The 230686-nt window shown below is 42.7% G+C and carries 197 protein-coding genes (2 of these 197 only partly in view); 82 read left to right on the top strand and 115 right to left on the bottom strand.

Going from position 1 to position 230686, the window contains the following annotated elements; all coding sequences use genetic code 11:
• The 6 genes from ACNURT_RS16460 to ACNURT_RS16485 all read left to right on the top strand — a co-directional run.
• Positions 1-303, top strand: the 3' end of a protein-coding gene (locus ACNURT_RS16460) for a SusC/RagA family TonB-linked outer membrane protein (RefSeq protein ID WP_419698624.1). It extends 2778 nt beyond the left edge of the window; only the last 303 of its 3081 coding nucleotides appear in the window; its start codon lies off the left edge, out of view; the stop codon is at positions 301-303.
• Positions 304-322: 19 nt separating this feature from the next.
• Positions 323-1951, top strand: coding sequence for a RagB/SusD family nutrient uptake outer membrane protein (locus tag ACNURT_RS16465; protein ID WP_419698625.1), 1629 nt, complete (start codon positions 323-325; stop codon positions 1949-1951).
• Positions 1952-2451: 500 nt separating this feature from the next.
• A complete protein-coding gene (locus ACNURT_RS16470; RefSeq protein ID WP_419698626.1) occupies positions 2452-3462 on the top strand; it encodes a winged helix-turn-helix domain-containing protein in 1011 nt (336 codons plus the stop codon).
• 11 nt (positions 3463-3473) lie between these two features.
• On the top strand, positions 3474-5072 hold the full coding sequence (locus tag ACNURT_RS16475) for a solute:sodium symporter family transporter (protein ID WP_419698627.1): 1599 nt from the start codon (positions 3474-3476) through the stop codon (positions 5070-5072).
• A gap of 71 nt (positions 5073-5143) precedes the next feature.
• Complete coding sequence (locus tag ACNURT_RS16480; protein ID WP_419698628.1) at positions 5144-6607, top strand: hypothetical protein; 1464 nt, start codon at positions 5144-5146, stop codon at positions 6605-6607.
• 34 nt (positions 6608-6641) lie between these two features.
• Complete coding sequence (locus ACNURT_RS16485; protein ID WP_419698629.1) at positions 6642-8690, top strand: hypothetical protein; 2049 nt, start codon at positions 6642-6644, stop codon at positions 8688-8690.
• A gap of 68 nt (positions 8691-8758) precedes the next feature.
• On the opposite strand, the gene ACNURT_RS16490 is transcribed toward ACNURT_RS16485, so the two are convergent.
• The 4 genes from ACNURT_RS16490 to ACNURT_RS16505 all read right to left on the bottom strand — a co-directional run bounded on the left by ACNURT_RS16490 (position 8759) and on the right by ACNURT_RS16505 (position 12196).
• Complete coding sequence (locus tag ACNURT_RS16490) at positions 8759-8854, bottom strand: DUF5690 family protein (protein ID WP_419698630.1); 96 nt, start codon at positions 8852-8854, stop codon at positions 8759-8761.
• Between the two features lie 134 nt (positions 8855-8988).
• Entirely contained in the window at positions 8989-9765 is a 777-nt protein-coding gene (gene xth, locus ACNURT_RS16495; RefSeq protein ID WP_419698631.1) for an exodeoxyribonuclease III, read from the bottom strand.
• 197 nt (positions 9766-9962) lie between these two features.
• A complete protein-coding gene (locus tag ACNURT_RS16500) occupies positions 9963-11414 on the bottom strand; it encodes a family 43 glycosylhydrolase (RefSeq protein WP_419698632.1) in 1452 nt (483 codons plus the stop codon).
• A gap of 50 nt (positions 11415-11464) precedes the next feature.
• Positions 11465-12196, bottom strand: a complete 732-nt coding sequence (locus tag ACNURT_RS16505) for a hypothetical protein (RefSeq protein WP_419698633.1) — start codon at positions 12194-12196, stop codon at positions 11465-11467.
• Between the two features lie 413 nt (positions 12197-12609).
• Between ACNURT_RS16505 and ACNURT_RS16510 the strand changes: the two genes are divergently transcribed.
• Positions 12610-12756, top strand: a complete 147-nt coding sequence (locus ACNURT_RS16510) for a hypothetical protein (RefSeq protein ID WP_419698634.1) — start codon at positions 12610-12612, stop codon at positions 12754-12756.
• 31 nt (positions 12757-12787) lie between these two features.
• On the opposite strand, the gene ACNURT_RS16515 is transcribed toward ACNURT_RS16510, so the two are convergent.
• Positions 12788-13153 carry a response regulator transcription factor gene (locus ACNURT_RS16515; protein ID WP_419698635.1) on the bottom strand — a complete coding sequence of 122 codons (366 nt, stop codon included), beginning with the start codon at positions 13151-13153 and terminating at the stop codon, positions 12788-12790.
• Positions 13154-13357: 204 nt separating this feature from the next.
• On the opposite strand from ACNURT_RS16515, the gene glgX reads away from it, so the two are divergent.
• Positions 13358-15508 carry a glycogen debranching protein GlgX gene (glgX, locus tag ACNURT_RS16520; protein WP_419698636.1) on the top strand — a complete coding sequence of 717 codons (2151 nt, stop codon included), beginning with the start codon at positions 13358-13360 and terminating at the stop codon, positions 15506-15508.
• 349 nt (positions 15509-15857) lie between these two features.
• Here the strand turns inward: glgX and ACNURT_RS16525 are convergent, their stop codons facing one another.
• A complete protein-coding gene (locus tag ACNURT_RS16525; protein ID WP_419698637.1) occupies positions 15858-16475 on the bottom strand; it encodes a TetR/AcrR family transcriptional regulator in 618 nt (205 codons plus the stop codon).
• A gap of 174 nt (positions 16476-16649) precedes the next feature.
• Here ACNURT_RS16525 and ACNURT_RS16530 point away from each other — a divergent pair, with 174 nt between their 5' ends.
• Entirely contained in the window at positions 16650-17765 is a 1116-nt protein-coding gene (locus tag ACNURT_RS16530) for a mechanosensitive ion channel family protein (protein ID WP_419698638.1), read from the top strand.
• Here ACNURT_RS16530 and ACNURT_RS16535 read toward each other — a convergent pair.
• On the bottom strand, positions 17752-18237 hold the full coding sequence (locus ACNURT_RS16535) for a DUF4126 family protein (protein WP_419698639.1): 486 nt from the start codon (positions 18235-18237) through the stop codon (positions 17752-17754). The two genes, ACNURT_RS16530 and ACNURT_RS16535, sit on opposite strands and share 14 nt — an antisense overlap.
• Before the next feature lie 116 nt (positions 18238-18353).
• Between ACNURT_RS16535 and ACNURT_RS16540 the strand changes: the two genes are divergently transcribed.
• Positions 18354-18899, top strand: coding sequence for a hypothetical protein (locus ACNURT_RS16540; RefSeq protein ID WP_419698640.1), 546 nt, complete (start codon positions 18354-18356; stop codon positions 18897-18899).
• A 66-nt stretch (positions 18900-18965) separates the two neighbouring features.
• Here ACNURT_RS16540 and ACNURT_RS16545 read toward each other — a convergent pair whose 3' ends face one another.
• From ACNURT_RS16545 to ACNURT_RS16560, 4 genes are all read right to left on the bottom strand, one after another.
• Positions 18966-22403: an efflux RND transporter permease subunit gene (locus tag ACNURT_RS16545; RefSeq protein ID WP_419698641.1), complete on the bottom strand. Its 3438-nt coding sequence runs from the start codon at positions 22401-22403 to the stop codon at positions 18966-18968.
• Positions 22404-22427: 24 nt separating this feature from the next.
• Positions 22428-23534, bottom strand: a complete 1107-nt coding sequence (locus ACNURT_RS16550; protein ID WP_419698642.1) for an efflux RND transporter periplasmic adaptor subunit — start codon at positions 23532-23534, stop codon at positions 22428-22430.
• Positions 23535-23561: 27 nt separating this feature from the next.
• Positions 23562-24911 carry a TolC family protein gene (locus tag ACNURT_RS16555; protein ID WP_419698643.1) on the bottom strand — a complete coding sequence of 450 codons (1350 nt, stop codon included), beginning with the start codon at positions 24909-24911 and terminating at the stop codon, positions 23562-23564.
• Positions 24912-24999: 88 nt separating this feature from the next.
• Entirely contained in the window at positions 25000-25611 is a 612-nt protein-coding gene (locus tag ACNURT_RS16560) for a TetR/AcrR family transcriptional regulator (RefSeq protein WP_419698644.1), read from the bottom strand.
• Between the two features lie 249 nt (positions 25612-25860).
• Here ACNURT_RS16560 and purB point away from each other — a divergent pair, with 249 nt between their 5' ends.
• Both purB and ACNURT_RS16570 read left to right on the top strand, forming a co-directional pair.
• A complete protein-coding gene (gene purB, locus ACNURT_RS16565) occupies positions 25861-27207 on the top strand; it encodes an adenylosuccinate lyase (RefSeq protein ID WP_419698645.1) in 1347 nt (448 codons plus the stop codon).
• Between the two features lie 192 nt (positions 27208-27399).
• On the top strand, positions 27400-27951 hold the full coding sequence (locus ACNURT_RS16570; protein ID WP_419698646.1) for a NifU family protein: 552 nt from the start codon (positions 27400-27402) through the stop codon (positions 27949-27951).
• 154 nt (positions 27952-28105) lie between these two features.
• On the opposite strand, the gene ACNURT_RS16575 is transcribed toward ACNURT_RS16570, so the two are convergent.
• Genes ACNURT_RS16575 through mtaB form a run of 4 tightly spaced genes read right to left on the bottom strand, consistent with a single transcriptional unit; the run spans position 28106 to position 31859 of the window.
• Positions 28106-28897, bottom strand: a complete 792-nt coding sequence (locus ACNURT_RS16575) for an inositol monophosphatase family protein (protein ID WP_419698647.1) — start codon at positions 28895-28897, stop codon at positions 28106-28108.
• Positions 28875-29348 (bottom strand): GtrA family protein, encoded by a 474-nt coding sequence (locus ACNURT_RS16580; protein WP_419698648.1) that lies wholly within the window; start codon positions 29346-29348, stop codon positions 28875-28877. Before ACNURT_RS16580 ends, ACNURT_RS16575 begins: the two co-directional genes overlap by 23 nt.
• On the bottom strand, positions 29341-30510 hold the full coding sequence (locus tag ACNURT_RS16585) for a prolipoprotein diacylglyceryl transferase (protein ID WP_419698649.1): 1170 nt from the start codon (positions 30508-30510) through the stop codon (positions 29341-29343). Before ACNURT_RS16585 ends, ACNURT_RS16580 begins: the two co-directional genes overlap by 8 nt.
• A gap of 29 nt (positions 30511-30539) precedes the next feature.
• Positions 30540-31859 (bottom strand): tRNA (N(6)-L-threonylcarbamoyladenosine(37)-C(2))-methylthiotransferase MtaB, encoded by a 1320-nt coding sequence (gene mtaB / locus ACNURT_RS16590; RefSeq protein WP_419698650.1) that lies wholly within the window; start codon positions 31857-31859, stop codon positions 30540-30542.
• Between the two features lie 488 nt (positions 31860-32347).
• Between mtaB and ACNURT_RS16595 the strand changes: the two genes are divergently transcribed.
• From ACNURT_RS16595 to ACNURT_RS16605, 3 genes are all read left to right on the top strand, one after another.
• Positions 32348-33346: a nucleoside hydrolase gene (locus tag ACNURT_RS16595; protein ID WP_419698651.1), complete on the top strand. Its 999-nt coding sequence runs from the start codon at positions 32348-32350 to the stop codon at positions 33344-33346.
• A 212-nt stretch (positions 33347-33558) separates the two neighbouring features.
• The gene (locus ACNURT_RS16600) at positions 33559-33978 is read left to right on the top strand and encodes an ester cyclase (protein ID WP_419698652.1); all 420 of its coding nucleotides are present in this window, start codon (positions 33559-33561) and stop codon (positions 33976-33978) included.
• Between the two features lie 427 nt (positions 33979-34405).
• Positions 34406-34825: an ester cyclase gene (locus ACNURT_RS16605; RefSeq protein WP_419698653.1), complete on the top strand. Its 420-nt coding sequence runs from the start codon at positions 34406-34408 to the stop codon at positions 34823-34825.
• Positions 34826-35426: 601 nt separating this feature from the next.
• Here ACNURT_RS16605 and ACNURT_RS16610 read toward each other — a convergent pair.
• The 6 genes from ACNURT_RS16610 to ppk1 form a co-directional block, all read right to left on the bottom strand.
• Positions 35427-37118, bottom strand: coding sequence for a GH39 family glycosyl hydrolase (locus tag ACNURT_RS16610; RefSeq protein WP_370995292.1), 1692 nt, complete (start codon positions 37116-37118; stop codon positions 35427-35429).
• A gap of 168 nt (positions 37119-37286) precedes the next feature.
• Positions 37287-38675, bottom strand: a complete 1389-nt coding sequence (locus ACNURT_RS16615) for a S41 family peptidase (RefSeq protein ID WP_419698654.1) — start codon at positions 38673-38675, stop codon at positions 37287-37289.
• A 240-nt stretch (positions 38676-38915) separates the two neighbouring features.
• Positions 38916-39284, bottom strand: coding sequence for an NINE protein (locus tag ACNURT_RS16620; RefSeq protein ID WP_419698655.1), 369 nt, complete (start codon positions 39282-39284; stop codon positions 38916-38918).
• 100 nt (positions 39285-39384) lie between these two features.
• Positions 39385-39948: a UbiX family flavin prenyltransferase gene (locus ACNURT_RS16625; RefSeq protein WP_370995287.1), complete on the bottom strand. Its 564-nt coding sequence runs from the start codon at positions 39946-39948 to the stop codon at positions 39385-39387.
• 180 nt (positions 39949-40128) lie between these two features.
• A complete protein-coding gene (locus ACNURT_RS16630; protein WP_370995286.1) occupies positions 40129-41004 on the bottom strand; it encodes an exopolyphosphatase in 876 nt (291 codons plus the stop codon).
• A gap of 1 nt (position 41005) precedes the next feature.
• Positions 41006-43051 carry a polyphosphate kinase 1 gene (gene ppk1, locus ACNURT_RS16635; RefSeq protein WP_419698656.1) on the bottom strand — a complete coding sequence of 682 codons (2046 nt, stop codon included), beginning with the start codon at positions 43049-43051 and terminating at the stop codon, positions 41006-41008.
• A gap of 328 nt (positions 43052-43379) precedes the next feature.
• Between ppk1 and ACNURT_RS16640 the strand changes: the two genes are divergently transcribed.
• Positions 43380-43871, top strand: a complete 492-nt coding sequence (locus ACNURT_RS16640; RefSeq protein WP_419698657.1) for a YajQ family cyclic di-GMP-binding protein — start codon at positions 43380-43382, stop codon at positions 43869-43871.
• Between the two features lie 182 nt (positions 43872-44053).
• On the opposite strand, the gene bioB is transcribed toward ACNURT_RS16640, so the two are convergent.
• The 5 genes from bioB to ribD all read right to left on the bottom strand — a co-directional run bounded on the left by bioB (position 44054) and on the right by ribD (position 49513).
• Positions 44054-45055 carry a biotin synthase BioB gene (gene bioB, locus ACNURT_RS16645; protein ID WP_419698658.1) on the bottom strand — a complete coding sequence of 334 codons (1002 nt, stop codon included), beginning with the start codon at positions 45053-45055 and terminating at the stop codon, positions 44054-44056.
• Positions 45056-45272: 217 nt separating this feature from the next.
• Positions 45273-46628: a magnesium transporter gene (mgtE, locus tag ACNURT_RS16650; protein ID WP_419698659.1), complete on the bottom strand. Its 1356-nt coding sequence runs from the start codon at positions 46626-46628 to the stop codon at positions 45273-45275.
• A gap of 140 nt (positions 46629-46768) precedes the next feature.
• The gene (locus tag ACNURT_RS16655; RefSeq protein WP_419698660.1) at positions 46769-47383 is read right to left on the bottom strand and encodes an IMPACT family protein; all 615 of its coding nucleotides are present in this window, start codon (positions 47381-47383) and stop codon (positions 46769-46771) included.
• 97 nt (positions 47384-47480) lie between these two features.
• A complete protein-coding gene (locus ACNURT_RS16660) occupies positions 47481-48347 on the bottom strand; it encodes an EamA family transporter (protein ID WP_370995281.1) in 867 nt (288 codons plus the stop codon).
• A gap of 116 nt (positions 48348-48463) precedes the next feature.
• Positions 48464-49513, bottom strand: coding sequence for a bifunctional diaminohydroxyphosphoribosylaminopyrimidine deaminase/5-amino-6-(5-phosphoribosylamino)uracil reductase RibD (gene ribD, locus ACNURT_RS16665; RefSeq protein WP_419698661.1), 1050 nt, complete (start codon positions 49511-49513; stop codon positions 48464-48466).
• A gap of 134 nt (positions 49514-49647) precedes the next feature.
• Between ribD and prmC the strand changes: the two genes are divergently transcribed.
• Positions 49648-50526 carry a peptide chain release factor N(5)-glutamine methyltransferase gene (gene prmC / locus ACNURT_RS16670; protein ID WP_419698662.1) on the top strand — a complete coding sequence of 293 codons (879 nt, stop codon included), beginning with the start codon at positions 49648-49650 and terminating at the stop codon, positions 50524-50526.
• A gap of 69 nt (positions 50527-50595) precedes the next feature.
• Here the strand turns inward: prmC and ACNURT_RS16675 are convergent, their stop codons facing one another.
• Entirely contained in the window at positions 50596-50934 is a 339-nt protein-coding gene (locus ACNURT_RS16675) for a hypothetical protein (protein WP_370995278.1), read from the bottom strand.
• Positions 50935-51086: 152 nt separating this feature from the next.
• On the bottom strand, positions 51087-51986 hold the full coding sequence (xerD, locus tag ACNURT_RS16680) for a site-specific tyrosine recombinase XerD (RefSeq protein ID WP_419698663.1): 900 nt from the start codon (positions 51984-51986) through the stop codon (positions 51087-51089).
• A gap of 42 nt (positions 51987-52028) precedes the next feature.
• Here xerD and aroQ point away from each other — a divergent pair, with 42 nt between their 5' ends.
• Together aroQ and ACNURT_RS16690 are read left to right on the top strand one after the other, a co-directional pair.
• Positions 52029-52451 carry a type II 3-dehydroquinate dehydratase gene (aroQ, locus tag ACNURT_RS16685; protein ID WP_370995276.1) on the top strand — a complete coding sequence of 141 codons (423 nt, stop codon included), beginning with the start codon at positions 52029-52031 and terminating at the stop codon, positions 52449-52451.
• Between the two features lie 110 nt (positions 52452-52561).
• Positions 52562-55096, top strand: coding sequence for a mechanosensitive ion channel family protein (locus ACNURT_RS16690; RefSeq protein ID WP_419698664.1), 2535 nt, complete (start codon positions 52562-52564; stop codon positions 55094-55096).
• Here ACNURT_RS16690 and ACNURT_RS16695 read toward each other — a convergent pair.
• Both ACNURT_RS16695 and ACNURT_RS16700 read right to left on the bottom strand, forming a co-directional pair.
• Positions 55065-56156 (bottom strand): glycosyltransferase family 2 protein, encoded by a 1092-nt coding sequence (locus ACNURT_RS16695; RefSeq protein ID WP_419698665.1) that lies wholly within the window; start codon positions 56154-56156, stop codon positions 55065-55067. The two genes, ACNURT_RS16690 and ACNURT_RS16695, sit on opposite strands and share 32 nt — an antisense overlap.
• Complete coding sequence (locus ACNURT_RS16700; protein WP_419698666.1) at positions 56153-57037, bottom strand: lysophospholipid acyltransferase family protein; 885 nt, start codon at positions 57035-57037, stop codon at positions 56153-56155. Before ACNURT_RS16700 ends, ACNURT_RS16695 begins: the two co-directional genes overlap by 4 nt.
• A 14-nt stretch (positions 57038-57051) precedes the next feature.
• On the opposite strand from ACNURT_RS16700, the gene ACNURT_RS16705 reads away from it, so the two are divergent.
• Together ACNURT_RS16705 and corA are read left to right on the top strand one after the other, a co-directional pair.
• The gene (locus ACNURT_RS16705; RefSeq protein WP_419698667.1) at positions 57052-57693 is read left to right on the top strand and encodes a WbqC family protein; all 642 of its coding nucleotides are present in this window, start codon (positions 57052-57054) and stop codon (positions 57691-57693) included.
• Positions 57694-58818: a magnesium/cobalt transporter CorA gene (gene corA / locus ACNURT_RS16710; protein ID WP_419698668.1), complete on the top strand. Its 1125-nt coding sequence runs from the start codon at positions 57694-57696 to the stop codon at positions 58816-58818.
• Between the two features lie 85 nt (positions 58819-58903).
• Here the strand turns inward: corA and msrA are convergent, their stop codons facing one another.
• A complete protein-coding gene (gene msrA, locus ACNURT_RS16715; RefSeq protein ID WP_419698669.1) occupies positions 58904-59554 on the bottom strand; it encodes a peptide-methionine (S)-S-oxide reductase MsrA in 651 nt (216 codons plus the stop codon).
• A gap of 83 nt (positions 59555-59637) precedes the next feature.
• The gene (locus ACNURT_RS16720) at positions 59638-59886 is read right to left on the bottom strand and encodes a DUF3820 family protein (RefSeq protein WP_419698670.1); all 249 of its coding nucleotides are present in this window, start codon (positions 59884-59886) and stop codon (positions 59638-59640) included.
• Between the two features lie 144 nt (positions 59887-60030).
• Here ACNURT_RS16720 and ACNURT_RS16725 point away from each other — a divergent pair, with 144 nt between their 5' ends.
• On the top strand, positions 60031-60264 hold the full coding sequence (locus tag ACNURT_RS16725) for a hypothetical protein (protein WP_370995268.1): 234 nt from the start codon (positions 60031-60033) through the stop codon (positions 60262-60264).
• Between the two features lie 56 nt (positions 60265-60320).
• Here ACNURT_RS16725 and ACNURT_RS16730 read toward each other — a convergent pair whose 3' ends face one another.
• From ACNURT_RS16730 to ACNURT_RS16765, 8 genes are all read right to left on the bottom strand, one after another.
• Positions 60321-61628: an MFS transporter gene (locus tag ACNURT_RS16730; protein ID WP_370995267.1), complete on the bottom strand. Its 1308-nt coding sequence runs from the start codon at positions 61626-61628 to the stop codon at positions 60321-60323.
• 117 nt (positions 61629-61745) lie between these two features.
• The gene (locus ACNURT_RS16735; RefSeq protein WP_419698671.1) at positions 61746-62405 is read right to left on the bottom strand and encodes a bifunctional 4-hydroxy-2-oxoglutarate aldolase/2-dehydro-3-deoxy-phosphogluconate aldolase; all 660 of its coding nucleotides are present in this window, start codon (positions 62403-62405) and stop codon (positions 61746-61748) included.
• Positions 62402-63442, bottom strand: a complete 1041-nt coding sequence (locus ACNURT_RS16740) for a PfkB family carbohydrate kinase (protein ID WP_419698672.1) — start codon at positions 63440-63442, stop codon at positions 62402-62404. The genes ACNURT_RS16735 and ACNURT_RS16740 overlap by 4 nt, the downstream gene beginning before the upstream one ends.
• Entirely contained in the window at positions 63442-64851 is a 1410-nt protein-coding gene (uxaC, locus tag ACNURT_RS16745; protein ID WP_419698673.1) for a glucuronate isomerase, read from the bottom strand. Before uxaC ends, ACNURT_RS16740 begins: the two co-directional genes overlap by 1 nt.
• A gap of 156 nt (positions 64852-65007) precedes the next feature.
• Positions 65008-66201, bottom strand: a complete 1194-nt coding sequence (gene uxuA / locus ACNURT_RS16750; RefSeq protein ID WP_419698674.1) for a mannonate dehydratase — start codon at positions 66199-66201, stop codon at positions 65008-65010.
• 243 nt (positions 66202-66444) lie between these two features.
• The gene (locus ACNURT_RS16755) at positions 66445-68145 is read right to left on the bottom strand and encodes a sodium/sugar symporter (protein ID WP_370995300.1); all 1701 of its coding nucleotides are present in this window, start codon (positions 68143-68145) and stop codon (positions 66445-66447) included.
• A 52-nt stretch (positions 68146-68197) separates the two neighbouring features.
• Complete coding sequence (gene xylA / locus ACNURT_RS16760) at positions 68198-69526, bottom strand: xylose isomerase (protein WP_419698675.1); 1329 nt, start codon at positions 69524-69526, stop codon at positions 68198-68200.
• A 97-nt stretch (positions 69527-69623) separates the two neighbouring features.
• Positions 69624-71102, bottom strand: coding sequence for a xylulokinase (locus ACNURT_RS16765; RefSeq protein ID WP_419698676.1), 1479 nt, complete (start codon positions 71100-71102; stop codon positions 69624-69626).
• A gap of 129 nt (positions 71103-71231) precedes the next feature.
• Here ACNURT_RS16765 and ACNURT_RS16770 point away from each other — a divergent pair, with 129 nt between their 5' ends.
• The 3 genes from ACNURT_RS16770 to ACNURT_RS16780 all read left to right on the top strand — a co-directional run bounded on the left by ACNURT_RS16770 (position 71232) and on the right by ACNURT_RS16780 (position 74847).
• A complete protein-coding gene (locus tag ACNURT_RS16770; RefSeq protein WP_370995259.1) occupies positions 71232-72263 on the top strand; it encodes a LacI family DNA-binding transcriptional regulator in 1032 nt (343 codons plus the stop codon).
• Between the two features lie 251 nt (positions 72264-72514).
• Positions 72515-73822 carry a cytochrome ubiquinol oxidase subunit I gene (locus tag ACNURT_RS16775; RefSeq protein WP_419698677.1) on the top strand — a complete coding sequence of 436 codons (1308 nt, stop codon included), beginning with the start codon at positions 72515-72517 and terminating at the stop codon, positions 73820-73822.
• 11 nt (positions 73823-73833) lie between these two features.
• Complete coding sequence (locus tag ACNURT_RS16780) at positions 73834-74847, top strand: cytochrome d ubiquinol oxidase subunit II (protein WP_419698678.1); 1014 nt, start codon at positions 73834-73836, stop codon at positions 74845-74847.
• Between the two features lie 308 nt (positions 74848-75155).
• Here ACNURT_RS16780 and ACNURT_RS16785 read toward each other — a convergent pair whose 3' ends face one another.
• Positions 75156-76814: a glycoside hydrolase gene (locus ACNURT_RS16785; RefSeq protein WP_419698679.1), complete on the bottom strand. Its 1659-nt coding sequence runs from the start codon at positions 76812-76814 to the stop codon at positions 75156-75158.
• A 172-nt stretch (positions 76815-76986) separates the two neighbouring features.
• On the opposite strand from ACNURT_RS16785, the gene ACNURT_RS16790 reads away from it, so the two are divergent.
• Positions 76987-78015: a GntR family transcriptional regulator gene (locus tag ACNURT_RS16790; RefSeq protein ID WP_419698680.1), complete on the top strand. Its 1029-nt coding sequence runs from the start codon at positions 76987-76989 to the stop codon at positions 78013-78015.
• An 80-nt stretch (positions 78016-78095) separates the two neighbouring features.
• On the opposite strand, the gene ACNURT_RS16795 is transcribed toward ACNURT_RS16790, so the two are convergent.
• From ACNURT_RS16795 to ACNURT_RS16820, 6 genes are all read right to left on the bottom strand, one after another.
• On the bottom strand, positions 78096-78917 hold the full coding sequence (locus tag ACNURT_RS16795) for an alpha/beta fold hydrolase (RefSeq protein ID WP_419698681.1): 822 nt from the start codon (positions 78915-78917) through the stop codon (positions 78096-78098).
• A 413-nt stretch (positions 78918-79330) separates the two neighbouring features.
• Positions 79331-80698, bottom strand: a complete 1368-nt coding sequence (locus ACNURT_RS16800; protein WP_419698682.1) for a 3-keto-disaccharide hydrolase — start codon at positions 80696-80698, stop codon at positions 79331-79333.
• A 71-nt stretch (positions 80699-80769) separates the two neighbouring features.
• Positions 80770-82098: a Gfo/Idh/MocA family protein gene (locus tag ACNURT_RS16805; RefSeq protein WP_419698683.1), complete on the bottom strand. Its 1329-nt coding sequence runs from the start codon at positions 82096-82098 to the stop codon at positions 80770-80772.
• Between the two features lie 579 nt (positions 82099-82677).
• Complete coding sequence (locus ACNURT_RS16810; RefSeq protein WP_419698684.1) at positions 82678-83496, bottom strand: peptidoglycan-binding protein; 819 nt, start codon at positions 83494-83496, stop codon at positions 82678-82680.
• Between the two features lie 204 nt (positions 83497-83700).
• On the bottom strand, positions 83701-84045 hold the full coding sequence (locus ACNURT_RS16815) for a hypothetical protein (RefSeq protein WP_419698685.1): 345 nt from the start codon (positions 84043-84045) through the stop codon (positions 83701-83703).
• 109 nt (positions 84046-84154) lie between these two features.
• Complete coding sequence (locus tag ACNURT_RS16820) at positions 84155-85186, bottom strand: aldo/keto reductase (protein WP_419698686.1); 1032 nt, start codon at positions 85184-85186, stop codon at positions 84155-84157.
• A 310-nt stretch (positions 85187-85496) separates the two neighbouring features.
• On the opposite strand from ACNURT_RS16820, the gene ACNURT_RS16825 reads away from it, so the two are divergent.
• A complete protein-coding gene (locus ACNURT_RS16825; protein WP_370995238.1) occupies positions 85497-85721 on the top strand; it encodes a CDGSH iron-sulfur domain-containing protein in 225 nt (74 codons plus the stop codon).
• A 358-nt stretch (positions 85722-86079) separates the two neighbouring features.
• Positions 86080-87390 carry a DEAD/DEAH box helicase gene (locus tag ACNURT_RS16830; protein WP_419698687.1) on the top strand — a complete coding sequence of 437 codons (1311 nt, stop codon included), beginning with the start codon at positions 86080-86082 and terminating at the stop codon, positions 87388-87390.
• 208 nt (positions 87391-87598) lie between these two features.
• Here ACNURT_RS16830 and ACNURT_RS16835 read toward each other — a convergent pair whose 3' ends face one another.
• The gene (locus ACNURT_RS16835) at positions 87599-87820 is read right to left on the bottom strand and encodes a VF530 family DNA-binding protein (RefSeq protein WP_419702133.1); all 222 of its coding nucleotides are present in this window, start codon (positions 87818-87820) and stop codon (positions 87599-87601) included.
• Positions 87821-88030: 210 nt separating this feature from the next.
• On the opposite strand from ACNURT_RS16835, the gene ACNURT_RS16840 reads away from it, so the two are divergent.
• Positions 88031-92344 carry a two-component regulator propeller domain-containing protein gene (locus ACNURT_RS16840; protein WP_419698688.1) on the top strand — a complete coding sequence of 1438 codons (4314 nt, stop codon included), beginning with the start codon at positions 88031-88033 and terminating at the stop codon, positions 92342-92344.
• 215 nt (positions 92345-92559) lie between these two features.
• On the opposite strand, the gene ACNURT_RS16845 is transcribed toward ACNURT_RS16840, so the two are convergent.
• From ACNURT_RS16845 to ACNURT_RS16855, 3 genes are read right to left on the bottom strand one after another with little or no spacing between them, the layout of a single operon-like run.
• Positions 92560-92991 (bottom strand): DUF7684 family protein, encoded by a 432-nt coding sequence (locus ACNURT_RS16845; protein ID WP_419698689.1) that lies wholly within the window; start codon positions 92989-92991, stop codon positions 92560-92562.
• Between the two features lie 15 nt (positions 92992-93006).
• Entirely contained in the window at positions 93007-93486 is a 480-nt protein-coding gene (locus tag ACNURT_RS16850) for a hypothetical protein (RefSeq protein ID WP_419698690.1), read from the bottom strand.
• 14 nt (positions 93487-93500) lie between these two features.
• Complete coding sequence (locus ACNURT_RS16855; protein WP_419698691.1) at positions 93501-94160, bottom strand: YceH family protein; 660 nt, start codon at positions 94158-94160, stop codon at positions 93501-93503.
• 109 nt (positions 94161-94269) lie between these two features.
• On the opposite strand from ACNURT_RS16855, the gene ACNURT_RS16860 reads away from it, so the two are divergent.
• Entirely contained in the window at positions 94270-95088 is an 819-nt protein-coding gene (locus ACNURT_RS16860; RefSeq protein ID WP_419698692.1) for an MBL fold metallo-hydrolase, read from the top strand.
• A gap of 114 nt (positions 95089-95202) precedes the next feature.
• On the opposite strand, the gene ACNURT_RS16865 is transcribed toward ACNURT_RS16860, so the two are convergent.
• Positions 95203-95970, bottom strand: a complete 768-nt coding sequence (locus ACNURT_RS16865) for a zinc-dependent peptidase (protein WP_419698693.1) — start codon at positions 95968-95970, stop codon at positions 95203-95205.
• Positions 95971-96029: 59 nt separating this feature from the next.
• Positions 96030-96740 carry a DUF92 domain-containing protein gene (locus tag ACNURT_RS16870; protein WP_419698694.1) on the bottom strand — a complete coding sequence of 237 codons (711 nt, stop codon included), beginning with the start codon at positions 96738-96740 and terminating at the stop codon, positions 96030-96032.
• 184 nt (positions 96741-96924) lie between these two features.
• On the opposite strand from ACNURT_RS16870, the gene ACNURT_RS16875 reads away from it, so the two are divergent.
• Positions 96925-97632 carry a class I SAM-dependent methyltransferase gene (locus ACNURT_RS16875; RefSeq protein WP_419698695.1) on the top strand — a complete coding sequence of 236 codons (708 nt, stop codon included), beginning with the start codon at positions 96925-96927 and terminating at the stop codon, positions 97630-97632.
• Between the two features lie 45 nt (positions 97633-97677).
• A complete protein-coding gene (locus tag ACNURT_RS16880) occupies positions 97678-98532 on the top strand; it encodes a pirin family protein (protein ID WP_419698696.1) in 855 nt (284 codons plus the stop codon).
• On the opposite strand, the gene ACNURT_RS16885 is transcribed toward ACNURT_RS16880, so the two are convergent.
• The 10 genes from ACNURT_RS16885 to ACNURT_RS16930 form a co-directional block, all read right to left on the bottom strand.
• On the bottom strand, positions 98529-99035 hold the full coding sequence (locus ACNURT_RS16885) for a cupin domain-containing protein (RefSeq protein WP_419698697.1): 507 nt from the start codon (positions 99033-99035) through the stop codon (positions 98529-98531). The genes ACNURT_RS16880 and ACNURT_RS16885 overlap by 4 nt on opposite strands.
• A gap of 10 nt (positions 99036-99045) precedes the next feature.
• The gene (locus ACNURT_RS16890; RefSeq protein ID WP_419698698.1) at positions 99046-99462 is read right to left on the bottom strand and encodes a VOC family protein; all 417 of its coding nucleotides are present in this window, start codon (positions 99460-99462) and stop codon (positions 99046-99048) included.
• A gap of 82 nt (positions 99463-99544) precedes the next feature.
• Entirely contained in the window at positions 99545-100126 is a 582-nt protein-coding gene (locus ACNURT_RS16895) for a Crp/Fnr family transcriptional regulator (protein WP_419698699.1), read from the bottom strand.
• A gap of 77 nt (positions 100127-100203) precedes the next feature.
• Positions 100204-101031 carry a hypothetical protein gene (locus ACNURT_RS16900; protein ID WP_419698700.1) on the bottom strand — a complete coding sequence of 276 codons (828 nt, stop codon included), beginning with the start codon at positions 101029-101031 and terminating at the stop codon, positions 100204-100206.
• Positions 101032-101045: 14 nt separating this feature from the next.
• On the bottom strand, positions 101046-101894 hold the full coding sequence (locus ACNURT_RS16905; protein WP_419698701.1) for a DUF4097 family beta strand repeat-containing protein: 849 nt from the start codon (positions 101892-101894) through the stop codon (positions 101046-101048).
• A 9-nt stretch (positions 101895-101903) separates the two neighbouring features.
• On the bottom strand, positions 101904-102719 hold the full coding sequence (locus ACNURT_RS16910; protein ID WP_419698702.1) for a zf-HC2 domain-containing protein: 816 nt from the start codon (positions 102717-102719) through the stop codon (positions 101904-101906).
• 11 nt (positions 102720-102730) lie between these two features.
• A complete protein-coding gene (locus tag ACNURT_RS16915) occupies positions 102731-103282 on the bottom strand; it encodes an RNA polymerase sigma factor (RefSeq protein WP_370995212.1) in 552 nt (183 codons plus the stop codon).
• Positions 103283-103492: 210 nt separating this feature from the next.
• Positions 103493-104185, bottom strand: coding sequence for a hypothetical protein (locus ACNURT_RS16920; RefSeq protein WP_419698703.1), 693 nt, complete (start codon positions 104183-104185; stop codon positions 103493-103495).
• Between the two features lie 138 nt (positions 104186-104323).
• Positions 104324-105421 (bottom strand): alginate lyase family protein, encoded by a 1098-nt coding sequence (locus ACNURT_RS16925; protein ID WP_419698704.1) that lies wholly within the window; start codon positions 105419-105421, stop codon positions 104324-104326.
• A gap of 3 nt (positions 105422-105424) precedes the next feature.
• The gene (locus ACNURT_RS16930; protein ID WP_419698705.1) at positions 105425-106636 is read right to left on the bottom strand and encodes a glycoside hydrolase family 88 protein; all 1212 of its coding nucleotides are present in this window, start codon (positions 106634-106636) and stop codon (positions 105425-105427) included.
• 284 nt (positions 106637-106920) lie between these two features.
• Between ACNURT_RS16930 and ACNURT_RS16935 the strand changes: the two genes are divergently transcribed.
• The 6 genes from ACNURT_RS16935 (at position 106921) to ACNURT_RS16960 (ending at position 118016) form a co-directional block, all read left to right on the top strand.
• A complete protein-coding gene (locus ACNURT_RS16935) occupies positions 106921-107958 on the top strand; it encodes a LacI family DNA-binding transcriptional regulator (RefSeq protein ID WP_419698706.1) in 1038 nt (345 codons plus the stop codon).
• A gap of 551 nt (positions 107959-108509) precedes the next feature.
• Positions 108510-111674, top strand: coding sequence for a SusC/RagA family TonB-linked outer membrane protein (locus ACNURT_RS16940; RefSeq protein WP_419698707.1), 3165 nt, complete (start codon positions 108510-108512; stop codon positions 111672-111674).
• A 25-nt stretch (positions 111675-111699) separates the two neighbouring features.
• The gene (locus tag ACNURT_RS16945; protein WP_419698708.1) at positions 111700-113157 is read left to right on the top strand and encodes a RagB/SusD family nutrient uptake outer membrane protein; all 1458 of its coding nucleotides are present in this window, start codon (positions 111700-111702) and stop codon (positions 113155-113157) included.
• Positions 113158-113163: 6 nt separating this feature from the next.
• Positions 113164-114360, top strand: coding sequence for an alginate lyase family protein (locus tag ACNURT_RS16950; protein WP_419698709.1), 1197 nt, complete (start codon positions 113164-113166; stop codon positions 114358-114360).
• Between the two features lie 17 nt (positions 114361-114377).
• Positions 114378-116837 (top strand): glycoside hydrolase family 2 TIM barrel-domain containing protein, encoded by a 2460-nt coding sequence (locus ACNURT_RS16955; RefSeq protein WP_419698710.1) that lies wholly within the window; start codon positions 114378-114380, stop codon positions 116835-116837.
• A gap of 3 nt (positions 116838-116840) precedes the next feature.
• Positions 116841-118016 carry an alginate lyase family protein gene (locus ACNURT_RS16960; protein WP_419698711.1) on the top strand — a complete coding sequence of 392 codons (1176 nt, stop codon included), beginning with the start codon at positions 116841-116843 and terminating at the stop codon, positions 118014-118016.
• 56 nt (positions 118017-118072) lie between these two features.
• Here ACNURT_RS16960 and ACNURT_RS16965 read toward each other — a convergent pair whose 3' ends face one another.
• The 20 genes from ACNURT_RS16965 to ACNURT_RS17060 form a co-directional block, all read right to left on the bottom strand.
• A complete protein-coding gene (locus tag ACNURT_RS16965) occupies positions 118073-118540 on the bottom strand; it encodes a hypothetical protein (RefSeq protein WP_419698712.1) in 468 nt (155 codons plus the stop codon).
• Between the two features lie 65 nt (positions 118541-118605).
• Positions 118606-119424, bottom strand: a complete 819-nt coding sequence (locus ACNURT_RS16970; RefSeq protein ID WP_419698713.1) for an MBL fold metallo-hydrolase — start codon at positions 119422-119424, stop codon at positions 118606-118608.
• A 21-nt stretch (positions 119425-119445) separates the two neighbouring features.
• Positions 119446-119889 carry a carboxymuconolactone decarboxylase family protein gene (locus ACNURT_RS16975; RefSeq protein ID WP_419698714.1) on the bottom strand — a complete coding sequence of 148 codons (444 nt, stop codon included), beginning with the start codon at positions 119887-119889 and terminating at the stop codon, positions 119446-119448.
• Positions 119890-119992: 103 nt separating this feature from the next.
• A complete protein-coding gene (locus tag ACNURT_RS16980; protein WP_419698715.1) occupies positions 119993-121228 on the bottom strand; it encodes a DUF2264 domain-containing protein in 1236 nt (411 codons plus the stop codon).
• A gap of 11 nt (positions 121229-121239) precedes the next feature.
• Positions 121240-122619 (bottom strand): sulfatase, encoded by a 1380-nt coding sequence (locus ACNURT_RS16985; RefSeq protein WP_419698716.1) that lies wholly within the window; start codon positions 122617-122619, stop codon positions 121240-121242.
• 72 nt (positions 122620-122691) lie between these two features.
• Positions 122692-124275 (bottom strand): arylsulfatase, encoded by a 1584-nt coding sequence (locus ACNURT_RS16990; protein WP_419698717.1) that lies wholly within the window; start codon positions 124273-124275, stop codon positions 122692-122694.
• Positions 124276-124560: 285 nt separating this feature from the next.
• Positions 124561-125298 carry a thioredoxin domain-containing protein gene (locus ACNURT_RS16995; RefSeq protein WP_419698718.1) on the bottom strand — a complete coding sequence of 246 codons (738 nt, stop codon included), beginning with the start codon at positions 125296-125298 and terminating at the stop codon, positions 124561-124563.
• Positions 125299-125474: 176 nt separating this feature from the next.
• Positions 125475-127349 carry an arylsulfatase gene (locus ACNURT_RS17000; RefSeq protein ID WP_419698719.1) on the bottom strand — a complete coding sequence of 625 codons (1875 nt, stop codon included), beginning with the start codon at positions 127347-127349 and terminating at the stop codon, positions 125475-125477.
• A gap of 300 nt (positions 127350-127649) precedes the next feature.
• Positions 127650-129530: an arylsulfatase gene (locus tag ACNURT_RS17005; RefSeq protein WP_419698720.1), complete on the bottom strand. Its 1881-nt coding sequence runs from the start codon at positions 129528-129530 to the stop codon at positions 127650-127652.
• A 193-nt stretch (positions 129531-129723) separates the two neighbouring features.
• The gene (locus ACNURT_RS17010; protein ID WP_419698721.1) at positions 129724-130131 is read right to left on the bottom strand and encodes a rhodanese-like domain-containing protein; all 408 of its coding nucleotides are present in this window, start codon (positions 130129-130131) and stop codon (positions 129724-129726) included.
• A 153-nt stretch (positions 130132-130284) separates the two neighbouring features.
• Positions 130285-130620: a hypothetical protein gene (locus ACNURT_RS17015; RefSeq protein ID WP_419698722.1), complete on the bottom strand. Its 336-nt coding sequence runs from the start codon at positions 130618-130620 to the stop codon at positions 130285-130287.
• A 261-nt stretch (positions 130621-130881) separates the two neighbouring features.
• A complete protein-coding gene (locus ACNURT_RS17020; protein WP_419698723.1) occupies positions 130882-132438 on the bottom strand; it encodes a RagB/SusD family nutrient uptake outer membrane protein in 1557 nt (518 codons plus the stop codon).
• A gap of 10 nt (positions 132439-132448) precedes the next feature.
• Positions 132449-135535 carry a SusC/RagA family TonB-linked outer membrane protein gene (locus ACNURT_RS17025; RefSeq protein WP_419698724.1) on the bottom strand — a complete coding sequence of 1029 codons (3087 nt, stop codon included), beginning with the start codon at positions 135533-135535 and terminating at the stop codon, positions 132449-132451.
• 917 nt (positions 135536-136452) lie between these two features.
• On the bottom strand, positions 136453-137604 hold the full coding sequence (locus ACNURT_RS17030) for a formylglycine-generating enzyme family protein (protein WP_419698725.1): 1152 nt from the start codon (positions 137602-137604) through the stop codon (positions 136453-136455).
• Positions 137605-137694: 90 nt separating this feature from the next.
• Positions 137695-138660 (bottom strand): sterol desaturase family protein, encoded by a 966-nt coding sequence (locus ACNURT_RS17035; protein WP_419698726.1) that lies wholly within the window; start codon positions 138658-138660, stop codon positions 137695-137697.
• An 11-nt stretch (positions 138661-138671) separates the two neighbouring features.
• On the bottom strand, positions 138672-138860 hold the full coding sequence (locus ACNURT_RS17040; RefSeq protein ID WP_419698727.1) for a hypothetical protein: 189 nt from the start codon (positions 138858-138860) through the stop codon (positions 138672-138674).
• Positions 138857-139030 (bottom strand): hypothetical protein, encoded by a 174-nt coding sequence (locus tag ACNURT_RS17045; RefSeq protein ID WP_419698728.1) that lies wholly within the window; start codon positions 139028-139030, stop codon positions 138857-138859. Before ACNURT_RS17045 ends, ACNURT_RS17040 begins: the two co-directional genes overlap by 4 nt.
• Positions 139031-139544: 514 nt before the next feature.
• Positions 139545-139832: a hypothetical protein gene (locus ACNURT_RS17050; protein ID WP_419698729.1), complete on the bottom strand. Its 288-nt coding sequence runs from the start codon at positions 139830-139832 to the stop codon at positions 139545-139547.
• Between the two features lie 759 nt (positions 139833-140591).
• Positions 140592-140921 carry a hypothetical protein gene (locus ACNURT_RS17055; protein WP_370995179.1) on the bottom strand — a complete coding sequence of 110 codons (330 nt, stop codon included), beginning with the start codon at positions 140919-140921 and terminating at the stop codon, positions 140592-140594.
• Positions 140922-140929: 8 nt separating this feature from the next.
• Positions 140930-141367 carry a hypothetical protein gene (locus tag ACNURT_RS17060; protein WP_419698730.1) on the bottom strand — a complete coding sequence of 146 codons (438 nt, stop codon included), beginning with the start codon at positions 141365-141367 and terminating at the stop codon, positions 140930-140932.
• A 57-nt stretch (positions 141368-141424) separates the two neighbouring features.
• Here ACNURT_RS17060 and ACNURT_RS17065 point away from each other — a divergent pair, with 57 nt between their 5' ends.
• The gene (locus ACNURT_RS17065) at positions 141425-142027 is read left to right on the top strand and encodes a class I SAM-dependent methyltransferase (protein ID WP_419698731.1); all 603 of its coding nucleotides are present in this window, start codon (positions 141425-141427) and stop codon (positions 142025-142027) included.
• 409 nt (positions 142028-142436) lie between these two features.
• Positions 142437-143213, top strand: a complete 777-nt coding sequence (locus tag ACNURT_RS17070; protein WP_370995176.1) for an HAD-IIA family hydrolase — start codon at positions 142437-142439, stop codon at positions 143211-143213.
• Between the two features lie 214 nt (positions 143214-143427).
• On the opposite strand, the gene ACNURT_RS17075 is transcribed toward ACNURT_RS17070, so the two are convergent.
• The 7 genes from ACNURT_RS17075 to ACNURT_RS17105 all read right to left on the bottom strand — a co-directional run bounded on the left by ACNURT_RS17075 (position 143428) and on the right by ACNURT_RS17105 (position 155355).
• Positions 143428-144960 carry a DUF5689 domain-containing protein gene (locus tag ACNURT_RS17075; protein WP_419698732.1) on the bottom strand — a complete coding sequence of 511 codons (1533 nt, stop codon included), beginning with the start codon at positions 144958-144960 and terminating at the stop codon, positions 143428-143430.
• Between the two features lie 39 nt (positions 144961-144999).
• Entirely contained in the window at positions 145000-146499 is a 1500-nt protein-coding gene (locus ACNURT_RS17080; RefSeq protein ID WP_419698733.1) for a SusD/RagB family nutrient-binding outer membrane lipoprotein, read from the bottom strand.
• An 11-nt stretch (positions 146500-146510) separates the two neighbouring features.
• A complete protein-coding gene (locus tag ACNURT_RS17085) occupies positions 146511-149957 on the bottom strand; it encodes a SusC/RagA family TonB-linked outer membrane protein (protein WP_419698734.1) in 3447 nt (1148 codons plus the stop codon).
• A 6-nt stretch (positions 149958-149963) separates the two neighbouring features.
• Positions 149964-150929, bottom strand: a complete 966-nt coding sequence (locus ACNURT_RS17090) for a FecR family protein (RefSeq protein WP_419698735.1) — start codon at positions 150927-150929, stop codon at positions 149964-149966.
• A 167-nt stretch (positions 150930-151096) separates the two neighbouring features.
• Positions 151097-151690 (bottom strand): RNA polymerase sigma factor, encoded by a 594-nt coding sequence (locus ACNURT_RS17095; protein ID WP_419698736.1) that lies wholly within the window; start codon positions 151688-151690, stop codon positions 151097-151099.
• A 182-nt stretch (positions 151691-151872) separates the two neighbouring features.
• Entirely contained in the window at positions 151873-154449 is a 2577-nt protein-coding gene (locus ACNURT_RS17100) for a BamA/TamA family outer membrane protein (RefSeq protein WP_419698737.1), read from the bottom strand.
• 285 nt (positions 154450-154734) lie between these two features.
• Positions 154735-155355 carry a hypothetical protein gene (locus ACNURT_RS17105; protein WP_419698738.1) on the bottom strand — a complete coding sequence of 207 codons (621 nt, stop codon included), beginning with the start codon at positions 155353-155355 and terminating at the stop codon, positions 154735-154737.
• A gap of 612 nt (positions 155356-155967) precedes the next feature.
• On the opposite strand from ACNURT_RS17105, the gene ACNURT_RS17110 reads away from it, so the two are divergent.
• The gene (locus ACNURT_RS17110; protein WP_370995168.1) at positions 155968-156294 is read left to right on the top strand and encodes a YegP family protein; all 327 of its coding nucleotides are present in this window, start codon (positions 155968-155970) and stop codon (positions 156292-156294) included.
• Between the two features lie 345 nt (positions 156295-156639).
• Here the strand turns inward: ACNURT_RS17110 and ACNURT_RS17115 are convergent, their stop codons facing one another.
• Positions 156640-158337 (bottom strand): RagB/SusD family nutrient uptake outer membrane protein, encoded by a 1698-nt coding sequence (locus ACNURT_RS17115; RefSeq protein ID WP_419698739.1) that lies wholly within the window; start codon positions 158335-158337, stop codon positions 156640-156642.
• A 24-nt stretch (positions 158338-158361) separates the two neighbouring features.
• Complete coding sequence (locus ACNURT_RS17120; protein WP_419698740.1) at positions 158362-161439, bottom strand: SusC/RagA family TonB-linked outer membrane protein; 3078 nt, start codon at positions 161437-161439, stop codon at positions 158362-158364.
• Positions 161440-161908: 469 nt separating this feature from the next.
• Here ACNURT_RS17120 and ACNURT_RS17125 point away from each other — a divergent pair, with 469 nt between their 5' ends.
• The 5 genes from ACNURT_RS17125 to araA all read left to right on the top strand — a co-directional run bounded on the left by ACNURT_RS17125 (position 161909) and on the right by araA (position 168543).
• The gene (locus tag ACNURT_RS17125; RefSeq protein ID WP_419698741.1) at positions 161909-162823 is read left to right on the top strand and encodes a ketopantoate reductase family protein; all 915 of its coding nucleotides are present in this window, start codon (positions 161909-161911) and stop codon (positions 162821-162823) included.
• A 366-nt stretch (positions 162824-163189) separates the two neighbouring features.
• Positions 163190-164896, top strand: coding sequence for a ribulokinase (locus tag ACNURT_RS17130; RefSeq protein ID WP_419698742.1), 1707 nt, complete (start codon positions 163190-163192; stop codon positions 164894-164896).
• Positions 164897-164903: 7 nt separating this feature from the next.
• On the top strand, positions 164904-165602 hold the full coding sequence (locus tag ACNURT_RS17135) for an L-ribulose-5-phosphate 4-epimerase (RefSeq protein WP_419698743.1): 699 nt from the start codon (positions 164904-164906) through the stop codon (positions 165600-165602).
• A gap of 8 nt (positions 165603-165610) precedes the next feature.
• On the top strand, positions 165611-166981 hold the full coding sequence (locus ACNURT_RS17140) for a glycoside hydrolase family 27 protein (protein WP_419698744.1): 1371 nt from the start codon (positions 165611-165613) through the stop codon (positions 166979-166981).
• A gap of 71 nt (positions 166982-167052) precedes the next feature.
• A complete protein-coding gene (gene araA / locus ACNURT_RS17145; RefSeq protein WP_419698745.1) occupies positions 167053-168543 on the top strand; it encodes an L-arabinose isomerase in 1491 nt (496 codons plus the stop codon).
• A 144-nt stretch (positions 168544-168687) separates the two neighbouring features.
• Here the strand turns inward: araA and ACNURT_RS17150 are convergent, their stop codons facing one another.
• Both ACNURT_RS17150 and ACNURT_RS17155 read right to left on the bottom strand, forming a co-directional pair.
• Positions 168688-170487 (bottom strand): glycoside hydrolase family 35 protein, encoded by a 1800-nt coding sequence (locus tag ACNURT_RS17150; protein WP_419698746.1) that lies wholly within the window; start codon positions 170485-170487, stop codon positions 168688-168690.
• A gap of 672 nt (positions 170488-171159) precedes the next feature.
• Entirely contained in the window at positions 171160-171723 is a 564-nt protein-coding gene (locus ACNURT_RS17155; RefSeq protein WP_419698747.1) for a thioredoxin family protein, read from the bottom strand.
• Positions 171724-172232: 509 nt separating this feature from the next.
• Between ACNURT_RS17155 and ACNURT_RS17160 the strand changes: the two genes are divergently transcribed.
• From ACNURT_RS17160 to ACNURT_RS17205, 10 genes are all read left to right on the top strand, one after another.
• Positions 172233-173453 (top strand): acyltransferase family protein, encoded by a 1221-nt coding sequence (locus tag ACNURT_RS17160; RefSeq protein ID WP_419698748.1) that lies wholly within the window; start codon positions 172233-172235, stop codon positions 173451-173453.
• Positions 173454-173576: 123 nt separating this feature from the next.
• Positions 173577-174335 carry a polysaccharide biosynthesis/export family protein gene (locus ACNURT_RS17165; RefSeq protein WP_419698749.1) on the top strand — a complete coding sequence of 253 codons (759 nt, stop codon included), beginning with the start codon at positions 173577-173579 and terminating at the stop codon, positions 174333-174335.
• A gap of 8 nt (positions 174336-174343) precedes the next feature.
• Entirely contained in the window at positions 174344-176701 is a 2358-nt protein-coding gene (locus ACNURT_RS17170; protein ID WP_419698750.1) for a GumC family protein, read from the top strand.
• Positions 176694-178034 carry a flippase gene (locus tag ACNURT_RS17175; RefSeq protein WP_419698751.1) on the top strand — a complete coding sequence of 447 codons (1341 nt, stop codon included), beginning with the start codon at positions 176694-176696 and terminating at the stop codon, positions 178032-178034. The genes ACNURT_RS17170 and ACNURT_RS17175 overlap by 8 nt, the downstream gene beginning before the upstream one ends.
• Position 178035: 1 nt before the next feature.
• Positions 178036-178728 (top strand): FkbM family methyltransferase, encoded by a 693-nt coding sequence (locus ACNURT_RS17180; protein WP_419698752.1) that lies wholly within the window; start codon positions 178036-178038, stop codon positions 178726-178728.
• Between the two features lies 1 nt (position 178729).
• Positions 178730-179377, top strand: a complete 648-nt coding sequence (locus ACNURT_RS17185) for a class I SAM-dependent methyltransferase (RefSeq protein WP_419698753.1) — start codon at positions 178730-178732, stop codon at positions 179375-179377.
• On the top strand, positions 179377-180285 hold the full coding sequence (locus tag ACNURT_RS17190) for a nucleotide-diphospho-sugar transferase (RefSeq protein WP_419698754.1): 909 nt from the start codon (positions 179377-179379) through the stop codon (positions 180283-180285). Before ACNURT_RS17185 ends, ACNURT_RS17190 begins: the two co-directional genes overlap by 1 nt.
• 10 nt (positions 180286-180295) lie before the next feature.
• On the top strand, positions 180296-181726 hold the full coding sequence (locus ACNURT_RS17195; protein ID WP_419698755.1) for a hypothetical protein: 1431 nt from the start codon (positions 180296-180298) through the stop codon (positions 181724-181726).
• 129 nt (positions 181727-181855) lie between these two features.
• Entirely contained in the window at positions 181856-182962 is a 1107-nt protein-coding gene (locus tag ACNURT_RS17200) for a glycosyltransferase family 4 protein (RefSeq protein ID WP_419698756.1), read from the top strand.
• Positions 182959-183699 carry an FkbM family methyltransferase gene (locus ACNURT_RS17205; protein ID WP_419698757.1) on the top strand — a complete coding sequence of 247 codons (741 nt, stop codon included), beginning with the start codon at positions 182959-182961 and terminating at the stop codon, positions 183697-183699. Before ACNURT_RS17200 ends, ACNURT_RS17205 begins: the two co-directional genes overlap by 4 nt.
• 77 nt (positions 183700-183776) lie before the next feature.
• Here ACNURT_RS17205 and ACNURT_RS17210 read toward each other — a convergent pair whose 3' ends face one another.
• Positions 183777-184589 carry an FkbM family methyltransferase gene (locus tag ACNURT_RS17210; RefSeq protein ID WP_419698758.1) on the bottom strand — a complete coding sequence of 271 codons (813 nt, stop codon included), beginning with the start codon at positions 184587-184589 and terminating at the stop codon, positions 183777-183779.
• A 330-nt stretch (positions 184590-184919) separates the two neighbouring features.
• Between ACNURT_RS17210 and ACNURT_RS17215 the strand changes: the two genes are divergently transcribed.
• The 4 genes from ACNURT_RS17215 (at position 184920) to ACNURT_RS17230 (ending at position 191488) form a co-directional block, all read left to right on the top strand.
• Complete coding sequence (locus ACNURT_RS17215) at positions 184920-185759, top strand: chromate resistance protein ChrB domain-containing protein (RefSeq protein WP_419698759.1); 840 nt, start codon at positions 184920-184922, stop codon at positions 185757-185759.
• A 139-nt stretch (positions 185760-185898) separates the two neighbouring features.
• A complete protein-coding gene (locus tag ACNURT_RS17220) occupies positions 185899-187245 on the top strand; it encodes a TolC family protein (RefSeq protein WP_419698760.1) in 1347 nt (448 codons plus the stop codon).
• Positions 187242-190406 (top strand): efflux RND transporter permease subunit, encoded by a 3165-nt coding sequence (locus ACNURT_RS17225; RefSeq protein ID WP_419698761.1) that lies wholly within the window; start codon positions 187242-187244, stop codon positions 190404-190406. The genes ACNURT_RS17220 and ACNURT_RS17225 overlap by 4 nt, the downstream gene beginning before the upstream one ends.
• Positions 190403-191488, top strand: coding sequence for an efflux RND transporter periplasmic adaptor subunit (locus tag ACNURT_RS17230; protein ID WP_419698762.1), 1086 nt, complete (start codon positions 190403-190405; stop codon positions 191486-191488). Before ACNURT_RS17225 ends, ACNURT_RS17230 begins: the two co-directional genes overlap by 4 nt.
• Positions 191489-191656: 168 nt before the next feature.
• Here ACNURT_RS17230 and ACNURT_RS17235 read toward each other — a convergent pair whose 3' ends face one another.
• The 3 genes from ACNURT_RS17235 to ACNURT_RS17245 all read right to left on the bottom strand — a co-directional run bounded on the left by ACNURT_RS17235 (position 191657) and on the right by ACNURT_RS17245 (position 193188).
• Complete coding sequence (locus tag ACNURT_RS17235; protein ID WP_419698763.1) at positions 191657-192211, bottom strand: ferritin-like domain-containing protein; 555 nt, start codon at positions 192209-192211, stop codon at positions 191657-191659.
• 344 nt (positions 192212-192555) lie between these two features.
• Positions 192556-193008 (bottom strand): low affinity iron permease family protein, encoded by a 453-nt coding sequence (locus ACNURT_RS17240; protein ID WP_419698764.1) that lies wholly within the window; start codon positions 193006-193008, stop codon positions 192556-192558.
• Between the two features lie 30 nt (positions 193009-193038).
• Positions 193039-193188, bottom strand: coding sequence for a hypothetical protein (locus tag ACNURT_RS17245; RefSeq protein WP_419698765.1), 150 nt, complete (start codon positions 193186-193188; stop codon positions 193039-193041).
• A 191-nt stretch (positions 193189-193379) separates the two neighbouring features.
• On the opposite strand from ACNURT_RS17245, the gene ACNURT_RS17250 reads away from it, so the two are divergent.
• Both ACNURT_RS17250 and ACNURT_RS17255 read left to right on the top strand, forming a co-directional pair.
• Positions 193380-194327 carry a manganese catalase family protein gene (locus ACNURT_RS17250; protein WP_419698766.1) on the top strand — a complete coding sequence of 316 codons (948 nt, stop codon included), beginning with the start codon at positions 193380-193382 and terminating at the stop codon, positions 194325-194327.
• A gap of 9 nt (positions 194328-194336) precedes the next feature.
• Positions 194337-194498, top strand: a complete 162-nt coding sequence (locus tag ACNURT_RS17255) for a hypothetical protein (RefSeq protein ID WP_370995137.1) — start codon at positions 194337-194339, stop codon at positions 194496-194498.
• Positions 194499-194643: 145 nt separating this feature from the next.
• Here the strand turns inward: ACNURT_RS17255 and ACNURT_RS17260 are convergent, their stop codons facing one another.
• The 4 genes from ACNURT_RS17260 to ACNURT_RS17275 are packed head-to-tail and all read right to left on the bottom strand — an operon-like array spanning position 194644 to position 198697.
• Positions 194644-195624, bottom strand: a complete 981-nt coding sequence (locus ACNURT_RS17260) for an SDR family oxidoreductase (RefSeq protein WP_419698767.1) — start codon at positions 195622-195624, stop codon at positions 194644-194646.
• 11 nt (positions 195625-195635) lie between these two features.
• Positions 195636-196715 (bottom strand): glycoside hydrolase family 130 protein, encoded by a 1080-nt coding sequence (locus tag ACNURT_RS17265; protein WP_419698768.1) that lies wholly within the window; start codon positions 196713-196715, stop codon positions 195636-195638.
• Positions 196696-197160: a hypothetical protein gene (locus ACNURT_RS17270; RefSeq protein WP_419698769.1), complete on the bottom strand. Its 465-nt coding sequence runs from the start codon at positions 197158-197160 to the stop codon at positions 196696-196698. The genes ACNURT_RS17265 and ACNURT_RS17270 overlap by 20 nt, the downstream gene beginning before the upstream one ends.
• Positions 197150-198697, bottom strand: a complete 1548-nt coding sequence (locus tag ACNURT_RS17275; RefSeq protein ID WP_419698770.1) for an FAD-dependent oxidoreductase — start codon at positions 198695-198697, stop codon at positions 197150-197152. Before ACNURT_RS17275 ends, ACNURT_RS17270 begins: the two co-directional genes overlap by 11 nt.
• Positions 198698-199159: 462 nt before the next feature.
• Between ACNURT_RS17275 and ACNURT_RS17280 the strand changes: the two genes are divergently transcribed.
• The 13 genes from ACNURT_RS17280 to ACNURT_RS17340 all read left to right on the top strand — a co-directional run bounded on the left by ACNURT_RS17280 (position 199160) and on the right by ACNURT_RS17340 (position 209825).
• Positions 199160-199603, top strand: a complete 444-nt coding sequence (locus ACNURT_RS17280; RefSeq protein WP_370995132.1) for an Hsp20/alpha crystallin family protein — start codon at positions 199160-199162, stop codon at positions 199601-199603.
• A gap of 64 nt (positions 199604-199667) precedes the next feature.
• Entirely contained in the window at positions 199668-199955 is a 288-nt protein-coding gene (locus ACNURT_RS17285) for a hypothetical protein (protein WP_419698771.1), read from the top strand.
• A 575-nt stretch (positions 199956-200530) separates the two neighbouring features.
• Complete coding sequence (ligD, locus tag ACNURT_RS17290) at positions 200531-203254, top strand: DNA ligase D (protein WP_419698772.1); 2724 nt, start codon at positions 200531-200533, stop codon at positions 203252-203254.
• Between the two features lie 523 nt (positions 203255-203777).
• Positions 203778-204665, top strand: coding sequence for an isocitrate lyase/PEP mutase family protein (locus ACNURT_RS17295; protein WP_419698773.1), 888 nt, complete (start codon positions 203778-203780; stop codon positions 204663-204665).
• A 5-nt stretch (positions 204666-204670) separates the two neighbouring features.
• Complete coding sequence (locus ACNURT_RS17300) at positions 204671-205525, top strand: SDR family oxidoreductase (protein WP_419698774.1); 855 nt, start codon at positions 204671-204673, stop codon at positions 205523-205525.
• Between the two features lie 146 nt (positions 205526-205671).
• Positions 205672-206181: a hypothetical protein gene (locus ACNURT_RS17305; protein ID WP_419698775.1), complete on the top strand. Its 510-nt coding sequence runs from the start codon at positions 205672-205674 to the stop codon at positions 206179-206181.
• On the top strand, positions 206181-206849 hold the full coding sequence (locus ACNURT_RS17310) for a hypothetical protein (RefSeq protein WP_370995125.1): 669 nt from the start codon (positions 206181-206183) through the stop codon (positions 206847-206849). Before ACNURT_RS17305 ends, ACNURT_RS17310 begins: the two co-directional genes overlap by 1 nt.
• Positions 206850-206855: 6 nt before the next feature.
• Positions 206856-207035 carry a DUF6496 domain-containing protein gene (locus ACNURT_RS17315; protein ID WP_370995124.1) on the top strand — a complete coding sequence of 60 codons (180 nt, stop codon included), beginning with the start codon at positions 206856-206858 and terminating at the stop codon, positions 207033-207035.
• Positions 207036-207052: 17 nt separating this feature from the next.
• Positions 207053-208060 carry an SDR family oxidoreductase gene (locus tag ACNURT_RS17320; RefSeq protein WP_419698776.1) on the top strand — a complete coding sequence of 336 codons (1008 nt, stop codon included), beginning with the start codon at positions 207053-207055 and terminating at the stop codon, positions 208058-208060.
• A 12-nt stretch (positions 208061-208072) separates the two neighbouring features.
• Entirely contained in the window at positions 208073-208588 is a 516-nt protein-coding gene (locus ACNURT_RS17325; protein WP_419698777.1) for a DUF4142 domain-containing protein, read from the top strand.
• Between the two features lie 22 nt (positions 208589-208610).
• Positions 208611-209156 carry a ferritin-like domain-containing protein gene (locus ACNURT_RS17330; RefSeq protein WP_370995120.1) on the top strand — a complete coding sequence of 182 codons (546 nt, stop codon included), beginning with the start codon at positions 208611-208613 and terminating at the stop codon, positions 209154-209156.
• Between the two features lie 97 nt (positions 209157-209253).
• A complete protein-coding gene (locus ACNURT_RS17335; protein ID WP_419698778.1) occupies positions 209254-209442 on the top strand; it encodes a hypothetical protein in 189 nt (62 codons plus the stop codon).
• Between the two features lie 221 nt (positions 209443-209663).
• On the top strand, positions 209664-209825 hold the full coding sequence (locus ACNURT_RS17340) for a hypothetical protein (RefSeq protein ID WP_419698779.1): 162 nt from the start codon (positions 209664-209666) through the stop codon (positions 209823-209825).
• Positions 209826-209978: 153 nt separating this feature from the next.
• Here the strand turns inward: ACNURT_RS17340 and ACNURT_RS17345 are convergent, their stop codons facing one another.
• Together ACNURT_RS17345 and ACNURT_RS17350 are read right to left on the bottom strand one after the other, a co-directional pair.
• Positions 209979-210527, bottom strand: a complete 549-nt coding sequence (locus ACNURT_RS17345) for a hypothetical protein (RefSeq protein ID WP_419698780.1) — start codon at positions 210525-210527, stop codon at positions 209979-209981.
• Between the two features lie 225 nt (positions 210528-210752).
• Positions 210753-211244 carry a DUF421 domain-containing protein gene (locus ACNURT_RS17350; RefSeq protein ID WP_419698781.1) on the bottom strand — a complete coding sequence of 164 codons (492 nt, stop codon included), beginning with the start codon at positions 211242-211244 and terminating at the stop codon, positions 210753-210755.
• 124 nt (positions 211245-211368) lie between these two features.
• Here ACNURT_RS17350 and ACNURT_RS17355 point away from each other — a divergent pair, with 124 nt between their 5' ends.
• The gene (locus tag ACNURT_RS17355; protein ID WP_419698782.1) at positions 211369-211845 is read left to right on the top strand and encodes a CinA family protein; all 477 of its coding nucleotides are present in this window, start codon (positions 211369-211371) and stop codon (positions 211843-211845) included.
• Positions 211846-212003: 158 nt separating this feature from the next.
• On the opposite strand, the gene ACNURT_RS17360 is transcribed toward ACNURT_RS17355, so the two are convergent.
• The 4 genes from ACNURT_RS17360 to ACNURT_RS17375 form a co-directional block, all read right to left on the bottom strand.
• Positions 212004-214334, bottom strand: a complete 2331-nt coding sequence (locus tag ACNURT_RS17360; protein ID WP_419698783.1) for a mechanosensitive ion channel family protein — start codon at positions 214332-214334, stop codon at positions 212004-212006.
• 550 nt (positions 214335-214884) lie between these two features.
• Positions 214885-215367, bottom strand: a complete 483-nt coding sequence (locus tag ACNURT_RS17365) for a hypothetical protein (RefSeq protein WP_419698784.1) — start codon at positions 215365-215367, stop codon at positions 214885-214887.
• The gene (locus tag ACNURT_RS17370; RefSeq protein ID WP_419698785.1) at positions 215364-216503 is read right to left on the bottom strand and encodes a zinc-dependent alcohol dehydrogenase; all 1140 of its coding nucleotides are present in this window, start codon (positions 216501-216503) and stop codon (positions 215364-215366) included. Before ACNURT_RS17370 ends, ACNURT_RS17365 begins: the two co-directional genes overlap by 4 nt.
• Positions 216504-216625: 122 nt before the next feature.
• On the bottom strand, positions 216626-217039 hold the full coding sequence (locus tag ACNURT_RS17375; protein WP_419698786.1) for a manganese catalase family protein: 414 nt from the start codon (positions 217037-217039) through the stop codon (positions 216626-216628).
• A gap of 213 nt (positions 217040-217252) precedes the next feature.
• Here ACNURT_RS17375 and ACNURT_RS17380 point away from each other — a divergent pair, with 213 nt between their 5' ends.
• From ACNURT_RS17380 to ACNURT_RS17390, 3 genes are all read left to right on the top strand, one after another.
• Positions 217253-217783 (top strand): DUF4142 domain-containing protein, encoded by a 531-nt coding sequence (locus ACNURT_RS17380; RefSeq protein WP_419698787.1) that lies wholly within the window; start codon positions 217253-217255, stop codon positions 217781-217783.
• Positions 217767-218165 carry a hypothetical protein gene (locus tag ACNURT_RS17385; RefSeq protein WP_419698788.1) on the top strand — a complete coding sequence of 133 codons (399 nt, stop codon included), beginning with the start codon at positions 217767-217769 and terminating at the stop codon, positions 218163-218165. The genes ACNURT_RS17380 and ACNURT_RS17385 overlap by 17 nt, the downstream gene beginning before the upstream one ends.
• A 358-nt stretch (positions 218166-218523) precedes the next feature.
• Positions 218524-220131: an alpha-amylase family glycosyl hydrolase gene (locus ACNURT_RS17390; RefSeq protein WP_419698789.1), complete on the top strand. Its 1608-nt coding sequence runs from the start codon at positions 218524-218526 to the stop codon at positions 220129-220131.
• Between the two features lie 71 nt (positions 220132-220202).
• Here ACNURT_RS17390 and ACNURT_RS17395 read toward each other — a convergent pair whose 3' ends face one another.
• From ACNURT_RS17395 to ACNURT_RS17410, 4 genes are all read right to left on the bottom strand, one after another.
• Complete coding sequence (locus ACNURT_RS17395; protein ID WP_419698790.1) at positions 220203-220457, bottom strand: hypothetical protein; 255 nt, start codon at positions 220455-220457, stop codon at positions 220203-220205.
• A 340-nt stretch (positions 220458-220797) separates the two neighbouring features.
• On the bottom strand, positions 220798-221316 hold the full coding sequence (locus tag ACNURT_RS17400; protein ID WP_419698791.1) for a DUF4142 domain-containing protein: 519 nt from the start codon (positions 221314-221316) through the stop codon (positions 220798-220800).
• Between the two features lie 261 nt (positions 221317-221577).
• The gene (locus ACNURT_RS17405) at positions 221578-221841 is read right to left on the bottom strand and encodes a hypothetical protein (RefSeq protein ID WP_419698792.1); all 264 of its coding nucleotides are present in this window, start codon (positions 221839-221841) and stop codon (positions 221578-221580) included.
• Between the two features lie 247 nt (positions 221842-222088).
• Positions 222089-222739: a response regulator gene (locus ACNURT_RS17410; protein WP_370995105.1), complete on the bottom strand. Its 651-nt coding sequence runs from the start codon at positions 222737-222739 to the stop codon at positions 222089-222091.
• A gap of 387 nt (positions 222740-223126) precedes the next feature.
• On the opposite strand from ACNURT_RS17410, the gene ACNURT_RS17415 reads away from it, so the two are divergent.
• A complete protein-coding gene (locus ACNURT_RS17415; protein WP_419698793.1) occupies positions 223127-223924 on the top strand; it encodes an SDR family NAD(P)-dependent oxidoreductase in 798 nt (265 codons plus the stop codon).
• A gap of 192 nt (positions 223925-224116) precedes the next feature.
• Entirely contained in the window at positions 224117-224851 is a 735-nt protein-coding gene (locus tag ACNURT_RS17420; protein WP_419698794.1) for a DNA-formamidopyrimidine glycosylase family protein, read from the top strand.
• Positions 224852-225038: 187 nt separating this feature from the next.
• On the opposite strand, the gene ACNURT_RS17425 is transcribed toward ACNURT_RS17420, so the two are convergent.
• Positions 225039-225164, bottom strand: a complete 126-nt coding sequence (locus ACNURT_RS17425) for a hypothetical protein (protein ID WP_419698795.1) — start codon at positions 225162-225164, stop codon at positions 225039-225041.
• A 508-nt stretch (positions 225165-225672) separates the two neighbouring features.
• Between ACNURT_RS17425 and ACNURT_RS17430 the strand changes: the two genes are divergently transcribed.
• On the top strand, positions 225673-225897 hold the full coding sequence (locus tag ACNURT_RS17430; RefSeq protein ID WP_370995101.1) for a hypothetical protein: 225 nt from the start codon (positions 225673-225675) through the stop codon (positions 225895-225897).
• Between the two features lie 409 nt (positions 225898-226306).
• On the opposite strand, the gene treY is transcribed toward ACNURT_RS17430, so the two are convergent.
• On the bottom strand, positions 226307-230452 hold the full coding sequence (treY, locus tag ACNURT_RS17435) for a malto-oligosyltrehalose synthase (RefSeq protein ID WP_419698796.1): 4146 nt from the start codon (positions 230450-230452) through the stop codon (positions 226307-226309).
• Positions 230445-230686, bottom strand: partial view of a malto-oligosyltrehalose trehalohydrolase gene (gene treZ / locus ACNURT_RS17440; RefSeq protein WP_419698797.1) — the end only. 1606 nt of this gene lie beyond the right edge of the window; only the last 242 of its 1848 coding nucleotides appear in the window; the start codon falls outside the window, past its right edge; it ends in the stop codon at positions 230445-230447. Before treZ ends, treY begins: the two co-directional genes overlap by 8 nt.

The raw sequence follows: 230686 nt of genomic DNA on the forward strand, positions 1-230686 counted from the left end.
ACTTTCCCGCGCCTGTGGTCAACGTATACGCAAAACAATCCGCAAAGCTTTATATCATCCTTTTGGGTACGTAATGCCTCTTATTTAAGATTAAAGAATTTATTGGTGAGCTATACCCTGCCTGCTAACACGCTCGCTAAACTGGGTGTAAAGGGTGTCAAGATCTATTACAGTGGTCAGAATATCCTCACATTCACCAGTTTTTACAAATGGGTTGACCCCGAAACCACTACAGGGAACAACGCTTACGGATCATATCCGCAGTTAAAAACAAATACCCTTGGTCTCGAGGTAACATTTTAATTATTCAAAAAATTAATCAATGAAAAATCTATTCATAACCTTAATTATTTTAGGCTCGCTGGCATCATCGGGCTGTAAAAAGGATTTCCTGGACCGAGCTCCTTTAGATTCTTATACCAATACTGTACTCTGGAAATCATCAAATGATGTACTTGCAGCACTCAATGGCTGCTACTCCAAATGGGGAGGCGGCAATAATGGCTATTACGGAGTTTTTGCTGATAATAACTCCGATAATACTTTTGACCAGTTCCCATGGGAAAACTGGCTGGCGCTGTCAGCGGGCATCGCTACACCAACCAATCCCGGATATACCAAATGGCAAAGTACTTACACCTGTATTCAAACCTGCAACTGGTTTTTAGATAATGTGGGCGCTGCCAATATGGATGCAACGCTTAAAGCCAGGACAATAGGCGAAGCCCGTTTTTTAAGAGCCTATGAGTATTTTATGTTGAGCCAATTGTATGGTGCTGTTCCACTGGTTGAACATAATTTAACAACTGATGAGGCCAATAAAGTAACACAAGCATCAAAAGCTGATGTGGTTAAGTTTGTATTAAACGAGCTTACCGCTATTGCCCCCAATCTGCCTGTTAGTTATTCCGGCTCAGATCTTGGGCGCATTACCCAGGGTGCTGCTATCGCCTTAAAAGCAAGGATCGAATTATTTAATCAGATGTATCCTGAATGTATAGCTGATTGCCAAAAACTAATGACCGCGCCGTTTACTTACAGCATCTATCCAAGCTATGTTAACCTTTTCCGTCAGCCTTTTGCTGATAATCAGGAAGTAATACTGGATGTTCAATTTAAACCAAGTGATAATAATTTTGGATGGGCCAGAAACATGACCATCAATTCGTTGGGTGGTTATAATTCTATCGCCCCTACTCAAAGTCTCGTAGATGCTTATGAAACTACCAATGGTAAAACCATTGATGATCCGGCATCGGGCTACAATCCGGCACAACCCTATCAAAACAGGGACCCGCGGCTTAGCGCCACTGTTTTTTATCCGGGTGCGCAATACAGCAGCAAATTGCCTTATGGCTTTTATTATGATCCTATTTCAAGCAATCCAAAAACTTTAGACCATTGGGGCGATAACAACTGCAGCCCTTCTGCATACGGGCTACGCAAATACACACCTTTTATTGCCGACTTCCCTAATCTTGACCAGGTAGGTATGAATGTTATCCTGATACGTTACGCGGAAATAAAACTAATGGATGCCGAAGCAAAAATTGAAAGTAATAAAATAGATGCCTCGGTTTATGATGACATCAATGCGATACGGAAAAGGGCAGGTGTAAATATGCCCGCTGTAGATCAGTCAAAGTATAACGATCAGGCAAGCCTCCGCACCTTATTACGCAGGGAAAGAAGAGTAGAACTGGCGGTGGAAGGTCTTCGCTGGTTTGATATACAACGCTGGCAGATTGGCCAACAGGTGATGAATGGACAGGTGACCGGAAGTTTACTGGGTACGGTTAACCAAGCAACCGGTGCGGTTACCCTAACCCCTGGAACAACCATCAAAGTGGGAGCGGCACGCGTATTTGACCCGGCGAAAAACTACCTGTGGCCGATTCCGCAGACAGAGATAGATCTGAACAAAAGCCTGAAACAGAATCCTGGTTATTAATTAAAATGATAACGTGTTTTGTGCTTAAAAAACATGAGCATACGATGTAATTTGTAACACGGGCAAATATTTCGTATATTTATATAAATCAACAGCCCGGGTATCTTTTAGTAGAGATCCGGGCTGTTTGGTTAAAGCAAAACAGGGGACAAAAACCAACCATTTTGCATGCAGTTATTTGACAATCAATAAATTAATACTTTTTAAAGTTTTAAAAACCACTCGAAACAGAGTTAAAATTTGTTAAAAAGTGTTAAAATCGATGGTTTTGAATCAATTTTTGATCGTTTTTGGCCGGTTTTTGAACCGAAAAGTGTTAAAATTCAGGGTTTAAAAAGTTTTTGGGGTGCTGATTGGAGCGGTGGTCGTACATCATTTATCCGGCTTTAATAAAATTATGCTTGAATAAAAAAATAAACCCAACCCAACTAAATTAATAAGGAAACAGTGCAATCAGCTTGCTGCGTTTTTTCTTACTTTGGCTAAAATCTACACGTGAAATGGATAGAATTTTTCAGGAAATAAAAAAGCTTACAGATATACCGTCTTATTCAAAGCATGACCGTTTTGTGCAAGGGATCATCAACGCTATCAATGAAAAAGTTATTGGGCAGGATGAAACGTTGCCCTCAGTAAACAGGCTGATAAAAGAATTGGGATTTTCGAGGGAAACGATCATAAAAGGTTATAAAGACTTGATTAGCAGAGGTATTGTAGAATCAAAAAACAGGCTGGGCTATTTTGTTGGCAATGGCAATACAGAACAAGTTTTGAATGTGGCACTGCTCATGTATAACCTGGATACTTTTGAAGAGCAATTCTACCGTAATTTCCGTCATGAACTGGGTCAAAATATCCGTTTAAATCCCTATTTCCATCACGGTGATATTGAGATATTTGAAACTATCCTTACCCAGATCAAAGGAAAATATGGCATGTATGTGATAGCGCCTATCCCCCACTCGAAAACCAAAGAACTGCTGGATACTATCCCACGCAACAAATTCCTGATGTTTGACCGTTACGAACCATTGGAGGGCGACTTTAATCATATTACCCAGGAGTTTGGCCAATCATCCTATAAAATCTTCTCCCAACTGGCATCTAAAATAAGCCGGTTTGATGAGATGATATTTTATCATTCGCCCAACTCATTGGATCCAAAAGAGATGGTTAAATCATTCAAAAAATTCCTGAAGGATTTTAATATCAAGGGTCGCATCGTAAACGAATACACACCCGGTACGGTAGAGAAAGGAAAAGTTTATTTTACACTGGACAACTTTGCACTTTGGCAGATCATGCGCGATTGTAACAGTCAGAAATTGATACCGGGGAAAGATCTTGGCATACTGTCTCACAACGATGAGCCGGCTAAAGAGATCATCGGAATCACTACCTTTTCTGCCGATTTTTCGAACATGGGAAAATTGGCCGGCCAAGCTATATTGAATAAAGAAAAGATCAGTTTAACGGTTCCGATGCTTTTATTTGAACGGAATACGCTTTAAATTATGCAAAGGTGAATTGGGTTATTTTTATCAGCTTTCTTTTCTTTACCAGCATCGTGGGCTTGGTGTCATGGTATAAGTCAAGAAAAAGCAAGCTCAACACCCTAAATGGTTTATTCCTGGCCGATCGCAGTCTGAGCTTTTTACTGGTAGGCGGAGGCTTGTTATTTACCAATATCAATACAGCCACCATTATAGGCGAAAACGAACTTACCTATACGCACAATATGTCGGTGATGGCCTGGGGAATGACCTCTGTACTGGCCATGTTATTGGTTTCTGAGTTTTTAATGCCCATGTATCTTAGACTGGGGATAGCCACCACACCCGATTACCTTACGGCCCGATACGGCCCTGGCATAGGAAAACTGGTTTCTTTTATTTTTTTAATCAGCTACATTATTAATCTATTGCCATCAGTACTGTACAGTGGGGCGGTCGCATTTAACGGGTTGTTTCATTTTTCGGAGATCTGGCACACAGATTACTGGACAACCATTTGGATCCTTATCTGGGTTATGGGGACTGTTGGTTGCCTTTACTCCTTATTAGGAGGATTAAAGGCTATTTCTATTTCGGATACTTTGCTTGGCCTGGGCATTTTTGCAGGCGGGCTTTTACTGCCTTTTTTTGGACTCAGGTATCTCGGGCAAGGCAGTATTATGCAGGGCTTACATATACTATTGAACACGCACAAAGAACATTTGAATAGTATAGGTTCCGCATCAGATCCTATCCCCTTTGGCACACTGTTTACCGGTATGCTATTGGTAAACTTATATTACTGGGGTACCGAACAATATATAGTTCAGCAGGTGCTGGCTTCAAAAAATCTTAAAAGCTGCCAGAAAGGGATTGCCGTTGCATGTTTGGGTAAGCTGATATCACCCTTGCTTTTAAATGTTCCCGGTTTAATTGCCGTACATATATTTACGCATCTGGACAATTCTGCCGAAGTATTTCCCAAGCTCGATAGTTTGGTGTCGCCGCCTTTTATAGCCGGATATATTGCCGCTATTATTTTTGGCGCTGCGCTTACTACTTTCAATGCGGGCCTTAACAGCTCAAGCACCCTGTTTATACTCAACATTTATAAACCATGGAAGGAAAAGTGCTCCCGGCAAACTACCGAGAAGGACATGATCAAAACAGCTAAAAGATTTGAAATCATCATCTGCTTAACTGCTATGCTCATTGCGCCATTTATCATTTTTGTAAAAAATGGCTTTTATACCTATGTACAAATTGTGAACGGTTTTTTTAATGTGCCCATTTTTACTATTATGTTTATGGGTTTTGTGACTAAAAGGGTGCCCGCACTTGCAGCCAAAATAGGTCTGGTATTTTTTATAGTAGCTTATGGCATTACGCAATTGGTAATCGACACCCATATTCATTTCCTGCACATTTTGGCCATACTATTTGTGATAACCTGCGGACTCATGTTTGTTATAGGTAAGCTTTACCCAATGCCTGTACCTTATCAGCAAAAGCTTAATAATGTGGTAGATATAAAACCCTGGAAGAACCGCCATATTTATACCGGTATACTATTACTTCTCATGATACTGATGTTTATTTTGTTTTCGCCGCTGATACTTGCAAAATAAGTTTGGACAATAAATAAAAATGTTTATTTTTATAAAATAGACCAGAATAGACCAGAATACATAATTTGAATATGAGTACGATTGTTTCTTTAGCACGCAGGATATTTATATCTGCAGCGGCACTTGGCACTGTTTCCTTTTCTGCCGCTATGGCTCAGGATAATGGTGTACAGTTTTCTTCATCTGATAAAAAAGTAGAACAGGCTTTTGCATGGGCAAAAGGTATGGCTTTGCATTATAAAGGTCATCCAAAAGACCCTGTGGGTTCATGGTATGAATCGGCCTTGCCCCCACGTGATGCATTTTGCATGCGTGACGTATCACATCAAAGTATTGGTGCCGAGATATTAGGTTTAAAACAGGAAAATCGCAACATGCTTACCTTGTTCGCAAGCAATATATCGGCATCAAAAAACTGGTGCTCCTACTGGGAGATCAATAAAACGGGGAAACCAGCTCCTGAGGATTACAGGAACGATCACGAGTTCTGGTATAACCTGCCTGCCAATTTTGATGTACTATATGCCAGCTGGCGGCTTTATTTATGGACGGGCGACAAGTACTATATCAATAACCCCGCTTTTGTACATTTTCAGGAAAAAACGGTAAACGATTATATAAACACCTGGGTACTATCAGCTGATTCTATGTTAACAAGACCCGCTCACCCCAATGCACCGGTTCCTTTTAATGAAAGCGATTCTTTCCATCGCTGCCGTGGCTTACCTTCATACTCTGAGGGGGTTGCCAATTTAAAAACTGGTGCTGATCTGATAGCGGCATTGTACAGGGGATTACTTACCTATTCGGCCATATTAGCAGAAAAAGGCAGGCTAAAAGAAGCAGCCTTATATAGTCTGAAAGCCGAAAAATACCGCCAACAACTGGAGGCCTACTGGTGGGACGAAAAAGATAAATTATACTATACTTACTACAGTAATGACAACCATTTTGGAAAAGATGAAGGCGAAACCTTTTTGCTTTGGTTTGATGCGTTGAAGGATAACAGCCGTGTAAATCAAACATTAGCCCACCTCAGTTCCAAAACCTGGAATGTGGAGAATACTTCATACTTACCACTTATATTTTATAATAAAGGCTTATGGGACAAGGCAAGGGATTACATCCTGTACCTGTCCAATGAAACTACGGCAAGGAGAGAATATCCGGAAGTTTCTTTTGGAGTGATAGAAGGTATTGTACAAGGACTGATGGGTATTACACCCGATGTACGCATGCATAGTATCAGCACTATTTATAAAACATCAGCGGCCGGTAACGCGACTATAAGTAACCTGCCATTGCTGAACACAGTGGTGGATGTGGCACATCTTAATGCTCGTCAATCATCATTGACCAACCATGGAAAGCAGCCATTAAAATGGAAGGCTTTGTTTTACGGTAGTTATCATCAGGCTTATACTAACCGTAAGCCTTTGGCTATCAAACAAGAAACAGATTCGCAGGGAAAGGTAATGTCCTTTACCGAAGTAACTGTTAAGCCCGGTCAACAAGTAAAAGTCAACGTGAAATAATAAAAGCATCCATCGCACCATACAAAAACATTTAATGAAATCTTGCTCACATAAACTCCTGTTCTCAGCATTAGCATTTCTTATACAGTGCACCTCATCCTACGCTCAAAAACAAGCTTTGCCGCCACAAGCTGACAGGTGGCTTTTACAACCTGATGGCAGCATCACCTGGAATATCAAAGACCGCTTGCCCCATGCAGACCATATAGAAATGTCGGGCGAGAAAGTATCGTTATGGGTTGCTTATAGTGTAGATTCTTCCAGGACTTGCCATGTTAGCCGTACCGTGGTTTTCCCAACTTTTCGTATGCTTCCTGATGATACACGCAGCCATATCGCTTATACATTTGATGATAATGCCTTACCGAGAATACGTATAAATGGCAGGCTATTACGTCCTGATGTTTCAGAAGGAAATATAAATGTACTGGCAAAAAGTATTAATCAACATGGCATTATGCGTATTATAGAACAGGCTGGCGATTCGAGATACGTTAAAATAGAACGTGCATTTTTTCCATCTGTAGATAAACCTCTGGCTATTGAAAAGTATACATTTACGAATACCAGTAATAAACCGGTCACTATATCTGTGGAGCATTTGAAACGGGAGGTGACTACCGATACCGTGAGGAGTAAAGGGGGCCCTCATACGGTTATTATGCAGTCTGTAAATGACGGCAGCCGGGTATTGCAACCAGAACAGATATATACATTTTCCGTTTGCTATCTGGCTACTAATCATCCTTCATCTCTGTTATCTGTTGACCCTCAATTTGAAGAAAAGGCGCGTGAAAACCGGATAGCTGAAATTGAGGCGCCTTTGCAGTTACAAACACCGGATAGTATCCTGAATACGATGTTTGCTTTTGCCAAGATCAGGGCTACAGAAAGCATTTTTAAAACTAAAGGTGGCTACATGCACGGACCTGGGGGCCTATCCTACTATGCCGCTATCTGGGCCAATGACCAGGCAGAATATATCAACCCCTATTTTGCCATTTCTGGCGACAGGATAGGAAATCTTTCTGCGATGAATGCTTACCGGTTGTTCGCTAAATATATGAATCCGGACTATAACGCCCTCCCAAGCTCCATTGTTGCCGAAGGGGATACGGTTTGGAAAGGTGCCGGCGACCGAGGTGATCAGGCCATGATAGCTTACGGTGCATCAAGATATGCCCTTACTTATGGAAATGCCGACTCTGCAAAAGTCCTGTGGCCACTCATCTCCTGGTGTTTGGAGTATAGTCGCAGGCATATCAATGCTCAAGGCGTTGTAGAATCACAAAGCGATGAATTGGAAGGCCGGTTTCCTTCGGGTAAAGCCAACCTTTCTACTAATTGCCTGTATTATGATGCATTGGTTTCAGCAACTTTACTTAGCAGGCAATTACAGTTACCCAAACAACAAACCGATCTGTACACGAAACAAGCGGAACAGCTTAAAGGAAATATTGAAAAATATTTTGGTGCTGATATAGCCGGATTCCATACTTACAAATATTACGAAACCAATGATGTGCTGCGTGCCTGGATCTGTATACCACTCACTATGGGTATATATGACCGGAGTAAAGGTACTATCAACGCGCTATTTTCGTCTCAGTTATGGACAGCCGATGGTTTAGCCACACAAGCTGGTAAAGAAACCTTCTGGGACCGTTCCACCTTGTATGCCCTCCGTGGTGTTTTGCAAGCAGGGGCAACAGAGCGGGCTATGACTTTTCTGCGTTATTATTCGCGCCGCCGGCTTTTAGGAGAACACGTACCCTACCCTGTTGAAGCTTATCCCGAGGGTAACCAAAGACATCTTTCTGCCGAAAGTGGTTTATACTGCCGGATATTTACAGAGGGGTTGTTTGGTATCAGACCTACAGGATTTCGTTCATTTGCTTTAAGTCCATGGTTGCCGAAAGGCTGGGATTTCATGAAGCTGAAAAATATTAAAGCTTTCGGCCGTTCCTTCGATATTACCGTAACACGGAAGGGTGTCAATGAAACGGTTACCGTTACACCTGTCGGAGGCAAACCCATTCAAAAAACATGGGCGGGAAAGACTCCAATGGAATTTAAGTTGTAATAATGGTAAGCAGATAGCTAAATTGCATAAATACCTTGCTTCAGCTTAAATACATTATGAAAAATTCCTTAAAGCAACAAACCAACGCTGCCCAGATAACTAAAGGATTCGCATATATAAACAAAGAACCCGGCATTGGCTTTTAATTTAAACATGGCGATCATCGTTCAAACAACATTACCCGAATCGAGGTGTAAACTAAACTTTCGAGTAAAAAATGTTCTATATAATTATTTTAATCAACAGTATTTTAAGCTAATACCGCTAAAACCACAGGGATTGAACCAGGCGATGATAACTAAATGTCATTAATTTCAATCCAGACAGGTGCATGGTCGCTGCTTTTTTCCCAGCCCCTGACTTCTTTGTCAACTCCACCCGACACAAGCCGGCCCCGGAGGTTAGGACTTAGCAGGAAATGGTCAATCCGCAACCCGGCGTTCCTGCCATAAGCATTGCGGAAGTAATCCCAAAAAGTATAAATTTGTTGATCAGGATGAAGTTTCCTGATCGCATCCTCCCAGCCCTGCTTTAAAAGCTTCTCAAAGGCAGAACGGACTTCAGGTCGAAACAGTGCATCATCCAGCCAGCGTTCAGGCTTATATACGTCTAACTCAGCCGGCATTACGTTAAAATCTCCGGCAAGTATCATGGGCACATCCTGTTTGATCTTCCTTGCAGCATGTTCCTGTAGCCGGTTGAACCAGGCCAATTTGTAATCAAATTTTGGGCCGGGTGCTGGATTGCCATTGGGAAGGTATAGACACGCAATAATGATACCACCAGCAACAGCTTCAATATATCTGCTATGCAGGTCGTCCTCATCGCCAGGCAAGCCACGGCTTAGTTCTTTGAAATCATCCAACCGCGATAATATGGCTACACCATTCCAGCTTTTTTGGCCATGCCATATGGCGTTATACCCAGCCTCTTTAATAGCTGCTTCCGGAAATTTTTCATTGGGGGCTTTTAGTTCCTGTAAGCAAACAATATCTGGCTGTGATTCCGCCAGCCAGCGAAGCAGTACCGGTAACCTGCCGTTGATGCCATTTACATTGTAAGTAGCTATTTTCATTGATGTTAGTTTGGTCCTAAATATACATCCACGCCGTAATAAAGTTTTACAATAACCGCTAAGCGCGCAAAACTTTGCCTTTTAATCCAGGAAACTGGGTAACCCGTCTTCCAGCAACTTTAAGGCAGCGTCTTAACACCCTCTATAATTGGTGAAGGTTGAAATAATAGTTTCAAGTGTTTCGTTTTTACAATATATTAGTGAACCCTAAAATTCCACTTGGAATTATCACTGTACATATCAAACTTGGAGAGTGTCGGTGTGCTGTCGCCAGAAGACACTAAAGCCAGCTGCTCCTTCGAGTTTGGGACCACCTTGGGCATAATCCTATAGGTTCCATCAGTCAACTGATCGATTCGCCATAATTGTTCCGGCGCGCCGGTAAACGTCGGAACTGTTATCAGTTCAGCATCGGCTGTTGCTGCTAATGCACGGTCTGTTCCTGCAATTGTTATCTTATAATATGGTCCGCCCAAATATCCACCCGCACCAGGAACTTGTGAAATTGTCCATTTTTGATGAGGGCGAAACATATAATCACTTGTCCGTAAGCCAATGTTTCCGGTTGGCCAGGTTTTAATCACATCTGCTAACTCCTGTGATGGCACTGGTTTTACCGGTTCGTCATTATTTCTGTTAAATCGCATTCCACCTGGCATTCTTATAAAATCAACATTCAATTGCAAGGCGTACCCTCTTCGCTCAGACTCAATCTCGTAAGTTCCATCTTTAAAGTTATCACCTGCAACAGGCCATCCATTTTTCCATAGTAACGGGCGGATGCCTAATACGCTACGCCCACTTTGGTCCAAATCAGCCTCGTAATGACAAGACATCTTCTCAACGCCGTCGGCAACTACTACACGTCCAAAATGTCCTGGCCCAATCAGCCTGTCGCCAGCTGCAACTACCATCTTACCACCTCCTTTCAACATACTTCTTCCGATGTTATCAATGTATGGCCCAGTTATCTTTCTGGAGCGGCCAACAACAATATTATAGGTTGAGTTTGGGCCATCACAGCATGTGCCGTGTGTTCCAAGCAAATAGTACCATCCATCCCGATATAGCAGATCTGTAGCTTCACAATCGATGGCTATATTTAATGCTTTATTACCTTCCACCCGCTTACCCGTTTTGGGGTCAAGTTCCACCAGTCGTATATACCCAAAATAGGTACCATAGGATAACCATAACCTGCCATCGGTGGGATCCAGAAGAAGCCCCGGATCTATCGCATCATTATCCTCAATACCATCAGATGAGGCAACTTTGACAGGATCTGAATATTTAAAATCCGGAGATTTTGGATCAAGCGACTTATTCCACATGCTAAGTATAGTTCCGTTATGACCGCCCGCCAGACCACCGCCAGTTGCACCATACACAATAAGATAGCGGTCTCCAATTTTTAAAACATCAGGAGCAGCTCCGCCGCCGGGCCTCACTCCACCTCCATTCCATGTCCAGCCATCTTCAGATATTAATCCGCCTCCAAATGTTCCAAATGTGTAAAACTTCCCATCACATGCTGCGATAGTTGAGGGATCATGTATAAATGGCTTACCAATCTGTGCTATCGTCTTTCCGGCTGACCACAATAAAAACAGGGTTATAGTGCTTATGACCTTTAATATTAATAATTTCATAATAAATAATTGCTGTTCAAATTCAACGTTAAATAAGATGATAAACTGACTTATTGCAGGCTGATGGTGAGACCTTTTATCGGATCCCCTTTTTCGTCAAGCAGACGAACGCAAAAGTCACTAAGGCCGGGACCGTTGATTACCGCTCCACGTATTATATTCTTCCCTTTATTGAGTGTTAGTCGGGTGGAGGCACAATCATCCATCACCATGCGCCTGTCGCCGTCCAGAATCACTGCTTCTTTTCCGTTTAGCCACCATATTGATCCCCCGTTTGACCCTACTGCCAATCTTACATTTTTTATTTCACGCGGACTGTTGATTATAGTTACCGCCCAAAACAAAACAGCATACGTCTGTTTTCTTAACCCATAGGCAAAACGAAATAATTTGACGTTGAAATCCGGACTTTCTAATGCATGCCATAACAACTCCTGCTCTCCAACTTTTACTTTTTCCCCATCCTTCGGAATAACCGTAAACTGGTTTGGAAAATAATTGGTTTCAAATTGTGTTTTCAGGTAATTCTCTGTGAAAACAAGATTGCTCCGTATTGATTTGTTAATGGGTTCTAAAAGTAACCACCGTTGAATAAACCCCTCAGTATTTGGTGTCTTTTTTGATGCGGTTGCCGGGACAAAGAATGGTGCCAGACTTCGCGTGGTATCATTTTCGGTTATAGGATCAATCTTGCCTGAAATAGCAGATTGTCCTTGTGATTCCAACCCGGCCAAAGTTAAAAAGGCCGCTGCCAGCAATACTACATTGCATTTAATATTCATAGTAGGTGCTTTGACTTAAACAATTTTGATAAATAACATATTGTCGAAAAAACAGGCCGCCTGCCGATGAGTTGTATGGAAATCATTCGCCAATGAGACATCAATCGCCTAATATCTTCAGATCTTAGTGGAGATCATCAGCAATAACAATAAAATATATTTCTCCAACTTTAAAAACGGCTGTAAACATTAATCCAAAACTATACTTTCAGAAAAGCACTTCATCACACTATTCAGCAATAAAAGTCAACATTTGTCAATACTGCCGTATAAAGGATATACTACGCCATGGAAATTCCTGATCAAAGATTATCGGGATGTAAAGCGACAAAAATAAATGGTGATAAATCATTTTAAGCACGAAGGACCAGGATATGGTGCCTAAATCAAAAAGATAACTTTGGATGCAAACCGTGATGCTTAAACTACCGGAAAAAGAAATGTTATTGAGGGGCTTCCTGAAACAAATGCAATGTGCTGTAGATGAAGCAGCCAACGCCATAGAATTAAAAAACTACAATCATTACAAACTACAGACCATAAAAAACGATCAATTTTGATCAGTCCTCACTCATCTTATTTAATTTATAATTAAACCAGGTGTCTCAGATGTTTATCAACAGCTTCAATCAATTGGGTCATTTCAAAAGGTTTGCTTAAGTAGGCATCGGCCCCGCAATCACGGGCAGTATCTTCCAGATTTGCCCATCCAGACATCAATACAACAGGGATATGACTGGTTAAGGGATGATTTTTGATAGATACACATAGCTCACTGCCAAAGCCATCTTTTAACCTGTTATCAACCAATACCAGGTCGGGCATGTGCAATATCACCCCTTTTATGGAATTTTTATCCAGCGAAGCAGCAGTATCATAACCCTCCTCACGCAGGATCAGTTGTATAGCTTCAGACAGATCGGCATCGTCCTCCACAATAAATATTTTCTTCTTCATAGGTTTATTAGTGTAGATAAACAAATTTACATAGTACACTATTAACAATCAATTACTAATTAAGTTATTTAAAAATAAAGAAATGATTTTGATACTGTTTTTACATTATTTCTTTTAATAACGCAAATAGACTTGTGCGTAAAACAATTTTCTTTAATTTCAATTTGAAAGTACTGACGACAAAACATAATTATCTGACACCCTATGAAGATAGTAACATATCCCGGACAACCATTTCCACTTGGCGCTACCTGGGATGGCGAAGGAGTTAACTTTACACTTTATTCTGAAAATGCTACCGGGGTCGATCTTTGCTTATTTAACGGTGTTCATGATGAGGTAGAATCGGCACAAATACCCATTACCGAGTATACCGAATTGACATGGCACATTTATATCCCCGGTTTAAAACCTGGCCAATTATATGGTTTCCGGGTATATGGACCCTATGAACCTAAGAACGGCCATCGTTTTAACCCCAATAAATTACTGGTTGACCCTTATGCGAAAGCCATTGCCGGAACCATTGACTGGAACGACGCCTTATTTGGATATGAAGTAGGCAGTCCGGAAGAAGATCTTAGTTTCAGCAAAACAAATAGCGCCGCTTTTATACCTAAATCTGTAGTAATCGACCATAATTTTGATTGGGAAGGTGATAAAAGCCCTGATATACCCTATTATAAATCGATAATATACGAGGCCCATGTAAAGGGGTTCACTAAATTGCATCCGGAGATACCTGAAAGCATCAGGGGCACATACGCGGCTATTGCGCACCCGGTAGCTATTACTTATTTGAAAGACCTGGGTATTACCGCCATTGAGTTAATGCCCGTACATGATTTCCTTTCAGACAGGCACCTTATTGACGAAGGTATCAGCAATTACTGGGGCTATAATACGATAGGTTTCTTTGCCCCCGATGCACGTTATGCTTCGTGCAGTGTGCTTGGCGAACAGGTTAAGGAATTTAAAAACATGGTTAAGGAGCTCCATAAGGCGGGCATCGAAGTTATTTTGGATGTAGTATATAACCATACGGGCGAGGGCAGCCATTTGGGCCCTACCTTATCCTTCAGGGGTATTGACAATGTATCTTACTATCGACTGGTTGATGACGATAAAAGGTATTACATGGACTATACCGGAACGGGAAATACGCTAAATGCCAATTTGCCCAATGTTTTGCGCTTAATGATGGATAGCCTCCGTTACTGGATAGAAGAAATGCACGTTGATGGTTTTCGCTTTGATCTGGCGGCTACTCTCGCCCGCGAACTTCATGAGGTGAACCGCCTAAGTGCCTTTTTTGACATCATACACCAGGACCCCACCATATCACGTGTGAAGCTGATAGCCGAACCATGGGATCTTGGTGAAGGTGGATACCAGGTGGGTAAATTCCCAGCCGGCTGGGCAGAGTGGAATGGTAAATACCGAGATTGTATCCGCGACTACTGGAGCGGCGCCGAAAGTACCCTGGCCGAATTTGCAAATCGCATCACCGGCAGCTCCGATCTGTACAAATCATACAGAAGGCCTACCGCCAGTATCAATTTTATTACGGCTCATGATGGCTTTACACTAACCGACCTGGTTTCATACAACGAAAAACATAATGAAGCCAATGGCGAAAACAATAAGGACGGAGAAAATCATAACCGCTCATGGAACTGTGGCGTGGAAGGTCCAACCACTGATGCCGTCATTAACAGCTTACGCGCTAAGCAAAAAAGGAATTTTTTAACAACGCTTTTTCTTTCGCAGGGTGTGCCGATGATTGTTGCCGGTGATGAAATGGGCCGAACCCAGCAAGGAAATAATAACGCATATTGCCAGGATAATGAAATTTCATGGATAAACTGGCAAAACATGGACAAGGATCTATATGCCTTTACCCGCAAACTCATTAATTTACGAAAAGAACATGCAGCATTTTCGCGTAAGAACTGGTTCAATGGGCAGCCGGTTCAAGGTAACGATATTGCTGATATAGCCTGGTTTTTGCCTGATGGTTCTGAAATGAATGAGGACAACTGGAGCCATGATTTTGCCAAATCTGTCGCCGTATTTTTAAACGGCTTGGGCTTGCATAGCGTTAACGCGGAAGGCGACAAAGTTGTGGATGACAGTTTTTACGTCATCTTTAACGCCCATGATGAACCATTGAGTTATAAACTGCCCCATGAAAAATACGCACTTGATTGGGAGCTCCTGATTGATACTGCCAACCCCGATAATAATGGAGCCGTCCGTATATTTAAAGCGGAAGATACTATTCAAATAGACGGCCGGTCGGTAGTATTACTTCAACATCAGCTAATTCATGATGCAGGAACAAAACAGCAATAGTCTTTAAATAATTTAACTTCCCTCGTTGTCTGTGTCCTCACAGACAACTTGCATGAACAAGAGAAAAGAAAATTGCCTGTGAGGACACAGGCAATGGAAAAAGGCCAAAAGGCCCGAATAATTTAAACACAAAAAAGCAGAATGGATATACTCCATTCTGCTAAATCACTCTAAAACAATCACCTCTTATTAAATAGGAAGTTTCTTTCAATAATCGGAGTATTAATTAAATACACTTCTGATTATTTGTACAAAACAAAGTTATCTATAATAAAATTCGTGATTGATCATTTACCTATATTTTGACTAATAACTGACAGTAAATCAGCCCCCATTAGTTAAGGATGACTTAATACATCAAGCCTTTTATAAAAATATCTATCAGCAATAATCTTTTGGTATGTATTTCATCCAGGTGTTCTTTACGCGGAAAGCTTACCTTCTTTTGTGATACCGCGCTAACTTTAATACCGTGTAATGCATCCAATAACAGATCAATAATTTCCTCTGGGTTTTCTACAGGTTTAATAGCCCCCCGTTCTATTTCGGTTTTTATGGCTCTGCTCAATAAATTCAGTTCCGCCAGGTGAACCTGCTCTACTATATCCCAAATCGTGTCCGGAAGGTTTTGTTCATTAAGTCTGAAAAAATCAAAGAAATTGTAATTGCTTACAATAAAGTCGTGATTGGTATTGATCTGAAAAACAAAAGCGTCTTTTAAATTAGCAAAAGTGTCAATATGGTCTTCCAGGTTTTTGATGTAATCATTGGCCAGTTTACGCATTACTGCCATGTACAACTGGCTTTTATCAGGAAAGTAGTAATAAAGCAAAGCCTTTGACATAGATAGGTCACCAGCAATTTCATTCATGGTTGTTTTTGAATAACCATAATGTAAAAACCGTTGATGAGAGGCATCTAATATTTTTTCCCGCTTTATATCCTGATGGTCATTGCCTGCAGCCATTTGATCTATAATTATATAAAACCCTAAGTCAGATCACATTCCTGACTTTTTTAACAAAACTATCAAAAATTCTATAAATATAAGTACCAGGGCCTGCCGCATGTGTTATTGCCAAAACAATTTTACATTCCAACTATTTTTAAGGTAGATTTTACAAACACATCTGCTACAAACATGGAAAATAAATTGCCGCCTGGTCTGCTTGATCTGTCACAACGTATCCCATCCTTAATATGGAATCTGGCCATTGCGATAATAGCCATTTTAGTGGGCCTTATTATAAAATTTATAGTTACCCGCCTGTTCAGACTGTATGCCAAGAAAGAAACCTCCTACTCATTCTTCAGATCGGTGATCATTAACCTTGGGCGGGCTATCACTTATTTCATTCCTCTTTTTCTGCTTAATTTGTTTATTCCCTTTATGCGGATGGATAAAGTTTACATAGCCCCGCTTGATAAAACCATAGAAATTTTGCTGACCATCTCCTTTGCCGGCATACTTGTTCGGTCGGTGAGGATATTAGAAGATTATATTTACCACACTTACGATCTAAATAAAGCTGATAATTTAAAAGAGCGGAAGATCCGCACGCAGATCCAGTTTATGCGTAAGCTGATAGTGGTGGTTATTGTTTTTGTGACGATAGCCATCATTCTGCTAAGTTTTGAGAGTATGCGTAAAATAGGCACAGGATTGTTAACCGGTGTTGGTATAGGGGGTATTATTGTGGGTTTTGCGGCTCAAAACTCTTTAGGCAATTTGCTGGCAGGTTTCCAGATCGCTTTTACACAACCTATACGTATTGATGATGTACTGGTAGTTGAAGGAGAATGGGGGCGCGTTGAAGAAATTACGCTTACTTATGTTGTTTTAAAAATATGGGATGAGCGCCGGCTTATTTTGCCCATTAACTACTTTATACAAAAACCTTTTCAAAACTGGACACGCACCTCTGCTGATATACTAGGTACGGTGTTTTTATATATGGACCATACCGTACCGATAGATGCCATCAGGGAAGAGTTTGAACGACTGATCGTAAAAACGCCTTTATGGGATAAAAGGGTAAAAGTAGTACAGGTAACTGACGTAAAAGAACAGGTTATCGAGATAAGGGTATTGATGAGTTCGCGCACATCATCTGATGCCTTTGACCTGCGTTGTTATATCCGCGAAAACCTCATTACTTTTATACAGCAAAACTATCCCGGCAGCCTGCCCAAAACCAGGAATGAGTTAGGCAATCTGGAAAAGTTTATACAACACCCAGACATTAAGCGCTCATAGATAAACCTACGCCAGAGCCAATAACCAGGGCATCTTCAATGGCCCCAACAATCGGATCGACAAGATGGCTGACCTTAACTACGCTTTTGCGCAAATAAAAACTGCCAAACGTTGAAACCAAAGCCGCTGAACCGCCGATAACAGCGCCAATAAAAGCGTTGTTACCAGTCGCCTTATAAATACTTGCACCTGCTAATGCTCCAGACAAGGAGCGCGCTAATACGCTAAAAGGTTTGATCCGGTTAGGTGTTACCGGTAATTTGTCAACTGCAAGTTCGCTAAGGGCCATCACTTTGAGCGTATTAGCTACCCCGGTTGATTGCATGAATTTAAAATTTGATTGTTCCAGGCTTTTTGATTGATGATGGCTTAATATATGACTGGCAATAACAGGCGCCGAAGAGGTACGCATACCTGCCAATGTACCCAAGCCTATTACCTGCCATAAAGGGTTTGATATTTTGAGTTTCATATGGTTAGCAATGATGTTTCCTGATAAACCAATTGAGCTGTAATTATGTTCTAATTAAAAAATATAAATCAATAAGAAATTTTTACTGTTATTATAGTATACCAATAAGCATAACTATGAAACTACGTGAAAACAATATGCTGGATGAACTTGGCGGCGCAATTGGTAAAGGTCTGCTGGCTGGTTTGGCAGCAACCGCTGCCATGACTCTGTCGCAAATGATCGAAATGAAGATCACCAAACGTAAGCCGAGTGAAGCCACACTCAAAGTTGCCGGCGAAGTGGCCGGGGTGAAACCGGTTGGCCAGAATGAAAAACAAAAAGTTTCTCAGGAGATCCACTGGTCGTACGGAACAATATGGGGAATATCGCGGGGCTTAATATCACTTACCGGTTTAAAGGGCCTGCCTGCAACTTTACTCCACTTTGGTGCGGTTTGGGGTACATCCATGATCATGCTGCCAAAATTTAAAGCCGCCCCTCCGGTTTATCAAGAAGATTTCAAAACCATTGCCATAGATGGCTTGCACCACGCGGTATATGCAACCACCGCGGGTATTGCTTATGACCTGCTTGACGCGGGTAGCAAACATGAAAGGAAATTTGATAAACTGGTTAAACGACTTCGCTTGCAAAGTCTCATCAGGCGATTTAAACGCTAACAAACCCATTGACAAAATATAAAAGCCGCGCTCTTTTCAGAACGCGGCTTTACCTGTTATATTTAATTAAACCGTTTCGGCTTCCAAAAGCTCTTTATGAGGCTCAACCGACTTTTTACCAAATAAATAGGCTTTCATATTATAACGGATGATGTACATACATGGCACCAATATCAGGGTAATAACTGTAGCGAATCCAAGTCCGAATATCATTGTCCACGCTAATGGGCCCCAGAAAGCTACGTTATCACCACCAAAGTGAATGTGAGGTGCAAAGTGAGTGAACATACCCACGAAGTCGATATTAAAGCCTACTGCCAATGGTATTAAACCTAATATGGCAGCAGTAGCTGTCAGTAATACCGGGGTCATACGGGTATGTCCTGCTTCTACCACGGCATCATGAAGGTTTGCACCCTGTTCAATCAGCATATCCGTAAACTCCACCAGCAATATACCATTACGTACTACCACACCCGCAAGAGCGATGATACCTACACCAGTCATTACAATAGACATAGTCATGCCAAAGATACTTACACCCAGCAGCACTCCAATAATACTAAAGAATATCTCACTAATGATAATAAATGTTTTACCTATAGAGTTAAACTGGATCATTAATATAATCAATATCAACCCAAATGAGGTAGCCAGAGCTCCCAACAGGAAATTCATCGCTTCCATCTGATCTTCCTGACCACCACCTTGCCTGATTATAACATTATCGGGTTTTTTAAAGTTGTTGATTGCCTGTAAAATATTCGCGTTAACCTCGTTAGCGTTAAACGGTTTAATTACGTTGGAGCCCAATGTAAGTACACGACGCTGTTGTTTACGTTTTATATTACTATAAGTGTTGGTATAACGAATATCGGTAAAGGCGGATATAGGCACCTGACGGATAGTTCCTCCCATAGCCAGATCGCGGTAAGTGAGTTTCATATTTTTCAACTCCTCTAAACTACTACGTTGACTCTCCAAAGCCCTTACCTGTATTTTATAATCATCTTCTTTTGTATTCCTGAAGTTACCGGCCGGTTTACCAAATATTGCCGTTTGCAAAGCATCGCTTATAGTATAAGTACTTACTCCCTCCCTGTTGGCCCGCTCGCGGTTAATATCAAACACAATCTCGGGCTTATCACTTTGCACATCGGCTATAAGGTTCTCAATACCTGCAATATTTTGTTTAGCAAGATAGCTTTTTAAACGGTTTCCGGTGGCAACAAGCGTATCCAGGTTATCACCAACAATCTCAATACTGATATCTTTCTGAACTGGAGGCCCACTATTTTCTTGCGCTACGGCAATCTTAGCGCCCGGTATACCCTGTACGGCCTTACGGATGTTGGCCAATACTACTTTAGTATCCTTGCCGTTACGCTTGCCAAATTCCACAAAGGCCACAGTAACCTTGCCTTTGTTTTCATAATCGCCCTGATCTTCGTCCTGCGGATCGGATACACCTTTAGTAACATTTGATATTACGGAAGACACGATGTCTTTATCAGGTGCAACTACTTCGGCTACGCGTTTCTCTATCTTTTTGGTAACCTCGTTGGTGTAAGCCTGATCTGTACCAATTGGCATAGTTATATAAACGTAGGCAAAATTTGGATCGCCCGATGGAAAGAATTCAACTTTAGGCGACCTGGCTATCATGAATACTATAGTTAAGAAAAACAATACAATAGTACCAAACAATATAATTACCGGCCTGCGAACCGCCTTTTCAAGTAAATCTGCATACCATCTCTGAAACTTTGGCCATGCGTTTTTCTGGAACCTGTCTATTACTCTTAATAAAAAGAAGTGGTTCAACAGATATAAAAGTATGGCAAGTACCAGGAAGTTACCCATACCCATTGTCCAGATACCTGCTAAGAACAGTGCATAGCTAAATATGGCTAATCCGGCCATAACACCCACGGTTATTGTGGTTTTCCTGTCAAACCTCGGGTTATCATGCTCGCCTTCATGATGCGGTTTCATAAAATCAACCGCGAATACCGGGTTAATAATATAAGCTACCACCAATGAAGCCAGCAAAGTTATGATCAGCGTAATGGGCAGGAAGAACATAAAATGTCCTATCAAACTATTCCAGAAAGCTAACGGAACAAATGGTGCCAATGTGGTCATGGTGCCCGAAAACACAGGAAGGAACACCTCACCTGCAGCCATTTTAGCCGCTTGTTTAATGGGCACTTTACCGTTAGCAAAAATACGGTGCGTATTTTCGATCACCACAATGGCATCATCCACAACAATACCCAATGCCAGCAGGAAGGAGAATAGCACGATCATGTTCAAGGTAAACCCAATGGCCGGCATTACCAAAAACGCAATAAAGCATGACAATGGTACAGAAAGCGCCACGAATACGGCATTGGTTGTCCCCATAAAGAACATCAGGATCACGGTCACCAATATAAAGCCAATGATGATGGTATTGATCAGGTCATTAAGCGTAGTACGCGTTTTGTCAGACTGATCACCTGTTACCACAATATCCAATCCTTTTGGAAATACCGTTTTTTGCTTTACTTTAATCAGGTCGTTGATCTTATCTGACGCTTCGATCAGGTTTTCTCCAGCTCTTTTGCTGACGTTAAGCGTAATTACGTTTTTAAAATTGGGATTGTCATTTGTTTTTAGGCGGGCGTAGCTTTCCTGTTCCAAAAACGAATCCTTTACATCGGCAATATCCCTTAGGTAAACAGCCTGGCCTTTAGGGTTACGAATAACCATAGCGGCTACTTCATCCGCATTCTTAAAATCCCTTTTAATATCTATGGCCCTTCGTACACCATCAGATTTAATGGTACCTGCAGACGTAAGAATATTTTCGTTACCCACCATCTGGGTGATATCGCTGAAACTGACTTGGGCGGCCGCCATCTTATTCAAATCAACATTAATCTGAATTTCAGGCGTTAATGCGCCTACTTCGTCAACTTTTGAAATCTCTTTATAGCTTTCAATTTCATCTTTTAAAACATCAGCATATTCTTTCAATTTCTTCAGATCATAATTACCAGAGATATTGATATATAAAATAGGCAAATCGGCAACGTTGATATCCGAAATAATGGATTCTTTTAGGTTCTGATCACCCTGTGGAAGGTCTTGTTTGGCTTTATCAACGGCATCCTTTACATCTATCTTGGCATCCTTAATATCAATATTGGCATTAAATTCTGCCGTGATCACCGAGGCGGTTTGAACAGAGTTTGATGTAACTTTTTTTAACCCTTTTAACGATTTTAGTTGTTTTTCTATTTGCCGCGTAACCAGATTCTCGATATTTTGCGGCGATTGTCCCAGGTAATTTGTGGTAATAAATACTTTTGACTGCGCTATATCCGGAAAATTTTCCTTCGGCAGATTATTATAGCTAATAAGCCCCAGCACGGTAACCAGGAATATGAGCACGTATATGGCCGTTTTGTTGTCAATGGCCCAACTTGAGGGCCCAAATTCTTTATTCAGATCTTTCATAATCAACAGATCAAACGTTTATAATTAATTAGCAGACTGTAATACCTTAATTTTGTCGCCATCCTCAATTTCGGTAGCGCCTTCGGTAACCAGCTCATCACCATCTTTTAATCCTGATAATATCTCGGTATTACCGCCATAGGTTGCTCCTGATTTTACATTCACTTTTTTGGCGATGCCATTTTGGTTTACAAATACATAATCACCAGTTTCTGATTTCAGGATAGCTTTAACCGGAACTACAATAGTGTTAGCTTTAGAGTAATTAGCTATCTGGATAATGGCCGTCATGTTTGGGCGCAAGCTTTTACGAACAGGTAATTTTATTTCCACGCCAAAACTACGCGAGGTTGGGTCAATAACCTTAGCAGCAAAAGTTACTTTAGTAACCAGGGAGTCATTGGCATCCGGCACTGATATTTTTACCTGATTGCCTGTATTTACGCTGCCTGCATAAGATTCGGGCACATCGGCCTTCACTTTTAAAACATCTGCGTTCACCACACGGATACCTGTTTGGCCCGGTGAAGCAGCCTGACCCAATTTGAGATCCATCTGATCAACAGTTCCGTTAATAGGAGATACAATGCGGTATTGGCTTGCCTGCTGTTTTAAAGCCGCCAATGCTTTTTTACTACTCTGCAGTGTTGTTTGCGCTTGTAAAAATTGTACCTCAGTGCCTATTTTTTGATCCCAAAGATTTTTTTGACGATTGAACAATGTTTGGTTCAAATCAACCTGGGCCGCGCTTTGAGCTATGTTTTGTCTCAATACATTATCATCCAACTGGGCCAGTGTTTGTCCCTTGCTTACATGCTGCCCAACTTTTACGTATATAGCGGTAATAACAGCCGAGGCTTGCGGATAAGCTGTTACATTGTCCTGGGCGTCAATCTTACCTTGTATTTGTACATAATTGGTAAACTGAGCAGGCTTTATAGCAATTGTACTTACATCAGTAGTTTTAGATGAGTCTTTTGAACCAACTTCGGCCTGTAACTTGACAATCTTTAAATTCAGATCAGCCTGTTGTTTTTTCAAGTCGGCCAACTCTGCCGATTTATCTTTAGGTTTATTAGAGCAAGCTGCCAAAAAAATGAAAGCCGGTATGTATAATAATATTCTTTTCATGTCTTTTTTATATAGTTGGTTTAGTAATTATTTAATGCGGCCATATGCTTTATCCAGGTCAACTTTACTTATTAAGGCATCATAAAGTCCTTGTATATATTTATCGTTTGCATCATCAAGAGATGTTTGGGCTTGTGTTACTTCGATACTTGAACCAACCCCCTGCTGATATTTTATTTTAGAAACACGTAACACCTCTTCAGCCAACTCGCGGTTTCTTTTCTGATTATTAAGGCTTTGCAGCCCGTTAACATAGGCAACATTAGCTTTATTAGCTTCCAGCTTCAGCCCGTTTTTTGAATTCTCTAAATCATTCTGGGATTTTAAAACAGCTATTTTTGATTGCCTTACCTGGTTTAAACGCTGCCACCCATTAAATATGGGAACGTTGAGTGTAAGCCCTATGTAACTGGATGGGAAATTCATTTTATACAAGTTGCCAAAACTATTATTCTGATAAGATGAGGTATAGCTCGCATTGGCTTTCAGCGTTGGTAAGTACTGTGATTGCTGACGCTTGAGATCGAGCTTCTTAAGAGCAACACCTGTTTCTGATAAGCTATATTCAATACGGTTATGATAAAATGAGGTATCTGCAGCCAGATCAGCGGTGTCATCCAACTTAATGTCTTCCAGTTTATCCTTTAAAGAAAGTGCATTCTCTATAGGCATGCCCATTTGGAATTTTAAAACCTGGTAATTTAAGGCCAAGGAACGGATGGTATTCTCGCGGGTGGTTACTAAATTATTATACTGAACAGCTATACGATCTACATCTATTTTTTCAACTGTGCCCTGTTTGTTTTGAGCTACGGTTTCATCATACTGCTGCTTTAATTGTTTAAGATTGGCATCCGTTAACCTTAACTGCTCATTACTAACCAGTACCTGGTAGTAAGCCTTGGTAACTGATACGCTAATTTGAATTTTATTACGGGTAAGGGTCTTTAATGAAAGCTCCTTATAGGTTTTAGAGGCCTTTAAACCCACCAAATAACTACCGTCAAAAAGTATCTGGTCGGCTGTTGCACCAATGCTTGACTGATATTTAACCCCAAACTTTACAGGAATAAAAGTACCAGCTGGCTGACCAAACACTTCGCCGGGCAGCAATGTTGTTGGAATTTTCAAGTAATCCTGAAAAGTAGCTGATCCGCTTATCTGGGGCAAACCAATACCCCTTGTTTCTTTAACCTTATACTCCGCGCTTTTAACATCAAGCCCTGCATTTACAACAGAGTCCTGATGCTCGTAGGCATAATTGATGCAATCCTGAATACTAAAACTAAAAGTTTGACTATTAGGTGGCGCTTCCTGCGCGTAACTTTTGAAAGCTATAGCGCAAAATACTGTTGCCGTAAAAAGTAAATATTTCATTGTTATTTTATATAGTATAGTTGGTGTTATTATTCAGTTATTTATGCTTACCGATTCAAAGATTATATCCGCCAATAGCGCTAATAATTTACTCTTCGTGTATGTTTTTGTATTGGTTTAATAGCTTGTATCCCTTAAGAGTGCACACCCCATAATTAAAATGATCCTCAAACTGTACCTGTACCTTCCAGGTATTAAACTCTCCAATTGGAAAAATATCGGTGTTGAAACCCAATTCTATCTGGCTCACCCGCATCCGCGCAATTATCTTTACATCGATATCCTGACGGATGTAACCCTGCTTCATTCCTTTTACCAAAAGATCTTCCATAGTGTTGATCAATACTCCGGCTTTAAATTTTTGAAATTCAGCCCAGGCCTCCGGATGATATTTTTGCATATCATGTACTGCAGTCGGGTTCATCTCGGCAAATATTTCTTCAGAGCATTTCATCATATTGATCATCGCTTCTATTACATCGTTTGATTTACTGATGATATCATTTATTTGATCCTCATCTTCTTTCAACCGGCCTTTAAGCACCGCGGTAACCAATTCATTTTTGTCTTTAAAAAACTGGTATATGGTTTTTTTTGACATGCCAATATGTTTGGCTATATCATCCATAGTGATGCTCTTGATTCCTGCTCTTAAAAACAGTTCCAGGCTTCCGCGCAATATTCTCTCTGTTTGACTCATTGACTTTCCGGGTCAAAACTAAGGAAACATTTTTTGATTTCAAAGTTTCCATTAGAAAATACAATTGCCTGACAAAGCACTCATTTAATACCCTTTGTTTTAACTACTTCCCTGCTTTTTATTATATAACCATTGACCATCCTAAAATAGGACATCGGAATGCAAATATTTTATAGTTCCAATTCGCGCCTCAACATATGGAGTATCTGCCCGTCTATTTTCTTACCTTTGCCAAAATTTATAAAGAACATGATGCTTTCTCCGCTTTCAGCAATTTCGCCAATTGATGGCCGTTACCGTAACACCACCGCTGAACTTGCCAATTATTTTTCTGAATACGCCCTGATCAAATACCGCGTATTTGTTGAGATAGAGTATTTTATTGCCTTAACAGAAAGTTCCCTGCCTCAATTACAACATTTTGATGCCGGCGTTTCTGAAAAGTTACGCCATATCTATAAAAACTTCAGTGAGGCTGATGCCGAAAGCATAAAAGAGATCGAAAAAACCACCAATCATGATGTAAAAGCGGTTGAGTATTTTATAAAAAAAGAATTTGACAAATTAGGCGGACTTGAGCCTTATAAAGAATTCATACACTTCGGCCTCACCTCCCAGGACATTAACAATACCGCCATACCCTATACCTTTAAACTGGCTGTAAACAATACCTATTACCCCGCTATAAATGAACTGGTTAATGTCTTGAAAAATTACGCGCGTGATTGGGATCAGATACCGATGCTGGCCCATACACATGGGCAACCAGCCTCACCAACCCGTTTAGGTAAGGAGATCCAAGTTTTTGTGGAGCGTTTAGAGGCTCAGCTTGAATTATTGGCAGCAGTGCCCTACTCGGCCAAATTTGGCGGCGCAACGGGTAATTTCAATGCACACCATATAGCATATCCTAAAAATGACTGGAAAGCTTTCGGCAACCATTTCGTTAACGATATATTAGGCCTTAACCGCTCACAATTCACCACACAAATAGAGCATTATGACAACTTTGCGGCACATTGCGATGCACTGAAAAGGATCAATAACATTATCATGGACCTGGACCGCGATATGTGGACCTACATATCCATGAATTATTTTAAACAAAAAATAAAAGCAGGCGAAGTGGGCTCATCAGCCATGCCGCACAAGGTTAACCCGATCGACTTTGAAAATTCCGAAGGTAACCTGGGTATTGCTAATGCTTTATTTGAGCATTTGGCAGCCAAACTTCCGGTTTCCAGATTACAGCGCGACCTGACCGATTCAACCGTTTTACGGAATATTGGCGTTCCGGTAGCTCATACGCTGATCGCTATCAAATCAACTATAAAAGGTTTAGGCAAATTACTTTTAAACCAGGATGCCATTAATGCCGACCTGAAAGCTAACTGGCCGGTTGTTGCCGAGGCTATACAAACCATATTAAGGCGCGAAGGATACCCCAACCCGTATGAGGCCTTAAAAGATCTCACCAGGACCAACCAACAAATTAACGCGCAAACAATAGCAGCCTTTGTTGATACGTTAAATATAAGTGAAGCTATTAAACAGGAGCTAAAACAGATAACACCGGCAAATTATACGGGGATTTGATCTGCGGATTTCAGATGTGCAGATATGCGGACGAAAGCATTATTGTTTGATTTATCATTTGCCCATTTGAAATTTGCACATCTGCACATTATAAAGTCATCTATCATCTATGTGTCATAACTAATTAATAGCTAACTTTAAACAAAAAAGCTACCTAAATTTGTTAATTCAAGATTTAATCAGAAAGCTAAAATGAATATCAACGTATATACAGAGTTAACGCCAAACCCGGCAACAATGAAGTTCATTGTGAACAAGTTGCTTATTAATGGCAGTGCCGATTTCGCCACAAAAGAAAGTGCTGAAAAATCACCTTTTGCTAAGGAGCTTTATAAATTCTCGTTTGTGAATGGTGTTTTCTTTGCCAGTAATTTTGTTACCATCACTAAAACCGAAGGTAGCGAATGGGGTGATGTAGAGCCTATTATGAAAGAGTTTGTAAAAGGCGCGGTTGAATCTGAACTCAAAATACAATTAGAGGAAGAAGCAGAAGCAGCAAACTTTGAAGGTTCTGAAACCGAAGTGAAAATACAGCAGATATTACATGATTACGTTCGTCCGGCTGTGGAGCAGGATGGCGGTGCTATTTCATACCGCTCATTTAACGAAGGAGTAGTTACCGTTGAACTGCGTGGCTCCTGCAGTGGCTGCCCATCATCAACCGTTACCCTTAAAGCTGGTATCGAAAACTTGTTGAAACGCATGGTTCCTGAAGTTACCGAAGTAGTATCAGAAGCGCTATAAAATAATCGATGCGGATTCCACTAATTGATTCGAATTACGCGAATTGATTAGTGTGCAAATGGCACAAATTTAATCGAATTAACCTAATAGGTACTCAATTAAATTTGTGCCATTTTTAATTAGTGAAATTCGATCAAATTCGTGTAATTAGTGTTTATTTGAAATATTTTTGGATATACTTCACCAGCTCCCCTGTTATCTTTCCGTTGGTTGCTACAACTTCCCTGGCTTCCAGCACATCGCTGCCACCGTTAAAAGTAACTACCTCGCCCCCGGCCTGTCTTACGATGACTATACCGGCAGCTACATCCCAGGAGTTTAAATTATACTCGTAAAAAGCGTCAAACCGGCCACAAGCCGTATAAACCAGGTCGACAGCAGCAGAACCCAAACGCCTGAGGCCATGGCAATTCTTCATCAAATCGGCAAACAGGGCAATATAGGCGTCCTGCTTTCCAAAGTCATAGTATGGAAATCCGGTAGCCAGTAAACTGTCAGCTACCGTTTGGTTGTTACTTACCCTGATCTCGGTACCGTTCAGATACGCTGGCCCACCTTTCCAGGCATAAAAGCACTCGTCCAGATTTACCTCATATACTACCCCAGCCACCAATTCATCATACTCTTTAAGTGCAATACTTACCGAAAACGAAGGAATGCCGTGTATAAAATTGGTGGTACCATCCAAAGGATCGATGATCCAGTTATATCTTTCGCCAACGGTTGTTGTAGTTTTTTCTTCGGTAATAAAACCTGCTTCCGGTAGTATTTTGCGTAAACCTTCCACAATCAGTTTCTCGGCGGTTTTATCTACGTATGATACCAGATCGTTCAAACCTTTGTATTCGATTTTATCGGCATTAAAGGTTTTACGCTCCTGCCTTATAAAATCTCCGGCTTGTTTTGAAACCTCAATTACCTGTTCAGTTATGTTTTTGAGTTGCATGTTTGCGTAATGATAAGCTGAATGAAAATGCCTTATGTACAAAAAAGCTCGCGAAGAACAAGCTTAATGCTGCCCCTATTCTGGCCACCGGCGGATAAATGCCAAAGTCTTGTATCAATATTTTTATCACCGCTAAATTGGCGAAAAAACCAATGAAGGCAACCGACGCAAAGCGGATAAACTGTTTGTACGCCGATAATTTTGATTCGGTAAAAACCATATACCGGGTGATCAGGAAGTTTACTACCACTCCCATACAAAATGATAAGGCCAATGATAAAGTGGAGTTGCGAACGGTTAACGAGAATATCTGGTAAGTATGCCGTACCAGCAAATTATGATAAAAAAGGTAAAATGCTGAAACGTCAACTAAAAAACCTGCTCCTGCAGAGATCACAAATCTGACCACCTGGTTATCCAGTAATTTATTGGCTTGCTTAATATTAGCCATGCTTTAAAACAGCTGATTTTTTGTCCTTATTTAACCCGTTCACAATTAAAACGGCACCGCCAACAACCATCAGCAACGAAATAAACTCGGCTTGGGTAAAGCTGATACCTGCCACATGATATTTAGTGTTTACACGTATCAATTCAATAAAAAAGCGTTCCACACCGGCCAGGATCATGTAGATACCAAACATAACGCCTGCAGGCTTTATACGGTCGCGGATGCTCCATAAAACCCAGAACAGCAATAAACAAACAATCACTTCATAAAACGATGTAGGATAAACCGGGTACTGTAATTCATGGCAAAACTTACCAATACAGCCCGGAATGGCCACACCTTCGTCATTCACATTATGCGGAAATTTAAAGGCCCACATCCAATCAGGGGCCCAGCTCAACCAGCCAGGTTTTGGAGCGGTATTGGTTATACCCCAATCACCATCGCCCGACATCTGGCAGCCTACCCTACCTAAAGCATAGGCCAGCATCATACCAGGCCCGCCAATATCCAACATATCCAGAGGTTTAATATTATGTTTGTTGGCAATATATAGTACTGCTGCTCCACCGCATATTAAACCACCATAAAAGGTTAATCCGCTAAAGCCTACCAGCATCCCTACTGGGTCCTTCATAAATTCGCCCCAGTTCTCCAATGCGTTAAATACTTTGGCACCGGCAAAGCCAAAAACGGCTGCCCAAAGCAAAATGTTGCCCATGAGCTCATGCGGATGTACTGTTACTTCCTTGGTTACCGGTTTGGGTTGTTTTTGCTTTTCGGCCTCATGATAGGCCCAGTAAGCAAACGCGGCGGCTCCAATAAGCCCGCCAATCCAACTGCCGCGTAAGGATAATAAAAAATCCTGCGGAGCATCCAAAAGCATGCGGTAGTTCAGTATACAATCTACCAGTTTATAACCTAAAACAAAACCAAAAACACCATTACCAACCAATTCATTAACCGAGGCCGGTTTGCCTATAGTAACCGTTTTTTTGAATGAATGGATAATGCCTAATTTCTCTTTCCGTTTAAATTCCTGTGCAAAAGCCCAGTAAGCGCCCATAAATGCTATAGCCACAAAAAAGCCAAACGTTTGAACAGGCAAAGGGATATTTATACCAAAAAGATATTGTAAAAGCGATGTAATGGTTGGAAACATAGGTTATAGTTTGAAGCGAATATAGTGTTTTAATGCACTAATATTTCTTCGCTTTCTGTTATATCGACATCACCATCTGGTGAAATATTTGTTAAGTGTACCTTTTTAAGTTCGTTGATCAGCACGGGGTCATACTTGGTACGTACCTTCACATAGTTACGGGTAAAACCGTGCATATAGCCCTCTTTAATATCCCCCTCAAATAAAACCTCTTCTGTTTTATGCAGCTGGCTCTCATAAAACGCCCGGCGTTTTTTGTCAGACAGGATATGCAGCATTTTACTGCGCTCACCACGGGCCGAACCAGGTACCACGCCGGTCATCTGGCTGGCCAGTGTATTTTCCCGCTCCGAATAGGTAAACACATGCAGGTATGAAACGTTCAGCTCATTCAGAAAATTATAGGTCTCCACAAAATCTTCACGGGTTTCGCCGGGAAAACCTACGATCACATCCACACCGATACAACAATCGGGCATCAGTTCCTTAATTTTAGCTACCCGGTTTACATACAAATCACGCTTGTAACGGCGACGCATCAAGCCTAATATCTTATCAGAACCCGACTGTAAAGGGATATGAAAATGCGGCACAAAACGCTTTGAAGCAGCTACAAAAGCAATAATTTCGTCGGTAAGCAGGTTGGGTTCGATGGACGAGATCCTGAAACGATCTATCCCCTCTACATCATCCAAAGCCTGTACCAGGTCAAAGAATTTATCTTCGCGTTTACCATTACGTATACCAAAATCGCCCAGGTTTACACCGGTCAATACAATTTCCTTTACACCTGATGCAGCTATCTGCCGGGCCTGTTCTACCACATTTTCGATGGTATCACTGCGGCTGCTGCCACGGGCCAACGGTATGGTACAAAAAGTACAGGAATAATCACAGCCATCCTGAACTTTTAAAAATGTACGGGTACGGTCGCCAAAGGAATAGGCGGGTACAAACTCGTTGGCTTCTGATACCGGTTGATTGTACACTACAGCCTTAGGTTTCTTAGTGAGATCGGTAATATGATCAATGATCTGAAATTTTTCGGCGGCGCCCAGCACCATGTCTACACCCGGTATTTCGGCTATTTCCTGTGGTTTTAGCTGTGCGTAGCAACCTACAATGGTCACATAGGCGTTCGGCGATATTTTGAGCGCCTCCTTAACTATTTTCTTGCACTTTTTATCTGCGTTCTCGGTAACCGAACAGGTGTTGATCACAAAAACATCGGGGGTATTCGTAAACTCCACCGTATCGTAGCCGGCCTGGTTAAACAGGCGCCCGATAGACGAGGTTTCCGAATAGTTGAGCTTACAGCCCAGCGTATAAAAAGCAACTTTCTTATTCATCTTTAAGGGCGCAAAGATAATTAATTATTGAATTACTGAGTTAGTGAATTATTGAGTTATGACAAACCATCAATTATACAATACCGTTCTTTGATCAATCCCGCCTCTTCAAAACTTTTTAAACCCTCAATTTTAACACTTTTTCAGTCGAAAACGAGGTAAAAAGGCTCGCTTTTTGGTCACTCTAACAATGTTTTAATGCCATTTAACACTTTTTAACAAATTTTTGATAGGTTTTGAAAAGTTTAAAAAGTATTAAATATTTGGCTATCAAATAACCACATACCAAACGGTCGGTTTTGGGGTTGTATTTTCCCTTAACCAAACAGCCCGGTTTTCTGACAAATCAGAAAACCGGGCTGTTGTATACACAAATATACGCAATTTATTGGGGCTATAAAAATCGATGTCAGGCGACTGGCTTTTTCTATTTAAAATTATATTATTTTAGATAAATACCTCAGCGGGCCTCGTTATAGATCATCAACATGAAATTTAAAATAGCCTTACTACTTTTTGCAATAATGACCGGCACATTTGCCTCTGCCCAACAGCATCCAAAGAACATTATATTGGATACTGATATAGGGCCCGACTATGACGATGTTGGAGCGATGGCTGTTTTACATGCCCTGGCCGATAAAGGCGAATGCCACATCCTGGCCACTATTGCCAGTAACCAATACAGTAACATAGCGCCGGTACTGAGTGTTTTGAATACTTATTTTAAAAGACCGGGAATCCCCATTGGGGTAGTGCGGGGCAAGGCTGTTAATATCCCCTGCGCGCAAAAATGGGATTCGCTGATTGTTGACAGGTATCCGCACCGGATAAAAGACAACAATGAGGCGGAGGATGCGACAATACTGTACCGCAGGATCCTGGCTGCACAACCCGACCAAAGCGTAACTATAGTAACCATCGGGTTTATGACCAATATGGCTAACCTGCTTCAATCAAAACCAGATAAAGTATCCCCCTTAAGTGGCGCTGCCCTGGTTAAAAAGAAAGTAAGGCTCATGGTGAGTATGGCCGCCTGTTTTAACCGGGAAATGGGAAAATTCAGGGAGTTTAATGTCGAAAAAGATTCGGTTTCTTCAAAAATAACGTTCGATAACTGGCTTTCGCCCATTATTTTCAGCGGGTTCGAGATCGGCGAAAAGATCCATACCGGTTTGCCTATTGTAAAAAATAAGTCTATTACCAATTCACCGGTTAAGGATGTATTCCAAAAAAGCATACCGCTTGATCCTAACGATTCCAAAGGCCGCATGAGTTGGGACGAAACCGCTGTATTGGTTGCCGTTCGCAGCTATGAAAGATATTTTAGTGTTGTAAAAGGTAAGATCATATGCAACAGCGATGGCAGCAACCAATGGGATAAAACCGGCACCCTGGACCGTTATTTAATACTGAAAATGCCTATCCCGCAAATAGAAGCTGTTTTAAATACGCTGATCATGCATCAGCCTAAAACAGGGAAATAAACAAGCGGTTTCATGTAGTCTGAAGACTACCTGCATAATCGTCTGAAGTCAGAGAATCAGACAGCAAGGGGATCACCCCTGAATTTCTCAGTAAAATCCGCAGGGAAATGACACTATTTGCCGTTGACCCTTAATTTATATTAAGGGTATTTCTTAAAATAGGTTAACAGGGGATTGGTGGAGACTCACGACATTTGTAAAAAAATTATAGCGTGAAAGAAGAAACCAACAAAGCTTTAATGCTCCGTTTTCTGGAGTTCATTAATACAGCAAGCCCACAACTTGCAAATGAAGTAATTTCGCCAGAGGCGGTCTTTTACGTTCCTGGACGTCCCGAACCAATGCGTGGCCCTGGCGGATATCTCGAAATAATCAATATGATGCGCAGCGGATTTCCTGACATGCAATGGAAAATAGAAGACTGGGTTGCTGAGGATGAAAAAGTGGCGGTGCGATTTACCATGCATGGAACGCATAAAGCTCCCTTTTTTGGAGTCCCGCCAACTGAAAAATCCATTCATGTGCAAGCCATGAATTTTTATCGCATTTCGGATGCCCAAATTATCGAAGAATATGGTCAACCAGATTTACTTGGATTATTGCAACAAATAGGAGCTTTCCCAACAGATTAATTCACCCATTTATGAAAGCAGTTCAGCCTATGATCGGTGTTATCACTACAAGTGTTCGAAAAAAATAAAAGTGTGTCATTTCGAACAAGGAACGAGGAGAAATCTTCTGCGATTTGCAATTGGGGCTTTGTATGTAACAGAAGACTTCTCTTTCGCACTATGCTCGTCCCTACTGCTTGCTCTATCGAAATGACAAATTTTTTATAGAAATTCAATCTTCCGAACACCTGTAGTGTTCACCGCACCACTATCATGTATGTTTTATGAATAGAACGTCAGCCAGTAATGAGTGGTACGGTGATAACACCGACCACAGGCTAAAATGACACTATTTGCCGTTGACCCTTAATTTATATTAAGGGTATTTCTTAAAATAGGTTAACAGGGGATTGGTGGAGACTCACGACATTTGTAAAAAAATTATAGCGTGAAAGAAGAAACCAACAAAGCTTTAATGCTCCGTTTTCTGGAGTTCATTAATACAGCAAGCCCACAACTTGCAAATGAAGTAATTTCGCCAGAGGCGGTCTTTTACGTTCCTGGACGTCCCGAACCAATGCGTGGCCCTGGCGGATATCTCGAAATAATCAATATGATGCGCAGCGGATTTCCTGACATGCAATGGAAAATAGAAGACTGGGTTGCTGAGGATGAAAAAGTGGCGGTGCGATTTACCATGCATGGAACGCATAAAGCTCCCTTTTTTGGAGTCCCGCCAACTGAAAAATCCATTCATGTGCAAGCCATGAATTTTTATCGCATTTCGGATGCCCAAATTATTGAAGAATATGGTCAACCAGATTTACTTGGGTTATTGCAACAAATAGGAGCTTTCCCAACGAATTAATTCACTCATTATATTAGCCATAAAAGCAGTTCAGCCTATGGTCGGTGTTATCACTACAAGTGTTCGAAAAAAATAAAAAGTGTGTCATTTCGAACAAGGAACGAGGAGAAATCTTCTACGATTTGCAATTGGGGCTTTGTATGTAACAGAAGACTTCTCTTTCGCACTATGCTCGTCCCTACTGCTTGCTCTATCGAAATGACAAATTTTTTATAGAAATTCAATCTTCCGAACACCTGTAGTGTTCACCGCACCACTATCATGTATGTTTTATGAATAGAACGTCAGCCAGTAATGAGTGGTACGGTGATAACACCGACCACAGGCTAAAATGACAAATTTTTTATAGAAATTCAATCTTCCGAACACCTGTAGTGTTCACCGCACCGCTATCATGTATGTTTTATGAATAGAACGTCAGCCAGTAATGAGTTGTACGGTGATAACACCGACCACAGGCTAAAAAGTATAACGCGGTTCATGTAGTCTGAAGACTACCTGCATAATCGTCTGAAATCAGAGAATCAGACAGTGGGCTGGTGATATCATCGAACCCCTTACTCCTACCGGCGCTTTGGTTTCGATACAGCTAAAGCAGAAGCTACCAGTCTATTTTTATAAATGATATCCCTTGGCGGGGCAGATCAAAATTTATATTTATTTTTCCTGATTTTACGTTTATATTTTGCGCCGTGCCAATAGTTTGTAACTGCCCGGCCTTCTCCAATTCTGCTATTTGCCCTGCACTCGGGCTTTGCGGTGAGCCCATCTTTTTCCAAGCTTCATAGGAGTTGCTATGCTGATCATCAATCCGGTAATGCGCCAGCCTAACGCTTTTAACAGGTATGTTTTCAACCTGTAGAGATACTTGTTCCGCTGGCTTTTTTTCATCATTATCATGATAATTCCAGATAAGTATCCCTGCCGTTGTTTTGTCTTTTGAAGCTAATACGCCAATATCAGACAATGGCCCGCGAATACTGGAATCAAGCATGGTTTTCAAGGGGTACATCCTGTTGCTTTGGGCCTTCACTCTACTCCCTGTCATTTTGCCCAGCATTCTGAAAAGATTTAAAATGGGCTTATCCACACCATTAGTCGCCAGATCGCGAAAGCCGTAAAACCAGGGTTGGTTTTCAAACTCAAAACTCCAATTTACGGCACCTCTTAAGTTTACTTTGTATTGATCGGCTAATTCGTATTCGCGAGCTATAGTTGCCGCTGTATAACTCGGATACAAAGTTCCGTTCCGATAGGCGTTCTGTGGATCTGTAGCCATACCGCAGGCAGCACATCCTTCCGGGTCAGACTCACCTACAATTAAAGGGATATTTTTTGTTTCAGGATAAGCGGTTGCTACTTTGAACCCAGCCTCTATATCACGAAGATGAGGTGAAGCATTCATCCTCACCATTCCATTAACTATTGATGGCTGCCCCTTCGCATGGAAGGTTAAGATATCAAGTGGCGATCCTGTATGACCTGTTGCATAATTAGTTTCTGTTGTACAATGCTTAATAAAATCATTAAGCATCTGCTGCGCCCCTCTTCCAGATGTACCAGCCACGTTAAACCCGCCTATTTTAGCGGAAGGAAGAGCGCGCTTTACGCCATCAGCCGCATAATCGTAAAGTTTAAAAAGCTCTTGTTCGGTCCCTTTCCAGTAAAAGCCATTAGGCTCATTCCAAACCTCCCAATACCAGCTTTCCACCTCCTTTTTACCATATCGGTTTATAGAATGCTTTACCCAATTATAAACGAGATCACCCCATTTCTTATAATCCTTGGGCGGATATGTCCAACCGGTTGCTATATCTTTATAAGGATCTCCAGGTTTCCAATGGTGGCGATAAGGTTCCGGATGAGTGGAAAGTGCCTGGGGCATAAAACCAATTTGAGCAAATGGTTTCATCCCCCGTTTAATGTAGGTATCAAATATAGAATCGATAATTTTCCAGTTATAAATAGCATTCCCATTTGAATCTTCCGTGTACATGTTGGTCGATCCCCATTTTAATGCAGCTTCTCCATCTCCGGTAACCATCAAACTATGCGTTCTTACATAAACAGGCGCCGGGCTTAGCGCCGAAATTTCGGTAAGTAATTTTTTACCATCCTTCATATAGGTATAGTTTGGCTCATCATAGCCAAACCAAGCCCAAAATGGCTTCATCGGTCCTTTCTCAACAGATAGATCAACATGAATGTCTGCCTTTCTAATGACTTCTTGTGCACTAAGATTTTTTAACAGGAATGGCAGTAATATAAGGATGGTCTTTACTTTTTTCAGCATTACTCGTAATTGTATTTCAATGTAATTAAACCTGATCTAAAACTCATTATTATTTTCAGCCTATGGTCGGTGTTATCACCGCACTACTTTTATAAATAGAATGTCAGCCAGCAATGAGTGTTACGGTGATAACACCGACCACAGGCTAAAAAGCGTGTGGCAGGATACCTACTTCTTACTATTTATTTCTTTTAGGGCCCGTTTTAACACAGCGTCGGTGCCATTGATCACATCATCAGGAGTGCGGGGTACTTCAATATCCGGGATAACGCCTATACCTACAAAGTCGCGGCCATCCGGGTAGGTATCACGCTTGGTACAGATGCGGGCTGTAAAGCCGGGTAAAGTGAGTGGCAAGGGCTGACCAGTACTGCCATAGGTGCGCTGCCCAATAGTTGTTGCACAATCTTTTAAGCCATCCAGTGTGATCAGAAAATCTTCTGCGGCCGAAGCCGTGTTGTTTCCGCACAGCACCACCAGCGGCGATTTTATTTTTTGCTCCTTAACATCGTTGTTAAATGTCATCGTATCGCCCTTGTACCAGTATTCGCCTTTGGCTGATGCTATTGATTTTTGCTGCCAGTTGGATAATTTATCTTTTTGGGTGGTATCCATTAGTTCATAAGTTCCCCAGGCCCGGTAAGCCGACAAGTTATCGCGGGTTTTCCAGGCAGAGCCCACCAAAACCTTCTGATCGGTAAAATACATCAATATTTCAGCCCCAATACCGCTGTCGCCACCACCATTACCGCGCAGATCAAGGATTACGCCTTTACATTTATACAGTTCGGGCACTATCTTTTTAAATTCGGTAACGATCGACTCGTCGCCAAAACTGTTCAGTTTCACATAAGCTATTCCATCTATATTTTCGTAATCCAACACCTTCCGGGGTGTATTATTGGTTGCCCGCCTCACCCAATTGGCACGATAGGTATGGTATTGATAGTTGTAATCTATTAGCTTGCCTTTAGGTGACCGTAGCTTTAAATGCCATACTTTAGCCGTATCGGTATCATAAAACATCATAGCCGCGGCTGTATTCCAAAGCACGTGCTCTGTTGATGAGCTGATATAGGGAATGATCTCCTTTTCGGCATAGGCTTTTGCCTCTACCCCATTCACACTTACCAATTCAGATCCCAGGGGCACCTGATCTTTAAACTGAACCGGGATATCGGTTACAATAAGCTTCTTATCAAAATTTTCAATATTGATCCATCTATATCTTGATGCGTGCGGCATCAACGCCTGTGGAAAATCAATATTGGTATGACCGTCCTTTAGCAAAGCGCAAAACCGTTGCATCACCAGATAATATTCCCAGGTGCTTTTTGTGGCTAGTATTTTGGGGATATAGGCCTGATAGGTACTATCCCAATTAATTTTGGCATGGTCAAAATACGCGAAATTGTATTTTGCTTCCGACCAGAATTTACTCAGTCCATACAACTTATCGGCCGATGAAAGATTGGAAACGGTATCAATTTGAGCAAAAACCGGGCGAAAACCCGTCATTAGAAATACCAGGGAAAGGCAGTAGCAGATTTTTTTCATGGACAGGCTCAGTTAATAATCTCAAATATAAGTTTTGGCTATTGAAAGATGGTGTCTGCTGTTACTTTTTCTATTAAAAATTATGCTATTTTCGATAGATACCTCACCGAGCTTTGTTATTGAACCTACAGTCGGTGTTATCATCGCACCACTATCATGTATATTTTATGAATAGAATGTCAACCAGCAATGAGGGTACGGTGATAACACCGATTACAGGCTAAAAGCGAAATATTTCCCTTAAGACAATACCTTGCTTTTTTGAATATTATACTCTTCTTCTGTCAAAATACCCTTTTCTTTAAGATCGTATAGTTTATGTAATTGATCTGAAAGGCTTGACTGTTCTTTCTGAACTGCATGTGGAACGTTTACAACTATATTATTCACGTTATTATTATGGTTTGTATTACCAAATCGTCCAAATAATGCGTTATATGTATCAACTTGACTGCCTAATGTAAACAAATCAATAAACCAGCCTATAAAAAATATTCCGCAGGTAAAAAAATATAGTATTCCCATACCTGTTTTATTTAAATAAAATTTATGAACGCCTATAAGACCAAGAAAAAACCATAAGATGTACGCAGTTGATTTAGATTTCATTTTTAAAATGCTTTAAAGTTTAAGTTAAGGCAATATAAAACTTTTTCTCAAACAAATAACACCTTACGTTTCATCTAAGTTTCATCACATAAACCGGGTATTACTCCCCGTTCCACCTGTAGCTTTCGTTTTCCAGGCCAATGAGGTCAATTACGCGGTTTATTACCGTCATGGCCAGTTCTTCGATTGTTTTGGGTTTGCTGTAGTATGAGGGGATGGCCGGGCAGATGATACCGCCTGCTTGGGTCACCGTTTCCATATTGCGGATGTGGATAAGGTTTAAAGGGGTATCGCGGGCTACCAGGATTAGTTTGCGGCGTTCCTTAAGGATCACATCGGCAGCGCGGGTGATCAGATCGTCAGAGATACCGGCTGCTATGCGGCCCAGCGTACCCATAGAGCAGGGAACGATCACCATGGTATCAAACCTGGCCGATCCGGAAGCAAAGGGCGCCATAAAGTCATTTTTAGCATAAAAGTGGTAATCGTACTGACTAAAGTCTTCATTATCGAGCTCAAAACGCCAAACGTCCTTGGCATTGTCAGACATTACAACGGCCACTTCCTGTACCTGATCTTTTAACTGGCTTAGTTTTTCTAACAACAGGCGGGCGTAAATAGCGCCGCTGGCACCCGTAATGGCAACTACGATCTTCTTCTTCATAATTAATCCTTCAACAGCAACGCAAACATACCAAAGTTACGGGCATAAAAAAGGGTCGAATAACAAGTACCCGACCCTACATCTACCTATGAAAAACATGCCCTTGAGAGGGCACTACAAATATAATAAGAGTTTTGAAATTAATAAACAAATTTGTAAAAATAATTTTACGTTAAGTTTTTATAAATTCTTTTCGATAAGTAATTGAATAATACCATCAACCATACCTACCCTGGGTACGTAAATACTCTTAATACCGGCATTTTTCATAACGGTAAGATATATTTCGCAGGCAGGTATGATCACATCGGCGCGGTCCTGATTAAGGCCAAGCACGTTAATACGGTCTTTAAGGGAGAAAGATGTGAGGTAAGTATAAAGCTGGCGGAGCTTGTTAAAGCTCAGCGGCGCTTCGTTTTCTTCTTCAGAGAGTTTGTACAATTTGTTAATGTTGCCGCCGGTGCCAATACCTGCCAGCTGTTTAAAGCCGCGGGTATGTTCGCGTATAAAATCCCTCATTTCGTTCCAGGTTTCTTCGGTATCCTGGTTATCCAGTATCCTGATGGTACCTATGTTGAATGATTTGGATGCCATGAGCTGACCGGTTGAAAACAGGGAAAGCTCGGTACTGCCGCCACCCACATCAATATAAAGGTAGTTTTTACTTTTATCGATATTTTGGTCGGCATGGCTGGCGTAGATCACTTTGGCTTCTTTTGATCCGTGGATGATCTCCAGATCAATATTGGCTTCCTGTTTAATCAGTTTGGCCACCTCTTCCCCATTTTCGGCTTCGCGCATAGCCGATGTGGCATAGGCCAGGTAATCGGTTACCTTATACACATCCATCAGGTTACGGAAAGCCTGCATCGCCTTTAAAAGATCATTGGTTTTACGCTCAGAAATATGGTGCTGTATAAACGCGTCATCGCCCAAACGTAATGGTACCCTGATCAGGGTATTCTTTTTAAAAGAAACCGAACCATTGTTTTCAATAATGTCAGCAATCAAAAGCCTCACGGCGTTTGAACCTATGTCTATAGCGGCGTATCTCAATTTATTTATTTTTAGCTTTTAGATAATTATATATTTCAATCTGCGCGCGATGCGACTCGGCAGAGTGAGTTTTATGATATTTGTTATTGTTCTGGCTGTTTATTTCCCGGGCTTTGGTGTTATCATGCAGTTGTATATCAATTACATCCCTAATCTCCTTGCGTAACTGCTCGTCATATATCGGGAAACCAACTTCAATGCGGTTATCAATGTTACGGGTCATAAAATCGGCAGATGTTAAATACAGTAACTCGTTACCGCCATTGCAGTAAATGTGCACACGGGCATGCTCCAGGTATTTATCAACGATGCTGATCACTTCAATATTTTCGCTATATCCCTTCACGCCGGGTATCAGGCAGCACATCCCGCGGATGATCATCCTGATCTTAACGCCGGCATTACTGGCAGTGTAAAGCTTAGTGATCAGGTCCTCATCGGCGAGGCTGTTCATTTTTAATATCATGTAAGCCTTTTTACCAGCTTTGGCGTTCTTGATCTCGTTATCGATCAACCGGTAAATAGCCGGTCGGGAATCAATAGGTGATACTATTAAATTCTTGAGCCCTTTTGGCAAAGCGTTTTTATATAGGGCTCTGAAAACCAATACCAGATCGCCGGTGATTTTAGGATTAGCTGTAAACAAGGTATGATCCGCATAGATACGGGCCGTCTTTTCGTTGAAATTACCTGTTGAAAGGCAGGCATAATAGGCCAGTTTCCGTTTTTCTACACGCGTAACCAGGCATATTTTGGAATGCACTTTGTAACCGGCTACGCCATACAATACGTTCACGCCTTCCTCTTCGAGCCTGTTGCTCCAGAAAATATTGTTTTGCTCATCAAACCGGGCTCGCAGCTCAACCAGGCAGTTTACCTTTTTGCCATTTTTGGCCGCGTTGATCAACGCGTGTATCACCCGTGAATTTTCGGCCAGGCGGTATACTGCAATGCTGATCTCCCGTACTTTGGGATCAATAGCGGCTTCTCGTAAAAAGTGGATGATATAATCGAACGACTGGTATGGTGTACTCACCAGGTAATCCTTTTTAGCGATCAGCCCAATCAAACTTTTACCAAACGACAGATCCTCAACCGGTAATGGGGGATATTTAGGGTATTCCAACTCGGGCCGGCCAACATTGGGGAACGAGATAAAATTTTTAAAATTGTGATACCTGTTACCTGGTATCAGGCTTTCGCCATGCAGGCCCATCTTGTTCACCAGGTACTTTAACATATCCAGCGGCATTTCGCTATCATACAGCAAACGCATGGGTTTACCCTTTTTGCGTTTTTGCAGGCTTTTAGATAACGAATCGATAAACTTTTCACTCACTTCTTTATCCAGATCGAGCTCCGCATCGCGGGTGAGCTGCAAGGAATAAGCCTCGATACTGTCGTGGTTGAAAATGAAGAATATATCTTCCAGACTATACCTGATAATATCATCCAGCAGAATGATAAACTTCAGATTATTGGTTTCGGGCAGCGCTATAAACCTGGAAAGATTATCCGGGAACTCTATAAGCGCGAACCTTGTTTTTTTATTTTTGGTGAGCTTTACAAAAAAGTAAATAGCTCTATCGCGCAGTTCGGGCAGCGGCATGGTATCATCCAACATAATGGGCACCAGCGTAGCCAATAACTTTTCCCTAAAATAGGTTTTAACAAAGGCGCCGCGGGTTACATTAAGCTGCTTATCGTTCAGCAAAAAGATCTTTTCTTCGGCAAGTTCCTTTACAATGATGTTTTCATAAAGGTTATTGAATTTGCGCTCCTGCTTTACAACCAGGTTTTTGATCTGGTTAAGGATCTTTTTGGGATTGTAGCCCAGAATTTCCTTTGATTTTTCGTTCAGGTTGGCCAGGCGGCTCATGGTAGCTACCCGTACACGATAAAATTCGTCAAGATTGGATGAAAATATGGCTAAAAACCTTACCCGTTCAATTAGCGGAACAGTTGGGTCGGCAGCTTCCTGCAAAACCCTATCGTTAAAATATAACCAACTTATCTCTCTGTTTATTAAGGGAACCTGTTTATCCATATAAATTGCCCGCCTGGGCTCACGTTTACAAAACTGCTTATTTATTTGTTAACTTAATATTAACTCATTAGTATTTAACGAGTTTTTATTCACACATAGTTCATGGATCATAGTTCATAGGCAATTGTTGATGACTCATGGTTCATAGATCATAGTTTTAGCTGTATATTAAGTATAAAGATTGATATATTCAATAAACCGAAAGTCATGAATAATATTTTAACAATTCATCAACCAGCGACTATGATCTATGAACCATCAACTATGAACTATACGCTATAAACTATAAATTACTTAGTTTTGTGAACATTTATAAAACCATTTACTTATGCCAACATTTGATATAGTAAGCAAGATAGACGGACAAACGCTTGATAACGCTATCAATACCGCAAAAAAAGAGATATTGAACCGTTACGATTTTAACGATTCAAAAAGCACTATCGACCTGGATAAAAAAACCAATGAGATCACCATCGTTACTGAGAATGATATGCGCTTAAAAGCCATTCAGGATTCCATTATCAGCCGTATGGTGAAACAGCACCTGGACTCCAACGCTTTGGATTTTGGTAAAGAGCAATATGCATCGGGCAATATGATCCGCAAGGAGATTAAAGTTAAAGAAGGCATTGATAAGGAAGCAGCTAAAAAGATCGTTAAAAAGATAAAAGACAGCGGCCTTAAAGTACAGGCTTCCATCATGGACGACCAGGTACGTGTGCAGGGTAAAAAAATTGACGACCTGCAAGCGGTGATCAGCCTGTGCCGCGGCGAAAACTTTGGCCAGCCGTTGCAGTTTATTAATATGAGGGACTGATTTGATACTGATGGCCCTGTCATCCTGAGCCTGTCGAAGGATCGCGCGCAGAGGCCCTCCCACCATGCTTCGACAAGCTCAGCATGACAGCCACTAAACAAAAAGAGACGCATGTGATGCGTCTCTACAAAAAATCATAACGTAGAGACACATTACATGTGTCTCTTTTATTTCAAACAGGATTATCCTGCTACTTCAACTTCTTTAACTTCATTAGGACGGCCATTTTTGAAAGCCTTGCGTGGTGACAAGCCAAGTAATTCAAACATCGCCATATCGGTATCAAATGATGGGTTTGGTGTGGTTAATAATTTTTCACCGGCGAAAATAGAGTTGGCACCTGCCATAAAACAAAACGCCTGCTCAACCACGCTCATTTCTGTACGACCTGCCGAAAGGCGCACTACCGTTTTTGGCATAATGATACGGGTAGTAGCAATCATGCGCACCATATCCCAAACAGATACCCTTGGCTGATCGGCCAGCGGCGTACCTTGCACAGGCACCAATGCGTTGATCGGCACTGATTCCGGATGTTTAGGCAGGTTTGATAATGTTTTAAGCATAGATATACGATCTTCTACTGTTTCACCCAGACCGATGATGCCACCGCTGCACACGGTAATTTTGGCTTTACGCACATGTTCCAGTGTCTGTAAACGCTCATCATAAGTACGGGTAGTGATGATACGCTTATAATCTTCCTCAGAAGTATCCAGGTTGTGGTTGTAGGCATACAGACCGGCATCGGCCAAACGCTGTGCCTGGCTTTCGGTAAGCATACCCAAGGTACAGCAAACTTCCATATCCAGGGCATTCACTGCCTTCACCATGTCAATTACCTTGTCAAAGTCGCGGTTGTCACGTACTTCGCGCCAGGCTGCACCCATACATAAGCGTGAAGCACCACCGGCTTTGGCTTTTTCGGCGGCGGCAATCACTTCGTCTTTAGGCATGATGGCGTGTACATTTACACCGGTATTGTAGCGCGCGGCCTGCGGGCAATACGCGCAATCTTCAGAACAACCACCGGTCTTTATCGAGATCAGCGAGCTGATCTGTACTTCGGCATAGTCCTTATTTTCGCGGTGGATAGTTGCGGCCTTGTAAACAAGGTCGAGCAGTGGGGTATGGTATATTTCAGCTATTTCTTCTTTTGTCCAATTGTATCTTACCTCGGTCATTTCTGTTATGATTTTGATGGTTCAAATTTAGAATAATTAGTGATTTAGTGAATTAGTGATTTAGCGATTTATTGTCTTGAATCAGAATTTACAGAATTAAAGAATTAACAGAATCCTAACCATCCTATTCAATCAAGCCTCAACAATCCAATAACTACCTAAATTACAAACACTTGCCCAATCACTAATTCACTAAATCAATAATTCAATAATTAATTTAGTGGTGCAACAAAAGCTTTGTGGCCAGCCAAAGCGGTAATAAAAAGCCTATACAATCTGTAAATGTGGTAATAATGATGGATGATGCCACTGCCGGGTCGATGCCTACCCGCTTTAGTATCAGCGGGATAGACGCGCCTGTTAAACCAGCGATGATCAGGTTACCAGTCATGGCTAAAAACAACACCAGGCCCAGCATAGGGTTGGCATCATAGAAAAATGCCACTATAAAAACGATCAAACCATTGGCAGCGCCGTTGATCATACCTACCAAAAACTCTTTTAGTACGGTATTATAAGCTTGTTTATCGCTCAGATCGTTCAATGAAATACGCCTCACTGTAACTGCCAGGGCCTGTGTAGCCGCGTTACCGCCCATACCCGCGATAATGGTCATGTAAGCCGAAATGATGGAAAGCTTGGCTACCGTTGCATCGAAATTACGAATGATAGATGCGGCCAGGAAGGCGGTACCCAGGTTGATGATCAGCCAGGGCAAACGACTTTTTACCGCGTCTTTCCAGTTACCGCTCAGCTCTTCATCTTCAGATACACCCGATATTTTCAGGATGTCCTCGGTATTCTCTTCCTCCATTACGTCGATGATATCATCTACCGTAATGCGTCCCAGCAGTTTCATATGTTCATCAACCACCGGGATATTGGTGAGGTTATATTGCGATATTAAACGGGCTACTTCTTCCTGGTCAACATCGGCCTTTACATATACAAAGGTTGTTTGCACCAGGTCTCTGATCCGCGCGTCGGCCTTTGCCTTGATCAATTTTTTTATGGAGAGTATGCCTTTTAACGTAACCGCATCATCAACCACGTAAATGGTGTACAGATCCTCCATCTCTTCCGACTGATGGATGATCTCATCAAGCGCCTCCTTTTTATCCAGGTTAATATTTACACGGATAACATCGGAGTTCATCAAACCGCCCGCTGTATCTTCGTCATAACTGAGCAGCGCGCGGATGCTGCTGGCATCCTCCTGGTCAATATCTTTCAGGATCTCATGCTGCTGCTCTTCATCCAACTGCGAGATAATGTCGGTAGCATCATCATAATCCAACTCTTCAACAATCTCGGTACGTTTCTCGGGGTCAAGGTTCACCAGTAATTCTTCGGGATGGTGTTCCTCGTCCATTTCCGAAATTACTTCCGATGCAATGTCGGTTGGCAGGATATTGATGATGCGTTCTTTGGCTTCCTGCGGAAGTTTCTCAAACAGTATAGCAATCTCAGAGGCGTGGTATCCCTGCAGAACTTTCTCTAACTCAACATCATCGCTTTCCAAAGCGGCTTTAATGCGGAGCAGGTCGGTTTTATCGATTTCAAAAGATTGCATATTCCGACTAAAATAGTCATTTATGCCGGGAATTATAGAACCAAGAGGCAAGAATCAAGAGTCAGGATTTAACTACTTGATTTACTTTTACTTTCCTGATCCTAACTCTTGATTCTTGTTTCTTGACTCTCACTCCTCTCTCAAAGACTGTGATCGTATTTCGCCAAAGCGCCATTTATCTTGCTGATCTTAAATAAAGTTTGCTCCACCTGGGTTTTGCGGATGGAAACCTGGATGCGGCAATCGTTATCAAATTGTTGGTTGAGTATGACGAGGTTATCATCTTTAATAATCCGCATCACATCATTCATTTGCAGATAATCAAAGCTGACGGTATAAATATCGTTCACGGTTTTATGAATGATGGTTGCCTGATTTAAAGCCTCTTCAGTAGCCACTTTGTAGGCATTAATTAATCCGGGAACACCTAACAGCGTACCGCCAAAATAGCGTACTACCACAACCACAACGTTGGTCAGATCGCGGGATAACAGTGTATTAAGTATCGGCCTGCCGGCAGTGCCCGAAGGCTCGCCATCATCATTAACCCTGAACACCGACCTGTCGATACTTAAACGCATGGCCCAGCAATGGTGATTAGCTTTTGGATGTTCTGATTTTAAACTGGCTACAATGCCTTTGATATCATTCTCAGAGTTGATAGGATGAGCAAAGGCCAGAAATTTACTCCCCCGATCGCGGAAGATGCCTTCGGTTGGCAGGTCTATAGTTTTATAAGTATCGTCAAAAAGCATTTTTTTCAAGCGGAAAGCAGAAGGCCTAAAGCATAAAGCTAAAAACCAATTTAAAAATCAAATAAATCACTAATTTACTAACTCAATAATTCAATAATTAAAAAAGCTGCGGGAAATAAATAACCACAATGGCCAGCACGGCTATTACTATACCAACTTTATTGAGCGTGCTCAGTTTTTCTTTGAATATAAATATCCCTATAAAAGTACCTACTATAATAACACCAATGTTCATGGATGAGAATACCGCCGAAGGACTATTAGCCAAAGCCTGATGAGCCTTTAAATAAAACAGAATGTTGCCAAAGTTAGCCAAACCCAGTATCCACCCGATGAGGATATGCGGCCAGGAGAATTTTGTTTTTTTGGTAGCCACCTGGTAAATCAATCCGATCATGGAAAGCGCGAAGGCCAGTATAAAGATCACAAAAATGGCTGATGTGAACGGCACTTTGCTCACTTTGGTTATTTGTTTTAAAAGCACATCAATAACCCCAAAACCTAAAAAAACGATCAGTAAATAGATCCAGGAGATTTTGGCTGCCTTATCGCGTGAGGCTTTTTGCCAGGGGATGGAGCACAGGATGGCAATAAAGGCCAATACAATGCCAATGATCTTCAGGGTATCCTTAGCCTCATTGAATATAAAAAATGCCGCGAAAATGGGTATGAACAATGACAGCCGCTGCGCCACATCGGTACGAACGATTCCCGCCAGCCTTACAGACGAGGCCATGATCACAAACAACGAAGGAAACAAGATCCCGAGCGCTATATAATTATAAATTGGAGCGCCTTCAAAACTGATAACAAGCTGCGGTTTAAAGAATATCCAGGTAAGCAATATAGCCATAGAGTAGTTCCAGGTGATGGCCTGAAATACATCTATATGATAGCGCTTGGCCAGTTTCAACAAAACCGACACTACAACGCTGCAGCAAATACTTAAAAAAACGTAGAGCATGATATAGGATAGTTATTGGTGAGTAGTGAATGGTGAGCGATGGCCTGCGAGCGGTGAGTAATAGTAAAGACCATAACCTTAAAGGCAATCACTTTACATTACGTTTTCACAACTCACTACTCACCATTCACTACTATCATCAAACGGTCATCGCCCGATGATAATTCTTCTGCAATTATACCTGTTATTTGCGGGGCTTTTATACCTTTTTTTAATACGGTTTTCCCGGTAAATACCCGGGCCTCATCCCACAAACCTGCTTCTATAAAACTTTCCAGTGTACGGGCGCCGCCTTCAATAATAATCGACTGGATATCTTGCAGGTATAACTGATACAAAATATACTGGGGTACATAACGGTCAAAATCTTCCAGGGCTATGTATTTATTTTTACCGTCTACATCAAATTTAACCTCATTAAATATGAATGTTTCAACAGATTGATCAAACATATTCAAGTCCTTATCCAATTCCAGTCGCCGGTCAATCACTACCCTTTTAGGCGATCTTCCCTCCCAATAACGCACGTTAAGCTTTGGATTGTCAATGGCTACTGTGTTTTTACCCACCAATATGGCATCCTCTTCACTGCGCCATTGGTGTACCAGCCTGCGTGATTGCTCGCCGGTGATCCAAAGCTGGCTATTGTCATCAGGAGCAAAAAAACCATCGTTAGTTTGCGCCCATTTTAATATAATATATGGCCGGTGCTTTTGTATCCGTGTAAAAAAACGGCGGTTAAGCCATTGGCTTTCTTTTTCTAACACACCCACTATTACCTCGATGCCGGCAGCTTTTAATTTGGCTATGCCCTTGCCATCAACCTGCTCAAAAGTATCCCGGCAGCCTACTACTACAACGGGAATCTGATGTTTGATGATCAGATCGGCACAGGGCGGGGTTTTACCGTAATGCGCACACGGCTCCAATGAAACATATATGGTGGATTGCTTTAACAATTCTGCAGCATCATCAAACCGGGAGATAACCTGGGCAATGGCATTTACTTCGGCATGGGCCTCGCCATATTTTTGGTGATAGCCCTCGCCTATTATTTTGTCGTCATGAACTACAACTGCCCCAACCAGTGGGTTCGGACTCACCCGTCCGGCACCCAATTGGGCCAGCTCCAGGCAGCGCTGCATATATTTTTCATGTTTAAGCATGCTGCAAAAGTAGCTTTTATGTTACTTTGTTGCATGATTATTTAGCCTCACCCTGCCCTCTCCAAAGGAGAGGGTTCCAAAAGTCCTCTCCTTTGGAGAGGATTTAGGTGAGGCTAAATCGTTACTTTTGTTGCATGATTACGATAAAGGATGTTTTTGAAGATTACAAACAGCTGAACAATATTTACGATAGCACGGAAACAGAAGCCATTACCTTATTGGCTATCAGCGAAATAAGTAAGTTATCAAAGGCATCTGTTAAGGCGTTCCCGGAGCGGGAATTAAGCGCCGAACAAAGCGAAGAACTAAAGACCATACTAACCCGGCTACAAACCGGCGAACCCATACAATATATTTTAGGCGAAACGGAATTCTATGGCCTACCCTTTAAAGTAAACCCCTCGGTATTGATACCCCGCTCCGAAACTGAAGAACTGGTGGAATGGATATTGGAAACCTGCGGCGGACATTTTGCAGAAAACAGCAATCAATTTGACGGAGCAATACTTGATATTGGCACTGGCAGCGGCTGTATTGCCATCAGTCTTAAAAAGAATCTGCCGAATGCAGATATTTCGGCAGTTGATATATCTGAAACTGCGCTGCAAACCGCCAGGGTTAACACAACATTAAATAAAGTTGAAATTAATTTTATGAATAGTGATATTCTGGACTGGAAGGCCCAAATCACCAAATTCAAAATGTATAATTTAATAGTCAGTAATCCACCATACGTGACACTTCATGACAAACAACAAATGCATATCAATGTGACTGATCATGAACCGCACAGCGCTTTGTTTGTACCAGAGGATGATCCCCTGCTATTTTACCATACCATTGCCGATTTTGCCCTGGCTAAACTGCCTGCAAATGGCTTATTATTTTTTGAGATCAACGAAAATTATGGCAGTCAAACTGTTGAAATGCTCCGGAAAAAGGGATTTGTTGATATTATTTTAAAACAGGACATGAGCGGACGCGACAGAATGATAAAAGCCGCTGCCATGTAAATGGCTGCGGCTTGCAGAAATTGATAAACCTATTTGTATTTTACTTGTTAACCAACCGGTTACTATTAATTAATTATAATTGATCTGCTGGATCATCTTATAGTGTCCGTATCTGCTGAGATCGCTGTTAACGGCAACTTTAAGCTTAAATTTATTTATTTCAAATATCAATTTCTTTTTAACTGATGGCAGCTCGTCGTTCATTAAAATATTCAATTCATTTTCCGCTTCAATAACTGTAGCAACCGAAGACTGGAACACCTGATCATTAATACAATATAATTGTTCAACCACGCCATCGTAGCGCTCTAAAAGTACCTGAAGCACGTAAGCATTAATTTTCGAATAGTTGCCCAAGCCGTCAAACAACTCCTTTAGCTCATTTAATTCTTCTATATAATCTAACATGGTATTAATCTTTAATTAACCATAACAACTCAAATGCCGAAACCAACTTAAACTCAGTATTATGTAATGTTAATTAAATTTCACAAAACAAGCTGGGCAAATCCTGCCACAGTCGGGGAATTACCATACCATTCCATCACAATTTTCACCTATCAACTACGCGGATGGAACTGACTGATAGTGCTTTTCAAGTATTCGCGATCAAGGTGTGTGTATATTTCGGTGGTGGTTATACTTTCATGCCCCAGCATTTCCTGTACCGCCCGCAAGTCGGCTCCTCCTTCTACCAGGTGAGTGGCAAAAGAGTGCCTGAAAGTGTGCGGGCTGATAGCTTTATTCAGCCCAATACGTTCGGCCAGTTCTTTAACCAGCAGAAAAATATAAACCCGGCTTAGCCGTGTACCCCGCCGGTTCAGGAAAACGATATCTTCCTCACCTTTTTTAATGGCAGTATGCACCCTTACCTGCTCAATCCATATTTTAAGCGCCTTAATGGCTTCTGCACCAATGGGCACTAAACGCTCCTTGCTGCCCTTGCCTGTTACTTTTATAAATTCAATATCGAGGTACAAATTTGACAGTTTAAGCTCTGTCAATTCAGAAACCCGTAAACCGCTCCCGTACAACGTTTCCAATATAGCTTTGTTACGTACACCTTCGGGCTTTGACAGGTCAATAGCCGCTATTAGCCTATTGATGTCCTGATAACTGAGCGTATCAGGCAGTTTACGCTGTATCCTGGGTGATTCAAGTAACTCTGAGGGGTCTGTTTTGATGATGTCCTCCATCAGCAGGTATTTGTAGAAAGCCTTGATACCCGACAAGATCCTGGCCTGAGACGATGGGATCATGCCCAGTTCATTTACCCAGGCTATAAACAAGCGCAGATCACTCAGCGTAATGGTTTCTGGTTTCAGTTGAGTTTGCTGCGCATCGGCAAACTGAAATAATTTTTCAATATCACGGCTGTACGACTCAATAGAATTATCGGCAAGCGATTTTTCTAACTTCAAATAGGCCTGAAAACCTTTTATTGCCGAACGCCACTCCAATTTGTTACTTTTTTTAAATGATTTATTTTTAAGTTTGAGCTAATGAATATACAAATTATAAACGGCCCTAATTTAAACCTGCTTGGCGTACGCGAAAAGTCAATTTATGGCGATTCCAGTTTCGAAACCTACCTTGACACCTTACGCCAGCGCTATGCAAACATCACCATTAATTATTATCAAAGTAATGTTGAGGGCGAAATTATAAACAAACTGCACGAAATTGGCTTTTCTTATGACGGAATTGTAATTAATGCCGGTGCATATACACACACGTCAATAGCCATTGCCGATGCTATCGCGGCTATCAATACACCGGTTATTGAAGTGCATATTTCCAATGTGCATAAACGCGAGGAATTCAGGCACCACTCTATGCTGGCAGCTAATTGCCGGGGCGTAATCGCTGGTTTTGGCATGGACTCATACCGCCTGGCCATTGAAAATCTGGTGAATGAAAAATAAGACACAAGAATCAAGAGCCAAGAATCAAGACAGAAAACATTCTTGATTCTTATATCTGATTATTTTCTAAAATAAAGTATTTACTCAAGGCGTTTAGCGTATTTATCCCGATGCATAAATTATATAGAGTTACCGCTTATTGCTTACTGCTTGTCACCCTTTTTTCTGGTGCGGATGTATGGGCACAAACCAAAAAGAAAAAATCACGATCAGTAAGAGATTCGCTTCGCGCAGCCATTCTATCGCGCGATTCCATGATGCGGGCGCTTAAACGATCTGATACATCAACCAATAATTTACTACAAAAAGTTGAGTATTATACTTCGGCTTTTAACCAGATCAAAGCCAATCTTTCCAAAAAGATCGATACCGTTGATATCAGCGCGCAATTGCCCCGTTATGAAAAAAGCGTGGGCGTTATCAAATCTTTGATCGATAATGATAAATCGAGCACACTGCGTTATTTGTATACGATAAGAGATGTTTTAACCCGCCTGGGTGACAAGCTGGATGGATGGCAGGATGAACTTGCGGATATCAACTCCAAAATGATCCAAAATCAGAACGATCTGAACGCGATATCCAAAGATAGCACATTAAAGATCCTGCCGGCCGACAGTTCGCTGGCCACTACTTTCCTCATCCAAAAAATAGCCATCGACAGTAAATATCATCGGTTGGATACGGTTAATAAAAAGCTGATGGTAAAGATCGGGCTGCTGCAAAATCGCACCTCATCGGTATACATAGCCATACTTGACCTTAAAGATCAGATAGATCAGAAAATAAGGGACTTTGGCGAAAGGGCATTATCGGCCGAATACAGTAATATATGGAGTATGAAAGCCAGCGAAGGCAGTGACTTTAAGGAAGCGCTTTCAAAAACCGCTACCATGAACTCCAAGCTTTTCAGCTTTTTTATCGGTCGCGATATACTTACCCACCTTTCGGGACTTCTGGTATTATTAGGATTCTTAGCCTGGGTTTATTCGAGCCGTAAAAAGATATTAAAAGCCAATGATACGCCCGATGCTGTGTTTAATCAGGCTAATTATGTGATCCTTTACCCTATCGCATCCGCGGTGATCATCGCTTTTACCCTGGTTCCAAACTTTTATGACCATCCACCGGTAGTTGTATTGGAAACCTTTTTTGTGATCCTGATAGCAGCCATACTATACATATCCTGGAAAACCTGCCCTAAACCACTGTTCAATTATTTGCTGCTGCTGTTTATCATCACTAATTTTTATTGTATCAGTAACCTGTTTATACAGGTTACTAACGCCGACAGGATCGCTGTACTGCTACTTGGGCTGGCTTCGGCTTATATCAGTATCAGGATATTACCGGTTATCAAAAAGTCGCCCGAGGGTTTCTTACCGTATACCGGTATCGTGCTTAAAATTTTTATTTTACTGCAAATCGCCTCCTTTTTATGTAACGTTTTTGGTCGTTTTAGTCTGGCTAAAATAATTGGGGTAACGGCCGTGCACAACCTGTGGTTGGCCATCGCTATGTATTATATTGTACAAATGCTTATGGAGGCTTTGTTTTTACAACTGGAGGCCAGCAAGAACAGCAATAATTTTAGTTCGTATATTGACTTTCAGTTACTCAAAAACAAGTTCAGGAGTGTGCTTACTGTTTTAGCAAGTTTGTTATGGGTAGTGATGCTTACTCAAAACCTGAGTGTTGAGGATACGGTATTTGACCATATTGAAGCGTTTTTAACCACAAACCGCAGTATTGGCGGTACCAATACCGTGTTCACCTTTCAAAGTGTTATCATCTTTATCGCGGTGATCTGGTTATCCTCTATCAGTTCCAAGATCATCAGCTATCTGTATGATGTATCTGCCAAACACAGGCATGATATGGATGTGCTCAAGAAGAAAAACCGCACCTCTACCCTGCTTATCCGCATTGGGGTTATTGCAGTGGGGTTTTTCCTTGCGGTAGCAGCGTCAGGAGTGCCTATTGATAAAATAACCATCATCATCAGTGCCTTTGGTATTGGTATTGGTTTTGGTTTGCAGAATATAGTGAATAACCTGGTTTCCGGGCTGATACTGGCCTTTGAAAAACCGATACAGGTAGGCGATATTATTGAGGTGGACAGCCGCTCGGGTACGATATTGGATATTGGTATACGGGCAAGTAAAATAGCCACTGCAGATGGTGCAGAAGTAATTATTCCTAACGGCGACCTCATATCACATCATGTGATTAACTGGACGCTGAGTAATAATAACCGCCGGGTAGAGCTTATTATTACCGTAGCTTACGGAGCGGATATTGAAAAGGTTAAAAGCTTATTAAAAGGCGTACTGGATGCACATAACGACATTATGCAAATACCGGCGCCATCGGTACTGCTGCATAACCTCACCGCGGGCTCGGTTGATTTCAGGGTACTTTTCTGGGCTGCCGATATCAATACCTGGGTTGGACTTAAAAGCCAGATACTGGCCGATATTTATAACGTATTGAACAAGGCAGGGATTCAACTCCCTCAACAGGATGTACATTTGATATGGCCAGAAGAAACCCTGGTTATAAGCACTCAGGCTGAAGAAAAAATCACAACCGGGATAAAAGATACTGATGATGTTAAATCAGGTCAGCCTGATCAAGATCAGTAAATTTGGTTTTCTTTTTTGCAAAAAACGCCCATACGATACTGCCTTTGTACATACCTTTCAGGTTTTTGCTAATGGTGCCTGAAGCGTGTTGCGTGGTTCGCGGTTTCGCATTGTCCGTACGGTTATTAAAGTCCCGAACCCCATACCCGGAACCTCGTATCCCCATCAGGCCCAATACAAAGTTCTGATGGGCACGGCTTACAGCCCAGGCATCCTTGCGCTTTCCTTCGGCCATAAACCTGAATATAGCTAGCAGGTCCATGCAAAAACGTATACTGATCACAAAAAATGCCCTCCAAAAAGGCAGGTTCTTTTTGAGCAGCAACAGGTTGTTCCTGAAATTAAGATAGGTTTTAAATGGATTTTCGGCGTTCAGTGTGCCCCCGCCAACATGGTATATAGTTGATTGGGCACAGTACATTACCTTATAACCCAGATTTTTTAATCGCCAGCACAAGTCTATTTCTTCCATGTGGGCAAAAAAGTGCTCATCAAAGCCACCTGCTTCGTCCCAATATTTCTTTTTAATAAATAACGACGCGCCTGATGCCCAAAATACTTCACCAGATTGTTCATACTGTCCCAGATCATGTTCTACCTCATAAAACATGCGGCCCCGGCAAAACGGGTAACCAAAACTATCTATAAAGCCCCCTGCTGCCCCGGCATGTTCAAATTGGTCTTTTTGCGCAAACGACAACAGTTTAGGCGCGGCAGCGGCAATCTGCTCATCACTTTCCATTAAACTGATCACAGGTTCTATCCAACCGGGTGTTACTTCCACATCTGAGTTGAGCAGGATATAGTAATCGGCCTCAACCTGGTTCAGCACCCGGTTATATCCACCCGTAAAACCGTAATTTTTGTCGTTTTGAATGATCCGGATAGCCGGATAGTTTTCCTTTAAAAAAGAAATGGAATCATCGGCAGAAGCATTATCCCCTATCACAATTTCCAACCCCGGCCAGGTTGAAGCTAATACCGATGGCAGGAATTGTTTAAGATATTTAACGCCGTTCCAGTTTAATATAACTACAGCAACTTTAGGTGTGTTGATCATTTATGTTTATCCTCCGGCTTAAACTTCCACCTTCGGTGTGACCATAGCCAATATTGCGGTGCCCGCCGGATCATGCTTTCCAGGTATTGCACATGAGCATCGGTAATTTCATGCTCGGCAGTTTGTTTGGGGTTTTCTGTTAACGGAACCAATGTGTATGTGTAATAACCTCTTTTTACGCGTTTCATATCGTAAAATACCACAGCGGCATCAATAGCTTTTGATATTTTTTCGATGCCCAAAAATACGGCAGTAGGTTGATTTAAAAAATTAGTAAAGTAATTTACTTCGTGCATTACCGGGGTTTGGTCGCCCACCAGTACACTTACAGTAAGCTCGTTCCGGTATTCGGCCATTTTGCGCATGGTTTGTTTCATAGCTACCGGTTGCCCCCCAAAGCGCGAACGTACCTGTATAAAAAACTCATTGAATGTAACGTTTGACAGCGGTTTATACACGATCATGAACCTTTTGTTGGTAACAAAATTAAAGTTAAGCGCCGCCATTTCCCAGTTGCAATAATGACCGGCTACGGCTATAATGCTTTTACTTTTTGCAAAATACTCGTGCACCAGCTCAGAGTTGGTAGCTACTACCCTTTTCTGTATCTCTTTTTCTGATACAGTGATCATTTTAATAGTTTCAACGATCAGATCGGCCAGGTAACGGTAATATTTAAATTCGATATCATGACGTTCTTTAGCCGTTTTTTCGGGGAAGGAATTGGCCAGATTTTGTTGAACCACATCCCTGCGGTAACGCACCAGATAGTAGATAATAACAAACAGTACATCAGATATAATGTACAAAAACCAAAAGGGAAGCAGCGATATGAGGTATAAAAAAAATATACCTAACCTCAAAAACCCTTTTTTTATCATTATTTTAACCAATTTTGAACACAAACATAAAATATATGATTGAAAAAGGCGCTGTGTTCCCTATGTTTTATCTTCCGCCGGTACAATATTTTGTACAGGTAAATGCGTATAAACCTGATATTCTGATAGAAAGAGAAGAGCATTTCCCCAAACAAACCTACCGCAACCGGGCTAATATTTACTCACCCGATGGTATGCTGGCTCTGACCGTGCCAGTTATAAAGGGGTCAAAAAATCATACCAAGGTTAAAGATGTGAAGATCAGCTATGATTTTGAATGGCAGCGTCTGCACTGGCAAAGCCTGGGTGCGTGTTACCGGCGGTCGGCTTATTTTGAATATTATGAGGATGACTTTGCCGCATTTTACCAAAAGGAAAAACAGGTGCCTTTTCTTTTTGATTATAATGAAGAGCTTTTGCAACTGCTGCTAAAGCTCACTAAAATAAAAGCCGATATTAAATACACGGATGAGTATCATCCGGAATACCCATCGTCTGTTGCCGACCTGAGGGCTTCTATCCATCCAAAAAAAGAAACAGAACTGGAACAAAAACCTTATTTTCAGGTTTTTGAAGATCGTAAGGGCTTTCTGAAAAATCTGAGCATTGTTGATCTGTTATTTAACCAGGGACCACAAAGTATTAATTATTTGTAAATGGACAGCAGGATAAAACGCGTACGCTACAAAGTAAACAGGCACCAGGGCAATGTTGGTGATAGGCCTGGTACAATTGTAATACCCGACGGTGCGCTAAAACCGCATATTGCCATGTTTTCCTATAACGAAAATGAGCTGGTTACCTCCGAAGGGAAAGACATTAAAGTAATTTTAAACCAGCTTAAAAAATGCGATAATCATACCCATTGGATAAAGGTTAACGGTTTGGGCGACGCCACTTTAATTGAAGATATTGGTACACACCTTAATATTAATCCATTGGTGCTGGAAGACATTGCCAATACCCATCAGCGTCCTAAATTTGACGAATACGATGATTATGCCTTTTGCACCAGTCGTATGGTGAGTTTTAATAAAGAGGACGAACTGATAAACAACCAATTTTCGGCAATACTTAAAGACAATCTGATCATTAGTTTTGAAGAGGACCACGGAGAGTTTTTTGAAGCGGTAAAGGCAAGGCTTAAAGCTGGTAAAGGCGCTATACGCACCGCAGGGCCAGGCTATATGTGCTATGCTCTTATTGATACCATTATTGATAACTATTTTACGCTTCTGGCACTTATTGGCGACAAACTGGATGCTATTGAGGATAAGGTTTACAACAGTGCTGATAAAAGTATCATGTTCAATTCGCAGCAAATTAAACGTACGCTGATCATTATACGCAGGGCGAGCTGGCCTGAGCGGGATAAGATCAATGATATGATCCGCTCGGAGTGCCCTTTGATCACATCAGAGGTAAAACTGTTCCTGCGCGATGCCTATGACCATTGCATACAAGCGATGGATCTGATTGAAAACTATAAAGAGGTAACTTCCAGCATTATCGATCTGTACCTGTCTATGGTAAGCAACCGGATGAACGAGATCATGAAAGTACTTACCATTATCTCGGTGATATTTATCCCGCTTACTTTTATTGCCGGTATTTATGGAATGAACTTTGCCCGGCAGGACGACAAAGGTCATGTTATACCCGACAATATGCCCGAGCTATACTGGCGGCATGGCTATGTTTACGCCATTGTGCTGATGTTCGCGATAGCTATTATTCAGGTATTTGTATTTTGGAAAAAAGGCTGGTTCAATAAGTTGTAAACCCCACCCAACCCTTGAAGGGGAGGGCTTTACCTTTAAATGTCTTAAACCAACTACTTCTTAAAGTCTCCCCTTCAGGGGAGATTTAGAGGGGTTTAAACTCCGGCTTCAACGCTGCAGCCATAACTTTCCTGAATTTCATTACCTTGGGTTCTGATACTGACACAATATACGGTTGGTTTGGATGGCTCCGGTAATAACCCTGATGGTAAGCTTCTGCCGGGTAAAAGGCATTATATGGTACAACCTGGGTCACTATTGGGTTAATATAATGTTTTGATTCATTAACCTTTTTGATAGTGGCCAACAGGATATTCTTCTCTTCTGGAGTGCGGTAAAAAGCGATGGAACGATAATCAGTACCTTCATCGGGCCCTTGCCTGTTGAGCGTGGTTGGGTCATGGGCAAAGAAAAAAGCTTCGGCCAGCTGTGCATAACTGATCACTTTAGGATCATATATAACATCAACCGTTTCGGCATGATTGGTGCTTTGCGAACTTACCTCTTCATAGGTTGGATTTTTGGTGTTGCCACCGGCATAACCCGAAACTACTTTTTTTACTCCTTTCAATTCAGACAGGGCTTCGCTCATGCTCCAGAAACAGCCTCCTCCAAAAGTAGCTTCGGCTTCTCCTGTTTTAGGCTTGGGTAATACAGCAAATTTATTGGATGATTGTCCGTCGGCACAACCTACGAACAAGAACAGTACGGCGACATATAAGATCAACTTTTTCATATTACAATGATTTTATTCTTTAGTCGTATATACGCTTGAAACCTTTCAGCAGGATGGTCATCAATAAGTAATAAATCCGGCCGTCAGTGTCCCCCACTCTGTCTTAGCGATCTTTTTACCATCAGCAGAATATCGTTCAGACCATTGGTTTTGATCTCGAAGGTGGTTGAAAGCAGCATGCCCATTTTATCTTTGGCAAATCCCTTACCGGCCATCCATTCTAGATAACTTATGGGTATATCGGCAATAATTGTTCCTTTATATTTTCCATAAGGCATTTTGGTTTGTACTATATCAATTAGTATTTTGGGGTCGGGTTGTAAATTTTGCACGGTATAAAGGTAGTAATCATTCTGAACCATGATTAACAGAATTTCTTGATTCTATCATTATTATGGCAATCCCCAAATCATGTTAATCATGGTTCAAAACAAACACAAACGCATAAAACAGCGTTAGTTAATAAAATACACGCCATGGAACAATTTGAAGCAACACTCGCGGGTACCGACAGCACGATTGATGGTTTCGCGAAGGGAATTACATATCCTAATTTCACCAACGCCTACGAATTTAAATCAACAGACGGGACATTGCATCTTATTATAGCAAAGGATGCGGATGGACAATGGATAAGATTAACAGGGACTGAACCTTATTTATCCAGTTGGATAGATGAACTGGCTGAGCAGGTTGAGAGTAAACTTTAATTAATCAGCAAAGAGCCCCGGTATAATACCAGGGCTTTTTGATCGATCGTGTTATTCTACAAATTAATAGGCTTCATTTTGGGAACAAGCAAGTGCATAATACACCACGCCAATATGTAAGCACTGCCACAAACTACAAACATGATGTAATAAGCTGTTTCAATCTGGTGAATGGCCCTGTAATGCACAAACAGGTTTTTTTGTACCAACAATGATAAAAACACACCGCCAATTGAGCCAAACATACCACCAATACCGGTTACCGAGCCAACTGATCTTTTGGGGAACATATCAGAAACCGTAGTAAATATATTAGCGCTCCATGCCTGGTGGGCCGATGCCGCAATGCCGATCACAATTACGGCCAGCCACATGTTGATACCGCCTAATACCTGTGCAAATACAATAGGGATCACAAACAGGGCATAAATAAACATGGAGGTTTTGCGGGCCCGGAACACCGGCCAGTTGTTTTTGATCAAGCGCATGGGAATCCAGCCACCGCCAATACTTCCGAATGTGGACATGGTATACACCAATGCTACCGGAATGGCTATGGCCGTACCCTTTAAATGATACTGGCTCTCCAAAAAATCGGGCAACCAGAACAAATAGAACCACCAGATGGGATCGGTTAAAAACTTACCTATAACAAATGCCCAGGTTTGTTTAAAGGATAACAACTTACCCCAGGATATCTTTTTGACATCAACGATTGCTTCTTTCTGCCCGGAAACTTCCTGATCGCTGTTGATGTAATCCAACTCTGCCTGGGTTACATGTTTATGCTTAGCAGGTGTTTCATAAAACAGGTACCAAAGTACAAGCCATATAAAACCGATAGAACCAGTAATGATAAAAGCCCAGCGCCAGCCCCAGGCAACCGCTATAAAGGGTACGGTTAAGGGAGCTACAATAGCGCCGATATTTGAGCCGGAATTAAATATGCCGGTGGCAAACGCCCGCTCTTTTTTCGGGAACCATTCTGCCACGGTTTTGATAGCTGCCGGAAAATTCCCCGCCTCGCTGATACCTAAAGCCGAGCGTACTACACCAAAACCAAAGGTACTGCCCACAAAAGCGTGGCACACCGCGGAGATGCTCCAAAAAAGGGTTGATAAAAAGTACCCGAGCTTGGTTCCTACCTTGTCAATAAACCCTCCGGCTGCAAGCAAGCCCAGAGAGTAGGCAATTTTAAACGCTATTTCAATATTGGCATAATCCCCGTCGTTCCAGTTAAATTCCTTAGTGAGATCGGATTTTAAAAGACTGATCACCGCCCTGTCCAGATAATTTACCGTAGTGGCAAAAAACACCAGCGAGCATATGACCCATCTGTAATTCCCAACTTTAGTTTCTTTCATTATAATTGGTTTTAATTGGTTGTTGTAATTAGTTTTTATGGTATCAAGTAAATAGTATCAAGACTTTATTCTTTTATTTACGACTAACAGCAAAGCCGCAATATGTCTTGATACTAACTACTTGATACTTGACACCAGCTCACCGAGTTTAACGGTATCTGTATATAATTGCTCATACAAGCGATCATCCAGTACTTTTTTGCTGATAAGCTTACTTCCCATACCTACCGCACAAACCCCGGCCCTGAACCAGGTACTGATGCTGTCAATATTCAAGTCAACCCCACCTGTTGGCATGAATAACTGACCCGCAAACAGATCTTTTATAGACGACATAAACTCCGGCCCCAGGATATTAGCCGGGAACAATTTGATCAATGCAGCGTCATGTTGCTGCGCGGTATTAATTTCGGTTGGCGTCATACAACCAGGGATCCACAACAGATCGTGCTGTTTGGCTATCGCTCCTACTTCCGGGTTTATTACCGGAGCTACGATAAAATCCGCCCCGGCGGCTATAAAAGCGTTTGCTTCCGCAGCGGTTTTTATGGTACCGATACCCAATTGCAGATCGAGCATTTCTTCCTGCTGCGCCTTTTTTAGCACGATAAAATTGGCCAGCGCCGCAGCGCCGCGGTTAGTGTATTCAAAAACCCGAATGCCAGCCCTATACAGCGTTCGCGTTATTTCCAGGCTTACCTGCGCGTCTTCATAAAAGAAAAGCGGTAGTGAGCCCTGGGTTAATATGGCATTCAATACGATATCTTTTTTGCTCATGGTTTAATAGCGTTTATTATTTGTTGAACCGTTTTATTGGTTGCATCACCTTCGATAAATAGTTTCTGATAAGCGGCAGAAGTTGCAAACTCCAGTGTTTCCAAATGATCAAGATCGCTGTAAAAGCCATAGATGAGACCGGCCATGAAACAATCGCCGCTACCTACTTTATCCACCACCTTATCGGTATCATATTGTTTTGAACTGTGCAGCTTGTCGCCATCATACAAAGCGGTGTAGTAGTTTATGCCTTCACCTGCGTCAAAACGGAAGGTGTTGGCTACAGCCTTGCATTTTGGGAACCGCGCCATGATGGCCTCTGATGAATTTTGAGCTTCCTTAAGGTAGATACTTTTTTGTCCCGATTCGGTTACATTCGGTTCAACCGGTATACCCAGCATCCGCTCAGCAGCCCATATGTTACCCATGATCAGATCGGCATGTTTTACCAGTTGCGGCATTACATCAATAGGTTGTTTGCCGTATTGCCAAAGCCGGGCACGGTAATTCAGGTCGACCGATATGGTGATGTTCCGGGCAGATGCTGCTTCCAATACTTCAGCGCAAACATCGGCTACATTCTGGCTGATAGCCGGGCATATGGCGCTAAAGTGAAACCAGCTTACACCATCAAGTACTTTATCCCAATCAACCTGTCCAGGTTTTAAAGCTGTAAAAGCCGAATTAGCACGGTCATATATCAGCGCGTTGTTCTTGATGTCCTTTCCGCGGGTTAAGTAATACAGGCCTATCCTATCGCCGCCCATATAAACCGGCGCGGTATCAATTTTTTTATCCTGCAGATAATCCAGTATCTGTGTGGACAGCGCATTATCGGGTAAAGCCGTAAAATAAGATGATGGCAATCCCCACAAGGCTAAAGCCGTGGCTACATTCAATTCGGCACCACCTACAAAGAAGGGTAGCTGGTTTTCATGTAACCATTCACCACCTGCATCGGGGCATATCCTGAGTAGTAGTTCGCCAAATGAAAGTATGCTGCCTTTAGGCGATCCGTTTTCAAAAGAATTACTCATTATTGCTTATCGAAATTAAAGTAATTTTTAGCGTTGTAATAGCAAATATCCTGCACGATCTTGCCTGTCCATTCTATATCATTTGGCAATTCACCATTCTCGATATCCTCGGCAAATAAGTTACAAACCAATCTGCGGAAGTACTCATGCCGCGGGAAGGATAAAAAGCTGCGCGAATCGGTAAGCATACCTACCATACGGCTCACCAGTCCAATGTTCGACAAGGCGTTTAGTTGTTTGGTCATCCCGTCTTTTTGATCCAGGAACCACCATGCCGAACCAAACTGTACCTTACCGGCAACAGAACCATCGTTAAAGTTACCCGTCATGGCGGCAAATAACTCGTTATCGGCCGGATTTAAGTTGTACAGTATAGTTTTGGTTAAGCGGTTATCCGAATCAAGCTTGTTCAAAAATTTGGATAAGGAAACACCCTGTTTAAAATCGCCGATAGAATCCCAGCCTGTATCCGGACCAGAATTGGTTAAGCCGCGTGTATTATTGTTGCGTAATGCACCCAGGTGATATTGCTGTACCCAGCCTTTTTCATGATCCCACAGCGCAAACTGGAACAACATAGCCGATTTGAATTTGGATATTTCCAGCGGCAATAAAACCTGCTTGTTCCTGATCTTTAAAAAGATCGCGGCTATTTCCTTGTCGGTATAATCATCGGCATAAATTTGCTCAAGGCCGTGGTCTGACAGTGTACAACCATTTTCCGCAAAATAATCATGACGGTTCTTTAAAGCCTTTAAATACTCATCGATATTAGAAACTGAGATGTTGGTAACCACTTCCAGTTGATCGATATAGCTATTCAAAGCATTCAGATCGTCGGCGTTCATAGCCTTATCGGGCCTGAAGGCTGGCAATACTTTCACCTCATAACCATCTTGTTTGATCTGTTGATGAAAAGCCAGATTATCCAGTGGATCATCTGTAGTACAAACCACCTCTACGTTTTTGCCTTTCAGGATATTGCGTACGCTAAACTCAGGTGTTTTGAGTTGGGCATTACAATCTTCATATATCTTTTGAGCAGTAGCCGGTGAAAGCAGTTCGTGAATACCGAAATAACGCTGCAGCTCCAGGTGTGTCCAGTGATATAATGGATTACGAAGGGTATACGGCACCGTTTCAGCCCATTTGGTAAACTTTTCCTGATCGGTTTTATCACCGGTTATATAAGCTTCATTAACACCGTTGGCCCGCATAGCACGCCATTTATAATGATCGCCATAGAGCCAGGCATGGGTCAGGTTATTAAAATTGATATCCTGAGCTATCTGATCGGGCGGTAAATGACAGTGGTAATCAATAATAGGCAACTGGCTGGCATATTCATGGTACAGACGCTGCGCTGTTTTGGTATTCAATAAAAAATCCTGATCTAAAAAATTCTTCATTAGTAAATTCTAAATGCGAAACTCTAAATTCTAAGCTCTAAACGCTAAATTCAAAGTTTTAAACTCCTCATCCTAAACATTGAATTCTAAACTCTAACCTTAACTAAATCCGAAATCGAAAATTCAAATTCCGAAATCAAGAGTAAAGTTCCCCCTTCAGGGGGTTATCGAGCGTTTAACACCCATTTCTAATCCTCTTAGTTCGGCTAAACCTTTTAACCTGCCAATAGCCGAATAACCGTGGTAGGTTTTATAATTAAAATCATCAAGCAATTTATGACCGTGATCCGGGCGCATCGGAATCGCGACATCTGTACGACCATTTTGCTGGCGTTTTTGCTGTTCTAAAACGATATTTTTCATCACGGCGTACATATCTGTACTGCCGTTCAAATGCTCAGCTTCATAAAAGCTGCCATCGTCCTCACGCTGTACGTTACGCAAATGCAGAAAGTGGATATGCTCCCCTAACCTTTCCACTATGCCGGGCAGGTCGTTATCTGGTCTTGCGCCTAAAGAACCGGTGCAAAAAGTTAGTCCATTACTTAATGACGGACTAAAATTAACCACATCGGCCAGATCCTGCTCGGTTGATACCACGCGAGGCAAGCCCAATATCGGAAACGGTGGATCGTCTGGATGGATACACATTTTTACGCCCGCTGCTTCAGCGCCAGGGATAATACCTTTCAGGAAGTAACCTAAATTATTTTTCAATGCTGCCGCATCGGTATTGGCGTAGCGTTTTAAATGCTCCTTAAATTCCGGGATGGTCAATACTTTATTGGTACCAGGCAAACCGGCCATCAGGTTATCGATCAGCTGTGCTTTTTCTTCGGCACTGATGCTGTCTAAATATTTTCTTGCTGCTTGTTGCTGTTCCGGAGTAAAATCATTTTCAGCGCCCTTGCGTTCCAGGATATACAGGTCAAAAGCAGCCAGGGCTTTGGCATCATATCTTAGCGCCGTTCCTTTGTTGGGTAGCAGAAAATCCAGATCGGTACGGGTCCAGTCGAGCACGGGCATAAAATTGTAGCACACAATGTTTATACCAGCCAGCGATAGATTTTTAAGCGTGCTTACATAGTTCTCGATGTATTTATCCCTGTCGGGCGAGGCTGTTTTGATACTCTCGTGAATATTTACACTCTCCACCACCGACCACGTGAGCCCGGCATCTTCAATGATCTTCTTGCGTTGGTTGATCTCCTCTAAACTCCACACCTCGCCAACGGGGATGTGATAAAGCGATGTAACTATGCCTGTAGCACCAGTTTGTCTGATAGCTGTTAACGTAACTGGATCGGTAGGTCCAAACCAGCGAAATGTTTGTTCTAAATTATTAACCATGGATTGATGGTATCGTATATAAAAGGTTTGTTGTGACCGGCAAATTACACATCATTTTGTACAAGTTGGACCGGTTAATCAAAACAAATCCACGCAAACGTTTTCGGATGCGGGTTATTAGGCAAGATACATTTAACCTGTAACTAAATTATATAACATTTTAGCTATTAATAAAACCATTTAAGCAAAAAAGGCAGCATATCATCAGATGCGCCGCCTTTTTTGTATGTTGAAAAATTATTACTACCAGAAGATGGAGTAAAGCGCTATTACAATACCGGTAACTATCAAGGCACCAGCTGTAAACGCGCGGGATGTTTTAAACATAGATCCGTCAATTTCCAGGCCATTGGTTTTAACACCACGGGCGCCATCAATTTTAGAGATGATATACATACCTACAACGCAAATAACAAATACAAAGCCCATACGGTCAAGGAATGGTATCTCATAAAGCTTTGTAACCTTATCGTCCTGCAGGGCCAGTTTCGAGAAGCCATAAGGCGACAGGAAGCCCAGATCGGCAAAGCGCGGTAATAGTTTAAAGAAACATGACATGATAAACCCGCCAATAGTCGCGAACATAGCCGCGTTTGAAGTAGCTTTTTTCCAGAAGAAACCAAGGATGAACATGGCAAATATACCCGGAGATACAAATCCTGTATACTCCTGAATGTACTGAAATCCTTGCTTACCTTCTCCCATCAGTGCTTTACCGATCAGTTCTGATAACAATATACCTAATACCATAGCTACTACTACAGACCATTTACCTAAATTCACTAATTTTTTATCATTAGCTGCCGGGTTAATGGCTTTTTTGTAGATATCCAGTGTAAATATGGTGGCGATACTATTTGCTTTACCGGCTAATGAAGCCACAATGGCGGCTGTCAAAGCGGCAAATGAAAGCCCTTTTAAGCCTGATGGCAATAAGTTCAGCAATGATGGATAGGCTTTATTAGGATCTAATACGCCTGATGAACTCATCATTTCCTGGTGGAACATCCCTTTTTGATATAGTAAGTAAGCCGCTATACCCGGTAATACTACAATCACCGGCATCAGCAATTTGAGGAATGCCGCGAAAAGGATACCACCACGGGCGGTTTTAAGATTCGCACCCAATGCCCTTTGTGTGATGTACTGGTTACAACCCCAATAGTTAAGGTTGGTGATCCACATACCGCCAATTAATACGGTTAAGCCTGGCAGGTCCATATAATTTGGATTATCCTTTTTAAATATCATGTGGAAGTGATCGGTAGCCTCGGAATGAAGTATTTTAAACCCGTTTAATAACCCTGTTGTACCTTCTTTTTCGCTTAGCAGCGTTAATGCCAGGTAAGTGGCCATTAAGCCGCCCAGAATAAGAACAGCTACCTGTATAACGTCGGTATAGCCAATAACTTTCATACCACCAAGGGTGATAATGACAGAGAATATGGCCAGCAACCAGATACATAAATGGATATCCAGGCCAGATATACCACTGATAGCCAAGGCGCCCAGGTATAATATCGACATGAGGTTAACCACAATGTACAGCAACAGCCAAAATATGGCCATTACCATAGCCACTGTACCGTTATACCGCTGATGCAGGAACTGCGGCATGGTAAATATCTTGTTTTTAAGATATACCGGGATAAAAAATACCGCTACAATGATCAGTGTGATCGCGGCCATCCACTCGTAAGTTGATATGGCCAAACCCATCTTGAATGCCGATCCGCTGGTTCCGATAAACTGTTCGGCGGATATATTGGAAGCGATCAGTGATGCACCGATAGCCCACCAGGTTAACGACCCTTCGGCCAAAAAGTAATCTTTTGAGGTGGCATCGGCGTTGTGTTTTCGCTTATATACCCACCAGCCATAGCCGGCGACTATTACAAAGTAGATCAAGAATACAGCATAATCGCCATACGAGAGGGTTTTCAAGTTCATTGTTTTGGTTAAATTGGTTTTAATATGTTAGATTGACAATTATAAACTATATATAGCGATTTATCAAATTTTCCAAATATTCTTGTTTGCCGCTTATGGTTTTAGGCTCCCCATTAGCGATGGCATAGTTACGCAAATCCTCTAAAGATAGCTTCCCTGTTTCAAAATCGTTACCTGAACCGGTGTCAAATGAAGCATATCTTTCTTTGCGGATCTTTTTGTAATCTGATTTTTGCAAAATGTTATCGGCAATTACCAAAGCGCGGGCAAAAATGTCCATACCACCAATGTGCGCATAAAACAGATCGGCCGGATCTGTCGAGTTACGACGGATCTTGGCATCAAAGTTTACACCACCACCCTGTAAACCGCCTGCTTCCAGGATGATCAGCATACATTCTGTTACTTCATTGATATCATTCGGGAACTGGTCGGTATCCCATCCGTTCTGGTTATCGCCACGGTTAGCATCTATTGATCCTAACAAGCCCGAGTCGGCAGCTACCTGCAATTCGTGCTGGAAAGTATGGCCAGCCAGCGTAGCGTGGTTAACTTCCAGATTCAGTTTAAAATCATTGATCAGATCATATTTCTGTAAAAAGCCTAATACTGTAGCCGCATCATAATCATACTGGTGTTTGGTTGGCTCACAAGGTTTTGGTTCGATAAAGAAAGTTCCTTTAAAGCCTTGTTTGCGGGCATAATCCTTAGCCGTATGTAAAAAACGGGCAAAATGCTCCTGTTCACGTTTCATGTCAGTGTTTAGCAGGCTCATATAGCCTTCGCGACCACCCCAGAAAACGTAGTTTTCACCGCCTAATGCAATAGTAGCATCAATAGCGGCTTTAACCTGCGCGCCTGCATGGGCCAGCACATGAAAATCCGGATTGGTAGAGGCACCGTTCATATACCTTTTATGGCTGAATAAGTTTGCGGTACCCCAAAGCAGTTTTACACCGCTGGCCGCCTGTTTTTGTTTGGCATACTCTACCAAAGCCTGTAAACGCCTGTCGTTTTCATTAACGTCATTACCATAATCAACCACATCCACGTCATGAAAGCAATAGTATGGCAGATTCATTTTGGTGATGAACTCAAAAGCAGCATCCATTTTATCTTTGGCACGTTCAACCGCATCGGCTTTTTCGTCCCACGGAAATACGTGGGTCGCACCGCCAAATGGATCGGCACCGGTACCACAGAACGAATGCCAGTATGCGCAAGCAAAACGCAAATGATCTTTCATGGTTTTACCGGCCACTACCCTATCCGCATCATACCACCTAAAAGCAAGGGGATTATCAGACTGGGTTCCTTCATACTTAATTTGACCTATTTCTTTAAAAAACTGTTTTTCTCCGGTTACGATACTCATATCTTTTTAATTATTGAATTAGTGATTTAGTGAATTAGTGATTTGTTTTAATTATTGAATTACTGAATTAGTGGTTTCGTTTTTTTAGCTTTTGGCTTTATGCCTTCAGCTTTAAGCTCAGAAGTTCCTTCCATTCCTGGTACACGGGTTCAAATTGTTGGGTTGAAGGTTCAATGAGTTGGATTGGCTTAGCGTTGCTGAATGCCTCGGCTGGCGACTTGTATATGCCTGCGCCGATACCTGCGCCTAATGCCGCGCCAACGCTGCCATCATTATTATACAATTCCACCGGTACGCCGGTGGCATTTACAAAGGTTTCGGTAAACAGTTCGCTCAGGAACAGGTTGCTTTTGCCGGCGCGGATCACCGTTGGGTTCATGCCATTGCTGCGCATAATATCCAATCCATAACGGAATGCGCTGGCTATACCTTCCTGCACGGCGCGGAAAATATGCGCTTGTGTATGCAGGTTCAGATCGATATTTTGTATGTGTGCACCTACCTGCTTATTATTCAGCATACGCTCGGCGCCGTTGCCAAAGGGCAGTATTTGCAAACTATCGCTTCCCAGCGGCGCCTTTTTAGCCTCGTTATTCATTTGGGTATAGCTTAAGCCAGTACCAAAATTGTATTTGGCCCAGCGGTATAAACTGCCCGTACCATTGATGCATAAAAGTACACCCAGGCGTTTTTGCTGTTCGGCATAATTAACGTGGGCAAAAGTATTGATGCGCGATTGCTGATCATAGGTGAGTTCATCACTTACGCCGTATATCACGCCAGAAGTACCTGCCGTAGCCGCCACCTCGCCGGGATTAAGCACATTTAAGGAAAGCGCGTTATTAGGTTGATCGCCCGATTTATAGGCTACCGGGATACCGGCTTTTAATTTTAGTTTCTCCGCTACTGATGCGGATAAAATTCCATGTGAGGAGAATACCGGCTTGATCACCGGGAAAAGACTTTCATCAAAACCAAAATGATTCAGGATCTCTTTGGAGATACCGTTGGTTTTGAAATCAAAAAATACACCCTCTGATAGTGCCGATACCGACGTGGTGATCTCTCCTGTAAGCTTCATCGCGATATAGTCGCCGGGCAGCATGATCTTATCTATCTTGCTATATATTTCGGGCTCATTCTCTTTTACCCAGGCCAGTTTTGATGCTGTAAAATTACCCGGCGAATTGAGCAGGTGTGATAAACAATATTCCTCACCAATGTCAGCAAAAGCTTTGTCGCCTATTTCCACAGCACGACTATCGCACCAAATGATACTGTCGCGCAATACATTTTGATCTTTATCTACCAATACGAGGCCATGCATCTGGTAAGCGATACCAATAGCAGCTATATCAGCCGGATTATAAGCATTTTTTGCATGGCAGCGCTCCAGGGCCTGCTGTGCCTGCTCCCACCACATTTGCGGCGATTGTTCGGCCCAGCCGGGATGTACAGCTTTAATGGGCGACTCTTCGTCGGGATATTGTGCCGAGGCCAATACTTTTTGAGTGGCCGCGTCAACAACGCTCACTTTAACTGATGACGTACCTATATCGATGCCTAATAGCAGCATATTTTTAGATGATTATGACGTGAATAATTAGGTTTGTTTGTTTTTTGGTAACTTAACGAGACGAAATTAAATAAATATTTGAAATTGCAATCGATTGCGTAAAATATTTTTTCCAACTTGCACTTTGTAATGAAGAAAGTAAAACGCACCACCATTTATGACATTGCCGAAAAGTTAGGCATTACCGCTTCTTCTGTTTCCCGGGCGCTGAATAACAGCAGCCAGGTAAATGAAAAAACCAAGGAGCTGATCATTAAAACAGCCGATGAGCTCAATTATAAGCGCAACTTATTGGCCTCCAATTTGCGTAAGGGGCAATCCAAAACTATTGGCGTGGTGATACCTCGTATTAACCAGAATTTTTTCTCCAATGTAATTGCCGGTATTGAGGAGGTTACCTACCAGAAAGGTTTTAACCTGATCATTTGTCAATCGGGCGAAGATCATGACAAGGAGATCCAGTGTGTAAATACGTTGATTAACCAGCATGTAGATTGTATTGTGATATCCGTATCGGCCGATAGTTATGATTATCAGCACCTGCAAAATGTGTTGGATCATGGCATCCAACTCATCCAGTTCGACCGTGTTGCCGAAGAGCTGGAGACCCTCAAGGTAATCAATGATAACCTCCAGGCTTCATATGAGGCCGTATCACACCTGATAGAGGGCGGTTATAAAAGAATAGCCCTGCTGGAAGGCCCTCAAAACCTTAGTATTTTTAAACAACGCAAGGAAGGTTATCTAAAAGCATTCAAAGCGTATAATGTACCGGTAATAGAGGAATTGATCGTGGAAAACGCCTGGACAAAAGAACTGGGTGCCGAAGGAACCCGCAAGCTGCTAAGTTTGCCCCACCCCCCGGATGCTATATTTGCCTCCACCTCTGATTTCTCGGCATTGGGTGTACTGGATGTAGCCAATGCCATGGGTATCAAAGTACCATCAGAACTGGGGATCTGCGGTTATGCTAACGAAAGCTTTTCGGAGATCACCAGTCCATCGATTACCACTATCGATCAGTTCAGCGTTTACATGGGCAATACCGTGGCCAATTTGTTTTTTCAGGAGATAGGCAATAACGATACAACGACCAAACCGAAGATCATCAGCATTAAACCGGAATTGATCATCAGGGGATCGACAAAACGGAACCGGTAATACCCCTCTATATCTCCCCAAAGGGGAGAATTTTAAAACCCCACATACTCAAGTGTTAATATTTCTTTAACCGCTATGCAAATCAAAAGCCCTCTCCTTTGGAGAGGGTTGGGTGAGGTTTACTAAATTTTACCCACTAATCCAATTACTTACACGTAGAAAGTATATTTTATATTTAATATCAATTAGTAAATCTTAACTAATTTGTTACATTATAGCTTTAAATTCAGCCATTATTTAGTATTACATGTATGGATGATTTTATTGCAGCAAGGTCGCAAATGGCCTTATCCTTAGGTTTTCATATCATATACTCCTGCATTGGTATGGTAATGCCGGTTTTTATGGCCATATCGCATTATAAATGGATCAAAACACAAGATCCGGTTTACAAAAACATCACCATTGCCTGGAGTAAAGGCGTAGCTATATTTTTTGCTACCGGCGCGGTATCGGGCACCATGTTATCATTTGAACTGGGCCTGCTTTGGCCGGGCTTTATGAAACACGCCGGCCCTATCTTCGGGATGCCTTTTTCCTTAGAAGGTGTGGCCTTTTTTATTGAGGCGATAGCACTGGGCTTTTTCCTTTACGGTTGGAACCGGTTGAACACCTGGTTCCATTGGGTTACGGGTATTGTGGTAGGCATTAGCGGTATAGCATCAGGTATACTGGTAGTATCGGCCAATTCCTGGATGAACAGCCCCTCTGGCTTTGATTTTGTAAATGGCAAATACCTCAATATCGACCCGCTGAAAGCCATGTTTAATGAGGCCTGGTTCTCCGAAGCCTTACACATGACCATCGCCGCGTTTTCGGCTACGGGTTTTGCCGTTGCCGGGATCCATGCGCTCATGATCTATCGTAACCGTAATGTGCGTTTCCATAGTAAGGCTTTCAAAATAGCCATTATATTCGGCGCGGCAGCAGCCATTTTGCAGCCACTAAGCGGCGATATATCTGCCAAGGGCGCAGCCAAAAGGCAACCGGCCAAACTGGCTGCCATGGAGGCTTACTTTCATACGCAGGAGTATGCCCCCCTGGTAATTGGTGGCATACCCGATACCTCAGCAAAAAAGGTTAATTATGGTATCGAGATACCCGGCCTACTGAGTTTCCTGGTACACGATAATTTTAAGCAGCAGGTTAATGGCCTGGATAAGATCCCTGTTAAAAACCAACCGCCGGTGGCCGTTACGCATTATGCTTTCCAGATTATGGTTGGTTTTGGCATGTTGATGATGCTGATCGGCGTATTATATTTTGTTGCGCTTTGGAAAAAGAAGAGCTGGTTTGATAAGGGCTGGTTCCTGAAAATGTTTATCTGGGCTACGCCTGCCGGTTTTATTGCTTTAGAGGCCGGGTGGACAGTAACCGAGGTGGGCAGACAGCCTTGGATCATCCAGGGCATTATGCGTACCAGTGAGGCGGTTACACCCATGCCGGGCATCCAGTACTCTTTTTACCTGTTTACCTTTATTTATTTTACCCTGAGTGTGTTTGTTATTTTCCTGCTGAAAAGGCAGATACAAATGGTGCCCGAATTGTATGACCGTTAAGCTATAAAGATATGTTATACGTAGTTATTTTGTTTTTATTTGCTGCCATTACCCTATACTTCTTGTTAGGCGGGGCCGATTTTGGTGCGGGGATCATTGAACTTTTCACCTCAAATGATAACAAGCACCGTACCCGAAAAACCAGTTACCAGGCTATCGGCCCGATATGGGAGGCTAATCACATGTGGCTCATTATAACCGTAGTGATCCTGTTTGTTGGCTTCCCGACCATTTATAGCGAAATGTGCGTTTACCTGCATATCCCATTGCTTATTATGCTGTTGGGCATCATCGCCCGTGGAACGGCGTTCGCTTTCCGTAACTATGATGCTATTAAGGACGAAAAAACACAAGGCTTTTATAACTATATATTTGTTTACTCCAGCTTTGTTACACCTATGTTCCTGGGGATAATTGCAGGCAGCGCCTTATCTGGTCAGATAGATCCAACAGCCAAATCTTTTGCAGGGGCCTATATTTTTAGCTGGCTTAACTGGTTCTCGGTTTCTGTAGGGCTTTTTACGGTTGCGCTCTGTGGCTTCCTGGCTGCCATTTACCTCATTGGCGAATGTACTGAGGTATATGATATCAAGCGCTTCATCAAAAAAGCCAAGGCCATGAATATAGCCGCCGTAATATTGGGTGCATTGGTGTTTTTGGCCTCGCACTTTGAGCATGTACACCTAGCCGACTGGATATTTGGTAACGTGTTAAGTTTAGCAGCTGTTATCGCAGCTACGCTGTCGCTGATTTTGCTGTGGTTTATCATCTCCGATAAAAAGAACAAACAGTGGATCAGGGTACTGGCCGCGTTCCAGGTGAGTATGATCCTGATATCGGTTGGACATACCCGTTTCCCGCGCTTTGTGATCTTTAAGGGTGGCAGCTCCATGTCGCTGCTTACCGATCATGCCACTGGAAAATCTATCGACGATCTTGGTGTGGGATTGCTTGTGGGTAGTTTATTTATATTACCAGCATTGGGGTATCTGTATTATAGCTTTAAAAAGAAAGATAACCGTTGATTTTGATGATTACGCTGATTTCGTTGATATCAATGGAATTTTAGTTATTATGTAAAATCAAGTTTTAAAAAGATCAACGCCATCAAAAAACAATCAACGATTTTGATGATTACGCTGATTTCGTTGATACCAATGGAATTTTAGTTATTATGTAAAATTAAGTTTCAAAAAATCAACGCCATCAAAAAACAATCAACGATTTTGATGATTACGCTGATTTCGTTGATACCAATGGAATTTTAGTTATTATGTAAAATCAAGTTTTCAAAAATCAACGAAATCAGCGCCATCAAAAAACCATCAACGGTCTATCGCTGAAATATCTCCGGATACTTCCTGATAAAATAAACCGGGGTACAGCTCCATGCATGACAGTAGCTATTTACCGGATAAAAGTTGTACGGCGATTTCAGCTCATCGTTAGGGTCATACACTTCCCAAAAAGTATCAGCTCCTTTTTTGATCATGCCGCCCCAATAGTTTTGCAAGGCCTCTTTTGCCTCGGCCTTTAAACCGCTCTCGATCAGGGCCGCTATATAGTAATGAAACATATACGGTGCGCCTGGATGTACCGCGTCCTTAACTGTTGTGAGTGCTTTTAACGCGGTTTGTGCTTCCTGTTTGGACGCTACCCCACTCAATATCATCCAGGCTTGTGAACCGTAGGAGATCTGTTTACTCGTCCCGCTTACAAACAAGCCCGATTTTGGATCATACAGGTTTTTATAAGCGGCCGCTTTCAGTTTTCTGGCTAATGATTGTATATCATCTACTTCGTTTTCTTTACCCAGCAGTTTTGCAAGGGCGTAAGTTTGATTCAACGCGTAAATCGATAAACCCTGCAAACAGGCTTGTTTATCCAAACCATCCTTCCAGTCAAAAAACACCCACCATTCTTTACCGGCTTTCTGATAGTCTATCATACCATCTTTCCCGGCATATTTACGGATAATATCCAATTGCTTTTTGGCAACAGGCCATAGGTCGAGCCCGGTTTGTTTATCATCAGTAGCAGTAACATATTCTTTTAGCGCTACGTTATACAAAAGGCAATAATCCAGCAGCCGGCTACCGGCCTGTGCATGAGGCTCTGGATTTTCAAATACATTGGATATCAAAACACCACCATCGGCAGATAAGCCAGCCAGCAGATACAAACAACGCCGGGTAAGCTGGTTATTCTGGAACGAAAACTGATTAGCTAATGATTCCAGGTACAGATCACCTATCCAAAGCCGGCGATCGCGTTTGGGGCCATCCTCATACACGGTTTGCATACATTCTTTTAGAGTGGCCAATCCCACACGGTCAATATCGGCTATTAGTTGGGATGTAGTAGTTGCCAAAAGCGGTGGTTTAAAAGCTACAGACGAAGTTGCTTTAAACACCATGTTGCTGATATGGAAATCAAAATACGGTGAAGCGCCCAATAATTCGATTTTCACAAAACGGCAAGCCAGGCGACGTGGTATGGTAATATCGGCAGGCATTTCGGTTACCGTAACCGTTTCATCCTGCAGCCAGGCACGGCTAAGGGTGCCTTTGTAAGGATCAAAGGGTACCGATAACTCTGAGGGAACCTCTCCAAAAGTAAATTTTAATCGTACCGGCCCATCAGCGGTTCCCTTCAGGGCTTTGATAGAGAAAGTAAAATATCCGGTAAGATGTTCGCCAAAATCAACCACAACACCGCTTTGTGTTTTGAACGATGTATTGTACAGTTTGCCAACGCTATCTGTATTCACAGCTTTCCATCCCTGGAAAGCCGCGGGGTCTTTCTCTAATCGAACAAGGCTTATGGGTTGCTTTTCGGTTTCAATGAGCTTTGGCTTATTATCCTCTGCTTTCTTCAGCCAATCTTGCCGGTATGATTGGTAGGGATCCTGCGCCTTCGCACCATTGGCAAATACAATAATTAAAAAAAACGATAAAAGAAGAAATTTTGGGTTAAGTAAATTTAATACCATAGGGGAATAGTTTAATTAAGTTTTTAGGGCTCCGGTAATTGGTTGCGCCGAAGGTGGTTAATTGGTTATAACAAGATAAATATATACATTTTCTAAACCATCCCCTACCATCTTTTTCATGAATAAAATGCAATTGTGTAATAGTACATTTGTGCTGATCCAATTGTAATTAGTGAAGAACTATCTAAAAATATTATCCATAGACGAGTACTCGATCACACCCAAATATCTACAGCTATCCAACGCGATCATCAGGGGTATTGAAAGCGGTGATATTGTTAAGGATGACATGCTCCCTTCCATCAATGATTTGAGCTTTGCGCTGGATACCTCACGTAATACCATTGAGCGGGTTTATAAGGAATTAAAAGATAAAGGCATTGTTAGCTCGGTGCCGGGCAAGGGCTTCTTTATATCCAACACCGATTTTCAGAAACCGATCAAAATATTCCTGTTATTCAATAAGCTAAGCGCGCATAAAAAGATCATTTATGATGCCTTTGTTGCCACTGTTGGCGAACAGGCTACTGTCGATTTTTATATCTACAACAACGATTTCCATTTTTTCAAGAAGATCATTACCGAAAGCGCCCAAAACGATTATGCCAAATACATCATTATCCCGCATTTCCTGGACAATGAAGCCAAAGCACATGAGATCATCAATACAATACCGAAGGACAAACTGATCCTACTGGACAATCTGGTGCCCGGGGTAAGCGGAAAATTCGCGGCGATATATGAAAACTTTGCCACCGACGTATACGAGGCCTTGAAAAAGCTATTGGATAAACTAACCAATTACCATACCATTAAACTGATATTCCCGGGCAAAACCTATCACTCTAAGGAGATCATGAAGGGCTTTTTAAATTTTTGTCGACAATATGCGTTTGAGTACGCCGTGGTCGACTCATTATCTTCAGAAACCATTCAGCCGCAAACGGTTTACATCAGCCTGATGGAAGACGACCTGGTTGATCTGATCAAAAAGATCATCGCGTCTGATCTGAAGGTGGCTAAAGATGTGGGTGTAATATCCTATAATGAAACCGCCCTTAAGGAGATCATATTAGATGGCATTACCACCATATCAACCGATTTTAAATTGATGGGCAGCAAAGCCGCGGAATTTGCGCTGAGTAATTGTCATGAGCACTTCGCGGTGCCATTTCATGTTACAGTGAGGAGCTCATTATAGGCCACCGCAGTGATTTATAAATAAAAGCTGTCAACTATAATAGCTGACAGCTTTTATTCAACAAGAACGATCTTTTTTATTTATGACTGGATAAACGCCAAAAGATCCCTGTTGATAGTTGCAGCTTCCGTCGCTGGCATACCATGGGGGAAGCCCGGATATGAAATTAGCTTTCCGTTTTTTAAGAGTTTTATCGCTTTGGCGCCCGAAATAGGGAATGGGACGATCTGATCATCTTCGCCATGCAAAACAAGCACTGGAATATCTACACTTTTTAGATCTTCTGTAAAATCTGTTTCAGAAAAAGCCTTAATACCATCATGATGCGCTTTTACTCCGCCCATCATTCCCTGGCGCCACCAGTTATCCCTGATTCCCTGGGATATTTTGGCCCCCTCCCGGTTATATCCATAAAACGGGATGGTAAAATCTTCAAAATATTGCGCCCGGTTAAATGCTGTACCCTCACGTATTTCATCAAATATAGCCATGGGAACGCCATCCGGATTATTTTCAGACTGAACCATGATCGGTGTAACCGCGCTGATCAGCACCACTTTGGCTACACGACCTTTGCCCTGATTAGCGGCGTAATGGATGGCTTCGCCGCCGCCGGTAGAGTGACCGATATGTATAGCATCTCTCAGATCCAATGCCTCGGCTACCGCTGCTACGTCGGCTGCATAAGTGTCCATGTCATGTCCTCCGGAAACCTGGCTTGATCTTCCATGCCCGCGACGGTCATGGGCAATAACCCGGTATCCCTTTTTCAGAAAAAACATCATCTGCGCGTCCCAGTCATCACTAGACAAAGGCCAGCCGTGATGAAAAAAAAGTGGCTGTCCGGTTCCCCAGTCTTTGTAATAAATTTCGGTTCCGTCTTTTACTGTGATCTTGCTCATTTTTTGTTGATTATAGTTATAAATAAATTTTGGAAATGCGTTCCTGTTTCGAATACAATAAGAGTACATTGCCCCCCTAATGCTATACTACAAATGTTTTTTGGGCGTGGTTAAATGCTAATCGCGCGCACAAATCCAGTCCGGACCAAAGCCGGTTGAAAATCTAAAATTAGCAAATAAAAGCGCTGATCTTTTAAATCGACCGATCAAAAATCAGTCAAAATTTATAAACATTCGTTAAACGCTTTTTAATCAGGAGGAAAATAATTTCGGGATTACCGAATAAGGTTTTTTTCTAAAAAGAAAGTTTTAAAAGAGAAAATTGTCATTCTGAAGAAGGAAAGATCTATGAGTAAGCTATCTTAAAACAGATACTTCTATCCCTCAGAATGACAATCTATATAGAGAGGTAATTACTTTAATGTTCTGATCTTAATATTCCTGAAAAATGCTTCGTTGCCATGATCCTGTAATAACAGGTGGCCTTCTTTTGCTTCACCAAAGTTTTTCCAGATAGTGTATTTACTAATAGCTACCAGATCACGGAACTCTTTGGAGCCACGCTCGTACTCCAGTACTTTAACACCGTTCAGATAATGTTCTACATGGTTATTGGGGTAAACCACAATTCTGCCTGTGTTCCAGCTGCCTATCGGATGTACAAATCGTTCTTGCTTGTTAGCCTTGATGAGGTCATATAAGGAGGCCAGGGTACGGTCACCATCGCGGCCCAGTTTGGCATCCGGGTGCAGCTTGTCATCCAGTACCTGGTACTCCAGTCCGATGGCCGAACCTTTGGTTACTTCAGACAGGGTTACAAAATATTTCACACCGCTATTGGCGCCGGGTGTCAATTTAAATTCAAAAGAAAGATCAAAAGCGCTGTACTGATCATTGGTCACAATATCGCCACCTCCTGATTCCTCTTTCCCTGCAGACGGCAGTACATGCATGGTGCCATCTTTATATTCCCATCCATGTGTTGGAAAGGTTTTTAAAGTGGCCCCACGCCAGCCGGTGCTGGTTTTACCATCATACAATAGTTTCCAACCAGCGGCTTTTTCGGCTGGAGTAATATTGTTGGGCTGCAGATTTACTACGTATATATCCTTTGGAAAAGGCGTACGTTTTAAATTGGTGGTTTGCAGCTTAAAGTTTTTAAAATATACTTTTTTACCTGCCTGCTCCTCTTTGCTTACGGCGTGTACCTGCAAGCCAATGAAACCTTTACTATCGATGGTATCCACCACATCAGCAGTAGGAATGCCATTGATCCAGGTTTTCATTTCATTGCCGATACATTCAATTTTGATATGGTTAAACTCGCCAACTTTAAAGGCATCTTTTGCCTTAGCGTTCAAGTCAAGCGGGTAAAGCCAGTCTCTGCGGCCTTCATCATAAATACCGCCGGTCCACTTGCGGTCAGACGGGTCAATTTCAAACTGACGACCATAAACTTTCCCTTTACCTTCATGTCCGGCCGGGTCATAATGGCTACGGGTTTGCACACCCGAGTTACTCAATTTGCTTTCTATTTTAGCATCAAGTTCTAATATAAAATCACCATACTCCTTTTCTGTTACTAAAAATGAATTGCCCGAGTTTAAAACAGTAGTACCTACTATCTGGCCGTCTTCCACCTTATAATCGGCAGTACCGGCCAGGCGTTTCCAGCCTTTAAGGGTTTTACCATCAAACAAAGCGTTTTGGGCGTTACTTTTAACAGGCATTAAGGCAGCCACAGCAAACAGGGCCATGGCCGGGTAGATGATTTTCTTCATGTGTATTTTATAATGGTTTATATTTGGATATGCTCAGGTCTCTGCACGCTTGTAGAAAAAGCCTACAGCGTTTATACGTTTACTTCCCAGCCTTTTTCATACTCTCTACTCCATAGTTTTGCGGCTTCGGGATCGTTTAAAATGTGTCCATTTGCCGGATCGATGTGCAATACCCGGTCAACCCGGTAGGATATATTACCCAACTGTGGAAGCAGCGTTGATTTAAACCCTGTTTCAATCGGGCAGTTTAAAGTCGCGTTACCACGAATGGCCTCAATAAAATTTTTCATGTGGAAGCCATCCAGCGCCTCTGTGGGGCTAACTTTGTTATTCGCATCAACTTTGGTATCGTCTTTCACATCTTTTACCAGCTTATTATCGCCATCATAAACCTGGTAGCCGTTGCCGCCACCGTAAAACAAGGTTCCCTTGTCGCCATAGAAGATTACTCCCCTGCCTAATTTTTCGATGCCAAATCCGTTGCAGCTGCGGCCTTCCCACTCGGCGGCGGTATTGTTGGGGAAGTTGTACATGATGTTTTGGGTATCAGGCGTTTGCCAATCATCGTTAAAATGAAAACGGCCACCTGTTGATACTACCTTGTTCGGAAAATCAACACCCAGGCCCCAGCGGATCACATCCAGCTCATGGGTGCCATTATTCAGCGCTTCACCTGTACCCCAGTTCCAAAGCCAGTGCCAGTTATAGTGGATCAGGTTATCACGATAGGCCATACGTGGTGCAGGGCCTTGCCAAAGGTCATAGTTCAGATTTTCGGGCACCGCCGTTTCTTTACCACGCCCGATGCTTGGCCGGTGATTGGTGTACCAACCTTTGGCATAATAAGCACGCCCGATAACACCCTCATGCAATTCCTTCACCAGGGCCTGCACATTGGTAAATGACCTGCGCTGGCTGCCCATTTGCACTAATTTATTGTATTTTTTGGCTGCCGCCACTGCCATTTCACCCTCATGCGGGTTATGGCTGCATGGCTTTTCTACATACACATGTTTACCCGCCTGACAGGCCATGATGGTGGCCGGAGCATGCCAATGATCGGGCGCGGCAATAACAACCGCGTCAATTTCCTTGATCTCGAGCATTTTACGGATATCGGTGATGCCCTGTGGCTTTTTCCCGGTGATCTTAAATATCTCATTAATGGTTTTATCAACCACTTTAGAATCTACATCACATATATATCCTATTTCAACATTGGGTATACGGGCAAAGCTTTGCGCCAGGTAAAGGCCCCTGCTATTGGTTCCCATCATCCCTATTACCACCTTATCATTCGGCGACCCTTTAAAAACCCCGGCTTTTGATAGCTCTGGCGTTAGCAGAAAGCAGGTGCCTGCTAATGAACTTGTCTGGATGAACTTTCTACGGGTAATCATGTCTTAAATCGGTTAATTGGTTTATATCCACCACTTATGAGTAAACAAAGATGGCAAATTACCTAAGTTTTCGAAAGCTTTAAAGAAAAATGAATAAATTTTTTTTAAATGAATTGTAACTTAACTGTGACGTAAATCCACCTGTAAAACAATCACTTAAAGAAATAACTAAATCCAGGCAGGCAAGATCAGCGGCCTGCCTTATTTTGAAGTTAAAAATATTATCACCAGTATGAAATAATGCAGGGAGCGAGCTGAAGTATAGCGCAAAACTTTTTAAAGCTTTATTTTAACATTTTTTTGAGCAAAAACCGGATCAAAATAGTTCAAAAACAGCTCAAAACTCACTCAAAACCATCGGTTTTAACACTTTTTAACAAATTTCGACAGGTTTTTAAAATTTTAAAAAGTATTAATTATTGGCATCAAATAAAACATACCAAACGGCCGTTTTTTGGGCCCTATTTTCCTTTAACCCAACAGCCCGGCTTTCCTTTATCAGGAAAGCCGGGCTGTTGGTATATGCATATTTAGGCCTGAAGTTTTTAAATTACCGGTCTAAAACATAGAGTGCTTTTTTTAAACTAAACCTTGTATCGAAAATACATCCAGTTTGGAACCCTGGAAATTACGAACACGTTTGTAAACCCCATTACCATTGCTGCTGCCATCGTTATTGGTGTTGCCTTCAATGGTTTCAAACACATCGCCATGAACGGCGGTGATAATACCAGTATGTATCCAGTCGAAAGGAGTTTTTTGCAGCAGGAAGATATCGCCTGGTTTTACTATCGAAGGATTACTGCGTACCGTGGTATAACGGCTCAGAATACCTTTATGGAGGCCTGTGGTACCTACGGTATCGCAACTGTATGACAAAGGCATCAGCGTACGAAAATCTTTGCCAAGCTGACTGGCAGCCTGATCTAAAATGGTTTGTACAAAACCCATGCACCAAAACCAGGGTGTACCTTCCATGCCATCCATATAAGCGCGTACCCAGGGGCCGCTATTACTCTGTCCTTTAATAATCAGTTCAAAGGGGGCATTGTTAAGGTGCTGAAAGGCCGTATTTACTACAAGCGTTCGCAGATCGGCACCCGCTACATTACCTGTAAAGGCATTTAACATGGGTTTTGATAGTTCGGTAAAAAGAGCGGCATCAACAATACCGGTTTGCGGTAAACTTTTAGCCTGTTGAAAGGCCTTCACAGCGGTTTGCGTAGCCGGACCAAAATCACCATCGATACCGGTAGCAGTGCCTGCCGATGGGTTCACCATAGCGTATAAATTAAGCCAGCTCTGCACCTTCATCACATCTTTTAGGGTGTTGGAGCTTCCACCTCTTTGCTGAGTGGCGCTTATGACTATTTCTTTCAGGTATTGTTTTTTAACCATGACCGTTTAGGTTTAAAGTGATAAGATTTAGGTTTGATGGCTGTTATTCAAAAGCCCGTTGAGCAGCTACTAACAGTAATCATTTACACCATAAAGTTAAACCATATCAGTTAATTATTTACAGGTAATTATACCCTATTGCATACGTAGTTTTACGCATAAAGTTATTTCAGGACTTATTTATCAATCCCCTTATCTCAATCATCACCCCTCATACTCCCTAATGAGCTTTTGAGTAGCCCGGTTACGCCAGGCGGTGATCAGTAGGATTTTCAGGTCATCGGGCGATACGGTTTCGAGGCGTACCAGCATGTATTTGTAGTTGCGGTAATGATCTGTGATGAAAAAGGTATGCGGATCGGCAGCTATCCATTTTTCCCGTTCAAGGGTGTGCAGCGCTACCAGCTCATCTTTCAGCTTTACATTAGCTATGATCTTTTTATTGACGTAGAATGCGGGGTCCTCAAAATGCTTTTTTTCGGCTACACCGGGCAGCGGCAACAGTGTAGCGCGCATAAACTGCATAAAAGCAAACATGTTTGTGGGCATATTGTCTGAATCAGAATTTTCAGAATTTAAGAATTAACAAGATTCTTAAACGTAAAATTCTGAAAATTTTCTCATTCTGAAAATTCTGATTCAGACAACAGACCTCTGCTTAATAAAAATCAGGCAGCGGATTCAAAGTAGTGTTTTGGCGTTGATGCCAGTACGGATATATCGGGTCAACCTCGCTGGCTTCGTCCAGTCTTTTTATCTGTTCTGTGGTCAGGTTCCAGCCAATAGCGCCCAGGTTTTGTTTTAACTGGGCTTCGTCACGGGCGCCAATGATCAGGTTAGCTACGGTTGGTCGTTGTAATAGCCAGTTGAGTGATATCTGTGCTACCGATTTACCGGTTTCTTCGGCTATTTCATCCAGCACATCCACAATGTTATACAGGTGATCAAAGTTGGTTGCAGGGCCGTGACTACCGCCTTGTACCGTTCTGGAGTTTTCGGGGATAGGCTGCCCTCTTCTGAACTTACCACTCAGCTGACCTGATGCCAGCGGGCTCCAAACTATGGTGCTCACTTTTTGATCGATACCCAAGGGCATCAATTCCCACTCAAATTCGCGGTTGAGCAAGGAGTAATAGGCCTGGTGGGCCACATACCTGCTCCAGCCATATCGTTCTGATACCGACAGCGACTTCATCAAATGCCAGCCCGAAAAATTGGAAGCCGCTATGTAACGGATCTTGCCGCTGGTCACCAGATCATCCAGGGCATGTAAGGTTTCCTCAACCGGGGTGGTGCCATCGAAACCATGCATGTGGTAAACATCAATATGATCGGTATTTAAGCGGCGCAAGCTGGCTTCACATTGTTGAATTAAATGATAACGGGATGATCCAAAATCGTTAGCGCCATCGCCCATGGTAAACGTAGCTTTTGACGAAATAAGTACCTGGTTGCGTAAACCCTCCAACGCCTTACCTAATATTTCTTCGGATAGCCCGCGCGAGTAAACATTGGCTGTGTCAAAAAAGTTAACACCCGCATCTAAGCACAGGTTAATCAGCTTTTTAGCTTCAGTAACCTGTGTATTTCCCCAGGCTTTAAAAAACTCATTACCGCCGCCAAAGGTGGCCGTTCCAAAACTTAATACGGGCACTTTTAATCCCGATGCTCCTAATTGTCTGTATTCCATAGTGTGGTATTTTTGATGTAACACGGAGAGAGAATCAAGAGTTAAGAGTCAAGAATCAAGACAAGTAAAAAAGGATGGGCATTGTAATTATCCCGTTATACTTTTCCCTCTTAATTCTTGACTCTTAACTCTTGATTCCCTTCCACCCTTTTCCTAACAAAGCTAAAGCTTATGGGTTTCGACAGTAAATTTTACGTATCATCCATTTGTCATTTATAGCCATGGGTTATCCCAATCAGGAACAACTCTAAATAACAAATAGACCATTTACGGATAAGAGCATTGGTTAACTTTGGAAAAAAATTTACACATGGAGAAAACCAAACTTACCATTAATAATAACGGATCTGTAAAAGTTGAAGGCGACTTTGAAATTGTTGACGCGCAAGGCAACGTATACGGTTTACAAGGCCGTACCGTATTATCCATTTGCCGTTGCGGCTTGTCGGCCAACAAACCATTTTGCGATGGTTCACACAAAGGCCATTTTGAGCATGACGCTATAGCATTTGATCTGCCGCCTAAAAAAGTTTAGTGATTAGGTTATATAATCAGCAAAGTCTCCGTTTTACACAGCGGGGACTTTTGTTTTATACAGGATGCTGGCGTGGTCGACTCATCCCGACATCGCTACGCTCATCACCCCTCTCTCCGCTTCGCGCATAGAGGGGCTTTTATTTCTTTCCTTATTTTCCTTATCCTTCTTCGAAGAAGCCGGAGAGAGGGCGGTCCAGCTCAGCGCAGACTGGGTGAGTCGATACCGCGTTTAATTCCCACAACTTGCCTTTTCAGGAGCCTTTATACTTAAACACATCCACCAGATTCATCTTTATAAAAATATAACCGGTTAAATTGGTAATTTTGCCCTCTTAAATAAATTAATACAATTTCTGATGGTGTGGTTTGAAAAATTAAAGCTGAATAAGCAACTGGTTAGATCGGTAAATGAGGCAGGTTTTACAAACCCTACAGAATTGCAATTAAAAACACTGAGCCGTATAGTTGGCGGTCAGGATATTATAGCTATAGGTCCTGAAGGGAGCGGCAAAACCACCACTTATGTTTTGGGTGTTTTAAACCGGTTTAATTATGCGCCCGAAGGTGTTCCGCGTGTATTGATCCTGGTACCCGAAAAAGAACAGGTAATGGCGGTAATTGAACAATTTGACCTGCTCAATAAAAATAAATCCATCTCGATAGTTGGCCTGTATGTGGCCCCGGGCATTGAGGCCCAGATGGATGCATTGGCCGATGGCGCCGATATTGTAGTGGCCACTCCCGACAGGGCAAGGGCTATTTACCTGAAACTGGCGCTTAACTTAAACAAGGTTGATCTGCTGGTAATTGATGATGCCGATATGATGGTAAAAAAGGGCCTGCAGCTACCAGTTGTGGAGCTGGCTAATAGCATAGGCAGAGGCCAGCATTTGGTATTTACCGAGGTGATGCACAGCCGGCTGGAAAAAATGCTGGATCCCTTCATGAATCAGCCTGCCATTATCGAGATAGAAGAACTTCAGGAGCAGCCCTTACAAACACATCCTCAACTGTTATACAACGTACCCAACTTTGGCACCAAGCTCAATTTACTTAATTTGTTCCTGTACGATGAGGAACTGTTCACCAAAACGGTGGTTTTTGTAAACACAAAAATTACTGCCGATAAGCTTTATAAAAGCCTTTTTAGCCACCTGCGTGATGCCGTAGCTTTTTTAAACCCACAATTTTTTGATACCAACGGTTTTAAAAGCGTGGAGGATTTTAAAACTGCCGAAAATTCAAGGGTCTTAATTGTGACTAATGAAAATAACGAAACCGTTGATTTAAGCGGTATCCCCTTCCTGATCCACTTTGACTTACCTGCAGAAAAAGAAACTTTTATAACGCGTATTATTAATCAGGACCCCAATAATGAACAGGAAACCCTGACCATTACCTTTGCTACCGACCTGGAACTAAGCCAGGTTAAAAAGATAGAGCAAGCCAGCGGCAAAAAGATACCAACAGCCGCCCTGCCCGATGAACTGGTTATTGAAAAAGAGGTAAAAGCAAAAAAAGAAGAAGCAGATAAAAAACCGGCCAAGTCAAACCCCGATGCGCCTGTTATTGGTGCTGCTTTTCATGAAAAAAAGGCTGCTAATGCCAAAACCTACAATTATAGTTCTGGTCAAAAGGCCAAGATGAACAATAAGCGTAAGCATTAAGTTTTTACAGGTAAGACAGCGTTTAAAGCTCCATTCGGCTAAGGCCGTTTTTCAATTTTATCATTTCCGCCCCATAAATAGAACGGCAATGAATTTCAATACCCGCAGAATGAATTTTTACTCATTGCCGTTCGGCTTCAGCCAACGGTTAAATTCTAATATGCAAAAAGGCTTTAGCCAAACAAAATTCAAATCGGACTTAAAAGTACTAAGCCTTTACGCAGTAAGCAATATAAAGGTCCTCCACTTTTTTACGGGCCCAGGGAGTTTTGCGTAAAAACTTGAGGCTGGATGATATGCTGGGGTTATCATGAAAACAATTAATGCGGATGCGTTTGTCTAACTCTTCCCATCCAAACCTGGCTAAAAGTTCTTCCAATATTGCCTGTAATGTTTTACCGTGCAGCGGATCTTTGCTTTGTTGTTGCATCATGCAAAAGTACGGCTTGTTAAGGTATTATACTTAATATACTTTGGCTAAGCGGTTAATAGCAGGCGTATTTTGGCTTACAACTAATTATCATGTTGTTGCGTTTAAATAGCCATACTTAATTACCATTTATTTAACCATATTTTAGTAAATTAGATAATCATTTCATGTTATTATCCGCTACCGTATAAACCGTAATTTATTGCTATAATGAGGGGCTGTAAGTTTTATCTTGTTTTACTTTTTCAGGCTATATCATTATATGTTTCTGCTCAAAACCAGCCTTTACACTTTCAGCGCATTGGCAGCCGCTCTAATTTATCGGAGCTTAACATCAATACCATTCTTCAGGATAGTTATGGTTTTATCTGGGTGGGAACACTCGACGGTTTAAACCGCTTTGACGGTAATAAATTTAAAGTTTTCCAGAATAACATTACCGATAGTACCAGCATTAGCAATAACTACGTAAACCATATTGCCGAAGACAAGGATGGAAACCTCTGGATAGCCACCATGGGCGGGGGCCTCAATAAATATGACCGGAAAAAGAACCGGTTCTATCATTATCTACATAACAAAAAAGAGGCAAATACCGTAGCAAGCAATAATTTAACAGGACTTGTTCTTGATAAGGATGGTAATTTATGGATCAGCTATTTAGAGGATGGGCTTGATGAATTTAAGATAAGCCAAAACAAATTCACTCATTACAAACACAACAATGCTGATCATAACACCCTGAGTGATAATAAAACCAGAACCATTTATCTCGATAGCCACAATAACTTATGGATCGGGACCATATCTGGCGGGTTAAATCTTTTTAATATCCAAACTAAAACCTTTACCTCTTTTAAACATGATGATAAGGTTGCCGGATCCATATCATCCAATTACATCACCTGTGTTTTTGAAGATAGCAGCCACCATATATGGGCAGGTACATGGGATAACGGCGGTTTAAATTTATACGACGGCAATACCGGTACTTTTAAAAACTTTAAAAACATTCCCGGCAGCAGCAATTCTATATCGGGCAATTACATACAAGCCATTGCCGAAGACAGCAATCAAAATTTATGGATAGGCATTAACAATGGAGGGATAAGCATATTTAATTATGCGGCAAACAAGTTCATGACGCATTTGCATGACGATATCGACAATACCAGCATAGCCAGCAATTCTGTCAATGCGATATTAAAGGATAAAACCGGCAATATGTGGGTGGGCACTTTTTCTTCGGGTGTTAACTTATACAGGAAAACCACTGAAAACTTTTTATTCTACAAACATAACTCCCTATCTACAAGCTTATCCAGTAATTATGTTTTAAGTTTTTATCAGGATAATAAGGGAGATATATGGATTGGTACAGATGGCGGGGGACTAAATTATTTCAGCCCCGAAAATGGGAGTTTTACAGCATACAAACATCTCGATAATGATAAAGGCAGCATAAGCGGCGATTATATTTTGGGCACACAGGATGACGGCAAAGGTAACCTGTGGGTAGCAACCTGGGGAAATGGCGTTAGCGTTATGAATATGCAAACCCACCGGTTTAAATCATACATACATAACCCTAATGACAGCGCCAGTTTGGCCGGTAATAATATATATGCCATTACAGCAACACCCGATCATAAAATATGGATAGGCACCTTTGGGCAGGGTCTTGATCTGTACAATCCTAAAACCAACAAGTTTATTCATTATAAGCATAATCCTGATGATGCTAAAAGCATCAGTGATAATGTCATCAATTCGTTGCTGGTTGATTCCAAAGGCATTCTCTGGATAGGCACCGGCACCGGGGGCATTAACCGTTTTGATCAGCAAACGGGCACCTTTACCTCTTATAAACATGATGACTCAAAAAATAGCCTTAGTAATAATAAAGCGGTCGACCTGCTGGAAGACCTTAACGGCAATATATGGGTTTGTACATTTGATGGTTTAAACCGCCTTGACCCTAAAACCGGCAGGTTCACTGTTTTTAAAACAAAAGACGGACTGCCCAATAATTACACCTACGCTATTAAAGAGGATAATAGTGGCAATCTTTGGATCAGTACCAATAAGGGCATATCCAAATACAATCCTATCACCAAAAAATTCAAAAACTTTACCGTTGATGATGGTTTGCAAGCCGATGAATTTAAAGCCAAATCGGCTTTAAAAACAAGGGATGGCCTATTGTATTTTGGAGGGGTAAACGGGTTTAACATATTTGACCCTGAAAAGATTGTCCCTAATCATTATAATCCGCCTTTGGTTTTAACCGACTTCCAGATCTTTAACAACTCCATACCGGTAGCTAAAAATGATAAGGACCCATCGCCTTTAAAACAAGATATCAGTGTTACCAAAGCTATTACTTTAAATTATGATCAATCAGTAATTTCCTTTGAATTTGTTTCGCTGGATTATGCCTTATTTAACCGTACGGTTTATGCTTATCAATTAGCAGGTTTTGATAAGAACTGGAATCATGTTGGGCGTAAAAACACGGCGACCTATACTAATTTACCGGCAGGCCATTACACTTTTAAAGTAAAAAGCCATAACGGCGACGGCGTATGGTCAACCCGCGAGCTGAGTTTGGACCTAACTATTCTGCCTCCGTTTTGGCTAACCTGGTGGTTTATTATCCTGGTAACCCTGCTTGTTTTTGCTGCCATATATAGCTTATATCGCTTAAAGGTTAATGCGATCATTAAACAAAAAGCTTTGCTGGAACAACAGGTATCTGAACGTACCGCAGAAGTTTTGCAACAATCTGACGAGTTAAAAAAACAATCAGCCGATCTGCAAGGCCTGAATACCGAATTACAATCGCAATCTGAAGAATTACAGGCTTTGAATGAAGAACTGCTGGTACAATCTGAAGAATTAGAGCTGCAGCGCCAGCAGGAGCGGCAGGCGCGTGAGGAAGCCGATAAGGCCAACAAAGCCAAAAGCATATTTCTGGCTACCATGAGTCATGAGATACGCACCCCAATGAATGGCGTGATTGGCATGGCCTCCCTTTTAAGCGAAACGGAATTGAATCCCGAACAGCGGGAATATACCAATACGATTATTGCCAGCGGCGACAGCCTGGTGAATGTGATCAATGACATTCTTGATTTTTCGAAAATAGAATCGGGTAAAATGGATATTGAGCAGGACGATTTTGACCTGCGTCATTGTATCGAAGAGGTAATGGATCTTTTTTCGCAACAGGCCTCGCAGCAAAACCTGGAACTGGTTTACCAGATAGATCCTGCTCTGCCCACACAAATTATCGGCGACAGCCTCCGGCTTAAACAAGTGATCACCAACTTAACAGGCAACGCCTTAAAATTCACTCAAAAAGGCGAAGTATTTATAAAAGTATTCCTGTCCAAAACCTTTAAAAATGGTGATATAGGGATCGGTTTTAGTGTGATGGACACTGGAATAGGTATCCCCGATGAAAAACTCCCGGGCTTGTTCAACGCCTTTTCGCAGGTTGATTCGTCAACCACCCGCAAATATGGCGGTACCGGCCTGGGACTGGTGATCAGTCAGCGCCTGGTGAAACTCATGGGTGGCGATATCTGGGTGGAGAGCGTTTACAAAGAAGGCTCGGTATTTATGTTCACGATCAGGGCGGCGGTTAGTAAAAAACAGTTGAAATATCAGCCCATCGTATTTAATCCGGCCGACATGGAAGGCAAAAAGATCCTATTGATCGATGACAACCAGACCAACCGTTTTATATTAAAAACACAGCTGGAACAATGGGGAATACTCACTGTATCCGCATCCTCGGCGGTGGAAGCTCTCGATCTTTTATCTGAAGGAGAAAAATTCAACCTGATTATTACCGATATGGAAATGCCGGATATGGATGGAGTCGACCTGGCACGGGCTGTTAAAAGAAATTACAAAAACCTGCCTGTAATTATGCTGAGCTCTATAGGCGATGGTTCAAAGAAAAAGTACCCGGGATTGTTTTCTGCTATCCTCACCAAACCCGTTAAGCAAAATCAGTTGGGGAAAAGCATCCAGGCGGAATTTCAAAATCAGCCCACTTCGATCTTTTCTGAGCCCAAATCCTCGAAGTTATTTGAAGAAAACTTTGCCGATGATTTCCCAATGCGCATTTTAGTGGCCGAAGACAACCTCATCAATCAAAAATTAGTCGACAAAATGCTGAACAAACTGGGTTACAAATTCATCATGGCGCAAAATGGGCTCGAGGCTCTGAATAAGCTAAAACTAAACCCTGTTGATGTGATATTCATGGATGTGCAAATGCCCGAAATGGATGGCTTTGAAGCCACCCGGCACATCCGTAAATACGCCTTTAAACAACCATACATCATTGCCATGACCGCCAACGCCGGCCCCGATGACCGTGAACTTTGCCTAAGTCAGGGCATGGACGATTACATAGCCAAACCCATGAAAACCGATGACCTGGTAACGATACTCAAAAGGGCCTACGGAATAGTGGAAAAGAAGAATTTGGATAAAGAGAAGTATAAATAGAATTAGAATTGAATTTAATTCTTACCCAATTAAATAAAAGGTTGTCATTTCGATAGAGCATGGGCGGACATGAGCGCTGTGCGAAAGAGAAATCTTTTGCTCTATGTTCCATTGATATGCAAAGTTCGCATCAAAAGCCGCAGAAGATTTCTCCTCGTACCTTCGAAATGGCATAATTCTTATGTTACTCTCTGCTGACTTAAGTACAGCAACGTTTATTTCATTAAACTTAATAGCATTTCTTCAATCCTTAAATCCGATGCATGAAGGCAAAATACAGTATTGATTTCCCCTTCATCGTTATTTGCGGTATAAATTGCATTCCATAGCCCTTTCTCAATATTAAAATCCCAGGTTGTTACTATAAAATGAGTCAGCGGGTTGTATTCGGGATCTACTTCTCTGATTACAATTTCTTCATCCACAATATCATGAAGCAGTTCTGATTGTTGCCCCAAACAACAAACATAGCATACATTTCTATCAAGTGCTTTACGCGCTATTTCGTTTAATAATTGCTTGTTTTTATCCTCTGCTACAACTATAAGCAACCAATTTTCATTGGGCATCTCCTTTGTCCAGTCCAGTTTTTGTGAATATTGCTGATAAATTATCCTTCTATGATTAAGAACGCTAATTTCCATCATCTTGATTTATCTGCTTTATTTTTTATTAATAAATTTGTCACTGAACTTCTCCAAATCCATAGCTTCTGTAAAATAGCTTTTAAACTTATCAGACAGATACCTGTCTTTAAATTTAATAATTGTATAGCTACTATCAAAACAAACAATTTCAATCTGAGCATCGGGATGCTGCATATTTCCATTTTTCCAGATCAGTCCATTACCTTCCGCAAAAGGGAGATTATCTTCATCAACTATAATATTAACTGATTCAGGTATTGCTAAAATAACACCCCACCAAATTTGCAAATCAGCCTTTAGTAGCTTATTAAACTCATCCTTCCCTAGTATGAAATAATCATGGTCAAGATTTATCGGTAAATCTTCTTCCATTCCAAATTCCAAATCACATAACAACCAGCTAAATCCTTCCAAATCATCTAAAATTGGAATCAAAAGCTCATTTAGGTAGGTATGAGCGGATAGTTTATCCCTACGTCTTATTATCCAATTCATTATCAGATTCTTTTTTACTCCCCCACCCCTAATTCCTGCATCAATTTAACCAATTTGTCTTTCACCGCGGCCAGTTCATTTTCCAGTAGGCTTACACGGGCTTCCAGGCCGCTATTTGTACGGCCGCCTGTTTCTTCGGTTTCGTCATCGTCGCTTATCTCGGGTATGCCGCCTAACAGATGGGCATAACGGGCCTCTTTTTGTCCGGGCCGTTTGGGTAACTGAACTACATAAGGCAAAGCCGGATCGGCCAGTTTCTCGAGCATTTCCTGCACTTCTTCTATCGTTTCAAACTCGTATAACCTGCCAGAATTGGTATTCAATTCGCCAGGCGTTTGCGGCCCGCGCAATATCAGCAGGCAAAGCAAAGCCACCTCGGCCGGTATCACCGGGAAAACAATAGCAAAATTATGCTTGTATTTGATATTGCGGATAGAGCCGCCGGTAACGGTCGAAATCAATCCGCGTCTTTTAAGCGTATTTAACGCTTCGGTAACCGTGCCTTCATCATAATTTACAACCGGCTTCCGCGATGTTTTCTGGTTGCAGGCTGCGGTTAAGCCGTTAAGCGTCATGGGATAATAATCGGGTGTGGTTTTGCTTTTTTCCATCAGCGAGCCTAAAACGCGCAGCTCTGTTGCATCCAATACTGGTAAAGTTTGGGGTGTATCCATGGCTAAATATAAGCAGCTTTTTATAGCCGCGAAATTTTAGTAATTATTTTTAAACACTGCACGTTAAGTAAACATAAAATTTAGCTTAAATCCGTTACTTTGTATTTACATGTCATTATTCATCACATCACTAAATTCGGGCAGTAACGGCAATTGCTATTACGTAGGGAACGAGCGGGAGGCTATATTGGTTGATGCAGGCATATCATGCCGCGAAACGGAGAAACGCATGGCCCGGCTGGGCTTATCCATGCAAAAGGTAAAAGCCATATTTGTATCGCATGAGCATTCAGACCATATTCGCGGGATACCGGTATTGGCCAAAAAATTCAATTTGCCGGTATACATTACGCCAGGCACGCTGTTACATTTGGGCAACAGTGTAGATTTGCAATTGGTGCATCATTTGCGCGAGTTTGAAACCGTAAATATTGGCGAACTGCAGGTTACTTCATTCCCCAAAGAACATGACGCCTCCGAGCCGCATAGCTTTTTTGTAAGCTGCCGCGATATCAACGTGGGTATATTTACAGACATCGGCGTAGTGTGCGACAGGCTCATCCGCTATTTTAGCCAGTGCCATGCCGCTTTTCTGGAAGCAAATTACGATGACGATATGCTGGATAACGGTGGCTATCCCTATCACCTTAAACGACGCATCCGCGGCGGCAAAGGTCACCTGTCAAACAAACAGGCACTGGCGCTATTCACCACCCATAGGCCAGCACACATGAGCCATCTGCTGCTCTCCCACTTATCACACAATAACAATAATCCCAAACTGGTTGAAGATCTGTTTATGGCTTGCGCCGAAGGTATCCATGTGGTTGTAGCTTCACGCTTTGAGGAGACACCCGTTTTTCATATTGGTGGAGCCGACAAAGTACCCTCATTTGCCGGGCAGCTTGATTTGGGTCTCTTTAATTAATTATTGAATTAGTGAATTACTGAATTAATTCGCTGCCGCGAGATTAGCTTAGCACGTTTAATGGCAGCAATAAAAAGTCTTGATACTTGATACTAACTACTTGATACTAAAAAATCACCGCTTTACCCGCATAAACATCATAAATAACATTTCGTACAGCTCCGGGTGTTTGTGTTTCAGTTGTTCGGGTTTCTGAAAAAAGTATTCGGCGGCTACGGCAAAAAATTCCGCTTCGCTGGTAGCAGCATATGGGTTGATATCGGATTTACCTTCTTCTATTTGATGGATCTCGTGATGGATCATTTTTAACCAGGGGAGTACATAATCATGCGCCATCAGGTTTTCGGGGATACCATCCGTAGCCCCATCCGATTTATCCAACAGGTGCACAAACTCATGAATGGCCGTATTTTCTTTACCAGCTGAACGCGAAAAACCTTTGGTAAGCGCCGCCCTCGACAGGATCATTTGTCCGTTCATATAGCCCGAACCCACCATTCCCATGATATTCCGACCCTCGCCTTCAAACTGAAACTCCGCATCAAAAGTATCCGGGTATAGTATCACATTGGTAAGGTTGCTGTACCGCCAGTTGCCCAGTCTGAAAATAGGGATCACCGCGCTCGAAGCGATCATGACCCGGTCGGTATCTTCAATGGTTGTGCCCACGCCTTCTATGGTAATGCCTTCCAAAAAATCACTTACCTTTTGCTCAAACAGGAGCTTATCAACAGCATTCAGGCTTTGATAAAACGGGATATACCTTTCCAAGATGGCTTTATAAGCCGCATTGGAAGCCGTTATTTTTGGCTTACGCTTACCTTTCAAAAAGAAGTATCCGATAAAAACAACAATAACAAGCAATATAATGATTGGCGTCATGAGATTTAAAAATCAACGGAATCAACGGAATCCTCTCCATCAACGGTCAAATATCAACATTAAATCAGGTAAATCAGCAGCACCGTAAGGGCAGCTATCAGCGTATTCAAAAAGTTTACGGCATTGTTGCTCAGGTATCCGCGGCGTTCTAACAGGGCCCCCAGTACAGAATCGGTCAAATTGCCTATTGTTCCGGCAATAACAATCCAGATCAAACTGCTGCTCCACCCAAAACCAATGGCATAAACCAGGGCTATAACGCAGCTGCCGGCCACACCAATTAAAGTGCCTTCCAAACTGATCACACCATCGAATCCCCGCTGATCGGGTTTCAGCGTGATGATATTGAAAAAACGCCTGCCGTAAACCGTGCCCAGTTCCGAAGATAAAGTATCTGCTGTTGCCGAGGCAAAGCCGGCAGCCATCATCCATATCCAAAGTGAGGTATATACAGGGAATACTAAAACCAAAAGACCAGCAATAGCCCCCACGCCGGCATTAGCAAGAACCTGCGTAGCGCTCCGGCCGCCCTGGTGTTCTTCGGGATTGGCAAAACTTTGCTTTTGATGTTTTTGCCATGATGTGGCAGCCGAACCTAAAATAAAGAAGGAGGTCATCATAGTAACGCCGGTATATCCCGCCCCGGCGAAAACCAAACAGGCAACCACAGCGCCTGTGAACGCCGCCAACGGGGTTAGTTTACGGGTAGATACGCTATAAACTACGCCCGCGATCAGGATAAGAACTAATAAACCGTAGTGAGACAGCATGGATGTTAGAGTCAAGAGATTAGAATCAAGAGCCAAAAGTCGAGAATCAAGAGACAAGAACCAAGAGGCAAGAAAAGGTATTCCCATTAAAATCTTCAATAACAGGGTGACCTGTTGATATTATTTTTCTTGATTCTTGCCTCTTGATTCCTGACTCTGTAATAATCCCTATTTTTACGGCGTTATGAAAGATATATTAGGCCAGGCCATTCATGATCATTATTATAAAAAGCCGGAGCACAAGCTCTGGATCAATAATCAATATGGCCCCCCTGAGGAGATGCCGGTGGAGGCCTATTTCCGCGAAGAAGACGATATGCCCGATATAGAGTGGCTGGCCTTAAACGAGTGCCGGGGCGATATATTGGACATCGGCGCCGGTGCGGGCGGGCATGTATTGCTGCTGCAGGAACGAGGTTTTGATGTTACCGCACTGGAAATATCCAATCTGGCGTCAGAAGTGATGAAAGCACGCGGAGTTCAGCAAGTGATCACTGCCGATATATTTGAATACCAGGAGAAGCAATATGATACTTTGCTGCTACTCATGAACGGCATTGGGTTGACGGGTACCCTACTCAAACTAAAAACTTTTTTGCAGCATGCTAAACAACTGCTTAAACCAGGCGGACAGCTTTTGTTTGATTCATCAGACATCGCTTATCTGTATGAGGGTAAGCTCCCCGGAAACGGTCCATATTACGGTGAAATACAATATCAGTATCAATATAACCAGCAAAAAAGCGATTGGTTCCCCTGGTTGTACATAGATGAGCAAACACTTACTGGGATTGCCGGGGAAATGGGTTACGATATGGAGGTTTTATTAGAAGATGAGTTTAAACAGTATCTGGTAAGGCTCACTTTAAATTTGACAGTCCAGAAACCTTAAGCTTATCCCGTTTTTTTATCTTTATCAAGTTTTGAGCATTATACCATGAAAAAAGCTATCGACCATATACTGGAGGGCCGTGAGAAAAAAATAACGGAAGAAGATGTAGTGATACAACCCTTACCTCATCAAAATTTCAGGTTTGCTAACCCTTTTATTGTTTTGCACCACATGAGGCCGGTTGTTATTAAACCGGGACAAACCTCACGGATACACCCGCACCCGCATCGTGGGTTTAGTCCTTATACTATTATGCTGCAGGGCGAAGGTTACCACCGCGATAATGCCGGTAATGATAAAGTAATAAAAGCCGGCGATGTACAGCAAATGTTTGCAGGAAGGGGCATTTTACACAGCGAAGGTCCAACTGACGAAATGTTAAAGCAAGGCGGTACACAGGAATTGATACAACTTTGGATAAATGCGCCCAAAGCCCATAAATGGGATGAGCCTTTTTATCAGGCTGCCACTCAAGAACAGCAACCCCGGGTATTAGAGAGTGATGGCCTGAATTTTCGCCTGTTAAGTGGCGACTATGAAGGTAAAACCGGACCTATTAAAAATTTTACGCCTGTAATTTCCATAGTTGGCGAAATATCAGCAGGAAAAGCAGCCCATTTTACCGCGACGCCTGGTTACTGGACTCTGCTGTATATTATCCATGGCGATGTAGTGGTTAACGATACCGCTGTATCTGCTCATAACCTTATTGTGTTCAATAAGGAGAATGAGGATATTTCCGTAACCGCTGCTACCGATGCTCAGGTATTATACCTTTCGGCAGAGCCTATTGAAGAGCCCGTTGCCGCGAAAGATAATTTTGTAATGAACACGCCCGAAGAAAACGAACAGGCCATTTCCGATTATAAGAACGGCCTGTTCGGTAGCTTAAGCTTTTAACCAGGCAGCACATTTTCTGTATTTACAGGGATGCTGTCGTACTTTTCATAAAGCTTTAAAAATTTAGCCTGATCAATAGGTTGTTCGGTTAATATTTCTTTTAAGCCAAAAAAGAAACCTTCCCGGTTTTGCCCCGGATTAAATATTAAAGTGGAGGTAACAACGCTATCGCTGTTGTTACGAAACCCGTGCGGCGTAAACCTGGGAATGTAAACCACCGAACCTTCTACAGCATCTATAGTTTTATCTGCCAGCTGAATAGTTAACGTGCCTTTATTCACTATAAACGTTTCGTCCATATAACGGTGATAATGAAGTTGTGCGCCAACGGTACCGGGTTGCAATACAATTTCATATACACCCAATTGATTATTTGATAGCTCGCTGGTTACTTTTAGTGTGATCTTGTTGCCGGCAATCGCCAATATTTCCCCTTCGCCAGGACTAAAAATCACCGCTTCATTTTTCAGTTCGTCGGCATAATGATTTGTTGAAGTATTCATGATATTGATATTATGCCTGAGTTTTAACTTCATAATTTAAATACCAGCCGAAACCAAACCGGTCTGTAATTACCCCGAAGGCGCCCCATGGCGTATCCTGTAATGGCGAGATGAACCGGGCTTCTGCCGAAAGCTTTTCAAAAAAAGTTTTAACCTCTTCCTTATTTTCACTGCCGATACATAAATAAACTGCATTGCCATGATTAATACCTTCGGGCTCGGTCAATTCAGAGGCAAACAGGGTAATACCATTACTAATTAAGCTGGCATGCATAATGGTTTCCGGAGCTTCATGCAGCATAAATTCGGCCATTGGCGAGTTTCCAACGGTTTGAAGGGTTAACTCCCCGCCAAAGCAATTTTTATAGAAAGTCATCGCTTCGCGACAGTTTCCATTAAATTTTAAATAGGCATTGATCTGTGTCATGATAATTTGTTTTTGTTTGATAAAACAAATTTCCATAACCGCCTGAGTAAAAACGTTTACAAATGTTGAGACCCTAAAAAATTTATAATTCGGCCCTGATACGGCTTAATTGAGTGGGCGTTATACCCAGGAATGCCGCTACCTCGTGCTGCTTTAGCCTGGGCTCCAGTGTGGGATAGTCTTTTAAAAATTGAATATACCTGGTTTTGGCTGTATCGGAACGGAAGGCGATCTCCAGCGGCTCTTTTTCAATGATCCAGTGCAGCTCCATATACCGGATATACATGGCTGCTATATCGCTGTATTTTTCTGTTAACTGTTTAAAATCATTAAAATTATACTCCAGCACCACACTTGGCTCCAGCGCCTTAATGGTGAACATACTTGGCCCTTTTAATAATAAGGCGCTGGTTGATGCTACGAAATATCCTTCGGGGAAAAACCGCTTGATAATGGTATCACCATTTTCAGATGTATAGCTTTGTGCAAACAACCCTTCGCCAACAAAGGCAACCGTTCGGGGTATCTGTCCTTCTGTTAAAAAAAGGTCATTCTTGTTATACACCTTTCTTTTTAAACCTTTTTCCCAGGCTGCCCGGCTTTCATCTGATAATTTGGTATAGTTGTTTATCCTTTTCCAAAACTTTTCCAGTAGTTCTTCCAATGTTCAACTCTTTAAATGATTTCCAAAGTTAAACTACCAAGATAACGCTTATGCTTTTACAATAGCAAATGGGTTGCCTACTTTGCTTTGCGGATATAAATATTACCGTTCATATTCTTCATCAGAATTTCCGGACCACCGCCATCAATTTTTCCGTAAACCCAATCATCAATTTTAAGGCTGTACATACCGCCTTTATTGGTACGGGTAACAGCCGGTTTCTGCAGACTACTTACTACATTAAAGTCGGTGTAAATATCCCCCCGATCTGATTTGAGCTTTACATTCGCTTTCAGTGTGGCTGGGAAAGTAACATCTACATTCCCATTCAATGTGGTGAACGCCATAGCCGCCTTAGGATCGATAGATCTGAATGTAACTGTTACATCACCATTTATAGTATTGGCCACTACAGAACCAGAAACACCGGTTAGTTTGATATGACCATTCACATTAATTATCTCCAGCTCACTTTTTACATTGGAGACAATGATATTGCCGTCATTTATAGTTGATATCTTTAGTTTGCCTCCATTTTGCGGCACTTTGATAGTAAGGTTAACAAACTTGCCTGCACTGCCGCCTACATTCACCTCATTGTTCTTTTCTTCGGCAGTAACATCCAGATTATTGTTGCCTATCAGGCGTTTCATACCGTTGCCGCTCTCTTTCACATGCCCTTGCCTTTCTTCTCCTGATTGGGCATCAATCACAATGTCTTTACCCTCGTAACCTGTTACGGTAATGGAGCCACGTACCAACCCTGCGCTTAATTTATAAGGCTTACTTGGATCGCTTAAGGGAACAACCAATTGCCCTGAACCATTTTGTGCCTGGATACGTGTATTTGTTAATAAAACAGCAATCAGTATCCCGGTAATTTTTATAGTTTTTATCATTTTCATGTCCTTAGCTTTTATTATTGCTTTTTAATATAAATATCCCCGTTGAGGGTTTCAAACTTGAATAGTTTACCACCTGCCCCAATCCTTACATCAGAGTTTTTGCTCAGTTTATAAGTTGTGCCTTTATTATTTTTTGACTGTGTTGTAATTACCTTACCGGGCATTACCTCTGCGTTGGGGAAATCTGTATAAAACTGACCGTTCATACTTTTAAACTCCAAATCAGCGGCCAAACCTGCGGGATAAGTAACCTTTACCTCTCCATTGATAGTTTTATAGGATGAAGCTTCTGCCGGAACTTTAAGATAGTTGGCCGTAACCGCCCCGTTAATGGTATGAGCATCTGTGGTACCTTTGGCGTTTATGATATCTATAGGACCATTGATATTGTTGATACTTAACGCCCCGTAAACATCTTTAACTGTGATATGACCATCATTAATTGTTGATACCCGGAGATTGGCATTGAACGGTACCTTCACTGTAAATTCCAGCTTAATTTTATACTTAACTTCTGTGTCATTACCATCATGCCAGCTATGATGCGGTTTTGAATTATAGGGTTTCGCGATATAGGCTATCACGCTATCGGTTTTCTGATCAAAGGCAAGCTTAACTTCATTTTTTCCCTGATCCACAATCTGCTGATCCCTGCCAGAGATGGTTTCATCAATTTCCATGATAACCTTATCGCCCGAATAACCCTCTACATTGATGGAGCCATACACATTGTAAATAGCTACAACACCACTTTGAAAGGTAAACTGCTTGCTGATATGTTGCTTAAACTCCTGGGCCGAGGCCGAAAATTGGGCAAAACAAAGCCCTGCTCCCGCCAAAACGGGGATCCATATTTTTTTCATAAACTGGTTTTAAATAAGTTGTGTTATTGTTTCCTTGATCTTTTCACGCACACCGCGATCCAGATCTTTTTGTTTTAATAATTCTTTAAATGAGCCTATCGAACGTTTTTCCTGCAGCTTGAGCATTACATCGGCTATGGCAGATTGCATTAGTGGTGAGTCCTGATCTAAAATAGAACGGATAAGCCCTTCCCTAACCTCGGGATGATCAGACAAATGCGCCAGGGCATCCAAGGTGCTTAAGCGTACATTTACATTTGGGTCGTTATTTAAGGTAGTCAGCAGCGCGTTGATCACCTGTTTATCGGCATGTTTTATCTCGCTGGTATAACTTACCCCCCTCATTCGCTCAGATGCTGATGGATTCTCTAACAAGGCCAGCATCATCGTTTGCCTTAACTCATGCACTTGTGACGAAAGAGCCTGCAACTGCTCATCTTGCTTGTTACTACGGCCTGAAGAAAAAACCCAGTACCCGCAAGCAAAGCTGATCAATACCACAATCAGGCTATAGGCCAGCGGCCAGCGTGGCTGCAATTGCCATAACCGGTCCCAGTTATCCGATAGCTTATCCCAAAAGCCTTTTTTTTCCGCGACCGATGCCGCGTAAGTATCCAGCATGGCGTAAAACTTCACCTTTACATTTACAGATGGCTCGGGTGTTTCCAAATCGCCCAGTTCATCCCACAACTCTTTCATGGCCGCCAGCTCCTGCCCGCAATTAGCACAACCGGCAACATGATGCTCCAGTTCTGTTTGTTGCTGAGGGGTTAACTGTTTATTTATGTAATCTGTAAACAGTTCCTGGTATTGATCACACTTCATCTTATTCCTGTTTAGCATTTCCTTTTTAAATAAACCTGTTTTAACTCCTGCATAGCCCGATGTGCCCTTACTTTAACAGCGCCCTCAGTAATTTGAAGTATTTGTGCTATTTCCTGATATTTTAGCTCCTGGAGGCGGCTCATGATCAAAACCTCACGGTGATCATCGCTTAATTTTTTCATTGCCCCATGAAGCTCGGTACGCGTTTGCCTGAGCTCAAATTGCTCATCGGCCGCTATACCTCCCTCAATCCTATCTGCAAAATCCGCAACATCAAAGTGCGAAACATTCTCCGATTTCTTTTTATAACTATCTTTTAATACGTTGCGTGCTACCTGGTACATCCATGCCATAAACTCGCCTTCGCCGGTAAAGCTGTTACGGTATTTGAGCATCTTGTAAAAAACAGTTTGAACCATATCTTCACTACCCTCGCGGTTATAGGTCATGTGAAACAAAAAGCCATAAAGAGCCCTGTGGTACCGCTCAAAAAGCAGTCCCATTTTTTCCAGTTCACCGGTTTTAACCCGGAGCATGATGGCATTGTCACTTAGCGTATTCAAACAGGTTTAGTTGTTTTAATTTACATTGGAGACATCTGTAAAAAAGAAATGGTTACAAGAAATTTAAGAAATATTGTAATTTACTGATTATGAGTAAAAAACTAGTAAAAAAAGAAGGCCTTCATTATTCATGTCGGCCTGTCTTTTCTTGCGGTAAGGTAGGTATAAATTCTTCGTTGTTAATGTTATCGCACCTCAATCGGTGGGGTATTAATTTATAGCGTCAAGCATCATGGTACCCATGAGCTTTGATTTTTTATCGTATGTTTCTGATTTTACAAAGCGACCCAATTTGGGAGAATACCACTCGGCGGCTTTGATATGTACGGGAATACCGATGCCCATCATTTTAATTTTCATGGTAGCATCATAGGTGATCTTGTAACAATCAAAACTCCCGGCATTGGTGGTAACACTTTCAGCTTTTTCAACCATCCGGTTAACAATATCCATTTGCATTTGCGACATGGATTGCCCGTTATTGCTGATATCGATAGTAACCGCCCCGTCATCCAGTTTTTGACCAATGCTCAGATTAAGCGGATAAGCCAGGTATTTGGCGTCTCCGGTCATTTTCATATTGCTAAATTGTTTCATGGAAGAAGCCGGAACAAAGGCCTTCATATCAATTTTAATGGCGTTGCCATCGCAAATTATTTCAGAATCGCCACCACCTGCTGATTTACCATTTTTATCAATAACTTCACTGTGTACGGTTACCGTAGAGGCATCTTTTTTGGTAGCTGTGTATATGAGTTTTCCGGTGGAATTTCCTTTGGCATCCTGATTTAAATAGGTCAATTTTTTTCCACTCACCGCACCAACAAACTGGTTGCAATTTTGCGCTATGGCTAATTGACACCCAAAGAACAGCAGCGTGAGGAAAGTGATGACCCTTTTCATTTCGACTTTAACATTTACCTGTAAAAGTCTGCTTACTATCAATTATTCACAACAGTACAAACACGCTATTGGTATGCGGGTTTTACGCATTCGTACAAATGACTATTTTCAGTGGAGCTGAATGTCTGTATCCTCTTATTAATTATTGGCTACCGGTTTCATTATCTGATTAAGGATCAATTGCCAGTTGAATTTTTGTCTTACGCTGTTAACCTGTTGTATATCTTTTATATAAAGCGGGTTAAAATAAGCGGCCAACGAAAGAGTATAAACACCGTTGGCCGGTTCAAACAAAGTACCTGCTTCATATCCCTTTTCGTGATTTTCGGCGCGTTTCTTATCAAACGATACTTTGCTGTTTACAAACTCGCCATGGGTTTTGGCTCCTGTTACAAAGGGCACTAAAAAGTCAACCGATTTTTGGATAGACGCTCCTTTTTCTGACTGATAGCTAAAATAGTTTTTGCCTGTGGCCCGGTAAATAACCATACCGGCTCGCAATAAGGGCTCAAGCGTATAAGTATGGTAGTGCAGTGCGTCTCTTTCCAAAAAGTCAAAGCCGCTACCATCGGCATTCAGGTTAGCGTTGATCTGCTTTTCCAGTTCCTGGTAAATCCGGGGTTCATAACCTGTGTTATGCAATGTAAATGCAACCAAGGTGATGGTTTTGATACGATGCGAATTCCAGTTATTAAAGCTGGTTGTTTTACCTGGTTTGGCAGAGGCGCTGTTGAGCTCTGCTTCACCAACTTTGATCAACCAGTTGTCAATCTGTTGTTTTGATTCCGTGGAAACATTATTCCTGATCAGATCGTACCCAGTGATGAAATCTTCCAGCTTGGTTTCATTGATGGGATCACCATTCGGCTTATTGGTATTGGCCCAGGCCAGCAGAAAATCCTGCGCCTTTTGCAAATATGCTTTTTGCTGATACAATCTGTAGCATAAAGCCAAAGCATAAATCTTATTACCATCCTGCAGTGCTTTAAGACTGGCTGTTTTTGCCGGATTACCCGCCAATACTCCCTGCGATACAATAATTTCGATAGGATTTGGCTGTTCATTTAAAGCCTGTTCTGCCGTTTGTTTATAGGATTCAAATGCTTTTTTAACCTCTTCCTTACTTTCTATATTCTTTTTTAACGCCTGTATTTCGGCATCGCTTAAGCTAACGTATTGCGCTCGTGCACACAGGCCTGCAACAAGAAAACTTATCAATAAAACTACTTTTTTCATGGGTTAATTACGGTTAATTACAGGCTGACCTTTATACAAATGCTGTTTACGCAACAAAGCTTCCAGGTAATAATAGTCTGCGTAAATTATAGGCACATCTATTTCGGTACCGGCGGGTTTATGCCCAGTACTGTGGATCAATAAAAAACCTTTGCTGCCACCCGGTTTTGCCCGATATTTTTCGCTTAACGTTTTAATAATTTTATCGGCGGTTGAGCGGTATTCCTTTGCGTTTGTGCTATAAGTACTTAACTCATATAATGCCGAAGCAGCTACAGCCGCGGCCGAAGCATCGCGCGGGCTATTGGGTATCGCCGGGTCATTATAATCCCAGTATGGTACCAGGTCTGCTGGTAAATTGGGATTGCTGAAAATGAATTTGGCAATATTTTCGGCCTGTTTTAAATAGGCTTTATTATGTGTTTCGCGATAACACATGGTATAACCATAAAGGCCCCATGCCTGTCCGCGTGCCCAGGCCGATTCGTCGGCATAGCCCTGGTGGGTTTGCTTATGCAGTACTTTCCCGGTTTCCGGATCATAATCAATTACATGATAGGAGCTATAATTAGCCCTGAAATGGTTTTTCATAGCGGTATTGGCATGTGTTACCGCTATTTTATAAAAAGACGAATCGCCGGTTAAGCGGGTGGCTTCAAACAGCAGCTCCAGGTTTAGCATATTATCAATAATAACCGGGAATTTCCATTGTTTACGGTTATCCCATGATTTGATCGACCCCACAATCGGGTTAAACCGGGTTGATAATGTTTTAGCCGCTTCAATAAGTACTTCTTTAAAATGCTCGTCTTTGGTTAAACGATAGCCATTGCCAACACTGTTATATACTTTAAAACCCATATCATGGGTAATGCCATTTGTTTTCTCAACCTCAATATTCGCGGTGAATTTTTGAGCAAGCGTCATCCACTTTTTATCTTTTGTATACTCATATAAAAACCATAGCTCACCCGGAAAAAAGCCGCTGCACCAATCTTTGGAAGGTACCATGACCAGTTTTCCGTCAGCGTTTAAACTGCGGGGAGATACCAGTGCCGAGCTGGCCGGGTTGGATTTTATAGTGTCCACTTCTTTTAACATCAAAGCGGTTTGGCTTTGCGCAAATGAAAAGGCTTTGGCTACATCGGTTTGTGAAAATACTTTCGTTGACAAAAAAGTCAGCACAAAAAAGATGATCAAGTTTTGGGTTCTCATAAATTATATAAAAGTTTATAACCAGTTTGGTTAGTCTTATGTTCAGGGGATAAAAGACACTGATGATGAGTTCAATATTACGACGTATTCGTGCCAAAATAAAAGTATCGGCGGTTAATTTTTACGCAAACGTTTGAGTTGACGTTATGTAACCCGGGCTTTACTGTGTTTTCCGGGCATATCTTTTTAATGAAAAGCGGGTAAAAGTGCTATTTAATGGATGTTTTTATCTAATTTTAAGAAAATACTCATATACTTGTTGAGTTGCCGGGAGAGAGCCAATTATGAATTTTGACGCTATTACTATAAGGGATATTGCCAGGGAATTACACCTATCTGTGTCTACGGTTTCTAAAGCACTGAGAGACAGTTATGAGATCAGCGAAAAAACCAAAAAACTCGTCATGGAGTTTGCTCAAAAGCACAATTACCGGCCAAATCCCATGGCCCAAAGTCTCAAAAAAGGGCATAGCAAATCCATCGGCATTGTGGTTTCCAGTATCGATAACCAGTTTTTTTCGCAAGTAATTAATGGCATGGAGTCTGAGGCTTATAGCCAGGGTTACAATGTGATCATCACCCAAAGTCATGAATCGTACGATCTGGAGGTACAAAACGTAAGTCACCTCATCCACCGGGCAATTGACGGCCTGCTTATTTCCATTGCAACCGAAACCGCCGATGTTGAACACCTCAGAAAGCTGCAGCAACAAGGCTTACCTATTGTTTTCTTTGACCGGGTGAGCAATGAAATAGATACGCATAAAGTTATAGTTGATAACCGGGGCGGCGCTTACCAGGCCACTACGCACCTGCTCGACTCAGGTTATAAAAACATTGCCCATATCACCAGTTCGGTTACATCATCAGTTACCACCCAACGACTGGCCGGCTATGTAGATGCACTGGTTGAAAGAGGCGTCGGCGTAAATGAAGAATACATCAAATATTGCCTGCACGGCGGCCTTAACCTGGATGAGCTTGAACTGGCGGTTAATGAATTGATGCAAACAGAGCCTCGCCCTGATGCCATCCTTACCGCCTCTGACAGGATCACGACATCTACAATGACCTTACTCCATAAAAAAAATATCAGGATACCACAGGACATAGCACTGGTTGGTTTTTCCAATACTGTACTGGCCGATGTATTAAACCCATCGCTTACATCGGTACATCAGCCCGCTTTTGAAATTGGCAGAAAGGCTACCGAAATGTTGTTAAGTATCATTAACAGCAAACGCCCGGTTACTGAATTTGAAAATGTGATATTACCCACCGAACTATTTATCAGAAGTTCATCAGCAAGCAAGCATAAATAAAACCTTCGCCTCCCGAAGTGTTCTTAACAACAATCCCTCTCCTGAAATACACCTTAGTGTAAGGACATTTTTACATTCCTTGTTTTTCGAAAACGATTGCGTAAATAAAATTGAGGCAAAGTGTAAAACACCGTGCCAAATGTAGGTACTTTTGATATGTGCCATTCGCCTGAATAAGGCGATCACCCATTATAAACTCTGTATTAATTTTTAAAGTTTGCTGTATGTATCAGGTTGTACCTTCATATTTTGTAAATGCTATTGATCAGCCATTAAACATAGTAAGTGTAACTAATACTCGTTTGCGTTAATGAAAGGATACCTGCGTACGGTCATGAAATTTACTGACAGTGTAATATAACGTACTAAAAACCAATAAAACCAGTGCTTACCAAAACAGATTGAATATGAAAGAATAACAGACAAAAAAGTCTGGTAGCAGACGCCCCTCCCCCCATCATCAAGGTTTCCTCAAAAAATTCAGCAACGAAAGTCGCCAGGGAATCCTATTGCCAATTTTTTAAACCTAATTAATACCATAAACAAAGAATATGAAGAGAAAAGCTTTATTTTTTAGCGTATTCAGAAGCACCTCACTGCAATTAGCGCTTATTTGCTTTTTGCTAACAGGCGCTTTTGCCAGCGTTGGCGCAAGGCCAGGAGCTGCGCCAATGAAAACTATTAAATCAACCGGCGGCAATTTAAAAATCGCGGCGGATATAAAAATAACCGGTCGCGTTACCGACGAGAAAGGTTTGCCTCTTCCCGGCGCCAGCATACGGGTAAAGGGTACAAAAGCGGGTACCACCACTGATATTGATGGTAAATACGCCATAACAGTGGCAGATAATAACGCTGTTCTGGTATTCACAACCATCGGCTACACCGCCCAGGAAATACCCGTTAACGGACGTAAAACCATTGATGTTCAGTTACTAAACAATGCCAAAGACCTGAACGAGGTTGTAGTTGTAGGTTATGGCGCTCAAAAGAAACGCGATGTTACAGGTTCTGTATCATCGGCAAATTTAGGTAATGTTGACAAAACACCCGTATTTGGAACAGCACAGTTACTACAAGGTCAGGTTAGCGGGGTTCAGGTTACACAAACCAACTCGCAGCCGGGTGCAAGCTTCAGCATCCGTATCAGGGGTACAAACTCAATTAGCAACAGCAGCGAACCATTATATGTAGTTGACGGTTATGCAGGTGCCGATATAACAGCCCTTAACCCCAATGACATTGCCACTATGGATGTATTAAAAGATGCATCCGCAGCGGCTATCTATGGTAACCGTGGCTCAAACGGTGTAGTTATCATTACTACCAAAACAGGTAAAGCCGGCCAGAATAATGTTTCGGCCGATGTGTATTCAGGGGTGCAAAAAGTAGGAAAGATGCTTGACATGATGAATGCAACTCAATTTGCCACCTATCTTGATTCCGTTACCTCTTTTCTGAACAGGAGCTCAAAAACACCATCGCCGCTGCCATTTACTACCGATCAGATCAACGCTTTGGGCGAAGGTACTAACTGGCAGAAAGAATTATTCAGAACAGCCCCAATCACCAACGCCAACGTATCCATTAACGGTGGAAATGATTTGACCAAATACCTGGTTAGTTTTAGCTATTTCAACCAACAAGGTATCATTTTAAATTCGGGTTATAAACGGGGTACATTACGTTTTAACTTTACACATGACATCAGTAAAAGAGTAAGGGTTGGTGTAAACTCGCAAGTATCTTACGATCAGCAAAACCTGGCCAACGTAAACACCAGCGGAGGTGCTAACGGCGGTACATTGCTTGATGCTTTGCGTATAAGCCCAACAGTTCCGGTTTATGATGATCAGGGACAGTTTACCTTCCAAAACGGACCCCTTGGATATACAAATCCGTTAGGTAACCCAATAGCCGCGGCTACTTTAAACACTGATATTGATAATGCTTTACGCTTATTTGTTAACACCTATGCGGAGTATGACATATTAAAAAATTTAAAGTTCAGGGCAAGTGTGGGTACTGATGACCGATTTGAAAAGGAAAAGATCTTCAGACCGAGCAATACCTACCTGGGCACAAACCTCGGTGGCGGCTATGCGCAGATCATAACCCCAACAAACCTGAACTGGTTAAGTGAAAACACAGTGACTTACAATACCACCATTAATAAAATACACAGCATTACGGCTTTAGCCGGTTTTACTTACCAGGAGTTTAATTTCAGAACAAACTCTGCTACGGCAACCGGATTAACTACCAACAACTTAGGACCTGACGGCCTGGGTGCCGGTTCAAGTGCAACTGTTTCGTCAAGTGGTAATGGACGCAAACTCGCCTCTTTTATCGGACGTATCAATTACAGCTTGCTTGACAAGTATTTGTTAACAGTTTCTGTGCGCAGAGATGGCTCATCTGCCCTGGGTGCAAATTATAAATGGGGCACGTTCCCATCAGCTGCATTAGCCTGGAGAGTTGGAAGTGAAGACTTTATTAAAAACATCAAGGAGATCAGTGATCTGAAACTCCGTTTAGGTTACGGTATAGTAGGTAATGCTAACATACCTGTTAATTCACCACTTAAGCAATATGCATTAAATACATATGTGCTTAATGGAGCTCGTATTGTAGGCTTTTCGCCGGGTAATATCCCTAATGACAACTTACAATGGGAACAAACCCGTTCATACAATCTCGGACTTGATCTTGGTTTATTCAATAACCGCATTACCTTTAATGCCGATGTTTACGACAAAAAAACAACCAAACTGCTATTTGCACGCCCGGCACCTTCAACAACCGGTTTCCAAACAATACAGGATAATTTGGGTGGTATAAGCAATCGCGGTATCGAGCTGGCTGTAAATACCATCAACATCAATAGTCAGCTTGTTAAATGGTCAACCGGGGTAAATTTTTCCAGAAATATCAATAAGATATTAGACTTGGGTGGTACTCAAAGCGTATTAACCGGTAATGTAAGCTCAAGCTTATATCCCGGCGGTCAAAATTCAGCCATATTACAGGTTGGCAAGCCTATCGGATCATTTTATGGCTATGTGTATGACGGTATCTGGCAATCACAACAACAAATCACTGCAAGCGGTATCACCAATGCTGTTGTTCCGGGCGATCCCCGCTATAAAGACCTTAACGGCGATCATATCATCAACGCGTCCGACCGGACTATCATCGGGCAGGCTTTGCCAAAATTCAGCTACGGCTTTAACAGTAATTTAACCGTAGGCCCTGTTAACCTGTTTGTATTAATACAAGGTGTTTATGGCAACCAGATCATGAATGAAAACCTGATCGAGGGAGAAAATGGCACGCTTAACGATAATAAGCTGGCGCATGTATTGACCCGTAGTTTTGGTATGCCTGGTTCTGACAATACACTACCAAGCGTGGGCAGCACTTTACGCCGCAGCCTTGGCCCAACCAGTGATATATTGGAAAGCGGCAGCTACCTGAGGTTTAAAACCATTACCCTTACTTATAACCTGCCTTTACCAAAGTGGAGCAAGGTATTTAAATCGGCTTCTATATATGTAACCGGTCAAAACCTGTTCACCATTACCAAGTATACAGGGTATGATCCGGAGGTAAATACTTACGATACGGCAAGCGGTAATTATACTTCTTTGGGTACCGATTATAATCCGTATCCAAATGTTAAAACATACACCATGGGATTAAAATTGGGTTTGTAAACCGTAACTCTAAATAACGATAAAGATGAAAAAGATATATATACTATGTGTTTTGGCAGGTTTGGGATTATCTTCCTGCAAAAAGGCACTGGACGCAAAACCCGTTGGTATTTTAACCGACGGAAACTTTTACCTTAATGCCGCCGATGCGCAATCGGCAGTAGTTGGCGCATTAAGCCAGCTACAACCGCAGGCATATTATCAACGCACGGTTTATATCATGGGCGAACTTTCTGGCGATGGTCTTGTACCCCTGCTTACTCAAAACCAGGAACGTATTGATATGTATAAGTTAACCTATACCGCACAAAATATCGAGATCAATAACTGGTGGGTAAACAGTTATAAACTGATCAGCAGGGCTAACGATATACTTGCAAATGTGCCAAAGATCAGCATGGATGCTGCGGCCAAGAACAATTTATTAGGAAATGCCAGTTTTTTACGTGGCCTTGCCTACTTTGACCTGGTACGCAGCTTCGGTGATGTTCCGTTGATCACTCACCCTATTACCAGTAAAGATGATCCGGATTTTTCTCCGTCAAGAACCGCTGCTAATAAAATATACGCGCAGGTAATTGCCGATTTACAATTCGCAGAAGCTAATTGTTTATCTGAAGACAAGATAGCGGCTGCCAATAAAGGCATGGTATCATCTGGTGCCGCCTCAGCTATGCTGGCCAGGGTTTATTTGCAAAGGGCCAGCACCACGTTTGCTGATCCTAACGATAATCAGAACGCGCTAAATGCCTGCAATAAGGTGATCAATTCAGGTATTTATAAGCTGATGCCTAATTACAGCGATGTATTTAATTGTGATCTTAAATATTTCCCGCAGCAAACAGAACATATTTTTGATGTACAATTTGGTAATAATAACACGACCACGCAAAACATCATTGTACGTATGTTTACACCTAAAAACGGATCGGGGTCGTTCCTGGCCAATCCATATATGGCCAATCAGCTTTACTTTGGCCCTGATAAAAGAAAGACCTGGAATATATCAAATACCGTTGTTGATGCCAAAGGTGTAGTTTCATCTGTCCCTTTCTATATCAGTAAATACCGCGATCCGCAATGGGTATTAAACTCCAATAACTCCAGGGTAAACTGGCTTGTACTGCGCTACGCTGATGTATTACTGATGCAATCTGAAGCGATGAATAATATTAATCCAGGCGATCCTGCCAAATTTAATGGCATGAATACCGTTCGCGACAGGGCGGGTTTAACTGCATCGCATTTAGACCTGACAAATACACCTACAGCATCAGCATTTATAGATACACTGGTTAAAGACAGGGCACGTGAACTTTGCATCGAAGGCCATCGCCGCTGGGATCTGATTCGCCTGGGCAGGTTTAAACAAGTAGAGCAGCAAGTAAACGGATTTACTGCGCAGGATTTCCAACTTTTGTTACCATTACCACAACCCGAGCTCGACGTAAATAAAAACCTAAAACAAAACCCAGGATATTAACCCATTATGACATACAGACATATCACCCTATTTCTGTTAATACCCTTATATTTTACCGGCTTTGCACAACGCAAAGCCGGTAAAACTGTTTTTATACTGCTTGATGAGCAAACGCTTGAGCAATGCAAACAACAGTATCAAAATAAAGATACGGCTATGGTAGCGCAGGTTAACAAACTGATTACCCATGCCGATAGCCTCCTGGGTGCTGGTCCTTATTCCGTAACCTTTCATAAAACAAAACTGGCGCCGAGCAACGATAAACACGACTATGTAAGCCAGGCACCCTATTGGTGGCCAGACTCTTCCAAAAAAGATGGTAAACCTTACATCCGCAAAGATGGCAGGAGAAACCCTGAAATTTACTTATTACATGATGGCAGTCAGATGGGCAGCTTATGCAATAATGTGGAGCAACTTACGCTGGCCTGGTATTTTACGGGCAACGAAAAATACGCTGAAAAAGTTAAAAGTTTACTGCAGGTTTGGTTCATCAATGCCGACACCCGAATGAATCCTAATTTAAATTATGCACAATATATTCCCGGGCTTAATGATGGCCGGGGCATTGGCATTATTGAAACTACAGGATTGACAGTTATCCCGGATATGCTTACCCTGCTGCAGTCAAGCAAGAATATCCATAGTAGTTTGATAAATGGTATAAAACAATGGTATAAACAATACCTGGATTGGCTGCTGACCAGCAAAAACGGTAAATCAGAACATAGCCAGATCAATAACCATGGTACTTATTATGACCTGCAGGTGGTTGATTTTGCTTTGTTCACCGGTAACCCGGCTTTGGCAAAACAAACCTTGCAGCAAAGCACCATCGCCAGGATCGATCAGCAGTTTACGCCTGATGGCGCTATGCCGCTGGAGCTGATCCGCACCAAATCTTGGGGTTATGCCAACATGAACCTTTGGGGTTGGTGCCGCCTGGCTAAAATGGCAAAGTTGGTCGATGTTGATCTCTGGCATGAACAAACCATCGATGGTAAAGGCATCAAAACGGCTATCAACTGGCTTATGCCTTATGCACTTAAACAAAAAACATGGACTCATGAGCAAATCGAACCCTTTACCTATGGCACGTTTACCCGTATCGTTCATTCCGCGGCCATGGTTTATCCCGATGATAGCTTTAAACAATATTTAAAAGAGCACCCGCTGAAAAATCGCTTAAACGATATCAATTAGCAGGTTTTAATACACTTATGAAAAGATCAGTATTATTCTTTCTGACACTTATTTTGGCGTTTGGCCAGTTAAGTTATGCTCAGCAAAAAATAAGGCTCACCGGCAACTGGGAGTTTTTGAAGCAGGACATCGGCGGTGTATGGGAAGCTGTTCGCCCGGTTACTCCTGGTAACCCCGAAAGTGTTCCGGTTTGGCAAAAAGTTACGCTGCCTCATTGTTTCAATGCCCGCGACGCTGTTGATCCGGATATCAACTATTACCAGGGGCCAGGCTGGTACCGCACCCAACTGGATATCAAAAATCCATACTCCAACGGCCATACCTTGCTCCATTTTGAAGGCGCCGGGCAAAAAACCGAGGTATACGTGTACACCACCAAAGTAGGCGCTCATTTGGGTGGATACGATGAGTGGACGGTAGATATCACCCAGGCCGTAGAAGATTTTAAAAAGACAGATGTCTATCAAAAAAGATTTAAAGGGCGCATCCCTATCGAGATCAGGTGCGATAACTCGCGCGATCTGGAAACCATCCCTTCGCAATTATCTGATTTTAATGTTTATGGGGGTTTATACCGGTATCTGAACCTGGTATATATTCCACCTGTTTCACTGGATAAAATATTTGCTTCGGCACAAACGAATAAAGAAGGCAAACAAGGCGAATTACAAGTTAAAGCCAGATTTTATAATCCGGCTAATAGCCCCACAGCCGATGGTTTAATAAAGCTGATCGACCCGCAGGGTAAAGTTGTGGCTGATAAAACTTTTCAACTCAGCAGTTTAACCGGCGATATTTCTATTGGCTCATTTCAGATTAAAAAACCAAAATTATGGTCACCGGCCAATCCGGCTTTGTACACGGTTGAGATATCCGTAAAATCCGGCGGCCAGGTTGATGTGCAAACCGAAAAAGCAGGTTTCCGCAATTTTGAATTTGCCGATAATGGCCCCTTCTACCTGAATGGTAAACGCCTGCTGTTGCGCGGTACACACCGCCACGAAGATCAGGCTGGTGTAGCCGAAGCCATGACCGATAGCATGATGCGCCAGGAGATGCAGATGATGAAGGATATGGGTGTTAACTTTATCCGATTGGGTCATTATCAACAGTCCCGCACTATATTGAACTTATGTGATAGCCTGGGTATTTTGGTTTGGGAAGAAGAACCCTGGTGCCGTGGTGGTTTAGGCGGCGAGATCTATCAGAACCAGGCCAAACAAATGATGACCAACATGATAGAGCAGCATTTTAACCATCCTGCCATTATACTTTGGGGATTAGGTAACGAGAACGATTGGGAAGGCGATTTCCCGGTGTTCGACAAAGAAAAGATCCGCGGGTTTATGAAAGCACAAAATGATCTGGCTCATCGTTTGGATCCTTCGCGCAAAACAACCATCAGGCGTTGTGATTTTTGTAAAGATATACCCGATGTATACTCCCCTTCCATCTGGGCAGGCTGGTATCGTGGCTTGTTCACCGAATACAAAAAAGCCTCCGAAGAAGAATTTAAAAAAGTAAAACACTTTTTTCATGCCGAATGGGGCGGCGATAGTCATGCCCTGCGGCATTCAGAAAATCCGGATAAAGCATTGAGTAATATCAAGGCAGGAACGGGAACAGACGAGCGCCTGGGCGATGCTTCCCTGTATGGCGGTGCAGCCCGTGCCTCCAAAGATGGAGACTGGAGCGAAAGTTATATCTGTAACCTGTTCGACTGGCACCTGAAGGAACAGGAAACCATGTCCTGGCTTACAGGTTCGGCATTTTGGGTATTTAAAGATTTCTCGACCCCTATCCGCCCGGATAACCCTATCCCCTACATGAATCAAAAAGGCGTGGTTGAGCGTGATCTTACCCCCAAAGAATCGTATTACGTTTTCCAATCCTATTGGACAGATAAACCCATGGCACACATTTACGGTCATTCCTGGCCTGTGCGCTGGGGTGATGCCGGTGAAGAAAAGATGGTAAAAGTATACTCCAATTGCGATAATGCCGAGCTTTTTGTGAATGGCAAAAGCTATGGCATAAAAAAACGCAACAGCCAGGATTTCCCGGCAGCAGGTTTACGCTGGATGGTACCTTTACAGGTGGGTAATAACGATATTAAAGTAGTGGCCCATAAAGGCAAACAAATTGTTACAGACCAGATCAGTCAGCAATACCAAACCGAAAAATGGAGCAAACCAGCTAAAATAGTGATAGAAAAAGTTAAAGATGAAAATGGAGAAGCTACCATACAGGTAAAATTACAGGACAGCAAAGGCGTGCAATGCCTGGATGCTGTAAACTGGATAGCGTTTTCACTAACCGGCGACGGTACTTTGATAGATGATCTGGGTACTTCAAGAGGCTCACGCAAAGTGCAAGCCTATAATGGTCGCGCTTTGATCAGTGTAAAAACAAACAACGGCAAAAGCGTGGTGGGTGTACAATCGCCGGGTTTGCCAACCGCATTTATTAATTTATAAGCTATGTTTAAAATACGGTATCTATTATTTTGTTGTTTGCCCCTGCTCTTACTAAGCTGGCAAACAGATACAGCCCTGCCTGTTAAACAAGAGGTAACAGCTACATTAAAGGCCGATATATTAAAAGAAGCGGCCTGGGCACTCAAACAGGATCCGGTAACTGTTACGGCCGAAACTTGTCCGCGCAGCTCGGGAGGTAAGCATGATTTTTACTCTGAAGGCGATTACTGGTGGCCTAACCCGCAGGATCCAAACGGACCGTATATACAAAAGGATGGCTTAACCAATCCACAGAATTTTGTGGCACACCGCCTGGCTATGATCCGCTTTAGCCGTATTATCGGCGCATTAGCATCGGCTTATCAGATCACCGGCGACAAAAAGTATGTTAAACAAGCCCTCTGGCACCTGAAAGCCTGGTTCATCAACCCCGAAACCATGATGAATCCCAACCTGCAATATGCGCAAGCCATTAAAGGTGTGGCCACTGGCCGGGGCATTGGCATTATTGATACCATACAATTAATGGAGGTGGTACAGGGTTTGGAGGCTATGCAAAATTCAGCATTGATCGATCAGCAAACACTTGCAGGTATCAAAGACTGGTTCAATCAATATATCACCTGGCTCACTACGCATCCATACGGTAAAGACGAAATGAACGCCAAAAATAATCATGGTACCTGCTGGGCCATGCAAACCGCTTGCTTTGCCAAATTTACGGGCAATAAGGAGGTAATGGACTTTTGCCGTAACCGTTTTAAACAGGTATTGCTACCCAGCCAGATAGCCGCAGACGGTAGTTTCCCCTTAGAATTAAAACGTACCAAGCCTTACGGCTATTCCATATTTAACCTGGATGCCATGACTACCCTCTGCCAGATATTGAGCGACAAAAATGATAATTTGTGGACCTATCAAACACCGGACGGTCGCTCCATCAAAAAAGGAATTGAGTTTCTATATCCCTTTTTGAAGGATAAAAATACATGGCCTTATGCTCATGATGTAATGCACTGGGAAAGTTGGCCGGTTGCACAGCCCTCATTGGTATTTGGCGCAGCAGCCTATGGTAATGCCGATTGGCTCAATACCTGGAAAAAATTGGATCATACTCCTACTGATGAAGAGATCATCAGAAATTTACCGGTGAGGCATCCGCTTATCTGGCTCAACTAAAAACTATAAAAGGTCCGGTTCAATAGAACCAGACCTTTTGCATTAATAGCCTATCATTAATCAGGCAACTGCCTGTGAAATTTAAATTCAGTTAATACCGGGGCATCGGCCGGAAAGGTGATATATTTTAAGGTTAATAGGTTAGCATCAAGGGTAAATGTGGTATTATCATAAAGTTTTACATTACTTGGCGTTTTAACCACAGGGTTTTGGCCATTTTGCTCAGCCATTTCTTTGATCGTAACTTTTAAACTATCTCCTTTCGTTATATAAGTACCGGTATATGAAGTTTGAGTAGTTGGGTTGCCATAATGGACTAACGTATATTTAAATTCGCCAAGCCCCCCGAAATTTAAGTGAGTCTCAAAATTAGCCGTCTGGTTTACATCTACCCATCCTCCAACAAGATTTTTAACAGACTCAGTAACCGGTTTCTTTTCCTTTTTGCATGCCCCGGTGATCAATACGATACAAATCAACATGCCATATAAAGTACTGATAAAGTTCAGTTTAAGTGATTTCATAAAATGCAGGTTTATAGCCATTACGCTGCATTAAAACATTTCGATACAATCACTTATAGTTTTTATCAATATACTGGCTCTCCTAAACTGATCCCATATCGTTTCACAGATGAGTTGAAAACTTCTCTGGCTATCTGAGTTAAATTCTGCCATTCAAAACCGCCATAAATGGTATCAAACCTTATCTGTTCAATCCGCTTAATCACCTCATTTAGTTCCTTTTGTGGTAAGGGAATAACATTGGGATAGCTATACATAAATGCCAAATGTCTTTTGCTTTTAGCAACGTAAATACTATCGCCGGTAAGCAATGCTCCTTCTGTTGATAGGCCGGGTACCCGCAGCACGCTGCTACCCGGAAAATGACCGCCGGTGTTAATGATAGAAACACCATCCCATAATGAATGTTCAGCTCCCTGCCAAAAAGTAATGCGCGGTCCTTTGTTAAACATCCATTGCTCATCGGCCGCATTAATATAAACCGGGCAGTCAAATATCTGCGCCCATTCGTTCACATTGCTGTAAAAGTGAGGGTGCGAAAAAGCAATGGCCTTTATCCCTCCTTTTGATCTGATAAAATCGATGATCTCCTGGTTAAGCAGCGGGATGCAATCCCACAAAATATTCCCACCGGGCGAAAGGTTTAATAAAGCCCTGTTTCCAAGCGCGAATAATGGCGCTACCTGAAAAGAGAAAAGCGTGGGACTAAGCTCCCTGATCAATACCTCGTGATTGGCCGCTATTTCGGCTGAGTTAGTCCAGGTTTGACCATCTTCGGTCAGATACTGCCGGTCGTCATTACATATCGGGCAAAATTCCGGTGATGATAGTTCTGCTTTATATTGTGTACCACAGGTACAGCAGGTGTTTTTTACTTGCTCCATAATTTTGATACTTTCCCGTTATTAATCCTCTCCTGCAACCAGGTGCATGGCAATGGCTATCCGGTTCCAACTGTTGATGGTTGTAGTGACAAATATCACTTGTGCTAATTTTTTTTCGCCCAGCAATTCCAGTGCCCGCTGATAAGTTTTGTCAGATACGCCATGATCGGCAATGCGGGTTACTTCGGTGGCTAATTGTAAAATGGCCTGTTCTTCTTCGGTAAAAAATGGGGTTTCCCACCAGGCGGCTAATGCGAAAAGTCGTTGGGTAGTTTCACCAAGGGCGATGGAATCTTTGGTGTGATAATCGATACAATAACCACAGCCATTGATCTGGGATACCCTTATCCTGATCAGTTCCTGCAGGCGGCGGTCAAGCTCAAATTCAGCCCACTGTTTATCGGCAACAGCCATGGCCTTATAAATACGGGGCTCAGCCTCGTCAATGTTCATTCTCCGTTTCATGTCTGGTTAGATTAATTATCATCTAATTTCAGACATTATTGGACTATTTACATAGTCCAGACATTACAAATAAAATAGTCCAGATATAAATAAGATCCCGGATTTAGTCAATAGCATGATCTGTTTCGATATCTATTCCCTTCCACACCTTTTTGGCGGTCCAATCCTCATCGGCTTTTTGCCAAAATTCGTCGGTTGGTGGTAAACCCAGAATCAGAAAAGCTTCGGAACAAAGGTAAAGGCTTCCGGTAGAGATATACCCTTCACCAATATCCGGTTGGTGTCCGTATAAACCAACCTGCAGCCAACCTTTGTTATCAAAAGTACCGGGCGCTTCCAATTGTCTTTTGATGAGGGTATACAAAGCAGCCCTCACCTGCTGGGCTTTTACGCCGGCGGGTAAAGCCTGCATCAAAGCTATTTTCGATAATAATTGAAAAGCGCCAAAACGATAAGCCAGGGAACGGCCAATGGGCGGATAGGTGCCTTCGGGCGATATCAACCGCTCCTGAATAGCGGCATACCGGCGGGCACGTTTAAGCGCGGTATCATAAGTTGTCTTTTGATCGACACCAGCATTTTGTAAAGTCTGCAATACATCCAGCAGCATAGGTTGTATCACAAAACTATTGTAATAATCCCAATGAAAATCGGCACCATCGCCATACAGCCCATCGCCTTTGTACCAGAGCTGATGTTGTTTAATTGCGTAATCCATCCGCATCCGGTCGCCATAGTTATCAAATTTCAGCAAGGCGGCCTCAATAGTTGCGCTGAACAGCAGCCAATTATTATATCCCGGCGTAATAACCCGCGACGATTTAAACGCGGCAATAATGTTGGCTTTAGTTGCTGCATCCAATGGGTCCCATAATTGATGCGGCGCACGCAATAAAGCCTGGGCCAAAAAGGCGGCATCAACTACGGGTTGTCCTCCTTTGTTAAAATTCATAAAATCGGCGCTTGTGGGGTCGGTAGCATTATGCAAGCCTATACGCGCCAGTTCGATATATTTTTTGCGCAATATGCCTTCGGATGTTTGATCCGGGCCTAATTCCAACCAGGGCGCCATGCCTGCCAGCAACCGGCCGAATGCTTCCAGGTAAGTATAACTTTTACGGTCGCCGGTTTTGGCTTCCACCGGCATTTGCTGTTTGAGCTCATTTTTGCTCAAGGCGGTCAATACCGGATCGGCTATCCGCACAAGTGATTTAACCAGATAAACTCGCTCTTTTTGGCCGGCATCGTTATTTGCCGGCGATTGGGCCATTACTATGCCTGATAAAGGCAGGGATAATATCAAACAGAAAAATTTACGCATTGCAGAATTGATGTTCATCTTTATCATTTTTAATTCTCCGTTTTACCGGGAAATTTATCAAACAAGGCTTTCAGTTCTTTTGCTTTTTCAGGATACTCCTGGATAACATTGGTTCGTTCGCTTGGATCGTATGACAAGTTAAACAATTCTATCTTAGATTCCTGTGCCTGGCTGGATATTCCTGCATTGGTATTGGCCGATTTTACTTCCCGGTACTTCCAATCTCCCTGGCGTACTGCCTCACAAATACCATTGTTTACATAATAGATCTCCCGATGTTTAGGGTGACGACCGCCTTTACCTAACAACACATCAGAAATAGACTGCCCATCGAGGACCCGCCCTTTTGGCAATGGCGCATTAGTCCACTGGGCCAGGGTTGGCAACACATCCAGGTTGCTCACCATGCTGGTAATGGACGCACCAACAGGGGTATGACCTTTCCAGTAAACAATAAAAGGTTCACGTACGCCGCCCTCGTAACTTTGTCCTTTGCTGCCGCGGAAAACCCCTGCGGTACCAGCATCCCAGGGTTTGGTAGCGCCATCACCAGACATGCGCGACGGAAATTCGATCCATGGCCCGTTATCGCTCGAGAACATAAATATGGTATTATCAGCCAGACCTTGTTTCTCCAGCTGCGCCCAAACCTCGGCCAGGCTGGCGTCGAGCTGTTCTACCACATCACCCAAATGACCGCCATCGGAGCGACCTTTATTTTTTTGCGACGAGGCAAAGGCTACCGGCAAATGCGGTACATTATGCGCCAGATACAGGAAAAATGGCTTGCCTTTCTTTTGTTCTTTAATATATCTGATCGCTTCGTTCTTATACAGATCAATGAGGGATGAATCGGCAGGTTTGATCACCTCTGGCTTATGTCCCCTGAATATTTTAAGTGTAGTATCGGTCTTCACATAAGGCGCACGATAATCGTGACTATATAAAAGACCATAATAAGAATCGAAACCTTGTGCCATGGGGTGGTTGTATGGCTTATGATCGCCCAGGTGCCATTTGCCTATCATCGCGGTTTTATACCCAACAGCCTTCAGCATTTCGGCAATGGTTACTTCCTGATCCGGTAAGCCCAACTCTGATCCCGGAGGTATAGGATAAGGCAGGTTCATCCGCGATGCATAACGACCGGTTAACAGTGACGCCCGTGATGGCGTACAGCTTGGACTTGATACCACATAATTAGTTTCACGTACCCCTTTTTGAGCCATTTTATCCAGGAAAGGTGTTTTGATAACCGGGTTCCCATAACAGCTTAAGTCGGAGTAACCCATGTCATCCGCCAGGACAAAAATAATATTTGGCCGTTGCTGAGCTTTGACATTCAGTGTAGTAAAAAATAATATAAGCCATATCAGCTTAGCAGATAATTTGCCCGGAAAAGGTTGCATACAGGTTTTTGTAATTTATCCAAAGTAACCGATTGCCGTTTTACTTTACAAGCGGTTACTTTATTATTTTTGTTACAATGATTTGATCTTGTTCCAGTCAACCACACCAACTTTTTGCGCCCATTGCAGGTATTCGGCTTCGAGGGCTTTTACTTTAGCAGGATATTTGGCCGCGAGATTGTTGGTTTCGGAGCGATCGGTGTCAAGATCATATAATTCCCAGGGCTGGTCAATTTCGGCAACCAGTTTCCAGTTCCCTTTTCGGATAGCCCTGCTGCCTTCGTGCTCCCAAAAAATAGCGTCGTGTCCATTCCAGGGTTTGTTGAGCAATACGTTTTTCAGGCTGAATCCTTCCAGCGGTGTCAACTGCCTGTTCTTAAATTCCTGCGGATAGTTAACACCCGCCAGATCAAGACAGGTAGGCATAACATCGATAAAATGGGCAGGCTGCGTATTGGTACTGCCCGCTTTGATAACACCCGGATACCAGGCAATAAACGGTGTGGCAATGCCGCCTTCATGCGTATTTCTTTTAAATAGTCGGAAAGGTGTATTGCTCACATTAGCCCAGGGGATTTCGTAACTGTCGATAGAATTTACTGAACCAGGCGTACCGTTCTTTTGAATCACGGTAGCCAGAGTTTTTACTTCATCAGCACTGCCACCATTGTCTGATGCAAAAAGCACGATGGTGTTTTTATCTTTCCCCAGTTGTTTCAGCTTGTTCATGATCTCGCCCACACCGGCGTCCATCCTATCTATCATTGCCGCGTAAATGGCCATGCGGGTATCCCATTTATCTTTTTCTTCGGGCGATAGTGAATCCCAGTCGGGTACGCGGCTGTCACGGGTTGATAGTTTCCAGTACTTTTTGATAATACCACTGGCTACCAACTTTTCATAACGCTGTTTGCGCAGCTTATCCCATCCTTTGAGGTATTTGCCTTTGTAACGGGCAATGTCCTGCGGCAATGCCTGGATTGGCCAGTGTGGGGCGTTGTAGGCCACATATAAAAAGAATGGAGCCTTATTACCTTTGATCTCTTCCAAGGATTGTTTAGCGAAATCGGTAATAGCCTGGGTGAGATATTTAGAAGTATCGTTCCTTGTGATCTCCCGGTCGTTTAGCATAAAGGTGATCTTGCTGCCATCGTTATATAGCGGGGCCGAATTAAAGTAGCTGCTGCCATTATTGAGCATGGTGAACGATTTGTCGAATCCCCGGTTAAAAGCCAATGCTGATGGCTGCAAACCTACATGCCACTTGCCCGATACGATGGTATTATAACCAGCCTGGCTTTTAAGCAATTCGGCAATGGTCGCGCAATGATCGTTCAGATAGCCTTGATAAGCCGGCGAGCCTTTATATTTTACCATATCGCCTACGCCGGCCTGGTGCGGATATAAACCGGTCAATAAAGAGGTACGCGAAGGGCAGCACCGGCCAGCGTTATAAAACTGGGTCATTTTTAAGCCCTCGCGGGCCAATCTGTCAATGTTGGGTGTATGGATCTCCGAACCAAAACAACCCAGATCTGCAAAACCCATATCATCAGCTAAAATGATGACGATATTGGGCTTGGAGGGTAGCTTTTGCGCGAAGGAAATTCCTGCATAACACAGGTATAAAATGAGGAATGGTAAACGTTTTAACATGGTGGTATATATAAACTCAAAATTGCAAACTGGCGAGGACTCACCCCGACATCGCTTTGCTTGTCGACCCTCTCTTCGCCTGCGGCGGAAAGAGTGTAGGAACACTAATCTCTTTATTTTGTCATTCTGAACGGAGTGAAGAATCTATTAGGTTATATACAAAACCGCCGATTAGATTCTTCACTCCGTTCAGAATGACAACTTTTATTAAAAAATCCCTCTTTCCGCCGTAGGCGAAGAGAGGGTGCCCGAGTGAAGCAACGGGCGGGTGAGTCGTTTAGCAAACTATTTCACACTGGCTAAACCAGTTTTCGTTTGATTCACCACAGCCTCAACCTGGGCAACCGACGAAAATCCCTGCTTTTTCCAAACCTCTTTTTTGTTTTGATACAGTACCAGGGTTGGCAATACGTTTACTTTAAGCTCCTTTGCCAAAGCGGTATTGTCATATACTTCAATACTAATGATTTTTGGCGTAAAGCCTGTTTTTGCTTTCAGCGAATCCAGTACGGGCACCAGTTTTTTGCAGGCGCCGCAATATCTTGAGCCAAAATCAACCAGTACCAGCTGCGATGAACCGGTGAGCTCGGTAAACTGTGCCTTGGTTAAAGAAACACCTTTTTTAGTGGTCGAAACAATAGGAAAACCTGAACCAATCCAGTTGGCTAAACCGCCCGGAAGCTCTTCTACATCCTTAAATCCTTTTGCGCGCAATTCATTGGATAAAACCTTACTGCGGCCATTGGCAATGGAGTATACAAAGGTTGGTTTGTCTTTGGAAAGGTCATTCAGTCGCTGCTGATAGTCGGCTGCTTTCGCATCTACATTAATAGCGCCTTTGATGTGGTTTTGTGTAAATTCTTCGCCTGAGCGGGCATCCAGTATCTGCGCATCTTTAGATTGCTTCAGTTTGGCAGCAAAAGCCTCTAACGATAACAGTGGTTTATCGGTTTGGGCTTGCACGTTGGCAATACCGGTGGCGGCAACTATTACCGCCAGCAAAAAGCTTTTTAATTTTTTCATGTTTTTTTAGTTTAGTATCTATTTAGTATCAAGTAATTAGTATCATGTATCAAGACATTAATGAAGGCGGATAGCCAGAGTTAAGAAGTTTTGAAAACTTCTTAACTCTGTAAGCAAGCAATAAAACTCAAACTGACCACTCACCATTCACTACTCCCCACTCACCACTCACCACCTTATTCGTTATTTTCCAAATGATGGATCCTTTTATTGTTGATGTCATCGCGGTCAATAAAGGGGTAGATATTGTTCTTTTTAGCTTCGGCATCAAACAGATCTTTCAGTTCTTTCAATTTTTCAGGGTACTTTTTAGCCAGGTCAATGCGTTCGTTAAAATCCTCATTCAGGTTATACAGTTTCCATACGTCCTTGTCGTAATTCCGCTCCGGAATGGTTTTTCCCTGCGGAAAATTGAGCAGATCGATATTATCCGGGCGATGCGCTGCTTCGGCCTTCCAGCCATCTTTATAAATGGAGCGGGAAGTAAAGATGTAATAATACTGCTTGGTATGCAGCGATGGCGCCTGCGCGTTATTAAATGAGCTGAACAATGATTTGCCCTGCAGCGTATCCTGCTTAATACCTTTGATATACTCTGGCAATTTTAAACCTGCGGCTTCAATAGTGGTGGGGAATATATCCGAAACATGGCCGTATTGCGTGCGGGTGCCGCCTTTTTCTTTGATCAATTTTGGGTAGTACACGATCAGCGGGTTATGCGTACCACCTTCGGCGTCGGCATCAGATTTCCAATATTTAAAGGGCGTATTGGCTGCCTGCGCCCAACCCAGCGGGTAGTTAGTTGATGCCTCCGGCGTACCGATGGATTCGTAATCACTCTCATTCTTTTTGATATAATCGGCCTCTGGCGTGGTTAGTGCCGAGTTCTTTGGATTGATGACCCCATGGAAAGTCCCTTCTTTGCTGGCGCCGTTATCTCCTATCATCACAAACACCAGCGTGTTATCAAACTGACCGGATGCTTTAAGATAACTGATCACCCTGCCTACCTGGTGATCGATATAGGTAAGGTATCCCGCGTACACTTCCATAAAACGTGCATATAGTTTTTGTTGGGCCGGTGGCAGGCTTTTCCAGGCTTGTATGCGCTCGTTGCGTTCGGGCAATTTGGCATAAGCAGGGATATAGCCGGCCTTTTTCTGATTTTCAAAAACCTTTTCACGGTATACATCCCAGCCCTCGTCAAATTTACCTTTGTACAGGTCGCTCCATTCCTTGCTTACCTGGTGTGGAGCATGGGTGGCACCCGGCGCATAATACAGAAAGAACGGCCTATCTGGTGCGGCCTTGTGTGCGGCATCAATATAAGCGATAGCCTTATCTGTGATCACCTCGTTCAGGTTGCGGCCATCCGGTTTGATATGGAAATTGTCCTCCACCAAATGCGGCGGATTATACTGATCGGTTGCCGATTCCAGGAAACCGATGTGGTGATCAAAACCCTTACCGGTAGGCCAGCGATCGAACGGACCAACGGCGGTAGTATCTTCATCGGGTGTTACGCCCCACTTACCTACCGCAAAGGTGCTGTATCCGTTTTCGCGCAGGTTTTCGGCAATGGTACCTTTATCGGCCGGGATCCGCCCATCATAACCAGGAAAACCAGCCGCCGTTGAAGCATGCGAAAAATTACCCACATGCACATAATGGTGGTTACGCCCTGTTAACAATGACGACCGTGTTGGCGCGCAGATGCCCGCCGTATGGAAATTGGTATAACGCAAGCCATTGTTGGCCAACGTATCAAAATTTGGCGTATTGATCAATCCGCCAAACGTAGCAGAAGCGCCAAAACCTACATCGTCCAGCAATATCCAGACAACATTTGGTGCCTCTTTAGGCGCTTTAAGCGGTTTAGGCCACCATTCTTTTGATTCGGCCAGGGTTTTGCCCACCACCCCTTTGTAGGTTGATGGAGTTGATGGCGGTATATTGGCCGGAGCTACAGGTCCATATTGCGCTACGGCCGGCAGCGCAAAACCCAGGGCAATTATTATTGCCACGAACGTTTTTTTATGATCTTGTTTCATATGGATAGGTTTAATATTGATTTCTGTTAAGTCGACTCACCCCAACATCGCTACGCTCGTTGACCCTCTCTTCGCCTTCGGCGGAAAGAGGGTGGGAAATTTTACTATTTAACGTCATTGCGAGGTACGAAGCAATCTCTACGTAAGCAGACTAACTTTGCATACTTGCTCTGTAAAGCATAGAGATTGCTTCGTACCTCGCAATGACGCGTTTTTTGTTTTGTCCTTGTTCTTTTATCTATTTATCCTTGCTCCAAAGGATCCTTGCTCTTTGTTCCAAAAATCCTTGCTCCCCCTCAATTATTTCTTATAATTCTGATGTATCCTCCGGTGGTAAACATCGTACCAATCAATAAACGGATACAGGTTATTCTTTTGGGCCTGCTCCTCGAATACCGCTTTCAGCTCTTTTAATTTTTCAGGATATTTTTTAGCCAAGTCAATGCGCTCATTAAAGTCATCGTTCAGGTTGTACAGTTCCCATACATCATCATCAAAGCTGATATCGGGAACGTTTTTGCCGACGGTAAAGTCGTTCAGTTCCACATAATCCGGATGGTGCGCTGCCTCGGCTTTCCAGCCATCGCTATAAATGGAGCGTGAGCCAAATATGTAGTAATGCTGTAATTTGTGCCGGTTTGCTGCTTCCGGGTGATCAAAGGAATAAACCAGCGATGTGCCTTGCAGCGTATCCTGTTTAATCCCCCTGATATACTCGGGCAGTTTAATACCGGTATATTCTAATGTGGTTGGTAATACATCGATCACGTGACCGTACTGCGTGCGGATGGTTCCCTTGTCTTTAATACCTTTTGGATAGTAAACAATAAGCGGGTTGCGGGTGCCACCTTCGGAATTGGCATCCTGTTTCCAGTATTTAAACGGTGTATTGGCTGCCTGTGCCCAGCCCAGCGGGTAATTAGTTGAAGCTTGCGGCGTACCGATATCATCAATATCCTCGATGTTTGTTTTTAGGTAAGGAGCCTCGGCAAGCAATTTGGCCGAATTCTTTTTGGGGTTGATCTCCCCATGCAGGGTACCCTCTTTACTGGCGCCATTATCGCCGATAATGACAAATACCAGGGTATTATCGAGCTGACCGCTTTGCTTCAGATAACCTAATAAACGGCCAACCTCATGATCGGTATAAGTGAGGTAACCGGCATACACCTCCATAAAACGGGCGTAGAGTTTTTGCTCTGCCGGTGGAAGAGATTTCCATGCGGGGATACGGGTATTGCGTTCGGGTAATTTAGCGTAAGCCGGTATAATGCCCAGTTTTTTCTGACGGGCGATCACTTTTTCGCGAAAATCATCCCAACCAGAATCAAACTGACCTTTGTACAGATCGCTCCATTCCCTGGCTACCTGGTGTGGCGAGTGGGTTGCTCCCGGCGAATAATACAGGAAGAAAGGTTTATCGGGCGCTGCTTTATGCTGACGTGTAAGGTAAAAAATGGCTTTATCGGTGATCTGCTCGTTCAGGTGACGGCCATCAGGAGTCGCGTGGGCGTTATCTTCTACCAGATCGGGCTTGTACTGATCCGTCGCCGAACCCAGAAATCCGAAGAAATGATCAAAACCTTTACCCGTTGGCCAGCGATCAAACGGACCGGCATCGGTAGCGTCCTCATCTGGCGTTAAACCATATTTGCCTACGGCGAAGGTGTTGTAACCGTTCTCGCGCAGTATTTCGGCAACCGTTCCTTTATCTGATGGGATGCGGCCATCATACCCAGGAAAACCGGCTGATAAAACTACATGCGAAAATCCGCCCTCGTGCACATAATGATGATTACGCCCGGTAAGCAAGGCCGAACGTGTGGGCGCGCATATACCAGCCGTGTGGAAATTGGTGTAACGCAGTCCATTGTTGGCCAGCGTATCAAAATTGGGTGTTTTGATGATACCGCCAAAGGTGCTTGCAGCGCCAAAACCCACATCATCCAATATGATCCATAATACGTTTGGCGCACCGGCAGGCGCTTTATGAGGCTCGGGCCACCACTCCTTTGAATCATTAAGCGTTTTCCCTACCGTGCCGCCAAATGGCTGACTATTTTGAGCCTTTACACTTTGCAAACCGAGTATACCGATAAGCAAGGCAACAGGCCACATTTTACCACCGCCCGATTTAAAATAGCGAGGTGGCTTTGAGCTGAGTACTTTTAAATGTATCATGATATGATTTTATTTTAGATGTTAGCGAATAGATAGTTCCCCTCTTGAGAGGGGCGCGATGAATAGTGTGCTGGCTGGGGTGTGTCAATCGTACAAGAACACACCCCTCCCCCCTCTCAAGAGGGGAACCGCACACAGCCAACGCTTTGTTTGATTCTGATTTCAATGTTATATCATTTAGTTTAGCTATTAACTATTGTACCGGGAAACCTGCTTTGGTTAAACTGTCAAGCGCGCCAATGTTACAGCTTAAATGATAGCCCAATGTTTGCAGCGAATCAGCGGCTCGGCCACTCCGGTTACCAGAATGGCAATACAGGTATACTTGTTTGCTTTTATCCAGCTTCTTGATCTGATCGGCAAAATCAGCCGATCTGATATTCATATTTGCCGCGTATTTCAGATGCTTCTGGTTGTACTCTTCGGGCGTACGCACATCTACCAGGTATGCTTTACCTTGCGCTACATCGTCAAGCAGTTTTTTTTCAATCGCCGGTGTTACCGTGATTTTACCTGAGTGAGTCTGTACATAAGCTGCTTGCTGTGCCCGTAAAACGGTGCTTGCAAAAAAAAGCAGGGTGATGATGATTAACTTTTTCATATATATTTTTTCATGTTATCAATTAAATACATACAAAAGGAGGCTGTCACCTTGAGCCCGTCGAAGGATCGCGCGCAGAGGCCTACCCACCATGCTTCGACGGCCTCAGCATGACATCCTTTTGGGAATTCTATCTTTTTCATATTCATTAACTCATTCTGCATAACTTGACCTGAACTTGATACCCCAACGGCCATCTTCTTTGGTGAGGATATACAGCGACTCGAAATGACCAATCAAACTGCCATCGGCCCTATAGCGTGAAAACTCCGTATCCACATGCACCTTATTTGCCGAGGCCTGAATAATGTTGCGATGATCCCATTGACTATGATCCCAGCCGGTCTTTTGCAGTTCGCCAAATACTTTAGCAGGGTCGCGCAAACCAGCTTTCTCCAGTACCGACATTTTACCACTGGCTAACCTGTAGTGCGGAAACTGATAAGTACGCTCCCAACCAGCCAGATTTTTGGCATTAAAAGTGGCCATATACTCATCAAGCACCTGGAATACAGCCGCGCTTACCCTTGGATCAATCGTGTGCGAACCCTGGTCAGTTGCTGGCGTTTGCCCAAAAACCGCGGTTAATCCTCCGATGAATATTAAGAAAATGATGAATATTTTTTTTCAAAGTATTGATATTTAATCGTTTAACTATTAAAAGCCTCACCTAAATCCTCTCCAAAGGAGAGGACTTTACTAAGCACATTTTAGCCCTCTCCTTTGGAGAGGGTTGGGTGAGGCTGAGGCTTACTGCCAGCCCGGGTTTTGTGTAAGCTTGCCATTACTGTTATCAATTTCCTGCTGCGGTATCGGGAACAGGTAAAATTTGCCAGCCACTCCTTTAGTCACATTGGTTTTACCCACTTTAAGTAAGCTGGCTTCCAGTATACCGTTGCCATTAGCATCTCGTTCACGGATCAGATCGAACCAGCGCTGGTACTCGAACACAAACTCCAGGCGGCGCTCCAGGTAAACCGCGTCACGGAACTGAGCCTGTGTAAGGCCCGATAGATCATCCAGTCCGGCACGTTTACGCACCCTGTTAACCGAGGCATATGCTTTTGTTGTTGGACCGTTCAGTTCATTTTCGGCCTCAGCATGGATCAGCAATACTTCCGAAAACCGGATGATAGGCACATTGGCACCTGACTCGGCTTCGTTGGCAACCACATTGGGATCATAATACTTATTAAAAAACGGTGTAGAATCGCCCGGAATGCTGTTATCATTCAGCTTGCCATACCAAAGATTAGTGCTCGGGCTCTGGAAACGGGTAACAAAACTTACACGTTTTCTTTTATCATTGGCAGGATACAATTTATAAATGCTGAAGAATTTGTCTGTCCCACTTGGTTTAGTGGCGTCAGGCACTGAATAAAACACAACCTGATCGGCATAGCTGCTTACCATACCAGGTATAGCGTTGAGAATCGATCGTGGCGCCTGGTTGTTCCCCTGTCCCTGTGAATTGGCTTTGAATTGGGCCGAGAAGATATGCTCCTTACCATTTTTGGAAGCCGGCAAAAACACATCCGCATAATTGGTGAACAGATCATACCCGTATGGACCATTGATCACAACTTCGGCCTGGGTTACCGCTTTGGCCCATTGACGTTCGGTCAGGTAAACTTTGGCCAGTAACGCATTAGCTGCACCAGCCGTTGCCCTGCCAACATCCGCACCGGTATAGGCGTTTGGCAGATCGACCGCGGCAGCTGTCAGGTCGGTTTCTATTTGTTTGTAAACCGTCGCGGCAGCTGTTCTGGGAACTTGCAGATCTGACAAATTAATAGAAGTTTGATCATGCAGCACCAGCGGCACATCGCCATATAAACGTACCAGGTTAAAGTAAAACAAGGCACGTAAAAATTTAGCCTCGGCCACCAGTCTTTTGTTCAGGGTAGCATCAAACTGGATATGCGGTATGGTATCAATAGCAATGTTGGCTTTTTTGATAGCCGCGTAATGCTGCTGCCAGATCTGCAGGATCCGTAAACCTGCTGATGAATGTCCCAGCACTGCCTGTGAACGCACATCTGCATTGGTAGCGCCAGGACCGGGTCCTTCGTCGTCGGCCATAAAGTTCATGCCTGTATTGAACAGGGTGTTGTATGGCGTTTGTATGGAGTTGGAACCTGCATTTAGCAGTGAGTATGCAGCCGTAACCGCGGCTACCGCGTCGGCCTGTGTTTTATAGAACTGGCTTGCCGGAATGAATGATCGCGGATCTTCATTCAGTTTGGCGCAGGATGTGGCGCCAAAGCTAAGCAGTATAATAAGATATTTGATATTATGGAGTTTCATGTTGATCATATTATAAGGTGATACCTAACCCGGCAATAATGGATTTACTGTTGGGGTAAGCCCCGTTATCGACACCCGATGTAATAGCCGACTGTTCGTTACTGCTTACCTCCGGATCATACCCGGTATACTTGGTCCAGGTGGCCAGATTTTGCGCGGTTATATAGATCCTGATCTTTTTAATAGGCGATTTGGATACCACCGATGTTGGGATGGTATAGCCCAAACTCAGGCTTTTTAAGCGCAGATACGATCCGTTTTCGATAAACCTGTCGGAAATGGTTGGTGCTGGGTCCTGGAAAGCGCTATGTACATCGGTATTGGTATTGGTTGGTGTCCAGCGGTTCAATAAAGTGGCGCTGGCATTGGTATAGCCCGTGCCCAGTTCCAGCACGTTGCGTTGCTGATTGTAGATCTTGTTACCGTACGAACCTTGCAGGAAGACACTCAGGTCGATACCTTTATACGAGAAGGTATTGGTAAGGCCGCCTGTAAACTTAGGCTGCGCGTTACCCAGGATCACCCTATCAGCTGATTGCGTGATCTTGCCATCTCCATTGATATCTACATAAGCTTGTCCGCCCGGCGAAGTATTGGCAGCCGGGGTAAGCGCCGGGCTGCCCGCCTGGATCAGTCCGTTGGTTTTATACCCGATAAATGAACCAATAGGCTGACCTACTTTTAAGATGGAAGGCAGGGACGAATCCGGGATAAACTGGTTTACTCCATTGCCACCCAGGCTCAACACCTTATTACGGTTCACCGCGAATACCAGGCTGGTGTTCCACACAAATGAACCGGCCAGGTTATGCGAGTTCAGGCTCAGCTCAAAGCCCTTATTTTGTACCGAACCCACGTTTTCATATTGCTGCGGATTGGTAATGGCGGTATTGGTAATAATGGTAAGTCCGCTGGTAGCCGGCAAGGGCAGGTACAGCAGCAGGTTGGTTGTTTTTTTGTAGTAGATATCGGCGGTAAGTGTGATCCTGTCTTTCAGCAAACCCAGGTCGAAGCCAAAATCATATTGGGTTGTTTTTTCCCAGGTAAGATTTGGGTTGGCCAAACTGTTAGGGGCAAAGCCGGCCACGGTGGTGTTACCAAAGTTATATCGGTAATAACCCAACTGCGAGTACGACTGGTATGCCGGGATATCGCTGTTACCGGTTTGCCCGGCGCTCAGCCTGAATTTAAGTTGACTGATCTGCTCTACATTTTTCAGGAAATTTTCGCTCGAAGCATTCCAGGCGATAGCCGCTGAGGGGAATGATGCCCACTGATGTCCTGGTGCAAATTTGGATGAACCATCGGCACGCAAGGTCAGCGTTAACAGGTATTTGCTGTCGAAGCCATAATTAACACGGGCCAGGTATGATTTTAATGCCCAGGTGTTGGTTGATGACGACGGCGCGATAGCAAAACCACCAGCCGAAATGGATGTAATACTGCCCGAACCCAGGTTGTTATATGTATCGTAATCGCTTACGAAACCCGATGAACCGGTAATGGCGCCCTCGGCTTTAAACTTTTGCTGGGTAAAACCTGCCAGTACATTCAGGTTACTCCTGCCCAGTTTTTTGGTATAGGTCAGCGTGTTTTCATTCAGCCAGTTAAAGGAGTTCAACGTACCCACTTCACCGATACCCGAATAACCCTGGCCTTCATAAACGGTGGATGGTAAATAACGGTTTTGTTTGTTGTCGATCAGGTCGACGCCTGCCAAAACACGGGCGGTCAGATCTGGTGTGATCTTATAATCACCCGCGATATTACCCAAAACCCTGCTGGTAGTAGTGGTATTGGTTTGATTATACAGCGTATTGATGGGGTTACCATAACTACCCTCAAATATATTTTTCATAAAGAAGGTTCCATCCGGGTTATATATCGGGGTGGTTGGCGTCATCAGTAATATCGCCGGTACAACACCGGCCGGCGCCACCTGCGCGCTGATACGGCTGCCGGTGATATAGGATGATATTTTGAACCTGTCGTTATAATCATGCTCTACATTTACACGACCGGCAAAACGTTCAAAATTGGTATTTTGCAGTATCCCATCCTGCTTCATGTAATTGCCCGAGAAAGCAAGGCGGGTACGGTCTGTCCCCGAAAGGATAGACAGGTTATGATTTTGTGTATTCCCTTCCCTAAAGGCTGCATTTTGCCAATCGGTATTTACGTTAAAGGGATTCAACTGGGCTGCGGTTTGCGGGGTTTTACCTGAGTTAACCAGCGCGTCGTTACGCAAGGCGCCCCATTGGTCGGAGTTAAGCAAGGGCAGGGTTTTGATCACATTTTGCCAGCCATAGCTACCATCGTAGTTGATAGATGACACACCCGATTTACCTTTTTTTGTGGTGATAATAATAACACCGTTAGCGCCCCGTGTTCCGTAGATAGCCGTAGCCGAAGCATCTTTCAGCACCTCGATATTTTCGATATCAGAGGTACTTAGCGAAGCCAGCGGATTGATCTTAGGACCATTGGTCACGCCGGCATCCGTTAACGAATTACTGTTTGAGGTAGGGAAACCATCAATGATATACAAGGGCTCAGCCACTGCGTTAATGGAGTTTACTCCACGTATCTGTACGGTAACGCCTGCACCGGGTTGCCCGGTGGCCTGGGTTACCTGTATACCCGATATAGTGCCCTGCAACGCCCTGTCTAACGAGGGAATGGGCTGTTTGAGCGCCAGTTGCGGCACCGATGCTACAGAACCTGTAATGTCTTTACGTTTTTGTGATCCGTAGCCAACAACCACTACCTGGTTCAGCTGGCTTTGCGCGTCTTTCATCAATATCTCTACGGGACTCCCGTTGGCGATGTATGACTGTGTTTCGTAACCTATAAAGGTGATAATAAGCTTATATGGAAACTTCTGACCGGTAACAAAACTAAATTTTCCTTCTACATCTGTAGATACTACGTGCGTTGTGCCTTCAATACGTACTACCGCGCCGGGCAATGGTTCTTTGGTGGAACCATCCAACACCCTGCCCACCAGTTTTGAATTGATAATGGGCTGTGTTTGCTGGGCAAAAACAATAACGGGAAGCAACAGAGCTAATATGGGGATGAATAAAAGTTTTTTCATATCGCCTGGTAGTTTAAGTTGGTGAATAAACTGGACGATATGGAGGCTTTTAGTACGAGCCTGCTACCTTTATAGCGGTAGTAAAGATGGACGGCCGTTGCCGTGACCAGGTGAATAAGCCAGACTTGAGGCAATAGAAGGCCCTGCCCAACTTTTGCAATATTTTGCATAAATTTGAATAGTTTAAAATGACACCATTGAAACAGGCTCAACGCCAATCGATCCCTGTTTCGTTGTTTTAATTCTGGAGGGGAAAAGCGATCGCTTTTCCCTTATTTATAGAGCCGGTTTTGTTATTTTTTTTTCATATTGATCGTTTGTTTGTTCTTACTGTTGTATTAATTCCCCTCTTTAACTATTCCAAGAGAGGCTGTCACCCTGAGCTCCGTCGAAGGGTAGAGCGCAGAGGCCCACCCACCATGCTTCGACGGGGCTCAGCATGACACCTCCTTGCAGAGGTATCTCTTATCTAATTCTTCACGCACTTCGCTGTCCGAAGTCTCTGACTTCGGACGACTATGCCTGTAGTTTAAAACTACAGTTGGCTGGTCTAATGTTTTCTTGTAGTCTGAAGACTACAGGCACAATGGTTCGAAGTCTGAGACTTCGAACAACGCGGTGTGTTTTATGCGTTCATATTTCGCTTGTACAAACACACCCCTCCACCCCTCTCAGGAGGGGATTCGCACCAGCCTTCGTTTTATTCACTATTTAATTTCCAGCTACCGCGAGATTAGCATGCGCAACACGAAAATTAGACACTATCGACTCACCTCGACATTGCTGCGCTTGTCACCCCTCTCTCCGCTTCGCGCATAGAGGGGCTTTACTTTTTTTACCCTCTTTGCGGCAAGGCCGCAGAGAAGGTGGTCCAGCGAAGCGTAGACTGGGTGAGTCGCCTGTGCACCATACTATCTTTAGTTCTTCACGCATCTGAAACCCAGGTGTTCCATACCGCTGTCTTCGGTGGTTTTCATTCTCCGGGATACCCGGAAGCCCGAGCAATAGCTGTCGTTACACAAAAACGAACCGCCTCTTACCACCCGCTTTACCGCGTAAGGCTCATCCGGATCATATGATTTTGATGGCCCTTTTGGGTTTTTAACACCTTCGGGTTTGTTGATGGTGCTGTAATACCGGTAATCATACAAGTCGGCACACCATTCCCAAACATTCCCGGCCACATCGTACAAACCATAGCCGTTTGGAGCGAATGAGCTTACCGGCGCGGTATAATAAAACTTGTCGCGCTGGGTGTTTCGGTAAGGGAAGTCCCCCTCCCATATATTCGCCTTTGGCTTGCCGTCGGTTACTTTTTCGTTGCCCCAGGGATATATGTTATCCTTCAACCCTCCCCTGGCGGCATGTTCCCATTCTGCTTCGGTTGGCAAACGTTTACCGGCCCATTTGCAATAGGCTATCGCGTCATCGTACGATACCTGCGTTACCGGGTAAGTCCCTTTTCCCTTGATATCACTTCCCGGCCCATGCGGGTGTTTCCAGTTGGCGCCTTTTTTCCAGGTCCACCACTGGCTGTAATCGCTTAGCGATACCGGTTGTTTTGAGGGTACAAACACCAGTGAGGCAGCTACCAGCAAACTATCAGCCGGCTTTTCGGTTCCCGGAGGCAATTGTTTTTTGAGCACATTCCAATCAGGTTTTTGTTCGGCCGTGGTTACATAACCCGTGGACTTTACAAACTTTTCAAACTGCGCGTTGGTTACTTCGGTACGATCCATCCAAAAGCCATCAACAGTAACCTGGTGTTTCGGATACTCATCCTTTTCGGCCTGGCTGTTATCCGCGCCCATCCTGAAAGTACCCGCCGGGATCCAAACCATACCGCTGTGACTGGTATCTGGCCCTGCCATCACCGCCGCTCCCGCTAAAGGAGTTGGCTTAAACCTGCTGGGAATGTTCGACTCGCAGCATACCGCCTTTTTTTTACTTGACGCTACACTGTCGACTTTAACCTCAGTTTTAGCTTTTTCCTTTTGTTTGCAGGCCGGAAAAAACAACAGGCCAGCAATCATCATCAACAATACCGGGGAAGTTCTTTTAAGATTCATATTTTTAAAGTCAAGGTTCGAGGTTCGGGTTGTGTGGTTCGGGACTTAACTTCCCGAGCGCCGATCCAGGCAACACGCCTCCCGCACCCCTTACGCTTTTACCGGCTGTAAGTTATATGTTTCTTCAGAAATTTCCTGCTCCACACTTTCTTGTTTTTCTGCACGATACAGTTGGTGCTCCTGCAAAGGCACATCTTCCCTCACCATTTGGCCATCGGCAGCCAGCTCGCTTCCCGGTACTTTCGATTTAAAAATAGGCCATAACAGCTGGGCGTACCATTGGTCGCCTTCATAATGTGATATGCCATAGGCTTTCGGATACTGACGCGAAATATGCGCCGTACCGAAGATCACATCCCACAAAAAAAACATGTTGCCAAAGTTGCCTTTATAATAGCCTACGCCGTCATCTGTTGTTGCAGCGTGGTGCGCATGGTGCGTTGCCGGGGTAGATATGGTACGCTCCAATACCCAAGCCAGCGGATGCAGTACTTTATACCGATAAAAAGGTTTATCCCATGGGATGCTGGAATGCGCGAGCGTTGTAATAGTGCCTTTGATACCCTTTACCACAATAGCAGGGATACCCAGGCCCAGGTAAACCAACGCGGTAGTTAAATAAGTTTGCGAAAAAAACAAAGTATAGATCACATTTTGCCTGCTGGCCATTGCCATACCCATATACGATGCCGAGTGGTGCGTACGGTGAAAACGCCACAACCATGGCACTTCATGATGCAGGCGGTGATACCAGTACTGGGTGAGGTCATCAGCCACCGCAATGATGATAAAGCCCCAGAAAAATGGCACCCAGTCAAACGTATTTTTGAAACCCGGCAACAGGAACGGTAAAACTTTCAACCCATAATAGGCTATTACCGGTTTAACAATAAGTTTGGGGATGGTAAAGCAGGCAATATCCACCCAGCGCTCGTTTTTTGTCCAGCGTTTTTTATACAGGCCAAACGAAAATTCAAGCACCCCGAGTACCAGCACCAGAACGGAAAAACCATATCCGTTCAAGTTATCAATTACTTTTTTTATCAGTTCAATCATGGTATTTATGTTTAAGGATTTTCAGATTTAGTTTTTGAGGCTGACTGTGCTGTCTTTTGCACCTGCTTTTTCTTTTCCCATGGGCGCTGCCCGGTAAAGTAAAATGTGGCAAACATGAGCACCAAAGGCAGTGCATAAAGCAGCAGGCTCAGGAATGCGTTTTTAATGATTCGCGTTTTTTGGGCTTCTTCCAGTTTCATGATGCGGTTGATTTAGTTGGTGTTGTGGATGCCGGGGCAGACTTAGGATTATCAGAAAGCAGTTTTTGCGTGAGCCATAAACCGCCAAAAATGATCACAAAGGGAATCAGGGTGATGATCACCCCTACCAGTATCTTTTTTCCCAGCAAGGAAACGTCGTTGAGGGTCATAATAGTAGTATTTTTTATATATGGTAATTAAAAAGCAGGTATAAAAGAGCAAACCCAGCTGTGCACAGATGGTCATGCCGTATATAAATTGAATAAGAATAATTTGTAGAAATCAGATCAGTACCGGCAGGTAACGATCACAGAGAAAGATGGATCCTCTAACGCCAGGATCAACAGCAACAACAAAAACGACGGAAAATAGCAGTTTGCATTTGATAAGCAGCAAAGCCGGGATTGGTGGTTGGGTCGGGTTGCATTTTCTGGAGCTTTTAAAACTGTTTTACGTTGTATTTTTTTATCTCTCCGGCAAATGTATATAATTGTTTTTATAATTACTACTAATTCTATAGAATTTATGTATAAAGTATACATTTTTATCAAATTCATAGTGTTTTTGGCTTAAAATGGGAGAAAGCTATAGTTAGATGCACTTAAAATCGATAAAAATTGAGTATTTGTGAATAGAATGATGTGTAGACCGCTTCACCTCTTTTGAAGAAAGAAGTCATATGAATTAGAACAAATCGGCTTTAGTTCTAAAAATGTCAGCAAATATTCTTGTGGCATCACTCTTAATTTCTACTGGTAAATATGAACGAGGGTAAAAACTCAATCTAACCGTTGCGTTTATGCCCTCCGTAACACTAACAGAAATATGTTGTTCTATTGAATCCATGTTGCCTGTTTCATCTTCCTTTCGATCAAAGAAAAGACTATATTTATCATTAATATATCCCATAGTTTCTATAAATTTTTCATATCGAACATCAAAGTCTGTTGTCCTTTTAAATCTTCTACCCATATAGCATTACATAAAGTGAGTATCTAAAGTTAACTATCCAATATATAAATTGCGTTGTTATTATTAGTCGGATATAAACCCCTAATTCAAATTCAACCTATGATCTGCGTTACCACAGTACCGCTTTTTAGACTTATTTTATATGATGCTTTAAAACGGTATGCGATATGGTGCGGTGATAACACCGACCATAGGCCAATTGAGTATTTGTGAATGGAATGGTGAGGGATGGTGAATAGAACAGCGCAGAAGACTCACCCCGGCATCGCTTCGCTTGCCGACCCTCTCTCCGCCTGCGGCGGAAAGAGGGTCAGGAAAACTTTTAATAACAAATCAAAACCATGTCATTGGAGCGCAGCGTAGCAATCTTCTCGCATGTCGAATAGGAATGGAATAGCTACGAGATTGCTTCGTCGTTCCCTCCTCGCAATGACATATTTTAGTGTTTTCTCCCCCGTCAGCAGAACAGCTTCGGGCGAAAACAGGCAGAATATGTTGGGTTGTGTGGCGGCAAGGGGCATTATCAAACCTCATCGAAGTAAGGGAATGAGGGAACGAAGTAGCGATGAGGTTTAGCAGCCCGTGATTCTGGGTGCTTTGCAGGGTAAAGGCTATGTGCGGCAAAGAAGCATTTCTGGTGACAGCCTTTTGGTTACTTTTGTGGCGACAAAAGTGACTGGCCCTCCCGCGGCCAAGAGCGGGTATTCGCCCTGTACAGTTTAAAGATTGCTTCGTACCTCGCAATGACGTAGTTTTTGACTACGGTATCAACCCTACCACCGTATTAATGATCAAATTAAAAACATCGCTTTTAAACTGGTCAACAGCAACTTCTGCCAAACCGGCTTGTTTCAGGGCTATCATTTTTATTTCATCGGCTTGCCCCAGCACCAGGTCACTAAAGTCATCTTTACTGATATCGCCTTTGGCTAACTGTTTTGTCCAGGTTTTCAGGTCGTCCTTCAGATCGTTCAGGATCGCCTGTCCATCGGCGGTTGCCTCGGTGATGAATTCTTTTAGACTGTTTCCAGCCAGGTCTGCTATACCCTGCTTGAGCGTAGCCAATACGTTTTTAAAATTTATTGCCATGATTCAATTTATTGGGTTACCTGTGCGGGTTTTATCTTTTTACTTTCCAGTTCGGCTATCTGGTCAAAGGAGTTACTGATCTGTTTCTTTTTATCTACAATGTAAGCCGCGTTGCATTTCCCATCCTTTTTCCATTTTACCAGGAACCCGCCAAATAAATGGCCTTGCGGATCGTTCAGGAGTGTCCACATTTGTGTGGTGATCTCATTATGCGGACGGTGTTTATCGTATTCGATGGCTTTATCGATGTTAAGCTGAAGCGTTTTTACTTCGCTTTCATGAGCTGTATAATTTTCGGTAGCTTTATCCATCAAATCAAGGGCATCTACTTTCAGGGAAGTTACTTGTGTGTAAGCGGTTTGATCGAAGGTTGAAATGGTTGGGCTGCAGCCCAAAAGCAAGCAAAGCGGTAGTAATAGCGTGAGGTAAAAGCGTGTGATCTTCATAGGTAGGTAATGTTTAAGTAAAAGTAAAAAGAGTTTTCGATATAATTAATAAAATCCATGAGTATTTCGCCCGATTCTGCTGCCGTATTTGGTTACCACCGCTATATGATCGCCCTGCATGGCAACCGTGGTCCCGCGGCTTTGGGCTGGCGCGATACCGAAAGCCAGATCATCCGTTTTGATGCCCTGGCTCCTATGGCCGATCTGAACGGCCATTCCCTGCTGGATGCAGGTTGCGGACATGGGGATCTCCGCTCCTACCTGCACAATTTATACCCCGATATTGTTTATTATGGCATGGAGCAGATACCGGAACTGCTTGACGAAGCCACACGCCGTTACCAGGACTGGGAAGCAACCGCGTTTATCCGGGGCGATTTTATGACCGACGATATGCCTGTTGCCGATTATGTGATGGCCAGCGGATCGCTCAACTATTATAACGCAGATCCCGACTTCATTTTTAAGGCCATTACCCGTTTGTATGAGCATTGCAGAAAAGGTTTTGCCTTTAACCTGCTAAGCCATATTATTCCCAATGGTTTGTTAGCAGCCTATAATCCGGATGTGATCATGAAGCACTGCCGGCAGTTATGCCAACACGTGGTTTTAAAAAATGATTATAGTAATGAAGATTTCACAGTTTTTATGTATCGATAGATTGTCACCAAGCCGACCAATAATTTCAGTATATTTGTACATACACCGGCCCGGTTTTTCTGATCAAAGGAAAACCGGGCTGTTTTGTTAAAGGATAAAAAAGTACAAAAACCGACTGTTTGTATGTTTTATTTGATATCAATTATTTAATACTTTTTAAACCTTTCAAAACCCCGCAAAAATTTGTTAAAAAGTGTTAAAATGGCGTTAGAGTTTAGTTTAAACGCATAAAAACGAAGCCTTTTCACGCTGTTTCTGGCTAAAAATTGTTAAAATTTAAGGTTTAAAAAGTTTTTGAAAGCAAGCCTGGCCTCAAATATGTTCTTTAATTTTTATTCGATCATTAAACATGTTAATATTACATTTGACTTTGTTGGAAAAAGCCAACAGCCTATAATCTTAAAAAAAAATGAAACAAGGACTGCTCATTGATATGGACGGTGTTATATACAGCGGAGAAGAGCTGATATATGGTGCCGATAAATTTATTAACCACCTGCTGGCCAAGGGAATCCCCTTTGCCTTTATGACCAACAACAGCCAGCGAACCAGCCTGGAAGTGGTACGCAAACTGAAAAGACTGGGTATAACCGTTGAAGCTAAACACATATATACCAGCGCTATGGCTACCGGCAAATTCCTGGGCGATCAAAGTCCTAATGGTACCGCCTATGTACTGGGCGAGGGCGGTTTGCTGACCAGCCTGCACGAAAACGGCATTACCCTGGTTGATACCGACCCGGAGTTTGTAGTTTTGGGCGAGGGCCGCAATTTTACCCTGGAAATGGTTCAGCGCGCGGTAGATATGATACTGGCAGGCGCCAAATTTATCACCACCAACCGCGACCCATCGCCCAAAAAACCGGGGTGGAACAACCTGGGCATAGCCGCCACTACCGCCATGATTGAAGAAGCTACCGGCCGTAAGGCATTTGTAACCGGTAAACCAAGCCCGGTAATGATGCGGTCGGCCCGCAAGTTCCTGGGGCTTGAAACCGCCGAAACTACTGTAGTTGGTGATACTATGGAAACCGATATACAAGGCGGCGTGCAAATGGGTTACAAAACTATCCTGGTACTATCCGGGATATCGTCCAAAGATCAGTTGAGCCATTATGCTTTTAAACCCGACCTAATAGTGGGTTCGGTTGATAAGATCGAGTTCCCGCTGAAATGGTGGTCATAAAAAGAGGCTGTATCTCAAATTAAATTGACCACCCATAGTGTTATGTCAATTATGAATTGAAATTAAGCAGACAAAAAGCATGTAACCCACTTTTGGTTAATTGAGTTACTAAAAACTGTACATCAATTCGTGATTGAGTATCCGGATAGATCATATAAAAAAGAGGCTGATCATGATTTATGATACAGCCTCTTACACAAATGAAGCGACTTAACTATTTAAGCTTAGTAGCTTTATCGCCTTCAATGTCTGTAATTACCGAGCTATTGGATAGTGGTAAACTGGTGGTACTCCTGCTAACTGTCCATCGACCTATCACCGGGTTATATTCGCCGCCCAGCTGGTCAAAACTTCCTGATACCGGGAGCGTGCAGGCGGCAGTATTGGTGCCCTGCCTGTTAAATGGCTGATCGGCCTGGGTTACAGGGTTCTTGACATCATAAAAATCGTTATTGGTAATACGATAACCAACGTTGGCATTAGCATCATATAAGCTGCCACCCGTTCCATAAAATATAACATCCACAGGTTTGCTCGCCGCTGTAATATTGGTACCCGCAAACACGGCTATACCCGCAGCATTACCACTATTAGCCAATAAATTGGATGTTTTGGTACCAAATGCTGATGACGGATCGCTGTTAAAATTAGGGCTATTGGCTGTGGAATAATTAAATGCCCCTATCCAGTTTGATGAGCTCATACTCGTTGATGCCGAGCCATCTATTTTTTGCCCGGTTCCGCCAACATAAAAATAGCTGCCTTTTTTTACCGTACCGGATTTAAGCTCAAGTTTGTAAGTTCTCAGATCGCCGGTTGCCCAGCCATTAACCGGGTAGCCTGAAGGCGTTGACGCACCTGCATTATTTGTAGTCACAATGGTAAAATTCTCTGTCGAGAAATCAATGTCGCGCGTTGCCAAAAGCTGTATATACTCATAATTGGCGTCAGTACCGGCTGGGTCTGTTAAAAAACCGCTGATTACCATAGGTGCAATATCGGTTGCTATAACAAATGCATCATCAATGGTACGCATACGTAGCTGTGGTATCACGGTATTACTACTATCAGCACCAAATGCTATCGCGGAGAAATTAGCGCTTAATGGTAAGTTTTTATCTGCAAATGAAGCCGCAGCCTCGGTATGTAAAGTTACTTTGCCATTGCCATCGCTTATAATTTTGTCGCCGGCATAGGTATCTGTCGACGTAGGCAGAGGGTCAAAACCGGCCTTAGAAACGGTAACCAGGGTACTTTCATAATTATCCTGATTGGCCCGCAAAATATTGGTTGTTACTTTTTGACTGGCTATAGCATTATTGGAAGAAATTTTAGTAACGGCATTTGCCTGGATACCGGCTATCTGCAAAGTACCATTAAGCCTTTTCAAAACTCCGCCGGCAATATCAATCACCACCGAATCGCCGGGGCTATAACCGGCAGCCGCGGCGCCAAGGGGTATAGTTATACCCCGTAGTTTTGCACGACGGTTGTTTTGAACAACCAGCAAACCGGCAGGCATGTTACCACCCGATTGATCAGAAATCACAATACCGGTCATTTGGTGTGCGCCAAACATATTTTTGGTATCGAGGGTAATGTCTGTCCCTTTATATATGGTTCTGATGTCGGCTACTGCTATAACGGATGCCAGCTCGCCACCAGGGTAATTATTTGCCTTGGTACAACTCTGCATCATGGCAGCTGAGTAAAGCAATAATAAAGGGTAAAAAAGTATCTTTTTCATTGTCAATTTATATCGTGATAAATCAGTCATTTAAAATAATTAAGGCTTTTGCCACCAAACTTGTGTATTCAGCAGGTCGGGACCTTGAGCGGCTACAGCTGCTTTATAATTTGTTGGATTAGCCGATTGTACATAAACCGGATACACTATACGGGCCGGCATTATACCGCCATTTAGTAAACCTGCTCCCTTTGGCAATACCGGGTGACCAGTGCGGCGATATTCAAACCATTGCTCAAAATCGGTCCAGAATAGGGTATAATACTTTTGAACATGTATCATCTCCATCTTATCATCAAGAGGTAAAGAATCATCCCAGGTTATATCCGCGGTAGCTTCATAATCAGCTACGGGAGTAGTAAAAGTAGGCAGCCAAAAAGTAATGGCATTGATAACACCGTTATCATAATAAGTTTTTGCGGGTGTAGATATCCAGCCTTTGGCAGCTGCTTCGGCAAGTATAAACTGCAACTCGGCATAATTCATGATATTACCCATCAAAGGTTCGGTCATTAGTGTTTTTACCGTTGCGGTTGTACTGGTTGAGATAAAGTAAGATTTTTTTACAGGCGCGTTACCCGGGGCATAACCGCTTGGTACTCCAACATATCCGCCGCCATAAGTAGCTATACTCCAACTAAGCTTAAACAAGCGGGGATCGGCCCATTTGGTTAAATTATCAATAAAGAATGAGCATAAAGATGGAGCAGTGAAGTCCTGCGCCCGTACACCGGCAATAAATGGTGAGGTTAAGTAACCAGAGCCAGTCCATTTTAAAACTGCCGATTCCGAATTGTTGGCCATGATAGGATATGTACCCGGATTGTTGTCAACGATATCTTTAATTTTCGCGATGCAATCAGCAGAAACCTCTGCTTTACCCGAGATACGGAGTAATAACCTCAGATATAATGAATTGCCAAATTTTCGCCACAGTGTGGTGTTTCCATTGAAAACAGGGTCACTGGATGCTGCTACATTGACAGCCCCGTTGAGCAATTTGTTTGCGTCTTCCAGTTGTTTAAATATACCCTGGTATATGTCTTTCTGCTTGTCAAAGGCCGGCGTTAAATTTCCTACTTTTCCCTGAATTGACTGTGAATACGGAACATCACCATAGGTATCGGTAAGCATAGAATAGATCCAGGCCTGGCAAATGAGCGATATACCCTGATACCCTTTATCCAATGTAAGTGAGTCGCTGGCTATAGTTTGGATAGCCTTAAAGTTGGTTAATTGCAGATACCAATTATTCCAGGTGTAATCGCCCCAGGTGTTTTTGATGTCATACCTAAAAACCTGCCCTTCCGAATCACTCTGATTCACAGTAACCTGCATCAGTTCGTTATTATAAGTACGACAACGCAGCATATTGGCAGTTAAAACACTAACCAACGCCGGTGCCAGTAATTGTTTTGGTGATGCTGTGGGCGAGGTGTTAGGGTCGGTATTAATTTTTTCAAAATCCTTTTTGCACGATGGTAGTATAATAGCAAACAGCATTACAACACCAATAATTTTATAAATATTTGTTTTCATCGTTTAGCAAATTAAAGTGAGATAACAAGATTAACACCCATTGTTCTGGTTGAGGGAAACTGGCCAATTTCAAAACCCTGCGTAATATCAGAGCCGCTAAGCGTTCCAAATTCCGGATCAAAGCCCGGCCATTTTGTCCAGATGAACAGATCTCGGCCATACACCCCTATCGTGGCGCGTTGTATACCCAGCCTGGAAGAAAGCCTGGCAGGTAAAGTATAATCGAACCTGGCCTCTCTAAGCTTGATGAAATTAGTACTATACGTAGCTCCTTCGGCATTATTGGCTCCAAAATTTGATTGGTAGTACTGATCGATATCCAATGCTACCACATCGTTTTTTCGATAAGTTCCGTCTGCGTTTTGTACCACGCCGTTTCCAATGATACCATTGTACCTTCCTGGCAAAGTATTGGTTGTTTTGCCTTGTTCGGCCAGTTTATATGAGGTGAGGGAGTATGCCACAGCGCCATATTGTGCATCAAATAAAATACTAAAATGGAACTGTTTATACTTGAAATCATTGTTCAAACCCATTTTCCATTTGGGGGAGGTATTACCAAGATATACCAGATCGGGTGAAATAAGGGCAACACCTGTTTTGGCATCAAAAACAACCTGGCCATCAGGTGAGCGCTGATAACCTCTGCCATACAGATCGCCCATACTACCGCCCACCTTGGCTACCAGCTGACCACCACCGGTTGGGCCCGACTGAAGTACAACCGCACTGTCTGCCAGCTCTTTTATTTTATTACGATTGGCAGAGAATGTCAAATTAGTTATCCACGTAAATCCTTTAGGGTTTGATACCGGACTCCCGTTTACAGCCAGCTCTATACCCCGGTTAGCAACCTTACCGATATTAAGAACCTGTTTGCTATAACCAGATGAAGCATCAACAACCCGGTTAAGGATCTGATTTTTGGTTACGCCCGAATACAATGCCAGGTCGAAACCCAGACGGTTTTTAAAAAACTGCACGTTCGATCCAATTTCAACCGTGTTGGTTCTTAATGGTTCCAGGTTTTCGTCAGGCAATGTTGTAGGATTTTTTATGCCACCTGGATATGTACTGCCTGCTGAAGGGTAAGTATATGCGGTGGTGTATGCTATAAGCCCCCCGCTGCCAACGCTTGAAACCGATGCTCTGAACTTAGCAAAACTGATGGCTTCAGGCAGCTTAACAGCATCAGACAAAATAAAGCTGGCACTTGCCGAAGAGTAGAAAAACCCAGCCTTATCGCTTCTTCTGGGTGTTGCCAAAACGCTGTTCCAGTCTTCGCGGCCGGTAAGATCCAGGTACAGATAGTTTTTAAAACTGGTTGATAACAGACCATAAAAACTGTTTAGCGCGTATTTGCTGCCATTGGGTATGGTTATCAATGTACCGGCACTATTAGCCATGGTGTACACACCCGGATTGATCAGTGAATCCGCTCTTACCTCATCTACCCTATAAGTATTTTTGAGCATACTGCCACCCGCAGTACCGGTTAGGGTAACATCTTTGTTTATCTTTTTATTATACCGTAACAGGAAATCGCCGCTTACTTCCTGCGAATAAATATTCTGGGTGCGGTAAGAGCCTTTTGGAAACTTTGTTCCGGCATCATAAGGGCGCTCCTGGGCACGCTGCTCATAGCTCATATCAAGCGAGGTCCTCAACTGCAGGCTAAGCTCGTTGGTAATGTTGTAAGTAGCCTGCACGTTCCCGGTTACCGCGTTTCGGCTGGATCTGTTTATAAACTCATAGGAAACCGCATAAGGGTTTTCGGGAAATGAGCTGAACGGATACTCGATCGCGCGGTTGGTTTGTCCGTTTTTCCAATAGTTTTTAAGCCAGTTCAAATCGGCACTGGGTTGCCAGAAAATGTACCAGTACATGAGCGATTGGTTACCATAACCTGCACCGGGTAAATTATCACTGAATTTGTTCTGATAGTTTACTTTGGAGTTTATGGTTAGTTTGTCATTGATTTTGGAGTTTACAGATAATGCTACCGTATTTCGTCCATAACCGGTATTGGGCACTATCCATTTGTTGTCTACATTCGTTACCGAAAACCGGGCGGTGGTTTTATCGGTTCCCCCATCAATGCTTACGGAATTGGTAAAGGTTTGGCCGGTATCAAAAAAGTCGCGTGTCTGATTTTTATATGGTACCCAGGGCGTTCTGACGGTTGATTGTTTTTGGGTTATAGGATCAAACTGGTAGAACATTTGCCCGTCAAACCGCGGGCCGTAAGCCGAACTTGTTCCACTGGTACTTGCACCATCCGGACCCGCGCCATAGGAATAATAAGATGCACCGGCAAGGCCCTGCCCGTATTCATACTGAAGATCGGGCCAGCGATTTATTTTTTCTATAGAAGCGTTGGAATTAATGGTAATACCTAAGCCCTTTTTCTTGGCACTTCCGGATTTAGTGGTAATAATAACCGCCCCATTTGCACCGCGCTGACCATATAAAGCTGCGGCACCCGGTCCCTTCAGCACAGACACGCTTTCGATATCTTCCGGATTAAGGTCATTAATACTGCTGCCATAATCAGCCGGCATGTTGTCACTTCCCGTGCCATAAACCGTTTCGCCTGAGATCCCGGTACGCCGCCCGCTTCCGTTGTTGATCACCACGCCGTCAACTACAATCAGGGCTTCGTTATCACCGGTAAGGTTATTTTCGCCACGTAATATGATCTTATTTGATCCTGTAGGGCCCGAATTTGACCTAACCAGGTTTAAACCGGCTACCTTGCCCGAAAGCGCATCGCTCCAGTTACTGGAAATTGCATCCGTAAGCTGTTGCCCTTTCACAACTGTGGCAGCGTAACCAAGCGCTTTTTCATCACGTTTAATACCCAAAGCAGTAACTACCACCTCATTTAAAGTAGCATTTGATTTACTCAAATTAATAGTTATCCCTGTGATAGCTTTATTAAAAGTCTGGCTCTGCGATTCAAAACCAACGGTCGAAAAATTTAATGAACCCCCATTGGCAATCAGTACCGAAAACTTACCATCATTATTGGTAAAGGTTAGTAGTTTTTTATTTTCGTCGTTTACACTAACGCCTGCAAGTGGTAATTTATCTTCAGTAGATATCACGGTACCACTTACAATAATCATATCCAACTTTTTGATTACCAGGTTACCGTCGATATTCTTAATACCGATGCCAGCCTGTTGCTGCAATACTTGTGCGAGCCTATCAAACGGCAAACTTTCATTGGGCAACGTAACCATGCTACTCATACTTACATTGGCATCAAAAGAAACTTTATAGCCATATTTAGCTTTGAGCGTATTGATAATAGATTGTACGCTGATGCGCCTCTTTTCAAAATTATACTGGCCGGATGGGCCTACCTGTGCTTGTACAATTACTGAGAAAAGTAACAGGAGCAAAATTGAGTACAGCTTTTTCCGGACAAAAAATGAGCGTTTTGGTTGTTTCATGTTTAATCAGAATATTATAATAGTGTGAGGGTTTTTATATCGATAATTGAGGCCGGTAGCATAGCTTAAGCCCGGTAAAAGATTATTAATACCGGTATCTTTCATTTCGCCACTGAAACGGGCCCGTTTACGGGCTGATGGCTGTACTTCGATTTTTACATTATACCAGCGCTGTAATTTCTCGGCTATCTCATCGGCATTGTTATCATTAAAAAACAAGGTTTGATTTTGCAGGGATGCAGCATCGTGGGTATTTACTTTCGTAATGATCACTTGCTGACTACTTATTTGATAAGTAAGTTGCTGACCGGCCTTTAAATAATTGGTTTTACTATTTGCGGTTACACCTACCAGGCCAGTGGCTACCTTAACCTCAATATTTGACTTGGGACGCGAATAAACATTAAAAGATGTACCCAATACGGTTACCGCTAAATGGTTTAGTGTATGAATAATGAAAGGTTTCTGTGGATCGTGCTTGACCTTGAAAAAAGCTTCTCCGGTTAACTGGATCTCGCGTTTATTGATACCAAATGTGTTTGCATAACTGATCTTTGAATCAGGCGCCATAAACACCTGCGTACCATCGGGCAAAGTAAGTCGGCCGCCTACATTTTGTGCGCTTTGCAGTGTTTGCAGATTATTACCTACCTGTTTGGCCTTCTGTACATAAAACCAGCCTAAAAAGCAGAACAGTAGTAAACTGGCCGCGATCCCTGAGTACCAATATGGCCTTTGACTGGCTTTTTTATTGCCTGGTTTTGATAGCTCAAAAATCCTATCGAGCAGATGCAGCCATTGTTCGTCAATATCAATTTGCCTTAAAGGTTGCTCCAGTTGCTGTTTTCTGCGTTCCAAGTAAGTAAGCAGATACCGATACTCGGTTTGTTCATCAGCCCAGTTTATAACTTCCTGAGCTTTATCGGGGGGGCATTCACCATTTACATAATTTAGTATTGTTTCCCAGTTCACGCTTTTTAATTTTATTTAAAGAGCATTAGGAACTCAGTTTCCACCTAAAGAAATAATTACGAGTTTGTTAACTTTTTGTTAAATGCGATAAAACACCAAAGAGCCAGACTTGATCCGGCTCTTTGGTGTTTTAATATTCATTACGGGCTATTTTATTATACCAGTAATTAAATCATGTGGCTGTTTGCGGTAAGTATCATGCTAATCAACATTAGTCCGCCGGCAATAGTGGCTTTGTCAAAATTCCCATTATGAACAGCGTGCCCAAGCTGTTCAATAGCTTCGCGCATGTTGTACTCTACTTTTTTCTCGGTAATGTCAAGCACCAGGGCTATTTCGGCATTTTTAAGGCCAAGTAACCTTAGTTCGATCATTTCCTTACGATGTGACGGCAGGTTATTGATCAGTTCTTCAACTATTTTGATAGATTGTTTGGCAACAAATTTTTCAAAAGGGTTGTAGGTATTCTCGGGAATATTAAAAGCATCATCGGGCAATTGTGATGTTTGATAGCGCGATGACAAGGCCTTTAGAGTACCATTTTTTGCCGCGCGGAATAAATATGGTTTCAGCTCATTAATTTGCAACTTATCCTTTTGCTGCCATAAATTGAGAAACAGGTCGGAAAGGATATCCTTTGCCAGTTCCTCATCATTGATCATGGCTTTTACATAACTGAACAAGGGATTGTAATTTTCCCTAAATATGCGTTCAAATCCATCCAATGTATGTAATAGGGGCATATTTACTGTTTCCATCATCGGATTGCAAATTAAACCCGGGCATGTTTATATAACAAAACATCCATGTTAAATTTATATTAACAACAACTTTCCAAATTAAAAAGACCTGCAATCTATGATAACATAAACTACAGGTCTTTCTTATTTTTACTAATGTAAACTCCAAAAATGATGGTTTACAATTTTGTACCCCGGTTAAATTATATTCTGAAATTTAAAGAAAAATATGGATACCACCCTTCATTAGAGTGCCCGGCAAGCAACTGTACAATAGTTAAGCCGGCAGGCGAAAAGTATAAGCCACCGCCAACACCCTGGTGCCAGGTAGTTGAATGTTCATCTTTTATCCAAACCCGACCTGCATCATAAAATCCGGTTAAGCCCAACTCACCCGGTAATATATAACTGGCTATCTTAGCCACCTTTACCCTACCCTGAAGATTGTTAAATACCATTTGCTGACCGGCAAACCTGTTTTGAAGAAAACCAAGCAAATTCCCCTGTCCACCCAGGAACAGGGATTGATAAAATGCGGGATCGCCTATGGTTACACCACCGCCGACACGATCTGATAATACTATAGTACCCTTTGAATTTAATTTCTGGTAATAGGTAAACTCCGGCTTAATCTGCATATATGATTTGGAGTAATTGTTAAGCCCGGTATAACCCTGAACAACTACGTTGAAATAAAAGCCAGCAGATGGTAATATATAATTGTTACGGCGGTTACTCACATAATTTAAAATCAATCCGACATGCGCTTTGTCCTTAATTAAAGTAGTACTATCATAAGAATTGATATGGGTGGATGGCAGAGTAATAAACTTTCCGGCATTATCCCCGGGGTTCATATGATAGAATTGTAATGACGGGCCTGCACTAAATGTACTTCCTTTACCTGTATGCCAGCGCAAAGCGGGGTCTAACTGATAGGTATCGAAACGGGCACGATAAAACCGGCGATAACCTGGAAATTTGGTAAGCTTGGTTTCATTACCACGCCCAAAAAAGTTCATCGTATTATCCGGCGCCTGGATGTAAGCCTGCATTGTAAAATCGGCTTTACCTATAGCCTGGATCCATTCCCCGTTATACTTGATCCTGAACGCGTCCGTAGCAAACGAATGGGTGATCATTACCTGCTGTATAGTAGAATAAGGTAATTTCCGAAACCCATCCACGCCTTTATATTTAAAACCTAATCCTAATAAGAAGCCATCATCAGCATTAATAGCGGCTGTTGCCAGGGGCATCCAAACATTGTAAAGGTTAGAAGGGACAAACCGGTTGTTCAGCGTATCGGCAGACCAGTGCTTACTAACCCGATTTACACTACCCGTAAAACTGGTACTGTCTTTTGGCCCATAAACTTTTACACTATTGTTGGTTTGTTTTACATCGAAAGTTTTGTCATCAACGCTATCAATAATACGTAGTTTAATTGGCGACGAAGCATTATTGATCAATATATGATCATTACCTGCGGCAGTGTACAACCTTAGTTCTTTGGTTATATCTGGCTGATAGATCATATCCCATATTTTATTTTTAGCCTCGCCTTTTTTGTTAAGGCTTTCTACCGTTACACGCATAGCCTTGTTGGGTGCATCGCTAATGGTAATTTGTTCGTCCTTATCGGTGGTGTGCAGGTCAACTATCCTGTTTATAAAACGATAGTATTCGGCCATGGCAGCTGGTATATCGTCCCTGCGTTTTTGCAGTATGGATAATAGTTCCCGGTGTCGGAAATCATACGTTTCTTTAGGTAACCGTTTTAAGCCGGCTTCTAAAACCTCGTCCGTTTCGGCTTTAACAAATTCATTAGCAATACGCATCCAATCATCATAACTTATCTGTGCATCAGGAAATTGCTTCATAAACCTTGTTTTAAACAAGGAATACTTCACCCCGGAGAGATCACCCTTAAAATTCCCTAACAAAGGATCTATCCAGGGCAATGCAGCTATAGAGGGAAATAAGCCCTGGTTAACATGGAACACTTGGTCACGGTCGCGAGGTACGGCTACATAATGTCTTGCTTTATCATCTTTAGTTACTGCCCAGCGCCATTGGTCTTCGTGCCTATCCCAATCGCCTATTAATAAATCGAGCATACGTGCCCGTAAAAACGCCTCGCCATCAAGCCGGTTACCATAGTTTTTAGTTAGCTCACGCTGCATCTTAAAGGTATTGTCGGATTCACCTATAGGTTCACGTTCTTCCAGTAAGCATACCATATTGGTGAATATTTTACTATACTCGCCCAAGGCCGGATCATCCGCAACCACACCAATAACCGGGTTAGCATGAGGTACTTTTGCAGCGGCAGCCAATGGAGGAACGATAAGGGCTGAATACGGATGCTGAGCACTAAACTCATCAGCTACCCAATCAACAGCAAACGTACCTTGTAAACCTTCCGGTAATAACTTATCAGGTACTTTTTCAACGCTCCTTAATACCCACTCCCTGCCAGTTTTATCTTCCAGGCGTAATGATTTTGACTGCATGCCGCCGCCTTGTTTTATAGTTGTTAAACCTCCGTTAACCTGCGACAACCTGATCACCGGTAGTTTAACAGACATGGCCCATTCTTTACGAAAGTTCGTACCAAATAACCAGCGATGTACGCCTGTCACATCATTATAAGAAGGGTGAATTTTGACTATAGTGCTATCCGGAAACTTTTGCCAGGCAGACGGTGCTATTTCCTGAGCCTGCACGGGTATTACAAACGCTAAACAAACAAGTAGAGAAGGTATTTTTTTTATCATGAGTTAATTTTTGTACTTGATATATTTAGCTAAGAATTAAATTAATGAAATTACTTATATAGGCAAACCTATTAAGTGAAGCATCTATGAATAATATCTACGACGAATTTAGCTTAAATTAAACTTAATTAAAAATCACAAACAGCAAAAGCACAGTCCTCTTTAAATGAGCGAACTGGTAAAATATATTATTATTTGTGGTTTTTTACATCTATATAAAAACAAAAGCCCTGTAAATATCTTGATTTACAGGACTTCAGAATCGATCTTTTAACCTGAGAAAGATTATTCTGTTCTTTTGATATACTGTTTGTTGCCACTTGGAGATAAAGTATACTTACCGCCTCTTGGGCCTAAATATATAGTTCTGCCTTTATCATCTTTACCAATAGCTTTATCCTCAGATTTATTTGCGGCTTCGGTAACAGTTTTGGTTGCTTTTGCTTTTTTAGTACTAACTGCTGCAGTTACATCATCTTTAGCATCTTTTGCTTTTGCAGTAGCTTTTTCTGCTTTATCATCAGCTTTTGTTTTAGCATCTTTTACTGCTGCTACTTTATCATCAGCTTTTGACTTTGCGTCTTTTGCTTTTGCAGTGGCTTTATCCGCTTTATCTTCAGCCTTGGCTTTAGTGTCTTTTGCAGCTGCTACTTTATCGTCGGCTTTGGATTTAGCATCTTTTGCTTTGGCAGCTTCCTTTTCGGCTTTAGCATCGGCCTTGGCTTTTGCCTTTGCAGCAGCTTTATCGGCTTTGTCGTCGGCTGTTGCTTTTGCTTTATCGGCTGCTTTTTCTGTTTTATCGGCAGCTTTCTTTTTAGCTTTTTTTACAGCAGCGTCAGTTGTTTGTGCAAACGTATTGGCACTTACTAATAATACTGATAATAATAATACAAATAATTTTTTCATGTTAAAATAATTTAGTTGTAACGAAATAATTGAAATTTGGTTTAGATGTTTAACAGTTTCGACTTGATACTATACTAATAGGTTTAAAACAGCTCCTCAGTTTATTTTCTCTACTATTAAAACATTCTCAATAGATGAAGAAATTCTGTAAACAGATGATTTAATACTTTCTTGTAATCCCCCGGATAATTTATCTAACAGATGGGATATGGAGATTTCGATGCTTCCTTTGCTGATTTATCGAAATACTTGTTTTTTTGTTGATACCTCTTGAATGAATTCTTCCATAGTTAATAGATTTAAGTTCAATAAATGTTCATAATGATTATTTAAATCTAAAAAAAATAAATGAAGAATTAGTTGTTTCCACTTATTATTTCAAAAGCCAAAGTCACCATTATAAAAAATGCTCAATGGTCTTAATATTAAAAAAACGACTAACATTTAGCCACTTATAACCTATGGTTAAATCATATCAACATGCTTTAATTAAATACATATATAAGCACTTGATCAAATTATTCTTTTTATAAAAACAAAGCTTACTCCTTATCCAAACTATTTCATTTATTCAAAAAAATGTATATTCGTGTAAATCAAAAATCTACAACCATGGGAAAATTTGCAACTAAAACAGGTAAAGACGGACAACATTATTTTAATCTTTTAGCTACTAATGGTCAGGTGATTCTTTCAAGCGAAGGATATACAACAACTGCTGCTATGCATAATGGTATTGAATCTGTTAAAAAGAATGCGTCTGATGATAAGCATTTTGAAAGAGCCGACTCTAAAAATGGGAAGTTTTATTTTAATCTGAAAGCATCCAACGGTCAGGTGATTGGCAAAAGTCAAATGTATGAAAGTGTCGCCAGCCGAGATAATGGCATTGAATCAGTTAAAAAAAATGCTCCGGATGCACCTACTGTAGAAGAGTAATTCATCAAAATTTCGAATAGCAAAATGCTCCGGACTCATTTCCGGGGCATTTTTCATTTAAATATTCTTTATAACTCACCTGGCTTTTTTCCGTATTGCTTTTAAATTTGACCGGCAGAAATAAAATGGCACTAAGCAGCAATATCCTTAGAGATCATAAGGACAATTATTATGACAATTTTGAATGGCCCGTACGCTGTTTTAAGATGAGAAAAATCAGGGTTCTAACTTTGATGAATAAAGGCACATTTTAACCAGCTCATAAAATAAAGCTCCTTGGATGATATCATCCAAGGAGCTTTTGCAGTAAGTGATAAGTTAAAAATTATTAAGATCTATACTTTTTTAATATCCTTTAGCCGTTTGTGCCGATTTTAAATTGGCGTTATGATCAAGAGCACTTTGCGGATATGGCATCAACACAAATTTTGATTGCCATTTACGCTCCTGTACAATGTTATTAGTGATGTCATAAATATTCTGCATTACATTTTGTGCAATATTCCACCGCCTGATATCAAATAAACGTTGCCCTTCGGCCGCCAGTTCTATACGGCGCTCATTCTGTATAACCTGGCGCAATTTATCCTGGGTATTGATGGTAGCCTGTGCTATTGGAGGCATTCCTGCACGGTCGCGGATATCATTAAGTGCCGCGTAAATGGTAGCATCTGGGCCACTTACTTCATTCTTGGCTTCGGCATAAGTTAACAGTATCTCGGCGTAACGAATGATCGGAAAATCCTGTGCCCCGTCCCAATCGGCAGCGGTGTAAGCTGGGTCAACCAGTTTCCTGAAATTATAACCTGTTTTGCTATTATTATTGCCCCCTTTTCCCCAGGTAAAGTTATATCCGGAGGTAAAATCATTCCACGGACTTGTAGGAAACAATATGCTGGCATACAACCTGGTATCACGGTTTTTAAATTCGGCAAGATAAGCTAAATTTACTGTCCCGTTATTGTAATTGGTTGCACGTGTAGCTGCGCTTGGGGGTGTAAACATATTACCGTTCCTGTCCCAATAGGCATTGATCAGTTCCTGGGTTGGCGTAATCGAGCTCCATCCACCCAAATCAGATGGTGGAAATAAGGTGCGGAGTCCGTTACCATTTGCATATGATGAATTGCTTACATTTTGCGAGGCCAGAATAATTTCTTTACTGCTTTGTTCATTTACCGCCCAAAATTGCTGTTCGTAACTGGCCAGACCCTTGTAAAATTTTTGTTTATCATCATCGTTAGCAAAAGTTACCAGGTTGGTGTAATCATCCTTCATATCATCGGCCGTAATGGTCGGTTTTCTGAATAGTTGGTAACCTGCTCCCATCACTTTTTGGGCGCTGGCTGCGGCATCGGCCCATTTGCCAAACTGAAGCTGAACCCTTGCCATAATAGCCCATGTAGCTCCTGAGGTGATCCGGCCGGTTTCATTATTAATTCCACCCGCGTAACTTGCAGGCAGGTCTGTTACCGCACTTTGCAGTTCTGATAAAACAAAAGCTATAACATCTACCTGAGGCGTTGGAGTAACTCCGGTAGTCGCTGGGTCTGTGTAACTATTTTTAAGCAACGGAACGGGGCCAAATATCCTGGCCAGTTCAAAATAGGTAAAAGCTCTCAAAACCCGGGCTTCGGCAATAAACCGTTTTTTAAGACCCGCATCCATCGGTGTTTTATCTACATTATCCAGAAAGTAGTTATATCTACGGATAAACGAATAACGGTTATTATAACCTTGGTCAAGCGTAGCATCAATATCTCCGGCTGCAATAGATGTAGCATTACTTTCCCATGGATATTGGGCATAAGCATTATCAGAACCACCATCATCATAGGCATAATAATACCCTGTGCCGGTATTGTTATTAGTGTTTAGGTATGCATAACAGCCATTGAGCGCTAAACGGGCATCGTTTGCTGATGTCCAAAAGGTAGAATTTGATACCTGATCCTGCGGAAGCAGATCAAGTGATGATTTTTTACAACTACTTAATGTATAGAGTGTAAAAGATATAATGGATATATATAATATTCTTTTCATAAAACTTCAATTAAACAGTGTGAGTTAAAGCGTGAGGTTTACGCCAAATGAGTATGATTTTATTTGAGGGTATGCAGCGCGTTGAGAGGCGGCTTCAGGGTCAAAATCTTTCAATCTCTTGTCGCCCCTGATAGTGAACGGGTTATTACTTGATGCATAGATCCGTAAACCACGTATATGTATTTTTTGGAGAACAGATTTAGGGATGCTGTAACCCAGTGTTAATGATTTGATCCTGAAATAATCGGCATTAAACAACCAAAAACTTGATTGTTTTAAGTTTTGTGTATTATCTGCAGATGTTAATAAACGGGGATATGATGCATTTGGATTAGGGTTTGCCGTCGTCCATCTATCCAAAGCGTAGGCTTTTACTCCTGCCCCGTTAAAAAACGCCTGGGAAGCTTCATCTTCCAGGTATACTTTCACATCAGAAACGCCCTGACCTAATAAAGCAAAATCAAAGTTTTTGTAGTTTGCGGTGAGGTTAACTCCGTAAGTAATGTAAGGCACATCATTGCCAACAATCACACGGTCATCTCCGTCAATTTTTCCATCTCCGTTTTGATCCACGTATTTGATATCACCCGCTTTGGTACTGGTTGACTGGGTGGCATGTTGTGCAACTTCGGCGTTTGTGGCGAATAAACCGTCGGCCTGCCACATATAAAACGAACCAATGGCCGTGCCAACACGGTTAACATAATATCCGTTCACCTGGTCACCCAAACCACCAAGATCAATTACCTTATTCCATATACGGCTAAAGTTTCCTCCCACTGAAAATTTAAACTCGCCTATATGATTATTATAATTCAGGGATAATTCAAATCCTTTATTTTGAACTTTTGCCAGGTTTGCAGAAGGTGTTGTATTTACGTTAGGATCCGTTGAAAAAATGAGCCCCGCTTCATCTGGCAAAGATGGATTTGTTAATAATATACCATTGGTCATCCTGTTAAATGCATCTACCTGCAGGTTCAGTTTATTATTAAACAAGCCCACGTCTAAACCCACATTGGTCATGGTTACTTTTTCCCAGGATAATGTAGGGTTATACAATTTGCCCGGCCAAACACCATCTTGTTTGCTTTCGTCCAAAATTACGGCCGTACCAGTTTTTAAGCCATCATAAAAATCATAATTACCTACATTGCTAATGTTACCAAGTTTACCCCATGAACCGCGTATTTTTAATTCGGATAACCAGGTAATACTTTTCATGAAATCTTCCTGGGATATACGCCAGGCTGCCGAAAAAGACGGATAAGACCCCCAGCGATGCCCCGGTGCAAATTGTGATGAACCATCGGCTCGTATACTGGCCTCCAGTAGGTACCTGTCGTTATAAGAATAATTGAACCTGGCAAATACCGATTCAAAGGCATTGGCATTAATATTTCCGGTACTTGTTGTGTTTAAAGGATCGGCGGAACCAGCATTAATAGCGTTAAGATCATTATTGACAAAATTTTTACGCACAACTTCAATGGTACGGTCGTCATATCGTTCGTATGAAGCTCCACCCAATAGTTTAGCATAATGTTTACCTACTGTTTTTTCATAACTGGCTGTAGCTTGTGTTAATAATTTGCTGCTCGTTTCCCAGGACTCATCCAGTTGGTTTGGAGTTACCCCCGTGCCACTTATTGGCGCTCCTGTAGTGAAGCTTAAGATAGGGTCAATAGTACTGGTAAAGGTTGAGCTTACGTAATTATAAGTATTGTAGGATACCAATCCATTAATATTTAAACCCTGAACAGGGGTATAATTACCATTCACAGATCCAATAAATCTGGTGCTCACATACGAGTTTCTGCCGCCTTCGGCCAAAGTACGCAATGGGTTACCTGCTGCCAATGTTCCATCTACTCTTCCACCATTAATACTCCCCCATTCACCATTACTTTGTTTATTCACCATTAAAGGCACTTCCCGGTTAAGGGTGGTAAAGCTCACATTGCCGCCTTTGTTATCCAGGCCATCGCGGATATAAGATACATTTGATCCTATTTTAAATTTATCGCTAACTTGTGATTCCGTATTTGAACGGAACGAATAACGCTGGAGATTTTTTTCCGGTAGCAGTGAATTTTGATCAAAGAACGATCCACTTACAAAATACCTGGTTTTACCGCCACCAGATATATTGATCTCATGCTCTGTGATCGGCGCCGATTTTCGTAAGGTGAGCTTATACCAGTCATTGTCAGGAAAATGATCTGGATCTGAGTGATCCTGTATTTTTTGAAGGTCGCCTACGGAAAATTTTGGCGACTTGCCAGCATTAATAAGTGCCTCATTTGTTAATGTGGCATAATCATAAGCACCTAACCAATGAGGTAGTACTGTTGCTTTTTGGGCGCCATAATAGGCATTGTAATTGATAAGCATCTGCCCTTCCTTACCCTTTTTTGTGGTGACCAGCATAACACCATAAGCAGCACGGGAACCATAGATTGCAGATGCGGACGCATCCTTTAAAACAGATATGCTCTCCACATCATTTGGATTGATACGGGCAAAATCACCTGCAGATATAGGTATTCCATCAACTACAAAAAGCGGACTTGACGTACCCAGGTTACCGCGACCCCGTACATTCACTGAACCAATATCACCGCCAACATCTCCAGGTCTCGAAATAATCGTTAATCCGGGAACTGTACCTTCTAAGGCGTTAGTTAAAGAAGTAACCGGACGGTTCACCAATTCTTTAGTGTTAACTGTATTAACAGCTCCAGATAGGTTTACTTTCTTTTGCGTACCGTAACCCACCACCACAACCTCGTTCAGGGCCTTTGATGATGCTGATAATACTACCGTTAAATTAGTTTTCCCATTAATGCTTACATCTTTGGAATTATATCCAATAAATGAGAATGTTAAAATACCATTTGCAGGCACATTGATGGTAAATTTGCCATTGTCTGTAGTACTTACTGCCTCCGTGGTACCTTTTACCGCTACGGTAACGCCAGGCATTGGTTGTCCTTCTGTGTCTTTTACAACCCCGATAATTTTCACCTGGGCCAAAGTCAATAAAGAAAACATTAACAACAAGCCTGTTAAAAACACTTGTTTTTTGTAAAATTTGATCATAATTTATTGTTTTATTGGGTTTGAATGGATTAGACGACTGCCCTTTAAAAGGGATATCCAAATCCTAAATTAGACAGGCTGACTGTGTAAAACCTAATGTTTCAAGGCTCTAACTCAACGCAAACGTTTGATTGACAGTTATTATTAAGTATTTAAAAATCAAATATTTAACCTAAATATCATTTTTCTACCAGGCACTTCAGCTATAAGTATCCGATGGTTTTAATCGTATTTTGGCTCTTTCCCAGATAAATGTTACACAAACGTTTGATAATGGAGTTCAATGGTTCTTAACAACAATTTTCCGGCTAAAAACAATTGCTGCTTTTTATTGGAAAGGAAACATTTAAAAATGCGGGTGGATATTTTTCACACATTTGTAAATAACAGATTATTCAGGGCGAAAAATTTCACAAACATCTACGGAGTTGTCTAACTTCGAACACTATGTCATCGTTGGTTATATATCGTGAAAAATCATATCAATAATGTTTATATCGTAGGTCTGGGTGCAATTGGCGGTATGTATGCAGCCAAATTGCAGGATATAAATCCCGGTCTGGTAAAGATCATCGCCTCGGCCACACGCATTAAAAACTATCAAAATTCCGAAATCAAGGTTAATGAAAGGCCCTATAAATTCAATTATATTCAACCGGGTGATCGTTCTGCCCCTCCTGCTGATCTTATTCTTGTTGCGGTTAAAGCGCCACAACTTGCAAGGGCCATAAATGATCTGAGGGGATTTGTATATGATGATACCATTGTTATTTCATTACTCAATGGGATCTCCAGCGAAGAACAAATAGGCGAAAAGATTGGGATAAAGCACCTCCTTTTTGCCTATGGCGTAGGAATGGATGCTGTTCGGGATGGAAATGTGATCTCTTATTCCAATCCGGGCCGGGTAGTTTTTGGTGAAAAGAACAATAGTACACTATCAGCAAGAGTGCTGGCTGTAAAGGAACTGTTTGAACAGGCAGCTATACCCTATCACATTCCCGCCGATATGTACAAAGCCCTCTGGTTTAAATTTATGATGAATACTGGCATTAACCAGGCATCGGCCGTATTGAGAGCGCCGTACCGGCAGTTTCAGCACAACGAACAAGCCCGTAAACTGATGTTGATGGCTGCCGAAGAGGTGATTACCTTGTCGCATGAAATGAATATTTTTCTGGGACAGGCAGATATTGATGAATTTATCCGCATAGTTGACGGCCTTGGCGCCGACGGAAAAACATCTATGTTACAGGATATTGAAGCCGGACGAAAAAGTGAGGTAGAACTTTTTGCCGGCACAGTAATAAAGCTTGGCCGGAAATACCACGTACCGACTCCTGTTAATGAAACTTTATATACCATTATCAGGGCGCTGGAATAAGCCGCGAAAGTAATTAGTTATTGTCCTGTAGAGACGCATATTTGCCTCTCTCAATTTCGGGACATATAATCCCCAGGTTATCTCTCCATATAACTGAAGACTCAAATATGTATCTTTACACAAAATGGTTAGCGTTTTTAAATAGTCTCGTGATCCTCCATTTTAAATTTTGTTTGTATGAAACTTTTTATACTTTTGTTTTAGTGTTATATTAACAATTAATATTACGCTACCAGTTATAAATGTTTTTACCAGCAACCTGGTCAATTTGTTTTTTTCTATTATTCAGTGAAAGAATCATTAAAAATTCCGATTGGCTGTATTGTAATACAAATCAAATAAGTGTTATTTAAACACTAATAATACATGAACAAAGATCAATTAGTGATTGGGGTAGATTACGGATCAGATTCTGTACGCTCCGTTATTGTAAATGCTTCCAATGGTAAGGAAATAGCTTCATCCGTATATGAGTATTCCCGCTGGCGCGATGGCTTGTTTTGTGAGCCCGGCATAAACCAGTTCAGGCAGCATCCACAGGATTATATTGATGGACTGGAGGCTACTATTAAAGACTGTATTGCTCAGGCAGGCGGGCCTAATATTGTTGCATCTATAAAAGGCATTTCTGTCGATACAACAGGCTCTACCCCCGTAGCGGTTGACACTTATGGTACACCCCTGGCTTTAACACCCGGTTTTGAAAATAACCCGAACGCTATGTTTGTGTTATGGAAAGATCATACCGCTATTAAAGAAGCAGCTGAGATCAACGCCCATGCCGCTTTGTTTGATACCAATTACCTGCAGTATGTAGGCGGCATTTACTCATCCGAGTGGTTTTGGGCCAAATTATTGCACGTTTTAAGGGTTGACGAAACCGTACGAAACGCTGCCGCCTCCTGGGTAGAGCATTGCGACTGGATACCTTTTTTACTTACCGGCGGCACCGATGCTAAGGTCATAAAACGTGGGCGTTGCTCCGCCGGACATAAAGCCTTATGGGCCGAAGAATTTGGCGGTTTACCTCCTGATGATTTCTTTTCATCGCTTGACCCATTATTAAAAGGTTTTACTGATAAACTCTATAAAGATACTTACACTGCCGACCAGGCCGCTGGCACCCTAAGCGACGAATGGGCACAACGCCTGGGTTTGTCCACTGGTGTTATGGTGGGTACCGGTGCATTTGACGCGCACATGGGTGCTGTTGGCGGGCAAATTGAACCTTATTACCTGAGCAAGGTAATGGGCACCTCTACCTGCGATATACTGGTTGCTCCAACAGTCAATATGCAAGGCAAACTGGTGCGCGGTATATGCGGACAAGTAAATGGCTCAGTTATTCCGGGGATGGTAGGTTTAGAAGCCGGGCAATCGGCTTTTGGTGATACTTATGCCTGGTTTAAAAATATCATTTCATGGCCAATCAACAACCTGTTATCTAAATCAAAAGTAATTGATGAGGCTACTGTTAAAGCTTTAAAAGCCGAGCTGAGTGATCTGATCATACCTGAACTGAGCGCACAAGCAGATTTGATCCCAATTGATGAGCCCAATGAATTGGCTGTCGACTGGCTTAACGGCCGCCGTACACCCGATGCCAACCAGGAATTAAAAGGAGCCATAACCGGTTTGAGTTTAGGCTCTGACGCCCCTCGTGTTTTCCGGGCCCTGGCAGAAGCTACCTGCTTTGGCGCAAAAAGTATTGTAGACAGGTTTATTACCGAAGGTATCCCAGTTAAAGGCATTATTGGGATTGGCGGCGTGGCCAAAAAGTCGCCCTTTGTTATGCAGATGATGGCTGATGTGCTGGGCATGCCTATCCGCATCCATCAGTTTAAACACACTTGCGCCCTGGGTGCAGCTATGTTTGCCGCCGTGGTAGCCGGTGTATACCCCACCGTTGAAGAAGCCATGACAGCCATGGGCGGTGGCTTTGATGAAGAATACTATCCCAATGCCTCTCGTACAGCTATTTACAGCAAGCGCTATGAGCAATATAAAGATCTCGGCGCGTTTGTAGCCAGCCAAACAGCCAGGATCACAGAAGCCGAACTTCTAAACAGTTAAAAACCGCATGAGCAAGTATAAACATATCAGGCAAACGGCTTATGAAGCCAATATGCAGTTACCCAAACTTGGCCTGGTGCTGTTCACTTTTGGAAACGTAAGTGCTGCAGACAGGGATCTTGGCGTTTTCGCCATCAAACCCAGTGGTGTACCATATGATGATTTAACGCCCGAAAAAATGGTGATCGTTGATTTTGATGGCAATACGGTCGAAGGTGATCTGCGGCCATCATCAGACACCAAAACACATGCGGTTTTGTATAAGCACTGGGATGGTATTAACGGCATTGTACACACTCATTCTACTTACGCTACCTCCTGGGCACAGGCACAGCGCTGTATCCCTATTTTCGGTACAACTCATGCCGATCATTTAACTACCGACATTCCATGTGCACCACCGATGGACGATAATAGGATAGCCGGCGATTATGAATACCAGACAGGTTTCCAGATCATGGATCACTTTAAGAACAACGGACTTGATTATAAAGAGATTGAAATGATACTGGTAGGTAATCATGCTCCCTTTACCTGGGGCAAAACTGCCGATAAAGCAGTTTACAACAGCGCCGTTTTAGAAGCTGTTGCGCATATGGCCTACTTAACAGAACAAATAGATAATAATGCTCCCCGTTTAAAAGATTCGCTAATCAAAAAACATTACGAACGCAAACACGGACCCGATTCTTATTACGGCCAATAACCCATTCTATGAAACTACATTGTTTAATAATATTTGTGGCATGTATTCTGCTCAACACACAAATATCTGCCCAAAACAAAATAGCCGCTACGCCGCCAATGGGCTGGAATAGTTATAACTGTTTTGGCTCAGCTGTTCATGAAAATGAGGTTAAAGCTAATACCGATTACATGGCCAAATATTTAAAGCCATATGGCTGGCAATATATTGTAGTCGATTTTTTATGGTCATATGATAATCCTCCCGGCAGTAATATCGGCAACCCTTTCCAAAAACGGTTAGATGACGGATCCTATATCCCCTGGCTAACCATGGACAAATGGGGACGATTAACACCGCAGCCCAATAAATTTCCGTCAGCATTTGGCGGTAACGGCTTTAAACCGCTTGCTGATTATGTGCATGCGCAGGGCTTAAAATTCGGCATCCACGTAATGCGCGGCATCCCAAGGCAGGCTGTTTGGGCAAAATCGCCGATAAAGGGCACTAATAGTATCACTGCAGATATGGTTGCTGACACCAATTCCAAATGCCCCTGGATGAACCACATGTACGGGCTCGACATGAAAAAGCCTGGCGCGCAGGAATATCTGAATTCCTTATTAGAACTATATGCCTCATGGGGAGTAGATTTCATCAAGGTTGATGACCTATCGCGCCCCTATAGCGCGGCTGAAGTGGAAGGTTATAAAAAAGCTATCAATCAATGTGGCCGACCCATTGTTTTAAGTCTTTCACCTGGCGAAACCCCACTTAATCAGGCTGCTCATGCCACCCAATACGCCAATATGTGGCGCATGGCCGACGACTTTTGGGATAACTGGAAAGAGGTACTGCACATGTTTGATTATGCCAAAAGCTGGGAAGGCGTAGGCGGCCCCGGTCACTGGCCCGATTGTGATATGATACAGATCGGCAAGCTATCCAAACGCGGCCCGGTTGGTGTTGAACGGTACAGCCGTTTTACCGAAGATGAGCTTTATACTCATATGACCTTCTGGAGCATATATCGCTCGCCCCTGATGCTGGGTGGTAACCTGCCCGAAAACCGGGATCTGGAACTAAAGCTGTTTACCAACAATGAGGTACTTGCTGCCAACCAAAACGGAGAAAACCCGCACCAACTGTATAAAAAGGATGGTGCCATGGTTTGGTATTCGCATGTACAAAACAGCAAAGATCTGTATGTCGCCTTATTTAACATTGGTGATAATCCAAAACCGGTGGCTGTAGACTTTGCATCTCTCGGCCTCAAAGGTAAAGTAAAGGTCCGCAACCTCTGGAAAAAACAAAATATCGGCCAGTTAAAAAAAAGGTATCAACAAAATATCAATCCACATGGTGCCGCCCTGTTCAGGCTATCGCCGGGTAACAATTAATATCAATCAATAATTCAGTAACTGAGTAGGTGGATCACTAATTCACTAAATCAATAATTCAATAATATAAAATGATCGACCTAAAAACATTTGAAGTTTGGTTCATTACGGGGAGCCAGGACCTATACGGAGAAGAAACATTAAGGCTGGTAGCCGAGCATTCGCAACAAATTACAGCAGGGCTGGATAGTTCCGGCAAAATCCCTGTGCGTGTGATTTACAAACCCGTTGTAAAAAGCACTGATGAAATATACACAACATTACAACAGGCAAACTTGGCCGAAAACTGCATTGGTGTTATCACCTGGATGCATACCTTCTCCCCTGCCAAGATGTGGATCAGGGGTTTAAGCATCCTGAAAAAGCCGCTGCTACACCTGCACACGCAATACAACCGCGATATTCCATGGAGCTCTATCGATATGGATTTTATGAACCTGAACCAAAGCGCCCATGGCGACCGGGAATTTGGTTTTATGGTATCGCGTATGCGCATTAACCGCAAGGTAGTAGTTGGGCACTGGCAGGATCCAGAAGTTTTAAACCAGATAGAAACCTGGACACGCGCAGCGGCCGGCTGGCACGACTGGCAAGGCGCTAAGTTTGTACGCTTTGGCGACAATATGCGTTTCGTTGCCGTTACCGATGGCGACAAGGTAGAGGCTGAATTGAAATTTGGGTTCTCGGTAAATACACATGGCATTGGCGACCTGGTAGCGGTGATCAACGAGGTATCTGATACCGATATTAACACACTTATAGCTGAATATGAAGCTACCTACACTATGGATGCTTCGCTTAAAAAAGGTGGTGAAAAACATACATCTGTTTATGAGGCTGCAAGGATAGAGTTAGGCTTGCGCAAGTTCTTAGTCGACGGCGGCTTTAAAGGGTTTTCGGACACATTTGAAGATCTGCATGGCATGGTACAATTACCAGGTATTGCTGCCCAGCGCCTAATGGCAGATGGTTACGGTTTTGCAGGCGAAGGAGATTGGAAAACTGCGGCCCTGGTACGTGCTTTTAAAGTAATGGGAGCCGGACTAAAAGGCGGCAACGCTTTTATGGAAGATTATACTTATCATTTCGATCCTAATAATGCACTGGTGCTGGGATCGCATATGCTGGAGGTTGATGCCTCTTTGGCCAATGATAAAGCAGCGTTGGAAGTTCATCCTTTGGGTATAGGAGGCAAGGCAGATCCGGCAAGGCTGGTATTTAACGTAGCAGGCGGCTCGGCGCTAAACGCGGCATTGGTAGATATGGGAAACCGTTTCCGCTTGCTGATCAATGAAGTGGAGGCTGTGGAACCGGTGAATGACTTACCTAAGCTCCCCGTTGCCCGGGTGCTATGGAAACCCTATCCCGATATGAAAACCGGCTGTGCCGCATGGATATACGCCGGCGGGGCTCATCATACTGCCTACAGCCAGAACTTAACCGCTGAGCATCTGCAAGACTTTGCCGATGTGGCGGGCATTGAGTTTTTACGAATAGGAAAAGATACCCGCATAGATCAGTTCCGTAATGAGATCAGGTGGAATGAAGTAGCTTATAGATAATTTCAATATAAGAGGCTGTCTCATAAGTAAAATGGAGGCTCTGAGAATCGTCTATATGAAAACGTTCTCCATCACCTACTCGAATAAATTAAAGAAAAAGAGGCTGTTCTCATACTTATGAGACAGCCTCTTATGTTATTCAATTTATTGCAGCTGATCCAAAATCGATCTTTCAGATGTTTGTAAAAGGATTTGTTCTGGTTTAAGCAATTCTAATACAACCACTTCATTTCTGCCTTTTTTAAGCCACTCTGCTGGCAGGTATATGGTTTGTTGCGGGCCAATGCTCCAGTATTTACCCAAATTGTGCCCATTTACCCATACTACACCTTTACCCCATTTGCGCATATCCAGGTAGGTGTCGGCAATCTTATCTAAATTAAATGAACCTTTCTTAATCACTGGTGCTTTACTTTTATAAGCTATCGACTGGTACTTTAAACCATCCAGATTTTTGAATGGCAGGCTATACATTTTCCAGTTGTTCAATTCGGCATGGTTAAACCGTACTTTTTCGGTAATGCCTTTTTTATTTTGTAAAAGATACTTGCCAAAATTAATCCGACCCAGATTTTCAACCAATATATCCAGTGTTACCTTACCTGCAGGTAAGGTAACTCGTAAACTATCTTGCTTTAAACGACGATCAAGTGTACCGACGGTTTTTCCATTGACCATAATAACTGCATAATCCCTTAACTCCTCTAATTTCAATATGCCGCTGATCCCTCCTTTTAAAGTAGTGCGATATAACACAAACCCATAATCCTGGTTCAGATCTTCAAACGTAAGCGGTTTCAGACTGCTCTTTGGTATCGGCAGATTGTGTAATACACCCCCTGCCTGGGTAAGCTTTATAGCAGGGAACTTTACAGCAGGCTTAGCAGCGGGAACTGGTGGTAATTGCTCACCGGCAGGTAAATGTTTCTCAATTACACTCCTGAATGTCATAAACTTAGGTGTGGCATTACCGGCCTCATCCAATGGGGCATCATAATCATAACTACTTATCTGCGGTTCATAGGGGGTTTCATCTTTAAAATTGGCCCCATTCATAAATCCGCGGGTGGTACCACCATGAAACATATACATATTGATGGAGATCCCCGCTGCCAAAACAGAATCAAGCCTCCCGCTATATTGTTCCGCCGGAACAGTATGATGCTTTGTGCCCCACCAATCAAACCAGGCCGGGTACCATTCGGCAATATAATAAGGCCCTTTCCCATTATGATTTTCATTGATGATCTTTTTTACTTTAGCAGGGTTATCCAGCCCATTTACCGCAGGCAACAATCCAGGCAAATGCCCTTTTACCAGGTCCGGTGCCGGATCGCAGGTATAAAGCAAGCCGTCAAAACCCGCTTCTTTAAATAACTTCTGATTAATTTCCAGATATTCTTTATCGTTGCCGTATGATCCATATTCATTTTCAATCTGTACCATGAGGATATTGCCTCCATGATTGATCTGTAAAGGCGCCAGCTGTTTTCCTACTTCCCTGATATATTTTTCATACTCTTTCAGATATCGTTCTTCTTTACTACGAACCACAAGGCCTTTTTCGTTTTGCAGCCAGTACGGATAGCCACCAAACTCCCATTCAGCACAAACATAAGGACTGGGTCGAAGGATCACCCACAATCCCTCCTGCTGGGCAATCTTTACAAATTCAGCCACATCATTATTTCCGCTGAAATCAAATAAACCTTTCCGAGGTTCATGCAAGTTCCAAAAAACATAGGTGCCGATAGTATTTAGTCCCATGGCTTTCGCCATTTTCATGCGGGCACGCCAAGCCTCACGAGGTACCCGAGGATAATGCATTTCGCCGCTGATCATCTGGAAAGGCTTACCATCCAATACAAAAGCAGTATCAGATAAAGCAAAAGAATGTTTGGTTTGTGCCTGGGTATATAAGGCTGCTAAAATTAAAATACCCAAACACAGAGCTCGTAATTTGTTTCTTAAAAACATAAAATTAATTGGTCGTGTTATTTTATTAGGTTGTATTTGCTAAATACAGGTTTTTTTAAATAACATAAAGGGGGTAAAATCGCCAATTGCAGGGGATATTTTCTTATAAACAATCAGGCATTCACACAAGTTGCCAGTACAAAACTGCGCTTAAATTGCTTAATAAAGCAAATCGCAGCGATACGAATTACGTGCGGGCTGTTTATGAAAAAGCAATTAGTTGCGAAGCGGACTGCCAGTTTACCCAAGCCATAAACACTGCGAGGAAGGCCTTGCTATAGGCCCACAAGTTGAAATGTATCAGGGAAAATCAAGGCAAGAACCCCGTTGATATGGATTTCGGGCACGTGGAAGAAAGAAAACTTGAGGTTATGATTCCCGAAGGATATAATGTGAGTAATCTGAACGACTTAAAATTAACCAGACTTATAAGGAAAACGGTGAATTAGCAATGGGGTATTAGATTATGAAGTAAAAAGAAACTTACTGGTTGTTCACATTATGGAGGAGTAAAGGAAAACTAACTATCCACTTACCCAGTTTGCCGATTTCAGGAAAATCATTAACGCATCTTCGGATTTTAACAAAGTTGTTTTAGTGCTTGAAAAAAAATCGTAATCATCAGTGACCAGTATCATACTACTGCACTATAGCCGAAAAAATTAAGAAGAGCTCATTTTGTAAACTCACGCCCTTGTCTTCATTGTACCACTTTTGTAATGCGATTTTTTTTTGCTCCATTTCAACATGTTCTTCAAGCAACCGATTGTATAAGAGTTGGCACTCCGCTGGTCTTGATCCCCAAACAGCAAGGTCATTATTTTCATGATCAGCAATGATCAATTTGGGAATGGTTTTTTTGCCATTGGTAAGGTAAAGATCAATCAAGAACGGCGTGGTATCTCTTAATTGATAATCTATCCTTATCAAGGGGTTCAATTCAGATAACCTATGTATAAACGGTAAAGAATGAGCGGCGTCACCACACCAAGGTTCGGTTACGATCGTCCAAAATTGCGCTTTTTTTATGCTTTGTATTACGGCTGCTAACTTATCATTCAATATACCAACCTTTAACCATCTTTGCTGCCGCGACCAATTTAACCTTGTGTAATTGAGGTATGCAGGATCCTGATAAGGAGACGGGGGATTAGGATCGTCTAAAATACTTTGAAAGATCTGCTGATAAGCTAAAAAGTCCATCGATTACGCTGTTTATTGTTAAAAAAGAAGCAAAGTCTGTTTTTCAACCGGCTTTAACAGAATTGGTAATTTACAAATGATTAATTTAAAACAAGTCAGATTTTCACCATTAATGTCATAGTTGAATTCGGTACTTATTACCTACCTATATCTAAACAATCAGTTCACCCTTAGCCGCCCTTAAACCAAGATCCCGCTTGGCAAGGGCAGTAGCCATGGATGCGTGCTCCTGATCCCTCTATGCAAACTGCCTGTAAGGGCTGGTGTAACTATCCAACGGAAAAGCGATCAAAATCAATCCATTCGCGCGGGTTATTTAATTAGAAACTGGTCATACTTACTTTGAGTCGTCTCCAAAACATTCCTATAAAACATAACGCGCATTCACTTTTTTCATTTTCAATATTCACGTTCATTCTATTCATTAACCTCTCCAATCTTATAACTATCAGCATTATGACTTAAATTAGAATTGCATAACCTAATCTCCCTACCATCCAATTATCCTAATGACTTCAAACCAAAGTCCTCCTTCACACTTCTATACCCTTGATTCTATCAGGGGCATTGCAGCTATAATAGTTATTTTAAATCATTGGGAGTTCTTTTATTATACTAACGATACCTGGGTACACAATGGTTTTGATAAAACGGCGCTTCCGTTCTATCCTTACCTGTCGGCCATTTATAACAATGGTGTGGCAGCGGTTGATATGTTCTTCCTCCTTTCCGGATTCATTTTCTTCTGGCTGTATGCTGAGCGAATTGCCAAGGGAAAAATAAATTTCCGTAAGTTCATAGTTTTCCGGATCAGCAGGCTCTACCCTATCCACCTGGTTACTTTATTATCAGTGGCGGGGCTTCAATGGCTCATGTTCAAAAATACCGGTCATTACTTTATTATTCTGTATAATGACAGTTACCATTTTATATTGAATCTCCTTTTTATGCAAAATTGGGGATTTGAGAAAGGCGCGTCTTTTAACGGGCCATCATGGTCGGCTTCTGTGGAAGTATTTCTTTATTTTATATTCTTTATTATCTGCTACCTGAAATTGCAGAACAAAAAATGGTTGCTGTTCCTCCTCATCCCTGTGGGTGTATTTTTGCAATATTATTATACCCTCATCGGGAAAGGGATGTACTCCTTTTTTTTAGGCGCACTTGTTTACTATCTCTATGTTTGGATGCTTAAAGAAAACAGAATCAAAAAATACCTGCCGGCTCTTATTACCTTTACCGTTTTACTTTGGGTCTTGATGTTTGCAGAATATCAATTATCCTATATCCGGGATATATGGATGAAGCAGTATCCACATATATTCCACAACAGCCACCCCGAATCAGCATTAAAAGTTTTTGACCTCGGTAAGAACTTCGTTTTCCGAACCTTCGTATCCCCCTCTACCATTCTCTCCCTTGCCCTGTGGGAAACCAACAAGGGCATGCTTAATAAGAAATGGGCGCTACTTGGTAATTGCAGTTACGCCATGTACTTAATTCATTTTTCATTACAGATCGTATTTGTACTTATAGCTGATGCTTTTCATATCAACCGCCTGGCATTCCACTCGCCAATTTCTTTACTTATTTTTTTCCTGATTCTGTTGCCCCTGAGTATAGGTGCCTACAACCATTTCGAGTTACCCGCCCAACAAAAACTCAGGGACAGATTCGGCAAAACCAAGAGTTCCGATGCTGGCATAGCCGAGGTTAAAGTACCAACATAACAGATCTGTGACGAGGAGCCTTTTCCCGCCCGTGTTAAAGAATATAACAAATGGCAACCGACGGGGTTCCTGCATTCACACAGCATTTTAACATAATACGACATGAAAAATTAATCACTTAATATGGGATTGAAATTTAGCTTACCACTGATCCTGGTGTTGATAATAGTTATGGGATGCTCAAGCACCCGTAAACTCACTTATTTTAATGACATTGCAGCGGCTACCGGGGCCGATTCCCTTCACCGCATGCAGCAGCTGAAAATACAGCCTGGCGATATCCTGCAAATCATTATCACCACGCCTGACAAAGATGTATCACAGATCTATAACTCCAACGTTGTTTCCAACTCTGCTTCCGGTAGCGGCATCGAACAGGGATATCTGGTAGACAGTGTAGGCTATGTAGCATTACCGGTGATCGGGAAAATAAATGTAAAGGGTAAAACTACCACGGCCATTAATGATCTGGTATCACAAGAACTGGACAAAACAGCCCGTAACACTTACGTATCCACACGGCTGGTAAATTTCAGGATATCGGTTCTGGGTGATGTGGCCCACCCGGGTTCCTTCCGTATAGGAGCAGAAAGGGCCTCTATACTGGATGCGCTGAGCATGGCAGGCGATCTCAACCTCACCGCCAAACGGAACGATATCATGATCATCCGGGAAATCAATGGCATTAAAACGTATGGATTTGTAAACCTGAACGACAGCAAAACACTTTCCTCTCCTTATTATTATCTCAGCAATAATGATGTAATATATGTAAAACCCGGTCCGGGCAGTAAGTTCGCCACCTCCAAAATAATACAGCTCATGCCGGCTATCATAGGCGTGATATCACTTATTACCACAATTGTGATTTTAAATAGATAATCAGCGTTATGAATCAGCAAAAAACAACAGACAATAAGAACTCCCTAATAGATCTGAATGACCTTTTCCAGAAGATAATGTTTCACTGGCCCTTATATTTTTTGGTACTGATTGTAATGATATCCGGCGCCATGCTTTACCTGAAATATAAGAAACCGATGTATCTGTCGAGCGCTAAATTATACCTTAAAGACGAAAAAAAAGGCGGCGGAGATGAAATGGATGCACTCAAATCACTCTCACTTTTCAATAGTGGTAAAAATATTGAAAATGAAATAGAGATACTGAAATCACCTATACTGGTAGAAAAAGTAATCGCGGCCAATAGTTTTAACATCCGGTATTATATAAAAGGAACTGTAAAAAATGAAGAAATCTATAACCGTCCGCCGCTTACCATGCGTGTGCTAAGCGACAGCACCAAAGCAGGTAACTATATTTTTGATGTAACCAGGGAAAAAGATTTGCTGAAGATAAGACAGGTAAACGCTACCACCGATATCAGCCCGCAATTGACCGTAAAGCCGGGCCAGCCATTCACTGTAGCGAAAGATAAATTCGTGATCAGCTCACCTGCTACTACCGATCCGGCAAATACATTCAGGATCCAGGTGGATTCAGTGGCGGAGTATGCTAATGAAAAAATAGAAGAAATAGGCGCCTCCCTTGTTAATCGCGATGCTACAATAATACTCGTTAGCTATCAGGATCCAGTGCCTGAAAGGTCCGCCAATTTCCTCAACGCATTGCTGGACGCTTATAACGAATATTCCCTGGACAATAAGAACAGGACTGCCTTCAAAACAATTAATTTCCTGACCGTCCGGATCGATTCATTAAAAGAAGAACTTGGGCTGCTGGAAAAACAGGAAGAAAATTTTAAAATCCAGAGAGGTATCACAGATATTGATGCCAGCTCCAAATTGGCGCTGGACCAGGTAAAGGAAGCAGATGCCAGGCTCAGTGAAGCCAACATGCAACTTTCAGCTCTTGACCAGGTAGAAAAATATATCAGCAATCCGTCTAACGATTATCCCTTTGCTCCTGTAATTGGCAATATTGATCAGACACTGACTTCTATGATCAACCGATATGAGGAAGCACTCAAGGAAAAGAGACGATTGTCGCTCTCCCTCAAGCCTACCAGCGAGATCTTGAAAAATGTGGAGTCGCAGATTAATGATACCCGGAAAACCATCAGCGACTATATCGCCGGGTACAGACGGAACGCAGGTGTGGTACAAAAAGAAACACAACGTAAAGTAAACCAGATACAAGGTAAAATAGCCAATATACCTACCTATGCAAAAGAATATATCAATATTAAAAGACAGCAGGGTGTAAAAGAAGACCTGTATCTATACCTGTTAAAAAAGAAGGAAGAAGCATCGGTTGCCTATGCCAGCAATGTGGTAGACAATAAAGTGATTGCTCCGGCCTTTGTACCTGACAAACCTATCTCTCCGAAAAAACCTATTGTATTCATCGGCTTTATAGCTCTCGGTCTCATACTCACCAGTGCCTATATCTATTTTAAATATTTCTTAAATGCCAGCGTACTCAGTAAAAAAGAGATCGAGCAAGTATTCGATCTCCCTGTAGTCGCTGAAATCTATCAGCAGGATGAAGGAGCAAATAATCTGTCGCTCCAGAATAGATCGGTATTGGTGGAACAGGTATTCAACATGCGTACAAACCTAAAATTTCTGCTTACGGGAATTTCAGGTACACCCACCATCCTGTTCACTTCCAGTATTTCGGGAGAAGGAAAAACATTCTTATCGGTCCACCTGGGGAATTCCTTAACAATGGGCGATAAAAAAGTGCTATTGCTTGAGTTGGACCTCCGAAAACCAAAACTTTCACACTTTTTTGGGATGGATCATAACATTGGCGTCACCAATTATATCATGGGCAATAAAACCGTAGAAGAGATCATTAAAAAAGTACCAGGTACAGAAGGACTTTACCTCGTTTCTTCCGGAGCTATTCCTCCAAACCCCATAGAACTGATTGAGGGAGAACGCATGGCAGATCTGCTGAACCATTTGAAAAACCAGTTCGACTATGTTATCATTGATATGTCACCTATTGGTATCGTATCAGATGCTCAAAGTATTTCAAATTACGTGGACTGCGCCCTGTTCGTGGTACGGTACAATTTCACCCTCAAGTCTAAACTGCAACCTGTAGCAGAAAACCTTAGAAAAGGGTTCTTTAAAAAAATGGGGATCGTTTTCAACGGTATAGAGCAGGATACCTTCTACCCGTATTACTATTACGATCACTACTCATACACAGAAGATAAGCAACATAAGCATACATGGTCATCATTGGTTAAAAAAATAAAACAGCGCATTGTATAAACTATTTGAAAATAGCGGTTGGCTCTTGATTGATAAGCTCAGTAAACTTTTCCCGGGCATTATCATCATGGCTCTTATTGGCCGTCACCTGGGTCCAGAAGAATTCGGGATCTGGAATTATGCGCTGGCACTCACCACTATTATAGGGAGTGTGGCCATACTGGGGATGGACAAGCTTGCTGTAAAAGAAATCATCAATAATGAGCAAAGACAGGGAACTATTGTGACAACTGTTATTTTAATGAGAATTGGTGCTGGCATGATCTGTATGGCCATCAGCATAAGCATTGTGTTGTTATCCAGGCAACATCAGCAGATCTATTTATACTGTACCATTTTTTCAGCGCTGATCATTATCCTGCAATCCTTTGATGTACTGGATTATTTCTACCAGGCAAAAAACGATGTAAAAAGAGTGATCATTCCAAAAGTGGCTGTTTTCATTACTTTCTGCGTTGTAAAGCTTGTCATTATATTTCTTAAGGGCACGCTGATGGCCTTTCTATGGATATCCACCATAGAATTGCTTGTGACCTATGTGATAATAATGGCAGTATTCGGTTATCATAATGCCGCGGATTTCACTTTGCGCATTGATTGGTCGCTGGCCAAAACACTGCTGGCGCAAAGCTGGCCACTGATGCTCTCAAACCTGGTGGTAGTACTGTTTATGAAGATAGACCTGGTACTATTGGATGCACTTTCCAGCGCCGCAGAACTGGGCAAGTATGTTGGCGCCGCACGCATTTCTGAATTATGGTACGCCATCCCTACGGTGATATCTGTAGCAATACTCCCGAGCCTCATTCAAAAGAAAAAGATCAGCCGCAACGCTTATCTATTAACACTGGAAAAATGGCTCCGGCTGTCGTTTTGGCTAAGCGCTGCTATTGCTATACTGGTTACATCCACTGCACACCTCATTATTCCGTTCCTTTATGGCAAAGGCTACACGGCCGCTTCCTGGATGCTGATGATCCATATATGGGCAGGTATTCCCGTTTTCCTGAGCATCGTTATAGTGCAATATCTTTTTGTGGAAGGAGAATATAAAATCTACCTATATGGCAACCTGGCTGGCCTGATGGCTAATGTGTGTATTAATTTCTTCCTGATACCTGCCTATGGTGGTATTGGCGCAGCCATTGCCACGGTAGCTGCTTACGCTACTGTGTATGGTACGCTGCTCCTGCTCGACAAAAGCGGCCAGGGATACCTGCTCACAAAAAAAATGTTCCACCCAGCCCTGGCACTTGCAGATATAAAACAGGCACATAACAGCCTGAGGGATTTTACCAGCAATCTGTTTAGTATCAATCAAAACATTACATGAAATGAGCGGCATTAAAAATAGAGCATTAAAATTAGTCACTTCTTTATTTCCCCGACTTAGTTACGGGGTGCGTGCTTACAGCTCAGAGGGGGAAGATCTCATCCTAAAAAGGATTTTTGATAAAAAACAAAATGGCGTTTATATAGATGTAGGGGCCCATCACCCCTTCCGCGTATCCAATACTTACCTCCTTTACAAGCAGAACTGGACCGGCATCAACATTGACCCTATGCCGGGCTCAAAGGCGCTATTTGATAAACACCGGCCCAAAGATACTAACCTGGAAATAGGCGTATCTGTAGCAAAACAGCAACTCACCTATTCCATATTTAATGAAACAGCTTTAAATACTTTCTCTCCTGAAAAAGTAAAAGAATATACGCAGGACACCAAATACAGAGTGATCGCGGAAAAGAAGATCGACACCTGGCCGCTGGCAGATATTCTGGATAAATACCTTGCAAAAGATGTGGTAATTGACTTTCTCACTATCGACGCCGAAGGGCTTGATCTGGAAGTACTGCGATCCAACAATTGGGATAAATACAGACCAACATATGTACTGGTGGAATCGCCCCCGTCAGAGGTATTCCAGGCAGACAGCAGTGAATTATACCAATTTATGAAACAGATAGGATATGGCATGTTCGCCAAAACCTATTACACTTATTTCTTTAAAAACATGAACACATAAAATGTCTGGAAACAAGTTATATGTACAATATGGCAGTGGCCCTTTTTCAGCACCCGCTGGCTGGAAAAACTACGACTCGTCGCCAACCCTCAGGATTCAAAAGATTCCCCTGATCGGGAAATTATTGAAACCGGTTATGCATGTGTCCTTCCATCCCGATGTATTGCAGGGCGATATACTGAAAGGACTTCCTGGTATAAAGGAAAATTCCTGCGATGGCATCTACTGTTCGCATGTGCTGGAACACCTGGCTTATAACGACTGCCTCCTGGCGCTCAGGAATACCTTTCACATCCTGAAGCCCGGAGGTTATTTCCGGTGTGTGGTGCCCGACTTGGCCAGCGCAGCCAAAAGATATATCGCGCAACTCTCAAACAATGACCCGAAGGCTAATACCGCTTTTATGGAAGAAACACTACTGGGAAAAGAAGAAAGGATCAGGGGATTTAAACAAATGATAGCCATGACCCTGGGTAACCGGGAACATCTGTACATGTGGGATCAACTTTCTTTAACCCATCAGCTGGAAGCCGCGGGATTTAAAGATATAAGGAATTGTGCATTTAATGACAGCCCTGATACCATGTTTAAACTGGTAGAAGAAGAAATCAGATTTAATAACGCCGTTGCATTGGAGGCAACCAAATAATGTTACACACGCCGATCTTATTACTTGTATTTAACCGTCCTGAACAGGCATTACTGGTATTTGAGCAGATCAGACTTCAACAGCCGGAACAGCTGTTTATTGCCGCTGATGGCCCTCGGCTCGGCCAGGCCGGAGAGGAGGCGATGTGTGACGCTACCAGAGCAGCGGTGTTAAATGGCATTGACTGGCCTTGTAAAATAGAAACACTATTTCGGTCCCATAACCTGGGTTGCGGCAAAGCAGTAAGTACTGCGATCGATTGGTTCTTTAGCCAGGTAGAAGAAGGTATTATACTGGAAGATGATTGCGTACCGGATCTCACTTTCTTCCCCTTCTGTACAGCCATGCTGACGCAATACCGGCTAAACCAAAACATTATGCATATTAACGGGGGCAATTACCAGTTTGGCACTCAGCGAGGGAATGCCTCCTATTATTTTTCCCGTTACGCACATGTATGGGGATGGGCAACCTGGCGACGCGCCTGGCAGTATTACGATTTCACTCTTGACAGGTACCGGCATGTTTCCAGGCAAGGCCTCAACACTTTCTTGCAATCAGAGCTACAATCCATATACAACGCCCAGGTAGATACCTGGGACATCCAGTGGTTTATGACTGTGTGGTTCAATAAAGGATGGGTAATTACCCCCAATGTTAGTCTTGTTAAAAACATTGGTTATGGCAAAAAGGCTACCCATACCCGTTCCGTTCCCCGGTGGTTCAACAAAATACAATACGGCAAAATAACAGAGATCAGGCACCCTGACGAAATCAACATTGATGAAGAAGCAGACAGATATACCATTAACACAGTGTTTAACCCTGGCAGCTTGTCCATTGGGCTTAAAAAAATAGTGAAAAACAATACGCTGCTATACAATATGTACAAACGCATCTCCAGATAAGTAAATTAATATGGAAGTAGGATACAGTGATCTTCAAAGCAGTAATCTATTCGTGGAATGTTTCAGGGAAAGCATGCCCCTGGTTATTGCCGCGATACTGCTGTATCTTTACTATAACAAGCGGATCTCTATTATAGATACACTGCTTTACGCCTTTGCATCAGAAGCCTATACCATACTTGTCATCGGGCCTACTTTTACTGCTACTTTTTTTGTTGGCATTTTCATCCTCGTTGAACAGGCGCATCGGTTCTTTACCGGCAAGCAATACATCAGGAAGGAATATTTTTTTCTGCTGATATTACCCCTGCTCTCGAATATTGTAGTATTCCTGATCACACAATTCTACAAAGATCCTTTCAGTTATCCCGGTGGCAGGCTATACGCTTTTTATACAAAGCCCATCTATTTTTATCTGAAAACTTACCTGCCTTTTTTTGCTATTGGCGCCAGGATAGTGCAAGAACGAGAAGAACTTTCATTTGAAAAATTCGCGGGCAGCATGAAAAAAATTGCGTTTATATCCTGTGGTATTGCCTTTATCCAGATTGCCGTACAACTCATTTTCCATAATGTGCAACTTAGTGAATTTCTGGGGCTGCAAAGCCGTTACCTGCTACAGGAGATCAATGGCCCACTGGGACTGCGGGTGCAAGCGTTGTTTGGGGAGCCTAAAGTTTTCAGCGCCTTTCTTTCCTTAACCATTCCCTTGTTTATAAAAGACCGGAACTATAAGGCGGCGACATTAATGTTTATTATGGGTGTCCTTACATCGTCACAAACCTTCTGGATCAATATTCTGGCTGGTGGCCTTCTGTTCCTGTGTTTCCCAAAATTGATGCCGGTAAGATTGAAAATAATCGGCACCCTGGCCATGATCGTTGGTATTTTCCTTATGATCACAGCATCCAAAGAGTACATCCTGAAACAATATATGGCTAACCGCAATCAGCCCATATATCGGCTTCTGCTTGAAAGATCAGCATACCGCTATGATTACGGCGAAGTATGGGGTAAGAGTAATATCATTCTCGGAATTCCACTGCAGAGAGATATGGAACTACCGGTGGTAGATTTCCTGCGGGATGAACCCTATCTTCTTATATCTGGTTATGGAGCTGGAAACAGCACATTCATTCCCGCGGGTTATTTTTTCGGGCAAGCTACTTATCAAAACCTGGTGGCCGGTGTTGGCGGTCATAACCTCAACATGCGCTGGTTCTTTATCCTGGCAGAATTCGGGGCTGTTTCCCTGGTTTTCTTTTTCCTGATACTTACCAGAACGGGTAAGGGAACCTCGCCATTTCAGCGTAGCTACCTGGGGTATGTGGCTGTTTGCTTCTTTTTTAGCCAGATAGATCTTTTTTTGATAATAGTGGCATTACTCTGTGCATATAATAACGGACCAATAAACGAAAAGAGACATGAACAAAGTAAGTAATATTCGCTGGTGGATTCAATTCCGGATGTCTTGGGATTATGAAAAACTAATCGCATTGATAAAAAACGTGGTACGAATCTATTATATGTCCGGCAACCCAGTAATGTCACATGTGGATCTAATGACAATATGATGATGCAGGTATTTTTAGATAATATTGTATTCTCTATTCAGAAAGCCGGCGGTGTATCTGCTTACTGGTACGAGCTGTTGTCTGGTATGTGCAACAGTGACCTGTCAGTTGGCATTTTAAACGCACGGCCGCAATCAGACAATATCTTCGAAAAGAAAATAGATTATAACGATTTCCATTGTATCCGGGAGAGCTGGATTCCTTGTAAATATCTCCGGTACCTGCCACTGCGCTATCCCCTTCCAGCCGGTGCAGTTTTTCACGGAGGATACCTGCGCGTGTCTCCTCAAAAAAATATCCTGAACATTCTTACAGTGCATGACTTTGCGCACGAGCGGAAGTTAGCCTCAAAGTTTCCGCGGGGACTGGCTAATACCATGCAAAAAGCATATGGTATACAGCGGGCCGACGGCATTATATGTATATCAGACAGCACCCGGAAAGAGCTGCTTCACTTTTTTCCAACCATTAACCCTGCAAAGGTAAAAGTGATTTATCATGGCATTGGCAATTTCTACCAGATTAACAAACAGCAACCAGTCAGCTGTTCGCTGGATATTGACCTTGAAGAAAAATTCATCCTGTATGTAGGCGCACGCAGGAACTATAAGAATTTTTCCATGGCGGTAAAAACGATGGAGCTGCTTCCTCCTTCCTTCCACTTGGTAGTGATAGGTGGAGAGCCCTGGAATAAAGAAGAAATAAGTATGATGAAAGAAAAAATAGCTGGACGCTATCATATTTTCCCAACAATAAATCAGGCAGATCTCAATATATTATATAATTATGCTTTCTGCCTTCTCTATACTTCTGCTTATGAGGGTTTTGGACTGCCTCCGGGAGAAGCAATGAAAGCCGGATGCCCGGTGGTTACTACCGGCATGACATCTATACCTGAAGTAGTAGGCAACGCCGGGCTGATGGCCGAAAAGCCAGATCCATTGCTATTTGCTGAGAAGATCAGTTCCCTGGAAAATGAAACATTCAAACAACAGTTGATTGCCCGTGGCCTGAAACAGGTCCAACAATTTACATGGGATAAAAGTGTGCTCGAAACAATTGATTTTTATAAAGATTGCTGGAATTTCAAATTTACGACATGAGTATTATTTTCAAAATAGCGGACGCTGTAAAAGTATTCCTGGCCTCAGGCAGAGGCCTCAAATCGCTGCTGGAAAAGGGAGCTTCCGTAGCTTCTACCCGGATATTGCATAATTGCAGGCATTACATCCCGGCATTAGGCACTATTATAGATGCAGGTGCCAACCAGGGCCAGTTTGCAGTGGCCGCCAGTCACTTCTATCCTGGTGCACTTATCCATTCCTTTGAGCCCCTTCCTGAAGTGTTTCCCATTTTACAACGCAATACATGCAGGCTAAGCAGTATCAGCACTTACAATATGGCCCTGGGCAACTCCACCGGAACGCTTGAATTTTACAGCAATGCTTACTCCCATGCCAGCTCGGCCCTACATGTATCTGCCCTGCAAAAAGACATCCTCCCGAAAACAATCACATCACACCGGATAGAAATACCCGTACAGCGATTGGATGACCTGCGCAACGAGCTGTCCTTTATTTCACCAGTATTGTTGAAACTTGACGTACAGGGATTTGAGAAGGAAGTATTGAAAGGCGCGGTAGATAGTTTGCAGCAAATTGATTACCTGTTATTTGAAACCTCTTTTGTCCAAATGTATGAGGGTGAACCACTTTTTGATGAAATGCACCATTTCGTGAAAAAACTGGGATTTGAATTCATTGCTCCGGTAGGTCTCCTTCAATCGGAAGGATTACAATTCTTGCAAATGGATCTTTTATATAAAAGAAAAAAAGAATGAAAATTGTAATTAATGATCACTCCGGACAGCACTTCCTGGCCACTGATGAATATGGTGGTCAAGAGAAATAAAAATGCTTAGGACTGACGGGGCTGTTTCAACGCCACAATATTCTGGAAAGAAAATATTTCATAAGTGGTGCTTTTGTACGGCCCCAGCGCCTTTAATCCGTCTGGCAACAGTCGGTAAAAATCGTAACCAGGTAATATATCAACAATATCCTTGAAAAAGGTTCTAGAGATGATATTCATTTCATTGAACTCTACCTGTATTACTTCTGCCATTCCGTCGGCGATAGTTTGCCTGGCCCCTTTGAGCACACTTAGTTCATGACCTTCGGTATCGATCTTTAATAAAGCTATCTTTGAAATACCATGTTCCACTACAAATTCATCAATAGTGGTAAGGGCAATAGCCACTTCCTCGGCTTTCCCCTTATGAAGATGCTCTATTACACCTTTATACATACTGGCATGTTCTGATCCGCCATCACCCTGATAGTCGTAAATCGCAGCCACACTACTCTCTTCCCCTGCTCCCTCTGGCACTGCTATGAAATTGTATGCCGATGCTGCCTCGCTTAATTTACGGAAAGCTACCGGATGCGGCTCAAACGCAAAGATAGGTAGAGTAAGCCCATTCTTTCTCAGCATCACCGAGTAGTTTCCTATATTGGCACCAACATCCATAATCACGCCGGAATCAAGCTTCCTCCCGGCCTTCAAAAATTTAATGAACGCCTTTTCTCCAGATACAGTATCGTTCTCATAATTTTTCATTCCCAACCCAAACAAACTCAGCTTATACAACAAAAGGTTCACAGGATAAAAAATCCGCCGTACAAACAGGAATACATACACTCTTTTAACAGACTTTCCGAGGGTATTCATATTTTATTAAATATTGGTTATAATCAGGCTACTGGTGCAATACTGTACTGTTGTAATTTAATGATATTTTACCTGGTAAACGTATCCACCTTATTCATTTCTTATTTGTGCATTTTAGGATCTTATGCTTAACCACAAATTTAAAGCTTAGAATCCGGCAACACAATGGTATCGTATAACTTAAAAAATTTTGATCTATTTTGATATTTCGGAGACCATAATTTCCATTTTCCTACAGATTTTGTATGTATTTATGTCCAGTTCACGCCCCACAGAACTTGAGTATCAGTAGATCTCATAATGCAGTTTTAGATTTTTAACTTTGATGATATGAAATGGATCACCCGAGAACACCCTAAGATCGACCGTATTGCCTGTCCATGGCTGATCAAACGGTTTATTGATCCGGAAGGTGAGATTATTTATGTGCCATTAAACCAAGTACTGATCAAAGCGACAGAATTGGATGCAATTCCCTTTGATATACCAGGTGTGGAGTATAGCCATTATGAAGATCAGTGTTCATTTGACTACTTTCTGAAAAAGCATCGCTTAAAAGATGATGCGTTATTCCGGATTGCAGCCATCGTACGGGGAGCGGATACCGATCGCTTTGATTTTGCCCCCCAGGCTGCTGGTTTATCCGCCATATTTTTAGGATTGGCACAAAACATCCAGGACGATCATGAATTGCTGGAACTTGGTATGAAAATATATGATGGCTTATATACCTGGGCAAAGTATCTATATCAACAAAAGCATACACAGGAACCCGTGGGACAGCTCTGGCTGGAACTATTCAATAAGTTCCTTGAGCAAAAAGGCTCTAAAAAGATACCGAAATGGGCAAAGGAGATCAGGGAAATGATCCAGGATCAGATCGATACTAATATGAGCTTAAGTTTACAGCAGGTATCCGAAGAACTGGAGATCAACCCAGCTTACCTTTCAAGGGAGTTTTCCAAATATTTTGAAAATCTTTCCTTCGGGGATTACATCAGAAAAATGCGGATCGAAAAAGCCATGGCCTTGATGGAAACTACCGATTATTCTTTATCAGAAATCGCCTACCTGACTGGTTTTTCTGACCAAAGCCATTTTAACCGAATTTTCAAGAAACAAATGAGCATGAAAGCGTCCGACTACAAAAAAAATCTGGCTAAAAAGTAAAGCGGGTTCTATTCAGGTAAAATCCGTTCTATTTTGGAGTTTGAAATTCCCATAGCATTGCGCTAACATATACAGCACTGGATCTCCGCCTATGAAACATCCCGTTTTACCTCTCTCAAGGATCAGACTACTCACAGGCATGCTCTTTTGTTTCTTGCTGCCCGAATGGGCCGAGGCGCAGCAGGGCAAGTCCTACCTGGATTCCCTGCTTCAGACGGCGACAGCCAATTATCCCCTGATCAAAGCCAAAAAACTGCAAACCCGGGCCCTGCAATATGCGGTAAAGTATAAGCAGAACGGTTTAATCCCATCACTCAATGCCTCCTACCAGGTAGATTACGCTACCGCGAATAACATTACCGGGATGATCTACCCGCAGTATATTACCCCGATCAGCGGCCCGCCAAGCAAAGGCAATGATTACAATGGAGTTCCGGGCAGCGCCGCGGCGCTCAACCTGCAATGGGAACCCATCACCTTTGGCCAGCGTAGTGCTGAAATTGATCTGGCTAAAGGAAGATTACAATACGGCGAAGCGGATGAGAACTTAACTTTATTCCGGCACCAAGTTTACGTGATCAATGCCTGGTTAAATTATTTGCTGGTCAGCGATCTGATCAAAGTTTACCAGTCCAATATTGATAAATCAGCTTTTAACTTAAAACAGGCACAAACCTTAGTGGTCAGTGGTTTAAGACCAGGAACCGACTCTTCCTCATTTCACTCAGAATATACCAGGGCCCAAATGCAGCTGATTGCATTTGAAAGGCAAAGAGATTCGACATTGATCATCCTTAAAGAACTGGTTGGAGGTAAATTACCGGCTGGCCTGCCGGTGGATTCATCACTTTTTAAAAATCTTCCTACTATTTCTTTGGCAGATACTTCAACAACTGATCACCCGGAGGTACAATTAGGAAAGGCCAACATTACCGCGAATGAACTGACATTAAAATCCTTAAAGAAAAGCGTCCTTCCCCGTTTGACTCTTTGGAGCACGGGTTATGGCCGGGGTTCAGGCATAAGTACTGATGGTTCGGTCAATTCCAGTGATGGTTGGCGCTTTCAGCGGTATAATTATGGCGTGGGTGCGCAAATCGCTTTCCCTATACTGGAAGCTTTCCGGCAGAAACCTTTATGGAAACAGCAAGAGCTTATTACCGCATCCAGCCGGGAACAACTGGCGCAAACCGAACTGCATTTGAACACACAAAAGGAGATCGCGGTATCCAATTTTCAAAAGGCGGTACAATCAGCCAGGCTGGCACCGCAGCAATTCCATTCCGCCGAATATTCGTATAAAGCCATCCAATCCAGGTATAAATCGGGATTGATCAATTATTACGACGTGATCCAGGCACAGCAGCTTTTATTTCAATCTGCGGCTACCGTAAAGATCGCTTATTATGGTGCCTGGCGGGCTTTATTAAACGAGGCGGCCTATAGCGGCAGCCTCAACCTGTTTTTAAACCAATACGGCAAATGAACATTATTCAGTTTTTATATAGCTCACTAAGAAAGCCGGTCACGATCATCGTGGCTATCATCGCCATTGTTTTCTTTTCGGTGGTATCCATTAAGACAATGCCGATTGACATTTTCCCAAAGCTGGGGACACCGACAATCTATGTGGCCCAAACCTATGGCAGTCTTTCTGCCGAACAGATAGAAGGTTTCGTGACCTCTTACTATGAATACCATTTTCTTTATGTCACCGGTATTAAATCTGTGGAAAGCAAGACCATACAGGGCGTTACCTTATTAAAGCTCAACTTTTATGAGGGTACTGATATGGGGCAAGCCACCGGCGAGGTGGTATCCATGGTGAACCGGGCTCGGGCCTTTATGCCCCCTGGAACCGTATCGCCCTTTGTCACACGTTTTGACGGCGGCAGTGTTGCCGTTGGCCAACTGGTTTTCAGCAGTCCAACCCGGTCATTAGCAGAAGTATCGGATCTGGCCCTGTTTAAGGTTCGGCCCATGTTCTCTACACTGCCGGGCGTTTCTGCACCGCCGCCGTTTGGCGGTAACCAGCGCTCCGTGTTAATCAAAGCCGATCCCAATAAATTGCGCAGTTATGGTATCAGTCCTGAAGAACTGGTTACGGCTATCGCCAAAGGAAACACCATCCTTCCAGCGGGTAACCTACGAGTGGGCGATCAGATGCTCGTAGCGCCTCAAAATACGGTTGTGGATAATATCCAGGACCTGGGCAATATTCCTGTAAAAACCGGCAGCGGACCTGCTGTTTACGTGCATGACCTGGCGCAAGTGGATAATGGCGCTGATATTACCGCAGGCTACGCGCTCATTAATGGCAAGCGTTCGGTTTATATCCCGGTAACCAAACGCGCCGATGCTTCTACCTGGGATGTGGTACAGAAAGTAAAAGCAGCTTTACCGGATATGCAGGCTGCCATACCTGCGGATATTAAAGTCAGTTATGAATTTGACCAATCGGGCTATGTGATCAATTCCATAAAAAGTCTGATGACAGAAGGTATTTTAGGGGCATTATTAACCGGTTTGATGGTGCTGCTGTTTCTGCGTGACTGGCGCGGTTCACTCATTGTTGTTTTAACCATTCCGCTGGCTTTGCTTTCAGCGGTGATCCTCCTGAAGTTTTTCGGTCAAAGCATCAATATCATGACGCTTGGTGGTTTAGCTTTAGCTATCGGCATATTGGTGGATGAGGCCACAGTAACCGTCGAAAATATACACCACCACCAGGAAAAAGGCGAGCCGAAAGGCCGGGCCATTTTAGAGGCATGTAAGGAGATCGCGTTACCCAAGCTGCTGATCCTGCTTTGTATCCTGGCTGTGTTCTTCCCGGCTTTCTTTATGTCGGGAATTCCTAAAGCGATGTTCCTGCCGCTTTCTCTTTCGGTTGGTTTTGCTATGATCGCCTCTTTTCTGTTGTCACAGTCTTTTGTTCCGGTGATTGCCAACTGGCTGTTTAAGGATAAATTGTCTGATACAGCCAAAGAGGGCAAATGGATGACCCGTTTTAAAGAAAGACATGAAAGGCTGATCCGTCGCTTGTCGCCGGGTAGAAACTTCCTGATCCTAATTTACCTGATACTTTCCGTCGCTTTAGCGGCACTGCTATTCTTTACCGTTGGCAAAGAACTATTCCCCAAAGTGGATGCGGGTCAGTTTCAGGTGAGATTAAGGTTAAAGGAAGGCACGAGGATTGAGCGGACAGAACAAAGCACCAAACAATTGCTGCATTTGATCGACAGCCTTTCCGGCGGAGATAAAATTGCCATTTCCTCTGCCTATGTTGGCCTGGTGGGATCAAGCTACCCGGTCAGTGTGATACATTTATGGACGAGCGGGCCGGAAGAAGCTTTATTAAAAGTTAAATTCATTTCAGGTTCGGGCATTCATCTGGATGATTTTAAGGAAAAGGTACGCCAATTAGTAAGTGCAAAAATGCCCGGATCACATATTTCTTTTGAACCGGCTGACCTGGTAGAACAGGTCATGAGCCAGGGAACAGGTACACCGATACAGGTGCAGGTCTTGGGTAAAAGTTTAGCGCAGGATCGGGATTTTGGGAAAAAGATTGTTGAACAGTTGAAAAAACTGCCTTACCTGCGGGATGTAGCTTACAGTGCACCGCAGGGTTATCCGGCTATGAAGATCGAATTTGACCGTGTGAAACTGGGGCAGTTAGGCTTAACGGTGGAAAATGCCGGTAAATCATTGGCTACCGCCATCTCATCCAGCCGTTTTACACAGCCTAATTATTGGGTAGATAAAGCAGCCGGCACGGCTTACCAGATACAGGTGCAGATACCGGAATTAATCATGAATGATCCGGGACAAGTGGATAACATTTTGTTGAGCTCCAACAATGGTAAACAGGTATATATGCGGGATGTGGCAACTTGGAAAATGGGCAATACAGAGGGTGAATTTGACCGCCTGAATCAAAAGCGCTTCATCACGATTACAGCTAACTTACAGGGCAAGGCATTAGGTTCGGCCATTAACGATATTGATAAAATTATTTCCAATGCAGGCAAGTTGCCCGAGGGAATGAAGATACAGCAGCCGGGGCAAGCGGAGGTGTTTTTACAAACTTTCTCTGAACTTCAAAACGGCATCTTACTGGCTATCGTGGTGATTTTTCTGCTGCTAGCAGTAAACTTCCAGTCGTTCAGGTTATCACTCGTGATCATCTCGGTTATTCCTGGTATTTTAGCGGGCAGCCTTTTGTTGCTTTGGATCTGCGGTAAAACGTTGAATATACAATCCTACATGGGCTGCATTATGGCAGTCGGCGTGGCGGTAGCCAATGCCATTCTGTTTGTCACTCAGGCAGAAAACCATCGTCGTGAAAAACTAAGCGAACCTTATTTACAAGGGATCAAAGACCGGATCAGGCCGATCCTTATGACCAGCCTGGCGATGATCGCTGGGATGATTCCCATGGCTTTTGGCTTAGGAGAAGGCGGGGATCAGACGTCCCCGTTAGGAACAGCAGTGATCGGGGGGCTGATCTTTTCCATGTTCTCCAGCCTGATCATATTGCCGTTAATTTACCAGTCGTCCATCGGCAATCGCCCCGTCCCTGTTATTTCCTTAGACCCGGATGACCCTGCAAGCAAGTATCACCTTTTAACCGAAAATCAATCATGAAAACTTTATATTATATACTCTTAATTCCGGTTTGCCTGTTGACAGCATGTGGCGGCAATCCAGCGGAAAAAGCCGCCCCACAGGGTCTGCCAGAAAAACCGGTGGTTAAACTGATCACACTGAAACTGGAACCTGTTTCCAATAAACTGAATTTAACCGGCGAAATTATCCCCTTTGATCGTGCCAACATTTATGCGCGCACACCTGGTTATGTCAAAGAAGTGAAAGTAGATATTGGTTCTAAAGTTACGAAGGGACAGGTGCTGTGTATCCTGGATGCACCAGAATTAAAAGCAGCGCAGGCACAAAGTCAAAGCAACAGCATGGGTACGAAGTCTAAATTTGAATCCAGCAGATCCACTTATTTAAGATTATTAAAGGCGGCACAAACACCCGGCGCGGTGGCGGATAATGAATTGGAAATAGCACGCAACCAGATGCGGACGGACAGCTCGGTTTATCAGGCCTCCCGTTCAGCTACTCAAGCGAATAAGGCGCTGGAAGATTACCTGGTCATCCGTTCGCCATTTAATGGCGTAGTAACGGCAAGAAATATTTTTAAAGGAGATTTTGTGGATAATACAGGCAAAACGCTCTTGTTCCGCGTAGAGGATAACTCATCTTTAAGAGTGGATGTGGCTGTGCCGGAAGCCTATAATTCAACTATATTAAAGGATAATGTGGCTTCGTTTACAGTATCGGCCAATCCGGGACAGGTCTTTAAAGCAAAACTGGCCCGGAAATCAGATGCAATTGATCCGCAGACCCGCAGCGAAACATGGGAACTTACTTTTCCAAACATGAACGGTTTGCTCAAGCCCGGTATGTTCGCGCAAATTGTATTGCCAGTCAGCCGCCCAAACGAGGGATTTCTGGTTCCTTTTAAAGCAGTTGTCACTACGCAGGAGCGTAAGTTTGTGATCAGGGTAGAAAATGGAAAGACGAAATGGGTGGATGTGAAGACGGGATTTACAGGCAAGGAAAAAACCGAGATCGCAGGTGACCTGAAACCAGGTGACCAAATAGTAGCACAAGCCAACGAAGAACTGAAAGAAGGAATAGTGGTTCAAATAAAACAGTAGCTCGAAATAGCAGCTTGCGTATTCTTGGGTCGGTAATGTGCTCATGTACGCTGGTCATAATCGTGATGGAATGCGGTCGCCGTCAAACTTTTGATCACAGAGTTAAGGAAAGCCTAAACAAGAAAGGGATACCTTCCGGTATCCCTTGAAAAATCACAATTACTTTTTTTATTCTACTTCGGTAGCAGCGGCTTCGTTTACATAATTTTCGGCCACTTGGGTTAATAGGGTATCCGCATTTTTTTCTTCAGCTAAAGTTTCGTCAAATAGACCTTCCGCTTCGCTGTAACCCAGGATTTTGGCTAAAGTGCGCAGTGTGCCATAGGAGGCGATCTCATAATGTTCTACCTTTTGGGCAGCAGAAATAATGGCTACGTCTCTTACTTCTGTGCCTTTGTCCGTATCAGACAGCAGTTCAGTAGCTTCGTTTAACAGGCCTTCCATTGCCAGACATTTCTTAGCCACTGGTTTTTCATTGATCGAGGCAAATACACTTTCTAAACGCGTTACATGATTTTTGGTTTCTTCCAAATGGTTAGTAATGGTTTGTTTAAGGTCTTCCGAAGTCGCTCCCTTGATCAGCTTCGGCAAAGCCGAGGCCAAATGCTTTTCGGCCCAGTAGATGTCCTTGATCTCATCGATAAATAACTCTTTCAACGCACTTTCAGCTTCTGGTGTGCGGCTGGCTGCTGCTGCAGACTTTTTGTTGTTTTTTGTAGGCATGATTATAGATTTTATTATGGTTAATATTATATAACAGAGTTTCAATAAAACAAGAAGTGTTCCAAAACACCTATAAAAAAGGCAATAATTTTCATTTTTTTGGATAGTGCTTATCTCGCCGTTTCTTTCCATATAATTTTTCAATCTCCTCCATATCGTCGATTAGCGCTGACTTCCGGATATTTTATGATTCTTCTTCACAGACCAATCTTTTTTCCATCGGCAGGATATTATTTAGTTTAAAATGATTTTCCGCTGAATAAAAGTTAAACTTCTAGCTCGATCCATTTAATGATTCAATCATTGCAGTGACAGTAGTTAATTTGTTCATATTTCAGATCTTTTTAACGGGGCTTACGAATTCCTGATTTCCTTCTTTGGTTTTCCGTGGCAGCATCTATTGAATGCGTGCGGGTCAGATCATTTTCCTTTTCTGCCAGGTCGGATAGGCGGATATAAAATTTATAAAGATGGTCCAGTTCCTCCTCGGTCAGGTCCTCGATATTGACCATACGGTTACTGGTGCCCTCATGTGATGCCAATAGCTCATTTAGCTTCAGGTGAATCGCTTTGGAATCTTTATTTTGGGACTTTTGAATTAAAAACACCATTAAGAAAGTAATGATCGTTGTGCCGGTGTTAATAATGAGTTGCCAGGTTTCCGAGTAATGAAATATCGGTCCGGACACCAACCAAATGAGAACTGTTGAAGATGCGAGAATAAATGCAGCGGAACTACCGGTGGCCGCTGTGGCCCAATTGCTGAAGCGTTCGAAGAAATTCTTCTTTTTTTTCATATATTTTTCAACTTAATATAAACCTCACTGTCACCGCCAGGCTACAACCATCCAGCAAGCGTCATCAACCAGATAACCTTTAAAGGTATAACCCGCTGACTGCTGTTCATAAACAGTGACCAGGTCGGGACTGTTCAATTTGGAATTAGCAGTCAATAGCCAGGCTGAGATTGCATTCATGGTAAAAAATAATTATTCAATGGTCATAATTACTTTGTGAACACTTGTGGAAGCGCCTAAAAAGTAGTACAACAACTATCTTTAGTTAAATATTGTTTTAATATTTCTTATAAAATTATTAAATTAATTAAAAACATAATATACATCTCCGTAGTTATAGAAGTATCCATTTACCTAAAAACAACAGTTTTATGTTTCATCATGTTAAAGATCTACAATTCAACGCCCGGGTATCCCGTCCCGACCCGCGTTTTGCCAACCTGTTATTGGAGCAATTCGGAGGAGAAAACGGTGAGCTGGCGGCAGCCATGCAATATTTTACGCAAGCTTTCGGCGCTAAATTCCCGCATCCGGATAAATACGATATGCTGATGGATATCGCCACTGAAGAATTCAGCCATCTTGAAATTGTAGGTGCTACCATCCAGATGTTGCTGAAAGGCGTGAACGGCGAACTGAAAAATGCTGCCGACAGTTCGGAAATCATGCAGGTACTAAACGGCAAAGCCGCTAAGGAAGATATTATTCACGAGGCTGTATTTGCCAATCCGCAATTCGGCATCATTACCGGAGGCGGGGTAACCCCGCGAAACAGTCAGGGTATCCCCTGGTGTGCATCCTATATTCATTCCAATGGTGATCTCACCGTTGACCTGCGGAGCAACCTGGCTTCGGAATCACGGGCAAAACTCGTTTACGAGCATCTGATGAAATTCACTGATGATCCCTATGTACAGGAAAGTTTATCTTTTTTGATGACACGGGAGGTTGCTCACTATAAGATGTTCGAAGCTGCATTGAATGATATTCAACCTAATTTTCCACCAGGCGTACTGGCCGCCGATCCGAGATTTACGCAACAGGCATTCAATCTATCCAACGGCACCTCAGTCCGCGGCCCATGGAACGAAGGCGAAATGCCTGGTATGGATAGAGAATGGAATTATGTGGCTGATCCGATAGTTTATGTCCAGGAAACACAAGGCTGTACCCAAACAGATAAAGAATTGGATAAAGAATTGAAACAAACCAAAAAATTAGATAAGGAAATGAGTGCTAACAAAAGTACTGAGGTCAAGAACAGCGAACCGCAAGGTGTAGCTCAGTGGAGCACCTATCAAGTTGAAGATAATAATTAACAATATAAAATGGATGAGCACCAATTTCTTAAAGGCCAGCGTGTAATTACGTCGGAAGGCGAAGGTGAGGTTATCGATGCTATCGGCGATAAGGTCGTTGTGAAGCTGGATAAAGGAGAAACGCAAACATTTCCGTCAGATGACTTACAGGATAATAGCAACGCCGGGTGATCAATTAAAGGCCGCTTATATTCAAACGGCCTTTTTTATTTTAAATAACAGTTAATTATTGCGCTAATTTTTACGAGTAATCCGCACTATCTGGTAAGTCATACTCCAGCTATGGAAACATCCATACCGTCTCATAAATTAATGATCATCTCTTCTTATTCATCAAGTAATAGCCCAAAGCCAGACCGGTAATTAAAACCCCAGCTATATATTTTCGATGAGCTTTTGGCTTGCCAGGCAATCCGAAGCCACCGTGTGTACACATTCCATAATCAACCGTGTTAAAAACATTGCCATCACTCAGCGCTATTGGATCAGCTACTTTAAAATAACGACGCACCACCGAATCTGTCATTTTAGTCGTGAGTTCCGGGAAGATCGCATGAGATAATTTAAGTAACAACGAAACACTGCCTACATAGGTGTTTGATCTGGGACGAGCTGCAACTTTTACCATGGTCCTGGCCAAGCGTATTGGGTCATAAACAGGCGGTGCAGGTCTTAGTACTTTTCCCGTATAGTTACCAGCATGCTGAATACCAGGCGTGTCTAAGAACGCAGGGAAAAGGTCACAAACATAAATCTCCGGCCATTTCGTTAATTCACCTTTGAGCGCCTCCGACCAGCCTCGCAGGCCAAATTTACTCGCAGTATAACCAGTCCCGTAAGGCACTGGCAGAAACCCGCCAATGGAGATATTATTGATCAGAATACCTTGTTGTTGTGCCTTGAAAAAGGGCAGCACAGCGTGTGCCCCATTCATGTAACCGAGCAAATTGGTTTTGATCACCTGCTCATGCACCGCCATTGGGGTAGTATCAAAATCACCTGCGGCCAGTACGCCGGCATTATTGATCCAGACATCGATACGACCCTGCCAGTTGTTCGCCGCATTAGCCAGCCTGATCATGGCTTTGCTATCACTGGTATCGGTTGAAATGATCAGTACCTCCGCGCCTATTTGGCGGCATTCATCGGCTACTTCTTTTAATGCGGCTTCGTTCCTGGCTGCGAGCACCAGGTAAAGTTGTTGCCGGGCAAATTCAATCGCCGCTGCACGACCGGCACCGCTCGATGCACCGGTAATCACGATAGTTTTTCCTTTCAATACACTTGATTTTGCCATGAGTAGCCTATTTAACTGAGTTTACTTAAAATTTTACTGATCGAAAAATGCGCGCCGCAGACAAACTCGTCCGCCGCTCCATAATACATCGTTAGCCGGTCTCCATCTACTATATGGCCATTGGTAAAGACCACATAGCCGAAAAAACCACTTAATTCATAAGCTTCAGTGGGTACCATGATCGGTTCGGTTGTCCGGGAAATTATTTTGGACGGATCATCTATGTCCATTAGGAAAGCGCCTAAACAATACTGATGCTCTGCATTTGCACCATGGTAAATCTCCAGCCAACCCTGCTCCGTACGGATCGGCGCGGCGCCGGCACCCACACGTGCGCTATCCCATAAGCCCGGCCGGGTTTTGATCAGGCACTGGTGATTGCCCCAATGCAGACCATCCGGAGATTCGGCGAGCCAGATATAATTGCCGCCGATCTCTTTACTACTGGGACGATGCAGACAGTAATATTTCCCACTGATCTTTTCTTCAAACATCGCGCAGTCCTTATTGTGCGGCGGCAGGATCATCCCACCGGATTCAAAATGCTGCCAGTCCTTAGTGGTTTGCATTCCTACGCCAACACCACTATCAGATACAGCGGTATAGGTTAAATAGTAAGTATCACCTATCTGGCTCACCCGGCAGTCTTCAATGCCGAACCGTTCCAGGTAGCCGTGCCCAAGCAAGAAAGGATAGCCTTCCGGCTCGGTGAAATGCACACCATCATCGCTGGATAATAAGCGTAAATGTGAGATTGTGGTCAGGTAATCCAAGCCTTTATAATTGATTACTCGTGCATCGGTAGCGATCAGGTCGGGATCATTTAACGGTACTTCGATGATCTCAGTATTACCCGTTGCGTTCAGGACAGGAAAAAAAAGTACACCTTCCTTTTGCGCAGCACCTTCTGCTACCCTTACCAGAAGCCATGTTTTCCCTCTGTAACGGAATACGCCCGGATTTAGCAGACTAATGATTTGTAAACCACTGGCGCTGGGCGCCAGGTTTTTAGGTAACAACAAAGGATTTTCCGGGAAACGTTGAGCCAGATCCGTCCTGCCTTTTTCCGACTCATTGATGATCTGTAGCATGATTCGTTCTTTTCAAGATTTGATAACCAATCCCGGCGAAGACTGCAAAGACGAGGTGAGCAGGGACGAGTTGCAGGTAATATTTATTAAAACTTAACGCAGGTGGCAGCGGGTGCATTTTAAAAGTGCTTTTCCAAACTGCGACCGCCAGCAGGCCACTTAAGCCACCCAACCAAAGATTCGTTTTCAGATCAGGTTTTAATTTTCCGCGCCGCCAGAGCTCCACATAAACTAATGCAAAAAGTAAACCTACACCATAATGACCGGTCCAACCTAAAGCCTGACTCTGGCGCTTGTCCAGTTTCGGGACAAGGCGACCGGTTAGTTGTCCAAGGCGCTCAGGCTCACTGAAGTTTTCGCCATCAGCCAGGGAAACAAGATAGCTGAACAGGGTCATAAAGGTAGTACCGGTGATGCCGCTTGCAAATATTTCCTTAGTTTTCATCGCTGCTGATCTTAAGTAGGTTTTTAGTTGCCGGTCCTGTCAATACATTTCCATCAATATCATAACGAGCGCCATGGCAGGGACAGTCCCAGCTTTTTTCTTCGCCATTCCAGTTTACGATACAGGCGGCATGGGTACAGACTGGGCTAAGCGCATGAATAATTCCGTGTTTGCCCCTGTAGGCCGCGATTTTTTCACCGTGCACCTCAACCACTTTGCCGGTACCTGGTAATAATTGTTTCAAAGAACCGGTTTCGTGGATATGAAAGCGATCAGCCACAAAACGGTAAGCTACATCCGTATTCTCTTTGACAAATTCGCTGAAGCCATCTATCGGTTTGACGCGCGAAGGGCTGAACAAACTCTGATATTTATTGGGTCGTTTCCTAATCAGGTCGCTAAGTATTTTACCCGCGATACTGCCCAGCATCATCCCGTTCCCATTATAACCAGTCCCGCAGTAAATACCCTCAGCCATAAGTGGCATCTGCCCGATATATGGCAGACCATCCACCGGTACATAATATTGTGATGACCAGCGGTATTTAATCGAGGATACGTTGTAATATTTCCGGATGTATTTTTCGAGATCAGCAAAGGCTTTTTCCGGGTTGTCGTGACCTGTCTTATGATCATTGCCGCCGGCGATCAAAAGTTTTTCGCCGTCAATTACATGCGTCCGGAAATAATGATAAGGTTCCTGCATATCGTAAACCAGCGCATCCGGATAAGTATCCGTTTTTAACTTCACGCCCAGTATGTAACTGCGGTAAGGTGCGCATTCGAAATTGAACAGGTTGATATGAGGCGGCATATGGGTGGCATAGGCTACCGCCTTAGCGCGAATAGTACCTACAGGCGACTCAGCGGCGTGTATACCATCTGTTGTTTGAATACCGGTTATCCGCGTATTTTCTAAAAGAACACCTCCGGCCTCCAGATACTCTTTCAGCAAACCCTGCAAATATTTCAAAGGATGAAACTGCGCTTGCTGATCGAAAACCAGGCCTTTTAAATACGCTACCTGTGCAGGCACTTCTTCTGCATAATCTACCGCTACACCTACTTTTATTGCACTGTTATAGATTTCGTCCAATTGTTTGGCCTCGTCCTCGGTTTCTGCATACAGGTAGCCAGGTTTGACTTCGTAATCGCAACCAATCTGGTAAGTATCAATATTGGATTTAATGAACATGAAACCTTCATTGATCGCATCCGCGAAAAGTTGCGCCCCTTCTGCGCCGAAAGCACTCGCTGCTTCCGCATAAGTAGTATCCGCGAAGGTATTGATGTGGGCGCTCGTCCCACCGGTAGTTCCAAATCCCGGGTTATGCGCCTCAGCGATCACTACTTTTTTACCGGCTTTCTGAAGGAACAGTGCCGTTGTAATACCGGTAATGCCACCACCTACAATCAGCGCATCATAAACGGTGGTAGTATCAAATAAAGCTTTCGAAATTATAGTCGCTGCCCCATATTGCCAAGGCGCTTGCTGTGCTCCGTCGCGGGCTAATATGGCATTCGTTGTCTTTCCCATAATTCTACTACAAAAATCAGCATTACTCTGTTTGGCAATATCTTACCTATTTAACAAATTCCTCATATACTCGAATCTTTTTATAACTCGGCAACAATTGATACCAAAGCTTATTCAGAAACAATTTAAAGGAGGTCATATTCAAAGGCAGACATAAGTTGATTTAGAGGCTTTTTATATAAAGGTTTAACAACTTTTGGATAAATTATGAAATCCGACAAGTATAAATTGTACCTATATAAGTATTGATCTAATTTGTTCTGCTGTTTCCATATGTGCCGCATCTATAGGTTTAGTAACGTGAACCATACTGAAATAATGACATCCGCGCTGATAAATTTTCAGTTTTGTCTGAAATTTTTTCAGCACTAAAACTCTGGCACAGCACTTGTTTGCCTTTTTTTAGTTTAATTAATTAATTGTTCATTCATTTTTTAACAACATTTAAAGGAGGAAAGACCTATGACATTGGTTAAATTTAATTCCGACAAACGTAACAACAGTTCATTACTACCAGGTTTTAATGACGTTTTTGATTCCATCTTTAACGACACCTTTTTCAGCGATCGCCTGACCAGCCGTGTGCCGGCTGCCAACATCAGCGAAAGCGAAGATCATTTTCATATCGAACTGGCTGCGCCAGGGCTGAGAAAAGAAGATTTTAAACTGAACCTTGACCGGAATGTATTGAACATATCTGTGGAAATGCAAAATAACCAACCAGATGTTCAAAAAAACTACAGCAAACGCGAATACAGCTATACATCCTGGGTGCGGTCGTTTACCTTACCTGAAAGCGCCAACCCAGAACTGATCGAGGCAGCCTATACAGACGGTGTATTAAAGATCGACATTGCCAAACGCGAGGAGGCCAAAGCGGTGCGTCGCCAAATCGAAATTAAATAAAAGGCTTAAATCATTTTTTACACAAAGGGCTCCCGCTTGCGGGGGCTCTTTATTTGTTACGGCTATGAAAACGCAGTTTTATATTTTACTGAGTCTAAAAACAGCACAAGGCTTTGTGAACTATGGTCAATACTTTTTGGGCGACGACCGACAAATCGCCGATGAATTGTTTAGCCAGCTGAAAAGCGGAAAGGACTTTAATTTACCACTGCATATCGACCTTATGGAAACCGTGAATGAATTGCCGGTGCAGATTAAAACTATTTACTGTTCACTGGAAGATGTCGGTGCGAATTGCAAACTGATCACACGCGAACTTTTTCGCTTAAAGAATCTGGAGGAAATAACATGAAAGATCTTTTATTAACCGCATTCTTGTTATGGTTTGCTTTTATCTTGTCTCATCGAAACCACGACGATGATTGGACGGCTTTTTACAACAATTAAGTATAAAAATCAGGTGTTGATAAAAACTTCTTCCCAAAGCAACCAGGTCAGCAAAACCCTTATTCAATTGTTCATCGGCAGTTATGCCGTTACTTAAAATAATCGTGTTTAAAAAGGACACTGGGTATACCCCAAATGAGTACAGATCGTTGAATTGACTTAAAAGAACGTCTGTCAGCTTCCAAAGCCGGAATTAGATGGACAGAACGGATATTGGTCTCAGAAGTACTATGCATAAATTTTATAACTATTATTTAAACAGGAATACCTTAAAGTTGTTATTCTACTAACCAATAGCGATGTCTGATGATAACAAAAACATGATCACGACTGAAACTTGGTGCGGGTAGCGAAGCTTATGAAATCCCGTATTTCAAAGATCAGTTGGGCATGCTGCTCAGACAGGCGGATGTTCTAAAAATAACCGACCGCTTATTTAAAAACCAATACAAAAGATAGCTCTATAGGGCTTTTCGGCATATGGCACTTGAAAAATACAAGGAGAAGCGTGATGCAGCAAAGACGCCCGAACCTTTCGGGGGTAAAAGCACACATAAAGGACAGCTGATGTTTGTTGTACAAAAACACGACGCATCACACCTCCACTATGATTTCCGCCTTGAAATGGAAGGTGTTTTAAAAAGCTGGGCGGTACCCAAAGGCCCGTCAACCGACCCGAAAGTTAAAAGACTCGCGATGATGGTCGAAGACCACCCGTTTGATTACCGTCATTTTGAAGGTATTATACCGCAAGGCGAATATGGCGGAGGCACCGTAATTGTTTGGGATGAAGGCACATATGAGCCTATCGGAGACGATATTAAAGGCAAGAAGGCGCAGGAAATACATCTGCTGAAACAGCTGAAATCCGGCTCTGTGAAGATAAGATTGCACGGCAAAAAACTTCAGGGCGAATATGCACTTGTCAAAACACATGGTATGGGCGAAAATGGCTGGCTGCTGATCAAACATAGTGATGAGTTTGCCAGTACAGCCGATATTACGAAAGAAGATAAATCCGTACTTTCTGATAAGACCATTGACCAAATGAAAAAAAGTAGCGGGAAAGTCTGGCAGAACGGGCGTGAAGAAAACTTGGTTAAGGTAAAAAAAAGTAGCCAAAAAAAAGCACAACCGGGCACCGACAAAGCTTTAGAGAAAGCCGTTGATCCCGTTGATACCAAAAAAATCGATGTTGCTGCTATTTTAAGGAAAGCGCCCGAATCAACAGCACCTGTCAATATCAAACCTATGAAAGCTACTTTGGTAGATGAACCATTTAATGACCCGGATTGGGTATACGAAGTTAAATGGGACGGATATCGTGCTATCGGCTCAGTTAGTCCCGGCAACGCCGAACTGATCTCCCGCAACAATATTGCGTTTGATAAATATTATCCAATCCTTAACTTGCTGAAAAGCTGGAATATGAATACCCTAATTGACGGTGAAATATTGGTCATCAATGAAAAGGGTATATCTGATTTCGGCGCTTTACAAAACTGGCGAAGCGAAGCCGATGGCAGCCTTGTGTATTATGTTTTCGATATCCTGTGGTATGAAGGTAAAAACTTGATGGATCTACCATTGATTCAGCGGCAAGCCGTATTACAGAATATATTGCCAGTTGACGATGATCGTATCCGGTTAAGCCAGGTATTTGAAGCAAGAGGTGTAGATTTCTTTGATGCTGCCGAGAAAATAGGCCTGGAGGGCATTATGGCGAAGAAAGCAGACAGTGTGTACACCTCTGGTCTCCGTTCTAAGGAATGGATTAAAATAAAAGTCCAAAGGCGCCAGGAAGTGGTGATTGCTGGTTTTACCAGGAACGAGGGGACAGCTAAAGCTTTTAGTGCATTGGTATTGGGTGTTTACGACGGCAAGCAGCTCCGCTACTCAGGTAAGGTTGGCACCGGCTTCTCAGAAAAAACCCAAAAGGAAATGATGAAAGCATTTAAGCCGCTGATCACAGATAAAAGTCCATTTGAGGTGGAACCGGACGTAGACAAACCTTCCCGTTTCCGGCCGCAAAGATTAGGTGCTAAACCTACCTGGCTAAAGCCGGTATTGCTTTGCGAGATAAACTATGCCGAAGTGACCAGCGAAGGCATCTTCCGGCAAGCGTCCTTTAAGGGTATGCGCGCTGACAAGAATGCGAAAGATGTAGTTTTGGAAATACCTGAAGATACAGCAAAAACGATAATGGCCGTGGAAGATAAAAAGTTTAAAACGGATCTGGCATTACACTCGCCAGCTGATAAAAGCCGAAAAACGTTACTTAACCCGACCGATGAAACGCAGATGCGTAAGATCAATGGGCATGAATTGACCTTTACGCATCTTAGTAAAATTTACTGGCCAGAAGATGGCTTTACCAAGCGTGACATGTTTAATTATTATTATCAGGTCGCTGAATATATTTTACCCTACCTAAAGGATAGGCCGATGTCGCTTAATCGCTTTCCCAATGGTATACATGGGCCAAGCTTTTATCAGAAAGACATTAAAGGTAAAGCACCGGAGTGGGTGAGTAAAACTTTTCCTTATACAACCAGCGAGGGAGAATCCAAAGCATATTTAGTGGGTAATGATGAAGCTACATTGCTTTGGATGGCATCATTGGGTTGTATAGAAATGAATCCCTGGTTTAGCCGCATACAGGCACCGGACAACCCGGATTATTGCGTAATCGATCTTGATCCTGATAAGAATACTTTCGAACAGGTCATCACTGCCGCATTAGAGGTAAAAAAAGTGCTCGATGCCATTGGAGTACCCTCATACCCCAAAACATCTGGTTCAACCGGGATGCATATTTACATTCCATTGGGTACAAAATATACTTATGATCAATCACAGCTATTTGCACGGATGATCGTCAATCTGGTACATCATCAAATTCCGGAGTATACTAGCCTGGAACGGATTATTAAAAACAGGCAAGGCAAGATGTATCTTGATTTTCTGCAAAACCGTCCGGGGGCCACAATTGCCGGGCCATATTCGTTACGTCCTAAACCGGGAGCAACAGTATCGATGCCTCTGCATTGGGATGAAGTAAAACCTGGACTTACAATGCGTGATTTTACAATTCAAAACAGTATCACTCGTCTTAAAACCGAAGGGGATCTATTTAAAGGTGTGTTAAGTAAAGGGATTGACATGGAAAAAGTCCTTCAAAAAGCAAAAAGCCTGTTTGGATAGCATACACGTTCAGTCCATCGCTTCAGTGAAAGATTCGATAGGCAGCAGTCCAGAATGTCGATAATCCACATCAGAAAACACATTACCTCTGCCATTTGGGAAACCAACTTATTTATTCTGCCTCATATATTATCGCCTATATGCATAATGAAAGTATGCCCTGCTACCAGAAATCAGTCCTGTCCAACCATAAAAAGGAACGATAATATAAAGCAGTAAGGTTAGACAAAGCCATTTAAAGATCATGGAATTTTTTTAATCAGGAAAACCTGATAATAATAAAAAGTAAAACAGGCTTTCTTGCTGCTATTCTCCATAAGCAATTACTATAGTGGCAGATGATTGATTTTGTCGCTGTTCTAAATTAATGACACAAAAAATAGGTTTTAGTACAATAATTAAATTAGTACGAAATAATTTTAAGTCTAAATAGCTAAAATATAAAAAATTATTGCCCCTAACTCAATTATTGGAATAATATTGGAGGTTACCTATTCAGCTTATTATTAAAACCCGGTGCATAATGAAACACACGATTACCAAAAGGAAGAGTTGGAAAGCCATGCTGGCCGCCGCAGACAAACCGGTACAACTGCCCGTCGCGCACGACGCGCTGACAGCTCGCCTGATCGAGCTTGCCGGTTTTGATGCTTATCAGATTGGTGGCTATGCACTTTCTGGTGCTACGCATGCAATACCAGATGTTGACCTTGAAAAATTTGGCGAAAAGAAATTTTCAGCAGACTGGATCATGCAGGCCTCTCCACTACCGGTATTGTTGGACATCGATGATGGTTATGGCGATGTAAAGAATGTGACGCGCACCGTTCAGGAATATATCCGCCTGGGTGCATCTGCCATGTTTATGGAGGATCAGAAACCTCCAAAAAAGTGTGGGCATATGGATGATAAAAAGGTGATCGATACCGAACTCATGATTCAAAAGATCAGGGCCGCTGTTGCTGCGCGCGATGGTAATGATTTCTTTATCCTCGCCCGTACAGATGCCATTGATCCTGAAGGGATCGATAATGCTATCGACCGTGCAAAAAGTTACCTGGATGCAGGTGCTGATGGCGTTTACCTCGAAGGACCAAAAACTATAGACGACCTGGAAAAGATAGGCAAAGAATTGAAAGATGTACCCTTAGCCACCAGCGTATTGGAAAACGGAGGCAAAACACCTTGGGCATCACCTAAAGACTTGGGCAACATGGGTTATTCCATGATCCTATATCCCACCACCCTGATATTCCAGGTGGTTCATACCATCCAAAAAGCATTGGAACATTTAAAACAGGGCGAACCACTCCCTAAACACAACGCAGTAACTATGGATGAGTTTATGCAGATAATCGACCTGCCTTTCTGGACAAAAATTGAAAAGCAATTTGAAGGAAAAAACAATTAACCGATATGGAAACGAAAACAAAAAAGCCACAAAAACAGGATCGTCAACCGGGTCTCGAAGCGGAGATGGATCCTAAACCGGAGTATATTAAAGATAGTTACAAAGCTGCTGGCAAACTTCAGGGCAAAGTAGCCCTGATTACTGGGGGTGATAGCGGTATTGGCCGTGCTGTCAGCGTTCATTTTGCCGAAGAAGGTGCAGACGTGGCCATTGTTTACCTTGATGAAGATAACGATGCCGAAACCACCAAAAATTTAGTGGAAGCCGCGGGCAAAAATTGCCTGCTTATAAAAGGAGATGTGAAGGATGCGTCCTTTTGCAAAAACGCGGTCGAAAAGACAGTCAGTAAATATGGAAAGCTAAACATACTGGTCAATAACGCGGGGATGCAATTTCCGCAGAAAGATGTCAAGGCTATTGACCCTGAACAACTGGACACTACTTTTCGAACCAACATTTTCGCTTACTTCTATTTTGCAGAAGCGGCTACCGCACATATGCATGAAGGTGATTGCATTATTAATACCACCTCGGTGACTGCTTACCGTTCGTCACCCTCGCTGATTGATTATTCATCGACTAAAGGAGCTATTACCACATTTACGCGCTCACTGGCAACAAATCTCGTTGAGAAAAAGATACGTGTAAATGCCGTAGCACCCGGACCTGTTTGGACGCCTCTGATTGTATCTACGTTTGATGAGGAGAAAATTAAAAGTTTTGGGAGTGAAACAGCCATGAAACGTGCCGGTCAACCTTCGGAGCTCGGGCCGGCTTATGTATTCCTGGCTTCGGATGATGCTTCTTTTATAACAGGCCAGGTCATCCACGTGAACGGCGGTGAAGTAGTCAACGGATAAAATGCTTATCGCGGATGAAGACTGCGTAATTGCGAGCTTTAAGAATAAAGTACAGGTGCGCGCAGCTAACCTGATGCCAGATAGTAGTTGTGCATTCCCTTAATGAGCGTTCAACACAAATAATGCAGCGTCTTTTCAGAGTAAAAATGGAACAAAATATAGAAATAGAAAAGATTGTATTGCAAGACGATGGTACCTTTCCAAACAGCCATTATCCGGTGCTGTTGTATAAGGGGGTGTTGGATATTCCCATGCTATTTCCAGCCATATATGTTAAGCACCTTTTTGAAAAGAATAGCTGGTCAAACAGTTGGGATGCCGGTGTATTTGAGTACCATCATTACCATAGCATTACCCATGAAGTACTCGGCATTTATAAGGGGCGAACCAAGTTGCAGTTAGGCGGTTCAAAAGGTCCGCAGATCTTCGTCGAAAAAGGCGATGTTCTTATTATTCCCGCCGGAGTGGCCCATAAGAACTTAGGGGCCGAGAATTCTGTAGGTGTGATCGGAGCATACCCGTATGGAAGGAATTACGATATGAACTACGGCAAGGCCAGTGAACGGCCAGGTACGGATAAAAACATCAGCAAAGTTCCTTTACCGGCAACTGATCCGATTGGACTACCGGACGGCTTAACCAAATTTTGGAAATAATGGAAACAAAGGCAAAAAAAACAAGCACGAAGAAGGACTTGTCCAAAAGTTATAACCGTTATAAAAAATTCGGTGAAAAACAATATACCGGCATGCAGATCGGTCGTGGCCATCATTGGCATTATGATGCAGGAGACTGGAAAGAAACAAAAATCACACCTGACCTTTGGGAAATCTCCTATGCGGTAACTAAAAGGCGCGTCGGTCACGCACCCGAAAACTCCGGTGTGCCCGTCGGCACAGAATACCAATGGTATATCCTGTCGCATCAGCATGCAAAAAAGCTCAACGCGAATGATTATTCCACCGAGATGAGCGGCCTCAAATTTAAACTGGCACATAAACGTGCCGATAAAGAAACATGGAGTGCCAAAGCTCCCACCCAACGTAAACACCTTATTCAGTTCCTGAGAGATATAGCGGACCAACTGGAAAAAGAGCCCATTCACCTTGAGTTTGAATACGAAGGAAAAGTGTATCAGGGTGAAGCGGTGCCGATTGCTGAAACCTGTACCGGTGATATATGCTATGAAGCGGACGTGTCATTAAACGATGAAAATTTAGGAATTATCCGTTGCGCTAAAAGCGGATGGAAAATGGACCGGGTAGACCAGGACCTGGTAGATGCCATAGGTAACGAGATCTTTTTATACTATGATAATAATTAAAATAAAATGGCAAAATATTCAGAAAAAGCACAGGACAAAGTTCACAAGGCTTTACATGAAGAAAAAGAAGGCACGCTAAAAAGCGGCAAAAGCGGTAAAAAAGTAACCTCCAAAAAGCAGGCGGTTGCTATCGGATTGTCGGAAGCCCGTAAAGAAGGCGCCAAAGTGCCCAAGAAAAAATCGTAACATCAACCCTACTACCTATGAAAGATGAAAATAAAATGAGCCGGCGACAGATCGTTGCCGGTTTGGGTGCTACACTGGCTACAGCTGCAATAGCACCCGCATTTGGAACAACACGTATAACGAGCCGGCCCACCGATAATGCCGCTAAGATCAGTGACCCAACCAAACTCTATCCCAAACCTCCATTTAAAAGCCAGCCGCAGCCCTGGCCGGGCCTGCAAAGTAAAATGGATCCGATACCGGATTGTGGTGAAACCAGCTATAAGGGTTCAGGACGTTTAACGGGACGGAAGGCTTTGATTACCGGAGGCGACTCGGGTATGGGCCGGGCGGCAGCTATTGCATACGCCCGTGAAGGTGCGGACGTTGCCATCAACTACTATCCTACGGAAGAACAAGATGCCCAGGAAGTTATTGCACTTATCAAAAAAGAAGGTCGTAAAGCTATTGCGATTCCCGGTGACCTTCGTAGTGAAGATTTCTGCAAGCAATTGGTGCAAAAAGCGATCAGCGGATTGGGCGGTCTCGATATTATTGTGAATAACGCAGGGCGTCAGCAATCATTGAATTCTATTCTGGATGTCACCAGCGAAGAGTTTGACTCCACGATGAAAACAAATATTTACGCACCATTTTGGATCATCCGGGAAGCGCTGCCACATTTACCGCCCGGTTCGGCTATTATTGGTACAACTTCTGAACAAGCTTATGATCCTTCGCCGGATCTATATGCCTATGCGCAAACCAAAGCCGCTACCATGAATTATGTAAAATCACTGGCTAAGCAACTTGGCCCAAAGGGTATCCGCGTAAACGGCGTTGCGCCAGGCCCTATTTGGACAGCCTTGCAGATCAGTGGCGGAGCTCAACCGGAAAAACAACAAATGTTCGGCAGCTGGACGATGTTGGGCAGGCCAGGGCAACCGGCCGAACTGGCTTCCATTTATGTGCAGTTGGCGGCCGCTGATGCCAGCTTTGCCAGTGGGCAGATTTATGGATCATCCGGCGGTGTTGGACAACCTTAATCCAATAGCATCATGAAAAAAGTAATTATAATCATATTATCAGCGTTAGGTACATTTGCGGCAAAAGCACAAATTCCTCAACCTGATCCCGATACCACAGCCAAACATTTTATCATCGTAGCCAGTATTGGTAATTTACAAGAAATAAGCGCCGGACAATTAGCCTCGCAAAAAGCAAAAGACAAAGATGTCAGATCTTTTGGCCAGATGATGGTCAAAGATCACCGTCAGGCACAGCAAAAGCTAATGGAGCTGGCAAAACGTAAAGGTTACAATATCCCGCCAGCGGCCACAAGCGGTATACAACCTGATCCTAATTTGAAAAACGCGCGTGATAATTTCGATAGTATGTATGTACGCGCCATGATGGCGGGACACAACAACACGGTACAGACGTTTGAAACCTACGCCACGACAGGAAAAGACCCAGACGTTAAGGCATTTGCACAGCAAACGCTACCTACGCTGAAGGCTCACTTGGCTGCTATCCAGGTTATCGACAGCCGGCTTAAAGGAATTTCAAAGTAATCATTAATCAAAAACAAATATCATGGAAACACAAACCGCACAGACTACCGATTCAAAACTCAAGGAGTTTTTTACAGATCAATTAGAAGACCTGCTTTGGGCAGAAAAAAAACTGGTTAAAACCCTGCCGAAATTGCAGGAGGCCGCTACGTCTGCTGAACTAAAAGAGGCATTTGGCAATCATCTCACCCAAACCCAAAATCATGTTACCAGATTAGAACAAGTATTCGGTATAATTGGCGAAGATGTGGACACGACTAAATGCGCAGCAATGGCCGGTATTGTTGACGAAGGTGAGGATATCATAGACGAAACCGAAGAAGGCACCGCGCAGCGGGATGTGGGTTTGATCTTCGCCGGACAAAAAGCGGAGCATTATGAGATCGCTACCTACGGTGGCATGGTTACACTGGCTAAGACCTTAGGATATAACGATGCCGCTGATTTGTTGAGCCAAACCCTGGAGGAAGAAAAGGAAGCAGATAACCTGCTGACCCAGATTGCTGAAAATAATATCAACTACCAGGCGAGCACCGAGCCTAAAGAAGACAAAGGACTTTTCTCCTGATCTGTTTCCAGCGCCTGTCTAATGACAGGCGCTGATATATATATATACCCAGATAACAAAATCATTAGACTATTTAGAAAACATTTAGAATTAGCTTATGCCATGGTATAACGGAAATTATCCGCCCTCTTATAAGAACCAACCGAAGAAAATCAGGGAAAAAGCAACGGAGATCGCCAACGAAGTGTTGCGAACAACCGACAATGAAGGTGAAGCGATAGCGACAGGCTTAAAGCAGGCTCGTGCTTTTTTTGCAAATGAAAAAAAGAAAAATAGTGATAGCTGAATTATATAAATCTGCTATTTTTTTCAACTATTTATTATCCGGAGATCCGGATAGTAAAAGTACTAAAACAAGTATTTTTCCCGCAAAAACACGTATTAATTACCTCAACTTTTTAAAGAGCATAGCTGTTATTTATAATATATTTAATGGTTATGACGTACTTACAATACTGCAATCAACTCGTCCATGAAGTGAGGCAGACGAAAGCAAACACCAGATCGATGTTTGAAAATTTAAAAGGCGACAAGGGTTACCTGGATCCCTATGAAATTGACTTATATATGGCGACTGTTAAAGACTTCGATCATCTGGCAAGTCAAGCCGAATATGTAATGCTTCAAATTCTAAACGGCACTGTCTCGCCGTTTGATGAAATAGATTGAAAACTGTTTTCTTTATTATATCGTTTGTGTGTAGATCTCCAGCCAGCAAGTGTCTGGAGATCTTCTTTTTTAAGAGCTATAAAGCCGTAGCTCTATTCAATTAATAGGTATAACATCGACGACAATTTCGTTGCCTATTACATGGATCCTAAGTTATTCACCTACCTTTTGTTGATCTGGCGTTTCATTGGGTCCAGAGATATTCTCATGTTTTTTATCGTTATTGCCATCGTTATCAGCGGTGCCTTCCTGATAAGGTTGTTGTGGATGCGGGCTCGGAGATTGGGTTTGCTTATCGGTATTGTTTTCCTGTCGCTTATCAGATTGATTTGTTTCTGCGGCGTTTATCGCCTGGCTATAATTTGGCTGCCCAACTTGGTCAGGATCCGTAAAATTACTATTTTCCGGATGTTCTTCTGCAGGTTGTGTCCGTCTGAAATACTCATTCGTGTAACCCGCATTTTGAGAAGGATTAGCTTCGTCATCACCAGATGGAGTAACATTATTTTCTCCGAAATTCTGACCTCCCATGCCTCTGCTTTCCATACCCGGAGCATCCTGTTTTTTCATGTCCTCTTTTGATGTAAGAAAGCCTCGTTGCAAATCATCTTCGGTTAAATTATTTTCATCAACGCGATAAGCGTTTGCTTTGTTGCCGTTGGGTTTATCGTTATCCGGCAACCGTTTATCTTGATGTATCATAAGCTTATATATTTAATATATACTAATTATAATACCAGTTTTTGCCAATTGTTTTATGTTTTTTTAATTGTAGATCAATTGATTTACTAACGGACCAGTGCAGCCAGGCTGGTGTTATTGCATTTCCCTAATGCGACATGAATGACAATAAAGATGACGAGGGTGAACAGCCCCTCCGCCCCGATTTCTTGACGTCCAGGGACTATAATGGCGCAGAAAAACTTCTTACACTTTCTTCTTAATAGGACTGATATCGCCATTACGCTCCATGTAAACTTTTTCTATCTGGCCCAGATCTTCAGTAAGCGCGGATTTTCTTACGCCCTGCATGATATCCTCTTCGCATACCAATGCTTTATCCAGGTTATCCTTTATGAACTTTCCTTCCTGAAATAGCGGGATCTTATCGCCCTCTATAAAGCGTCCAAATTTTCGATAATGCACAATAAGCCAACCAAAAATACGATGTAGTAATACCATAACAAAGCAGGTAATAATCACGGGAACGAAAGCGGAAGCCCCGACTATGGCGCGGCTTAATACAGCCCCTAATGAGATTGTAATGATATTATCTAATGGTGTCCTTACGCCAAATGATCTGCGCCCTGAAATACGGATGAGTATCAGTGCGATAAAAAAAACAACAATGCCGCGGCTACTCATTTGCAGAGTATTCAAGTCCTTTCCTTCCCCAAAAATGGTGGTGATTAATTCCATGTAATTTTTGTTAATACTTTATTTATAATAGCTTAACAACCATTTCTTCTAACGGTTTCATCCTATTGTTTACACCTCAAACTTTGGTATCAGATAACTGTTATAAGATCATAATCTTTAGCATATGCCATCAAACCTGCTTATTTCCTGTCATCGTTTGCTTAAAGAAAAGCATCTTACCATTGCCTTTGCAGAAAGCGCTACCGCGGGTCGGGTTTCTGCTGAGTTTTCTCTGATCCCGGAATGTGGTGATATATTAAAAGGCGGTATTGTCTGTTATGATGCTTGTATCAAGCAGGAGGTTTTAGGAGTTCCACAGGAACTGGTGGAAAAATACACACCGGAATCTGCCGAAATAACCCGGGAGCTTGCCATACGATTGGGGAATTTTATGAAAGCGGATATACAGGTAGCGATCACAGGACTTACCATGCCTGGTGGCAGTGAAACCCCGGAAAAGCCGGTCGGTACCATGTTTATTCACGCGTTGATCAACGGCAATCACCTGGCCTCCAGTGAAGTTTATAAAGGAACCCCGGAAGAAATCGTATTACAGACAGTTGATCGTTTGGCGAAATTGTTGATCGATGAATTATCCTGAACCCGATTGTTAATCAATATATATTTAACCCAAAAAGCGATATGCTGGCAGCGTTTTTTTCAAGTTACTGATATAGTAATTACAGACTGTTATGCTAATTACCCGCCAGAAAACGCCTAATCTGCCCCCAGGAATAGGTAGTCCGCTTAAAAGAAGCGTTACATAATCTTGATCTGCGCGGCTGTAAAGCGGGTGATCAAGCCTTTATAGAATCGACTTTTGAAAGCTGGTTCTGCATAAACACTGCTAATCCATAACATGACCTTCAATTCAACCGCGTCGGCGGCTATCGAATTAATTATAATTTCAGGCTCGCCACCTTTTACGTAATCGGTCGAACGTTCCAACTCTTCGCGCACAATCTTGGTTACCAGGGCAATGTCGGCCGCGATATTGACCTTAAATAATATTTCCGACTTAATATAAGCGGTACCTGTCGTCCAGTTTACAAAACGGTTAGAGATCAGATCTGCATTAGGGATGATCACCTGGCCACCCTGCGGCGTCAGCATTTTACTACTGCGGATACCGATATCCTGTATCTTACCTTTTTTATCCGCCAGCTCAACAAAATCGCCGATCTGAAACGGCTTTTCAAAAATAAGGATAATGCCAGACACGAAGTTGTTAACGATATTTTGCATCCCCAGACCGATGCCTACGCTGAGAGCCCCGAGTACCACAGTCAGTTTATCAACGGGAATACCTGAGGCGGTAACTGCCAGCAACAAGCCAGCAACTACGATCAGCAGCCGTATCAGCGTAAGTTTGGAACTTTTATGTTCTACCTGGTTAGCATAGCTGACCGATTGTTCGCCGAATAAAATACCGATGTGCTTCTGCAACAAATTGGATACATATAGGATAACTGCGAAAAACAATACGTTACCCAATGTAAAATTAACGCTGCCAAAGCTCCGAGGTTTAACAAGTAATTGGTGGATAAAAGCAAAAACGCTCCCGGAGATATTTAAATTAATAAAAAAAACCAACAGCCATACGATAATGGCTACCACCGACAGTGCCCGTTTAAAGGTCCTCCGGGTTTTACTGATATTCAGCCGGGTAAAGATACCCCCGTTACAGGCGCTTATCTTGATCTGCAATTCGAGCGCTTCTGAAAAGAGCTGAATAAAAACGGCCAGCCCAATGACCTGGGTGAGGCCGATAATGGCAGTTACGCTGAATATCTTGGCCAGACTAATCCGCCCAAAGGTATTGAGGAGCACTGCCAGTGCATGCAGCACAAAATAAATGAGTAGTACCGGCCTGATAAATTTTCTCGCGATCTGTGCATTTTGCAGCTGTTGATATAAACGGATGCCTATATAAATGGCCCCGACATTGATAATCACAAGGCAAAGGCGTAGCAGCCGGGTATCACGCACGGCGGCGCTCATAAACACAATAATGGCATACAGCAAAACAATAATTAGCCAATGATACCATTGCTTACGATCGATCTGGTGGTAAAACTGAAAGGTTAGGACGGCCAGCAACAGGGATTGTACCACTTCTATATAAGGTGAAGGTGCATCCGGCTCGAACACCGGTATCAGGTTCAGGAATAGTAACAGTGAAGCGACCAGAGGCAGGGGTTTAAGATAAGTAAAGTTCAGTTCGCCAATCATTTGCTTTAGCTCTCGCTTCTTTGCTTTGCGGTAATTTAAATAAACCCAAAAGAAAAAAGCGACACCGGCCAGCATCAACAGGAGACGGTTATCCCAGCTCGACCCAATAAAATAGCCGAGAATCTTTTGCTGCCCGGCATAAGATGTGGCTAACAACTTACCGACATTGTCCGCGCTATCATCGGGCGGGGCTGACCAAAGAAAGGGCGACTCCTTGCCTAAAATACTTCTTCCGGAAGCTTCCAGCTTTTCGCTGACTTTAGCCTGGAGTGCGGTCACCTGCAGGTAAACTGCGGAAACATCGGCCAGCAGACGGCTGACGGTGTCCAGACTGGCGGCGTTGGCTTTGCCGGCTCGCTGGAGCTTCAGTTTAACATCGATCAGCTGACGGGCATATAAATTCTTGGCGGTGGTATCATTCGCATTGACTTTGAGTAAGGTATCATTACTAAGTGCGACCACTTCTTTTGACATCTTTTGCAGGTCATTGCTAACCCTGGTAAATGTTTGCTGCCAGTTATTTAGTTTTTGCTGCGAATTATTCAGGATCAGGTTATAACTGCTGAGTGTTTTCGGATCAGGTACTTTACCTGGCACACTGAGGTCTTTGGCTATCGGCCAAATGTCTTTTCTGATGGCATCCAGATCACCGCGAACCTTGGCCGAGCCGTAGCCCCTGGTGTTAGCCGCGTTTACCTGTGTGATAGCAGCCTGCGCCTTCTGTAACCTAAATAACAAAGTATCAGGGATACTTTGCCCCGAATCGCTTTTTAAGCTAACCTGGTTTTGAGCCTGCGAAACGGTAGGGACGAAACAACCCGCTATCAGCAAAAAAAGGAGATAAATTTGTTTTTTCATAGCCTTTCCTTACGGCCGGAAGTCAGCCGATCAATTTCATAATTATTAAACAATCAATTTCCTAAAGGGTTGTAAGTAAATGGAACAATACCCTGTAACAGCGCTTAACAAGCCAGAGCTAAAAAGCTTTTTTATTCATCATCTTAACCGGATATGCTGTGCTAAAGCCCAACTTGCTAATAAGCTTCCGCTGTTAACGCAGCGGTCGGAATTTTTGTATCTGCAACGGACTATCGATGAAACTGTTAGCATGATATGTCTTCAAAAATCAATTTGCTGATCAGTGATATCGATGAATTAGTCGCGGTCTGTATCTGGAGGGTCGAAGTTTAAAAATGCACCGCTGCTTCCCTCGCTAAACTTTAATAAATATTATCTGCAATTGGTGCCGGAACATATCGTATTCACCATATTTTACCTGCATTGGGTATCAGATACTAACTAAACGATCATAAGCTGTGACTATGTTGATTATTTCCGTCAGCAAACCCTAAAGGTAAACGCTTCTACTTCAGCATCAATGCTGAAGTACCTGTTCCATAACATTAAATTATTTTCTTTGTTTACATGAGGCCCATAGTGCAGCACCTACAAGCACCGCGAACACCGCTTTCTTTAAAACTGCGGCGCGGTTATGCTTCCATTCAACAGCAAGCCCGCGTTCTTTGATCAGATTTGGTAAATGACCGTTTTTGATATCATCGATCAAACCTTCAAATACATTGATGCGGTCCGCCAGAATGAGTGGTATCCAATGCCGATAACGGTCTTCGCTGTGTTTAAAGGCATAGCGCCGGATAGCGCCGCTCAGACCAGAGGGCGGCACTGAGGTGCCAAAAACGGCGGTCGGCCCGGGCCGTTCGGTAGACAATAAGATCTCGACTGTCAGCGGTTGCTGCGGTGAGCGCTCATAATTGATCCGGTTATGATCATCGCCTGTGTAGTTTTTAATGGGATATGTCGGCTCGTTCTCCGGGTCGATATCCAAACCCCAGCCGGGAATATTTTTATAGTTTTTGTTGATTGATTTCATGGGATCAGAACGGTTTTGATGCAGTTATCTAATTTGGAGGAGAACAACCGGTAGGCGTCAGAAACGTCTTTTAATGGCACCCGGTGTGTGATCAGCCTTTTGGGGTCCAGTCTGCCGGACAGTACGTGATCGAACAGTTTTGGCATTAATCGTTTTGGGGCCGATTGATTGGCCCTGATGGTAATACCCTTATTGACCACATTTCCAATGGCCAGTAGATTGAACGGCGGTCCATAAACACCCACAATGGAAACAATGCCTCCTTTCTTCACTGAGTTAATGGCCCACTGCAGTGCTGTGGCTGCGCCGGCCTGCATTAAAGCTATTCGGCCGCTGAAGGTTTGCAGGGTATTGCCTTCGGCTTCGCAGCCCACACAATCGATACAAACATCCGCGCCATACCAATCGGTAGCTTTTTTCAGGAAAATAACCGGGTCAGCCATCTCCTTAAAATTATAGGCTTCGCACTTCGCATAGTTTTTGGCAAACTCCAACCGGTAATCAATATGATCAATAATAATCACCCTTGCCGCCCCGAAGAACCAGGCACAGCGTGCGGCCATAATGCCGATAGGCCCCGCGCCAAATACCACCACCGTGTCGCCTTCTTTAATGCCGCCCATCTCCGCGGCTTGATAGCCTGTCGGAACTACATCCGTTAACAAAACCGCATCATCTGGGTCCATTTCCGGAGGAATGAGTGTGGGGCCAACGTCAGCATAGGGAACCCGTACATATTCCGCCTGGCCGCCATCATAGCCCCCGGCCGTGTGAGAATATCCAAATATGCCGCCGACGGCCGTAGCCATGGAGTTGGATTCATGACAATTGCCATAAAGACCCTGCTTGCAGAAGCTACATTTGCCGCAGGCCACATTAAAAGGTACCAGTACCTGGTCGCCCACTTTCAGTTTTTGCACCAATGGGCCAACCGCTTCAACAATCCCGGTAAATTCATGGCCAAAGGTCGAGCCAACTCGGGTATCCGGTACCATCCCATGATATAGATGCAGATCTGAACCACAGATACAACTGCGGGTCACGCGTACGATTGCATCCTCGGGATGCAGGATCTTCGGCATCGGTTTTTCAACCAGACGGACCCGGTAAGGCCCGCGGTAATTCATTGCTAACATATTTTTTTCTTTTATTTAATCAACCTGTATTATTGTTATCAGTCAATTGGTCATATGGAAACGGTTTAGCTTCACCGCTGTCCAGTTTCAATTTGATCTGGTCGCCGGAGGTATCGAGCACCTCACCCTCGCCCTCGCGGGAGATCACACGCTGGCCTTAGTAAGATATATCCATCCATGACCAGTAAACTATTATTGCTTTTCGGAGGCATAGGTGCTCCAGTGGGCAACACCTGCCGGTTCACTGTTTTTACTTCCGTACTTCGCTCTATGCTCATTTGCTTATCCAGCTTTTGGGTCGTTTCCAACTCCTGCTCCAAAGCCTGGTCGGTTTGGGTCACTCCCAGCGTTTCTTTCAGCATATCATACTTGTCCGGGTACGGCATTTTGGCGCCGAAAGCCTGAGTGAAATATTGTATGACAGCAGCCAACTTCCCATTCTCGCCGCCGAACTGTTCGAGCAGCAAGTTGGCAAAACGCGGATCAGGGCGCGAAACCCTGGCGTTGAATTGTAGGTATTTTACATGGTGAAACATAATGTAGCTTTTTAAAGATGTTCTTAAATAACAGCCGGGACCGATGCCGGTTTGGTGGATAACTACGTGAAAGCGTGGCCATATTACCTGTTACCAACCGTAAAAAAATACCTGTTAGGTGAAAATTACCCGATCTGTAAAACCGGGAAACTGCAGTACAATAAGCGCTGTTATTCTTAGTAATAAAGAGATATTCCAATGAAAACAACACCTATGAAAAAATTAAACTTGCTGTTAGTGATAGTTCTGGGAACTACGTTGGTTATGCCGTCGTGTAAAAAAGATCACAGCGATCACTATACTATGGGCAACCAAGACTTTGTTACCCAGGCATCCAGCAGCAATATGTTTGAAATTGCAGCAGGCAACCTTGCCGTGCAAAAGAGCGCCAACGCCGACGTTAAAGCCTTTGGTAATCATATGGTCATCGATCACGGACAGGCAGGTACCGAAATGGCGACATTGGCCAGTCAAAAAGGCTGGATCGTTCCCACCGCTATGTCGACAAAAGAGCAAAACAATTACAATATGCTTGCTGCGCTCAGCGGTACAGCATTTGATAAACAATTTGCGACGATGATGGTTACTTCGCATCAGGAAACCATAAGTTTGTTTCAAAAAGCGGCCGGCGATAGTGGAGTGCCGGATGCCGACTTGCGCGGTTTTGCCTCCGGTAAATTGCCGACACTAAAGGAGCACTTAACCGATGCGCAAACCCTGCAAATCCATGTTAGCAACGAATAGTCCTATGCGGTTCATCAGCTCTAAATTTCATGCAGTGGTTGATTATGGCAGCGGTATATTCCTGCTTTGCCTGCCCAAACTGATCGGTGCTGCCGATGGGTCGGCAGTCAGCTGGCTGGCTTTTGCGGCAGGCATTATGATTCTGCTGCAAGCTACGTTAACCAATTATGAAGGCGGGATCGTCCCCTTTATTCCACTGTATGTTCACCTGATCGTTGATATCATGCTTGGTCTGGCGCTGGTAACTGTTTCCTGGCTAACTGGCATCTCCGGCAGACCGTTAAGTGTTTTTTTGATCATGGGAATTCTGGCCTTCTTATTTGGCTTATTTACGCGTCTGCGACCTCCGGCGCGCCGTAAAGTTTATAATCACTTCAAATAATTAAACATGGAAACGATTAATGATCTCAATTTTCAACGCTTCAGGCAAAGCCTTGCGCTGACGTTTTTACTGATGCTGTTACTCTACTTTGGCGGTTGTTCGCCCGCACCAAGCTTTTGAAATAAAGTGGATATAATGCGCCAATTGAGCATGTACAACTACTCAAGCAGAAACAAGTAAATTATAAATAGATCTGTTTATGATAACAACCAAGCAAACCTGAACACGCTCGTTTTGTTCTTAAAAAATGAGGATGAAAGTTAACAAGAATTGAAAGGTGTAGAAGAATAGTTCAATTATTCAATTTCCGATGGAACATCTTCAATATAACATGAAAAACTAACGTAATATTAAAGGCATGTTGAAAAACATCAATCCCCTTTGGTGGCAAAACGGTATAATCTATCAGATATATCCAAGATCCTATCAGGATAGTAACAACGATGGCCTGGGCGATCTGCAAGGCATTATAAGCCGGCTCGAATACCTCCACTGGTTGGGTATTAATGCCATATGGCTGTCGCCGATATATCCTTCACCAATGAAAGATTTCGGCTATGATATTTCCAACTATACGGATATTGATCCTGTATTTGGCACCATGGCCAACTTTGATCTGCTGCTTTCCGCGGTGCACCGGATGGGCATGAAATTAATCCTCGACTTTGTGCCCAATCATACCTCCGATCAGCATCCCTGGTTTTTGGAGTCAAGATCATCCCGGGACAATCCTAAACGCGACTGGTATATCTGGAACGACCCCGCACCCGGAGGAGGGCCACCAAATAACTGGCTAAGCGTATTCGGTGGCAGTGGCTGGGAATGGGATGAGCACACCGGCCAATACTATTATCATGGTTTTTTAAAGGAACAGCCCGACCTCAACTGGCGCAACCCGGAAGTGCAGGAAACTATGTTCAATATCCTGCGTTTCTGGCTTGATAAAGGTGTTGACGGATTCAGGGTTGATGTGATGTGGCACATGATCAAAGACGCGCAGTTCCGCGATAACCCGATAAATCCCGGATACCGGGCTGAAATGCCAACCTATGATCAGTTGCTCCCCGTTTACTCTACCGACCAGCCCGAAGTATTGGATATTGTTTTTAAAATGCGCCGTGTACTGGATGAGTATCCCGAACGCGTCATGATAGGTGAGATCTATCTTCCTATACAACGGCTCATGATATACTATGGCGATAAAAACAACGGAGCCCATCTTCCATTCAATTTCCTGCTGCTCTCTGTGCCCTGGGAACCCGTAAAGATCGCAGCGGCTATAGCAGAATATGAAGGAGCTTTGCCACCCGGAGGCTGGCCTAACTGGGTGATGGGTAATCATGATCGCCCGCGTATAAGCACCAGGGTTGGCAGCGGCCAGGCTAAAGTTGCCGCAATGCTACTTTTAACGCTTAGAGGTATCCCGACGTTATATTACGGTGACGAAATCGGCATGCGAGACGTACCGATCCCGTTTGACGAAGTGCAGGATCCGCAGGGGTTAAATATGCCGGATAAGAACCTTAGCAGGGATCCATGCCGTACGCCTATGCAATGGAACGCCGAAATGAACGCAGGCTTTAGTGAAAGCAAACCCTGGCTTCGTATAGATAAGAATTATACGTTAAATAACGTTGACCGCCAAAAAGCAGATCATTATTCCCTATTAAACCTTTATCGCAAGCTTATCAGATTACGAACAGGGGAGCCGGCATTAAACATAGGTCGTTATATTCAGGTGTGTGCCGATGACCAGGCCATCTCCTACATTCGGGAAATCGAAGGCTCGTCGCGTTTTTTAGTCGTTCTTAATTTATCTCACCGGCCTTATTACTTCAAGACCACACAAAAAACGCTTAGTGGGCGAATTGAGATTTCAACTTTGCCTGAAATGGAGGGAATGATCACCCAAGGCACTATAGAGCTGGATGGCGATCAAGGAGTTGTTATACGGCTGGATCAGTAAATCCCTTAAGTTATCTATCGGTTCAGTTTTTTATTAGGTTCCGCCGTCTTTATCACATATCAACCATTGGCTTACCTGGAATTTTCAGTATCGTTTACTTTCTCGATGACTTCCTTTTTTATAAAATTTATAACAGATTCACTAAGCTCATCTCCTGATACTTGCTCAACTGTACCGTGGTGGTCTGTTATTTGAAGAACCGCTGCTATATTGTTATCGATTAAAACATCCAGCCGATTGCCGCGGCGTTCTACCAAACATGACAATTCCCGCTCTGCATAGTTAAGCGTAAATAAATGACTGCTTACATCTTTACCAGTTTCCATTATATATAGTTTAGCTGATTTATAAACACAAATACTTTAAAATAGGTTTTATTCTTTTAATAATAAAACCTATTTTATCATCGCCTGGCATCATTTACAGATAGAAGGATGAAGAGACATGGCAATATCACCCCAATTTCCTTTACTACCTATAGTTACTTTTTGCAAGCAGATCAATATTCACAGTCGATGCCAGGTATTGTTTTTTATTAATTTTTCGTTTAGTTCTGCGGATAATCAACAAATAGCTGCAAATAATAATGTGTGTATGAAGATGAAAGTAAATGGCCCTAAACCATACTTTCATCATTATCCTATTCTCAAGTCTATATGGATCCAATTAGCGAATATTTAGCTTTCTTTTTTCTGCAAGTGCTTTAATTGAAGCCCAATGCTGCTGTAAAATTGGTAATGTACGCTTGGCAAACGCGCGTATCTCCGGATCTTGAATTTGGCCCGCGGCGTTTTTAAAAAGCGTTAACATTTTTTTATGATCCTTTATCATTAGTAAAATATAATTATTTTCAAAAGCTGTACCTGTAGTGCCGCCAAGCAATGGATCACGCGTAACATCATCAACAGATGGCACTTTAATATGGTAGCCTTTTGACTTAATTATCGATTTCAGCTCTCTATTCGCCTTGCCATGATCAGCAATCATTTTTTTTGCAAAATCTTTTACATCAGTGGTAATAGCTACATGCATAGCCATTTCACTGGCATTGGTTTCTTTAAATCCACCAACTATTGCCTGAGAAATAAATGTCTTATCATCAACATCCTGCTTTGCGTTGAGTGCCTGTGCATCTGAAAAATGGCTACGTATAATTATTGCTATAATCAAAGACAATCCTTTCATAATGTATTTAATATCTTTTTAAACCAGTACTACCGATACCATGTAACGGCGTCTTAAATGCAGATCATACCATGTGCCTGCTTATTGGTAACGCCGGTTAATATGAGAAGTTTCGAAAAGTACAAAATCAAGTATTTTATCTCTATCCAAGTGATTAATGACAATAGGTCAACGTATAAATACTGAAACACTCGATGTCAATACGTTGACCTGGAAGAGGGTTACCAGACACAAGTAGGATGGCGGTAAGCCGTGATGTAACTAACGGTTATTATTGGTTTTCCCCTTATTGTCCCAATGATCTTTAATTACCTTACCGGATGTATCTACTAAAAACCTGCGCACAAAACGTTCGCCTTTTATCTTACCGTTTTCATCTGCTTTGCCAACAAATAATAATACCGGCCGGCCAAAATCATCCGTTTTAAAGGCCAGATTATAACGGCCCATTTTGCGCTCAATAATAGTATCCGGCTCGTATGCTTTTTCCAGTACTTTATATATCTCTTTTCCCAACTTCATCATATAGATTCAATTTATGGGGTTAACTTCTTAATTAAGTTATATAGCTCATTGCATTCTGGATAAATATTCAACTAAGAGTAACTTGCACTACCTGCGCATTCAAAGACAGTATCCGCGCAGCACGTGCTTGTAAAAGCCTTAACTTTATCTTGCCATCTGCCCCGCGTATCTGGATTATTGTAATTGACTAAACCAATATAACCAGCGCAGATAACAATCACTTTTGATATGATATAGAGCGTTTCTATCAGTCAAGTAAACCGTGTCGCATCGCAAATCGGACCAAGGCTAAAGAATTACGGCTTTGGGTTTTATCCATCATTGATTGCCGGTGACCTTCTACAGTTCTTCGGCTGGTAAACAGTTTATTAGCCGCTTCAACATTCGTAAAACCGTCAGCAATGAGCTTCAGCACATCCATTTCACGATCTGAAAATTCAACTTTCACGTTATCATCTTCTGCAAAGGCATAAGGCTTAATCACAGAGCGCTTAATTAACCGGTGTGTTAATGACGATGATACAAACGGTTTACCCGCTGATGCTTGTTTTAAGGCAAAAACCAATTCTTCGGTATCTGCCGTTTTACTTACGTAATTGGTAACGCCATTTTTAAAAGCTTGCTGAATAATATTTTCATCTTCATGCATAGAAAGCAGCACAATCGCCAATCCATCGAAATTTTCGCGAGCTGCTTTGGCCAGTTCCAAGCCATCCATTCCTGGCATATTTACATCAGCCAGTAAAACATCAGTTTTCACGCCGCTTGTTAATAGTTCAAGTGCCTGCTTTCCGTTGGCTGCCTCACCACTGACGTCAAAGCCCGATTCATGAAGCAGCAATTGCTTAATCCCTTGCCGAACAACATCGTGGTCATCAACAATTAGAACCCTTATCATTTTGATTTTTATTTAATTAAACTGAGATTCACATTAAATAGTTTTAATTAATAATTAATTATATATCAATTTAAAATTTTTAATCACCAATTTTAACATTTCTTACCAGTGGACCTATATCCGTGATAATTCATGCCAACATATTAGGTACTTTTTAATAACAGTCGCATCGCTATCACCTTCCAGTTCTCCGGAAGTAAACGTTTTGGTTAAACCTTTGTCAAGGTTGACAACAATGTTGTCCCCCTCGTATAAACAACTATCACTCAATGATTGAAATGCTTAATACCGCGGCACGTAAAAATCACGACTTATCAGGTAATTTCCCATAAAACAGGCGCCACGTTGCTGTGTTGATCTTATTAGTAACCTATAAAAACAACAGTTATGGAAAACAATCAGAAATACGCCCTGATAACGGGCGCAACCAGCGGTATCGGTCTTGAACTGGCCAGGCTTTTTGCTAAAGATCAGTTCAACCTTATTATTGTTGCCCGCAACCAGCAGGAACTTGATCAAACTGCACAGGAACTAAGTGAAACGGGCGTCGATGTGATTCCCATTGCCTGCGACCTTTCCAAAATGGATGAAGTTGAAAGCCTCTGCACTGACATTGAACAACGAGGCTTACCAGTTCATGTGCTTGTTAATGATGCCGGGCAAGGGTTGTATGGCCTGTTTAAAGACACTGAACTGGCCCGGGAGCTGGATATTGTTCACCTTAATATCTGCGCAACAATCATCCTTACCAAGCATTTCGTAAAAAAGATGGTAGAAAGAAACGAAGGCCGAATTCTGAACCTTGCTTCTATCGCCAGCCGCACGCCGGGGCCATGGCAGTCGGTTTATCATGGCACTAAGGCCTTTGTGCTATCGTTCAGTGAGGCTATTCGTGAAGAACTGAAGGACTATAATATCACAGTGACTGCTCTGTTGCCGGGCCCAACCGATACCGATTTCTTCAATAAAGCAGAAATGCAGGATAGCAAGATCGTTCAAGACAAATCTTCACTTTCTGATCCTGCCAGGGTTGCCAAAGATGGTTATGAGGCGTTAATGACAGGCGACGATCACGTGGTATCCGGTTTTAAAAATAAAATGATGATGCTGATGGCAAGCATTACCCCAGAAAGTACCGTTGCCGGCATGATGGCCGGAATGCAGGAGCCGGCTGAAAAGCGGTAAAATTATCTCTGATAGCTTATATGGCGGCGGCGAGAATCCGTCGCCACTTTTTTATGTCAACAACCGCTATTTAGTGTCAATTTTTAGTATCTATCAAAAAAAGACAGGCCTTCAAAAGCTACGTTTTGTCACTCATGAATTAAATCAATTAAAACCTTTATTCGATCAAATGTTTATTAATAAAACACAACTATGCCCGAAGGCCCAAGCTTAGTGATATTAAAAGAAAAGTTGCAGCTATTTATTGGTCAGAGAATAATAATGGCCAATGGATACGCAAAGGGCTTTAATCCGGAGATTTTGGTAAACCGGGTAATAACAGACATCAGATCATGGGGCAAATACTTGATTATTAGCTTCCAGGATTTTTCTATCAAGATACATCTGGGCCTGTTTGGCAGTTATAAGATAAACGACCGGGGCAAAAAAGAGGCATCATTACACATTCGCGGTGAACAGGATGAGGTAAATTTTTATATCAGTAACGTAAAATTAATCGAGCAGTCTCCCGAACAGTTATTCGATTGGACGGCCGATGTTATGAGTCCTGATTTCAACATAGCGAATGCACACAAAAAACTGCTGCTGAAACCAGAAAAAATGATCTGTGATGCCTTGCTGGATCAGCATATATTTGCCGGATCGGGTAATATTGTAAAGAACGAAGTTTTGTTCAGAACAAGGGTACATCCGGAAAGTAAAATTGGTCTTATACCAGCACGAAAGCAGCGTGAGCTAATTAACGAAGTTATTAATTTTTGTAATGACTTTTATGAATGGCGTAAGGCAGGAACGCTGCGAAAACACCTGCAGGCTCATGAAAAACAAATGTGTCCTCGTAATAACGTACCATTAATTAAAGCTGATCTGGGGAAAACAAACCGCCACTGCTACTACTGCACTCTGAGTCAAAAAAAATATGGATAATTAACTGTACTGTCATTAGGTGTACTGTCATTAGGCTAAGGAACTTTGACATTGAAGTGATCTTTCTATAGCCCAGCAGCTTTAAACAATCAAGTTTCGAGGCAAACATTTTCGTATTATCTTTGGAGTTTATCAGCAATAATCTCCTTAAAACCAGAGGAATCAGCAATTGATTTATGTTTATTTGTTATTTTAAAACAAATGCATAAACCAGCAGCAGTATAATAATCATTGCCCAAACTATCGCTAACGTTTTTTCAGGACGTTCAATATCATAGCTTGTCCATTCTCTTTTTCTTTTCTCATTATTCATTTCATTTGCAATTACGGGTAAACATTTATTTTATTAGGACCAACTGAGATCATCTAAGCCAGATTTATGGGTGTTTTGTGGTTATTAGTTAACAACTGTCGGCTACTGTAGCTATCAGAAAGAATAAAGGAGTAACGGAACTTATATGGGGATTAACAGCTTCGTATTGGCGTTGGTTTTTGAAAAATTGAAATTTTATCTCGACTTCTGTTGGACTCGGTTCTCCGTAAAAATCTCCAGAATCATATTTTCTTAAATAACATTAAATTTAATTTATTAATTATAAATTAAACAACTATCCTTTTAATTTGTCTTGATAATATCAAATAATTGAAATATGAGATTAAATTATCATCAAGATTAATCGGATGTATCACAGACTGCACTTTGTAGCCTTGCGGTAGCAAAGTCCGGTTTAGGTAAAATAACGGCTAATGTCGACCACCCAAGCCATTAAAGAAATCACTTCTATTCAAATAATATCTGACAAATTCAAACATAAAACATCATGAAAAAATCAATTCGTTTATTACCAGTGGCTATATTGCTCACTTTATCGTTAGCAGCATGTAAAGGTCATAATTCATCAACAGAAAAAGATAGTACTTCTACGAGTATGGGAGCAAAGAACGGGGGTGGTGCTTCTGGCGTACCGGATTCCACATCGTCAAACATGTCTACGGACACTGGTAGGCAAGACAGCGCAAAAAAAGATAAAGGAATTGTACCATAGATCAGGCGGTCAGAAAACTTCAATGTTACAGTAATAATAATTGGCCTGTGTTCATTCCGAGCACAGGCCGATATTGCAGGAACTCATCAGGTGTCCTCCCCTTGCTCTGCCACTGCTTCTCCGAATAATGCCAATTACTTCATTATTATCCTTTCAATATAAATCTTTACAAATTGCGACAGTCGCTCACACTTTTCCGTCTGCTGCATAGTTATATCACAGGTCCAATAGCCTTATACGGCGCCCGGAATAATCTGGTGGCTAATCATAGGCGGTAATAATCGTAACATTGCGCAACGAAGATCAGGTATTAAATTTTACGACCAGCTGCAATGGCTCGCAGCTGGTCGCCAGACTTTCGCCTTTTTGGGATCAGCCCCGAATGCTTGATTCAATGTATTTTCATACCCTATCTATTATACAATTTAACCAACCGCCTAATTCTTGCCGCTATTTCTGGCTTAAGTTGTCTGCTTAGCAATCGCCAGCCCCAGTTGTTACGTTTAGTTGAGGGCATGTTCATACGTGCATCTGCATCCAATCCTAAAACATCCTGCAATGGTATAATGGCGATAGCCGAAACGGAAGAATAACACAGCTCCATAAGTAAACGGCTAACATTCCCTTTATTAATGCGGGTACGAAGATAGCTTGCCAATCGCTTTCGCTCTTTTGGAGTTGTATTTTCCTTGTACCAGCCTAGGGTGGTATTATTGTCGTGGGTTCCGGTATAAGTAACGCTGTTGACTACATGGTTATGCGGTATATGAACAGAAACGGGCATATCATCTCCAAACGCATAATGTAACAAATTCATGCCGGCAAGGCCAATCTTGTCACGCAATTCGTATACCCCCTGACTAACATCACCCAGATCTTCTGCAATAAAGGGTAATCCACCTAAACTTTGCTTAAAGGCATCAAAAATGGCGCTACCTGGTCCAGGTTTCCAACTACCATTTATGGCTACGCTTTCACCCACGGGCACTTCCCAGTAATCATAAAATGCGCGAAAATGATCCAGTCGGATCAGGTCAAAAAACTCACGGTTCTTTTTCATCCTGTCTATCCACCAACTGTAGCCAGTGCTTTCCAGTTTATCCCAACGGTAAACAGGCATATCCCACAGCTGGCCATTGGCATTAAAATAGTCCGGAGGTACGCCAGCAATTCCGGCCATATTTTTATTTTTGTCGAGGCTAAAAATTTCAGGATGCGTCCACACATCAACTGAATCATAACTGACATAGAACGGCATATCACCCAAAAAACGAACGCCCCGTTGATTACTATATATTTTGAGCTTCGTCCATTGGCTGAAGAATTTGAATTGGAGCCACTTTATAAAATCGATCTCAATCTGATTAGCTTTCCCGAAAGAGGCCAATGCCTGTTTATCCCTCCTTTTGAAAGCTTCATCCCAAGTGTACCATGGCTTACCTTTATAACGCAATTTCAATGTTTCATATAAAGCGAAGTCATCCAGCCAAAAACTTTCTTTCGCTTTAAAACGGTCAAAACCTAACAGGTCATCTGCCGACGCACTTTTAGTAAAATGATGATATGCAATATCAAATAACTTTGTTTTAACAGCTTGCGCACCTTCAAAATTGACTGTGTTTGTTTCGGGCAAATAATACCGGGACACTTCATCCGCATCAAGCAAACCATCATCAATCAGATCATCAGGGCTTATTAATAAGGTGTTCCCAGCCATACTTGAAGATGCACTATAAGGTGAGTAACCGGCCGCTTCTACCGTTGGATTAACCGGTAATACTTGCCAGTAACTTTGTTGCGCATCGGCCAGGAAATCACAGAATTGCCGCGCAGACGGCCCCATATCGCCTATACCGTAACGCGAGGGCAACGAGGTGATATGCATAATGATGCCCGCGCTTCTTTTTTGCTGTACTTGAGCTCTTAAAACACATACGGGAAATAATTGTAAGGCTTCACTTACCGAAATATGTCCATTGAAAATACTTTTTTCGTTCGTCAATACTGCCGTCCATTGCACAGGAGTGTCATCAGGCAATACAACCTGGGTGTCTTCCCAATTAAAACCAAAAGGCTGGTCTGTCAGCTTAGCTAAATGTAATGGCGCTATCACGACCAGCCAATTGCGCAGATGGCGCCTGCCGAAAGCGATGACATTGTCTTTGTATTTTCCGCTAACTTGTAAGGGAACATATATTCCGGCTGAAAACAAATCTGCATATTGAGCGCGTTCGTGCAATAATTTATCGGTGAGCCATATTTTTATTGATCCGGTGTAACGACTTGCCCACAAGGTTTTAAGTTCATACTTGCGTGCCGCATCCAATTGCTGCTTCCTTATCTCAAAGTCAACTGGACGGCGATTATCCGGGTCAACCAGGCTGAAGTCCCAAAGTTCGCATCCCTGATATATATCCGGAGTGCCTGGACAAGTGACTTTAAGTAATAGTTGCACTAATGAGTTTATAACAAAATGGTCGGCCAATTTAGCCTGCAAAGCGTCGAGGCTTTTCTGAATGCGTCCACCTGCATTAAGTATGCCTTCGGTAAAGACGAGTGTTGCCTGTTCATAGTCTTCATTGGGTTCTGCCCACTGGCTGTTAACTTTACCTTCACGCAAGGCCTTAGCTATGTAATCTGCAAGTCGTTCCGTAAAGTTATCCTGTGGCTGTCCGGGTAAGGCGAAAGCTCCTGCCAGCGTTTGGTAAATCAGATAAGTATCATTAGCATCTGGTGCGTTGTTTGGTTTAAACTTTTTATGCTCACGCTGCCATTCTGTTACGGTTTGAAACCATTTTTCGGCCATATCGGTCAGTACATTCAGTTTAGCCCTCACATCCTCCCCTCGTTTAGTGTCATGGGTGGAGGTTGCGTTTAATGAAAGTGGCCACTTTGCCTGGCGTTCGATCATTAGTTGATGAAAGTTATTGATACTTAAACCAAACTCTCCTGGCGAATCGCCTACCTCATTGTGCGCAATAAACCTTTCATGGGTATACATTAACGTGTCTTCCACTCCTTTTGCCATAAGCGGCCCGGTAAACTGCATACAACGTTGATAAAACCTTAAGGCAGCGGCGCGTTTCTGTTCATTGGCGTGAGGGCGGGTTAACACTTTCCTTAATAACAAAGCGGCCTCTTCCAGTTCAGGCTTTGCCATTTTAACCGCATCAAGTAAGCTGACAACATTAGCCGACTCCTGTTTACTCAAGGGCATCTGGTTGCCATAGAACCGATAAACCGGGCATCTGATCAAAAATTCTGCAATCGCCGATTTCATATGAGTCGCCGGAATCTTTCGAAGTTTGTTTTGTTTGGCAAGATCAAGATCAATAAAAAGCTGATATAGATTTTCGAGCTCACCACTCATATGTTGATAAAGAATTGCAGCCTTTTTTTCAAGGATGGACTTTGCAACCGGTCGCGCGTTCCCAACAAGCTGCCGGTAAAAATCTGTGAACTGCTTTTTGCTATCCGCCGATGTTAACAGATTATTGACGATAGCCAGGAAATCATAACCTGTGTTACCTTGTACCGGCCATTCCTGCGGAAATTGCTCTCCGCTTTCCAGTATCTTTTCTACAACAATGTATGTCTCTGTGCCAACCATCTCACGTAGGCGAAAAAGGTAACCGGCAGGATCATATAGGCCGTCAATATGATCTACCCTTAGCCCCTGGAATATCCCTTTATCCAGGAGTTGCTTTATGAATTTATGATATTCATGAAATACCTCTTCCTTTTGTATGTTCAGGCAGATGAGGCTGTTTACCGTAAAAAAACGCCGGTAATTAATGGCTTTATCACTTTCTTGCCAAAAACAAAGCCGGTAGTATTGTTCATCTGTAACCTTTTGCAGTAAGCCCGGATCTTTGTTAATTAATTCAAGCGCCGAGTTCAAATATAGCCTGACGGCTTCCCTATCCTTTGCCGCAAGCAGGTTGTTTTTAATAGAGCCTAAGGTGGTCTTTTTTGCGGCAATACGTTTAATTTCCGTCGGTATTGCATTCCCGTTTAATTGAATTAAACGGAGATAGGTATGTCGGTTGACCGGGTATAACTGTTCTGCATATTGCAGAAATAACCCCTTTTCATTCCAAGTGAGTCTGATATCACCGGTTTTGATTAAATCTGGTAAGGGGCTGCCTAGGAAAGGCACCATCAGCTTACCCTTAAATTCTGCAACACCCCATAGGATATCAAAAAAATCCGCATACTGTGAATCCCGGCCGTTTTCTAAAACATCCATCAGCCAACTATTATTTGGATGGAAAGCCATGTGATTAGGCACAATATCCTGTAGCCAGCTTATCCCCAGCGTTTTTAAAACAGAACTGATTTCTTCCAATTCCGTTAAGGTTCCAATTTCGGGATTAATTCGATGTGGATTAACCACATCATAACCATGATTACTGCCTGGCGTTGCTTCGAAAACAGGGGATGCATAAATTGTTTTTACCCCGAGGTTATGGAGATAAGGCAAAATATTTTTAAAATCTTTAAAGGTAAATCCCTTATGAAATTGCAGGCGGTAAGTAGAAATGGGATTAAACATATTGTTCAAATATTAAAATGCTTGCTGGTGGCAATTTGATTATTGGGCGGTCAATTTTGATATCTCGCCCATCAATTGGTCCGTTCCATTGCCGGTCAGCCGAATTAAAGATGATTTGACTGTTATGATATTGGTGCAGAGGGGCCTCTTGTACCTCCTCTGAGAAATTAAGTAAACAGAGGACAGAACTGCCTGCTTGCGAACGCGACACTGATAACACCCGCGATTCTTGAT

Origin of the sequence: Mucilaginibacter sp. NFX135, from assembly GCF_048565145.1 — a bacterium.
GTDB lineage: Bacteria > Bacteroidota > Bacteroidia > Sphingobacteriales > Sphingobacteriaceae > Mucilaginibacter.

What these genes read in the sequence shown, in the direction of transcription:
- ACNURT_RS16465 (WP_419698625.1), top strand. Translation starts at nt 323, where the DNA reads ATGAAAAATCTATTCATAACCTTAATTATTTTAGGCTCGCTGGCATCA.
- ACNURT_RS16470 (WP_419698626.1), top strand. Translation starts at nt 2,452, where the DNA reads ATGGATAGAATTTTTCAGGAAATAAAAAAGCTTACAGATATACCGTCT.
- ACNURT_RS16480 (WP_419698628.1), top strand. Translation starts at nt 5,144, where the DNA reads ATGAGTACGATTGTTTCTTTAGCACGCAGGATATTTATATCTGCAGCG.
- ACNURT_RS16485 (WP_419698629.1), top strand. Translation starts at nt 6,642, where the DNA reads ATGAAATCTTGCTCACATAAACTCCTGTTCTCAGCATTAGCATTTCTT.
- ACNURT_RS16490 (WP_419698630.1), bottom strand. Translation starts at nt 8,854, where the DNA reads ATGATCGCCATGTTTAAATTAAAAGCCAATGCCGGGTTCTTTGTTTAT.
- xth (WP_419698631.1), bottom strand. Translation starts at nt 9,765, where the DNA reads ATGAAAATAGCTACTTACAATGTAAATGGCATCAACGGCAGGTTACCG.
- ACNURT_RS16500 (WP_419698632.1), bottom strand. Translation starts at nt 11,414, where the DNA reads ATGAAATTATTAATATTAAAGGTCATAAGCACTATAACCCTGTTTTTA.
- ACNURT_RS16505 (WP_419698633.1), bottom strand. Translation starts at nt 12,196, where the DNA reads ATGAATATTAAATGCAATGTAGTATTGCTGGCAGCGGCCTTTTTAACT.
- ACNURT_RS16515 (WP_419698635.1), bottom strand. Translation starts at nt 13,153, where the DNA reads ATGAAGAAGAAAATATTTATTGTGGAGGACGATGCCGATCTGTCTGAA.
- glgX (WP_419698636.1), top strand. Translation starts at nt 13,358, where the DNA reads ATGAAGATAGTAACATATCCCGGACAACCATTTCCACTTGGCGCTACC.
- ACNURT_RS16525 (WP_419698637.1), bottom strand. Translation starts at nt 16,475, where the DNA reads ATGGCTGCAGGCAATGACCATCAGGATATAAAGCGGGAAAAAATATTA.
- ACNURT_RS16530 (WP_419698638.1), top strand. Translation starts at nt 16,650, where the DNA reads ATGGAAAATAAATTGCCGCCTGGTCTGCTTGATCTGTCACAACGTATC.
- ACNURT_RS16535 (WP_419698639.1), bottom strand. Translation starts at nt 18,237, where the DNA reads ATGAAACTCAAAATATCAAACCCTTTATGGCAGGTAATAGGCTTGGGT.
- ACNURT_RS16540 (WP_419698640.1), top strand. Translation starts at nt 18,354, where the DNA reads ATGAAACTACGTGAAAACAATATGCTGGATGAACTTGGCGGCGCAATT.
- ACNURT_RS16545 (WP_419698641.1), bottom strand. Translation starts at nt 22,403, where the DNA reads ATGAAAGATCTGAATAAAGAATTTGGGCCCTCAAGTTGGGCCATTGAC.
- ACNURT_RS16550 (WP_419698642.1), bottom strand. Translation starts at nt 23,534, where the DNA reads ATGAAAAGAATATTATTATACATACCGGCTTTCATTTTTTTGGCAGCT.
- ACNURT_RS16555 (WP_419698643.1), bottom strand. Translation starts at nt 24,911, where the DNA reads ATGAAATATTTACTTTTTACGGCAACAGTATTTTGCGCTATAGCTTTC.
- ACNURT_RS16560 (WP_419698644.1), bottom strand. Translation starts at nt 25,611, where the DNA reads ATGAGTCAAACAGAGAGAATATTGCGCGGAAGCCTGGAACTGTTTTTA.
- purB (WP_419698645.1), top strand. Translation starts at nt 25,861, where the DNA reads ATGATGCTTTCTCCGCTTTCAGCAATTTCGCCAATTGATGGCCGTTAC.
- ACNURT_RS16570 (WP_419698646.1), top strand. Translation starts at nt 27,400, where the DNA reads ATGAATATCAACGTATATACAGAGTTAACGCCAAACCCGGCAACAATG.
- ACNURT_RS16575 (WP_419698647.1), bottom strand. Translation starts at nt 28,897, where the DNA reads ATGCAACTCAAAAACATAACTGAACAGGTAATTGAGGTTTCAAAACAA.
- ACNURT_RS16580 (WP_419698648.1), bottom strand. Translation starts at nt 29,348, where the DNA reads ATGGCTAATATTAAGCAAGCCAATAAATTACTGGATAACCAGGTGGTC.
- ACNURT_RS16585 (WP_419698649.1), bottom strand. Translation starts at nt 30,510, where the DNA reads ATGTTTCCAACCATTACATCGCTTTTACAATATCTTTTTGGTATAAAT.
- mtaB (WP_419698650.1), bottom strand. Translation starts at nt 31,859, where the DNA reads ATGAATAAGAAAGTTGCTTTTTATACGCTGGGCTGTAAGCTCAACTAT.
- ACNURT_RS16595 (WP_419698651.1), top strand. Translation starts at nt 32,348, where the DNA reads ATGAAATTTAAAATAGCCTTACTACTTTTTGCAATAATGACCGGCACA.
- ACNURT_RS16610 (WP_370995292.1), bottom strand. Translation starts at nt 37,118, where the DNA reads ATGCTGAAAAAAGTAAAGACCATCCTTATATTACTGCCATTCCTGTTA.
- ACNURT_RS16615 (WP_419698654.1), bottom strand. Translation starts at nt 38,675, where the DNA reads ATGAAAAAAATCTGCTACTGCCTTTCCCTGGTATTTCTAATGACGGGT.
- ACNURT_RS16620 (WP_419698655.1), bottom strand. Translation starts at nt 39,284, where the DNA reads ATGAAATCTAAATCAACTGCGTACATCTTATGGTTTTTTCTTGGTCTT.
- ACNURT_RS16625 (WP_370995287.1), bottom strand. Translation starts at nt 39,948, where the DNA reads ATGAAGAAGAAGATCGTAGTTGCCATTACGGGTGCCAGCGGCGCTATT.
- ppk1 (WP_419698656.1), bottom strand. Translation starts at nt 43,051, where the DNA reads ATGGATAAACAGGTTCCCTTAATAAACAGAGAGATAAGTTGGTTATAT.
- ACNURT_RS16640 (WP_419698657.1), top strand. Translation starts at nt 43,380, where the DNA reads ATGCCAACATTTGATATAGTAAGCAAGATAGACGGACAAACGCTTGAT.
- bioB (WP_419698658.1), bottom strand. Translation starts at nt 45,055, where the DNA reads ATGACCGAGGTAAGATACAATTGGACAAAAGAAGAAATAGCTGAAATA.
- mgtE (WP_419698659.1), bottom strand. Translation starts at nt 46,628, where the DNA reads ATGCAATCTTTTGAAATCGATAAAACCGACCTGCTCCGCATTAAAGCC.
- ACNURT_RS16655 (WP_419698660.1), bottom strand. Translation starts at nt 47,383, where the DNA reads ATGCTTTTTGACGATACTTATAAAACTATAGACCTGCCAACCGAAGGC.
- ACNURT_RS16660 (WP_370995281.1), bottom strand. Translation starts at nt 48,347, where the DNA reads ATGCTCTACGTTTTTTTAAGTATTTGCTGCAGCGTTGTAGTGTCGGTT.
- ribD (WP_419698661.1), bottom strand. Translation starts at nt 49,513, where the DNA reads ATGCTTAAACATGAAAAATATATGCAGCGCTGCCTGGAGCTGGCCCAA.
- prmC (WP_419698662.1), top strand. Translation starts at nt 49,648, where the DNA reads ATGATTACGATAAAGGATGTTTTTGAAGATTACAAACAGCTGAACAAT.
- ACNURT_RS16675 (WP_370995278.1), bottom strand. Translation starts at nt 50,934, where the DNA reads ATGTTAGATTATATAGAAGAATTAAATGAGCTAAAGGAGTTGTTTGAC.
- aroQ (WP_370995276.1), top strand. Translation starts at nt 52,029, where the DNA reads ATGAATATACAAATTATAAACGGCCCTAATTTAAACCTGCTTGGCGTA.
- ACNURT_RS16690 (WP_419698664.1), top strand. Translation starts at nt 52,562, where the DNA reads ATGCATAAATTATATAGAGTTACCGCTTATTGCTTACTGCTTGTCACC.
- ACNURT_RS16695 (WP_419698665.1), bottom strand. Translation starts at nt 56,156, where the DNA reads ATGATCAACACACCTAAAGTTGCTGTAGTTATATTAAACTGGAACGGC.
- ACNURT_RS16700 (WP_419698666.1), bottom strand. Translation starts at nt 57,037, where the DNA reads ATGATAAAAAAAGGGTTTTTGAGGTTAGGTATATTTTTTTTATACCTC.
- corA (WP_419698668.1), top strand. Translation starts at nt 57,694, where the DNA reads ATGGACAGCAGGATAAAACGCGTACGCTACAAAGTAAACAGGCACCAG.
- msrA (WP_419698669.1), bottom strand. Translation starts at nt 59,554, where the DNA reads ATGAAAAAGTTGATCTTATATGTCGCCGTACTGTTCTTGTTCGTAGGT.
- ACNURT_RS16725 (WP_370995268.1), top strand. Translation starts at nt 60,031, where the DNA reads ATGGAACAATTTGAAGCAACACTCGCGGGTACCGACAGCACGATTGAT.
- ACNURT_RS16730 (WP_370995267.1), bottom strand. Translation starts at nt 61,628, where the DNA reads ATGAAAGAAACTAAAGTTGGGAATTACAGATGGGTCATATGCTCGCTG.
- ACNURT_RS16735 (WP_419698671.1), bottom strand. Translation starts at nt 62,405, where the DNA reads ATGAGCAAAAAAGATATCGTATTGAATGCCATATTAACCCAGGGCTCA.
- ACNURT_RS16740 (WP_419698672.1), bottom strand. Translation starts at nt 63,442, where the DNA reads ATGAGTAATTCTTTTGAAAACGGATCGCCTAAAGGCAGCATACTTTCA.
- uxaC (WP_419698673.1), bottom strand. Translation starts at nt 64,851, where the DNA reads ATGAAGAATTTTTTAGATCAGGATTTTTTATTGAATACCAAAACAGCG.
- uxuA (WP_419698674.1), bottom strand. Translation starts at nt 66,201, where the DNA reads ATGGTTAATAATTTAGAACAAACATTTCGCTGGTTTGGACCTACCGAT.
- xylA (WP_419698675.1), bottom strand. Translation starts at nt 69,526, where the DNA reads ATGAGTATCGTAACCGGAGAAAAACAGTTTTTTAAAGAAATAGGTCAA.
- ACNURT_RS16765 (WP_419698676.1), bottom strand. Translation starts at nt 71,102, where the DNA reads ATGCTGCTATTAGGCATCGATATAGGTACGTCATCAGTTAAAGTGAGC.
- ACNURT_RS16770 (WP_370995259.1), top strand. Translation starts at nt 71,232, where the DNA reads ATGAAGAAAGTAAAACGCACCACCATTTATGACATTGCCGAAAAGTTA.
- ACNURT_RS16775 (WP_419698677.1), top strand. Translation starts at nt 72,515, where the DNA reads ATGGATGATTTTATTGCAGCAAGGTCGCAAATGGCCTTATCCTTAGGT.
- ACNURT_RS16780 (WP_419698678.1), top strand. Translation starts at nt 73,834, where the DNA reads ATGTTATACGTAGTTATTTTGTTTTTATTTGCTGCCATTACCCTATAC.
- ACNURT_RS16785 (WP_419698679.1), bottom strand. Translation starts at nt 76,814, where the DNA reads ATGGTATTAAATTTACTTAACCCAAAATTTCTTCTTTTATCGTTTTTT.
- ACNURT_RS16795 (WP_419698681.1), bottom strand. Translation starts at nt 78,917, where the DNA reads ATGAGCAAGATCACAGTAAAAGACGGAACCGAAATTTATTACAAAGAC.
- ACNURT_RS16800 (WP_419698682.1), bottom strand. Translation starts at nt 80,698, where the DNA reads ATGAAGAAAATCATCTACCCGGCCATGGCCCTGTTTGCTGTGGCTGCC.
- ACNURT_RS16805 (WP_419698683.1), bottom strand. Translation starts at nt 82,098, where the DNA reads ATGATTACCCGTAGAAAGTTCATCCAGACAAGTTCATTAGCAGGCACC.
- ACNURT_RS16810 (WP_419698684.1), bottom strand. Translation starts at nt 83,496, where the DNA reads ATGGTTAAAAAACAATACCTGAAAGAAATAGTCATAAGCGCCACTCAG.
- ACNURT_RS16815 (WP_419698685.1), bottom strand. Translation starts at nt 84,045, where the DNA reads ATGCCCACAAACATGTTTGCTTTTATGCAGTTTATGCGCGCTACACTG.
- ACNURT_RS16820 (WP_419698686.1), bottom strand. Translation starts at nt 85,186, where the DNA reads ATGGAATACAGACAATTAGGAGCATCGGGATTAAAAGTGCCCGTATTA.
- ACNURT_RS16825 (WP_370995238.1), top strand. Translation starts at nt 85,497, where the DNA reads ATGGAGAAAACCAAACTTACCATTAATAATAACGGATCTGTAAAAGTT.
- ACNURT_RS16830 (WP_419698687.1), top strand. Translation starts at nt 86,080, where the DNA reads ATGGTGTGGTTTGAAAAATTAAAGCTGAATAAGCAACTGGTTAGATCG.
- ACNURT_RS16835 (WP_419702133.1), bottom strand. Translation starts at nt 87,820, where the DNA reads ATGCAACAACAAAGCAAAGATCCGCTGCACGGTAAAACATTACAGGCA.
- ACNURT_RS16840 (WP_419698688.1), top strand. Translation starts at nt 88,031, where the DNA reads ATGAGGGGCTGTAAGTTTTATCTTGTTTTACTTTTTCAGGCTATATCA.
- ACNURT_RS16845 (WP_419698689.1), bottom strand. Translation starts at nt 92,991, where the DNA reads ATGATGGAAATTAGCGTTCTTAATCATAGAAGGATAATTTATCAGCAA.
- ACNURT_RS16850 (WP_419698690.1), bottom strand. Translation starts at nt 93,486, where the DNA reads ATGAATTGGATAATAAGACGTAGGGATAAACTATCCGCTCATACCTAC.
- ACNURT_RS16855 (WP_419698691.1), bottom strand. Translation starts at nt 94,160, where the DNA reads ATGGATACACCCCAAACTTTACCAGTATTGGATGCAACAGAGCTGCGC.
- ACNURT_RS16860 (WP_419698692.1), top strand. Translation starts at nt 94,270, where the DNA reads ATGTCATTATTCATCACATCACTAAATTCGGGCAGTAACGGCAATTGC.
- ACNURT_RS16865 (WP_419698693.1), bottom strand. Translation starts at nt 95,970, where the DNA reads ATGACGCCAATCATTATATTGCTTGTTATTGTTGTTTTTATCGGATAC.
- ACNURT_RS16870 (WP_419698694.1), bottom strand. Translation starts at nt 96,740, where the DNA reads ATGCTGTCTCACTACGGTTTATTAGTTCTTATCCTGATCGCGGGCGTA.
- ACNURT_RS16875 (WP_419698695.1), top strand. Translation starts at nt 96,925, where the DNA reads ATGAAAGATATATTAGGCCAGGCCATTCATGATCATTATTATAAAAAG.
- ACNURT_RS16880 (WP_419698696.1), top strand. Translation starts at nt 97,678, where the DNA reads ATGAAAAAAGCTATCGACCATATACTGGAGGGCCGTGAGAAAAAAATA.
- ACNURT_RS16885 (WP_419698697.1), bottom strand. Translation starts at nt 99,035, where the DNA reads ATGAATACTTCAACAAATCATTATGCCGACGAACTGAAAAATGAAGCG.
- ACNURT_RS16890 (WP_419698698.1), bottom strand. Translation starts at nt 99,462, where the DNA reads ATGACACAGATCAATGCCTATTTAAAATTTAATGGAAACTGTCGCGAA.
- ACNURT_RS16900 (WP_419698700.1), bottom strand. Translation starts at nt 101,031, where the DNA reads ATGAAAATGATAAAAACTATAAAAATTACCGGGATACTGATTGCTGTT.
- ACNURT_RS16905 (WP_419698701.1), bottom strand. Translation starts at nt 101,894, where the DNA reads ATGAAAAAAATATGGATCCCCGTTTTGGCGGGAGCAGGGCTTTGTTTT.
- ACNURT_RS16910 (WP_419698702.1), bottom strand. Translation starts at nt 102,719, where the DNA reads ATGAAGTGTGATCAATACCAGGAACTGTTTACAGATTACATAAATAAA.
- ACNURT_RS16920 (WP_419698703.1), bottom strand. Translation starts at nt 104,185, where the DNA reads ATGAAAAGGGTCATCACTTTCCTCACGCTGCTGTTCTTTGGGTGTCAA.
- ACNURT_RS16925 (WP_419698704.1), bottom strand. Translation starts at nt 105,421, where the DNA reads ATGAAAAAAGTAGTTTTATTGATAAGTTTTCTTGTTGCAGGCCTGTGT.
- ACNURT_RS16930 (WP_419698705.1), bottom strand. Translation starts at nt 106,636, where the DNA reads ATGAGAACCCAAAACTTGATCATCTTTTTTGTGCTGACTTTTTTGTCA.
- ACNURT_RS16935 (WP_419698706.1), top strand. Translation starts at nt 106,921, where the DNA reads ATGAATTTTGACGCTATTACTATAAGGGATATTGCCAGGGAATTACAC.
- ACNURT_RS16940 (WP_419698707.1), top strand. Translation starts at nt 108,510, where the DNA reads ATGAAGAGAAAAGCTTTATTTTTTAGCGTATTCAGAAGCACCTCACTG.
- ACNURT_RS16945 (WP_419698708.1), top strand. Translation starts at nt 111,700, where the DNA reads ATGAAAAAGATATATATACTATGTGTTTTGGCAGGTTTGGGATTATCT.
- ACNURT_RS16950 (WP_419698709.1), top strand. Translation starts at nt 113,164, where the DNA reads ATGACATACAGACATATCACCCTATTTCTGTTAATACCCTTATATTTT.
- ACNURT_RS16955 (WP_419698710.1), top strand. Translation starts at nt 114,378, where the DNA reads ATGAAAAGATCAGTATTATTCTTTCTGACACTTATTTTGGCGTTTGGC.
- ACNURT_RS16960 (WP_419698711.1), top strand. Translation starts at nt 116,841, where the DNA reads ATGTTTAAAATACGGTATCTATTATTTTGTTGTTTGCCCCTGCTCTTA.
- ACNURT_RS16965 (WP_419698712.1), bottom strand. Translation starts at nt 118,540, where the DNA reads ATGAAATCACTTAAACTGAACTTTATCAGTACTTTATATGGCATGTTG.
- ACNURT_RS16970 (WP_419698713.1), bottom strand. Translation starts at nt 119,424, where the DNA reads ATGGAGCAAGTAAAAAACACCTGCTGTACCTGTGGTACACAATATAAA.
- ACNURT_RS16975 (WP_419698714.1), bottom strand. Translation starts at nt 119,889, where the DNA reads ATGAAACGGAGAATGAACATTGACGAGGCTGAGCCCCGTATTTATAAG.
- ACNURT_RS16980 (WP_419698715.1), bottom strand. Translation starts at nt 121,228, where the DNA reads ATGAACATCAATTCTGCAATGCGTAAATTTTTCTGTTTGATATTATCC.
- ACNURT_RS16985 (WP_419698716.1), bottom strand. Translation starts at nt 122,619, where the DNA reads ATGCAACCTTTTCCGGGCAAATTATCTGCTAAGCTGATATGGCTTATA.
- ACNURT_RS16990 (WP_419698717.1), bottom strand. Translation starts at nt 124,275, where the DNA reads ATGTTAAAACGTTTACCATTCCTCATTTTATACCTGTGTTATGCAGGA.
- ACNURT_RS16995 (WP_419698718.1), bottom strand. Translation starts at nt 125,298, where the DNA reads ATGAAAAAATTAAAAAGCTTTTTGCTGGCGGTAATAGTTGCCGCCACC.
- ACNURT_RS17000 (WP_419698719.1), bottom strand. Translation starts at nt 127,349, where the DNA reads ATGAAACAAGATCATAAAAAAACGTTCGTGGCAATAATAATTGCCCTG.
- ACNURT_RS17005 (WP_419698720.1), bottom strand. Translation starts at nt 129,530, where the DNA reads ATGATACATTTAAAAGTACTCAGCTCAAAGCCACCTCGCTATTTTAAA.
- ACNURT_RS17010 (WP_419698721.1), bottom strand. Translation starts at nt 130,131, where the DNA reads ATGAAAAAGTTAATCATCATCACCCTGCTTTTTTTTGCAAGCACCGTT.
- ACNURT_RS17015 (WP_419698722.1), bottom strand. Translation starts at nt 130,620, where the DNA reads ATGGCCACTTTTAATGCCAAAAATCTGGCTGGTTGGGAGCGTACTTAT.
- ACNURT_RS17020 (WP_419698723.1), bottom strand. Translation starts at nt 132,438, where the DNA reads ATGAAACTCCATAATATCAAATATCTTATTATACTGCTTAGCTTTGGC.
- ACNURT_RS17025 (WP_419698724.1), bottom strand. Translation starts at nt 135,535, where the DNA reads ATGAAAAAACTTTTATTCATCCCCATATTAGCTCTGTTGCTTCCCGTT.
- ACNURT_RS17030 (WP_419698725.1), bottom strand. Translation starts at nt 137,604, where the DNA reads ATGAATCTTAAAAGAACTTCCCCGGTATTGTTGATGATGATTGCTGGC.
- ACNURT_RS17035 (WP_419698726.1), bottom strand. Translation starts at nt 138,660, where the DNA reads ATGATTGAACTGATAAAAAAAGTAATTGATAACTTGAACGGATATGGT.
- ACNURT_RS17040 (WP_419698727.1), bottom strand. Translation starts at nt 138,860, where the DNA reads ATGAAACTGGAAGAAGCCCAAAAAACGCGAATCATTAAAAACGCATTC.
- ACNURT_RS17045 (WP_419698728.1), bottom strand. Translation starts at nt 139,030, where the DNA reads ATGACCCTCAACGACGTTTCCTTGCTGGGAAAAAAGATACTGGTAGGG.
- ACNURT_RS17050 (WP_419698729.1), bottom strand. Translation starts at nt 139,832, where the DNA reads ATGGGTAGAAGATTTAAAAGGACAACAGACTTTGATGTTCGATATGAA.
- ACNURT_RS17055 (WP_370995179.1), bottom strand. Translation starts at nt 140,921, where the DNA reads ATGGCAATAAATTTTAAAAACGTATTGGCTACGCTCAAGCAGGGTATA.
- ACNURT_RS17060 (WP_419698730.1), bottom strand. Translation starts at nt 141,367, where the DNA reads ATGAAGATCACACGCTTTTACCTCACGCTATTACTACCGCTTTGCTTG.
- ACNURT_RS17065 (WP_419698731.1), top strand. Translation starts at nt 141,425, where the DNA reads ATGAGTATTTCGCCCGATTCTGCTGCCGTATTTGGTTACCACCGCTAT.
- ACNURT_RS17070 (WP_370995176.1), top strand. Translation starts at nt 142,437, where the DNA reads ATGAAACAAGGACTGCTCATTGATATGGACGGTGTTATATACAGCGGA.
- ACNURT_RS17075 (WP_419698732.1), bottom strand. Translation starts at nt 144,960, where the DNA reads ATGAAAAAGATACTTTTTTACCCTTTATTATTGCTTTACTCAGCTGCC.
- ACNURT_RS17080 (WP_419698733.1), bottom strand. Translation starts at nt 146,499, where the DNA reads ATGAAAACAAATATTTATAAAATTATTGGTGTTGTAATGCTGTTTGCT.
- ACNURT_RS17085 (WP_419698734.1), bottom strand. Translation starts at nt 149,957, where the DNA reads ATGAAACAACCAAAACGCTCATTTTTTGTCCGGAAAAAGCTGTACTCA.
- ACNURT_RS17095 (WP_419698736.1), bottom strand. Translation starts at nt 151,690, where the DNA reads ATGATGGAAACAGTAAATATGCCCCTATTACATACATTGGATGGATTT.
- ACNURT_RS17100 (WP_419698737.1), bottom strand. Translation starts at nt 154,449, where the DNA reads ATGATAAAAAAAATACCTTCTCTACTTGTTTGTTTAGCGTTTGTAATA.
- ACNURT_RS17105 (WP_419698738.1), bottom strand. Translation starts at nt 155,355, where the DNA reads ATGAAAAAATTATTTGTATTATTATTATCAGTATTATTAGTAAGTGCC.
- ACNURT_RS17110 (WP_370995168.1), top strand. Translation starts at nt 155,968, where the DNA reads ATGGGAAAATTTGCAACTAAAACAGGTAAAGACGGACAACATTATTTT.
- ACNURT_RS17115 (WP_419698739.1), bottom strand. Translation starts at nt 158,337, where the DNA reads ATGAAAAGAATATTATATATATCCATTATATCTTTTACACTCTATACA.
- ACNURT_RS17120 (WP_419698740.1), bottom strand. Translation starts at nt 161,439, where the DNA reads ATGATCAAATTTTACAAAAAACAAGTGTTTTTAACAGGCTTGTTGTTA.
- ACNURT_RS17130 (WP_419698742.1), top strand. Translation starts at nt 163,190, where the DNA reads ATGAACAAAGATCAATTAGTGATTGGGGTAGATTACGGATCAGATTCT.
- ACNURT_RS17135 (WP_419698743.1), top strand. Translation starts at nt 164,904, where the DNA reads ATGAGCAAGTATAAACATATCAGGCAAACGGCTTATGAAGCCAATATG.
- ACNURT_RS17140 (WP_419698744.1), top strand. Translation starts at nt 165,611, where the DNA reads ATGAAACTACATTGTTTAATAATATTTGTGGCATGTATTCTGCTCAAC.
- araA (WP_419698745.1), top strand. Translation starts at nt 167,053, where the DNA reads ATGATCGACCTAAAAACATTTGAAGTTTGGTTCATTACGGGGAGCCAG.
- ACNURT_RS17155 (WP_419698747.1), bottom strand. Translation starts at nt 171,723, where the DNA reads ATGGACTTTTTAGCTTATCAGCAGATCTTTCAAAGTATTTTAGACGAT.
- ACNURT_RS17160 (WP_419698748.1), top strand. Translation starts at nt 172,233, where the DNA reads ATGACTTCAAACCAAAGTCCTCCTTCACACTTCTATACCCTTGATTCT.
- ACNURT_RS17165 (WP_419698749.1), top strand. Translation starts at nt 173,577, where the DNA reads ATGGGATTGAAATTTAGCTTACCACTGATCCTGGTGTTGATAATAGTT.
- ACNURT_RS17170 (WP_419698750.1), top strand. Translation starts at nt 174,344, where the DNA reads ATGAATCAGCAAAAAACAACAGACAATAAGAACTCCCTAATAGATCTG.
- ACNURT_RS17180 (WP_419698752.1), top strand. Translation starts at nt 178,036, where the DNA reads ATGAGCGGCATTAAAAATAGAGCATTAAAATTAGTCACTTCTTTATTT.
- ACNURT_RS17185 (WP_419698753.1), top strand. Translation starts at nt 178,730, where the DNA reads ATGTCTGGAAACAAGTTATATGTACAATATGGCAGTGGCCCTTTTTCA.
- ACNURT_RS17190 (WP_419698754.1), top strand. Translation starts at nt 179,377, where the DNA reads ATGTTACACACGCCGATCTTATTACTTGTATTTAACCGTCCTGAACAG.
- ACNURT_RS17195 (WP_419698755.1), top strand. Translation starts at nt 180,296, where the DNA reads ATGGAAGTAGGATACAGTGATCTTCAAAGCAGTAATCTATTCGTGGAA.
- ACNURT_RS17200 (WP_419698756.1), top strand. Translation starts at nt 181,856, where the DNA reads ATGATGATGCAGGTATTTTTAGATAATATTGTATTCTCTATTCAGAAA.
- ACNURT_RS17205 (WP_419698757.1), top strand. Translation starts at nt 182,959, where the DNA reads ATGAGTATTATTTTCAAAATAGCGGACGCTGTAAAAGTATTCCTGGCC.
- ACNURT_RS17210 (WP_419698758.1), bottom strand. Translation starts at nt 184,589, where the DNA reads ATGAATACCCTCGGAAAGTCTGTTAAAAGAGTGTATGTATTCCTGTTT.
- ACNURT_RS17215 (WP_419698759.1), top strand. Translation starts at nt 184,920, where the DNA reads ATGAAATGGATCACCCGAGAACACCCTAAGATCGACCGTATTGCCTGT.
- ACNURT_RS17220 (WP_419698760.1), top strand. Translation starts at nt 185,899, where the DNA reads ATGCTCTTTTGTTTCTTGCTGCCCGAATGGGCCGAGGCGCAGCAGGGC.
- ACNURT_RS17225 (WP_419698761.1), top strand. Translation starts at nt 187,242, where the DNA reads ATGAACATTATTCAGTTTTTATATAGCTCACTAAGAAAGCCGGTCACG.
- ACNURT_RS17230 (WP_419698762.1), top strand. Translation starts at nt 190,403, where the DNA reads ATGAAAACTTTATATTATATACTCTTAATTCCGGTTTGCCTGTTGACA.
- ACNURT_RS17235 (WP_419698763.1), bottom strand. Translation starts at nt 192,211, where the DNA reads ATGCCTACAAAAAACAACAAAAAGTCTGCAGCAGCAGCCAGCCGCACA.
- ACNURT_RS17240 (WP_419698764.1), bottom strand. Translation starts at nt 193,008, where the DNA reads ATGAAAAAAAAGAAGAATTTCTTCGAACGCTTCAGCAATTGGGCCACA.
- ACNURT_RS17245 (WP_419698765.1), bottom strand. Translation starts at nt 193,188, where the DNA reads ATGAATGCAATCTCAGCCTGGCTATTGACTGCTAATTCCAAATTGAAC.
- ACNURT_RS17250 (WP_419698766.1), top strand. Translation starts at nt 193,380, where the DNA reads ATGTTTCATCATGTTAAAGATCTACAATTCAACGCCCGGGTATCCCGT.
- ACNURT_RS17255 (WP_370995137.1), top strand. Translation starts at nt 194,337, where the DNA reads ATGGATGAGCACCAATTTCTTAAAGGCCAGCGTGTAATTACGTCGGAA.
- ACNURT_RS17260 (WP_419698767.1), bottom strand. Translation starts at nt 195,624, where the DNA reads ATGGCAAAATCAAGTGTATTGAAAGGAAAAACTATCGTGATTACCGGT.
- ACNURT_RS17265 (WP_419698768.1), bottom strand. Translation starts at nt 196,715, where the DNA reads ATGCTACAGATCATCAATGAGTCGGAAAAAGGCAGGACGGATCTGGCT.
- ACNURT_RS17270 (WP_419698769.1), bottom strand. Translation starts at nt 197,160, where the DNA reads ATGAAAACTAAGGAAATATTTGCAAGCGGCATCACCGGTACTACCTTT.
- ACNURT_RS17275 (WP_419698770.1), bottom strand. Translation starts at nt 198,697, where the DNA reads ATGGGAAAGACAACGAATGCCATATTAGCCCGCGACGGAGCACAGCAA.
- ACNURT_RS17280 (WP_370995132.1), top strand. Translation starts at nt 199,160, where the DNA reads ATGACATTGGTTAAATTTAATTCCGACAAACGTAACAACAGTTCATTA.
- ACNURT_RS17285 (WP_419698771.1), top strand. Translation starts at nt 199,668, where the DNA reads ATGAAAACGCAGTTTTATATTTTACTGAGTCTAAAAACAGCACAAGGC.
- ligD (WP_419698772.1), top strand. Translation starts at nt 200,531, where the DNA reads ATGGCACTTGAAAAATACAAGGAGAAGCGTGATGCAGCAAAGACGCCC.
- ACNURT_RS17295 (WP_419698773.1), top strand. Translation starts at nt 203,778, where the DNA reads ATGAAACACACGATTACCAAAAGGAAGAGTTGGAAAGCCATGCTGGCC.
- ACNURT_RS17300 (WP_419698774.1), top strand. Translation starts at nt 204,671, where the DNA reads ATGGAAACGAAAACAAAAAAGCCACAAAAACAGGATCGTCAACCGGGT.
- ACNURT_RS17305 (WP_419698775.1), top strand. Translation starts at nt 205,672, where the DNA reads ATGGAACAAAATATAGAAATAGAAAAGATTGTATTGCAAGACGATGGT.
- ACNURT_RS17310 (WP_370995125.1), top strand. Translation starts at nt 206,181, where the DNA reads ATGGAAACAAAGGCAAAAAAAACAAGCACGAAGAAGGACTTGTCCAAA.
- ACNURT_RS17315 (WP_370995124.1), top strand. Translation starts at nt 206,856, where the DNA reads ATGGCAAAATATTCAGAAAAAGCACAGGACAAAGTTCACAAGGCTTTA.
- ACNURT_RS17320 (WP_419698776.1), top strand. Translation starts at nt 207,053, where the DNA reads ATGAAAGATGAAAATAAAATGAGCCGGCGACAGATCGTTGCCGGTTTG.
- ACNURT_RS17325 (WP_419698777.1), top strand. Translation starts at nt 208,073, where the DNA reads ATGAAAAAAGTAATTATAATCATATTATCAGCGTTAGGTACATTTGCG.
- ACNURT_RS17330 (WP_370995120.1), top strand. Translation starts at nt 208,611, where the DNA reads ATGGAAACACAAACCGCACAGACTACCGATTCAAAACTCAAGGAGTTT.
- ACNURT_RS17335 (WP_419698778.1), top strand. Translation starts at nt 209,254, where the DNA reads ATGCCATGGTATAACGGAAATTATCCGCCCTCTTATAAGAACCAACCG.
- ACNURT_RS17340 (WP_419698779.1), top strand. Translation starts at nt 209,664, where the DNA reads ATGTTTGAAAATTTAAAAGGCGACAAGGGTTACCTGGATCCCTATGAA.
- ACNURT_RS17345 (WP_419698780.1), bottom strand. Translation starts at nt 210,527, where the DNA reads ATGATACATCAAGATAAACGGTTGCCGGATAACGATAAACCCAACGGC.
- ACNURT_RS17350 (WP_419698781.1), bottom strand. Translation starts at nt 211,244, where the DNA reads ATGGAATTAATCACCACCATTTTTGGGGAAGGAAAGGACTTGAATACT.
- ACNURT_RS17355 (WP_419698782.1), top strand. Translation starts at nt 211,369, where the DNA reads ATGCCATCAAACCTGCTTATTTCCTGTCATCGTTTGCTTAAAGAAAAG.
- ACNURT_RS17360 (WP_419698783.1), bottom strand. Translation starts at nt 214,334, where the DNA reads ATGAAAAAACAAATTTATCTCCTTTTTTTGCTGATAGCGGGTTGTTTC.
- ACNURT_RS17365 (WP_419698784.1), bottom strand. Translation starts at nt 215,367, where the DNA reads ATGAAATCAATCAACAAAAACTATAAAAATATTCCCGGCTGGGGTTTG.
- ACNURT_RS17370 (WP_419698785.1), bottom strand. Translation starts at nt 216,503, where the DNA reads ATGTTAGCAATGAATTACCGCGGGCCTTACCGGGTCCGTCTGGTTGAA.
- ACNURT_RS17375 (WP_419698786.1), bottom strand. Translation starts at nt 217,039, where the DNA reads ATGTTTCACCATGTAAAATACCTACAATTCAACGCCAGGGTTTCGCGC.
- ACNURT_RS17380 (WP_419698787.1), top strand. Translation starts at nt 217,253, where the DNA reads ATGAAAAAATTAAACTTGCTGTTAGTGATAGTTCTGGGAACTACGTTG.
- ACNURT_RS17385 (WP_419698788.1), top strand. Translation starts at nt 217,767, where the DNA reads ATGTTAGCAACGAATAGTCCTATGCGGTTCATCAGCTCTAAATTTCAT.
- ACNURT_RS17390 (WP_419698789.1), top strand. Translation starts at nt 218,524, where the DNA reads ATGTTGAAAAACATCAATCCCCTTTGGTGGCAAAACGGTATAATCTAT.
- ACNURT_RS17395 (WP_419698790.1), bottom strand. Translation starts at nt 220,457, where the DNA reads ATGGAAACTGGTAAAGATGTAAGCAGTCATTTATTTACGCTTAACTAT.
- ACNURT_RS17400 (WP_419698791.1), bottom strand. Translation starts at nt 221,316, where the DNA reads ATGAAAGGATTGTCTTTGATTATAGCAATAATTATACGTAGCCATTTT.
- ACNURT_RS17405 (WP_419698792.1), bottom strand. Translation starts at nt 221,841, where the DNA reads ATGATGAAGTTGGGAAAAGAGATATATAAAGTACTGGAAAAAGCATAC.
- ACNURT_RS17410 (WP_370995105.1), bottom strand. Translation starts at nt 222,739, where the DNA reads ATGATAAGGGTTCTAATTGTTGATGACCACGATGTTGTTCGGCAAGGG.
- ACNURT_RS17415 (WP_419698793.1), top strand. Translation starts at nt 223,127, where the DNA reads ATGGAAAACAATCAGAAATACGCCCTGATAACGGGCGCAACCAGCGGT.
- ACNURT_RS17420 (WP_419698794.1), top strand. Translation starts at nt 224,117, where the DNA reads ATGCCCGAAGGCCCAAGCTTAGTGATATTAAAAGAAAAGTTGCAGCTA.
- ACNURT_RS17425 (WP_419698795.1), bottom strand. Translation starts at nt 225,164, where the DNA reads ATGAATAATGAGAAAAGAAAAAGAGAATGGACAAGCTATGATATTGAA.
- ACNURT_RS17430 (WP_370995101.1), top strand. Translation starts at nt 225,673, where the DNA reads ATGAAAAAATCAATTCGTTTATTACCAGTGGCTATATTGCTCACTTTA.
- treY (WP_419698796.1), bottom strand. Translation starts at nt 230,452, where the DNA reads ATGTTTAATCCCATTTCTACTTACCGCCTGCAATTTCATAAGGGATTT.